The sequence below is a fragment of the Kineococcus lubricus genome (assembly GCF_050871965.1).
Taxonomy (GTDB): domain Bacteria; phylum Actinomycetota; class Actinomycetes; order Actinomycetales; family Kineococcaceae; genus Kineococcus.
Window position 1 is genome coordinate 1 of record NZ_JBJLSK010000003.1, and the last position, 229,613, is coordinate 229,613.

Consider the following 229,613-nt stretch of genomic DNA (forward strand, 5'->3'; position numbering starts at 1 on the left):
TGGGTTACTGGCGGTCTGGGGTTGATCGCTCGAGGCGGGTCGGGGGGCCGGGCGAGGCCGCGAGGGGGGTACCCGGCCGGGACCCGCCCTCGCGGGTGGTTCGCCTCAGGATCAGGCGGTGGTGGCCTCGCCCGTCAGGTTGCGGGTGAGGGCGGGGTCCACCGGGATGCCCGGGCCCATCGTCGTGGTGATCGTGGCCTTCTTCAGGTAGCGACCCTTGGAGGACGACGGCTTCAGGCGCAGCACCTCGTCGAGGGCGGCGGCGTAGTTCTCGACGAGCTGGGTGTCGTCGAAGGACGCCTTGCCGATGATGAAGTGCAGGTTGGCGTGCTTGTCGGTGCGGAACTCGATCTTCCCGCCCTTGATCTCCGACACGGCCTTGGCGACGTCCATGGTCACGGTGCCGGTCTTCGGGTTCGGCATCAGGCCGCGGGGGCCGAGCACCTTGCCCAGACGACCGACCTTGCCCATGAGGTCGGGCGTGGCGACGGCGGCGTCGAAGTCGAGGCGGCCCTTGGCCACCTCGTCGATGAGCTCGTCGCCACCGACGATGTCGGCGCCGGCGGCCTCGGCCTGCGCGGCGCGGTCACCGACGGCGAAGACCAGCACGCGGGCGGTCTTGCCGGTGCCGTGCGGCAGGTTGACGGTGCCGCGGACCATCTGGTCGGCCTTGCGGGGGTCGACGCCGAGGCGGAACGCGACCTCGACGGTCGCGTCGTACTTCACGGTCGACGTCTCGCGGGCCAGCTTGACGGCGTCCAGCGGGGCGTACAGCTCGTCGGAGTCGATCTTCTCGACGGCTGCGCGGTAGGCCTTGCTGCGCTTCACTTCAGCTCCTCAGGGTTGGAGTTCGTGGTCGGACGGGCCGCGCGGGCCCTGCCACTGGGTCGACCGGCCGAGCGGGTGCTCAGTCGGAGACGGTGATGCCCATGGAACGGGCGGTGCCGGCGATGATGCGGGCGGCCATGTCGACGTCCTTGGCGTTGAGGTCCTGGAGCTTCTGCTCCGCGATCTCGCGCACCTGGGCGCTGGTCAGGTTGGCGACCTTCTTCACGTGGGGCTCGCCGGAGCCCTTCTCCACGCCCGCGGCCTTCTTGATCAGCTCAGCGGCCGGCGGGGTCTTGGTGATGAAGGTGAAGGAGCGGTCCTCGTAGACCGTGATCTCGACCGGGATGACGTTGCCGCGCTGGGCCTCGGTCTGGGCGTTGTACGCCTTGCAGAACTCCATGATGTTCACGCCGTGCTGACCGAGCGCGGGGCCGATCGGCGGGGCGGGCGTCGCCTGGCCGGCCTTGATCTGGAGCTTGATGAGCCCGGCGACCTTCTTCTTGGGGGGCATGAGCGATCCCTTCCTCGGGTGCGTGAACGGCCCTTCGGTGCCCGCGGATCGGGCGACGAGTGGTTGGAGGCCGTCGTCCAGTCTACGGGGTGCTCGGAGCAGCGCCGACACGGACGGTGCCCGGGACGCGCCGAGCCCCCCGACCCATCACGGGTCGGGGGGCTCGGCGGGACGGCGTGGACCTCAGATCTTGGCGACCTGGTTGAAGTTCAGCTCGACCGGGGTCTCGCGACCGAAGATCGAGACCAGCACCGTGAGCTTCTGGCGGTCCGCGGAGATCTCCGAGATCGTCGCGGGGAGCGTCTCGAAGGGGCCCTCCATGACCGTGACCGACTCGCCGACCTCGAAGTCCACGACCCGCGCCGGGGCCGCGGTCGTGGTGCCGCCGCCGGCCGCGGCCTTCTCGCCGGCCTGCGGCTTGGGGGTCAGGGTCGGGGCCAGCATCGAGAAGATTTCGTCCTGCGACAGGGGCACGGGCTGGTGGGTGTTGCCCACGAAGCCGGTGACGCCCGGGGTGTGCCGGACGGCGCCCCACGACTCGTCGGTCAGCTCCATGCGGACGAGGACGTACCCGGGGATGCGGACGCGGCGGACGTTCTTGCGCTGACCGTTCTTGACCTCGACGACCTCCTCCATGGGCACCTCGACCTGGAAGATGTAGTCCTCCATGTTGAGGGAGGTCATGCGGGTCTCGAGGTTCGTCTTCACGCGGTTCTCGTACCCGGCGTAGGAGTGGATGACGAACCACTCACCGGGAGCGCGGCGCAGCTTCTTGCGGAACTCCTCGGCCTCGTCGAGGTCGCCCTCACCGGGGTCGAGCGCCTCGTCCGCGGCCGCGGAGGCACCGGCCTCGGGGACGTCGGCCGTGACGTCGTCGGCCCCGGCGTCGTCGGCCCCGGCGACCGGCAGGTCACCGGCCCCGTCGCTCTCGTCGCCCTCGAACCCGACCTCGGGGGCGTCCAGCGCCTCGCCGACGGGCACGTCGGCGGTGTCAGCAGCCTGCTCGTCGGCAGCCTCGGCGTCCGCCTCGACGTCGGCGCGGACGTCCTCGGCGTCGTAGGACTGGGTCGCGTCGAACTGCTCGTCCGACTTGTCGTCGTCCGAGGGACCCCACTGCTCCGACACGTGCTGACCTGCTTCCTTCGGGATACGGGACTCGCGCGCACCCGGCAGGTGCGCACCGACGCTCGTCAGGACCCGAACACCAGCAGGATGAGCTTGCCGATGCCGTAGTCCAGCAAGGAGACGAAGAGCATCATCACCACGACGAACACCAGGACCACGCCGGTGTAGCTGAGCAGGTCGCGGCGGCTCGGCCAGACGACCTTGCGCAGCTCCTCGACGACCTGGCGCAGGAACAGGAGCAGCCCCGTGCGCTTCTTGGCCTCGGCGGGCTCCGCCGTGGCCTTCGTCGTCTGGCTCACCTCGGGCTGCCCCGCTTCCGTGTGCTCGCCTTCTGCGGACGCGGCCGGGAGACCCGGCACGCGGTGGTGCTCGCAGGGCAGGAGGGACTCGAACCCACAACCGCCGGTTTTGGAGACCGGTGCGCTACCAATTGCGCCACTGCCCTTCGGCGGATCCGCGACGCCGGGACGCGCCTCACCACCGTTTTCACGCATGACGGTACGGGGACCGCCGCGACCACCATAGGTGACGCGGGGCCCGGGAGTCGAACCAGTCCACCGCAGGGGGTGGAAGGATGACCTTCGTGACCGCTCAGACGAGTCCCCCGCCCGCCGCCCGCCCCCGCGTCTCCGCCCGGGTCGCCGGGATCGCCGAGTCCGCGACGCTCGCGGTGGACGCCAAGGCCAAGGCCCTGAAGGCCGCGGGCCGGCCGGTCATCGGGTTCGGCGCGGGCGAGCCGGACTTCCCGACGCCGCAGGCCGTCGTCGACGCCGCCGTCGCCGCCTGCCAGGACCCCGCCAACCACCGGTACACCCCCGCCGGCGGGCTGCCCGCCCTCAAGGAGGCCATCGCGGCCAAGACGCTGCGCGACAGCGGGTACGAGGTCTCCCCCGGCCAGGTGCTGGTCACCAACGGCGGCAAGCAGGCCGTCTACGAGGCGTTCGCCGCGATCCTCGACCCGGGCGACGAGCTGCTGCTGCCGGCGCCGTTCTGGACCACCTACCCCGAGGCGGCCCGCCTCGCCGGCGGGGTGGCCGTGGAGGTGTTCGCCGGGCTGGAGCAGGGCTACAAGGTGACCGTCGAGCAGCTCGAGGCCGCCCGCACCCCGCGGACCAAGGCCCTGCTGTTCAACTCCCCCTCCAACCCCACCGGCGCCGTCTACTCCCCCGAGGAGGTCCGGGCCGTCGGGCGGTGGGCGCTGGAGCACGGGATCTGGGTCGTCACCGACGAGATCTACGAGCACCTCGTCTACGACGGCGTGCGCGCCGCCTCCATCGCCGTGGAGGTGCCCGAGCTCGCCGACACCACCATCGTCCTCAACGGGGTCGCCAAGACGTACGCGATGACCGGGTGGCGGGTCGGCTGGATGATCGCCCCGGCCGACGTGGTGAAGGGCGCGGCGAACCTGCAGTCGCACCTGACGTCCAACGTCGCGAACGTCTCCCAGCGCGCCGCGCTGCAGGCGCTGACCGGCGACCTCACGGCGGTGGCGGCGATGCGCGAGGCCTTCGACCGGCGCCGCCGCACGATGGTCTCGATGCTGGACGCGATCGAGGGCGTGTCGTGCCCGCTGCCGCAGGGCGCCTTCTACGCCTACCCCAGCGTCGAGGGGCTCGTCGGCCGGTCGCTGCGCGGGCGCCGGATCGACTCCTCGGCGACGCTGGCCGAGCTGATCCTCACCGAGGCCGAGGTCGCCGTGGTCCCGGGCGAGGCCTTCGGCCCCAGCGGTTTCCTGCGGCTGTCCTACGCCCTGGCCGACGACGACCTCGTCACGGGCGTCGAGCGCGTCCAGCGCCTGCTGGCCGAGGTGGAGTAGCGCGTACGCCGCGCGGTGGACCCCCGCACCGGGCGGGTGGTGGTGCCGGGGCGGGGCCGGGGGCCAGCAGGCTCGTCGGGTGCCCGCTCCCCCGCCCCGACGTGACCGCCGCGCGCCGCGGGGACGTCCGGGCCGGGCCACCGGGTCCGGCCAGGCGGCACCATGGGGGACGTGTCGACACCCCGCGAGCGCTGGTCGCCCGGTGCCGCCGCGCACACCCGCTCCTGGTGGGTGCGCAGCGTCCCCGGCTGGCACGCGGCCTTCGCCCTGTTCGTGGTCATCGCCGCGGCGCTGCTCCTGGTGTCCGAGTCGCCCGGGCGGGGGTGGGCGGCGCTCGCGCTGCTGGCGGTGACGACGGCCTACGCGGGGCTGGCCGTCCCGGCGGTGCCCGGCCGGGGCTGGCGCCCCCGGGCCTACCTCGCCGTGCTCGTGCCGGGGCTGACCCTCGCCCTCGTCGGCGAGCCGCGGCTGAACTTCCTGCTCTTCATCGCGTTCCCGCAGACGTGGGTGTTCACCCGCACCCGCCGGGAGGGGACGGCCTGGACGGTCGCCACCGCCGCGGCGGGGCTCGTCGGCATGGGCCTGGCCCACGGCGACGCGGCCCGGACGGCGGACGTGGCCGTCTCGATGCTCGTCTCGGTGGCCTTCACCTGCGCGCTCGGGTTCTGGATCTCCCAGGTCGTCGAGCAGAGCGAGGTGCGGGCCGAGCTCATCGGCGAGCTCGAGAGCACCCGCGCCGAACTGGCTGCGGCGCACCACGAGTCGGGGGTGGCGGCCGAGCGGGCGCGGTGGGCCGGCGACATCCACGACACCCTGGCGCAGGGGTTCACCGGCATCGTGCTGCTGGCGCAGTCGGCGGCGGCGTCGGCCACCGACGAGGCCACCCGGCGCCGGCTGGAGGTCATCGAGGAGGCCGCGCGCGCCGGGCTGGCCGAGGCGCGGACCCTGGTGGCGGCGATGAGCCCGGTGGGGCTGGAGGACGCGGGCACCCTGGGCGAGGCCCTGCACCGGCTGGCCGAGCGGGTCTCCCGGGAGAGCGGGGTGCAGGTGCAGGTGGTCCTGGCCGACCACGACCCGCTGGACCTGCCGAAGGCGCAGCAGGTGGTCCTCCTGCGGGCCGCGCAGGAGGCGCTGGGCAACGTCCGCAAGCACGCGGGGGCGCGCAGCGCGCAGGTCGTGCTGACCAGCGCCGACGGCCGCGCGACGCTCGAGGTCCGCGACGACGGGGTCGGCATCCGGGCCGCGGACGTGGAGGCGACGACGGGGTTCGGCCTGGCGGGGATGCGGCGACGGGTCGAGGAGGCCGGTGGGGTGTTCGAGGTGGTCGGGGAGCCCGGCAGCGGCACGCGGCTGCGCATCGCGGTCCCGGCCGCGGCCGGGGAGGCGTCGTGACGCGGGTGGTGGTGGTCGACGACCACCCGGTGGTGCGCGGGGGCATCGAGGCGCTGCTGGCCACGGCGGGCGACCTGGAGGTCGTGGGGTCGGCCGGGGACGGCCGGCAGGCGCTGGAGCTGGTCGCGCGGCTGCTCCCGGACGTCGTGCTGATGGACCTGCGGATGCCGGGGATGGACGGGGCGAGCGCCACCGAGCGGATCCGGCGGGAGCACCCGTCGGTGCACGTGCTGGTTTTGACGACGTACGAGACGGACGCCGACATCGTCCGCGCCGTGGAGGCCGGGGCGACGGGGTACCTGCTGAAGGACACGCCGCTGGCCCAGCTGGCGGACTCCGTCCGGGCGGCCGCGCGCGGGGAGACGGTGCTGGCTCCGCCGGTCGCGGCGCGCCTGATGGCCCGGTTGCGGGCACCGGCGCAGGAGTCGCTGACCCCCCGCGAGCTGGAGGTCCTGGCGGCGGTGTCGCGGGGCTCGACCAACGCGGAGATCGGCCGGGAGCTGTTCATCGGGGAGGCGACCGTCAAGACGCACCTGCTGCGCGCCTTCGCCAAGCTGGGGGTCGACGACCGGACGCACGCGGTGACGGTCGCGATCCGGCGCGGTCTGCTCCCCCCGCCGGTCTGAGCACTGCCTCCGACCGGGACGAGACGCGGACTCGGCGTGCTGGCAGACTCACGGAGCGTGACACGCGCGGTCGAGACCCTGCCGAAGGCCCACCTGCACCTGCACTTCACGGGCTCGATGCGGCCCAGCACGCTCCTCGACCTCGCCGACCGGCACGGCGTCCGGCTGCCGGCCACGCTGAGCTCCCAGGCGATGATCACGCTCTCGCCGGACGAGCGCGGCTGGTTCCGCTTCCAGCGCCTGTACGACGCGGCCCGGGCGTGCGTGCGCACGGCCGACGACATGCGCCGGATCGTCCTGGAAGCCGCGGCCGACGACGCGGCGGAGGGCTCGCGGTGGCTGGAGCTGCAGGTCGACCCCACCAGCTACGCCGTCCACGTCGGCGGCCTCACCCCCGCGCTGGAGATCGTCCTGGACGCCGCGCGGGAGGCCACCGCGCTGACCGGGACGTCCGTCGCGGTCGTCGTGGCCGCCAGCCGCGTCCGGCACCCGCTGGACGCGCGGACGCTGGCCCGGCTGGCCGCCCGGCACGCCGGGCAGGGGCCCGGCACGGTCGTCGGGTTCGGCCTGTCCAACGACGAGCGACGCGGGGACACGGCCGAGTTCGCGGGGGCCTTCGACATCGCCCGCGCCGCGGGGCTGGCGTGCGTCCCGCACTCGGGGGAACTGCTGGGACCCGCGCACGTCGAGACGACCCTGACGACGCTGCGGCCCGACCGCCTCGGCCACGGCGTGCGCAGCGGTGAGGACCCCGCGGTCCTGGACCGGGTCGTGCGGGCCGGGGTGGCCCTGGAGGTGTGCCCGACGAGCAACGTCTCCCTCGGGGTGTACCCCGATCTGCGGCGGGTCCCGTTGCGACAGCTGGTGTCCGCGGGTGCGACGGTGGCACTGGGGGCGGACGACCCGCTGCTGTTCGGGCCCCGCCTGGCGGCGCAGTACCGCAGTGCGCGCGAGGAGCACGGGTTCGACGACGCCGGGCTGGCCGGGCTGGCGAAGGCGTCGATCAGCGCCTCGCGGGCGCCGGCCGAGCTCAAGCGGCGGTGGTGCGCGGAGGTGGACGACTGGCTGGCCGGGACGGGTGACGACCTCGCGGACCGGGGGACGGGACACCTCGTCGTGTGATTGACTCAATGAGTTGATCCATTACCCTCACGGAGGTCGCCGTGCTCGGCCCGCTCGTCCCCGCCCTCCCGCTGACCGTCCTCCTGCTCGGCGGGCTCGTCGTGGGCTGCGTGCTCCTCATCCCGGCGCGCGGCCTGCGCCGGACGGCGGTGCGGTCGTGACCGAGCTGCGTGTCCTCGTCGACACGGCCTGCGCCGTCCCCGCCTACGAGCAGATCCGCGAGCAGGTCACCGTCCTGGTCACCACCGGCGCGCTGCGCGAGGGCGACCGCCTGCCCGCGGCCCGGGCCCTGGCCGCCGACCTCGGCCTGGCCGTCGGCACCGTCCAGCGCGCCTACCGCGAGCTCGAGCTCGCCGGCACCGTCACCTCGCGCCGGCGCACCGGGACCGTGGTGACGGCCGGGGTCACCGTCGAGGAGGACGTCCGGTGGGCGGCGGAGGGGTTCGTCGAACGGGCGCTGTCGTCCGGGCTCAGTCCCGACCAGGCCCTCGACGTCGTCCGCGCGGCGCTGGTCAGCGTGGGACGCAGCCGCACCTAGAGGGAGGCGCCGACCAGCACCGGCTCGTTGACCAGCCGCACGCCGAACCGCTGCTCCACGCCGTCGGCGACCGTGCGGGCCAGCGCCAGCAGGTCCCCGGCCGTCGCCGAGCCCCGGTTGGTCAGCGCCAGCGTGTGCTTCGTCGACAGCGTCGCCGGGCCGGGGGCGCCGTAGCCCTTGCCGAACCCGGCCCGGTCGATGAGCCAGGCGGCCGAGGTCTTCACCAGCCCCTCCCCCGCCGGGAAGCGGGGTGCGTCCGCGGGCAGCCGGTCGGCGTCGGCGACGGACAGGACCGGGTTGGTGAAGAACGAGCCCGCGCTCCAGGTGTCGTGGTCGCTGCGGTCGGCGGGGTCCCACACCATGCCCTTGCCGGCGCGCAGCTCCAGGACGGCCTCGCGCACCGCGCGGGCCGGGGCCACCTCCCCCACCTCCACGCCCAGGCGCCGGGCCAGCTCGGGGTAGCGCACCGGCGCGGGCCGCATCGGGAACTGGAACGTCACGTCCAGCACCACGTACCGGCTCTCGGCGTGCGGCCCGGCGAGGGCGACGCGCGACCGCTTCAGCAGCGACGTCCGGTACCCGAAGCCCAGCTCCGCCGCGGCGAACGTCCGCTGCCGCCGCTCCACGCGATCGAAGGTGCGGACGGTCTCGACGGTCTGCGCGACCTCCTGCCCGTAGGCGCCGACGTTCTGCACCGGCGTCGCGCCCACGCTGCCGGGGATCCCGGACAGCGCCTCGATCCCGCCCCAGCCGCGCTCGACGGCCGTCGCGACGAGGTCGTCGAAGCGGTGCCCGGCCGCGACGGTCACGATCCCGCCGCCGCAGGCGTCCTGGGAGGCGACGGAGAACCCCCGCGTCGCGACGTGCACGACGGTTCCGGGGAAGCCGTCGTCGGCGACGAGCAGGTTGGAGCCGCCGGCCACCAGGAGCAGGGGTTCGCCCGCGGCGTCGGCGGCGGCGACGGCCTCGACGAGCTCGGTCTCCGTGGTGACCTCGACGAGGTGCCGGGCGGGGCCGCCGACGTGCAGGGTGGTCAGGTCAGCCAGGGAGGTCACGAGGACAGCTTGCCGTCCGGCGACCGGTCCGCCGCACCGAGGGCCACCCCGTCGCGGTGCGGCGCCGCGGACCCGGCGACGACCAGGGACAGCGCGGCGAGGACCGCGGCCGCGGTCACCGCGTCGAGCACGCCCACGCGGTCGGCCAGGAAGCCCAGCAGCGGGGGCCCGGCGAGGAAGGCGGCGTAGCCGACGGAGGACACGACGCTGACGCGGACGGCGGCGTTGACCTCCTCGTCGGCGGCGGCCGTCATGCCCAGCGGGAAGCCGAGGGCGGCGCCCACCCCCCACAGCGCCGCCCCGACCACGGCCAGCGGGACGCCGGGGGCGTGCACGAAGAGCAGGATCCCGGCCACGGCCAGCCCGGCGCACAACCGCAGCGCGAGGACCCGCGGCACCCGGGCCAGGACGACGGGCCCCGCGAGGCGCCCCAGGGTCATGGCGGTGACGAAGACGGCGAACCCGGCGACCCCGACCTCGTGCGCGACGTCGTGGCCGTCGACGAGGCCCTCGGCCAGCCAGTCGTTCGCGGTGCCCTCCACGAACGCCATGCCCAGGACCATGACCCCGATGAGCAGGGTCCGGGGCTCGGCCCAGGCCCGCCGCAGGGAGATGCCCGCCGGGGCGTCCTCCTCGGGGGCGGCGTCGGGCAGGAAGGAGCGGACGAGCACCGCGGCGCCGCCGAGGGCGAGGACGGCGGTGGCGGTCAGCTGCACCCAGGTGGGCAGCCCGGCGCGCACGAGGAGGACGGCGAGCCCGGCCGCGACGACGGTGCCGAAGCTGTAGCCGGCGTGGAAGCGGGACATGATCGCCCGGTCGAGGCGGCGCTCGACGACGGTGCCCTCGACGTTCATCGCGACGTCCCAGCTGGCCGTGCCGGCCCCCTGCACGAACAGCCCGATCGCGGCCAGCGGCAGGCTGTGCAGCCCGTCGACGGCCAGCGCGGCCAGCGACATGCCGGCCGCGACGGCGCCGGCGCCGGCCAGCACGGTGCGGGCGCGGCCGATGCGCAGCACCACGGCCCCGGCCAGCGGCATCGCCAGGACCGAGCCGAGGGACAGCGCGAGCAGGAGCAGGCTGAGGCGGCCCGCGCTGAGGTCGAGGGTGTCGCGCACCGAGGGGATGCGCGAGGCCCAGGAGGCGAAGGCGAAGCCGTTGAGGGTGAAGGCGGCGTAGACGGCGGTCCTCGCGCGCGACGCCGCGGGCGAGGCCGCGGTCACGGGAGCTTGACGACCGCTCGCGCGCGGGTGAGGACCTTGGTGCCGCCGCTGGTGACGGTGAGGTCGACCTCGACGGTGCCGGCCGCGTCGTCGCGGGCGACGACGGTGCCGCCGACGTCGACGACGGCGTTCTCACCGGCGGGCACGACGACGGGGGCGGTGAACCTCGTGCCGTAGGACAGGACCCGGCTGGGGTCGCCCGCCCAGTCGGCGACGACGGTCCCGGCCAGCCCCATGGTCAGCATCCCGTGGGCGATGACGTCGGGCAGGCCGACCGAGCGCGCGGTGGCCTCGTCGAGGTGGATGGGGTTGCGGTCCCCCGAGGCCTCGGCGTAGGTGCGCAGGTCCTCGCGGGACAGCTCGTACCGGGCGGTGGGCAGCTCGGTGCCGACCTCGACGCTCACGCTTCCTCCGGGGCCCGCACGACGAGCATCGACGCGACGGTCGTCACGGGCGTGCCGTCGGTGAGGGCGAGTTCGGTGCGGGTGGTGACCATGGCGTTGCCGCGGACGACGCGGACGCGGTCGACGTGGACCTCGGCGGTCAGCTCGTCCCCGGCCACGATCGGGCGGTGGTGGGTGAACTGCTCCTCGCCGTGCACGACGCGGGTGAAGTCGATCCCGGCGGCGGGGTCGGAGACGAACTGCGCCTCCGCGGCCTGGGCGAGGGTCACGGCGAACGTGGGCGGGGCGACGACGTCGGCGTACCCGAGCTCGCGGGCCGCGGCGGTGTCGTGGTGGCTGGGGTGGGCCGCCCGCACGGCCCGGGCGAAGGCCCGGACCGCGTCGGCGGTCACCGTGGTCGTCCCGGCCGGGGGGTAGACGCGACCCGCGAAGGACTCGTCCACGTCGACGGTCGTCACAGCGGTGCGTCCTCCCTCGGAGCGACGGAGGGTCAGCGGGTCTCGCGGTGCGTGGTCTTCTTGCCGCAGCGGGGGCAGAACTTCGCCAGGTCGAGACGGTCGGGGTCGTTCCGACGGTTCTTCTTGGTGATGTAGTTCCGCTCCTTGCAGTCGGTGCAAGCCAGCGTGATCTTCGGGCGGACGTCGGTGCTCTTGGCCACGGCCGGTTGCCTCTTCCTCAGTGTCGTGAAACGCGGGCGGACGAGTGCGCCGCCGAACTGCCTTCCAGGGTACGCGACGAGCGCGCAACGCCCGAACGTGCGACGAGCGGCCACCCTGGGGGCGACCGCTCGGGGCTGTCGTGCGCTGTAGCGAGGGCCGGACTTGAACCGGCGACACAGCGATTATGAGCCGCTTGCTCTACCAACTGAGCTACCCCGCCGTGCGTCCGGCGGAGGCCGCCGGCTGCGAGCCCCGATCGAGGATTGAACTCGAGACCTCTTCCTTACCAAGGAAGTGCTCTACCACTGAGCTATCGGGGCGTTGCGTCGTGCACTGCCGCGTGCGCGGTCTGTGATGACCTTACACGCCGCGACCCGGTGCTCAGGACGAGCACCGGGTCGCGACTCGCGACGTGGCGGGTGATGGATTCGAACCAACGTAGGCTACGCCGGCGGATTTACAATCCGCTCCCTTTGGCCGCTCGGGCAACCCGCCAGTGCCACCAGCGAGCTGGCGACGGTGAGACGATAGCAAGCCCGGGGCCGTCTGCGAAAACCGACCCCGGCGCCCACCGGCCCAACCACCTCAGGAGGACCCCCACCGTGCCCAGCGACTCCTCGTTCGACGTCGTCAGCAAGGTCGACCGCCAGGAGGTCGACAACGCGCTCAACCAGGCCGCGAAGGAGATCGCCCAGCGCTACGACTTCAAGGGCGTCGGCGCCGACGTCAGGTGGAGCGGCGAGTCGATCGTCATGGTCGCCAACTCCGAGGACCGCGTGAACGCCGTCCTCGACGTGCTCCAGACCAAGCTGGTCAAGCGCGGCGTCTCGCTCAAGGTGCTCGACCTGTCCGAGCCGGTGCAGTCCGGCAAGGAGTACCGGCTCACCGCGACCCTCAAGGAGGGCCTGGCCCAGGACGTCGCGAAGAAGATCGGCAAGATCATCCGCGACGAGGGCCCCAAGGGCGTCAAGACGCAGATCACCGGGGACGAGATGCGCGTCACCTCCAAGAGCCGCGACGAGCTGCAGGAGGTCATCGCGCTGCTCAAGGGCGCCGACCTCGACGTCGCGCTCCAGTTCGTGAACTACCGCTGACGTGCCCGGCCTGGACCGCCGCGCGCTCCTGGGGCTGGCGCTGAGCGGCGGCGTCCTCGCCGGCTGCTCCGGCACCGACGACCCGGAGCCCGCCGCCACGACCGCGACGCCGACCCCGACCGCCACGTCGACGGCCACGGCGACGGCGACGGCCACGGGCGCGCCGGACGCCGAGACCGACCCGACCTTCGTGCCCACCGGCCTGAGCGCCGCGCAGCGGACCGTCTACCGCTACGGCGACCACTACCGGCAGGTCAGCGACCTGTGGCTGCCCACGGTCGGGCGGCGGGACGCGTTCGTCGTCGTCGTGCACGGGGGCGGCTGGGAACCGGGCTACGACCGCCGCGACATCAACGACCTCGTCGGCGACCTCGTCGCCCGCGGGTACCCGGTCCTGAACGTCGACTACCGCGGGTACGGCGACGGCGGGGGGTGGCCCACGACGTTCACCGACACCGCCACCGCGGTCGACCTCGCCGCCGACGCCGCGGCGCAGCACTCGCTGCCGCTGGACCGGGTCTGCATCGCGGGGCACTCCGCCGGCGGTCACCTGGCGATGTGGGCCGCCTCCCGGCGCACGCTGCCGGCCGGCGCGCCCGGGGCCGACCCGGAGGTCACCCCGGCGCTGGCGGCCTCGCTGTCGGGGGTGCTGCACCCCTCGGTCGCCTACGGCGAGGACGCCAACGTCGTGGGCCTGTTCGGCGGGTCCCCCGCCGAGGTGGACGACCGGTTCGCCCTGGGCGACCCCTCCCGCCGGGCGCCGTACGGCATCCCGCTGTGGGCCGGGGCGGGCACCGCCGACGAGGTGGTCCCCTACTCCCAGACCGAGTTCTTCGTCGACACCGTCACCGCGGCCGGCGACACCGTCGAGGAGCAGCTCGTCGACGGCGCGGACCACGTCGCGGGCAAGGAGCCCGACGGGCCGATCGTGCCGCTGTTCCGGGTCTGGCTGGAGGGCCGGCTGGCCTAGCGCCGGTACCCGGCGAGGGCCTCGAGGCGCGCGATGCGCTCGGCCATGGGCGGGTGGGTGGAGAACAGCTTCGCCACCCCCTGCCCGCGGAACGGGTTCGCGATCATCATGTGGCTGGAGTTCACCAGCTCGCGCTCGGGCGGCAGCGGCAGCTGGCGGGTGCCCAGCTCCAGCTTGCGCAGCGCCGAGGCCAGGGCGAGCGGGTCGCCCGTCAGCCTCGCGCCGTCCTCGTCGGCGTCGTACTCGCGGGTCCGGGAGATGGCGAGCTGGATGACCGTCGCCGCCAACGGCGCCATCAGCGACAGCAGCAGCACCGCCAGCGGGTTGGGCCGGTCCTCGTCGCGGCCGCCGCCGGCCATCGACCCGAAGAACAGCCCGAACTGGGCGACGGACGTGATGACGCCCGCGAGCGCGCCCGCGACCGAGCTGGTGAGGATGTCGCGGTTGTAGACGTGCATGAGCTCGTGGCCCAGGACCCCGCGCAGCTCGCGCTCGTCGAGCAGCTGCAGGATCCCCTCGGTGCAGCAGACGGCCGCGTTCTCGGGGTTGCGGCCGGTCGCGAAGGCGTTGGGCGCCATGGTGGGCGAGACGTACAGCTGCGGCATCGGCTGGCGGGCCGCGGTCGACAGGTCCCGGACGATGCGGTGCATCACGGGCTGCTCGGCTTCCGAGACCGGGCGCGCGCGCATGGCCCGCAGGGCGAGCGTCGCGGAGTTCCAGTACCCGTAGGCCGACGTGCCGATCCCGACGAGCACGAACACGAACAGGATCACGGGCGCGTTGAACGACGAGGCGAGCAGGCCGCCGATGAGCAGCAGCACCGCCCAGATCGCGCCGAACAGCACGGCCGTCTTCAAGCCGTTGTGGTGCCGGTGCATCCGGTCCCTCCCCCCGCGCCGACGTTCTCGCAGGCAGAACGCCGCAGCCGGCCCGCACGTTCCGGGGCCGCCACCCGGGAACGACAGTTGCGTGACGAGGCCGGACTGTGAGTGACTTCCCGCACGTCGGGTGTCCGGCGGACGAGACCTGACGGGAGTCCACGGTGAACACGGGCACCGCCGAGCGCCGGGCCGGGACCCTGCTCTCGCTGGCCACCGCGCTGGCCGCCACCGACAGCGTCGAGGACGTCGCGCTCGCCGTGCGGGACGTCCTGCGCAAGGACCTCGAGGCGTCCTTCACGTCGGTGTCGATGGTCGACGGGCCGTGGCTGACGACCCCCGCCCTCGGCCAGCTCGACGACCACACCGAGCAGCGCTGGCTGCGGCTGCCCCTCGACCTCGACACCCCCGTGCACCGCGTCGCCCGCTCCGGGCGGCCCCTGCGCTTCGCCTCCCCCGACGAGCTGGCCGCGGTCTTCCCCTCCACCGCGAAGACGTTGCGGCGCACGGGGTGGCGCTGCGGCCTGGTGCTGCCGCTGCTGATCTCCGGCGGGTTCCGCATCGGGGCGCTGACCATCGCGTGGGACGTCGAGCGCACCCTCGGCGAGGAGGAGGCGGTGCTGGCGACGGCGGTCGCCGACGCCACCGCGCAGGCCGCGCGCCGAGCCCAGCTGTACCGCGAGCGCCGCGACGTCGCGCACACGCTGCAGGCCGCGATGCTGCCCGAGCTGCCGGCGCTGCCCGGGCTGGAGATCGCCAGCCGCTACCTGCCGTGGTCGACGACGGACGAGCAGGTCGGCGGGGACTGGTACGACGCCATCTCGCTGCCCGACGACGGCGTCCTGCTGCTCATCGGTGACGTCGCCGGTCACGACACGGAGGCGGCGGCCCGGATGGGCCGGGTGCGCTCGATGTTCCGCGCCCTCGCCGTCGACCACCCCGAGGAGCACCCGGCGGCGCTGGTCAGCCGCCTCGACCACGTGCTGGACGTCCTGGGCGACCAGACCCTGGCCACCATGGCGGTCGTGCGGCTCGACGCCCCCGGCCCGGACCGGCGGGTGCGGTGGACCACGGCGGGCCACCCGCCGCCGGTGCTGGTGGACGCCCGCGGCCGCTCCACGGTGCTGCAGGAGGAGCCGGACCTGCCCCTGGGCGTCCTGCCGGACCGCCCCCGGCGCGACCACTGCCGTCCCTGGCCGGCCGGGGGCACGCTGGTGCTCTACACCGACGGCCTGGTGGAGCGGCGCGGCCGGGACGTGGGCGAGGGCATCCGCGTCCTGCGCGCGGGCCTGGAGCGGACCCACACCGAGCCGCTGGAGACGCTGCTGGGGGAACTGGTCACCGAGCACGTCGCCAACAGCGAGGACGACTGCGCGGTGCTCGCGGTGCGCGATGTGTCCTGACCGGCCTCCCCGCGACCTCCACCCACCTCCCCCGGACCTCCCCCGGGGCGCCGCCGATCGGCCACGCCCCGCCGGGAGCCACCCGCCGGTTCACCGTGAAGACCCTGGGAACCGCCTGCCCGCCGGGCGCGAGCGGGCAGGATCGCCCCGATCGAGGGGGGCGACGTGGGGTTGTCGAGTCCGGTCACCCAGTGGGTGGCCGCGGGGGTGGCGGTGGCGGCGCTGATCGCCGTCGTCGTGTTCTGGCGGGCGCTGGCCCGGCCCGGGGCGCTGGGGGTGCTGGCGCGCTCGGGCGCGCTGGTCGGGGTGAACGTGAGCGTCCTGCTGGCCGTCTTCACCGCGGTGAACAGCCGCTTCGGCCTGTTCACCGACTGGGCGGACCTGGTGGGGAGCACGGGGGCGGTGACGGTGACGACGACCTCGGCGACCGGCACGGGGGTGGACGCGGGGACGACACCGCCGCAGCCGGTCGAGGGCTACGGGGGCCGGGTCCTGCGGGCCCGGGTGAGCGGTTCGGGCGTCTCCGGCGACGTCCTGGTCGTCCTGCCCACCGGGTACGGGAGGACCCCGGCCCCCGCCGGCGGGTACCCGGTCCTGGAGGGGCTGCACGGCTGGCCCGGGACGCCGGGGCAGTGGCTGGACGCCATGGGCCTGCTGCCGACGCTCGACGCGGCGGTCGCGGCCGGGCACCTGGCGCCCTCGCTCGTCGTGCTGCCCGACCTGCAGCAGCCCGCCGGGCGCGACACCGAGTGCGTCGACGGGAGCGCGGGGCAGCCGCGGGTGGAGACGTGGCTGTCGCAGGACGTCCCGGCGTGGCTGCGCAGCCACTACCCGGTCGCGGCGGCGGCGAGCTCGTGGGCGACCGTCGGGCTGTCCATGGGCGGCTGGTGCGCCAACGCCCTCGCGATGCTGCACCCGGACCGGTTCGGCGCGGCGATCTCCTTCGGCGGGTACGCCCGCCTGGACCTCGGCGCCTGGAAGCCGTTCGCGCCGACGAGCCCGCAGGGCCGCCGCTACGACCTCGTGGCGCTGGCGCGGACCGCGCCGCCGGACGTGAAGCTGTGGGCCGTGTCGTCGCGGACCGACGAGCTGTCGTGGCCCACGACGTCGGCGCTGGCCGCTGCCGCCCACGGCCCGCTGTCGATGACCCTGCTGGCGCAGAGCAGCGGGGGGCACCGCACGAGCGTCTGGGCCGGGTTCCTGCCGCAGGCGCTGACGTGGCTGGGGACCGCCCGGCCCGGGTTCGCGCCCGCGCCGCGCTAGCCGCGGCGGGCGCGCAGCTGCGCGGTGAGCGCGGGCAGCACCTCGGTGAGGTCGCCGACGATCCCGTAGTCGGCGAACTCGAAGATCGGCGCGTCGGGGTCGTTGTTGATCGCGACGACGACCTCGGAGGCCGCCATCCCGCCCTTGTGGTGCACGGCGCCGGAGACGCCCGCGCCGACGTACAGCCGCGGGGAGATGGTCACGCCCGTCTGCCCGACCTGCGCCTCGTGCCCGATCCAGCCCTCGTCGGTCGCGACGCGGGTCGCGCCCACGGCCGCGCCGAGGACGTCGGCGAGCTCCTCGACGGCGGTGAAGTCGCCCTCGACGCCGCGGCCGCCGACGACGACGACCTCCGCCTCGGCCAGGGCCGGGCGGTCCGAGCGCGGGCGCGGGGCCCGGGAGACGACGGTGACCGCGCGGGCGGCGGCCGACGCCTCGACGGAGTGCTCCACGACGCGGGCCTCGGCGGCCACCGCGAGCGGGGCGGCCTGCACGGCGTGCGGGGCGAGGGCGACGACCGCCAGCGGGCCGGTCACGGCGCAGGCGGTGTCCCAGGACCCGGCCAGGACGGTCTTGCGGGCCGTCCACCGCCCGTCGGTCAGCTCCACGGCGCGGGCCCCGGTCACGACGCCGGCCCCGGTGCGCACCGCGAGCCGGGCCGCGACCTCCTTGCCCTCGAAGGTCGAGGCGACCAGCAGCAGCGACACGTCCCCGACCGCGGTCAGGACGGTCTGCACCCCGTCGACCACCGAGGTGGTGAGCTGCTCGTCGGCGCCCACCACGCTCACCCGGTGCAGGACGTCGGCGCCGTGCGCGGCGACGACCGCGGTCTGCGGGTCGTCGCCGATCCAGACGGCGTGCACCTCCTGCCCGAGCCCGCGGGCGGCGGTGAGCAGCTCCAGGGAGGTGCTGCGGACGGAGCCGTCGGTGTGGTCGACCAGGACTGCGATGGTCACGCGAAACCCTTCTGGGACAGGAAGTCCACCAGCGCCGGGACCGTCTCGGCGTCGCCCGTGACGAGCACCCGGCCGGTGCGCTCGGGGTGCTCGGCGGCCTCCACGACGCGCGTGGTGGACCCGTCCGGGCCCACCGCGGCGGGGTCGAGGCCGACGTCGGCCAGCGACCAGGTGGTCACGGGCTTCTTGCGGGCGGCCATGATCCCCTTGAAGTTCGGGAACCGGGCGCGGAACGCCTGGTCGGTCACCGACAGCACGGCCGGGGCGGGCGCGGTGAGCTCCTCGACGTGGGTGGAGGTCTCCCGGCGGACGCTCACCACGCCGTCGGCGACGGTGATGCGGTCGGCCAGGGTGAGCTGCGGCCAGCCCAGCACCTCGGCCAGCGCCGCCGGCACCAGGGACGTCAGGCCGTCCAGCCCGGCCATCCCCGCGACCACGAGGTCCACGGGCTGCTCGGCGTGCAGCTTCGCGACCGCCGCCGCCAGCACCCGGGCCGTGGCGATCGCGTCGGACCCGGCGACCTGCTCGTCGGTGACGTGCACGGCGGTCGAGGCGCCCATCGCCAGCCCGCGCCGCAGGGCCTCCACGGCGGGGGCCGGGCCCACGGTCAGGACGGTGACGTCGTGCCCCTCACCGGGGAACCCGGCGGCCTCGGCGGTGCGCAGGCCGGCCTCGAGGGCGTCCTCGTCGAGCTCGTTGAGCGTGTCGTCGTCCCCCCCGCGGACCAGCCGCCCGTCGTCGCCGAGGGACCGCGGGGACTGCAGGTCGGGGACGTGCTTGACGCAGACGACGACGCGCACGTCAGGCGATCCCGCGCGAGGCCTTGATCATGTCCTCGCGGGACACGACCTTGACGCGCTCGCGGCCGTGCGGCTCACCCAGCGCCCGCTCGAAGGCGTCCAGGCTCTCCCAGTCGGTCCAGGTCAGGACGTCGACACCCCGGCCGGTGAGGTGGTCCAGGACGGCCTGCGGGTCCGGCTCGGCGGCGCGGGGCAGTTGCGCGGCGTCGGCGACCAGGTGCCTGATCGTCTCGGAGGCGTCGGACTTGGTGTGCCCGATGAGCCCGACCGGGCCGCGCTTGATCCAGCCGGTGACGTAGACGCCCTCGACGATGTCGCCGCCGGGGGCCAGGACGCGGCCCTCGTGGTTGGAGACCACGCCCTTGAGCTCGTCGAAGGGCAGCCCCTCCAGCGGGGAGCCGAAGTAGCCCACCGCGCGGTAGACCGCCTGGACGTCCCAGTGGTGGACGTCGCCGGTGCCCTCGACCGTGCCGTCGCCCACGAGGCGGGTGCGCTCGGTCCGCAGGCCCGTGACGTGCCCGTCGGCGCCGACGACGATCTCGGCCGGGGCGTGCAGGAAGTGCAGGTGGATGCGGCGCGAGGCCGTCGACTCCCCCTCCTTCAGCGTCCAGTCCGTCAGCGTCTTGACGACCTGCTTGGTCTGGTTGGACTTCGCGATGGCCTGCTCGCTGCCCTCGTCGAACTCGAAGTCCTCCGGGTCGACGAGGACGTCGACGTCGCGGACGTGGCCGAGCTCGCGCAGCTCCAGCGGGGAGAACTTCGCCTGCGCCGGGCCGCGGCGGGCGAAGACGTGCACGTCGGTGACCTTGGAGGCCTTCAGGCCCTCGTAGACGTTGTCCGGGATCTCCGTGGGGAGCAGGTCGTCGGCGTGCTTGGCCAGGACCCGGGCCACGTCGAGGGCGACGTTGCCGGCGCCGAGGACGGCCACGCTGGCGGCGTCCAGCGGCCACTCGCGCGGGTAGTCGGGGTGCCCGTCGTACCAGGAGACGAAGTCGGCGGCGCCGAAGCTCTCGGGGGCGTCGACGCCCGGGATCGCCAGCGGGGCGTCGCGGATCGCGCCGGTGGAGAACACGACGGCGTCGTAGAAGCGCTGCAGGTCCTGCAGGCTCACGTCGGTGCCGAAGTCGACGTTCGTCAGCAGCCGGATGTCGCCGCGGCCCAGGACCTTCTGCAGGGCGACGATGATCTGCTTGATGCGGGGGTGGTCGGGCGCGACGCCGTACCGGACCAGGCCGAACGGCGCGGGCAGCCGCTCGACGAGGTCGATGCTCACCCCGTCGAAGCCGGACGCCGACAGGTCGGCCTTGGAGAGGATGTCCGAGGCGTAGATCCCGGCCGGTCCGGCTCCCACGACGGCGACGCGCAGCGGACGGTTCGAATCGGTCACAGCTCTCGGTGTCCCTATCGCTCGAGGAATCGTCTGGCGTTCGTAGGCAAGCCTAACGCCGCGCGGCGACACGGCCCGCGCGACGATGACCTGCGTGGACGAACGCCCCCCCGCCCCCGCACGGAACGTCCACACCCGCGGCGGGGTCGCCGCCGGGCTGGCCGCCTACGGCGTCTGGGGCGCCTTCCCCTTCTACTTCCACGCCCTGCGCTCGGCCGGGGCCGTGGAGCTGCTGGCCTGGCGGGTCGTGTGGTCCCTGGTCGTGTGCCTGCTGCTGGTCACCGGCCTGCGGCGCTGGGGGCGGGTCGCCGCCGTCCTGCGCTCCCCCGCCCAGCGGGGGCTGCTGGCGCTGGCCGCCGCCGCGGTCGCGGTGAACTGGGGCGTGTACGGGCTGGCCGTCGTCACCGGGCACGTCCTGGAGGCGGCGCTGGGGTACTTCGTGAACCCGCTGCTGACGGTGCTGCTGGGCGTGCTCGTGCTGCGGGAGCGGCTGCGGCCGGGTCAGTGGGTGGCGGTCGGCACCGGGCTGGCGGCCGTGGTCGTCATCACCGCCGACCTGGGGCGGCCGCCGTGGATGGCGCTGACGATCGCGGTGTCCTTCGCCGTCTACGGGCTGCTGAAGAACCGCCTCGGGCAGCGCGGCGGCGGCGTCGACCCGCTGACCGGCCTGACCGTGGAGACCCTGGTGCTCGCCGCGCCCGCCGGCGCGGCCCTGCTCGCCCTGGGCGGGTCGCTGACCTTCGCGAGCGAGGGCCCGCTGCACACCGCGCTGCTCGTGCTCGCCGGGCCGACGACGCTGGTGCCGCTGGTGCTGTTCGCCACGGCCGCGGCCCGGGTGCCGCTGAGCGTGATCGGGATGCTGCAGTACCTCACGCCCGTCCTGCAGTTCTGCGCCGCGCTCGCCCTCGGCGAGACGATGCCGGCCTCGCGCTGGATCGGGTTCGGGCTGGTGTGGCTGGCGCTGGCCGTCCTGACCGCCGACGCGCTGCACCGGCAGCGGCGTCCCCGTCCCTGGGAGCCGGCTGCCAGTCCCCCGTGAGACCACCCTGCGCCCTGTCGGGGCTGTGACCGGCTCAGCAGACTGCTGAGCGTGCTCCCCCCGCTCCTGGCCCGCCGCGCCCGCCGGGCCCGCACCCGCCGCCTCGGCGCCGCCGCCGTCACCGCCCTGGCCGTCGTGGGTCTCCTCTCGGCGCTGACCCCGCCGCTGCGCGAACGGTTCGGGCCGCTGCTGGAGGTCCTGCCGCTGGGGGTGCCGCTGCTGACGGGGACGGTGCTGGTGCCCGTCTCGGTCGCGCTGCTGCTGCTGGCCCGCGGGCTGCGGCACGGCCAGCGGCTCGCGTGGGCCGCGACGCTGGCCCTGCTGGGCACCTCGGCCGTGCTGCACCTGCTCAAGGGCATCGACGTCGAGGAGGCCGTCCTCGACGTCGTCCTGCTGGCGTGGCTGGCGCTCGCCGCCCGCGCGTTCCCGGTGCTGCCCGGCGCGGCCCGGGCCCGGCGGGCCGTGGCGGTGCTGGGCGTGGGCGCCGTCGTCACCGTCGCCGCCTGCGCCGCGCTCGTGGTGGCCGTCGGCGCCGAACGGCACCCCGGGGAGGCGACGGCCGTCGTCGTCGAACGCCTCGTCGGCGACGAGCGGCGGCCGCTGCCGGTCCTGCGCGGGGACGAGCACCACGTCGTGCTGCCGCTGCTGAGCCCGGCGCTGCTGGCCCTGGGCGTGACGCTGGTCGCCGTCCTGGGGTGGACGCTGTCCAGCCCGCACCGGCCGCGGACCCCGGACCCGCGGCAGCGGCTGGCCGGGCGCGAGCGCGCCCGCGCGGTCGTGGCCCGCTGGGGCGGGGACACCCTGGACCACTTCGCCCTGCGCGACGACAAGGACTTCTTCTTCGTGTCCTTCCCCGAGGGTGAGGGGGTCGTCGCGCACAGCGTCCGCAACGGCGTGTGCCTCGTCTCCCCCGACCCGATCGGGCCGCCGGGACGGCACGGGGCCCTGCTCACGGAGTTCCTCGACCACGTCGAGCGCAACGGCTGGTCGGTCGCCGTCGTGGGGGCGGCGGCGCCGTGGCTGCCGTCCTACGAGGCCGTCGGCCTGCGGCCGGTGTACCTGGGCGACGAGGCGGTCCTGGACTGCTCGACGTTCTCGCTGAAGGGCTCGTCGATGAAGAGCCTGCGCGGGTCGGTGAACCGGGTCGCCAAGGCCGGCGTCCACGTGGAGTTCCACGACGGCCCGGCCCTCGCCCCGGGCCTGCGCGAGGAGCTGCTCGCGCTGTCCGGGCAGTCCCGGCACGGGGAGGCCGAGCGGGGGTACTCCATGACGCTGTCGCGGTTGTTCGACCCGGCCGACACCGGCGTCCTGGTCAGCGTCGCCCGGTTCGCCGACGGGCGGGCCGCCGGGTTCGTCCAGTGGGTGCCCGCCCCGCAGGTGCAGGGGTACTCCCTGGACGTCGTGCGCCGCTCCACCGCGCCGGACGTGCCCAACGGCCTGACCGACGCGCTGATCGTCGCCACCGCCCAGCACTTGGCCGGGCGCGGGATGCGCGGGCTCGGGCTGAACTTCGCGGTGCTGCGCGAGGTCGTCGCCGGGGAACGGGAGGGGACGCTGGCCGACCTGGGGCGGCGCGCGCTGCACGCGCTGTCCCGCAGCGCCCAGATCGAGTCGCTGTGGCGGTTCAACGCGAAGTACGACCCGCAGTGGCGGCCGCGGTACGTCGTCCTGGACTCGGTGGAGTTCGCCGCCGCGCAGGGGCTGACGATCGCCGGCGCCGAGGGCGTCGCCGAGCTGCCCGTCGTCGGGCGGTTCCTGGGCCGGCACCGGTGAGCGGCCGGTGAGCGTGGCACTGGGTGCCGCCGTCCTGGCCGCCCTCGGCTACGCGGCCGGTTCGGTCCTGCAGGCCCTCGGGGTGCGCGGCGGGTCCGGCGCGGCGGCGCTGGCGCGCTCGCCCCGGTACCTGGCCGGGCTGGGCTGCGACGGGGCGGCGTGGCTGCTGTCCCTCGTGGCGCTGCGGCGGCTGCCGACGTTCGCGGTGCAGTCCCTGCTCGCCGGGTCGCTGGCCCTGACCGTCGTGCTGGCCCACCTCGTCCTGGGCGCGCGGGCGCGGCGGCGGGACACCGTCGCGGTGCTGCTGCTCGTGGCGGCGCTCGGGGTGGTCGGCGGCTCGGGCACCGAGCAGCCCGCGCCCGCGGTGCCCGGGGGCGTGGCGGCGGCGCTGTGCGTGGCCGCCGGGCTCGTGCTGGCCGCCGTGCTCGTCCCGCACCGCGGCCGGTCCACGACGTGCGCCGTCCTGGCCGGCCTGGGGTACTCGGTGGCGGCGCTGGCGGCGCGCGCGGTGACCGTGCCGGAGGCGTGGTGGCGGGTCGCGCTCGAACCCGTCGCGTGGGCCGTCGTCGCCGCCGGGGTCGCCGGGACCCTGGGCTACGCGGCGGCCCTGGCGCGGGGGCCGGTGGGCCCGGCCACGGCGCTGCTGTGGTCGGTGGAGGTCGTCGTCCCCGCCGTCGCCGGGGTCGCGCTGCTCGGCGACCACGTGCGGCCGGGCTGGGCCGGCGCCGCCGTCGCGGCGCTCGCCGTCGTGGTGGCCTGCTCGGCGGTGCTGGCGACCTCGCCGGCGCTGCCGGAGACCTGACCGCTCCGCGCGGCCGTCACCCCCGGGTCCGGACCCGCCGGGTCCACACCTCCAGGACGAGCCACCCCGACACGGCCAGCACCTGCCACCGCTGAGCCGCGCCCCCACCGCCGTTGCCGCCCGCGGCGAACGTGACGGTCTCGTACAGCCCGCACCCCAGGGCGGCCGCCGCCACGGCGACGGCGGGCAGCCGCAGCCACCGGCGCGCCCGGGCGGCCAGCTCGACGCTGCCCAGCACGGCCCCCGTCGTGGCCAGCACCGACACCCCGTCGTGCACGGACGCCGCCCCCGCCGCCGAGGCCGGGCACGGGCCCAGCGAGGGCGCGCAGGTCAGCGGCACGAGCGCCGAGACCAGGGTCGCGGCCCCGAACGCGGCCAGGCACACCGCGCGGAACCGGGCGCGCGGGGCCACCGCGCGCCAGGCCGGTACCGCGAGGACGACGCCCAGGACCCCGGCGGTCCCGTCGCCGAGCCGGAACCACACCGACCCCGGCTGCGAGGGCACCGACAGCTCGCTGATCACTCCGACGTCGAGGTCGACGTGCGACCCGACGAGCGGGACGAGCAGGAAGTTCGCGTTCGCGAGGGCCGCGACGACCGCCAGGGCCAGGGCGGTGCCCCAGCGCCTCACGGTTCCCCGGCCGCCGGGGCCGGCCCGAGCGCCGCGACCGCGTCGACGAGGGCCCCGGGGCCGCCGACGTTGCCGGGCACGACGACCTGCCGGACCGGGCGGCCGTCGTGCGCGGTCATCCGCCACACCGAGACCCCGGCCGCCACCTGCCCCTCCACGACGGCCTCGACCGCCCCGATCTCGGTGCGCGCCACCTCCGCGGCGGTGATGCCGCCCTTGCTGACCACGACGTCGACGTCGGGCAGCAGGTCCCGCACGGCCGTCGTGAGCGCCGTCATGACCTTCTCGCCGTGGGCGAGGGTGCCGTGGTCGGTGCTGCGGACGCGCTCGCTGGCCAGGGACAGCGGGCCGGTGCGGCGGGCGCGGGCGGCCAGGGCGTGCCCGGCCGCGACCGGGTCGGCGAGGGCGTCGGCGGTGGGCAGGACGTGCGGGTCGCCGTGGACCGCGGCCAGCTCGGCCAGCTGCGCCCGGGCGCCGTCGGTGTGCGAGCCGCAGACCACCAGGACCCGGGGCGCGGCGGGGGCGAGGGGCCGGGGCAGGTACCCGGTGCCGGCGACCCCGGCCAGCTCGGCGGCCAGCGGCGCCGCGCAGCGCACCACCACGCCCCGCCCGGTGGAGCGCACCGCGGCGGCCAGCGCGCGCACGTCGTCGTCGGTGACGGCGTCCGGCACGACGACGGCCCCGGCGGGGGCGTCGGCGAGCACCGCCGCGAGCCGGGCGGGGTCGCGCACGTCGGCCAGGGGGACGGCGACGGCGCGACGGCCGGACTTCTCCGCGACGTAGTCGGTCAGGGCCGAGCTGGTGAAGCCGAACACCGGGTCGGCGGCGTACTCCGTCTCCCCCGCCGGGACGTCGCCGTCGGCGGTCCGCACGAGGTGGACGCCGCCGACGGTGGTGCGGCCCCCCGCGGGGAACGCCGGGACGAACAGGACCACGTCGCCGGGGCCGGTGAACTGCTCCGTCTCGGCGAAGACGTGACCGCGCAGGGTGGAGTCCCCGCGCAGCACGAACCGCACCGTCGCCCCGAGCCGGCGGCCGGCCTCCAGGGCGTCCTCGCGCACCGCGCGCACCAGCGCGACGGCGGCGGCCTCGTCCAGGGCGCGGGAGTTCGTCTGGACGTACACGCTGTCCGCGGCGCGCAGCGCCCGTTCGAGCCGGCCGGCGTCGCACTCCAGCAGGACGCGCACGCCGGTCGCGGCCTGCGTCCCGGTGGGGTCGTCGTCCAGCACCACGGTCAGCGTCCTCACGGTTCCCTCCCTGCGGCGACGGTCCCGCGGGTCGGGCGACCCCGGCCGACGGCCCACCGCGCAGTACACCAGAGCCGCCCCGGCCCCGACCGGCGGGACGCGGGGGACGCGGGGGTCGCGGCGGGGGGTCGTCGCCGCGCCCGTCCTGCGGCAGAGTGGGGGCCGTGGACCTGCCGGTGAACCCGCCCGTGGAGCCGATGCTGGCCCGGGCCGTCGGGCAGGTCCCCCCGCAACCCGAGGGGAACCCCACCTGGCTGTACGAACCCAAGTGGGACGGGTTCCGCTGCGTCGTCCACCGCGACGGCGACGAGGTCGAGCTCGGCTCCCGGGGCACCAGGCCCCTCACCCGCTACTTCCCCGAGGTCGTCGAGGCCGTGCGCGCCGAACTGCCGCCGCGGTGCGTCGTCGACGGGGAGCTGTTCGTCCCCCGGCCCGGCGGCGGGCGGCTCTCCTGGGAACTGCTGTCCCAGCGCATCCACCCCGCCGCGAGCCGCGTCCGGAAGCTGGCGCAGGAGACCCCCGCGCAGTTCGTCGCGTTCGACCTGCTCGCCCTGGGCGAGGAGGACCTCACCGGCCGGACCACGGCGCAGCGCCGGGAACTGCTCGTGCGGGCGCTCGCGGGCTGCGGCCCGGTCACCCACGTCACGACCGCCACCCACGACGCGGACCTGGCCCGGCGGTGGTTCACCCGGTTCGAGGGCGCCGGCCTGGACGGGGTCGTCGCCAAACCCCTCGACGCGCCGTACCAGCAGGGCCAGCGGGTCATGACGAAGGTGAAGCACCGGCGCACCGCCGACTGCGTCGTCATCGGGTACCGGCTGCACAAGAGCTTCCCCGGGATCGGCTCGATGCTGCTGGGGTTGCGGACCGACTCCGGGACGGTGTCCGTGGGCGGCGCCGCCGCGTTCACGAAGGAGCGGCGGGTCGAACTGCTGGAACTGCTGGAACCGCTGCGGACGGGAGAGGACGCGGAGGGCGAGAAGAACCGGTGGAACGCCCGCGAGGACACCTCCTGGGTGCCGGTGCGGCAGGAACTCGTCTGCGAGGTCGAGTACGACCAGCTGGAGGGGTCGCGGTTCCGGCACAACCCGCGGTTCCTGCGCTGGCGGCCGGACCGGGAACCCGGGCAGTGCCGGCTGGACCAGCTGGAGACCCCCGCCGACTACGACCTCGCCGACGTCCTGTCCGGCGCCGCGCAGGGGGTTCACCGGTGAGCCCGAAACCCCCCGCCGAGGAGGTCGACGTCGACGGGATCCCCGTGAAGCTCACGAGCCCCGACAAGCCGTACTACCCCGCGCTCGGCGACGCGGGCCGGAAACGGGCCGTCGTGGAGCACTACCGGCTCGTCGCGCCCGCGCTGCTGGCCGCCGTGCGGGACCGGCCCACCCACCTGCAGCGGTTCCCCGACGGGATCGACGGGGAGGAGGTGTACCAGAAGCGCGTCCCGCGGTTCGCGCCCGAGCACGTCGGGACCGTGGACGTCACGTTCCCCTCCGGCCGGACGGCCACCGCGATCCGCCCCACCAACACCGCCACGCTCGTCTGGGCCGCCCAGCAGTCCACGATCACGTTCCACCCCTGGCCCTGCACCGCCCCCGACGTCGACCACCCCGACGAGCTGCGCGTCGACCTCGACCCGCAACCGGGCACCGGTTTCGCGCAGGCCCGCACCGTGGCCCGCGACGTCCTGAAACCCCTCCTGGACGAGCTCGGGCTGGTCGGGCACGTCAAGACCTCCGGCGGCCGCGGCGTCCACGTCTTCGTGACGATCGAACCCCGCTGGACGTTCACCGAGGTCCGCCGCGCCGGGATCGCGCTGGCCCGCGAGGTCGAGCGCCGCGCCGAGGGCCTGGTCACCACCGCGTGGTGGAAGGAGGAGCGCGGCGAGAGGATCTTCGTCGACTACAACCAGAACGCCCGCGACCGGACGATGGCCAGCGCCTACTCGCTGCGCCGCACCCCGCGCGCGACGGTGTCGACCCCGCTGCGCTGGGACGAGCTGGCCGACGACCTCGACCCCGACGACTTCACCCTCACGACCTTCCCGGCGCGGTTCGCCGCGGTGGGCGACCTGTGGGCCGGGCGCGGGGAACGGGCGTCGGCGCTGGAGCCGCTGCTGGCGCTGGCCGACCGGGACGCCGCCGACGGCCTGGGCGACCTGCCCTACCCGCCGAGCTACCCGAAGATGCCCGGCGAGCCGCCGCGCGTGCAGCCGTCCCGCGCGAAGGGCCGCTGACCGGCCGGGAGGCTCAAGTGGGGCGGCCGGGGTGACGACAGGAGAGGACGACCGGTGGACGACCGGTCCGGCCGTCCCGGAGGACACCCATGTCGAGCACCGCTGCCCGTTCCCCGCGAGTCCTCGCCGACCGCAGCGTCCGCACCAAGGTGCTGGGTGCGGTCGGTGCGCTGGGCGTGGTGACCGTCGCGGTGAGCACCGGGTCGCTGCTGGCCCTGCACCAGGGCGCCGAGCGCGCCGAGGAGATGTACCAGCAGGGCGTCGTGGGCATGGTGGCCCTCGGCCGCGTCCACCAGGAGGAGCTGAAGACGCGCATGCTGGTGGCCCAGCACGCCGCGACGCCCGACGCCGAGGGCAAGGCGGAGGTCGCGCAGAAGATCGTCGACAGCGACGCCGAGCTCGACGCGTGGGCCGCGAAGTACGAGGCCGCCCCGCTGGTCGACGCCGCGGGCTGGGAGGCGTTCACCGAGGCGTGGGCGCAGTGGCGCCAGGCCCGCGACACGCAGCTGCTGCCCCTGTCCGAGGCCGGGGACGCGGCCGGCTGGGCCGCGGCGAACGCCGACGTCGCCAAGCCGCTGGTGAGCGCCGCCGCCGATGCGCTCGACGCGGTCGAGGCGGCCGAGGACGCGCGGGCCAAGGCCACCGCGGACGCGACCGCGCACGCCGCCGTCGTCTCCCGCAACGCCGTCCTCGCCGCGCTGCTGCTGGGCCTGGCCGCCACCACGGCGCTCGCGCTGGCCGTCGCCCGCTCCATCGTCCGGCCGCTGCGGGCGGTGTCGGCGTCGCTGGACGCCGTGGCCGCCGGTGACCTGACCGTCGAGGCGCGGGTCGAGTCCGCCGACGAGCTGGGCCAGATGGCCGCCGCCCTCGAACGGGCCCGCGACAGCGTCCGCAGCACCGTCGCCGCCATCGGGACCTCCGCGGAGTCGCTGGTGCTGGCCGCCGACCAGCTGACCGCCGACAGCGAGCGCATCGGCGGCACCGCCGGGGAGACCGCCTCGGCCGCCGCGGCCGCGGCCGACACCTCGGCCTCGGTGTCCGCGAGCGTCCAGACGGTCGCGCTGGGCGCCACGGAGATGCAGGCCGCGATCCGCGACATCGCCAACGGGGCCTCGGAGGCCACCGCCGTCGCCGCCCGCGCCGACGAGCTGGCCGGGCGCGCCGGGGAGACCGTCGCGCGCCTGGGCGTCAGCTCCGCCCAGATCGGCGACGTCGTGAAGGCCATCACCGCGATCGCCGAGCAGACGAACCTGCTGGCCCTCAACGCGACCATCGAGGCCGCCCGCGCCGGGGAGGCCGGCAAGGGCTTCGCCGTCGTCGCCGGGGAGGTCAAGGAGCTGTCCGCGCAGACCGCGCGCGCCACCGAGGACATCGCCGCGCGCGTCGGTTCCATCCAGACCGACACCGCCGAGGCGGTGCGCGCGATCGAGAGCATCGCCGAGGTCATCGCCGAGATCGGCAACCACCAGACGACGATCGCCTCGGCGGTCGAGGAGCAGTCCGCGACGACGACGGAGATGAGCCGCAACGTCGGCGAGGCGGCCGCGGGTTCGGAGCGGATCGCCGACAGCATCCGCGGGATCACCGGGTCCGCCGCCACGACGGCCGAGGTGGTCGCGGGCTCGCGCACGGCGACCGACGACCTGCTGCGCCTGTCGGGCGAGCTCAGCTTCCTGGTGACCCGCTTCAAGGTCTGACCCGGGAGCGGGGCCTGGGCCCCGGCCCGGTCAGGCGACGCGGTCGGCGACGGTCGCCGCGTACGTCTCCAGCGCCTCGCGGGCCGGCGAGGCGGGCAGCTGCGCGAGGTGCGTGGCCGCCCGGTGGGCCCACTCGCGGGCCGTGGCCCGCGCGGCGTCGGTGACGGGGTGGGCGCGCAGGGCCGCGACGGCCCGGGCGAGCACGTCGTCGTCGCCGAGGGCCCCGGAGTCGAGCAGCTCGACGATCGCGCGCGCGTCCGCGTCGCCCTCGGCGGCGGCCCGGCGGGCCAGCAGCACCGGCAGGGTGGGCACCCCCTCGCGCAGGTCGGTGCCGGGGCGCTTGCCGGACTCGCCGGTCTCGCTGGTCAGGTCGAGCACGTCGTCGGCGAGCTGGAACGCGACGCCGACGTCCTCGCCGTAGCGCACCATGGCCTGCACGACGGCGTCGGACCCGCCCGCGAACGTGGCCCCGAACCGGCCGGCGGTCGCGATGAGCGAGGCCGTCTTGTCGGAGAGCACGTCGAGGTAGTGCGCCACGGCGTCCTCGCCCGGGCGCGGGCCGACGGTCTCGTGCAGCTGCCCCAGGCACAGCCGCTCGAACGTCGCCGCCTGCAGCCGCACCGCGGCGGGGCCGAGGTCGGCGACGACGTTGGAGGCGCGGGCGAACAGCAGGTCACCGGTGAGGATGGCGACGTTGTTGCCCCAGACGTGCTGCGCCGCAGGCGCTCCGCGCCGGGTGGGCGCGGAGTCCATGACGTCGTCGTGGTACAGCGAGGCCAGGTGCGTGAGCTCGCACACGACGGCCGCGGCGAGGACCTCGGCGGGCACCGGGGCGCCCGGGTTCGCCAGGTGCGCCCCGAGGAGGGTCAGCATGGGCCGCACCCGCTTCCCGCCGGCCTCCACGAGGTGCCGGGAGGTGGTGTCGGCGAGCGGGTCGGTGTTCGCGACGGCCGCGCGCAGCCGTTCCTCCACGACGTCGAGGCCGTCGCGCAGGGCGTCCTCGAGGGCGGGGTCGGTGGTCGGCAGGGAGCCCTGGGTCGTCCCGGGGGCGTTCACGGACGTGTTCACGAGGCAGGGGCCAATCGCTTCAGCGCCACGACCACGCGGTCCGTGGCGTCCTTCGACGTCGGGTCGGCCAGGTTGGCCAGCAGTTTCACGACGAGCTTCATCAGCCCCGGCCGCGGCAGGCCGAAGCGGGTCGCCACCCGCATGACCTCGGGGTGACCGATGAGGGAGACGAACACGCGCCCCAGGGTGTAGTACCCGCCCAGGTCCGCGCGAACCGCCGCGGGGTAGGACAGCAGCGCGCGCTCGCGGGCCCGCTCGTCACCGGCGCGCAGGGCGTCGTCGACGGCGTGCGCGGCGAGCCGCGCGGACTGCATGGCGTAGGCGATGCCCTCGCCGTTGAACGGGTTGACCATGCCGCCGGCGTCGCCGAGCAGGACGAGCCCGCGGGTGTAGTGCGGGGTGCGGTTGAAGGCCATCGGCAGCGCGGCCCCGCGGATCGGGCCGACCTGGTCCTCCTCGCGGAAGCGCCACTCCGGCGGCATGCCCGACAGCCAGCGGCGCAGCAGCTGCCGGTAGTCGAGGTCGCCGGACCCGGCGTCGGAGTCGAGGATCCCCAGCCCGACGTTGGAGGTGCCGTCGCCGACGCCGAAGACCCAGCCGTAGCCGGGCAGCAGCGGGCCGGTGGAGCTGTCGCCCTCGCGCAGCTCCAGCCAGCTCTCCAGCCAGTCGTCGTCGTGGCGGGGGCTGGTGAAGTAGGTGCGGACGGCGATCCCGAGGGGGCGGTCGTCGCGCTTGGCCAGGCCCATCGACAGGGCCAGCCGGCTGCCGACGCCGTCGGCGGCGACGACGACGGGGGCGCGGTAGGTGCGCTCGTCACCGGTCCTGCGGCCCTTGTCGTCGACGGGGCGGGCGGTGACGCCGACGACGTGGCCGGTGCGCTCGTCGAGGACCGGGCCGGTGACGCTGGTGCGTTCCTGGACGGTCGCGCCGCCGTCGCGGGCGTGCTCGGCGAGGGTCTGGTCGAACTTGCGGCGGGTCTGGACGAGGCCGTACCCGGGGTAGTCGGAGATCTCCGGCCACGGCACCTGGAGGCGGACGCCGCCGCCGAGCAGGCGCAGGCCGCGGTTGCGGCGCCAGCCGTCGCGCTCGGGGGTCTTGACGCCGAGCTGGTCGAGCTCGTGCACCGCGCGCGGGGTCAGGCCGTCGCCGCAGACCTTCTCGCGGGGGAAGGCGGACTTCTCCAGCACCAGGACGCGCCGGCCGGCGTCGGCGAGGTGCCGGGCCAGGGTCGTCCCGGCCGGGCCCGCCCCGACGACGAGGACGTCCGCGTCAGGCGTGTCCATCTGTCCCCCGCTCCTGGGTGCTGCTCGTGAAAACTTTCACGAAGTCTAGTCGCCGGCGCTCAGTGGTGCGCACGGACGGCCCGGTGCATCGCGACGACCCCGAAGGACAGGTCGCGCCACGCGACCCGCTCCCACCCGGCCGCGGCGATCCGCTCCGCCAGCCCCGCCTGGTCCGGCCAGGCGTCGATCGAGTCGACGAGGTAGTCGTACGCCTCGCCGTGCGAGCTGACGAGCTTGGCCACCCGCGGCAGCCCGTGGTGCAGGTACGCGGTGTACGCCTTGCGCAGCAACGGGTTCGGGATGGTCGAGAACTCGCAGACCACGAGCCGGCCCCCCGGGCGCACGACCCGGGCCATCTCCCGCAGCCCCAGGTCGGGGTCCACCACGTTGCGCAGGCCGAAGGAGATGGTGGCCGCGTCGAAGACGCCGTCGGCGAACGGCAGCCGCGTGGCGTCGCCCACCACGAAACCCAGGTCGGGACGGCGGCGCTTGCCCGCGCGGACCATCCCGGGGGAGAAGTCGCACGGGACGGTCAGGACCCCGCGGTCGGCGAAGGGCTCGCTGGAGCGCCCGGTCCCCGCGGCCAGGTCCAGGACCTTCTCCCCCGGCCGGGCGTCGACGGCCCGCAGCACCGCCCGCCGCCACAGCCGGTCCTGGCCGACGGACAGGATGTCGTTGGTGCGGTCGTACCTCTGCGCCACGTCGTCGAACATCCCGGCGACCTGCGCGGGGCGCTTGCTGAGGTCGGCCAGTTCGCGTCGGGCCTGGACGTCGGAGGTACCCACCCGTCCAGTCTCGCAGCCGCGCGCGAGCCGGACCGTCCGGGCGAGCGCCCCGGTGCGGTGATCCCCGCCACCCCGTCCCCTCCCCGCACCCCTCCTCCCCCGCTCCACCGGCGATCAAGGAGACCCGCGGGGCGATCAAGGACACGTGTGTCCTTGATCGCCGGTGGGAGCGGCGGGAGGGGAGCGGCGGGGTCAGGCGTCCAGGACGGCCGCGCGCACGGCGGCGGCGATGCGCTCCAGCCGCGGCCGGACCGCGGCCCGGTCGGTGACCAGCTCCACGACCCGCACCCCGCTCGGCGGTCCCGCGATCGCCGCGGCGGCCTGCGCGCGGGTCCCCGGCCGCACGTGCCGGACCCCGTAGGCCGCGCACAGCGCCGCCACGTCCACCCCGTGCGGGGTCGCCACGACCCGCTCGAACGTGGACCGCGGCACCGCGGCGGCGTGCTCGAGCGTCTCGAAGATCCCGCCGCCGTCGTCGTTGACCAACACGACCGTCAGGTCCGGGCGCGGCTCGCCGGGCACCGGCAGCAGCGCGTTGGCGTCGTGCAGGAAGGCCAGGTCGCCCACCAGCAGCCGCGTCGCGCCCAGGCCCAGCGCGACGCCCTCGGCGGTCGCGAGGGTCCCGTCGATCCCGGCGAGCCCGCGGTTGGAGACGGTCCGCACGCCCAGCGCGCGGGCGGCGAGGTCGACGTCGCGGACGGGGTTGCTGGCGGCCACGACGAGGGTGGAGCCGTCGGCGGCGCAGGCCTGCACGACCTCGCGGGCGGCCCACGGCCCGGACAGGTCGCCGGCCTCGTCGAGCACCGCGTCGACGGCCTCGACGGCGACCTTCGCGGCCCGGTCCCAGCGCCCGGCGAAGTCCTGCTCGGCGGCCCCGGCCGGGCCCTGCACGGTGACGGCGGGCACCACCCGGGCGGCGCGGAACCCCGCGTCCGGCCAGGTCCCGGCGGGGCTGACGACGACGAGCTCGACGTCGTCGCGGGCCAGCAGCCGGGTCACCGGCCGCGACAGCGTGGGGTGGCCGAACAGGACGACCCGTTCCACCGCGCCCAGCGGCCCGGCGGCGTCGAACGCGTCCAGCAGCAGCCGGTAGGGGCCGACGGCCCGCTCGCCGCCGCGGGCCCCGGAGCTGGGCTCGGCCAGCAGCGGCCACCCGGCGGACTCGGCCAGCTCGCGCGCGGCCCGCCCGGTCGCCGGGTCCGGCGCGTCACCGGCCAGGACGAGGGTGCGCGGCCCGCGCGGCAGGGAAACCGGCTGCGGCGCAGACGGTCCCACGACCTCGGTGAGCCCGGTCGTGGACTCGGGGAACACCCCGGGCGAGGGGGTCAGCGGGTCGGCGAACCCGACGTCGAGGTGCACCGGGCCTGGTCCGTCCCCGCGCAGGCCGCGGGCCGCCGCGACCGCCCGGGACACCACGGACCGCCACGCCGGGGCCTGCGCGAGGGCGTCGACGGGAGCGGGCAGGTCGGCGCTGTAGCGCACCGACGGCAGGAACATCCGGGCCTGCGCGTCGGCGGTCTGGCTGGCGCCGGACCCGCGCAGCTCGTGCGGGCGGTCGGCGGAGAGCACCACGAGCGGGACGCCGGCGTGGTGGGCCTCCAGGACGGCGGGGTGCAGGTTCGCGACGGCGGTGCCGCTGGTCGTCACGACGGCGACCAGTTCACCCGCCCGGGCCAGCCCGAGGGCCAGGAACCCGGCGCTGCGCTCGTCGACGCGCACGTGCAGCCGCAGGCGGCCCTCGTCCGCGGCGCGGGCGGCCGCGTAGGCCAGCGGCGCGCTGCGCGAGCCGGGGCTGAGCACGAGGTGTCGCAGGCCGAGCCGGACGAAGGCGTCGACGAGGACCGTCGCGAAGGCGGTCGAGGGGTTCACCCCTCCATGGTGCGCCCGCCCGGGTGTGGCAGCCTGCCCCGGGTGACGCAGCCGACGCCTCCGCTGGAGGAGATCCTCGCTTCCTTCACCCCCGGCACGCTCATCGACCGCATGGGCATCGAGTTCGTGGAGCTGAGCGCCCACCGCGCCGTGGCGACGATGCCGGTGGAGGGCAACACGCAGGTGGCGGGGTTCCTGCACGGCGGGGCGAGCTGCGTGCTGGCCGAGACGCTGGGGTCGGTCGCGGCGTACCTGCACGTGTGGCCGGGCGGGCTGGCGCTGGGGACGGACATCAACGCCACGCACCACCGGTCGGTGCGCTCGGGGCGGGTGACGGGGGTGGCGACGGCGATCTCGCTGGGGCGGACCCTGACGAGCCACGAGGTGGTGATCTCCGACGAGGAGGGCCGCCGCTTGTGCACGGCGCGGATCACCAACCACGTCCGCGCCGCGACCGCCTGACCCCTCCCCCACCCCTCCCCGCGATCAAGGACACCTGAGTCCTTGATCGCGGGAGGGGTGTCCTCGATCGACGGGGTCAGGGCAGGTGGGCGTGGGCGGCCGCGATCCGTTCCCGCCACCACTGCCGGCGCTCGGCGGGCGCGGCGAACCGGCGCAGCAGGTCGGGGTCGGCCGCGACGGGCCCGACCGGCAGGTGCCCGGCGACGGGCAGCAGCGGGTCGGTGACGACGTCGTGCTCCAGCAGCGCGGCCGTCCCCAGCCCGCAGGCGAACGGCAGGTCCGGCAGCGCGGCCGCGAGCGCCGTCCCGGCGGCGATGCCGACGCTGGTGTCCAGGGCCGAGGACACGACGACGGGCAGCCCGCAGCCCTGAGCGACCTCCAGGGCGCGGCGCACCCCGGCCAGCGGCGCGACCTTGAGGACGACGACGTCGGCGGCCTCCAGGCCCGCCACCCGCAGCGGGTCCTCGGCCTTGCGGACGCTCTCGTCGGCCGCGAGCGGCACGGGGGTGCCGGCGGCGTGCAGGCGGCGGCGCAGCTCGGCCATCTCCTCCAGCGTCGCGCAGGGCTGCTCGGCGTACTCCAGGCCGTGGGGGGCCAGCTCGGTCAGGGCGCGTTCGGCCTGCTCGACGCTCCAGCCGCCGTTGGCGTCCACGCGGACCGCGGCGCCCGGGCCGAGGGCGGCGCGGACGGCGGCGACGCGGGCGACGTCCTCGCGCAGCCGGACGGGGAAGTCCGCGCCCGCCTCGGCGACCTTGACCTTCGCGGTGCGGCAGCCGGGGAACCCCGCCAGGACGGCGGGGACGTCGTCGGCGGCCACGGCGGGGACGGTCGCGTTGACCTCGACCCGGTCGCGGAGCGGGACCGGGAACCCGTCCCAGGCGGCCTCGACGGCGGCGGCGAGCCAGCGGGAGGACTCGGCGGGGCCGTACTCCAGGAAGGGGGCGAACTCCCCCCAGCCGGCGGGGCCGCGCAGCAGGACGGCCTCGCGCTCGAGGATGCCGCGGAACCGGCGGCGCAGCGGGAGCCGGACGACGTGGGCGGCGTCGAGCAGGTCGGGCAGGTCGGGCAGGTCGGGGAGGGTGGGCGGGGCGGCGGGCGGCACCGGCCCAGCATGCCCGGACTACCCTGCCTGACGTGTCGGCCCTTCCCGGTGTGAGCGAGACCTTCGACCCCTCGGCGTGGGCGGAGGTGCCCGGTTTCGAGGACCTGCGGGACATCACCTACCACCGCAGCACGGTGGACGGCCCGGCCCGCGGGACGGTCCGGATCGCCTTCGACCGCCCCGAGGTCCGCAACGCGTTCCGCCCCGGCACGGTCGACGAGCTGGCCCGCGCCCTGGACCACGCCCGCCGCACCCCCGACGTCGGGTGCGTGCTGCTGACCGGCAACGGCCCGAGCCCGAAGGACGGCGGCTGGGCGTTCTGCTCCGGCGGGGACCAGCGCATCCGCGGCCGCTCGGGGTACCAGTACGCCGAGGGCGAGACCGCCGACACCGTCGACGAGCGCCGCACGAAGGCCGAGGGCGGGCGGTTGCACGTCCTGGAGGTGCAGCGGCTCATCCGGTTCATGCCGAAGGTCGTCATCGCGGTCGTCCCGGGGTGGGCCGCCGGGGGCGGGCACAGCCTGCACGTCGTGGCCGACCTGACCCTGGCCAGCGCCGAGCACGCCCGGTTCAAGCAGACCGACGCCGACGTCGGCTCGTTCGACGCCGGGTACGGGTCGGCGTACCTGGCGCGGCAGGTGGGCCAGAAGTTCGCCCGCGAGATCTTCTTCCTGGGCCGGCCCTACACGGCGCAGCAGGCGCACGCGATGGGCATGGTCAACGAGGTGGTCCCGCACGCCGAGCTGGAGACCGTCGCGCTGCAGTGGGCCGCGGAGATCAACGGCAAGTCCCCCACGGCGCAGCGGATGCTGAAGTTCGCGTTCAACGCCGTCGACGACGGCATGGTGGGGCAGCAGGTGTTCGCCGGGGAGGCGACGCGGCTGGCGTACATGACCGACGAGGCCGTCGAGGGGCGCGACGCGTTCCTGGGCAAGCGGGAACCGGACTGGTCGCCGTTCCCCTGGTACTTCTGACCGGTTCCCCGGGGCGGTCACCCGCCCCGGGGGAGGAGTCTCAGTCGACGGGGTGCTGCTCGGGGTACACGGCGTCGACCTCGATCTCCACGAGCCAGCCCGGCACCGGCAGCGTGCCGATCTCCAGGGCGGCGCGCGAGGGCACGGCGGCGTTCTCCCGCAACGGGGCGGCCGGTTCACCGGTGCCCATCGGGACCAGCACCGGTTCCCGGGCCTCCAGGTCGACGTTCGCGAAGTACTGCCGGTAGGCGCGGTTCCAGCCCGCGAAGTCGGCGACCTCGGCCCCGGCCTCGTTGTCCAGGAACACCCGCATGGTGATGACGTCGTCGAAGTCCAGGCCCACCGAGGCCAGGTTCTCCCCGATCGCCGCGAGCGCGTTGAGGCCCTGCGCCTCGGTGAGGGTGACCCCTCCGGGCAGTTCCCCGCCGAAGGACGCGTAGTCGACGTAGGACTCGGCCGAACCGGCGGGGGCGGCGGGGTTCACCAGCGTCGGGCCGGTGCCCGACGACTTGTAGATCGCGGTCCCGGCCCCGATCCCGACCCCGCGGGCGATGTTCGGGTTGGTGCTGCCGACGGGCAGGTTCACGGCGACGGTCCCGGGTTCGGGGGTGGTGAACCGTTCCGCGGCGACCCCGGCCCCGGCTCCGGCCCCCAGCAGCAGGGCGGCGCCGGCGGCGATCGCCAGGGGACGGCGGTGCTTCTTCACGACGGGCCTCCAGGAGTTCTTTCCGGTCGGGGACGGCGGGGTGGTCACGAGGTCATGACCCGTTCGTGCAGGGCGGTGACGGCGGCGCGGGCCGAGGTCATCGCGCCGTGCTGCCAGGCGATGGCGTGCGAGAGGTGGTCGCCGGCGAAGTAGACGTTGCCCTGGGGCGCCAGCAGCGTCCGGTAGTCCGGGCCCTCCTGGTCGGCCCAGCCGACCCAGCCGCCCTCGGAGAACCGCGTCGCGCTCCAGGACACCGAGAACGACGAGGTGATGTCGCGGCCGTAGACGTCGCCGTGGATCTGCGCGCCGTTGACGACGGCCCGGCTGCGGCGGGCCGAGTGCGGCAGGGCCGCGTAGTCCAGGGCGTCCTGGCCGTAGTTGTAGTAACCGACGACGACGCCGGAGGAACCGTGGAAACCGGACGACGGGTACCAGATGTGCGACAGGTCCAGGTCGGTGTTGGTGATGCCGCCGTAGATCCGCCGGTCCTCCTCCCACCAGCGGCGGGAGTACTCCAGGCCGATCTTGCCGGTGGGCGAGGGGCGGGGCGCCTGCAGCGCGGTCGTGACGGCGGGACCGAGGTTGTGCGGGATGCGCGCGGCCAGGTGCGGGGGGATCGTGTTGACGACGAATTCGGCGGTGGCGGTGTGCGGGACGCCGGCGGCGTCGGTGTAGTCGACGTCGGCGCCGGTGGGGGTGGTGCGGATCCCGGTGACCGTTGCGCCGTAACGGATCTTCGAGGGCCCGACGGCGCGTTCGAGGGCGTGGGCGATGCGGTCCATCCCGCCGACGGGCTGGAACATCATGACGGCCTGGTCCCAGCCGAACTCGAACGAGAACTCCCGGCCGATTCCGCTGGCGATGACGTCGCTCAGGCCGGGGGCGGGCGAGACGGTGCCGGACTGCAGGCCGGCGCCGGGGGCGACGTCGTAGCCGCGGCGGCCCGAACCCCCGAGGTAGAGGTTGGCCGCGGCGGGGTCGCCGGTGGAGTTCCCCAGGTCGCCGAAGTCGCGCAGGAACTCGATGAGCGCCTCGCGGTCGGTGCCGGACAGTTCCCCGTCGAGGGCGCCGGCGTCGGTGGCCTTGGCGAGGAGTTCGGAGACGTAGCCGTACACGTCGGCCTTGGCCGCGCGGTGGGTGACGGCCTGGTTCGAGACCGCGGTGTCGCCGGTGTAGTAGAGCAGCGCGTTGGCGTTCTGGTTGACGAACGGTTCCAGCGGGACGCCGAGTTCGCGGCAGTAGTCCATGGTGACGTGGTGCTGCGGGATGCGGCCCGGGCCGGCGTTCATGTACTGCCCCTCGGCGAACCGGACGCGCTGGGTCTCGCCGTTGAGGTCGGTCTCGGTGTCCCCGCCGCGGACGGTCCAGTTCCGGCCGCCGGGGCGGCCGCGGCCCTCCAGGAGGGTGACCCGGTACCCGGCCTTGCCGAGCTCGTACGCCGTCGTGAGCCCGGCGATGCCGGCGCCGAGGACGAGGACGGTGCGCGCCGAGCGGCCCGAGAGGGTGAAGTCGGAGGGTTTGGGCGGGGTGAAGGCGGTGGTGGGGGTGGCGACGGCGGCGGGCGCCAGGCCCAGCGCACCCATCGCCCCGAACATGGCTCCGGCTCCTCCGGTGGCACCCACGCCACGGAGGAAGTTCCTGCGGGAAACGCGCACGGTTCTCCTCGAGCTCCTCGGCCGGTCCGGGGGTGGACCGGTCGGGAACACCCTCGTGACCAGGTGTTTCGCAAGCGTTTCCTGTGTGTTGTCTTCGGATGAAGTGTGTACACCCACGGTGAACACCGGTGACTGCGGTCAGCGGTCGGCCGCGCCGCCCCGGGCCGCCGCCCCGAGCCGGTCCCGCAGGTCGGCCACGACCCGCGCGGCCTCACCCACCGGTGCCGGCCGGGCGTACCGGAAACCCTGGTGGGTCGGGGCGCCCATGCGCCGCAGCAGGTGGGCCTGCCCCGGCGTCTCCACGCCCTCGACGACCAGCCCCATCCCCATCGTCGCGGCGAGCAGCACCAGCCCCTCGACCAGGGCCCGGGTCCGGGGGTCGGTCTCGAGGTCCCGCACGTAGGAGCGGTCGACCTTGAACGCCGAGAACGGCCGCCGCCGCAGGTACGCCAGCGTCGCGCACCCCGTCCCGAAGTCGTCGACGGTCAGGTGCGCGCCGGCGGCCACGACGGCGTCGAGCGCGGCGGTGGTCGCCTCGTCCTCGGCGACCAGGACGCTCTCGGTCATCTCCAGGACGAGCCGGTCCTCCCCCAGGGCCCGCACGGCCCGTTCCACCGCCGGCAGGAACCGGGGGTCGTGCAGCTGGGACGCCGAGACGTTCACCGCGACGACGAGGGCGCGGCCGGCGGCCTCGTGCAGGACCGGCGCCTCGGCGACCGCCCGCTCGAGCACGACCAGGCCCAGGTCGGCGACCAGCCCGTGCTCCTCGGCCAGCGGGACGAACTCGTCGGGCGGGACGACGACCCCGTCGCGCACCCACCGGACGAGGCACTCGGTGCCGGTGACGACCGCCGCGTCCACGTCCACCGTCGGCTGGTGGTGCACCTCCAGGCGGTTGTCGCCGGTGGGGGCGTGCACGGCGGCCCGCAGGCGCTCGACGGTCCGCACCCGCCGGTCGTGCCGCCGGTCCGCGGCCTCGTCCCACACGCGCACGCACCCGCCGCCGGCCGCCTTGGCCGCGCCCACCGCCGCCTCCGCGGCCCGCAGCAGCCCCGCCCCGGCGACGCGGCTGTGGGCCACGCCCACGGCCACACCCACCCGCACCCGGGTCGCGCCGACCTCGTACGGCTCCGACAGCACCGCCAGCAGCCGGACGGCGACGTCGACGGCCGCGTCCGGGTCGGCCAGCAGGACCGCGAACTCGTCCCCGCCGAGCCGGGCCGGCTCGTCGGCCCCGCGCACCGCGGTCCGCAACCGGCGCGCCACCTCCACCAGCACGGCGTCGCCGGCGGCGCGCCCGTGCGCCCGGTTCAGCGCCCGGAACCCGTCGAGGTCCAGGTGCAGCACGGCCACCGGCGCCGCCGCCCGCTCCGGCCCCCGGCACGCGTCCTGCACGACGGCCGAGAACCCCGCCCCGCTGAGCAGGCCCGTCACCGGGTCGGTGCGCGGGGCCCGCGACTCCCGCTCGCGCCGCTGCGCGCGGGCGAGCTCGGCGCGGACCGCGCGCAGCGCCACCCGCTGCCGCAGCAGCGACCGGGTCAGCACGACGGCGACCAGGACGACGAGGACGACGAGGACGACGGCCACGGCCGGCCCGGACGACGGGGCGGGCACGCCGCTCACCCGCCGGCCCGCACGGTCAGGCGGACAGCTGCGGCAGGACGGCGGTGCCGAGGACGTCGGCGATCTCGTCCACCGGCACCGGCCGGCAGTACAGGTGCCCCTGGGCCAGCTGGCAGCCCATCGCGCGCAGGATCTCGGCCTGCTCGACGTGCTCGACGCCCTCGGCGACGATCGTCAGGCCCAGCGCCTGCCCCATCTTCACCATGCCCTCGACCAGGGCGCGGGCCGTGGGCTCGGTCGCGATGTCGCGGACGAAGCTCCGGTCGATCTTGAACGACGAGAACGGCCGGTGCCGCAGGTAGCCCAGGGAGGAGAACCCCGTCCCGAAGTCGTCGATCGTCAGCTGCGCCCCGGTCTCGGCGAGGTCCCGCAACCGGTCGACGACGTCGTCGTCGATCATGACCGACTCGGTCATCTCCAGGTGCAGGCGGCAGCCGCTGGCCCCGGTCTGGCGCACGGCCGCCGCGACGCGCTCGGTGAAGTCGGGGTGGCGCAGCTGCACGGGCGAGACGTTGACCATGAGGTCCAGCCGCCGGCCGGCGCTGCGCTGGATGTGCGGGGCGTCGCGCGCGACCTGCCGCAGCACCGAGTCGCCGATCCCCACGACCGTCCCGGACCGCTCGGCCAGGCCGATGAACTCCTCGGGCCCCACGAGCGGCTCGACGGTGCCGCCGCGGTCGCGGCGCCAGCGGACCAGCGCCTCCAGCCCGACGACCGGCGCCCCCACGGCGCCCGCTCCGGCGCCCTGCAGGTCCACGATCGGCTGGTAGTGCACGACGAACGCCTCCGCGGGCGCCTGCTGGAGGTCCTCGATCACCTGCAGCCGGGCGATCTCCTCCTCCAGCAGCTCGGGGCGGAACTCGACCCAGCGGTTCTTGCCGGTGACCTTCGCCCGGTACATCGCGGTGTCGGCGTTGCGCAGCAGGGTCCCCACGTCGTCGCCGGGGCGGGCCCGGGACAACCCGATGGAGCCCTGCACGCGCAGCACGTGCCCGCGCATGCGGACCTCCACGCGCAGCGCCACCAGGACCCGGCGGCACAGCCCCTCGACGTCGGGGCAGTCGGGCAGCAGCACCGCGAACTCGTCCCCGCCCAGGCGCGCGACGGTGCTGCCGCCGCGCAGGGTGTCGCGCAGCCGCGACCCGACCAGGCGCAGCAGCTCGTCGCCGGCGTCGTGCCCGAACCGGTCGTTGACGCCCTTGAACCCGTCGAGGTCCAGGTAGAGCACGACGAGCCGGTCGAGGCGGCCGCCGTCGCGGGCCCGGTCCAGCTCGGTCGCCAGCCGCTCGGAGAACTGCAGGCGGTTCGGCAGCCCGGTGACGACGTCGCGGCGGGCCAGCCCGTGCATCTCCTCGCTGGCGCTGACCCGGAAGAACGCGGCCTCCCCCACCGAGGCCAGCGCCTCCAGGGCCTTCTCGTCGGAGGCGCGCTGGTTGGGGTCCCGCCGCCGGGGGGCGGTGATGTAGAGCACGACCCCGTCCCCGGCCACCACGGGGACGCCGATCTCGTCCTCCGAGGGCCCCACGGAGCGGACCATCGCGGCGGGCGTGCCGGCGACCATCCGGGCGTGCTTCTGCAGGGCGCGGGCCAGGTCGGCGCGCCGGCCCTGGGTGTGCAGCGCGGTGGCGGCCTCGAACAGCGCTTCGCTGCGGCGGGCCACGTCGCGGGTCTGGCGCATCGCGCGGGTCGCGACCATCGTCACGACCATCGGGATGACCAGCAGCAGCGCCGCCCACGGCTCCAGGTGCTCGTAGACCAGCGCCCCGAGGTAGCCCAGCCCGCCGACGGCGACGCTGGTGCCCATCGCCAGCCCCGCCCCGGAGTGCAGCAGCTCGTCCTTAACCGAGGTGCGTTCCTGCACGGCCACCGAGACGGCCGAGACGCCCACGTCGACCACGAAGACCGCGACGACGGCCAGCGCGACGGCCAGCAGTTCACCGGGGTCCATCCGCACCGCGACGGCCCGCGCGCGCCCCTCGACCGTCCCGGAGGTGCCGAGGGCGTGCAGGACGGCCAGGGCCACCGGCATGAACAGGACGCCGATGCCGGCGTTGTAGACGCGGCTGACCCAGCTCTTGCGCTGCAGCAGGTTGGTGGGGACGACGCACAGGCACCAGGCGAGCGCGGCGGTGGCGGGCCGGGCGAAGCACAGCAGGAAGACGAGGACGCCGATGTCGAACTGGACCTCGATGCCCGCGTGCTTGGTGTTGATCGCGAACGGGAAGCGGGTCAGCAGCTGCATGAGCGGGAAGCCGACGACGAGGCACAGGGCCAGTTCGCCCCAGCGGCCGGGTGCGTCGGTGCCGAGGAAGGACCAGGCGGCGGCGGCGCAGGTGACGAGGGCGGCGAGGACGACCAGACCGTCGTAGACCACGCTCGCGAGCGGGCGGCGCTCGCGGACGGCTCCGCTCATCCGCCACCTCCTCGACGTCCACCGGATCGGGGCTCATCCTGACACTCCGACACCAAGTGGTCACGCTCCATCGAAGATCAGCGAACTGCTTCCCCCCGGATGGAGCAAGCCGAACGGTCCGCCACCGGGGATGACTCACCGTGCGTCCCGAGTGACAACGGTACGTGTTCGACGGGGGTGCAGCCCCCTGACCTACCCTGCGCCGGTGCGTCCCCTGCTGCCGCTGCCCGTCCCCACCGGGGACGCCGTCCTGTCCCTGCTGCCCACCCTGGCCCGGGCGCTGGCCGGCGACCTGCCGCACGCCCTGGCCCCGCACGCCGAGGGCACCGCCCCACCCGCGGCCCTGGCCCCCGGCACCGCGCTCACGCCCGCCGAGGACTCCCCCGACGACCCCACGGCCGTCGTCGTCGCCACCTCCGGCTCCACCGGCACCCCCAAGGGCGCGCTGCTGCCCGCCGGGGCGCTGCGGGCCTCCGCCGCCGCCACCGCCGCCCGCCTGGCCCCCGGGGCCGGGACCCAGCAGTGGGTCCTGGCCCTGCCCGCCCACCACGTCGCCGGGCTGCAGGTGCTGCTGCGCTCGGTGCGCGCCGGCACCGAACCCGTCGTCCTGCCTCCCGGCCCCTCCACCGCCGCCGCCTTCGTCGCCGCCACCGCCGCGGCCACCGGTCGGCACCTGCTCACCTCCCTCGTGCCCACCCAGCTCGTGCGGCTGCTCGACGCCGGCGGCGAGGCCGTCGCCGCCCTCACCCGCTACGCCGCCGTCCTCGTCGGGTCCGCCGCCACCCCCGCCCCGCTGCTGGCCCGCGCCCGCGCCGCCGGGATCGCCGTCGTGACCACCTACGGCTCCAGCGAGACGTGCGGCGGCTGCGTCTACGACGGCGTGCCCCTCGACGGCGTCCAGCCGTCCCTGGAGGACGGGCGGCTCGTCCTGGCCGGGCCCGTCGTGGCCCGCGGCTACCGCGGGCTGCCCGGCCACCCCGCCTTCCGCGACGGCCGGTTCCGCACCGACGACACCGCCGACCTGCGCGAGGGCCGCGTCCACGTCCTGGGCCGCGTCGACGACCTCATCACCACCGGCGGGCTGAAGGTCGCCCCCGCCGTCGTCGAGGACGCCCTCGCCGGGCTGCCCGGCGTCGGGGAGGTCGTCGTCGTCGGCGTCGAGGACCCCGAGTGGGGCCAGCGGGTCGTCGCCTGCGTCGTGCCCGAGCACCCCGGCGGCCCGGTCCCGACCCTGGAGGCCGTCCGCGAGCGGGTCGGCCGCGACGTCGCCCGCCACGCCGCGCCCCGGCAGCTGCTGGTGCTGCCCGCGCTGCCGCTGCGCGGGCCCGGCAAGCCCGACCGCGCCCGGCTGCGGGACCTGGCCGCCGGCCGGCCCCCGCTGGGGGAACCACCCCGTCGGTGACAGACTGGGGCATGAGCAAGATCCTGCCGACCCTGCTGGTCCTGGCCCTGACCGTGTGGTGCCTGGTCAGCATCGTGCAGGCCCCCGAGGGCACCGTGCGCAGCCTCCCGAAGTGGGCCTGGATCCTGCTCGTCCTCTTCTTCCCCCTCGCCGGGGGCCTGGCCTACGTCATCGCCGGGCGCCCCACCGGCCTGCCCCCGCGCTCGCGCGCCCCGCGGCAGGCCCCCCGCGGCCCCGACGACGACGAGGACTTCCTGCGCGGCCTGTGACGGCCCCCGCCGCGGCGGGACGACGGCGCGGGGGTGGGAGGATGGTGCCTCGTGTCGAACCCCGCTGAACCGCCCCTGCCCTCCACCCCGCCGGCCCACCGCCGCGCCAGCGTGCAGCAGTGGGTGTCGGCGGCGAGGCCCCGCACGCTGCCGGCGGCCATCACCCCGGTGCTGGTCGGGACGGGCGCGGCCGCCGCCGTCGACGGCGTCGCCTGGGTCCCGGCCGTCCTCGCGCTCGTGGTGTCCCTGGCCCTGCAGGTCGGCGTCAACTACGCCAACGACTACTCCGACGGCATCCGCGGCACCGACGACGACCGGGTCGGCCCGTTCCGCCTCGTCGGCTCCGGCGCCGCCGAACCCCGGCACGTGCGCGACGCCGCGTTCGCCTGCTTCGCCGTCGCCGCGCTCGCCGGGCTCGCCGTCGTCGCGCTCTCGCAGGCGTGGTGGCTGCTGCTGGTGGGCGCCGCCAGCGTCGCCGCCGCCTGGTACTACACCGGCGGCAAGCGGCCCTACGGGTACTCCGGGCTCGGCGAGGTCTTCGTCTTCGTGTTCTTCGGGCTGGTCGCGGTCACGGGCACCACCTACGTCCAGGCCGGCCGCATCGACGGCACCGCCGTCGCGGGCGCCTTCTGCGTCGGGTTCCTGGCCTGCGCGATCCTCGTCGCGAACAACCTGCGGGACGTGCCCACCGACGCGCAGGTCGGCAAGCGCACCCTGGCCGTCCGCCTCGGCGAGGCCCGGACCCGCGCGCTGTACGCCGCCCTCGTCGTCGGCGCCTTCGTCGCCGCGCTCGCCACGGCCCCCTGGCACCCGTTCGCGCTGCTCGTGCTCGCGGCCGCGGCGCTGGCCCAGCGGCCGCTGCGGACCGTGCTCGGCGGGGCGCGGGGCCGCGACCTGATCCCCGTCCTGAAGGACACCGGGCTGCTGGAACTGCTCACCGGGGCGCTGCTGGCCCTCGGGCTGGCGCTGTGAGCCGCGCCGCGGGACAGTGCGCCCATGGGTGAGACCGTTCCGGGCATCGACCTCGTCGCCGACGGCGAGCACCGCTACCTCGCGACGCTGCGGACCTCCGACGGCACCCGCACCGAGCACGTCGTGACCAGCGACGCCGACCTGCTCGAACGGGCCGAGGTCACCGCCGCCGAGGAGCCGTTCCTCGTGCGGCGCGTCGTGGAGGTGCTGCTGGAGACCGCCGAGACCTCCGGCGGCACCGTCCCGGCCGTCATCGACCTGCGCGAGCTGGACGCCGCGCGCCCGGAACTGCTGCGCAGCGTGCCGCTGCGCTGACCGCGCGGGTCAGCCCCTGCGGTCCTCGGCGTCGTTGTCCTCCTCGACGCCGCGGGAGAACCGCGACCTCTTCGCCGTGCCGGCCTGCCGGGCCTGCACGCGGCCGTCGATGCGCTGCTGCAGCGCCGCGGCCATCTGCTCGCGCTGGCGGCGCAGCAGGATCAGCGACAGCAGGACCGACACGACCGCCGCGATGAGCAGCGCGAGCCAGCCGACGGCGCCGGCCTCGCGGGCCACCACGAGGCACAGCACGAAGATCCCGAGCCGGAGCACGGTGTACCGGAGCGCGACACCCATCGTTCAGACCCCCGCGTAGGAGTGCAGGCCGGGGAAGAAGATGTTCACGACCAGGTAGTTGAACAGCATGCAGGCGAACCCGAGCACCGACAGCCACGCGGCGCGCCGGCCGTCCCACCCGCGGGTCGCGCGGGCGTGCAGGTAGGCGGCGTAGACGACCCAGATGACGAACGTCCACACCTCCTTGGAGTCCCAGTTCCAGTAGCGGTTCCAGGCCACCTGCGCCCACACCGCGCCGGCGATGAGGGTGAACGTCCACATGACGAACGCCACGGCGTTGAGCCGGAAGGCGGTGCGCTCCAGCTCCACCGAACCGGGCAGGGCGTCCATGAAGACCCCGCCGGGGCGGCCGCCGCCGGTCCGGACCCGGTCGCGCTTCTCCTGGACCAGCTGCAGCACCGTCGCGGAGAACCCCAGCGTCGACAGCGCGGTCGCCAGGATGGCGACGAACACGTGGATGATCAGCCAGTAGCTGTCCAGCGCCGGGACCAGCTGCGCGGCGTCGACGTAGAAGGAGCGCAGCGCGATCCCCAGGGTCGCCAGGACCGGGCCCGCGACGAACGTCCCCAGGTAGCGGGCGTCGCGCCCGCCGCCCAGGCCCGCGCGGTGGGCGCGGACCACGGCCACCAGGTACCCCACGGCCACGACGAGGGAGCCGGTGAGGGCGAACTCGAACATGTTGCCCCACGGCACCCGGTGCACCGAGACCCCGCGGGTCACCACCGAGCCCAGGTGCAGCAGCGCCGCGACGGCGAACAGGGACGTCCCGACCGCGGCCGCGCGGCGGCGGCGGGCGGTGACCGGCTTCTCCAGGGTGGCGGTGGCACCGCCCGCCGCGGCCCGTTCCCGCCGCGCCTCGCGGGCCTTGATCTCCTTGCCGCCCTCGGCGAGGTCGGCGGCGTAGGCGATGAAGGAGAACAGGTAGGCGCTCATGGAGCCGTAGAGCAGCACGTTGCTGATCTGGGCGATGTTCTCGTCGACGGTCACGACTTCTCCTCGGGAGCGTGCACTGGCTGCTCATGGTCCCCCACCGGGGGGTGCGCTGGCGATCCGCCGGGACCGCCGGGGTCGTCCCCGGGCTCGCCCAGCGCGGTGCGCAGCCGCGCCAGGACCCCCTCGACCTCCTCGGCCAGCCCCGCGTCGCTGCCGCGGGCCAGCCCGGCGACCTCGACCCGCGAGCCCGCACCGCCGGTGGCGGGCACGGCCTTCACCCACACCCGGCGGCGCGGCAGGAACAGGGACAGGACCAGGCCCAGCGTCGCGAGCAGCGCGAAGACGAGCGCGGCGGTCTGGCCGGGGGTGGAGCGGACGTCGAAGCTGGCGAACCGCTCGACGCCGGCGAACTCGACCGACCCCAGGCCGTCCGGCAGCTGCACCGTCTGGCCCGGGACCATCGTCAGGGCCAGGGCCTGCCCGTCGGCGTCCTGAACCTGCGTCATGCCCGTGGTGTCGAGCGTGTAGACGTTCTGGGCCACGCCCTCGTCCAGGCCCAGGTCGCCGGTCCACACGTTGGCCACCAGCAGCGGCTGGGCCATGTCCGGGAACGCCGAGACCGGCGCCCCGTCCGCGTTGGTGGAGGCCGTCGGCAGGAACACCCCGCGCAGGCCGATCTGGACGGGGTCGCCGTCCGCGTCGACGGCGTCGGGAACCTTCACCACGCCGGTCGAGTCGTAGTTCGACGTCTGCGGCAGGAACGGGGTCGCCCCGTCCTGCACGACGTTCCCCTGCCCGTCGCGGACCACCAGGACCGGGGCGTACCCGTTCCCCGACAGCGAGATCTGCGTGTGGCCGACCTTGGCCGGGTGGTTGACGCGGATCGTCTCGGCCCGCGGGTCGTCCCCGGGCTCGTCGGTGAGCGTCACGTCGGCCGAGAACCGGCGGGGCTCGCCGATCTGCGACGTCTGCTGCGCCTCGAACGCGACGTCCATCGAGTCCAGCGTCAGCGTGAACGGCGGGACGTCGTCGATGGTGGTCCAGGTGCCGCCGGAGAAGCTGTCCATCTGGGTGCCCGTCATGGTCCCGCCGGTCGTCACGAGCCGCTGCCCCGAGTAGGAGAACAGCGAGCTGGAGGCGATGGCGACGAGCAGCCCCACCAGCGACAGGTGGAACAGCAGGTTCCCCGTCTCCCGGTGGTGGCCCTTCTCCGCGGCGACCGAACCGTCGCGGCGCTCGACGCGGAACCGCCGCCGGGCCAGGACCGCGCGGGCGGTGTCCAGGACCTGCCCGGGACCGGCGGTGAGCGTCGCCGCCCGGTGCTCGGGCAGCCGCTCGAGCCGGGCCGGGGTGCGCGGCGGCTTCGCACGCAGCGCCCGCCAGTGCACCGCGACCCGCGGCGTCACGCACCCGATGAGGGAGATGAACAGCAGCAGGTAGATCGCCGAGAACCACACCGAGGAGTACACGTGGAACCCCTGGAGCCGGTCGACCCACGGGTAGGCGGTGGGGTGGTCCAGCCGCCACTGCGCGACCCCGGCGGGGTCGTTGTTCTCCTGCGGGAACGTCGAGCCGGGGACGGCGGCGACGGCCAGCAGCATGAGCAGGAACAGCGCCGTCCGCATGCTCGTCAGCTGCCGCCAGCAGTACCGCGCGAACTCCAGCGGCTTCATCTCCGAGGCGAGCTCGCGCCTGGGCCGCGGGGCCTTCCCGGAGTCCCGGTACTCGTCGCGCAGGTCGTCGAGGTGCGTCTCGTCAGTGCTCGCCATGCTCAGATCACCGCTCAGATCACCGTGGTGTAGTCGTTCACGAAGCTCGCCTGCAGCCAGATCACGAGCTGGTTGAACTGCCCGGTCAGCAGCAGCACCCCGATCACCACGAGCAGCGCGGCGCCGAACCGGTCGAGCGCGACGCGGTGCCGGCGCAGGACGCCCAGGACGCGCATCCCGCGGCCGTAGGCGAGGGCGACGAGGATGAACGGGACACCCAGCCCGAGGCTGTAGACGAACCCCAGGCCCGCCGCCCGCGACCCCCCGCCGGTGGTGAAGGCCATCGCCGAGATCGCCGTGAGGATCGGCCCCATGCACGGGGTCCAGCCGATCCCGAACAGCGCCCCCAGCAGGGGCGCGCCGACGAGACCGGCCCTGGGCCGCCAGCGGACCTTCAGCTCGCGCTGGGCCCACAGCGGGGAGAACAGCAGCAGCAGACCGCCCGCCACGATGACCGCGCCGAACACCCGCTGCAGCGGGCCGCGGTACTCCACCAGCAGGTCACCGGCCGACCCGGCCACGAAGCTGATGAGCAGGAACACGACCGAGAACCCGAGCACGAACAGCGACGCGCCGAGGAACATCCGCCCGCGCCGCCGCTGCTCCAGGTCCCCGCCCGACAGCCCCGTCACGTACGCGAGGAACCCCGGGACCAGGGGCAGGACGCACGGGGAGAGGAACGACACGATCCCGGCGAGCGCCGCCAGCGGCACCGCCAGCAGCAGCGGCCCGCTCTGGACGTACTCCGGCAGGGTCATGCGGGCGCGCTCGTCGGGGACGGCGCGGCGGCGGGCGCGGCCCCGGCGTCGTCCAGCATCCCGGACAGCGTGGAGCGCTCCACGATCCCGGACGCGCGGGCCGCGACCCGGCCCTCGGCGTCCAGCACCAGCGTCGTGGGGGTGGCCTGCGGGGAGTACGTGCGCAGCGCGAGCATCGCCGCCCCCGAGGAGGCGTCGAGGATCGAGGGGTACGTGATGCCCTGCGCCTGCTGGAACGCTTCGGCGACGGCCGCGGTGTCGTAGGTGTTGATGCCGAGGAAGCGGACGCCGCGGGTGGAGTACTCCTGCCAGACGGCCTCCAGGTCGGCGGCCTCCTTCCGGCACGGGGCGCACCCGGCGAACCAGGTGTTCAGCACGACGACCTGGCCGCGGTAGGAGGCCAGGTCCACGGTCGAGCCGTCGACGGTGGTCCCGCTCAGCTCGACCGGCTCGCGCCGCTCCCCCGGCTCCCACTGCACGACGGTGCCGTCGCCCTCGATGTAGTTCCGGTCGGTCTGGGCCTCGGGCAGCCCGTCGCCGCCGGAGCAGCCCGCGACGACGAGCGCCGACAGCGCGGCCACCCCGAACGCCCTGCGCGAGGCCGGCATCAGGCCCCCGGGACCGGGTCGGCGCCGACGAGCAGGTCGGCGGCGGGCTCGGTGTAGGCGACCGAGACCAGCGTGCGGCCGGAGAACTCCAGGGACGTCACCGACGCCAGCGCGCACTGCCGACGGCGCGGGTCGTGCACCAGCGGGCGCCCCTCGGCGCGCAGCCGCGTCACCCACACCGGCAGCTGGTGGCTGACGAGCACCGACTCCCGGCCCGGGAAGGCGTCCCGCGCGTCGCGGACCACCGAGGCCATGCGGGAGACCTGCTGCTCGTACGGCTCGCCCCAGCTGGGCTGGAACGGGTTCCACAGCCGCGGCCACACCCGCGGGTCGCGGATCGACCCGGCCCCCGCGGTGACCTTGCGGCCCTCGAAGCTGTTGCCGGCCTCGATGATCCGCGGCTCGGTGCCCAGCGGCAGGCCGTGGGAGCGGGCGATGGGCGTCGCGGTCTCCTGGGCGCGCTGCAGCGGTGAGGCGGTGACGGACGCGACGTCGTGGTCGGCGAAGAACTCGCCGAGCCGCTCGGCCATCGCCTGACCGCGCTCGGACAGCCGGAACCCCGGCAGCCGGCCGTACAGGACCCGCTCGGGGTTCCAGACCTCACCGTGCCGGACGAGGTGGACGGTCGTGCGGGTCACAGCCGACCAGCTCCTTCGGCGGCGGCGCGGGCCGCGGCGGGCAACGCGTCGAGGACCCGCCCGATCGCGGTCTCGTCGTGGCTGGCGGACAGGAACCACGCCTCGAACGCGCTCGGCGGCAGGTGGACCCCGGCGTCGAGCATCGAGTGGAAGAACGCCCGGAAGGCCCCGAGGTCCTGCTGCCGGGCCTGGTCGTAGTCCGTGACGGCGTCCAGCTCGGTGAAGAAGACGCTGAACATCGACCCGGCGGTGTTCACCAGGTGCGGCACCCCGGCCGCGCTGAGCGCGGCGCTCGCGGCGTCCCGGACGGTGGCCGCGTTCGCCTCGACCGCGGCGTACACCTCCGGGGTCGTCGCGCGCAGCGTCGCCAGCCCGGCGGCGGTCGCGATCGGGTTCCCCGACAGCGTGCCCGCCTGGTAGACGGGACCGGCCGGGGCCAGGTGCGCCATGACGTCGGCGCGACCGCCGAACGCGGCGGCCGGGAAGCCGCCGCCCATGACCTTGCCGAAGGTCAGCAGGTCCGGGGCGTGCTCCAGGCCCAGGCCCTCGAACCCGTACCAGCCGGCGGCGCTGACCCGGAAGCCCGTCATGACCTCGTCGGAGACCAGCAGGGCGCCGTGCTCGCGGGTGGTGCGGCGCAGCAGCTCGGTGAAGCCCGGCTGGGGGCGGACCACGCCCATGTTCCCGGCGGCGGCCTCGGTGATGACGCAGGCGATGCGGTCGCCGTGGGCGGCGAACACCCCGGCCAGCGCCTCGGGGTCGTTGTACGGCAGCACGATCGTGTCGGCCGCGGCGGTGCCGGTCACCCCGGGGGTGTCGGGCAGCGCGAACGTCGCCAGCCCCGAGCCGGCCGAGGCCAGCAGAGCGTCGACGTGCCCGTGGTAGTGACCGGCGAACTTCACCACGACCGGCCGGCCCGTGAAGCCGCGGGCCAGCCGGATGGCGCTCATGGTCGCCTCGGTGCCGGAGCTGACCAGCCGCACCTGCTCGACCGGCTCGACGCGCCCGACGATCTCCTCGGCCAGCTGCACCTCGCGCTCGGTGGGCGTCCCGAAGGAGAAGCCGTCGACCGCGGCGGCCTGCACGGCCGCCAGCACGTCGGGGTGCGCGTGCCCGAGGATCATCGGGCCCCAGGAGCACAGCAGGTCGACGTACTCGCGGCCGTCGACGTCGGTCAGGTACGGGCCGCGCGCCGAGGCGATGAACCGGGGGGTGCCCCCGACGGCCCGGAAGGCGCGGACGGGGGAGTTCACCCCGCCGGGGATCACCGCGCCCGCTCGCTCGAACAGCGCCGCGGAGGCGGCGGCTGCGGCGGTGGACGAGGTGGTCGTCGGGGTAGGCGTCGACGCGGTCACGAGCCCCAGTGTCGCAAGCTCCGCGGGGTGCCTCCTCCCCAGGGGCGTCTACGACGGCGTGTCGGAGGCCGGGCGTGACGGACTTCACGTCCGCGCGCCCAGCGCGCGCCGGCCCGGGTCAGTCCCACCACAGGTACCAGCCGGGCCGGCCGGTGCGCGGGCACGGCCGCGGCACCACGACGTCCGGCCCGCGCGCGGCGTCGTCGAGCCCGAAGGAGGCCTGCACGCTGGCCCAGAAGGCCGTGCACTCGCAGCCGCTCTCCTCGCACGGGTCCTCGGAGTCGACGATGCGGAACTCGTCCAGCTCCGGGTGGTCGTACACCACGAGCCCCTCGGCCGTGATCCGCTCGTCGCTGCGCGCGGGCGGCACGAGGTAGCCGTGCAGCTCGACCTCGCGGGGGTGGCCGACGGCCGCGACGAGCAGCGAGCCCAGCGACGGGGCGGCGTTCTGCTTGTCCGCCAGCTGCCCGGGCGTGAGCCGCTGCAGCAGCTGGGCCGCCGCCGTCCAGGGCAGGTCGCGGAAGCGGACGACGTCGCGGGCGTCGTGCAGCCGGCCCAGGACGTACGGCTCGACGACGTCGAGCAGGCCGAGCGTCCAGCCCGAGCCCTGGTCGGCGACCCGGCGCCAGGTCTGCTCGAGGGTCTCGCGGGCGGGTGCGGGGACGGGTGCGGGAGTCATGTCGCCCACCCTGCGCGGTGTCGGGCGGCCGCGGGGGCGTGACGGACGCGGGTGTGGACGACACGCCGCGGGCCGCCCCCTGGGGAGCCCGCGGCGCCGGCCCGGGTCGGATCAGCCCCGCGCGGAGGCCGTCAGCGGCTGGTTGAACCGGAGCTGGTTGCCGGAGGGGTCGCGCACGCCGAAGTCGCGCACGCCGTACTGCTGGTCCACCGGCTCGGAGGTGATCTCGGCGCCCCCGGCCGACAGCGCGTCGTGCAGGGCGTCGACGTCGTCGGTGGTGAAGACCAGCCGCGACATCAGCCCCTTGGCGAGCAGGTCGGCGGCGGCCTCCCGGTCGGCGGCCGAGGCGTCCGGCCACGACTGCGGCGTCTCCAGCACGATGTGGACGCCGGCGCCGGGCGGCGTCACCGTGACCCAGCGCATGCCCTCGTAGGACACGTCCTGGGTCACCGCGAAGCCCAGCAGGTCGCGGTAGAAGGCCAGGGCCTCGTCGTGGTCGTGGACGGTCAGCAGCACCTGCGAGACGGTCGTCATGGGGCCGACGGTAGGACCGCTCGGGCCCGGCCGGCTTCTCCGATCCTGACCGGTCGGGCCGCCCGCGCCAGCACGCAGCTGGGGATGCCCGCCGCGGCGGAGTGGTCCTGGGCCCGGTAGGCGCTGGGCGTCACGCCCACCAGCCGGGTGAAGCGGGCGCTGAACGACCCCAGCGACGAGCAGCCCACCGCGAAGCAGGCTTCGGTGACCGACACGTCCCCGCGGCGCAGCAGCGCCTTGGCCCGCTCGATCCGCCGGGTCATGAGGTAGTCGTACGGCGTCACGTCGAAGGCGGCCTTGAAGCTGCGGGAGAAGTGCCCGGGCGACATGAGGGCCTGCCGGGCCAGGACGGCGACGTCCAGCGGCTGGGCGTGGTCGCGGTCGATGCGGTCGCGCACCCGCCGCAGCCGCACGAGGTCCTCGCGTGACAGGGGCACCCCCCGAGTCTGGCCCCACCACCCCCGGCGCGGCCACCGTCCGTCACCTGATCGTCAGGCTCAGGTGACGCACAGGTCACCTGCGACGGCCAGGGTTCGCCGCATGACCACCTCGCGCCCCACCCGCCGCCACGTGCTCGGCGCCGGCGCCGCGGCCGCCGCCGTCGGCCTGGCCCCCGCCCCGAGCGCCACCGCCGCCCCCGACCACCACGACCGCCCCGGCCTGGCCTTCGCCGCCGACGGCACGTTCCGCGTCGTCCAGTTCAACGACACGCAGGACAACCACCGCACCGACGTCCGCACGATCGAGCTCATCGAGAAGGTCCTCGACACCGAGCACCCCGACTTCGTCGTGTTCAACGGCGACGTCGTCAACGGCGACATGACCACGGCCGATGAGGTCCGCACCGCGTACGACAACGTCGTCGGCCCGGTCGAGACCCGCGGCATCCCGTGGGCCATCACCTTCGGCAACCACGACGAGGACTCCGCGGCGGTGACCGGGATGACCGAACCCCGCATCCGCGAGTTCCTGCGCACCTACCCCCACCACGTCGGCTCCACCGCCGGCGGGGTCAGCGGCGACTCCAACCAGGTCCTGCCCGTGGCCTCCCGCGCCGGTGGCCGCCCGGCGTTCGCGCTGTGGCTGCTGGACTCCGGCCGCTACTCCCCCGAGACGATCGCCGGGCAGGCCGTCGAGGAGTACACCTACGAGACCATCCACGCCGACCAGGTCGCCTGGTACCGGCAGACCTCGCAGGAGCTCCAGGCCGGCGCGGCCGACCCCGTGCCCGGGCTGATGTTCTTCCACATCCCGCTGTGGGAGTTCCGGCACATGTGGTTCGGCTCCCCCACCGAGGCGACCGACGAGGCGCACGAGGCGGCCGTCGGCAAGCACGGCATCGTGGGTGAGCGCAACGAGCGCGAGTACACCGCGCAGTTCAACCCCGGCCTGTTCCACGCCGCCCTCGAACGCGGCGACGTCAAGGGCATGTTCTGCGGCCACGACCACGTCAACGACTACGTCGGGGACTACTTCGGGATCCGGCTCGGCTACGGCCCGGGGACGGGTTTCGGCACGTACGGCCTCGAGGGCGCCGACGTCCACCGCCTGCGCGGGGCCCGCGTGTTCGACCTCGACGAGAACCACCCGGGTGTCTTCAAGGACACCCGGGTGGTGCGCGCCGCCGACCTGGGGATCGACCTGTCCCCCGAACCCCGGCCGCTGGACGGCTGACCGGCGGCCGGGGAGGGGTTCAGCGCGACGTTCTCAGCGCGACAGCGCGAACACCGTCGTCGAGCGGTACTCCTCCCCCGGCCGCAGGACCGTGGAGGGGAAGTCGGGCTGGTTCGGGGAGTCCGGGAAGTGCTGGGTCTCCAGCGCCAGCCCGTCACCCTGCCGGTAGGTCCCGCCGCCGGTCCCCACCAGGGTCCCGTCGAGGAAGTTGCCCGAGTAGAACTGCAGACCCGGTTCGGTCGTGGAGATCCGCAGGGTCCGGCCGCTGCGCGGGTCGTGCAGGACGGCGGCCTCCTCCAGGTCGTCACCGCCGCGGTCCAGCACCCAGTTGTGGTCGTACCCCTTCGCGACCAGCAGCTGCTGGAACGGCTGCCGGATGCGGGCCGCGATCCGGGTGGGCTGGCGGAAGTCCAGCGGGGTCCCCGCGACCGGGGCCAGCTCGCCCGTCGGGATCAGGGTGTCGTCGACGGGGGTGTAGGCGTCGGCGCGGATCGTCAGCTCGTGGTCCAGGACGCTGCCGGACCCCTCACCGGCGAGGTTCCAGTACGTGTGGTTCGTGAGGTTCACGACGGTGGCCGCGTCCGTGGTGGCGCGGTAGTCCAGGGTCAGCTGCCCGAACCGGTCCAGGGTGTAGTCGACCTCGACGTGCAGGTTCCCCGGGAAACCCTGGTCGCCGTCGGGGCTGTCCAGGGCGAGCCGGACGCCGACCTTGCCGTCACCGGTCAGCGGGGTCGCCGCCCACAACCGCTTGTCGAACGAGTCGGTGCCGCCGTGCAGGGTGTTCGGCCCGTCGTTGAGCGGCAACTGGTGCTCCACCCCGTCCAGGGTGAACCTCCCCCCGCCGATGCGGTTGCCGTAGCGGCCGATGAGGGCGCCGAAGTAGGGGCCGGGGTTGTTGCCGTCGAGGTACCCGTCGAGGTCGGCGAAACCCAGGACCACGTTCTTCACCCGGCCCCGGTGGTCGGGGAACTCCAGGCTCTGCACGATCCCGCCGTACGTGATGACCCGCGCGGTGACCTCGCCGTTGGTCAGGGTCCAGCGCTCGACGGAGCGGCCGTCGGGCAGCCGCCCCCACGCCTCGGTGGACAGTCCGGGTTCGGCGGCGACCGCGGGGGCCGCGGTGGTGCCGATCAGCGCGGCGGCGCCGGTGGCGGCCAGGACGACGCTGCGGCGGGACGGGGTGAAGGCCATCGGTGTGCTCCTCCTCGAGCGGCGGGGTGTGACCCAGGCGTGACCTGTGTGACGGTTGGGACCGTAGGCCAGTGGTTGCCCTGCGTCAACGCCTCCCGGGGAGGCCAGGTGGTCCCGATCGCGGACCGCTCAGGCTTCGCGACGTGCGGGCACCGGGCGGTTCGGCGGGCTGGTCCGGGTGTCGAACGCCGTGCCGGCCAGCCGGCGCTCGGTGAGGTCGACGAGGTCCAGCACCTCGGTGGCCAGGTACCCCGTGGTCCCCCGCTCCAGCTGGCGCGAACCCAGGATCCCTGCCCCCTCGAGCTCCTGGACGGCCGTGTTCGCCGCGGGGTACGACACCCCCAGCACCCGCTCGACGGTGCGCGCCGTCACGACGGGTGCCTCCGGCAACAGGGCCAGGAGCCTGGCGGTGGCCGAACCCGCGCGCGGCACCTCCCGCACGCCCTGCTGCGTCCGGTACCGGGCCAGTCGTTCGTCCCACTCGCGTCGCAGGGCCCCGACCGCGGCGACGAGTTCCGCGGCCTGTCGCACGGCGGCCGCCGCCGCCTCGACGAAGGTCTCGATCCACCGCTGAGTACCCGTCACCGCGGCCTCGGCACCGGCAGGACCCTCGAACCGGAACCAGGTGAGCCCCTGGACGTACTCGTCGCGGAGGGTCGACAGGACGAGGCTGATGGGCAGCACGGCCTGACGGGTCAGGCCCCGACGGGCCAGCACGGTGTGGATGAGGGCGCGACCGACGCGACCGTTGCCGTCCGTGAACGGGTGGATGGTCTCGAACTGGGCGTGCACCAGAGCGGCCTGCACGAGGGGTGAGTGGTGGGACCCGTTGAGGTAGTCCACCAGGTCCGCCATGAGCCCGTCGACGTGGTCCGGTGACGGCGGCACGAACTGCGCGTCGAGGGGGTGCCGGTTGGAGCCGCCGATCCAGTTCTGGACGAGGCGGATCCCGTGGTGACGTTCCTCGGGGATCAGGCTGCTCTGCAACCGTACGACGTCGTCGACGCCGACCTCGTCGAGGGCGACCAGTTCCTCGGTGGCTCGACGGACGATGGTGATGTTCCGCGCGACCAGTCGAGCCTGCTCGCCGACCCGCTGGACGTGCTCGGTCTGCGCGAGTTCGGCGACCGCGACGTTCGCGCTGGACGGGGCGATGCCCTCGATGAACGAACTGGCGACGGCTTCGGACCGCAGGAGGAACCGGGACAGCCCTTCGAGGTCGGCACCCGTGGACCCTCCGGCCAGGTCCCGGACGGCCCGTTCCACCTGCGCGATCCGCCGGGACAGGCTCGGGTCGATGACCAGGGGGCGGTACCCCAGGGGGTCCGGGAGGTAGGTGCGGTACGGCCCGGACCGGCGGTCACGAGCGGGCAGACCAGTCTCACCACCGGCGGGCCACGACGCGTCCTCGGAGGTGGCCACCGGAGACGACCCTGCACAGCAGGTGCCTCCGTGCGAGGTTGACCCTTCATGCTTGCACAGGCGGTACGGGCGTTGAAGGTTGCGGCGTCAGCCCAGCCAGTCGCGCGCCGCCTCCAGCGCCCAGTAGCTCAGGACGATCGACGCCCCGCCGCGGCGCAGCGCGAGCAGCGACTCCAGCGCCACCCGCTCGCGGTCCACCGCCCCGGCCTGCGCGGCGAACTCGACCATCGCGTACTCCCCCGACACCTGGTAGCTCGCCACCGGCACGTCGGCGACGTCGGCGACGGCGCGCAGCACGTCCAGGTACGGCAGGCCGGGTTTCACCATGACCATGTCGGCGCCCTCGTCGAGGTCGAGCCGGACCTCGCGCAGCGCCTCGGAGACGTTCGCCGCCGGGTCCTGCTGGTAGGTGCGCCGGTCGCCCTTGAGCTGGGAGTTCACGGCCTCGCGGAACGGGCCGTAGAAACCGCTGGCGTACTTCACGGCGTACGCGAACAGCGCGACCTCGTCGAAGCCGTTGGTGTCCAGCGCCTCGCGCAGGACCCCGATCTGCCCGTCCATCATCCCGCTGGGCCCCAGGACGTGCGCCCCCGCGGTGCTCTGCGCCAGCGCCATCGAGGCGTACCGCTCCAGGGTGGCGTCGTTGTCGACGCGGCCGCGGGAGTCCAGCACCCCGCAGTGGCCGTGGTCGGTGAACTCGTCCAGGCACAGGTCGGCCATCACGACGAGGTCGTCGCCGACGGCCTCGCGCACGTCCGCGATCGCCACGTTGAGGATGCCGTCGGGGTCGTCGGCCCCCGAGCCGGTGGCGTCCAGCCGCTCGGGCACCCCGAACAGCATGATCCCGCCCAGGCCCGCCGCGACGGCGTCCTTCGCCGCGACCACCAGCGACTCGCGCGTGTGCTGCACGACCCCGGGCAGCGTGCGGATCGGCTGCGCCTGCGTGATGCCCTCCCGCACGAACACGGGCAGGACGAGGTCCCCCGGGCGCAGGTGCACGTCCGTCACCAGCCGGCGCATCGCCGCGGTGGAACGCAGACGACGCGGACGGATCGGCAGCTGCACCACGGGGGAACTCCTTCGATCGGGTTCAGCGCGCCCGGCGGCGCGCCGAGGACTTCTTCTGGCTGGGCCGCAGGACGGGCTCGCCCGCCTCGACGGCCGCGGCGCGCAGGCCCTGCCCGTACGAGGCCAGCGCCTCGACGAGGGAGGCCGCGCTCGGCTCGGCGGCGAGGACGTCGACGCGCAGGCCGTGCTCCTCGGCGGTCTTCGCCGTCGCCGGGCCGATGCAGGCCACGACGGTCGACGGGTGCGGCTTCCCGGCGATCCCGACGAGGTTGCGGACCGTCGAGCTCGACGTGAAGACCACCGCGTCGAACGCGCCGGTCTTGATGGCGTCGCGCACCGGCGCGGCCGGCGGCGCGGCGCGCACCGTCCGGTACGCGGTGACGTCGTCGACCTCCCAGCCGTTCTCGACCAGCCCGGCCACGAGGGTGTCGGTGGCGATGTCGGCGCGCGGCAGGAACACCCGGTTGATGGGGTCCAGCACGTCGTCGTACGGCGGCCACGCGTCGAGCAGACCGGCCGCGGACTGCTCCCCCGACGGCAGCAGGTCCGGTTCGATCCCCCACTCGCGCAGGGCGTCCGCCGTCACCCCGCCGACCGCGGCGACCTTCAGCCCGGAGAACGCGCGGGCGTCGAGGCCGTACTCGGTGAACTTCTCCCGCACCGCCTTCACGGCGTTGACGGAGGTGAACCCGATCCACTCGTAGCGGCCGGTCACCAGGCCCTTGACGGCCTTCTCCATCTGCTGCGGGGTCCGTGGCGGCTCCACGGAGATGGTCGGCACGACCTCCGCGGTGGCGCCGTGCTCGGACAGCCGCCCGGTGATGCCCCCGGCCTGCTCCTTGGTGCGCGGCACCAGGACCCGCCAGCCGAACAGCGGTTTCGTCTCGTACCAGGAGTTCTGCTCGCGCAGCGCGACGACGTCACCGATGACGGCCGTGGTCGGGGACCCGTCGAGCACCGCGGCGGCCGCCTCGAGAGTGCCCAGGGTCGCGGTGGTGGTGGTCTGGGTGGTCGTCGTGCCGTGCGAGGTCAGCGCGACGGGCGTCGCCGCGGACCGGCCGGCGGCCAGCAGCCCGCGGGCGGCCTCGGCGATGTCGTCGCCGGTGCCCAGGACGACGACCGTGGCGTCGGCGTCGGCGTGCCGGGACCAGTCCAGGGACCGGCCCGCGGGGTGGACGACGTTGAGGCTGGACGTGCCCGGCGTCGTCATCGGCACCCCGGCGTACGCGGGCACCGCGTTGACGGCTGAGACGCCCGGGACGACGTCGAAGGACACCCCCGCCCTGCGGCAGGCGGCGACCTCGTCGACCAGCCCGGTGAACGTGGACGGGTCGCCGTCCATGAGCCGCACGACCCGGCCACCGGCCTTGGCGGCCTTCACGACGAGCTTGGCGCGGTGCGCGCGGGTCAGCGGCTGACCGTCCCCGCCGAACCCGGCGTCGACGACCTCGACGCCGTCCCGGCCGAACCGCGCGACGAGGTCCTCCCGGCTGGCCTGGTCGAGCACGACGACGTCGGCCGCGGCGAGCAGGTCGACCGCGCGGACGGTCAGCAGGCCCGGGTCGCCCGGCCCCGCCCCGACGAACGAGACGTGCCCCAGCTCCCTGCCGGTGGTCTTCTCCGACCCCTTGTCGGTCCCCTTGGCGGCCTTCGCGCCGGCCCGGGTGGACGACTTCTTCGACCGGGACTGCGCGGGCACCTCGTCGCGAACCCTCTTCGCGTCGACCACCTCGGTCAGGACGCTCACCTCGGGAGCGCCCGCGGCGGCCTCGACCGGCGGGTGCACCGGCTCGGCGACCAGGGGGCTGTTCGTCATCGTGCTCACGAGCCACTCTCCGGATCGGGACGTGGACCGTCGTCACGACGGTCCTGGGGGTGGTTCTCCGCCGTGGCCGCGACGGGCCCCGGCGTGGTGTGCGGGGGGCGCAGTTCGCGCGCCAGGAGGTCGCGAGCAACGTCGGCGCCCAACCTACGCGCGGACGCCTCGTCGGGGACAGCCGTGAACGCGCGGGCGCGCCGCACCAGCGCCCCCGCGGGGTCCTGGACGGCCACGTGCAGCGTCCCCGCCGCGACGTGGGCGCCGACGGGGGCCGAGCACCCCGCCTCCAGCGAGGCCAGCACTTGGCGCTCGGCCGCGACGGCCCGCCGCACGGCGGGCGCGTCGAGGGCGGCCAGCGCGGTCAGGACGGCGTCGTCGTCGGCGCGGCACTCCACGGCCAGCGCCCCCTGCCCGGGGGCCGGGACGTACACGTCGGGGGCGAACAGCTCCGTGATGTCGCCGGCCCGGCCCAGCCGGGTGAGCCCGGCGGCGGCCAGGACCACGGCGTCGAGCTCCCCGGAGGTCACGAAGCCGACGCGGGTGTCGACGTTGCCGCGGATCGCGACGACCTCGACGTCGGGGCGCAGGGCCCGCAGCAGGGCCTGCCGGCGCGGTGAGCCCGTCCCGACGCGGGCACCGGCGGGCAGCTCGGCCAGCGTGCGGCCCCCGGCGGCGACCAGCGCGTCGCGCGGGTCCTCGCGCTCGGGGACGGCGGCCAGGGCGAGCCCGTCGGCGGCGGTCGTGGGCAGGTCCTTGAGGGAGTGCACGGCCAGGTCGACCTCGCCGGCCAGCAGTGCGTCGCGCAGCGCCGAGACGAAGACGCCGGTGCCGCCGATCTGCGCCAGCGGCGCGCGGTCCACGTCGCCGCGGGTCGTGACCTCCACGAGCTCGACGTCGAACCCGTTGGCGCGCAGCAGGTCGGCCACCCAGGAGCTCTGGGTGGTCGCCAGCGCGCTGCGCCGGGTGCCGAGCCGGAGGACCCGCGTCACGACACGCGTCCGACGGCGTCGGCGACGGTCCCCGACAGCGGGGCGTCCCCGGGCAGGCCGCCACCGCCACCGGCACCGACCTCGAGGTCGAACAGCGCCCGCAGCGCGGCGGCGTACCCGACGCCCCCGGGGGCCTCGGCCAGTTCCTTCACGCGCACCGTGGGGGTGTGCAGCAGCTTCTCCACGATGCGGTGCACCGTGCGGTCGACCTCGGCGCGGACGGTGTCGTCCAGGGCGACGCGGCTGCCCAGGCGGCGCATCTCGACGTCGACGACGTGCCGGGCCTGGGCCCGCAGCGCCACGACCGTGGGGGCGACGTCGGCGGCGCGCAGGGACGCGGCGTGCGCGGCGACCTCCTCGCGGACGATGGCGCGCACCGACCGCAGGTCGTCGGCGACGGCCGAGGCGGCCAGGTCCGCGCCCAGCCCCTCCAGGTCGACCAGGTGCACGCCCGGCAGCGTCGCGACCTCGGGGTCGACGTCGCGGGGCAGGGCGAGGTCGGCCACGAACAGCGGGCGCCCGGGCCGGTCCAGCAGCGCGGCGGCGACGATCGCGACGTCCAGGACGTGCCCGAGGGCCCCGGTGCAGCTGGTGACGACGTCGGCGGCGGCGACCTCGGCGCGCAGGTCCTCCAGCCCGACGGCGCGACCGCCGACGGCGGCGGCCAGGCGCTGGGCGCGCTCGGGGCTGCGGTTGGCGACGACGACGTCGAGGCCGGCGCGCGCGAAGGTCGTCGCGACGAGGGCGCTCATGGCCCCGGCGCCCACGACCAGGGCCCGGCGCCCGGCCAGCGGGCCGCCGACGACCCCGGCGGCGCGGGTGAGGGCGGCGTCGACGAGGGAGGCCCCGGCGGCGTCCAGCCCGGTCTCGGAGTGCGCGCGCTTGCCGACGCGCAGGGCGCTCTGCAGCAGCCGGTCCAGCGCGCCGCCGGCCAGGCCGCGCTCGTGCAGGTCCCGCAGCGCCAGCCGCAGCTGGCCGAGGATCTGGCTCTCGCCGACGGCCATGGAGTCCAGCCCGCACGCCACCCGGAACAGGTGCTCGACGCCGGCGTCCTCGTAGTGGACGTACAGCTGCTCGCCGAGCTGGTCGACCCCGAGGCCGATGCGGCGGCACAGCGCGTCACCGACGTCGGCGACCGCGCCGTGGAAGCGGGAGACGTCGCAGTACAGCTCGACGCGGTTGCACGTCGACAGCACGAAGACCTCGTCGACGTGCGGGGAGGCCGTCAGGGCGTCGACGACCTCGGCCGCGGCCGCGGCGTCGAAGCTGGCGCGCTCCAGGACGTCCAGCGAGGCCGTGCGGTGCGACAGGCCGACCACCATGAGCGCCACTCAGACCACCTCCCCGATCCGCTCGCTCACCGGTGCCCCGGCGGCGGCGGGGACGATCGCGGGGGTGTTCGTGCGCACCGCGCGGCGCTGGGCGTGGAAGGCGAGGATCTGGAGCTCCGAGGCGAGGTCGACCTTGCGCACGTCCACGTCGGCGGGGACGCGCAGCACGGTCGGGGCGAAGTTCAGGACGCTGGTGACACCGGCGCTGACGAGCCGGTCGCAGACGGCCTGGGCGTGCTCGGCCGGGACGGCGAGCACTCCGATGGTGGGCTCGCCGGGGCGCACGGCGAGGGGGAGGTCGGCGAGCGGGCGCACCCGCAGGCCGTTGACGACCTCGCCGACGACCCCGGCGCCGTCGTCGAACAGGCCGACGACCCGGAAGCCGCGGCTGGCGAAGCCGCCGTACCCGGCGAGGGCGTGGCCGAGGTTGCCGATGCCGATGATGACGACGTTCCACGGGGTGGTCTGGCCGAGGTGGTCGGCGATGCGCCGGTGCAGCTCGGTCACGTCGTAGCCGACGCCGCGGATGCCGTAGCTGCCGAGGTGGGACAGGTCCTTGCGGAGCTTGGCCGACCCGACGCCGACGGCTTCGGCGAGGGCGTCGGAGGACACCGTCCGCAGCCCGGCGTCGGCCAGGACGGACAGCGCGCGCAGGTACTGGGGCAGTCGCGCCACGGTCGCTTCGGGTACGTCGACCGTCCCCACGTCGTCCTCGTCCACAGCGGTCAGACCGGCATCCTCGTACGCGTCGTTCCAGGCTCCGGAGGGACCCGGGAGCCCTGGTCGTGCGCCAGCAGCCTAGGCTCTTGTGAACCCATGCACAAAGTCGTGGCGGGTGGGCGTGACGAGCGCCACGTGCCCCTGAGCTGCGGCTTCACAGGTAGGTGAGGCTCACCTGACTGACGGCGACGCCCGTCAGGACCGCCGGCGGCGCCACCAGCGGCGACCGGCCAGCGCCGCGCGCAGCCGCTCCGCGTCCAGCCGCCCGAAGTCGCGCTCGGCGCCGTCGACGAGCACCACCGGGACCTTGTCGGAGAACCGCCGCAGCAGGTCGGGGTCGGCGTCCACGTCGACCTCGGCCCATGCGACGCCCTCGGCCGCCGCGACCGCGCGCACGACCTCGCGACCGGCGTCGCACAGGTGGCAGCCCACCCGCGAGACCAGCACCACCCGCGCGTCGGCGCGCTCGCCCACCTCGGCCACGCGTCCCCCTCCCGCCGTCGTCGCGGCCTACGATGCCGCAGTGCCCCGCCGCAGCCCAGCACCGGTCGGCGCGGTGGGCCCACGGGTCGACGCGGCGTTCTTCGACCTCGACGGCACGGTGGTCCGCGGGGCCTCGCTGTTCCACCTCGCCCGCGGCCTGGCCGCGCGCGGCTTCTTCTCCCGCCGCGAGCTGCAGCGCTTCGCCCGCCGGGCGGCGCACTTCGCGCTGCGCGGCGAGCACCTCGGGCACCTGGGCGAGGTCCGCGAGCTGGCGCTGGCCTTCGTGGCCGGGCACACCACGGCCGAGATCCGGCGGATCGGCGAGGAGGTCTGGGACGAGCACCTCGAGGCCGACGTCAGCGCCGGCACCCGGGCCCTGACCCGGGAGCACCTGCGCGCGGGCACGCCCGTCTGGCTCGTCACGGCCGCCCCCGTCGAGCTGGCCGACGTCGTCGCCCGGCGCCTGGGCATGACCGGCGCCCTCGGCACGGTCGCCGAGTCGGTCGACGGCACCTACACCGGGCGGCTGCTCGGCGAGCCCCTGCACGGGCAGGCCAAGGCCGACGCCGTGCGCGCCCTGGCGCAGCGCCACGGCTTCGACCTGCGGCGCTGCGCCGCCTACTCCGACTCCGCCAACGACCTGCCGCTGCTCACGCTGGTCGGCTCGCCCGCGGCCGTGAACCCCGACCGCGCCCTGCGGCGGCACGCCGCCGCGCACGCCTGGCCCGTCCACGAGTTCCGCTCGTGGTGGCACCTGGCCCGCTGGACGGTCCCCGTCCGGGGCGTGGCCGCGGGCGCCGCCGTCGTCGTGGTCGTCGCCGGCCTGGCCCGCCGCCGGTGAGGAAGTGAGTGTGACGCACACCACACCCTGCAGCCCTCAAGGTGCCGGGCCCGGGGACCGAGACAGCGGGGTGCCCAGCGCCCGTGCCCTCGCCGCCACCGTCGGACCCCGGATCGGGGCGGTCGCGGCCGTCACCGCCCTCGTCGCGGGCGCCGCCACCACCGTCGCCGCCCTGGACACCCCGCCGGCGGCCGCCGCGACGGCGCTGTGCGACCAGTACGCCAAGGCGACCACCGCCGACGGCCGCTACCGCATCCAGAACAACCGGTGGGGCACCTCGGCCCAGCAGTGCATCGAGCCCACCGCCACCGGGTTCACGGTCACGCGGGCCGACGGCACCGCCCCCACGACCGGTGCGCCCAAGAGCTACCCGTCGATCTACTGGGGCTGCCACTACGCGGACTGCACGCCCGGGTTCTCCCCCGTGCCGGCCGCCGGCAGCACGTTCGGCTCGATCCGGACGAGCGTGGCCATGACCTACCCCGCGAGGGGCGAGTGGGACGCCGCGTACGACCTGTGGTTCGACCCGACACCGCGCACCGACGGCCAGAACACCGGCGCCGAGGTCATGGTGTGGCTCAACCACGCCGGCCGCCCGCAGCCGGTCGGCAGCAAGGTCGGCACCGTGACGCTGGCCGGCGCGACCTGGGACGTCTGGTTCGGCAACACCGGCTGGAACGTCGTCTCCTACGTCCGGCAGACGCCGACGGCGACGCTGGAGTTCGCGGTGAGCACCTTCTTCGACGACGCCCTCGCCCGCGGCTGGGTGGACCGCTCCTGGTACCTCACGAGCGTGCAGGCCGGGTTCGAGCCGTGGACCGGCGGGACGGGCCTGGCGGTGACGTCGTTCTCCGCCGGCACCGGTCCGGCGGCGCCCGCGCCGACGGCGACGACCACGCCCACCGCGCCCGCCACCGGGACGCCCACCGCCGCGCCCACCGCGACGGCCGTGCCGACCGTGACCCGCTCGACCCGCCCGACGTCGGGCCGCCCGGTCTGCTCGGCGGTGCCCCGCACCGAGGCGGCCTGGGACGGCGGCGCCGTGCAGACCGTCACCGTCACCAACGGCACCGACGCCCGCACGGGCTGGACGGCCGTCGCGACGCTGCCCGCGGGGCAGACGGTGACGAACCTGTGGAACGGCTCCTGGACGCAGTCGGGCCGGACCCTGACGGTGCGCAACCTGCCGTACAACGGGTCGCTGGCCGCCGGCGGCACGACGACGTTCGGCTACCAGCTCGCCGCGACCGGCAGCACCGCCGTCCCCGCCGTCACCTGCACCTGACCGGCCGGGGCGGTCGCCCCCCGGACGCACGAAGGGCGGGCCCCCGACCGGGGGCCCGCCCTTCAGCACATCACTTCTTGTTGCGGCGCTGGTGGCGCGTGCGGCGGAGCAGCTTGCGGTGCTTCTTCTTCGCCATGCGCTTGCGACGCTTCTTGATGACAGAGCCCAAGGGGTCCTCGCTCACTCGATACGGCTGGTTGCTTGCCCGTCGACCCGGCGGCCACCCGGACTGCGGGAGGACCACCGGCGGACGGACGTGCCGCCCGTGAGCGGCAGACCGTTCCCGAGTCTACCTGCCCGCGCGCGCCCGGAGTGTCGCGCGCCGACGTCCCCGCCCCTCAGGCCGTGTCGATGTAGGACTGGCGCAGGTACTCGTGGACGGCGTCCTCGGGCACGCGGAAGGAGCGGCCGACCCGCACGGCGGGCAGCTCCCCGTTGTGCACCAGGCGGTACACCGTCATCTTCGACACGCGCATCATCGACGCGACCTCGGCCACGGTCAGGAACCGGACCTCGGACAGCGGGCGATCCTCAGGCATCCCCACAGCACCCTTCAGTTCGCGCGCCGTTGCGCACCGTCCCCCGCGGACGGCCCGGTGGGGGCGCGTTCACAGTCCACTGTAGGGGCACGTGTGACGTGCGTGGAAGATCTCCGTGTCCGAAAAGTCACACAGAGTGATCTAAACAGGCCGTGACCAGCACTTACGCTCCGTAAATTCCCGGGCCGTTCAGTCGAAGTCCGGGTCCAGGCCGTGCAGCGGGAACGCCGCCCGCCGCGTCGCGAGGATCGCCCGGTCCACCGCGTCGTCCGGGTCGTAGCCCGACTCCCAGCCCGTGAACGTCCCGGGCTCACCGTCCGTCATCGTCGGCGGGGCCTCCCGGCCGAACGCCTCCCGCACGTGCGCGCGCCACGCCGCGGGCAGCGGCGTGCCCGGCGCCAGCGGCTGCCCCGACGCCTCCGCGACCAGGTGGGCCCACGTCCGCGGCACCACGTCGACGACCTCGTACCCCCCGCCGCCCAGCGCCAGCCAGCGGCCCCCGCTCGCCTCGTGGGCCAGCGCGTGCATCGACGCCGCCGCCACCCGCTGCGCGTCCACCGACACCTGCAGGTGCCCCAGCGGGTCCAGGGTGTGCGTGTCGCAGCCGTGCTGGGTCACCAGGACGTCCGGGGCGAACGCCCGCACCAGCGGAGGCACGACGGCGTGCACCGCGCGCAGCCAGCCCGCGTCGCCCGTCCGGGCCGGCAGGGCCAGGTTCACCGCGCCGCCCAGCGCGTCCGGCCCGCCCAGCTCGTCGGCGAACCCCGTCCCCGGGAACAGCGTGGTCCCGGACTCGTGGACGCTGACCGTCAGCACCCGCGGGTCGTCCCAGAACGCCGCCTCCGTGCCGTCGCCGTGGTGGCAGTCCAGGTCGACGTAGACGATCCGCTCGGCCCCCTCGCGCAGCATCGCCACGATGGCCGCCGCCGCGTCGTTGTAGACGCAGAAGCCGCTGGCGCAGCCCGGTTTCGCGTGGTGCATGCCACCGGTGAAGTTGACGCCGTGCCGCACCCGCCCGGCCACCAGCGCCCGGCCCAGGTCGACCGACCCGCCCACGATCCGGGCCGCCGCCTCGTGCATGCCCGGGAACGCGGGGTCGTCCTCGGTGCCCAGGCCGAAGACCTCCTGGGCCTGCCGCGGGTCCGCCGAGGCGGCCTTGACGGCCTCGACGTACGCGCGGTCGTGGACCGTCGTCAGGAGCTCGTCGTCGGCCGGCTCGGCGCCCACGACCCTCACCCCCGGCCGGTCGAACAGCCCCAGCTGCGCGCACAGCCGGGCCGTCAGCTCCAGCCGGATCGGCGCCATCGGGTGCCAGCGGCCGAAGTCGTAGCCGTTGAACACCGGGTCCCAGACGACCTGCACCTCGTCGCGCGACGGTTCGGACACGTCAGCTCCCCGACAGTTGCTTCGACCGGTCCGCGGCGGCCTCCACCGCGGAGATCAGGGCCGCCCGCACCCCGGAGTCGTCCAGCTGCCGCAACGCCGCCGCGGTCGTCCCGGCCGGTGAGGTGACCTGCTCGCGCAGCACCGTCGGGTGCTGCCCCGTCTCGCGCAGCATCGCCCCGGCCCCCACGACGGTCTGCACGACCAGCTCGGTCGCCGTCGCCCGCGGCAGCCCCAGCAGCACCCCCGCCTCGACCATGGCCTCCACCACGTAGAAGACGTACGCCGGGCCGGACCCGCTCAGCGCCGTCACCGCGTCCAGGTGCTTCTCGGCCAGCACGACCGTCCGCCCGCACGAGCGCAGCAGGTCCTCGGCCTCGGCCAGCTGGGAGTCCGCGCAGGCCGCGCCCGCCGCGAGCGCCGCCATGCCCTCGTCGACCAGGGAGGGGGTGTTCGGCATGACCCGCACGACCGCGGTGCCGGCGCGCAGCCGGGCCTCGATCGCGGCCGTCGTGACGCCGGCCGCGAGGGAGACCACGAGGGCGTCGTCGGACAGGTGCGGCGCGATCGAGTCCAGCAGGGCCGGCAGGTCCTGCGGCTTGACCGCCAGCAGCACCGTCCGGGCCCCGCGGACGGCGGCGACGTCGTCGACGACGCGCACCCCGAACCGCTCGTGCAGCTCCTGCCCGCGCCCGGCGCGGCGGTCCACGACCAGGACCTCGTCCGGGTCGCGACCGGCGCGCAGCAGCCCGCCCAGGAGCGTCTGCCCCATGACCCCCGCACCCACCAGAGCCAGCCTCACGCCTGCACCTTCCCGTCGGTCGTCTCGTCCGCCGTCCCCGTCCCGCTCACGCGGTGGCTCCCGGCGCCCGGGCCAGGTGCTCGCGGGCGAACTCCAGGGTGCGGGTCAGCGCGCTCTCGCGCGCCGCGCGGCCGCGGGCCCGGCGGGTGTTCACCTCGGCGACCACCGTGCCGCCGAAACCGCCGCGCGCCAGCGCGGCCAGCGCCGCCGCGACGGGCTGGGAGCCGTCGCCGGGCACCAGGTGCTCGTCCTTGACCGACCCGGTGCCGTCGCACAGGTGCACGTGCGCGAGCCGGTCGCCGAAGGCGCGGGTCAGCTCGGCGCAGTCCTGGCCGGCCGTCGCGGCGTGCGAGTAGTCGAGGGTGAGGTGCCGGTAGCCGACGCCGGTGGGGTCCCAGCCCGGCGCGTAGGCGACGAGCTCACGGCCCCGGGCGCGCCAGGGGAACATGTTCTCCACGGCCATGACCACGCCCGTGCGGTCCTCCAGCGCCGCGACGCCGTCGACGAACCCGGCGGCGTACTCGCGCTGCCAGCGGAACGGCGGGTGCACCACGACGGTACCGGCCCCCAGGGAGGCGGCGAGCTCGGCGGAACGCTCCAGCTTCCCCCACGGGTCCCGGCCCCAGGTGCCCTGCGTCAGCAGCAGCGTCGGGGCGTGCACCGACACGACGGGCACGCCGTAGTGCTCCACGAGGCGGTGCAGCGCGGCCGCGTCCTGGCTCACCGGGTCGGTCCAGACCAGGACCTCCACGCCGTCGTAGCCGAGCCGGGCGGCGATCTCGAACGCCGCCGTCGTCGACTCCGGGTAGGAGCAGGAGGTCGAGAGACCGACCGCGATCCGCCCCTGCGCGGGCGCGAGGTCCGTGCCCACCACGCTAGAGACCCGACCCCGCCGCGCTGTCGGCGGTGAAGGCGTCCAGGCGGCGCAGGATGATCCCCTCGCGCAGCGCCCAGGGGCACACGAGGGCCTCCTCGACGCCCAGCAGCTCGAACGCGGCCTCGGCCACCAGCGCCCCGGCCAGCAGCTGCGGGGCGCGCTCCTCGCTGACGCCGGGCAGCTCGGCGCGCTGCTTGAACGTCATCTCCGCCAGCCGCGGGACCCAGGGGGCCAGGTCGTCGCGCCGCAGCACCCGGCGCACCATCGGGCCCTCCTCGGCGGGGGCCGCGCCGGTCAGCCGGGCCAGGCTGCGGAACGTCTTCGACGTCACCACGACCCGGTCGGGGGTCCCGGCGCGGGTGACGTCGCGCACGCGGGAGGCGATCTGCTGCCGGACGTAGCGGCGCACGTCGCGCACGGCCTCGGCCGGCGGCGGGTCCCCCGCGAGCCGGTCGCGGGTCAGCCGGCCGGCCCCCAGCGGCAGCGAGAAGGAGACGTCGGGGGCCTCGTCGAGCCCGGCGGCGATCTCCAGGGAGCCGCCGCCGATGTCGAGGCCGAGCAGCCGGCCGGAGGACCAGCCGAACCAGCGGCGCACGGCCAGGAACGTCAGGTCGGCCTCGGCGGTGCCGGGCAGGACCTGCAGGCGGACCCCGGTCCGGGCCTCGACGTGGTCGAGCACCTGCTCGCCGTTGACGGCCTCGCGCACGGCGGAGGTCGCGAAGGCCAGCAGCTCCTCGACCCCGGCGTCCTCGGCGGCCGCGGTCGCGGCGGTGACGGCGCTGGTGAGGGCGGCGACCCCGGAGTCGTCGATCGCGCCGTCGGGGGTGAGGTGCTCGGCCAGCCGCAGCAGCCGGCGCAGCGAGTTCGCCGGCAGGGGGTGGGCCCCCGGGTGGGCATCGACGATCAGCAGGTGGACAGTGTTGCTGCCCACGTCCAGGACACCCAAGCGCACGCCGCGACCCTACTGGCCCCGGCGCGGTGCTCCGGACGGGCGCGAGGCGCACCGGCGGGCCGCGCGGCGTGCTTACCCTGCACCGGTGAGCGTCGAGACCCCGCTGGACACCGCCCGCCTGTGGCTGGAGTTCCCCGACCCGCAGGACGTCGCGGACGCCACGGACCCCGCCGACCCCGAGCAGCAGCCCGCGACCGTGTACCGCGTCGACCTGACGTGGCTCACGAGCGACTACACGTGCATCTTCGGCGCCGGCTGCCCCGGCATCTACGCCGACCGCCCCGACGTCGGCTGCTGCGCCCTCGGCGCGCACTTCACCGAGGACGCCGACGAGGAGCGCGTCGCGCGGGTCGTGGCCCGGCTGACCCCGGAGGTCTGGCAGTTCCACGACGAGGGGCGCGCGCACGGCTGGACCGAGGTGGAGGACGGGGCCCGCAAGACCCGCGTCCACGAGGGCGGCTGCGTCCTGGCCAACCGCCCCGGGTTCCCCGCCGGCGCGGGCTGCGCGCTGCACCTGCAGGCCCTGCGCGACGGCGTGGACCCGCTGGAGTACAAGCCCGACGTCTGCTGGCAGCTGCCGCTGAAGCGCTCCTACCGGACGGTGACCCGCGGCGACGGCACCGAGTACCTCGAGGTCAGCATCGCCGAGTACGACCGCCGCGGCTGGGGCGAGGGCGGGCACGACCTCGACTGGTACTGCACGGGCAACCCCGCCGCCCACGTCGGGCAGCGGCCGGTGTTCCGCAGCTGCGAGAACGAGCTGCGGGAGATGATCGGCGACGCCCCCTACGAGGAGCTGGCCCGGCACTGCGAGGCGCTGGTGGCCCGCACCCGCGCGGGGTCGGTGCACCGCCGGCTGCTGCCGCTGACCGTCCACCCCGCCGACCGGGCCCGCGCCGGTCTGCGCCCGCCGGGGTGAGGGGCGCCCGGTGAGCACCGTCATCCCCAGCCCCAACGTCTGGGGCTCCCCGGACGTGTACGAGCTCGAGAACCTCGCCGTCGACCGCGGTCAGCTGATCGAGGCCGCGATGCGCCGGGTCCACGACTGGGCCGGGCTCGACGTCCTCGACGTCGGCTGCGGGACGGGTTTCCACCTGCCCCGGTTCGCGGCCACCGCCCGGTCGGTCACGGGCGTCGAACCGCACCCGCCGCTGCTGCGCCGCGCGCTGCACCGCGTCCGCGGGCTGCCGGGGGTGCGGGTCCTGCACGGCGAGGCGGGTGCGCTGCCGCTGCCGGACGCGAGCGTCGACGTCGTGCACGCCCGCTGGGCCTACTTCTTCGGGCCCGGGTGCGAACCGGGGCTGGCCGAGCTGGACCGGGTCGTGCGGCGCGGCGGGACGGCGTTCGTCGTCGACAACGACGCCACCCGCTCGACGTTCGGGCGCTGGTTCTCCCGGTCGCTGCCGGGCTACGACGCGGTCGCCGTGGACCGGTTCTTCACCCGGCGCGGCTGGTCGACCGAACGGCTGGACGTGGCGTGGGAGTTCGACTCCCGCGCCGACCTGGAGGCCGTGGTGCGCATCGAGTTCACCCCGCGGCTGGCCGACGCGGTCCTCGCCGAGCACGCGGGCACCCGCGTCGACTACGCCGTGGTGCTGCGGCACCGCCCGTTCTGAACGCGACCGCCCGCGCCGCGGCGGTCCGGCGCTCCCCCGGGCCGCACCCACCGCGCGCGGTTCACGCCGCGACCCCCTGCCTCACGACGGTGTCCCGCCCGGCCGCCTTGGCCGCGTACAGGGCCTGGTCGGCGGTCCCCAGCGCGCTCTCCCACGGGCCGGTGGCGGCGCCGACGCTGACGGTGACGACGCGCCCGTCCCCGGCGGGCACCGCGAGGTCGCGCACGGCGGCGCGCAGCCGCTCCCCGGCGGCCAGGACCTCGTCGCCGTCACCGTCACGGTCACCGTCGGCGTCGAGGAGGACGACGAACTCCTCCCCGCCCAGCCGCGCCACGACGTCCCCGGGGCGCGCGTGGGCGGCCAGGGTCGCGGCCACCAGCGCCAGGCAGCGGTCGCCCTGCGGGTGCCCGAAGCGGTCGTTGTAGGCCTTGAAGTGGTCGACGTCGAGGACCAGGACGCCCACGGGCCGGTGCAGCGGGGCCCGCTCCAGCAGGCCGCGGCGGTTCAGCAGGCCGGTGAGCTCGTCGCGGACGGCGGCCTCGGCGAGCGCGGCGAGGAGGCGCTCGCGCTCGGCGGCCAGCTCCCGCTCGCGGCGGCGGGCCGTGAACCGGGCGCGGTCGCCGCGCTCGACGGTGGCGGCGGTGACGAGCCCGAAGGCGCCGCTGACCGCGACGGCGAGCAGCGCGGCGACCGCGGTCGCCCCCGCCTCGGCGCCGACGAGGTTCTGGCCCCAGGCGAAGGCCGCGAGCATCGTGACCAGGCAGGTCGCCGACCAGCGGACGTCGTTGCGCAGCATCGTGCCGAAGAAGACGACGACGACGAAGGACCCGGCGAAGTAGGCCCCGCCCAGGGCGCCGGGGGCGCTGTGCTGGACGAGGGCCAGGACGAGCACGACGAGCGCGGCGGCCGCGGTGACGAACGGCCCGTCGATCCCGGCGGCGGGACGCTCGCGCAGCCGGCGGGCGCGCCACCACAGCCCCAGCAGCACGACGGGGGTGACGACGGCCAGCCGCAGCGTCAGCGACAGCGCCAGGACCTGCGGGGCCAGGGCGAGGTCGACGAGGGCGTAGGCGTCGAAGCAGGCGAGCCCGAGCAGCGCGGTGGGCGTGAACCAGCGCGCGCGGGCGGCGTTGCGGACCGCCGCGTACTCCCGCTCCAGCCCGGCGTCGAAGGGGGCGGGCAGGAGCGGGGCGGCTCGTCGCGGTCGGCTCACCCCCGGGGTGTCGACGGGCCGGGGGCGCGACCGGAGGGGGCCTCACCCGGGCGGCGCACCGGCGGCGCGCCGCCCTGGGTCGCCGCGGCGGGCCCGGACCGTGGATGATGGGGGCATGAGCGCGCACGCCACCCCGCCGACCCGGCACGAGGAACAACGGGCCATCGCCCCGATCCGCTGGTCCAAGCCCAGCAGCGGCACCGTCGTCGCCCTGGGCATCTGGGTCGTCGGCGTCGTCGTGTCCGCGCTCGTGCCGCTGCTGCTGCTGGGGGCCGACCCCTACGAGTCGGCGCCGGGCTCGCGGATCGCGATCGGGCTGGCCTTCACGCTCGTCGGCTCGCTGATCATGGTCTTCTCCGCGTACCTGCTGTACCGCAAGACCGACAGCATCGGCGCCGCGATCCTCGCCTTCGTGCCGAGCTTCGTGCTGGCCGTCCTGGGCATCCTCATGACGACGATGAAGCTGCTGTACGCCTCCTGACCACCTCCCGGGCTCGCCCGGCGCTCCGACACGGCCCCTCCACCGGCACCGGTGGGGGGGCCGTGTCGTACCCGCCGCCTACGGTGCGCAGGTGCCTGCCAAGACCACCGCGAAGCCGCCCCGCCCCTCGTACAAGTGCGCCGAGTGCGGGTGGACGACGGCCAAGTGGGTCGGCCGCTGCGGGGAGTGCCAGGCGTGGGGGACGGTCGAGGAGGTCGCGGGGGCGGCCCGGGTCGTCGGGCTGCGCTCCTCGGCCACCGGCACGGCCCCGGTGCGCCCGGCCCGCCGGATCTCGGAGATCTCCCGCGCCGAGGTGCGCGAGCGGCTCAGCACGGGGCTGGCGGAGTTCGACCGCGTCCTGGGCGGGGGGCTGGTCCCGGGGCAGGTGCTGCTGCTGTCCGGGGAACCGGGGGCGGGCAAGAGCACGCTGCTGCTGACGACGGCGAACACGGTGGCCGCCTCCACCGGCCGGCCCGTGCTGTACGTGTCCGGGGAGGAGTCCGTCGAGCAGATCGCCACCCGCGCGCGGCGCGTCGGCGCCACGTCCGAGCACCTGTACCTCGCCGACACGAACGACCTGGCCGAGGCGATCGGGCACCTGGACGCCCTCGGCGACGACGTCGCGCTGGTCATCGTGGACTCGGTGCAGACGATGGCCTCCGGCGACGTCGAGGGCCGCGCCGGCGGGGTGACGCAGGTGATGGAGGTCGCCTCCACGCTGACCCGGCTGGCCAAGGCCCGCGGCATCGCGCACTGCCTCGTGGGTCAGGTCACCAAGGAGTCGACGGTCGCGGGGCCGCGCGCGCTGGAGCACGTGGTCGACACGACCCTGGCGCTGGAGGGCGACCGGCACACGACCCTGCGGCTGCTGCGGACGGTGAAGAACCGCTACGGGGCCGCCGACGAGATCGCCTGCTTCGAGCAGACCGACGCCGGGATGGTCGAGGTCCCCGACCCGAGCGCGCTGTTCCGCGCCTCCCGGGAGGCGCCCGTGCCCGGGACGTGCCTGACCGTCACCGTGGAGGGCCGGCGGCCCCTGATCACCGAGATGCAGGCCCTGGTCTCGCACACCAAGGCGCCCAACCCCCGCCGCGGGGTCAGCGGCCTGGACTCGGCCCGCGTCACGATGCTGGTCGCGGTCACCGACGGCAGCGCGGGGCTGCGGCTGTGGGAGCAGGACGTCTACACCGCGACCGTCGGCGGGCTGCGCTCGACCGATCCCGGCGGGGACCTGGCCGTGTGCCTGGCGATCGCCTCGGCCGCGGGCGGCTTCCCGGTGCCGCTGGACGTCGCGGCCGTCGGGGAGGTGTCGCTGTCCGGGGACATCCGGCGCGTCACGATGCTCGGGCAGCGCGTCGCCGAGGCCGCCCGCCTGGGGCAGCGGCGGATCCTGGCGCCGCCCGGGACGGCGGAGGCGGTGGCGCGGCTGAAGGTGAAGGCCGAGATCGTCGAGGTCCCGACCCTGCTGGACGCCGTCCGCACCGTCCGGCAGTGGTCCCCGCGCGAGGAGCGGGACCGCGGCTGAGCGTCGACCCACCCGTCACACGCGTACCCCGCTAGACTCCGCGCGAGAGTTCGTGACGAGTTGACGCCGCCCGGGCGCGGCGTGAGGTTCGGAGGTGGCCGGTGGTGGACCGCACCCCCGAGGAGGTCCTCCGGGCGACGCTGGCGGTCGTCGCGCCGGGCACGGAGCTGCGCGACGGCCTCGAGCGCATCCTGCGCGGCCGGACGGGCGCGCTCATCGTCCTGGGTTTCGACCGGCTCGTGGACTCCCTGTCGACCGGCGGTTTCGCCCTCGACGTCGAGTTCTCCGCGACGCGGCTGCGCGAGCTGGCGAAGATGGACGGCGCGATCGTGCTGGACCGGGACGCGTCCCGCATCGTCCGCGCCGCCGTCCAGCTCGTCCCGGACTCCTCGATCGAGACCAGCGAGTCCGGCACCCGGCACCGCACCGCCGAGCGCGTCGCCAAGCAGACCGGTTTCCCGGTGATCTCCGTGTCGCAGTCGATGCGGATCGTGGCGGTCTACACCGGCAACCGCCGGTACGTGCTGGAGGGGTCCGACGCGATCCTGGGCCGAGCGAACCAGGCCCTGCAGACGCTGGAGCGGTACCGCGCCCGCCTGGACGAGGTGACGGGCACCCTGTCGGCCCTCGAGATCGAGGACCTCGTGACCGTCCGCGACGTCTGCTCGGTCGTGCAGCGCATCGAGATGGTCTCCCGCATCGCCGACGAGATCTCCGGCTACGTGGTCGAGCTCGGCGTCGACGGCCGGTTGCTGTCCCTGCAGCTCGACGAGCTCGTCGGCGGCGTCGGCCCCGACCGCGAGCTCGTCGTGCGCGACTACCTGGAGGCCTCCCGCCACGAGGGGCCGCTGGAGGCGGTGCTGGAGGCGCTGGCCGGCCTGCAGTCCGCCGACCTGGTGGACCTGGCCTCGGTGGCGCGGGTCCTGGGTTTCTCCGTCGGCGGCGACTCGCTGGACTCGGCCGTGTCCCCGCGCGGTTTCCGGCTGCTGAACCGGGTCCCGCGCCTGCCCGGGGCGATCGTGGAACGGCTCGTCGACCAGTTCGGGGACCTGCAGAAGCTGCTCGCGGCGAGCATCGACGACCTGATGACCGTCGACGGCGTCGGGGAGCAGCGCGCCCGCGCTGTGCGCGAGGGGCTGTCGCGGCTGGCGGAGAGTTCGATCCTCGAACGCTACGTCTGATCCCGACGGGTCCAGCCGGTCTCAGTCGGTCAGGGCGAAGGTGACGGGCTCGGCCGTGACGCCGTCCCAGCTCGCGTTGACGGTGTAGTTGCCGGCGGGGACCGCGGTCTGACCGGTGGGGCACCCGGCCGCGGAGTGCTGGCGCGACCAGACGGTGGTCTTGGAGCGGGTGGCGCCGGGGGCGAGCTCGTCGGTGGCGGAGTCGCTCTTCGTCTGGCAGTCGGCGGTGGAGAAGACCTGCGCCCCACCGGCGTCGGTGATGGTGAACACGCGGACGGCGCTGCTGGTCTCCACGGTGCACGTCGTCTGCGAGGTGTTCTCGACCGTCAGCACGAGGCTGGGGGCCTTGCCGGGGCCGTAGGTGGTGGCACTGGTGCGCAGGGTCGCCTTGAGCGACTGGTCGGAGCAGGCGCCGCTGCTGGTGGCGGTGCTCGTCGCGGTCGCGGTGCCCGAGGCAGTGGGGGTCGTCGTGGGCGCGTCCGTGGGGTCGGTGGCGGGGTCGGTGGTGGTCGCCACGGTGCTGGGGTCGAGCTTCGCCGGTTGCTGAGCGGCGGCGTCGTCGGGGGTGGTCAGCGCGCGGACCCCCAGGGCCGCCAGCACGACGATCACTACGAGTGCAAGAATGACTACGAGGCGTCGTCGCCAGTACGTGCCCTTGTCCTCCGGTCCGACCGGGTGCAGGACGCTGCTCACCGGAGCGAAGGTAGGGGTCGGTCCCGGCCCGGCGGTGGAGGCGCGCCGTGCGACGATCGGCCCGATGACTGCCGCGACGACTGCCGCGACGACTGCCGTGACGACTGCCGCTGAGGGGCCCGCCGCGCGGGCGGCGCTGCACACCCGGGTGCTCGACTGGTACAGCGGGCACGCCCGCGTGCTGCCCTGGCGCGACCCGGCCTGCTCCCCCTGGGGGGTGCTGGTGAGCGAGGTCATGCTGCAGCAGACCCCCGTCGCGCGGGTCCTGCCGCAGTGGCGGGCGTGGCTGGAGCGCTGGCCCACCCCCGCCGACCTCGCCGCGGAACCCCCCGGGGAGGCGGTGCGGATGTGGGACCGGCTCGGCTACCCGCGGCGCGCGCTGCGGCTGCACGCCGCGGCCGTCGCGATCCGCGACGAGCACGGCGGGCAGGTGCCCGCCGACCACGCCGCACTGCTTGCGCTGCCGGGCGTGGGCGCGTACACCGCGGCCGCGGTGGCCTCCTTCGCCTTCGGCCGGCGGCACGCCGTCGTCGACACCAACGTCCGCCGGGTCCACGCCCGCGCCGTCACCGGCGACGCCGAGCCCGCCGCCTCGCTCACCGCGGCCGAGCACCGGCTGGCCGTGGACCTGCTGCCCGACGACGAGGCGACGGCCGCCCGCTGGGCGGTGGCCGTCATGGAGCTCGGGGCGCTCGTGTGCACCGCGCGCGCCCCCCGCTGCGACGAGTGCCCCCTGCTGGACCGGTGCGCGTGGGTGCTCGCCGGGCGCCCCCCGCACACCGGGCCCGCCCGCCGGGGGCAGAAGTGGGCCGGGACCGACCGGCAGGTGCGGGGCCGGCTGCTGGCGGTCCTGCGCGGCTCCCCCGACCCGGTCACCGCCGCGGACCTCGCCGCCTGCTGGGACGACGCCGCGCAGCGGGCCCGGTGCCTGGACGGACTGGTGGCCGACGGCCTCGTCGAGCCCCTCGACGACGGCCGCTTCCGCCTCCCCCACGCCTGACCCGCGGCGCGGGGGCGGGGATCAGTCGTCGTGACCGCGGCGCAGGCGCTTGGTCTCGCTGCGACGGCCCTTGGCCTCCAGCCGGCGGCGCTGGGACCCCTTCGTGGGCCGCGTCGCGCGCCGGGCCGGGGGGCCGGGCGCGAACGCCTCGGCGAGCAGCACCCGCAGCCGGTCCGCGGCGGTGGCGCGGTTGCGCAGCTGCGCCCGGTGCTCCGAGGCGACGACCGTGACGACCCCGTCCACGAGCCGCCCGCGCAGCCGTTCCAGCGCACGGGCCCGCAGGTCGTCGGGCACCGACGGCGAGCGCGCCAGGTCGAAGGACAGCTCGACCCGGGAGTCGGTGGTGTTGACGCCCTGCCCCCCGGGGCCGCCGGCGCGGGAGAACCGTTCGTGCAGCTCGGCGGCCGGGATCGTCACCCGGCGGTTCACGAGGAGGTCCACCACGCTCCCTGCCCGACTCCTGGACGACGACCGGACGACCGGACGAGGTCCGGCACCAGCCTCCACGGAACCACACCCCGGCCCACCGCCTCCGCCGGGGGCGACCCGGCCGCCGGGCTCAGAGGTGGCGCAGCACCTCGTCGAGCACGTCAGCCGGTCCACCGTGCACCCGGACCCGGAACCCCCGCTCGTCGGGGGCGAGGTCCTCGAGGGTGTCGAGCTGGCTGCGCAGCAGCGAGGCGGGCATGTAGTGCCCCTCGCGGTGGGCCATGCGGTCGGCGAGCACCTCGTCGGGGACCTGCAGCTCGCAGAAGACCACCGACGGGTCGGCGCCGGCCAGCAGGTCGCGGTAGACGCGCTTGAGCGCCGAGCAGGTCACGACGACGGACTCCCCCGCGGCGGCACGCTCGCCGATCCAGTCCGCGATGGACCGCAGCCAGGGCCAGCGGTCCTCGTCGGTGAGGGGGTGCCCCGAGCGCATCTTCTCGACGTTGGCCGCGGAGTGGAACTCGTCGCCCTCGGCGAACGTCCAGCCCCTGGCCCGTGCGAGGTCGGTGGCGAGCGTGGTCTTCCCGCTGCCCGAGACCCCCATGACGATGACCGACGTGGTCACGACGCACCTCCTGCGATCCTGAGCATCCGGCTGTTGCCCAACGTGTTCGGTTTGACGCGGGCCAGGTCGAGGAACTCGGCGACGCCCTCGTCGTGGCTGCGGAGCATCTCGGCGTAGACGTCGGGCTCGACGGGCGTGCCCTCGATCTCGGTGAACCCGTGGCGCTCGAAGAACGCCTTCTCGAACGTCAGGCAGAACAGGCGGGTCACGCCGAGGTCGTCGGCCTTGCGCAGCAGGGCCGACAGGATGAGGTGACCGGCCCCGGTGCCGCGCACGACGGGGTCCACGGCGAGGGTGCGGACCTCGGCGAGGTCCTCCCACAGGACGTGCAGGGCGCCGCACCCGACGACCCGGCCGTCGGCCTCGGCGACGACGAACTCCTGGACGGCCTCGTAGAGGGTGATGAGCTCCTTGCCCAGCAGGATCCGCTGCCGCGCGTACTCCTCGACGAGGCGCCGGACGGCGCGGACGTCCCCCGTGCGGGCGGGTCGGACCACGACGTCCGGGCGGGCGGCGGCGCTGGGCATCCCCCGATCCTTCCAGACGACCCCGCCGGGCACGCACGACGGCCCGGCACCCCTCGCGGGGGTACCGGGCCGTCGTGGGTGGTGCGGGATCAGTCCTCGGCGGTCTTGGTGAACGAGACCGGCTCGGGCACGTCCTCCTTCGAGGTGCCCTCGAAGGTGAACTTCGCCTCCTTGCCCTCGCCCTCGACGTCGACCGAGACGATCTGGCCGGCGCGCAGGTCGCCGAACAGGATCTTCTCGGACAGGACGTCCTCGATGTCGCGCTGGATGGTGCGGCGCAGCGGGCGGGCGCCCAGGACCGGGTCGTACCCCTTGGTCGCGAGGAGGACCTTCGCGGGCGGGGTGAGCTCGATGCCCATGTCCTTGTCCTTGAGGCGGTCGTCGACCCGCTTGATGAACAGGTCGACGATCTGGACGATCTCCTCCTGCGTCAACTGCGGGAACACGACGATGTCGTCGACGCGGTTGAGGAACTCGGGCCGGAAGTGCTGCTTGAGCTCCTCGTTGACCTTCGACTTCATCCGCTCGTAGTTCGTCAGCTGGCTCTGCGAGCCGGCCGCGAACCCGGTGCCGACGCCCTTGGAGATGTCCCGGGTGCCGAGGTTCGTGGTCATGATGATCACGGTGTTCTTGAAGTCGACCATGCGGCCCTGGGAGTCGGTCAGGCGACCGTCCTCCAGGATCTGCAGGAGCGAGTTGAAGATGTCCGGGTGGGCCTTCTCGACCTCGTCGAACAGGACGACCGAGAACGGCTTGCGGCGCACCTTCTCCGTCAGCTGGCCGCCCTCCTCGTACCCGACGTAGCCGGGGGGCGAGCCGAACAGCCGCGAGACGGTGTGCTTCTCGGAGAACTCGCTCATGTCGAGCTGGATGAGCGCGTCCTCCTCACCGAAGAGGAACTCCGCGAGCGCCTTGGCGAGCTCGGTCTTCCCGACGCCGGTGGGGCCGGCGAAGATGAACGACCCGCCGGGGCGCTTGGGGTCCTTCAGACCCGCACGGGTGCGCCGGATGGCCTGCGACAGCGCCTTGATGGCGTCGTTCTGTCCGATGACGCGCTTGTGCAGCTCGCCTTCCATGTTGAGCAGCCGCGAGGACTCCTCCTCGGTCAGCCGGACGACGGGGATGCCCGTGGCGGTCGCGAGGACCTCCGCGATCAGTTCCTCGTCGACCTCGGCGACGACGTCCATGTCACCGGACTTCCACTGCTTCTCGCGCTCGCCCTTCTGCGCGAGGAGCTTCTTCTCCTTGTCGCGCAGGGAGGCCGCCTTCTCGAAGTCCTGCGCGTCGATCGCGCTCTCCTTCTCGCGGCGGACGTCGGCGATGCGCTCGTCGAACTCGCGCAGGTCCGGCGGTGCGGTCATGCGGCGGATGCGCAGTCGCGCGCCCGCCTCGTCGATGAGGTCGATCGCCTTGTCCGGCAGGTACCGGTCGTTGACGTAGCGGTCGGCCAGCGTCGCGGCGGCCACCAGCGCGGCGTCGGTGATGGAGACGCGGTGGTGCGCCTCGTACCGGTCGCGCAGGCCCTTGAGGATCTCGATGGCGTGCGCGAGCGTGGGCTCGGGGACCTGGATCGGCTGGAAGCGCCGCTCGAGGGCGGGGTCCTTCTCGATGTGCTTGCGGTACTCGTCCAGCGTCGTCGCGCCGATGGTCTGCAGCTCACCGCGGGCCAGCATCGGCTTGAGGATGCTGGCGGCGTCGATGGCGCCCTCGGCGGCACCGGCCCCGACGAGGGTGTGGATCTCGTCGATGAACAGGATGATGTCGCCGCGGGTGCGGATCTCCTTGAGGACCTTGCGCAGCCGCTCCTCGAAGTCACCGCGGTAGCGGGACCCGGCGACGAGGGCGCCGAGGTCGAGGGTGTAGATCTGCTTGTCCTTCAGCGTCTCCGGCACCTCGCCGCGCACGACGGCCTGGGCCAGGCCCTCGACGACGGCGGTCTTGCCGACGCCCGGCTCCCCGATGAGGATCGGGTTGTTCTTGGTGCGGCGCGACAGGACCTGCATGACGCGCTCGATCTGCGGGTCGCGGCCGATGACCGGGTCGAGCTTGCCCTCGCGGGCGGCCTGGGTGAGGTTGCGGCCGAACTGGTCCAGGACCAGCGAGCCGGACGGGGTGCCCTCCTGGGGGCCGCCGGCCGTGGCGGGCTCCTTGCCCTGGTAGCCGGACAGCAGCTGGATGACCTGCTGACGCACCCGGTTGAGGTCGGCGCCGAGCTTGACGAGCACCTGGGCGGCGACGCCCTCGCCCTCGCGGATGAGGCCGAGCAGGATGTGCTCGGTCCCGATGTAGTTGTGTCCGAGCTGGAGCGCCTCGCGCAGCGACAGCTCGAGGACCTTCTTCGCGCGGGGGGTGAAGGGGATGTGCCCGGACGGGGCCTGCTGGCCCTGACCGATGATCTCCTGGACCTGCTCGCGGACCGCGTCCAAGGAGATGCCCAGCGACTCGAGGGCCTTGGCCGCGACGCCCTCGCCCTCGTGGATCAGGCCGAGCAGGATGTGCTCGGTCCCGATGTAGTTGTGGTTGAGCATCCGGGCCTCTTCTTGGGCCAGGACGACGACCCGTCGGGCGCGGTCGGTGAACCTCTCGAACATGCGGCGCTCCTCGCGGGTGGTCGGGTCCGGACTGCTCGGGGGGTGTTCCCCCGACCGGACCATTCCGATGCTAGTCCCGAGCTCTGACACTCTCACTCCCATCGGCGTCGCCGCCGTGGCCGTGAGCCCGTCGTGGCCCGGTTGTCCTGACCAACCTGCGCCTCCGGCGTGCTGTTCCGCCACTTCGTTCGCCGTCGGCGCAACGACGCGCACCGCCTCCGGCCGCCGCGCGGCGGCTGGGCCGCCGGTCACGGGCCCCGCCTGGGCGTGAGGGGCCTTCACGGAGCGTGATGTATCTAGAACTTCCGGCGTAGCATCGCCGGATGGCCCCCGCGAGCATCAAGGAGGTCGCGGCCCGGGCCGGCGTCTCCATCGGGACGGTCAGCAACGTCCTCAACCGGCCCGAGACCGTCTCGGCCGCCAACCGCGTCAAGGTCCGGCAGGCCATCGACGACCTGCGCTACGTGCGCAACGAGTCGGCCCGGCAGCTGCGGGTCGGGCGCAGCCGGTTCCTCGCCCTCGTCGTCCTCGACATCGCCAACCCCTTCTTCACCGAGCTGGCCCGCGGCGCCGAGGAGACCGCCGAGGCCGGCGGCCACACGCTCCTGCTGTGCAGCAGCGCCGAGGACCTCGCCCGCGAGCGCCGCCACCTGCAGACCCTGCGCCAGCAACGGGTCGCCGGGATCGTCCTGTCCCCCGTCGACACCTCCGACGAGCGCCTCGCCGAGCTGCGCACCCTCGACGTCCCGCTCGTCCTGCTCGACCGCCCCGTCCCCGACGGCACCACCGCGTCGGTCTCCGTCGACGACGTCGCCGGTGGCCACCTCGCCACCGCCCACCTCCTCGCGGCCGGTCACCGGCGCATCGCCGTGGTCGGCGGGCCGCGGGGCTCGCTGCCGGTCGACCAGCGGCTCGCCGGCGCCCGCCGCGCCGTCGCCGACGCCGGGCTGCCCGCCGGCACCCTGGCCGAGGTCGACGTCCCGGCCATGCACCTCGACGACGGCCGCGCCGTCGGCGCCGCCCTGGCCTCCTGGGCCGGGCCCGACCGCCCGACGGCGGTGTTCTGCCTCAACGACCTGCTGGCCCTCGGCGTCCTGCACGAGGTCGTCCACCGGGGCCTGGCCGTCCCCGGGGACCTCGCGATCGTCGGCTACGACGACATCGACTTCGCCTCGGCCGCGACCGTCCCGCTCACCTCGGTCCGCCAGCCGACGCACCGGCTGGGCCGCTCGGCGGTCCAGCTGCTGCTGGACGCCGAACGCCCCGGGAACGGCGAGGACCTGCCGGTCGTCCAGCACGACCGGCAGGTCCTCTACCTGCCCGAGCTCGTCGTCCGCGCCTCCGGCTGAGCCCTCAGACGTCGCGGCGGCGCAGCGCCAGGACGGCCAGCCCCCCGAGGACCACGACCCACCCGGCGAAGGCCGCGAGGCCCGGACCGTTGTCCAGGTACGCCGGGGACGCGGTGACGCTGCTGAGGTTGCTGACGGTGTTCGTCAGGAAGAACTTGTTGATCTCCTCCCCGCCCCAGGAGTCGGGGACCAGGCCGAGCAGGTTGGGCACCACGAACAGGGCCGCGACGACGGTGACGATCGCACCCGCCGAGTTGCGCAGCAGCGCACCGACCGCGAGACCGATCAGCGAGACCCCCACGAGCGTGACGACGGTGCCGACGAGGGCGCGCAGCACGTGGTCGTCGCCCAGGGACACCCCCAGGTCCCGGGTGTCCAGGACGGCCTGCCCGAGCAGGAACGCCGCGAAGACCGCCAGGCCCTGCAGCACCAGGACGTTCACCGCCAGCACGGCGGCCTTGGCGAGGAGGACCCCGACGCGGCCGGGGGCCGCCGCGAACGACGTGCGGATCATGCCGGTGGAGAACTCCCCGGCGATGATGATGACGCCGAGCGAGGCCACGACGAGCGAGGCGAACTGCGCCCCCATCGTGCTGAACGTGAAGGGGTCCACGGCGGCCTCGGCCGGCGCGCCGCCGGAGCTGAGCGCCGAGCGGGCCGCGAGGGAGAACAGGACACCGAGGCCGACGGTGGCGACGACCGACGCCACCATCGTGACGACGACGGAGCGGACGCTCCAGAACTTGACCCACTCCGAGCGCAGGAGCCCGGCGGGGGTCACCCGGCGCTCGACGGGACGGTACTGCTGGACTCCGACGGTCGCGGCGCTCATCGCGCGACCTCCTCTCGCACACGGGTTTCGGGGACGGTGGGGGCGGGTTCGCCGCCGGTGGTGCGGGCCTGGTACTCGACGGCGCTCGCGGTGAGCTCCATGAAGGCCTCCTCCAGGGACGCCTTGACGGTGGTGAGCTCGTGCAGCGCCACCCCGCGACGGGCCGCGGCGTCGCCGATGCGCTCGGCGGACAGGCCGCGGACGTCGAAGGCACCGTCGGCCGTGGGCGCGAGCGACCCGCCCTCGACGGCCACCAGCTCGCGCAGCTCCTCGACCTGCGGGGACCGGACGGTCACCCCGCGCGGCTGCACGCGGTCGACGAACGCCGCGACGCTCTCGTCGGCGATGAGCCGGCCCTTGCCGATGACCACGAGGTGCTCGGCGGTCAGCGCCATCTCGCTCATGAGGTGCGAGGAGACGAACACCGCGCGGCCCTGCCGGGCCAGCTCCTTCATGAGGTTGCGGATCCACAGGATCCCGTCGGGGTCCAGGCCGTTGACGGGTTCGTCGAACATCACCGTGGAGGGGTCGCCGAGCAGCGCCGAGGCGATCCCCAGCCGCTGCCCCATGCCCAGGGAGAACCCGCCGGCCCGCTTGCGGGCGACCTCGCGCAGCCCCACCAGGTCGATGACCTCGTCGACCCGGGAGTTCGGCACGCCCGCCGTGGCGGCCAGGGCCTGCAGGTGCTTGTGGGCCGACCGCCCCGTGTGGACGGCCTTGGCGTCCAGCAGCGCCCCCACCGCGGACAGCGGCGCGCGGTGCGCGGAGAACGGCTCGCCGTCCACCAGCACCCGGCCGGCCGTCGGCCGGTCCAGCCCGACGATCATCCGCATGGTCGTCGACTTGCCGGACCCGTTGGGCCCGAGGAACCCGGTGACGATCCCCGGGCGAACGGTGAAGCTGAGGTCGTGCACGGCCACCTTCTTGCCGTAGACCTTGCGCAGGCCGACCGCCTCGATCATGGGGGGTGCCCTTCTGGAGTGGTGGGAGCGCTGGGACGGACGTCCAGCGGAACGACCCCGATCCTCACGCACCGTGACCGGCGGCCACATCACCCTTTGGGCGCACGCCCCGTCCGGCGCAGGGATGGTCCCCCCGGGCCGCACCCCACCGCCGGACCGACCCCGCACGACGACGAAGGCCCCGACCCCCGGTGGCGGTCGGGCCCTTCGTCGTGCTGCGCCGGGCGGGCGGTCAGTGCGCCGCGTCGTACGCCTGGAGGATCTCGGCGGAGATCCGGCCGCGGTCGGAGACCGTGTAGCCGTTCTCGCGGGCCCAGGTGCGGACCTCACCGGTGTCGCGCTCGGGGGCGTCCGACGCGCTCTTGGCGGCCGGCCGGCCCGCGGCGGCGGAGGTGCGGCGGTTCGCGCCGGAGCGGCCCCCGACCTTGCGGGCGTGCCCGACCCAGGGGGCGAAGGCGTCGCGCAGCGCGGCGGCGTGCTCGTCGGACAGGTCGATCTCGTAGTTGACCCCGTCGAGGGAGAAGGTCACCGTCTCGGAGGCCTCACTGGCGTCGATGTCGTCGACGAGCAGGACCTGGACCTTCTGCGCCATGGCGGGCACCCTTTCCGAACAATGTGGACGGCCGACCGCGAAGTGCGTCGGCACGTTCACTCTGGCGCATTGACGCAGGAAAGGTCAAATCATCACCGGAAAGGAATTCCGCGTGTCGCGATCAGGGAGCCGGGTCGCCCGGAGCCCTTTCGGCGCCCGGCCCGCCCGAGCCCGCGCGTTCAGCGCGGGCGCGCTTGGCCGCAGCCCGTTCCCGGCGGTCGGCGTGCAGGATCGAACGCATCAACAACACGAAGAGGACGGCCAGGCCCGCGGAGGGCAGCAGCGCGGCGAGGTATTCCACCCGTCCAGGGTACGTCGCCGGCCGCTGCCGCCCGGGCGCGCCGTCAGCGGGGCTTGACCAGCGGGAACGTGATGGTCTCGCGGATCCCGAGGCCGGTCAGGGCCATCAGGAGGCGGTCGATGCCCATCCCCATGCCACCCGTGGGGGGCATTCCGTGCTCCTGGGCCCGCAGGAAGTCCTCGTCGATCCGCATGGCCTCGTCGTCACCGAGCGCGGCCAGCTTCGCCTGTTCCACGAAACGCTGGCGCTGGATCACCGGGTCCACCAGTTCGGAGTACCCGGTGGCGAGCTCGAATCCGTGGACGTACAGGTCCCACTTCTCCACGACCCCGGGGATCGAACGGTGACCGCGCACCAGCGGGGACGTCTCCACCGGGAAGTCGCGCACGAACGTCGGCGATTCCAGGGAATCACCGAGCCGGTGCTCCCAGAGTTCTTCGACGAGTTTCCCGGCCGTCCAGCGCGCTTCGTCGACGCCGATCCCGAGCTTCTTCGCCGTTTCGAGCAGGTGCTCGCGCGGGGTCTGGGGGGTGATCTCCTCCCCGAGGGACTCCGACAGCGACGGGTACATGGAGATGGACCGCCACTGCCCGCCGAGGTCGTACTCGGTCCCGTCGGCCCAGGTGACGACGTGCGACCCGTAGGCGGCCATCGCCGCCTCCTGCACGATCGTCCGCGTCAGGTCGGCGATCGTGTCGTAGTCGCCCCAGGCCTCGTACGCCTCGAGCATCGCGAACTCGGGCGAGTGGGTGGAGTCCGCGCCCTCGTTCCGGAAGTTGCGGTTGATCTCGAAGACGCGCTCGATCCCGCCCACGACGAGCCGCTTGAGGAAGAGCTCGGGGGCGATGCGCAGGTACAGGTCGGTGTCGAACGCGTTCGAACGGGTGACGAACGGGCGCGCGCTGGCCCCGCCGTGCAGGGTCTGCAGCATCGGGGTCTCGACCTCGAGGAACCCGCGGTCCTCCAGGGTGCGGCGGACCGAGCGCACGACGTGCGAGCGCGCCCGCACGTTCTCGCGGGCCGCCTCGCGCACGATGAGGTCGACGTAGCGCTGCCGGACGCGGGTCTCCTCGGACAGTTCCTTGTGCAGGACCGGCAAGGGGCGCAACGCCTTCGACGCCATCCGCCAGCCGTCGGCGAGCACCGACAGTTCCCCGCGCCGGGAGGAGACCACCGTGCCGTGGACGAACACGACGTCGCCGAGGTCGACGTCGGCCTTCCAGGCGGCCAGGGCCTCCTCGCCCACGCCGTCGCGCGAGACCATCGCCTGCAGCCGGGTGCCGTCACCCTCCTGCAGCGTGGCGAACACCAGTTTCCCGGTACCGCGCAGGAACACGACGCGGCCGGTGACGCCGACCTCGTCGGTCGTCTCCTCCCCCGCCTGCAGGTGCGCGTGCTTCGCCCGCAGGTCCGCGAGCGAGGTCGTGCGCGGGACCGAGACCGGGTAGGCCTCCCCCCCGGCGGCGAGGATGCGGTCGCGCTTCTCCCGGCGGACCCGCACCTGCTCGGGCAGGTCCTCGAACTCGTCCTCGGGCTGGTCGGGCGTCTGTTCACTCACCCGGTCAAGGTTAGTGGCGCTCAGTCGGCCGGTCGCCCGACGACCAGCGGGAGGTTGTCGATCAGGCGGGTGGAACCGACCTTCGCGGCGACCGCGAGCAGCGCCTCCCCGCGGTAGTGCTCGCGCACGTCGGCGAGGTCGTGCGGGTCGACGAGCGCCAGGTAGTCCACCCGGGCGGCGGGTTCGGCGACCAGGACGTCGCGGGCGGCGCGGCGCACCGCGGACGGTCCCTCGGCCGAGGCGGCCTCCCCCGCGCGCAGCGCGCGCTGCAGGACGAGCGCGACCTCCCGGTCGAACGGCGTCAGGTACCGGTTGCGGCTGGACATCGCCAGCCCGTCGCCCTCGCGCACCGTCGGGACCGCGACGACCTCCACCCCCAGGTCGAGGTCGCGGACCATCCGGCGCACCAGCAGCAGCTGCTGGGCGTCCTTCTGGCCGAAGAACGCCAGGTCCGCGCGCGTGAGGTGCAGCATCTTCGCGACGACCGTCAGCACGCCGTCGAAGTGCCCGGGGCGGCTGGCCCCCTCCAGGACCTCCCCGAGCGGGCCCGCGGCGACGCGCACGCCCGGGTCGCCGTCGGGGTAGACGACGTCGGGGCCGGGGGCGAACACGACGTCCGTGCCGCTGCCGGCGGCCAGCACCAGGTCCTCGTCGAGGGTCCGCGGGTACCGGGCGAGGTCCTCGCCCGGGCCGAACTGCAACGGGTTGAGGAAGATCGTGACGAGCACGGACCCGGCGCGGCGGCGGGCCTCGCGGATGAGCTCGGCGTGCCCGGCGTGCAGCGCCCCCATCGTCATGACGACGGCGACCGGCCCCTCCAGCTGCGCGCGGGCGGCGGCCAGCTCGGCGCGGGTGCGGGTGAGGACGGGGGGCGGGGCGGTGTTCACGGTTCTCCCGGGGTCAGGGCGGCGCGGACGGCGTCCGCGGCGGTGTCGGTCAGGCGGCCCGCGGCCTGCGCGCGGTCGGCGGCGACCGCGGCGAGCCGGGCGTAGGTGCGGGCGGTCGGCGGGTCCAGGACCCGCAGGTGGGTGGCGACCGTCCCCGCGTCCCCCCGGGCGACGGGCCCGGTCAGCGCCGCGTCGCCGGAGCGCAGCGCGTTGTCCAGCGCGGCCTGCAGCAGCGGGCGCAGCACGCGCTCGGCGTCCTCCCCCACGGCGGCGCGCGCCGCGTCGAGGGCCTGGGCCACCAGCGTCACGAGGTGGTTGGAGCCGTGGGCGAGGGCCGCGTGGTACAGCGGGCGGTCGGCGTCGGCGACGGGGACGGGCGTGGCGCCCCACTCGCGCACCAGCGCGTCGGCGACCGGGGCCAGGACGGCGGGGGCGGTGACGGCCACCGCCGCGCCCAGCAGCCGCTGCAGGTCCAGCGAGGTGCCGGTGAAGGTCATCGCCGGGTGCAGGGCCAGCGGCAGCGCGCCGCGACCGGCCGCGGGCCCCAGGACGCCCAGGCCGTGCAGGCCGCAGGTGTGCACGACGAGCTGACCGGCCCGCACGTGCGGGGCGAGGTCGGTGACCAGCGGCCCGAGGACGTCGTCGGGGACGGCCAGGAGCACGAGGTCGGCCGCGAACGCGTCGGCCGGTTCGATCCACGGGACGTCCGGCAGGACCGCCTCGACCCGTTCGGCGGACCGCCGGGAGCGGGCGGCGACGCCGGTGATCCGGTGCCCGGCGGCGCGCAGCGCGGCCCCGAGGACGGGGCCGACGCGACCGGCTCCGACGACCGCGACGTCGAGCCTGCCCGCTGCGTTCACGGGCCGAACCCTAACCCGGGACGCACGACGGCCCCGGGTCGGGGACCCGGGGCCGTCGGCGCGCGAGGTGGGTCAGCGCGCCAGGAGCGCGGCCTGCTCGGCGCGCAGGGCGTCGATGAGGCGCCCCTGGGGCAGGACCACGTCGTCGTAGGTGAGGACCTGGTCCTTGGCGACGTCGCGCTTGAGGACGCAGCCCTCGGCGACGCCCATGGGCAGCAGGTTCTGCGCCTTCGTGGTCGCGTAGGTCTCGGCCACGCCGTAGGAGTCGTAGCCGCCGAGGCGGTCGATCTCCTTGCCGGCCTTGAGGTCGGTCTTGGCGGTGGTGACGACCTCGACCTTCACCTCGTCGCCGGGCACGATCGCGGCGTCGGCGAACAGCACCGCGCGGGCCACCGTCAGCGGCACCTCGAAGTGGCACAGGTGGTACGGCGTGTAGAACGAGTACAGCGGCCCGGTGCCGAGCTTGTACAGGTTCAGGTAGTGCTGCTGCTTGGGGTCGTCGTGCGTGCCGAGGACGTAGACGCCCGGGCCCGGCTTGGACCCCACGACGTAGTCCACGACGCCGCCGAGCTCCTTGAGCTGGTCCACGTCGTAGTGCGTGGTCAGCTCGTCGACGTGCCCGCGGTGGTCGGCGCCGCGCATGCCGCGCTTCTCGACCGAGAACCCCGCCGCGTTGGCGACGAGGGCCTGCTCGAACGACACCTTCGTGCCGTCGGCGAAGCTCGTCACCATGTAGGGGTCCTGCCCCCACTGCTTGGCGAAACCCTCCTGGGTGGTGGGGTTACGGTACTCGTCCTGCAGGCCTTTGATGTTCCCCGAGACCAGCGGGGTGACCCCGATGGACTTCACGAAGCGGATGAGGTTCATCTGCACGCCGGGCTGGTCGCCGTCGCAGCCGGTGTAGACCACACCGGCCTTCTCGGCGCGGGTGCGCAGCGCGAGGCCGGCGGTCCCGTCGACCTCGGCGTTGAGCAGGACGATGTGCTTGCCCTGCTCGATGGCCCGGACGACGACGTGCGCGCCGTACTCGGTGTTGCCGGTCGCCTCGACGACGGCCTCGACCTGGCCCGCGTCGACGACGGCCTCGTAGGAGCCCGACACGACGGGCCGGCCCTGCGCGATGGCCCTGTCGACCGCGGCGGCGTCGTCGGCCTCGACCACGCCGGTGACCCCGGCCTGCTCGTAGGCGTCCCGCGCCTTGGAGACGGTGCGGTTGGCGATGGCGACCAGTTCCATGCCCGGGACGGAGTTCACGACCTGGTTGACGAAGCCCCGGCCCATGAAACCCGCGCCGACGAGGGCGACCCGGATGGGGCGGCCCTCGGCCTGGCGCTGCTGGAGCGCCTTGTCGACGATGATCAACTGAGGTCAGCCCCGTCCGCCAGCAGCGTCCAGCTCGCGTCCTTCTCGCTGATGACGGCCACGTCGCGGGCCCACGGCAGGGCCAGCTCGGGGTCGTCCCAGCGCAGACCCCGCTCGGTGCCCGGGGTGTAGCTCTGGGACACCTGGTAGACGACCTCGGCGCCGTCGGTCAGCGTGAGGTAGCCGTGCGCGAAGTACTCCGGCACGTACAGCGCCTTGCGGTTGCTCGCGGTGAGCTCCACGGCGACGTGCTGGAACCGCGTCGGGGAGTCCGGGCGCAGGTCGACGATGATGTCCTGGATGGCGCCGGCGGTGCAGCGGACCAGCTTCGCCTCGGGCGCGGGGTCGATCTGCGTGTGCATGCCGCGCAGCGTCCCGGCCTTGTGGTTGTAGGACAGGTTGCACTGCTCGACGGCCGGGTTCAGGCCGGCCTCGAGGAATTCCTCGCGGCAGAACGAGCGGGCGAAGAACCCGCGGTCGTCGGCGCGCTCCTCGAGCTCGACGATCGCGACGCCCTCGATGTGGGTGGTCTGGATCTTCACTTGGCGATCCCCGAGGTCGGCTGGACCTTCCAGAACAGCTCCTTGTCGAGCTGCTCGGTGCGGATGAGGTGCTCGAGCTGCTTGAGCCGGGTGTGCCCCCGGCCCTTGAACGTGGCCTCGTCCAGGTCGATCGCCTTGAAGACGTCCACGAGCTGCCGGGCGCCCTTGTCGGCGTTCCAGTCGCAGCGGAAACCCTCGAGGGTCGAGTGGATCTTGTCGAAGTTCACCTTGTACGAGCGGTTGTCGCCGTTGCTCTCGCCGAAGGTGATCTCGGCCTCGGGCAGCGCGCGGCCGACGGCCTCGGCGATCTCGCGGACGCGGTAGACCTGCTCGGAGTCACCCACGTTGAAGATCTGGTTGTGGATGGCCTCGCGCGGGGCGTCGAGGACGGCGCGGATCGACTTGGCGATGTCGAGGCCGTGGACCAGCGGGCGCCAGGGCGACCCGTCGGAGGTCATGGCGATCTTGCCGGTCGTGTAGGCCAGGCCCGCGAGGTTGTTCAGGACGATGTCGAAGCGCTGGCGCGGCGAGGCGCCGTAGGCGGTCGCGTTGCGCATGAACACCGGCGAGAAGTCGTCGTCGGCGAGCGGGGCGACGTCGCGCTCGACGAGCGCCTTGCACTCGGCGTAGGCGGTCTGCGGGTTCACCGGCGACGTCTCGTCGACGGTGTCCTCGGCCACTCCGTAGACGGAGCAGCTCGACATGTAGACGAAGCGGGAGACACCCGCGGCCTTGGCGGTCTCGGCGAGGCGGACCGACCCCTTGTGGTTCACGACGTAGGTGACGTCGGGGATGAGCTCGCCGAGCGGGTCGTTGGACAGCTCGGCCATGTGCACGACGGCGTCGGCCCCGGCGAGGTCCTCGACGGTGACGTGGCGGATGTCCTTGGCCAGCGTCTCGACCGAGGCCGTGACGCCGTTGTAGAGCCAGCCCTGCTTGTAGTAGCCGGTGTCGATGCCGAGCACCGAGTGGCCGGACTCCAGCAGGGTGGGCGCGAGCAGGGCGCCGAGGTAGCCCTCGGTGCCGGTGACGACGATCTTCATGGTGTTCCGGTCCCCCAGCCTCAGTCTTCCCAGGTCTTCCACGGAGCCTTGCCGGCGTCCCAGAGCTTGTTGAACTCGGTCCACTCCCGGAAGGTGTCCATCCCCAGCCAGTAGCCCTCGTGCTGGGAGACCGTCAGCTGGCCGTCGCGGGCCACGGTCTGCAGCGGCTTCTGCTCGAGCATCATGTCGGGGTCGTCCTCGAGGTACTTGTCCGCGAACTCGCGGTCGAAGACGAAGAACCCGCCGTTGACCCAGCCGTCGGCCAGGGTCGGCTTCTCGTTGAACTCGGTGACGGTGTCGCCGGTGACGTGCATCTCGCCGTAGCGCGAGCTCGGGTGCACCGCGGTCACGGTGGCCATGCGGCCGCCGGCGGCGTGGTCGCGCAGCGACTTGGCGATGTCGACGTCGCCGAGCCCGTCGCCGTAGGTGAGCATGAACTTGTCGGCGGTCAGGTGCTGCGCGACGCGCTTGATGCGGGCCGCGGTCGCCGTGGTCAGGCCGGTCTCGACGAACGTGATGTCCCAGTCCTCCTGCACACCGTTGGTGTGGTAGGTCGGGGCGTCCTGCGAGGACAGGTTCAGCGTGAAGTCGCCGGCGTTGATCCGGTAGTCGAGGAAGTAGCGCTTGATCAGGTCGCTCTTGTAGCCCAGGCACAGGACGAACTTGCGGAAGCCGTAGGAGCTGTACAGCTTCATGATGTGCCACAGGATCGGGCGGCCCCCGATGTCGACCAGCGGCTTCGGCAGCTTCTCGCTGGCCTCCCGCAGCCGGGTGCCCATGCCACCGCAGAGGATGACGACGGGGATCTCGGAGACGGGCGTCCCGTCGGGAGCAACGGACTCGGTCATGTCTTCCCTCACTCGAACCTGGATCGGTCGGATCTCGTCGGCCCGGACGGCGCAGCGGCCGGGTCCACACGTGGGGGAACGCAGCACCCGTCGATGAACGGGCGAGATCTCCGGTGGCGGTTCGAACCCCCCACGAATCCGAGCCACCGGTTTCCCCGTCGAGGTGCTGCCGCGAGGCTACTACAGCGGCACGAACACGGAGCGTGAGATTGAGCAGAGCGGGTGAAAACGAACCCGCTCTGCGTCAATCAACTACGTACAGAAGACAGCAGGTCACGCAACGGAGTCATCGCGGATTCCCACGAGAACGACCGGGCGACGTCGGCGGCCGCGGCACCGAGTTTCGCGGCCTGCTCGGGGTCCTCGAACAGGTCGGCCAGCGCGGTCGCGAACCGCTCGGCGCCGTCGGCCACGCGCAGCACCGCGCGGTGCTCCTCCAGACCCTCCAGGCCGAGGGTCGTGGTGACGACGGCCCGTCCGCGCGAGAGGGCCTCGACGAGCTTGATCTTCGTGCCCCCGCCGGACAGCAGCGGCACGACGCACACGTCGGCCTGCTCGTAGAACGGGTCCACCGACGCGACGTCGGAGTGGAACTCGACCCCGCCGGGTTCCCCCGTCGCGCGCGGGTGCACGCTCGACAGCCCCCGCCCCACGGCCAGGAAACGTGCCGAGGGGACCCGCTCGAGCACCCGCGGCCACACGTCGTCGAGGAACCAGCGCAGCGCGGCCTTGTTGGGGCCGTAGTCGGCGGCCCCGACGAACAGGGCCGTGCGCGTCGCCGGCGGGACGGTCGGGTCGTGCTCCACGCTCGTCACCCCGTTGGGGACGAAGGTGCTCGCGATGCCGCGCGCCGCCAGGACCTCCTGGTCGCGCCGGCTGCACGCCGTCACGTGCCCGGCACGGGCGGCGACGGCGAACTCGAACCGGCGGAACCGCGCGACCTCGGGCGCCAGCAGCCGGGCCGCCAGCGGCTTCTCGTTCCGCAGCCGCCGGGCCACCAGGTCGGACTCGACGTTGTGCAGGTCGAGCACGTCGATGCGCACGTCGGCCGGGACGTTGACCGCCATCTGCGGGAAGTCGACGTGGACGACGTCGCGCCCGCGGACGCCGGCGGCCAGCAGGTCGTGGATCTGCCGGGAGTACCACTTGCCGGCGAACAGCGACCCCTTCGCGACGGCGGCGGCCGTCGGCCTCGGGGCGGGGACCTCGTGCACGGTCACGTGCGGCGGCAGGACCTCGCGCCACCCGGGCCAGACGTCGAAACCGACGACGTGCACCTGCTCGAAGGACTGGGCGTACACGTCGATGACGGCCCGGACCCGTTGCCGCCCACCGGAGTCGGTGCTCGCGGGCAGCTGCTTGGCGACGACCCAGGCCGTGCGGGGGGAACTCACCTGATGCGCTTCTTCCAGGCTCCCGAGCGCGAGCGGCCCAGCGCCCGCGGGATCGACAGGGCGAAGATGACCGGCGGCATGCCGACGGCCTGCCCCAGGACGCGCAGCGGGGCCGCCGCCTTGCCCTGGAGCTTGTCGCCCTTGAGGTAGGCGGCCACCGAGACGGCCTCGCCGAGCAGGAACAGCTGGCTGAAGCGGCTCTTGGGCCGGGCCAGGCACGCCGCGGTCAGCGTGAGCTGGGCGGCCGGCCCGAGCGTCGAGCGCCAGCCCTTGTGCATGGCGAAGTGCACGAACTTGTCGTCGCCGGACAGGAACGAGCGGCGGAAACCCCAGAACAGGCGCAGCTGACCGCTCATGATGCGGACCCGCCGCTCGAGCTGGTCGTTGCGGGGCGCGGAGTCCTCGACCGCGACGCACTCGGGCACGACGCCCACGTTCAGGCCGCGGCGGGCGAAGTCGAAGGCGAGGAACAGGTCGTCGTTGAGGACCGAGCCGGGGATGGGCCGGAAGGACTCCCGGCGCAGGGCGACGGCCTCGCCGACGAGGGCGAGCGAGCCCCCGCGGCCGGCCTCGGTCTGCTTGATCCAGTTCTCGTAGCGCCAGTACAGGCCCTCGTCGGCGGCGCCGGACTCCTTGCGCACGCCGGAGGCCAGGTGCAGGTCGGTGGCGACGCGGTCGATGAGCGCGCGCAGGCCCTCGCCCGGCACGAACGCGTTGGCGTCCAGCAGCACGACGATGTCGGCCTTGGAGTTCTGCACACCGCGGTTGACGGCGGCGGCCTTGCCGGCGCGCGTGGGCGACCAGTCGACGCGGCAGCCGAGCTCCTCGGCCGCGGCGCGCGTCTTCTCGTCCTCGTCCACGACGATCGTGATGCGGTCCAGCGGAACGCCTTCGCCCAGCAGCTGCGGCACGGTCTCGGCGAGGATGCTCGCCTCGCCGAAGGCCGGGATGAGGACGTCGACGTCGTCCCACGTCCAGCCGGCCTCGCCGGGCCGGGGCCGGGACGGGCTGCGCGGTGCGAGGCGTTCGCTGGCGAGCAGGTAGAGCGGGTACATGACGTGACCCGCGAAGGACATGACGGTGAGCGCGCTCACCGTCGGACTCGGACGACGCAGTTTCACGTGATGAACCCCCCAGACGACCGTGGGTAACGGTGAAACCCGTCGGCCTGCCGGCCGCCGGACCCCCCTCACCGCCCCCGTGACCCCCCGCGCTGATCGCGGGGTGATCTCGGCATTCTTGCAAGGGCGGCAGGGGGCAGGCAACAAACCCTTTGCGTGTTCAAATGATCACACAGAGTAGTTTCTCGGTCCGATCCCGTTGCGGCCAGGTGATTGTCACGCATAGTGATCACGCAGAAGCATTAAGTAGTAACCCGAACGCCACACCGGTGCACCTCCCCCGCAACCACCCGTTCGCCGGGCGTCACCACCCCCGCGAGCGGCCCCGGGGGGCCACACTGGACCCGGCGTGGCCCGTCGGCCACGATCGAGCCGGCCACCCGGACCCGCCACCGCGCGCAGGTCCCGGTGAGCCGTCGGGGGAACGCTGGAAGGGGACGGGACGGTCGTGAGCGTGGACGTGACGAACACCGCGGACGGGGCACCGGCGGACAGGACGCCGGCGGACGGGACCTCCGGCGCCGCCGACCCCCGGGGAGCGCTGGCGCACGACGTCGAGCTGGTCCTGGTCAGCTACCGCAGCGCCCACCAGATCCGCGCCCTGCTCGCCGGGCTGCCCGCGGAGCTGCCCGTCGTCCTGGTCGACAACGCCTCCGACGTCGACGGCCTCTCGGCCCTGGCCCGCGAACGGCCCCGCACCCGCTACGTCGACTCCGGCGGCGGCAAGGGTTTCGCCAAGGCCGCCAACATGGGGGCCCGGACCTCCACCCACGAGTTCGTCGTCTTCGGCAACCCCGACTCCCGGCCGACGGTCGAGCACCTCAACGCCCTGGTCTCCGACGTGGCCCGGGACGCGGGCCTGGCCGCCTCGGCCGCCACGATGGCCGGCGTCGACGGCCGCGTCGAGCTCGGCGTCGGCGGCTGGGAACCCACCGCGGTCCGCGCCCTCGTGCACTCCGCCGGGCTGCACAAGGTCTTCCCGCGCGCCGGGCTGTACGCCAGGCCCGCGCCCGGCGAGGCGCTGGAGGTCGACTGGACGACCGGCGCCTGCATGGCCGTCCGGCGCAGCACGTTCCTCGAGCTCGGCTGCTTCGACGAGGACTTCTACGTCTACAACGAGGACATGATGTTCGGCCGGACCGCCCGCGCGGCCGGGCTGCGCGAACGGCTGCGCACCGACGTCGTCGTCCCGCACGCCGCGGGCGGCTCGGGCGCCCCGAACCTGGAGATGCTGCGGCTGCGCGGCGCCGCGATGCGCCGCTACCTGGCCCGGCACCACTCCGGGGCCACCGTCAGCGGCATCAGCTCCGTCCTGGCCCTCGGGTACGCCGTGCGGACGGTGCAGTGCAGGCTGCTGCGCCGGCAGGACCGGGCGGACCAGCACTGGGCGTACGTCAAGGGCATCACCACCGGGCGCGCGTCGGTCGCCGGGCGCGTCGTCATGGAACGCATCAAGTAGGCGCCCCCGCGAACGACGAGACCCTCCCCCGGCCGGGCGCGCAGCCCGGTCGGGGGAGGGTCTCGTCGTTCGGTCAGCTCACCTCAGCGGCGGCAGGGGCTCAGAAGAGCTCCTTGTACTTCGCCGCCGTGGCCGTCAGGCGCACGCCCGAGCCGTAGATCAGCCAGCGCTTGCCGTCGATGTCGCAGTTGAACTGGATGTCGTACAGGACCTGGCCCGGGCCGGTCCCGGCGTTCTCCTTGAAGAACGCGTGCATGCCCTCGATGTAGCCGACGCCGTCACCGTTGTCCGCGTTGCCGGACCACTCCGAGACGCCGAACGGGATGCCCTGGCTCTTGGCGAAGGCGGCGTGCGCCCGGATGCCCTTGGGGGCGCCGTACCCGTCCTTGTCCCAGCTGGCCGCGTCGAACTGCGCCTTGGTCGCGGCGTACGGGTACTGGTTGTAGTAGTCGACCGTCAGGACGTCGACGTACTGCTTGCCGGGGAAGAACTTCGTCCAGTCCATGCCCGTGCCGTTGCTGTCGCGGTTGACGCTGAAGACGAGCTTGGCCTCGGGGAAGACCTGCTGCTGCAGCGCGCGGTAGCGCTTCCAGGAGGTCACGAAGTCCTGGTAGTTGTTCTTGTTGACCGACCAGGGGAACCAGTAGCCGTTCATCTCGTGGGCGAGACGGATGTACATGGTGCCCTTGCGGTCGCCCCACTGCGACTTCAGCTTCTGCAGCGAGCTGCGCCAGCGCGCGTCGAACTGGCCGGAAGCGCCCTGGGCCCAGGTCTCACCGCGGTCGATGCCGCCGACGGCCATGTCCATGGAGGCGTTCCAGCTGCCGTACTCGGCACCCTTGTCCAGCTGCCAGAAGTGCTGGTTGTTGGTGTTGTCGTTGGCCCAGCTCGCGGCGATCGCGACCGGGGTGCCGCGCCACGCGCCGAACTGCCCGTTGCCGACCCCGACGCCCGAGGAACCGGACAGCCAGGTGCCGGGGCTCTGCGCGGGCGGCGCGGAGGTGGTGGGGGCCGGAGCGGGGGCGGACGTGGTCGGCGCGGGCGCCGGCGTCGTCACGGTGGGGGTCGGCTGGGTGGGACGCGGCGAGGGGGTCACCGTGCCACCGCTGGAGGACCCGACGGACTGGACCAGGATCGCGTCGACCTTGGCGTTGTTGCGGGTGGCGGAGAAACCGAGGTCGATCGACCCGTCGGTCACCTTGACCGTGAACTTCCGGTCCACGGCGGCGTTCTTGCCACCGACGGCGAACAGGTCGAGGTTGTCGACGACCTTCTGGCCCTCGGCGGTCACCGAGAACACGCGGGTGTTGCGGCTCGAGAAGTAGGTCTCGGCGAACTTCAGCGTGACGTCGTAGGTGCCGGCGGGAACCGCGGCGCTCCACTTCGACATGCCCCAGTGCTCGTTCTGGTACAGGGGGGAGGAGTTGGTGCCGGCGATGGCCGAGGAGGTGACGTTCGACACCTGGTAGCCGCCGACGAAGCCGCTGTCCTTCTTCCAGACGTTGCCCGCGGGGTCGGTCCAGTCGGACTTGCCGGTCCCCTGGCGGATCGTCACGCCGGTGTCGGCGGCCGAAGCGGTGGAGACGGCCGCGGTGGTGAGACCGGTGGCGACGGTGGCGACGGCGACGGTGGAGAAGAGGAACTTGGAAAGCTTGCTCATGGGGGTGGATCAACCTCGCTGTGCTCAGGGTGCCGTCCGCTGGAGGGGGGCGGAGGAACCGAGGGGGCCCGTTCGGGGTGACACCAGTTCCTTCGGCAGGCGGCGCTGGATCCTTGAGGCGATTTTTCGGCGAAGCTGTAACGCGGCGCCGACCTGCGGCGATAGGAGTGCCCGTCCGTGATCGCGGCCCCCGGCCGGCCGGCCCCGCGCGGCTACGATCGGGGGGTGAGACTTCACGTCGTCTACCGCTCGCACGGCGGGGAGAACGCCAAGGGCCGCCCGGACTGGTACGACAAGCGGGTGGGGCTGGAGTCCTTCTGCCGGGCCGTCGAGCACGTCCGCACCCAGCGCCCGGACACCGACCCGGAGGTGCTCTTCCTCAACGACGGGCCCATCCCGGCCGACCGGCTGGAGCTGATGCGCGCCTGGGGCGACCCGGTGACCATCGACGGCGGGTCCAACCGGCGCAGCTACCTGACGGCGCTGGGACTGCCCCGGCGGCGGGGCTGGGCGGCCGACGACGTGCTGCTGCTGGCCGAGGACGACTACCTGTGGCGCCCCGAGGCGCTGACCGCCCTCGTGGACGCCGCCCGGGACCCGCGGCACGCCCGGGCCGACTACTTCGCCCCCTACGGCGACGAGGTCCCCGACACGGGGCTACCGGTGCGCTGGGCGCGGGTGGAGAGCACCACGAGCACCTTCGCGGGCCGGGTCGGGGCGCTGCGGGAGGACGAGCGGCTGCTGTGGCTGTGCGCCCTGTCGGGCGGCAACTTCGACTACGCCAGCTGCCTGACCCTGCAGGGCCGGCGCCGCTTCACCCTGCGTGAGATCGTCGAGCACCACGACCCGGCCGCCGGGACGCCGGCGTGGAAGTCGGCGCTGCGCCGCGGGTACCTCACCGGGATGCGCGTCGCCGTCGACGTGCGCTCCCTGCGGCGCCCTTCGCGACGCCGGGTGCTGCTGGGCGCCGAACCGGCCCTGGCGACCCACATGGAGACCGGCTGGATCGTCCCGGGGCCGTGGGAGCGGATCGCGTCCGAACTGTCCTGAGGACGACGTCGCGCCCCCCTCGAACGGTCGAGGAGGGCGCGACGGAGTGCTCGTGCGCGGGGCCGGTCAGCCGCGGCGGACCCCCGTGATCTCCTCGGCCGCCGGGCTGCTGACGGGGCGCGGGCGCTGCTCGAGCCGCCCCGAGTCGCCGCCGTGCGTGGTGACGTCACCGACGACGACCTGGGCGAGCACCGCCGGCGCGGCGATCGAGAGCTGGTTCACCGTCTTGCTGACGACCTCCGCACGGGGGTCGGCCTCGACCTGGACCAGGACGGCGTCCACCTCACCGGCGACGGCGAAGGCGACGGGGCTGGAGACCACCGAGCCACCCACGAAGATCACCAGGTAGCCCGCCTCGACGAGGTGGCGGACACCGGTGCCGACCGCGTGCGGCTGCAGCGACCGGGCGTTCAGCGGGAGGACCCCGACGACGGCACCGCCACCGATGACCCAGGGGGAGATCTCCTCGCTCCAGCGGTGCTCCGGGAGGATCCGGTCGTGGCTCGGCCCCACCGGGGCGCCCATCCGGCCCAGCCGGCTGCCGTCCTCGTCGGCGTCCACGAGGACCACGCGCCGCCCGGCGCGGGCGGCGGACGCGGCCAGCCCGGCGGCCACCGCACCGGCGTTGCCCGAGGCGGCCGTCACCAGGACGCTGCTGACCTCCAACCGCGGGGTGCGCAGGTGACCGAGGTGCTGGAGACCGACCAGGACGACCCCCGCGCTGCGGCTGGGCTCGCTCTGCGGGTCGGCCAGCGCGCGGTGCGAGGGCAGGGACTGCCACCGCGCGAGCTCGGCCACGCCCACCAGCGGCGGTGCCGTGACGCGCTGCTTGAGGTGCGCCGCCCACGCGACCGCACCCGCCGAGGCCAGGAGGCCGACGATGCCCGCGACCAGGGCGATCTGCCACGGGTACGGGGGCGAGGACAGGGTGGGCACCGTGGCGTCGTCGATCGACGCCACGCCGGAGCCGTAGACGGTCGCGGCGATGTTGATCTGCTGGATCTGGTCGGTGTCGGCCGCGGCGACGTTGGCGCGCGCGGCGTCGCGGGCGCTCTCCACCTGGGCGAGGGACTGGGCCTGGTAGGCGTAGGCGACCGCGTCGGCGATGTCCGCGGCGGCCTGCGCGGAGTCGGCGGTGGCCGACACGACGATCTGGTTGGTGTCGGTCTGCGCGGTGATCTCCAGCCCCTGCCGGAACGTCTCCGCCTCGTCGGCCGGCACCTGCACGGTCGTGCCGTCGTTCGTCACGACCGGCTGGAGCGCCGCGTCGAGGACCGCGCTGGAGTTCACGACAGCGGCCTGCAGGGCGGCCCACCGGGTCGGGTCACCCAGCTGCGCGGCGCCGTTGCCGGTGGCCGTCGGGTCGAACGGGCGGTCCTTGCTCAACGTGATCGTGGCGGTCGTCGTGTAGCTGGGCGGGATGAACGAGTTCGCCCCCGCGAACCCGGCCACCGCCATCAGCACCGCGACCACCAGCACCTTCCACCGGTGGCGGAAGACTGCCGCCCAGGTTCCCGAGCCGTTCCGCTCGTGACCCCCCCCTGCCGTTGCCGCCACGCTTCCTCCTGGTCCCCACTGGGCAGTCACGCCCCCCGGCAGCCGCGAGCAGCGGCCGTCGGCGGTCAGTGTTGCACTCGATCACCGGTGTGCGCTGTCGGTCACCCGGGTCCTCCCCGGGCTTCGACCCACTCGGAGCAACCGGTCGTCACTCCCTCTGGGTGAGCCCGTCACGCTGAGCACTCGTTCGGGCTCAGTCCCGGACGAACCCGGTCTCGTCACCGACAACGGGACCTACCATGACACGGTCGCGGTGCGTCGAAGGCGCCCGCTCAGCAGCGTTCACACTTCCCACTTCTCGGATCCGGGGGGACCCGCGTGGCTCTGACGTACTCGTCCGCAGGATCAGGACCGGACCCGTCGCCCGGCAGGACCCCCGACGGGCCGCGGTCCCCGCGGACGGTCGCCGACCGCCGCGTGCTGACCGTCATCACCGCGCTCCTGGTGTCGATCACCGCCCTGCAGAGGTTCGGCCTCCCGGTCGGCGGTACCCAGTTGTCCCTCAGCGTCCTGGTCGCCCTCGGGGGGCTGGGTTACCTGCTCTACCACGGTGACGTCGTCGAGAACCGCGGCGCGACGCGCATCTTCGTGCTCGCGATGGCCGCGTGCTTCCTGTGCGCCGGGATCGTCCTCTTCCAGACCGGGTACGGGGGCATCACCTCGCTGGTGTACCTGCCCGTCATCTGGGTCGCCTTCGCCTTCCGCCTGCACGCATCGCGCCAGCACCTCTACGAACGGGTGCTCCGGCGCTACGAGGCCATCATGCTCGTCCTCGCGGGGATCGGTGTGGCGCAGACGGTCTCGCAGGCCCTGGGCCTGTGGACGTACGTCGACGTGGTGCTGCAGAACGTCCCGGAGACGTTCCTGTTCACGGGGTACAACACGAGCTACCCGATCGAGTACGGCTCGCCGATCATCAAGGCGAACGGCTTCGTCTTCCTGGAACCGTCGATCTACGCGCAGTTCCTGGCGATGGCGCTGCTGTCGGTCCTGGTGCGCCGCGCGAGCTGGTGGCGGGTCCTGCTCCTCGGCGTGGCCCTCGTCTGCACCATCTCCGGGACGGGGTTGCTGTTCGCGGCCTTCGGGGTGCTGCTGCTGGCCCTGCGCCGCGGTGGGCGCTGGACGGCCCGCATCGTGGTCGCCGTCGTCGTCGCCGTCCCCGTCGCGCTGGCGACGCCGTTCGGCTCGATCATCGCCGAACGCGCGGACGAGACCTCGAACACCAATTCCAGCGGCAGCCTGCGCTTCGTGCAGCCCTACCAGCGGATCCTCGAGACGTGGGGGGAGGACCCGTTGTCGGTCCTCACCGGCGACGGCGCCGGCCGCGCCGACGCGCTGGCCGACCAGATCTTCCGGGCGACCGGGTTGCCCATCAACTTCTCGGGCCTGGCCAAGGTCGTCCTCGAGTACGGGGTTCCGGCCTCCGTCCTCTTCTGCGTCTTCGTCGGCCTCGCCCTGGTGCGACGGGCTCCGGCCCCGACGCTGGCGTGGGCCGGGGTGTTCGCCAACGCGTTCCTCACCGGGTCGCTCCTGCAGCCGCAGGTGCTGTACCTGATGCTCCCGCTGGTCTCGCTGTTCATCGGGTACCCCTACGAGAAGGCGCTGGGGTCACGGCGCTCCGAACCCGCCGCGGAGGTGGTGGACGCGGGCGTCAGCCCGTCGGCGGCACCGGCCTCCGTCACGATTCGCCCGGCCTCCCCGAACGGGTTGCTGGGCTGACCGCCCGCGGGGTGCACGACGAACGCCGGCCGTCCTCGGGGACGGCCGGCGTTCGTCGTGTCCAGGGGGCGCTCTGCCGGGGACGTTCCCGCCCGGGCGGACGGTTCTCCCGCGCGGGATCGAAGCGGGGTCGTGGGACCCCCGTCCCGGGGTGGGGGACGCCCCGCGCAGGGAGCACCCCGCGCACGGAGAGCGCCCCGCGGACCGGGGGTTCGAAGCCCGGCGCGCGGGGCGACGACGCCTGCGGGGACCGCGGCGCCTCAGCCGATGGGGGTGGGTTCGACGCTCGTGGGCGGCGGGGCCACCGGGCGGCGCAGGTGCCGGACCATCGAGACGTACCACCACGGCGCCGTCAGCCAGAAGGCGCCGGCCATGCCCCAGGCGGTGCCGACGGCACCCCAGCCGACCGCCCCCGCCGTCGACAGCCCGATGAGCAGGACCGCGTAGACGGTGTGCAGCCGGATGGTGACCTTCGCGCCCTCGTTGGCGTACAGGACGGCGGCCGGGCCGACGGACAGGGCCGAGCCCGCCTGCCCCACGATGATCGGGATCAGGACGTCCTTCGTCCCGGCCCACGAGTCGCCGAGCAGGGCCTGGCCCACGCCGTCGGGCAGCAGCAGGAAGAGGGAACCCCACACGACGCCGGTCACGACGATGAGCCCGGAGATGCCGGAGGCCGCGAGCTTCCACGACCGCGGGGACATCCGGTCCCGGCGGCGGGTGAGCTCGGGGATCGCGAACGTCATGAGACCGGTCGACAGGATCGTCGCCGGGACGGTCAGCATGTTCGCTCCCCGCAGGGCGCCGGCGGCGACCGTGCCGGCGACGCCGGCGACGACGAAGACCGCGAGCTGGGCGCCGGACTGCAGCAGCACGTACTCGGGCACGAGGTACCGGGTGAGCGAGAACTGCTCGCGGACCCAGCGGACGGCGCCGCGCGGGCTCGGCAGCGTGCGCATGGCGCCCAGGCCCACGAACGACGCGGCCAGCGCCGTGGCCCCCCAGGCAACCACGTACGCCGGCACGGAGGTGACGCCGCCGGTGAACAGGATCAGGACGGCCACGAACTGCAGGACGCACCAGGCGCCGTCGAGCACGCAGGCCGCGGCGGGCCGCAGGCGCGCGAAGAGGAGCTGGCGCCACGCGTCCTGCATGAGCAGGCCGGGGACGATGAGCCCCAGGGCGACGAGGGAGTGCGACAGGACCGTGGAGAACGGTGCGAGGAGCCCCAGCAGGACCAGCGCCAGCCCCAGCAGCAGGCTGCCGACGAGGGTCGCCCCGGCCGCCCCGGCGGTGACCCGGGCGAACTCGCGGTCGTCGGCCCCGGCGTACCGCATCCCGACCGGCGAGGTCGACAGCGCGCGGAAGAAACCGGTCGCCACGGAGAAGATCGAGAAGACGATGGCGAAGGTGCCGAAGTCGTCCTCGCTGACCGACCGGGCGATGACGATCTGGATGAGGAAGTTGCTGCCGCTGGAGATCAGCTGGTCGCCGACGTTCCACACGCCCCGGCTCACGCCCGCGCTGCGCACCCTGGCGAGCAGACCCACCCGTGTTCCCCCCTCGATCCGCCGACCCGGCCCGGCGCCCACCCGACGTTACCGCGCCTCACGACGAGGACGGGACCACGTCACCCGAAGCGCCGAAGCGCCGGACGAAGGCCGCCGACCCCTCGGGGGCGTCGGCCAGGGTCATCCCGACGCCGCCGCCGGCGGTGTTGAAGTAGGCCTGGTAGCGGACGTTGGCGGAGGCCATGACGTCGGCCATCTGGTCGATGAACTCGGGGCTGTCACCACCGCCCTGCGTGTCGCCCTCGGCGACCATCGCCCACTCCGGGAAGCTGACCGGCTTGTCGCGCGCGTTAGCGAAGTCGACGACGGCCGAGATGCTGTTGACCTTCTCGTCCTTGGCCTGCCAGCGGGCGGTGGGGTCGATGGGCGAGATGTAGGAGTCGTAGACGTCGATGCCGATGATGTCGACGTAGTCGTCACCGGGGTACATCTCGTCGATGGACACCGAGTTCTGGGGACCCTCGGCGATGTTGAAGTCGATCTCGAAGCTCGACCCGGGGACCTCGACGGCCTTCACGATGCGGCGGAAGTACTCCTTCCACTGCTCGCGCTGCTCCTCGTCCTCGCCGATGTAGTGGGTCTCGTACCACTTGCCGTTGAGCTCCCAGCCGATCCGGAGGATGGAGGAGCCCAGACCGACGTCGACGAGGTTCCGGCCGAACTTCTCCCAGTGCGCGTCGTACTCGCCGGCGGCCCCGCGCTCGCGCCAGTCCGACGGCGGGTCCTTGGGCACCATGGCGGTGGACACCACCAGGGTGCGGTTGTCCGGGTCGTCGCGCACCCACTGCGACCAGTCCTGGCCCTCGGGGGCGTCGATCGCGAACCACGGCCCCTCGATGGCCGCCCAGTCCGCCTCGGACCCGAAGACGACGACGCAGTCCAGCGGCCGCCCGAGGTACTCCTCGAACGCGTCCGCCACCGAGACGGTGTGCGTCTGGACGCCGACCCACTTGGTGTCGAGGTCGGCGGCGGGGACGTGCGTCCTGGGCGTCCACTCCTGGGCCGGGGCCTGCACGGCGGGGTCGTCGTCGTCCCGGGTGGCCCACCAGACACCACCGCCCGCGGCGGCGACGGCCAGGACGCCGATCCCGGCTCCGATGACCTTGCGCCGTCCGTGCGTGCGGGGGCCCTGCGGGCCACCGGTCGCGGGGCTCTCCCGGTGTGTCGTGTCCACCACTTCGCGACTCCGCCTTCCCCCTCGGACAGGGGTCGTCGGCGCAGCCGGACCCCCGTCACCGTCGACCGCACCGCCCCCCGGCCATGCGAGCACCCACTGGTCGGTGCTGCTGAGACTGTAGGTGAGACCGCGACACTTTGACGCGACGTGAGAGTGGCCCTTCACCGAATCTTCGACCAGGTGGCGGACGGCTGTCACGGTCAGCTCCAGAGCCGGTACCGGTGGTGACGAAGAGGGGTGCGGATCCCGTTCCGGGACGCGGACGCGGCCCGTGATCGTAGGCTTCCGGCGTGGGCCGATTCGAGAACGTCGCCGAGCTCGCCGCGATCGCCCCGGAGTCGGTCGCCCTCGACCTCGCCTGCGGGCAGGGCCGCACCACCCGCGCCCTGCTGGCCGCCGGCCCGCGCCTGGTCCACGCCGTCGACGTCGGCTCCACCCTCGACGACGACCTGCTGCTCGACCCGCGGGTGCGCGCCCACATCGCCGAGCTCGACCACCTGCCCCTGGACGACGGCAGCGTCGACGCCGCCGTCACCCTCAACGCCGTCGAGCACCTCGCCGACGTCGGCGCCCACCTGCACGAGGTCCACCGGGTCCTGCGCCCCGGCGGGACGGCCGTCCTGGCCCACTCCGACTGGGACACCGCGCTGTTCACCAGCGACGACGACGACCTGACCCGCGAGCTGCTGGACCGCTTCGTCGCCCACGTGCCCGCCCGCGGCGCCCGCACCGACGGCTTCGCGGGCCGCAAGCTGCTGCGGCACGCCGCCGCCAGCCCCTTCACCGTCGAGTCCGTGCACTCCTGGGCCGACCCCCACCGCCGGTTCGACGAGGGGTCGGTGGCCTGGAAGGTCGCCACCGGCATCCTCGCCGCCGCCGGCGACGACCCCGACCTCGCCGGCCGCGCCGCGGGCTGGGTGGAGGGGCTGCGCCGCGCGGCGCGCGCCGGGACGTTCCTGTTCGCGGTCACCGACGTCGCCGTCGTCCTGCGCAAGTAGCGAAACCCGCCCGGGGGCTGCACCGTTGGACTCCACGACGGACAGGGACGACCCGAGGAGGAGCACGTGGCAGGACTGGTGGGCAAGGTGGGCGCTTTCCTGAAGTCGCCGCAGGGACGACAGCTGAGCCAGCAGGTGCAGCGGGCCGCGAAGGACCCCGCCACCCGCAAGAAGCTCACCGACGCGGTGGCCCGGTTCCGCGGCGGGGGGCGGGCGCGCTGATCGGGTGACGCCCCGCGTCCGCGCGGGCGGGCGGTGGCACGGCAGACCCTGACGCAGGGTTAGAGTTCCGCCGTGCCCTCCGCCCTCCCCGTGACGCGTGCTGCCCTGCGCCCGCCGGAGTGGCTGCGCTCGATCCGCACGCTGCGCACCGAGGTCCTCGCCGGCCTCGTCGTCGCGCTCGCCCTCGTCCCCGAGGCCATCTCCTTCTCGATCGTCGCCGGCGTCGACCCGCGCGTCGGGCTCATCTCCTCGTTCGTCATGGCCGTCACGACGGCGTTCGTCGGGGGCCGGCCCGCCATGATCTCCGCCGCCACCGGGGCCGTCGCGCTCGTCGTCGCCCCGCTGTCGCACAGCCACGGCGTCGGGTACCTCATCGCGGCGATCCTGCTCGCGGGCGTGCTGCAGATCGCGCTCGGGCTCCTCGGCGTGGCCCGGCTCATGCGCTTCGTCCCGCGCAGCGTCACCACCGGCTTCGTCAACGCGCTCGCCATCTCGATCTTCCTGGCCCAGCTGCCGAACCTGCGCGGCGCCGGCCCGGCCGGGTACGCCGTCCTCGTCGCCGGCCTGGCGCTGCTCGTCGTGGTGCCGCGCTTCGTGAAGTCCGTCCCGGCCCCCCTGATCACCGTCGCGCTGCTGACGGTCCTCACCGTCGTCCTGCACGTCGACGTCCACACCGTCGGCGACGACGGGGCGCTGCCCCGGACGCTGCCGGTGCTCGGGCTGCCCGACGTCCCCCTGACCCTGGACACGCTGCGGACCATCGCGCCGTTCTCCGTCGGCGTCGCGCTCGTCGGGCTCATGGAGTCCCTCATGACCGCCCAGCTCATCGACGAGCTCACCGACACCGGCTCGAACAAGACCCGCGAGTGCGTCGGCCAGGGCACCGCGCAGATCGTCACCGGCCTGTTCGGCGGGATGGGCGGCTGCGCCGTCATCGGCCAGACCATGATCAACGTGAAGGTCTCCGGGGCCCGCACCCGGCTGTCGACGTTCCTGGCCGGGACCTTCCTGCTGGTGCTGGTCGTGGTGTTCGGCGACGTCGTCGCGCAGATCCCGATGGCCGCGCTCGTCGCGGTGATGTTCCTCGTCTGCTACGGCGCCTTCGACTGGCACAGCGTCCGCCCGTCGACGCTGAAGGCCATGCCGCGCAGCGAGACCAGCGTCATGCTCGTCACCGTCGTCATCGTGCTGCTGACCCACAACCTGGCCTACGGCGTGCTCGGCGGGACCCTGCTGGCGTGCGTGCTGTTCGCCCGCCGCGTCGCGCACCTCGTGGAGGTCCGCGGCGAGGACGGCTCCTACACGGTGCACGGCCAGGTGTTCTTCGCCTCCTCCGGGGACCTCGTCACGCAGTTCGACTACGCCGGGGACCCCACCCGCGTGACGATCGACTTCAGCGACGCGCACGTGTGGGACGCCAGTTCCATCGCCGCCCTCGACGCGGTGAGCCGCAAGTACGCCGAGCACGGCAAGGAAGCCGTCATCACCGGCATGAACCCCGCCACCGCCGCGCTGCACGGCCGCCTCGCCGGCCGGGTCAGCGCCGACTGACCCTCAGCGCGTCATCCACCGCTCGGGGCCGGACCCGGCGCGCGCGGTGCGGGCCCGGCCGGTCTGCTCCCGCAGCAGCCGCGCCGCGACGGCCTCGGCGAGGTGGTCCACGCGGGGGGTGACCTTGCCGGGGGTGGAGTGCAGCCGCACGGACGCCAGGCCCAGCCGGCGCTGCAGCGGTCCCTGCGTCAGCCCCAGGCTCTGCGTGCGCGCGTGCGGGACGACGTCCAGCCCCCGCACGACGCGCCCGTTGCGGGACAGGAACGCGTGCTCGGTGACGAGGTACCCGCGGCGCCGCCAGCTGATCCAGTCCAGCCAGCGGGCCTGCCGCGGGACCGGGGTGAAGCCGCCGTCGGTGCCCGAGCCGGTGAGCCCGGCGCGCACGACGTCCAGCGGGGACTCCTGCGCCGTCCCCAGCTGCGGCAGCACGATCCCCAGCACGTGGCCGAGCTCGTCGAGCGTCCCGACCGGCAGCAGCGTCGTGCTCTGCTCCGAGGCGTTCCCGCTGTCGGAGGAGTACCCGGCGACGTTGACCTCGACCCGCCACCACCCGGACCGCCGCCACAGCAGCGGCTGGGTGATCCGCAGCGCCTGCACGCGGCCGGGCGGGACGGTCTGGGACCGCTGCTCCAGCAGCCCGTGCGTCATCCGCAGCCCGTCCGGGGAGTCGGCCACCGTGAAGTTGAACCCCGTGTTGAACCGCGACCACACCGCCGAGACCAGACCGAGGATCCCCGCCCCGGAGGCGAACAGCGGCGTGAAGCTCTTGGCGAACCAGCAGCCGACGCCGACGCCGATCAGCCCCACGACCATCCAGATCGTCAGCCCGGACTTCAGCGTCGAGGCGATCAGTCGGGTCGCCGGGACCTCCACGACCTCGCGCTGCGGGGCCTCGGGGGCCTCCTCGCCCTCGGCGACCGCCACCCCGGCCGCCGCCGCCAGCAGCGCGTTCCGCACGCGCTGGGCCTCCTCCTCCTTCAGGTACGCCAGCGACACCTTGCTGCCGGACCCGCCGGCGACCTCCAGCCGCAGCTCGGCGAGGCCGAACAACCGGCCCAGCAGCGGCCGGACGACGTCGACGGCCTGCAGCCGGTCCAGCTGCGCGCGGCGCTGCTGGCGCCAGACGATCCCGTGCTCGACGTGCACCGCCTCGGCGTCGATGCGGTAGCGGGTCCGCCGCCACGCCAGCGCGGAGTAGACGGCGCCGACCACGGCCAGCCCCAGCAGGCCGCCCAGGATCGACAGGGTCAGGACCCAGCCGGGCAGGTCCAGGCGCAGGACGTCGTCGACGTTCTGCCCCACCACGACCGCCAGGACCGCGGCCACGACCTTCCACGCCCGCAGCACCGGCGTGGCCGGGTGCAGCTTCCGCCAGCCCGGGTCGGCCAGGACCGCGCGGGTGGGGGCGTCGAGCCGGACGGCGACCTCGTCGGGGACGACCTCGACGGCCGGCTCGTCCGCGGGCCCGCTCACAGCCCCGCCAGCCGGGCCTGGCCGCGCGCGGCGAGCCGGTCGCGCAGCCGGGCGGCCTCCTCCGGCGGCAGGCCGGGGATCGCCGCGTCGGAGTCCGACGACGCCGTGTGCAGCTGCACCTTCGCCAGCCCGAACTTCCGGTCCACCGGCCCGGCCTCGACGTCGACGTACTGCAGCCGGCCGTACGGCACGACGACCAGCGAGCGGAACACGATGCCTTTGACGACCAGCAGGTCGTCGTCGCGCTCGGCGTACCCCCACGCCCGCAGCCGCCGCGGGGCCCACAGGAAGTCCCACAGCCACAGCGGGACCACCAGCGCGAACCCCAGCCAGATCCACGGCGTCAGCAGGACCGCCGGCACGGCCAGCACGAGGGCGACCACGCCGAAGACGATCCCGCCCACGAGCCGCTGCGCCGTCGCCCACTTCGGGTCGATGCGCTGCCAGACGACGTCGCCGGGCGCGAACGGCTCGTCGACGATCGCCTGCGGGAGGGGGTTCACCTCGGCCATGGCCCCACCCTCCCAGAAGGGTGCCCGGGGCACCGTCCCCCGAACGTCTCACGTTGCCGACCCCCGGGACCGTCGGGGAGGCTGATGCGGTGATCACCGACAGTGAGGAGCTGGACACCGGCGTCGACGACGTCATCCGGTTCGAGAACGTCGTCAAGCGCTACGGCCGCCACCACTCCCCCGCCGTCACCGACCTCACGTTCTCGGTGCGCCGCGGCGAGCTCGTCGCCCTCGTCGGCCCCTCCGGCTGCGGCAAGTCCACGATCCTGCGCATGGTCAACCGGCTCGTCGAACCCTCCGGGGGCCGCATCGTCGTCGACGGCCGCGACACCACCCACGTCGACGCCGTCACCCTGCGCCGCGGCATCGGGTACGTCATCCAGGCCGGCGGGCTGCTGCCGCACCGCACGATCCGCCGCAACGTCGCCACCGTCCCCCGCCTGCTGGGCTGGGACCCCGCCGCGCAGGCCCGCCGCGTCGACACCCTCCTCGACCTCGTCGGCCTCGACCCCGCCACCTACGGCGACCGGTACCCCGCCCAGCTGTCCGGCGGCCAGCAGCAGCGCGTCGGCGTCGCCCGCGCCCTGGCCGCCGACCCGCCCGTCCTGCTCATGGACGAACCCTTCGGCGCCGTCGACCCCGTCGTCCGCGACCGCCTCCAGAACGAGTTCCGCCGCATCCAGACCGACCTGCGCAAGACCGTCCTGTTCGTCACCCACGACCTCGACGAGGCCGTGCGCATCGCCGACCGCATCGCGGTGTTCTCCGGCGGCGGCGTCCTGGAGCAGCTCGCCGACCCGCAGACCCTGCTGTCCGCGCCCGCCTCGGAGTTCGTCGTCGAGTTCGTCGGCTCCGACCGGGGGCTGCGCCGCCTCGCCGTCACCCCCGTCCGCGCCGAGGACCTCGCCAAACCCCTCGTCCTGGCCCCCGAGGACGGCGCCGCGTACGCCGCCACCGCCCTCGACGTCGACCGCGGGGACGTGGCCGTCGTCCTCGACCGCGGGCAGGTCGCCGGCTGGGTGCCGCGCGGCCGGCTGCGCGAGGCCGCCCGCTCCCGCGACGGGCGCGTGCGCGACGTCGTCCGCCCCTTCACCGCCACCGTGCCCGACCGCGCCGACCTGCGCACCGCGTTCTCCGCGCTGCTGGCCCAGGACGCCCCGCTGCTGCCCGTCCTCGACGAGCGCGGCGGGTACGTCGGGGCGCTCACCGCCGACGTCGTGCACACCGCTCTTCGCCGGGGCGTCGGCAACACGTAACGTCCGCGACGCCCCGCGGCGCAGGACCGTTCGGGAGGGTGGGAGGACGACCCCTACCCCGGAGGTACGACGCGTGACCCCGACGTCCCGTCCCGAACGGTCCCCCGGTCCGATGCCCCCGAACCCCTCCCGGCGGTTCGATCTCCCCATGCGAATCCTCATCGGAGCCGACACCTACGCCCCCGACGTCAACGGGGCCTCCACCTTCGCCCAGCGGCTCGCCGCCGGGCTCAGCGCGCGCCACGAGGTCCACGTCGTCGCCCCCGCCCGCGGGCTGCGCGCCACCACCGAGCGCGTCCGGACCGGCGTCACCGAGCACCGCCTGCCCGCCGTCCCCGTCGGCGTCGGCGGGACCGGGCTGCGGTTCTGCCCGCCCGTCGGGCTCGTCCGCGCCGCCACCCGCGTCCTGCGCGCCGTGCGCCCCGACGTCGTGCACGTCCAGAGCCACTTCCTCGTCGGCCGCGCCCTCGTCACCGCCGCCAACCGGCTCGGCGTCCCCGTCGTCGCCACCAACCACTTCATGCCCGAGAACCTCACCCACCACGTCCCGCTGGGGAAGGCCGTGCAGCGCAGGCTGCACGAGTGGGCCTGGGCCGACGCCGCGTCGGTGTTCACCCGCGCCGACGTCGTCACCGCCCCCACCCCGTACGCGGCGGCGCTCGCCGAACGCGCCGGGATCCCCGGCCCCGTGCTGCCGATCTCCTGCGGCATGGACCTGCGGCGGTTCGCCCCCGACCCCACCGGCGAGCTCCGGCGGGGTTTCCGGCAGCGCTACGGCGTCCCCGACCGCCCCACCGTCGGGTACGTCGGCCGGCTGGCGCCGGAGAAGAACGTCGGCGAGCTCGTCGAGGCCCTCGCGCTGGTCCGCACCGTCCGCCCCGACCTCGACGCGCAGCTGCTGCTCGTCGGCGACGGCGCCCTGCGGCCGAAGCTGCTGGAACGGGCCGCCGAGCTCGGCGTCGCCGACCGCGTCGTCTCGACCGGTTTCGTCCCCGAGGAGGACCTGCCCGCCGCGTACCTGGCCTGCGACGTGTTCGCCAACGCCGGGACGGCCGAGCTGCAGTCGCTCGTCGTGCTGGAGGCCATGGCCTCGGGGCTGCCGGTGCTCGGCGTCGACGCCTGCGCGCTGCCGCACCTGGTGCGCGACGGCGACAACGGTTTCCTCTTCCCGCACGCCCAGCCGGGGGTGCTCGCCGCCCGGCTCGCCCTCGTCCTGGGCGACCGGGCCGACGGCGGCGGGCTGCACGCCCGGATGGCCGCGCGCAGCGTCGAGATCGCCTCCGAGCACGACGAGCGCGGGACGCTGGCCCGGTTCGAGGAGCTCTACGCGCTGCGCTCGGTCCCGCGGGCCGTGCCCACCCCCGCCCTCACCTCCGCGGCGGTGTAGCAAGATGACCGCGTGCCACCGACGCCTGAACGGCGCCCGACGTGGCGCCGCACCCTCCGCGCCCTCGCCGTCTCGTACGGGGTCTGCGCGACCCTCGCCCTCGCCGTCGTCCTGGTGTTCTCCGACGGGAACGTCGTCAGCTACGTCCTGGGGTTGTTCGCCGCGTGGTGGCTGGCCCCGGCCCTCCTGCTCGTGCCGCTCGCCGCGGCGGCCGGTTCCCGGCGCACCCTGGCCGCCGTGACCGCACCCGCCGTCGCCGCCGGGGCGATGGCCGGCCCGTACGTCGTGAACCGGTTCTCGCCCGTCGAGGCGGCACCGGACCTGCGGGTCGCCACGTTCAACACCTCCGCCTGGCAGGGCGTCGACGGGCTGGCCGCGCTGGTCCGCGACCGGGAACCCGACGTGCTGGCACTGCAGGAGATCGCGAAGTCGTCCCGCGCCGCGTACGACGAGCGGTTCGGCGGCCTCTACCCGTACCGCAGCTACACCCCGGCCAGCACCCAGGGCGACGGCGACGCCGTCTGGTCCAAGCACCCGATCGTGTCCGTCGACACCGTGACCGGCCTGCCCGAGGGGGCCCGGCCCGCGGAGGTCGTGACCCTCGACGTCGACGGCCGCCGCCTCGCGGTCGTCTCGGTGCACCTGGCCTCGCCGTGCCTGTTCTGCTCCCCGTCGGCGGCGAGGCACAGCCCCGCGGGCGACACCGCGAACGCCGCCCGCGTCCGCGTCGAGGAGGCCCGGCGGTTCGCCGACCTCGCCTCCGAGCGCCGCGCGGCCGGGGAGGCGGTCGTCGTGGCCGGGGACCTGAACTCCGCCGAGCTCAACGAGCCCCTGCGGGAACTGCGCTCGCACGGGCTCGTCGACGTGCACCGCGCCGTGGGCACCCGCCCCGGCCTGACCCGCGGGCGGTCACCGGGTTTCGCCCGCGTCGACGTGGTGCTGGTCGCCGGGCTCGAACCCGTCGCGACCCGCGAGGGCGCCCCGGGGGGCAGCACCCACTCCCCCGTGATCGCCGACCTCGCGTGGCCGTCCTGAGCCGGCGCGCGGGGTTCAGCCGCGCAGGACGCCCCGCAGGCCGCCGCCGACGAGGGTGACCACGTCGACCATCGCGTTCGGCAGGTCCGGCCCGCCGGGCGCGGCGACGTAGCAGGTCCGCCACTGCGGCAGGAAACCCTGCTTGAACTCCCGCAGGCCCTTGAAGTTGTAGAACTGCTCGCCGTGGGTCCACAGCAGGTGCCCGATGCGGTCCCACATCGACGCCGACTCGTCGGTGCGCAGCCCCGCCAGCGGCGCCATGCCCAGGCTGAACGCCGTGAAGCCGTTCTCCTGGGCCCACGCGATGCACTCGACGAACAGGTACGTCATGACGGTGCGCGGACCGTCGGGCAGCCGGCGCATCAGGTCGACCTGCACCTCGCCGTCGTCGGCGCCGATCCACAGCGTCGCGAACGCGATGACCCGCCCCTCCTGGCGCACCACGACCAGCGGGAACCGCGCGACGTACTCCTCGTCGAAGGCGCCGAGGGAGAACCGCTTCTCCTTGCCGTTGCGGTGCCCCAGCCACGCCTCGGAGACCACCCGCAGCTCGGGCAGCAGCGGTTCGACGTCCTGCGGGGCGACGAACTCGACGGACATCCCCAGCTTCTGCGACTTGTTGCGGCAGTTGCGCAGGTTCGTCTTGGCCTTGCCCGCGAAGGAGAAGTCCGCCAGCGGCAGCACGGCCTCCTCACCCAGCTTGGCCAGGCTGAGCCCGGACTCGCGGTACAGGTCGGCGTGGTCGGCGCGCACGTTGTAGAACACCGGCCGGCCGTCGTGCCGGTCGACCTCGGCGAGGAAGTCGGCGACGAGGTCGCGGAAGTCGGCGGGGTTCCCGACCGGGTCGCCCATGACGATCCAGCTGCGCCCGGAGACCTGGTACATGAGGAACGCCTCGCCGCCGGGGCTGAACCAGAACCGCTTGTCCCCCGTGAACGCCAGCTGCGACAGGCAGCGCCCGTTGCGGGCGACGATGTCGCCGGCGCGGTCCAGCTCCTCGGGGTCCGCGACGCCGTGGCGCACCGTCGTCGCCCGCGAGATCCAGCGGACGCCGAGGAACACGCCGAGGATCCCGGCGGCCATCGCGACCCGGTCGGCCGCCGAGGCGCCACCGGCGAACGGCGCCGTCAGCAGGGGCGCGTCGACCGGCGTGAACCGGCTCGACTCCTGCCACCACACCGCACCGGCGACGAGGACGACCGCCACGACCGGCACCAGGAGGGTCTGGCGGCGGCAGAGGAACGCCCCGCGGTAGAACACCGAGCGGGTCGCGACCAGCAGCCCGGCCAGGCAGGCCGTCACCACCGGCAGCGCGACGTCGCCGTGCCCGGCGGAGACCACCGTGACCCCGGTCAGCAGCGCGAGCGTCGCCGCCCACGCCCCCTTCAGGCGGCGGCGCAGACCGCGGGCGGCGAGCAGCGCGGCCAGCCCGGCGAGGCTGGTGGTGACGCCGGACAGGTCCAGCTCGGCGGGGCAGGGCAGGTCGCCGACGACGAGCATGAACACGCCGGCGGCGGCGACGACGAGGGCCAGGCCGAACGGGGCGTCCAGGGTGGGCCGGCGCAGGGCGGGCCGGCGCAGCGGGGGCAGCGGCAGCTGCCGCACCTCGTGGACGGCCAGGAGCACCGCGGCCAGCAGCAGGGGGACGACGTAGTAGACGAGCCGGTACGCGACGAGGGCGACGGCCAGGTCCGCGGGCGAGGTCGTCGCCCCCAGCAGCACGACCAGGGTCGACTCGAAGACGCCGAGGCCGCCGGGCACGTTGCTGACCAGACCGGCGATCGTCGCCACCGCGAAGGCGACGGCGAAGGCCAGGAACCCTGGGCGGGCGTCGGCGGGCAGCAGGACGAACAGGACCGCGGCCATCGTCAGCCACTCCACGGTGGACAGCACGACCTGCGCCACCGCCAGGCGCGGTGCGGGCGGGACGAGCCGCCGCTGCCGCCAGCCGATCGGCCGCCGGGTCACGACGGCCCAGCCGAGGTAGGCGACGACGGCGGCCAGCAGCGCGGCGCCGAGGGCGAGGGTCACCGGCGGGGGCAGGCGCAGGGCCCGGCCGACCCCGGCCGGGTCGTGCAGCATCCCGCCGCCGGCCAGGACCGCGGCGCCGAGGGCCAGGGTGAGGAGGTTGAAGCCGATGATGCGCGCGATGGTGGCGCCGGGGACCTTCCAGGTGGCGTACGCGCGGGCCCGCAGCGCGGCCCCCACCACGGCCGAGGCGCCCAGGTTGTTGCCGAACGCGGTCGCGACGAACGAGGCGAACCCGTACCGCCGGTACGGCAGCCGGTGCCCGACGTGCCGCAGCGCCATCGCGTCGTAGCCGGTCATCGCCAGGTACGAGCAGGCGGTCGCGGCGACGGCGGCGGCCACGGTCACCGGGCCCAGGGCGAGCAGGTCGTCGCCCAGCTGGTGCCACGGGTGGTGGCGGAACGTCCGGTGCAGCAGGGCGGCGGCCGCGACGAGCAGCCCCACCCCCAGCACGAGCGTGAGGACGCGGCGCACGGACGGGGCCGGGGTCGGGAGGCTCACGCTCCATGCCTCGGCACGACGGGGGGTCTCCTTGACGGGCGCCGGGACGGCGTGGCACGCACCGGGCGCACTCCAACGGGTCGACGTGGGCGGGCAGCGGCGGGGCGGGCCCCGCCGCAGGACACCCTAGGGGCGACCGGCGGCCACCTCGGCCAGCAGCGCGCCGATGCGGCGCAGCCCCTCGGTCAGCTCCGCCGGGGACGCCGCGTACGACAGCCGGACGTGGGTCGCGGCGGTGGCGTCGGAGAAGTCGCGGCCGGGGGTGAGGGCGACGTGGTGACCGGCGAGGGCGCGGGCGCAGAACTCCCACGCGTCCAGGCCCGTCCCGCTGACGTCGACGTACACGTAGAACGCGCCGTCGGGCTCGACGGGCACGGGCAGGCCGAGGCCGGCCAGGCCGTCCAGGACCAGCCGGCGGCGGCGGGTGAACTCGACGCGGCGCTCCTCGCACAGCGCCAGCGACGCCGGGGTGAAGCAGGCCAGCGCGGCGTGCTGGACGGGGGTGGAGGCGGCGATGAAGTAGTTCTGCGCCAGCCGTTCCACCGGCGCGACGAGCTCGTGCGGCAGGACCGCCCAGCCCAGCCGCCAGCCCGTCATCCCGAAGAACTTCGAGAAGCTGCCCACGACGACGGCGTCCGGGTCGGCGGTCAGCACCGTCCGGGCCGCGGTCCCGTCGGGGGCCGGGTCGGCCAGGTCGAGGTAGATCTCGTCGACGATGCGCCAGGCGTCGCGGCGGGCCGCCTCCGCGCAGATCGCGGCGAGCTCGGCGGCGGGCACGGACGTGCCGGTGGGGTTGGACGGCGACGCGACCATGACGGCGCTCGTGCGGTCGGTCCAGGCGTCCCGCAGGGCACCGACGCTCAGCTGGTACCGCTGGTCCGGGCCGGTGGGCAGGGTGAGGGCGCGGCCGCCGAAGGTCGAGACCAGCTGCCGGTTGCACGGGTAGGACGGGTCGGCGAGCAGGACGTCGTCGCCGGGGTCGACGGTCGCGGCCAGCACCAGCAGCAGCGCCGCGGACGCCCCGGACGTGATCGCGATGCGGGCCGGGTCGACGTCGACGCCGTGCCGGGCGCGGTAGTCGGCGGCGATCGCGGCGCGCAGCTGCGGCAGCCCCAGCGCCGGGGTGTACGGCAGCGGGCGGCCGTCCATGACGGCGCGCATGGCCTCCAGGACGTCCGGCGGGGCACCGACGTCGGGTTCGCCGATGCTCAGCCGCACGACGTGGTGCCCCTGCGCCTCCAGCGCCGCGGCCTGCTGGCCGAACGCGAGGGCGTGGAACGGTTCCGTCGTCGCGGCGCGGGTGGACAGCTTCACGCGCGCGCTCCCCGGTCGTCGTCGTCGGCGGGCACGCGGCACCACCGCTCCACGAGCAGGCCGGCGACGAGCAGCAGCACCGAGACGAGCACGTCGGCGGCGGCCACGTACAGCTCGCCGCGGCGGGCCGCGATGTCCAGCGTCGGCAGGTAGTGCACGCCCCAGCCCAGGAACACCCCGACGAGCAGGGCCCCGGCCACCGACGCGGCCTTGGCCAGCGCCGCGGTGCGGGCCGCGCGCAGGGCGTCGATGCGGCGGGCCTTGTCCCCGTCCACCCACTGCTTGACGGGCCAGCCGACGCCGAACACGGCGACCGCGAGCAGGCCGATCGTCAGGGTCGTGCGCCACATCAGGTCCGGTTCGCCGCGGCCGGAGGACACCCACACCTGCAACCCCGACCAGGCCAGCACCGCGGCCAGGAACCCCAGCCCGACGAGCAGACCGGGGCGGGACGGCCTCACCGGTCCAGCCCCGCGAGCAGGTCGGCGACGCGGCCGGCGGGCAGCTCGGCGTCGGGGTCCAGCTCCAGCCACGGGCCGAGGACGAAGGCGCGCTCGTGGGCGCGCGGGTGCGGCAGGACGAGCCCGTCCTCGTCCAGCTCGGCGTCGCCGTGGGTGATGACGTCGACGTCGACGGGGCGCGGGCCGTCGGGGACCTTCGTGGAGCGGTCCAGGCCGAGGGCGGTCTCCACGGCGTGCGCGGCGGCGAGCAGCTCGTGCGGGCCGAGGGTGGTCCTCACGAGGACGACGGCGTTGAGGAAGTCGGGCTGGTCGGGCACGGCGCCGACGGGGGCGGACTCCACGAACGTCGAGACCGCCTCGACGGTGACGCCGTCGGTCGCGGCGAGGGCGTCGACGGCGGCGCGCAGCGTGGCGGCGCGGTGGCCGAGGTTGGCGCCGAGGGCGAGGACGGCTCGGGTCACGGTCGGGTCCTCCGGATCGCCAGCTCCACGTCGTCGAACGGCACCGGGACCGGGGCCTGCGGCTTGTGCACGACCACGTCGACGGCCCGCACGCGCGGCGACGCGGCCAGGGCCACGTCGGCGAGGCGCTGCGCGAGCGTCTCCAGCAGGGCGACGGGATCGCCGGCGAGGACGGCGACGAGGTCCTGGGCGAGCAGGCCGTAGTGGACGGTCGCGTCCAGGTCGTCGCCCGCGGCGGCCTCGCGGGTGTCCAGGTGCAGGGCGACGTCGAGGGTGAAGACCTGCCCCAGCTCGCGCTCGGCGTCCAGGACGCCGTGCCGCCCGCGGCCGGACAGCCCGCGCAGGACGATGCGGTCCAGGACCCGGCCGTGGCCGTCCAGGACGGGACCGGCGGCGTCGAGGGAGCTCACGAGGCCTCCGACTCCATGCCCAGGGACGTGACGGGGGTCCGTCCGCCGCGCCACGCGTCGACCACCCGGACGGCGGTCACGGAGGACGCGACGTCGTGGACGCGCACCCCCCACGCGCCGCGCTCGGCGGCCAGCGCCGTGACCACCGCGGTCGCGGTGTCGCGGGCCTCCGGCGGCGGGACGACCCCGTCGGGCCCGGCGAGCAGCGCGCCCAGGAACCGCTTGCGGGAGGCCCCGATCAGCAGCGGCAGGCCGAACCGGTCGAGGAGGTCGAGGTCCCCCAGCAGCTTCCAGTCGTGCTCGGCGGCCTTGGCGAACCCCAGCCCCGGGTCCAGGACGACCCGGTCGCGCGCGACCCCGGCCGACGTCACCGCGTCCAGCCGGGCGGACAGCTCCGCCCGCACCTCGCTCACGACGTGCCCGTAGGTGGCGAGGGAGTTCATGACGTCGGAGAACCCCCGCCAGTGGCTGAGGACGTACACGCAGTCGAGCCCGGCGACGGTGGCCGCCATGTCCTCGTCGGCCAGCCCGCCGGAGACGTCGTTCACGACGACCGCGCCGGCGGCGACGGCCGCGCGGGCCGTCGCGGCGCGCATGGTGTCGACGCTCACCGGGACCCCCGCCGCGACCAGGCCCTCCACGACGGGCAGCACCCGGCGCAGCTCCTCGGCCGCGTCCACCCGGGCCGCGCCGGGGCGGGTGGACTCCCCGCCGACGTCGACGAGGGCGGCGCCCGCCGCGTGCAGCGCCACCCCGCGGGCCACCGGGTCGCCGGTGTGCCGGCCGCCGTCGGAGAAGGAGTCCGGGGTGACGTTCAGGACGCCCACGACCCGGGTCGGGCCGGGCGTCAGGAGGTCGTTCACCGGTGCCCCGCGACGATCAGGCTCATCGCCTCGGCGCGGGTGGCGGCGTTGCGCAGCGCCCCCCGCACGGCCGAGGTCACGGTCTTCGCGCCGGGTTTGCGGACCCCGCGGTACGTCATGCAGGAGTGCTCGGCCTCCACGACGACGATGACGCCGCGCGGGTGCAGGTGCTCGACGAGGGCGTCGGCGACCTGCGTCGTCAGCCGTTCCTGCAGCTGCGGGCGGCGCGCGTACACGTCGACCAGGCGGGCCAGCTTCGACAGGCCCGTGACGCGACCGTGCTCGCCGGGGATGTACCCGACGTGCGCGACGCCGTGGAACGGCAGCAGGTGGTGCTCGCAGGTGGACTGGACCTCGATGTCCTTCACCAGCACCAGCTCGTCGTGCTCCAGCCCGAAGTCGGTGACCAGGACGTCGGCCGGTTCCAGCCACAGGCCGGAGAACAGCTCGGTGGCCGCCTTCGCGACCCGGGCCGGGGTGTCCCGCAGGCCCTCGCGGTCCGGGTCCTCACCGATGGCGAGGAGGAACTCCCGGACCGCGTTCTCGGCCCGCACCCGGTCGAACGCCCGACCGTCCGCGGCGGGCGTCCCCGTCGTGCTCACGGCTGCTCGTTCGTCCCGTCCTCGAAGCTCACCGGGGACTGGAAACCCCCGGCGTGGCCGTTGAGCGAACCCTCGCCCGGGCCCTTCACCGGCGGGATGTCCGAGACGTGCCGGCGCTCGGAGGACAACCACACCGGGCGCTGCGGGCGCTTCACGACGGGCGCGAAGATCTCGGCCAGCTCGGCCTGGTTCAGGGTCTCCTTGTCCAGCAGCGCGACGACGAGCGCGTCCAGGACGGGGCGGTGCTCGACGAGGATCTCCCACGCCTCGTCGTGCGCGGCCTCGATGAGCCGGCGCACCTCCTCGTCGACGATCCCGGCGACGCCCTCGGAGTAGTCGCGCTCGTGGCCCATGTCGCGGCCGAGGAAGACCTCGCCCTGCCCCTGGCCCAGCTTGATCGCGCCGATCCGCTCGCTCATGCCGTACTGGGTGACCATCTTGCGGGCCATCCCGGTGGCCTTCTCGATGTCGTTGCTCGCCCCGGTCGTCGGGTCGTGGAACACGAGCTCCTCCGCGACGCGGCCGCCGAGGGCGTACGCGAGCTGGTCGAGGATCTCGTTGCGCGACGTCGAGTACTTGTCCTCGGTCGGCAGGACCATCGTGTAACCCAGCGCGCGACCGCGCGGCAGGATCGTCACCTTCGTCACCGGGTCGGTGTTCGGCAGCGCCGCGGCCACCAGCGCGTGACCGCCCTCGTGGTACGCGGTGACCTTCAGCTCCTGCTCGCTCATGCGGCGGGTGCGCTTCTGCGGGCCGGCCATCACGCGGTCGATGGCCTCGTCCACGGCGGCGTCGTCGATGACCTTGGCGTTCGCGCGGGCCGTCAGCAGCGCGGCCTCGTTCAGGACGTTCGCCAGGTCGGCGCCGGAGAACCCGGGGGTGCGGCGCGCGACGGACAGCAGGTCGGTGCCCGGCGCCATCGGCTTGCCCTTGGCGTGGACCTGGAGGATCTTGTGCCGGCCCTCCATGTCGGGGGCCTCGACGGCGATCTGCCGGTCGAACCGGCCCGGGCGCAGCAGCGCCGGGTCGAGGATGTCGGGGCGGTTCGTCGCCGCGATCATGATGACGTTCGTCTTGACGTCGAAACCGTCCATCTCGACGAGGAGCTGGTTCAGCGTCTGCTCGCGCTCGTCGTGCCCGCCGCCGAGCCCGGCGCCGCGGTGGCGGCCGACGGCGTCGATCTCGTCGACGAAGATGATCGCGGGCGAGTTCGCCTTGGCCTGCTCGAACAGGTCGCGGACGCGGGAGGCGCCGACACCGACGAACATCTCGACGAAGTCGGACCCGGAGATCGAGTAGAACGGGACCCCGGCCTCACCGGCGACGGCGCGGGCCAGCAGCGTCTTGCCGGTCCCGGGCGGGCCGTACAGCAGGACGCCCTTGGGGATCTTGGCGCCGACGGCCTGGAACTTCTCGCGGTCCTCGAGGAACTCCTTGATCTCGTAGAGCTCCTCGACGGCCTCGTCGGCCCCGGCGACGTCCGCGAACGTCGTCTTCGGGGTGTCCTTGGTCATCATCTTGGCCTTGGACTTGCCGAACTGCATGACCCGGCTGCCGCCGCCCTGCATCTGGGAGATCAGGAACCAGAACAGGACCAGCATCAGGAGGATCGGGCCGACCGTGAACAGCAGCGACTGCAGCACGCTGGTGCTGGGGACCTCGTCGGTCACCCCGTCCGGCGGCGGGGTGTCGTTCAGGGCCGTCACGACCGCCGCGCCGCGCTGGGCGATGTAGTACGAGCGGACCGTCGTCGCGCCCTCGACCGTCTCCCCGGGCTTCAGCTCCAGGTCGATGCGCTGGTTGCCGTCGGTCAGGGTCGCGCTCTGGACCTTGCCGTCCTCGATCAGCTTCAGCGCGCGGGTCGTGGAGACCTCCGCGGTGCCGCTGGACGCGAAGAAGGAGGCACCGATCGCGACGGCCGCGATGGCCACGACGATCCACAGCCACGGACCACGGACGATGCGCTTGAGAGTGTTGGGCATCAGATGGAGGGGTCGCCCCCTGTCCCTCCTGCTCGAACCAGCCTGACGTTCGACGGTACACCGCGGCCCTGACAGGCCGCCCACGGTCTCGTCGCCGCAGGTCCTACGCCGTTCGAACGGGTGGGGGCGGGGTGCTGTTCCGGGGCGGCGCCGCGAGTTCGCTGTGGGCGTAGGCCCGCCGGCGACGAGCGGGCGTCAGTCGAGCCCGAGGCGGGCGTAGGCGCCGAGCACCGTGCGCTCGGACTCCGTCAGGTAGGTCTCCAGCTCGGCCGCCGCCGCGGCGCCGCCACCGGTGAGGAAGGTGTCGAGCACCGCGCGGTTGCGGGCCACGAACCGGCCGTGCAGGGCCTGCGGATCGCCGATCACCAGGAAGGCCAGCCGCAGCTCGGCCGCCAGCTGCCGGTGGGTGCGCAGCAGGCGCGGGCTGTCCGACAGCGAGACCAGCGCCTCGTGGAAGGCCATGTTCGCCGTCCCGACGCCCGCCCAGTCCCCGGCCGCGACGGCGGCGTCCGCGGCCTCGACCGCCGCCCGCATCCGGTCGGTCGCCGGGTGCTGGGCGTCGGCCCGGGCCAGCACCCCGGCCTCGACGTGGCGCCGGACGCGGTAGATGTCGAGCACGTCGGCCACCCGGGGCGCGGTCACCGAGACCCCGCGGTGCGGCACGTGCTCGAGCAGGCCCTGCTCGGCCAGCACCCGGAAGGCCTCGCGCAGGGTGTTGCGCGACACGGAGAAGCGCTGCGCCAGGGCGGACTCGGACAGGCGCAGGCCGGGGCGGAACTCCCCCGCGGCGATCCGGGCGCTGAGCAGCCGGGCCAGCGTGCCCCCGCCCGCCCCCTCGCCCCCAGCGGTCTCCGGGGACGGCGCGGCGGTGTGGGTCACCCCGCCATCGTAGGGGGCGAGCCGCCTCGAACTCCCGGGTCGCTGGGCGACGAGTTCACACGAACGCAACACTGCGCAACACGTTGTTCAACAACTGGAGCCATTGTGTTCTTCAACCAGCGGTGCCACAGTGCTGCTCCAGGCACTCTCGTCCGGCAGCAGCGTCGCCACGTCCCCGGGAGCAGGCATGTCCGACCCCCACTCCGTGCAGGAGAGCAGCACCCCCGCCCTGACGACGAGCCGGCGGTCCCGCCGCGGCCCGGTCATCGGCGCGATCTTCCTGATGGCCACCTCCGCCATCGGACCGGGCTTCATCACCCAGACCGCGACGTTCACCGCCACGCTCGGGGCGGCCTTCGCCTTCGCGATCCTGATCTCGATCCTCATCGACTTCGCCGTCCAGATGAACGTCTGGCGGCTCATCACCGTGACCGGCAAGCGCGCGGGCGACCTCGCCAACAGCGCCGTGCCCTACAGCGGGCACGTCCTGACCGTCCTCATCGTGATCGGCGGGCTCGCGTTCAACATCGGCAACATCGCCGGCGGCGGGCTGGGCCTGAACGCCCTGCTCGGTCTGGACCCCAAGGTCGGCGGCCTGGTCACCGGGGCGCTGGCGATCGCGATCTTCCTGTTCAAGCGCGCCGGGACGGTCGTGGACCGGGTCGTGCTGGTGCTGGGCGTCGGCATGATCGTCATGACCGTGGTCGTCGCGGTCGTCTCCGGCCCACCCGTCGGCGACGCCTTCCGGCAGACCTTCGTGCCCGACACGATCAACTTCGCGACCATCACGACGATCGTCGGCGGCACCGTCGGCGGCTACATCACCTACGCCGGCGCCCACCGCTACCTGGACTCCGGGCAGACCGGCGTCGAGCACGTCCGCGACGTCCACCGGGCCTCGGTCACCGGGATCCTCGTCACCGGCGTCATGCGGTACGTGCTGTTCCTGGCGATCCTGGGCGTCGTCGCCTCCGGTGTCGCGCTCGACCTGTCCGGTCAGGCGGCCAACCCCGCCGGGCAGGCCTTCGGCGCCGCCCTGGGCGACGCCGGCATCCGGATCTTCGGGGCGATCTTCTGGGCCGCCGCCATCACCTCGGTCATCGGCGCCGCGTACACGTCCTCGACGTTCCTGTCGACCTTCTCCCGCCGGCTGTCCGGCGGGTGGCCGCTGCAGCTGACCACCGTCGGCTTCATCGTCGTCTCGCTCGCCGTGTACCTGGCCATCGGCACCGCCCCGGCCGCCCTGCTGGTGTTCGTCGGCGGGTTCAACGGGCTGATCCTGCCCATCGGGATGACGGTGTTCCTCTACATCGGCTGGTTCCGGCAGCGCGACGTGCTGGGCGGTTACCGCTACCCGGTGTGGTTGCTGGTCGTCGGCACGATCGCGCTGGCGATCAGCTTCTGGATGGCCTCGCAGTCCGTCGGACCCGTCTTCGACTTCCTCACCGCCTGACCGCCTGACCGCTGGGAGGACCCCCGTGACGACCATCGACCTGAACTCCGACCTCGGGGAGAACACCCCCGACCGCCCGGTCTCCGACGACGCGGCGATGCTGCGGATCGTCAGCAGCGCCAACGTCTCCTGCGGCTTCCACGCGGGCAGCCCCGAGGGCATCCGCGAGACGGTGCTGGCCGCGTCGCGGGCGGGCGTCGCGATCGGCGCCCACCCCGGCTACCGCGACTACGAGAACTTCGGCCGCGAGCGCCTGGACCTGCCGGCCGCGACGCTGCAGGCCCACGTCGAGTACCAGCTCGGGGCGGTGTGGGCGCTGGCCCGGTCCGCCGGGGACGCCGTGGTCTACGTGAAGCCGCACGGCGCGCTGTACAACACGATGGCCGTCGACGAGGCGACGGCCTCGGTGGTCGTGGCGGCGGTCAAGGCCGTCGACCCGTCGCTCGTGGTGCTGGGCCTGGCCGGCGGGGTCGCCCTCGACGTCGCCGACCGGGCCGGGCTGCCCACGGCGGCCGAGGCGTTCGCCGACCGCGCCTACACCCCGGCCGGGCAGCTGGTCTCCCGCAAGGAACCCGGCGCCGTGCTGCACGACGCCGACCTCGTGGCCCGGCGCATGGTGCGGCTCGTGCAGGACGGGGTGGTGGAGGCGATCGACGGCACGGACGTCGCGGTCCGCGCGGATTCGCTGTGCGTGCACGGCGACTCCCCCGGAGCGGTCGAGATGGCCGCGGCGACGCGGGCCGCGCTGGCCGGTGCCGGGGTCGGCATCGCCCCGTTCGTCGCGGCGGCGCGCTGATGGTGCGCCTGGCCCCCGAGGAACTGCGCGGCGAGGCCCGGGCGGCGCGCGCGGCGTACCGGGCCGGGCGCCGCGGACCCACCAGCGGGGTCGCGCCCGGGATGACGCAGGCCAACCTGGTGGCCGTCCCCGCGGACTGGGCGTTCGAGGTGCTGCTGTACGCCCAGCGCAACCCGCGGTCCTGCCCCGTGCTGGACGTCCTGGAGGCCGGGCAGGTCGAGTCGGCCCTGGCCCCGGGGTCGGACGTGCGCACCGACCTGCCCGCCTACCGGGTGTTCCGCGACGGGCGGGTGGCCGAGGAGGTCACCGACGCGACGGCGTACTGGGACGGGCTGGTCACGCTGCTCATCGGGTGCAGCTTCACCTTCGAGACCCCGCTGCTGGCGGCCGGGATCCCGGTGCGGCACCAGGAACTGGGCCGCAACGTCCCGATGTACCGCACGGACCGGCCGTGCGCGCCGGCCGGCCGGCTGCGCGGGGACCTCGTCGTCTCGATGCGCCCGGTCCCGGCCGACCGGGTCGCCGACGCCGTGGCGATCACCGGCCGGTTCCCGGCGGTGCACGGCGCCCCCGTGCACGTCGGGGACCCCTCCGCGCTGGGGATCGCCTCGCTGGACTCCCCCGACTTCGGCGACCCGCCCGTCGTCCACGAGGGCGAGGTCCCGGTGTTCTGGGCGTGCGGGGTGACCCCGCAGGTCGCGCTGCTCGCGTCCCGCCCGCCGTTCGCGGTGACGCACGCGCCGGGGCACATGTTCGTCACGGACGTGCTGGACTCCGAGTACGACGTCACGAGGGCCTCGTGAGGTTCCTGCCCGTCAGCGACACCGCCGTCATGGTCGAGGCCGCCGACCTGGACGAGAGCACCCGGCTGTTCACGGCGCTGGTCGCCGCCGACCTGCCCGGCGTCCGCGAGGTCGTGCCGGCCGCCCGCACGATCCTGGTGGTCCTCGACCCGCGGGTGACCTCCCCCGCCGAGCTCGTGGCGGGGTTGCGGACGGTCGAGCCGTCGTCCGAGGTCGCCTCCGGTGGGCGGTCGGTGACCGTCGAGGTCCGCTACGACGGGCAGGACCTGGCCGAGGTCGCGGAGCTGCTCGGCTGCTCCCCCGAGGAGCTCGTGCGCCGGCACCAGGCCGCGACGTGGACGGTCGCCTTCACCGGGTACGCCCCCGGTTTCGGGTACCTCGTCGCCGACGACGCGCTGTTCGACGTCCCGCGCCGGCCGTCGCCGCGCACCCGGATCCCGGCCGGGTCGGTCGGGCTGGCGGGGAAGTTCTCCGGCGTCTACCCGCGCGAGAGCCCCGGCGGCTGGCAGCTGATCGGCCGCACGGACGCGGTGATGTGGGACATCGACCGGGACCCGCCGGCGCTGTTCGCCCCGGGGACCACGGTGCGGTTCCAGCGGGTCGACCGCGACCTCGTGGATCTGCGGGAGCCGCGGTCCGCACCGGTCGCCTCGGAGTTCTCGGTCGAGGTCGTCTCCCCCGGGGTCCAGCTGCTGCTGCAGGACCCCGGACGCCCCGGGCACCTCGCCGAAGGGGTCGCCCCCTCGGGGGCGGCCGACCGCGGCGCGCTGCGTCTGGCGAACCGCGCCGTCGGGAACGCCCCGGGCACGGCCGTCCTCGAACTCGCCGGTGGCGGGGCCGCGCTGCGGTTCACCGGAGCCGGCGTGCTCGCCCTGGCCGGAGCCGGGATCGACGCGTCGCTGCGGGCGGCCGACGGCACCCGCGTCCCCGTCCCGGCGGTGCGCCCGGTGGCGGTGGAGGACGGCGACGAGCTGCGGCTGGGCACCCAGCACGACGGGCTGCGCACGGTCGTGGCGGTCCGCGGGGGTTTCGACGTCCCGGCCGCGCTCGGGTCGCTGGCCACGGACACGCTGTCCGGGATGGGTCCGCAGCCGCTGCGCGCCGGGGACCGGCTGGCGCTGCACGGCCCCTCGGCCGCACCGCACGCCGTCGACCCCGGACCGCACGCCCCGCCCGCGCTGCCCGCCCGCGGCGAGGTCGTCGAGCTGGACGTCGTCCTGGGGCCCCGCACCGACTGGTTCACCCCGGCGGCCCTGGAGACGCTGACCGCGCAGGCGTGGGAGGTCACGGCCCGCTCGGACCGGGTCGGTCTGCGCCTGGCCGGCGCGGTCCCGCTGGAACGGGCCCGGGACGGTGAACTGCCCAGCGAGGGCGCGGTGACCGGGGCGATCCAGGTCCCGCCGGACGGTCAGCCCGTCCTGTTCGGCCCGGACCACCCGCTGACCGGCGGCTACCCCGTCATCGGGGCCGTCGTCGACGCCCACCTCGACCTCGTCGGCCAGCTGCCCCCCGGCGTCCGCGTCCGCTTCCGCCCGCGCGCCCCCTTCACCGAACTGTGAGGAGCACCATGGAGACCGTCCTGATCGCCAACCGCGGCGAGATCGCCGTGCGGGTGGTCCGCGCGGCGGCCGAGGCGGGGCTGCGCTCGGTCGCCGTCTACGCCGACCAGGACGCCGACGCCCTGCACGTCCGGCTCGCCGACGCGGCCGTGGCGCTGCCCGGCGACACGGCGGCGCGGACGTACCTCAACGTCGAGGCGCTGCTGGCCGCGGCGCGGACCTCGGGCGCCGACGCGGTGCACCCCGGGTACGGGTTCCTGTCCGAGAACGCCGAGTTCGCCCGGGCCGTGGAAGCCGCCGGACTGGTCTGGATCGGCCCGACCCCGGAGACCATCGAGGCCCTCGGCGACAAGGTGACCGCACGCGCCATCGCCCGCGACGCCGGTGCCCCGCTGGCCCCGGGGACGACCTCCCCGCTGGCCGACGCCGCGCAGGCCGAGGCGTTCGCCGACGAGTTCGGCCTGCCGATCATGATCAAGGCCGCGCACGGCGGCGGCGGCCGCGGGATGCGGGTGGCCCGCACCCGCGAGGAGGTCGCCGACGCCTTCGAGTCCGCGACCCGGGAGGCCGTCGCCGCGTTCGGGCGCGGTGAGTGCTTCGTCGAGAAGTTCCTCGAACGGCCCCGGCACCTGGAGGTGCAGGTCCTCGGCGACGGGTCGGGTGCGGTCACCGTCGTGGGCGACCGCGACTGCTCGCTGCAGCGCCGGAACCAAAAGCTCGTCGAGGAGGCCCCGGCGCCCGGGCTGAGCCCCGACCAGCGCGAGACGCTCCACCGGGCGGCGCGGGACATCTGCGCCGCGGTGCGGTACCGCGGCGCGGGGACCGTGGAGTTCCTGCTGGGCGCCGACGGGACCCTGTCGTTCTGCGAGGTGAACACCCGGCTGCAGGTGGAGCACCCCGTCACCGAGCTCGTGACCGGCGTCGACCTGGTGCGCGAGCAGTTCCGCATCGCCGCCGGCCGGGGGCCGTCGTTCACCACGACCCCCGAGGTCCGCGGTCACGCGTTCGAGTTCCGGATCAACGCCGAGGACCCGGGCCGGGGGTTCCTGCCCAGCCCGGGACGGGTCACGGCGCTGCGCGTCCCCTCGGGCCCGGGGGTCCGGTGGGACGGCGGGGTGGAGGCCGGCGACACCGTCGCCGCCGCGTTCGACTCCCTCGCGGGCAAGCTCCTCGTCCACGCCGGTGACCGCGACGCCGCACTGGCCCGCGCCCGCCGCGCGCTGGCCGAGTTCGAGGTCACCGGCATCGCCACCGTGCTGCCGTTCGCGCGCGCGGTCGTCGACGAACCCGACTTCTCGACGGAGGGTTTCGCCGTCGGCACGCAGTGGATCGAGACGGAGCTGATGCCGCGGCTGGAACCGCAGCTGCGCCCCGCCCCCGCCGACGGGCCGGCGTTGCAGCGGTTCGGCGTCGAGATCGACGGGCGGATGACCACGATCGGGCTGCCCGCCGCCTTCCTCGCCGCGCTGGGGCCGGTCGGCACCGTCGCCGCCGAGGCCGAGGACGGCCCGGACGAGGACGCCCTGACCGCCGCCACCCCGGGCACCCTGACCGCCTGGCTCGTCGAGGACGGCGCGCAGGTGACCGAGGGGCAGGACGTGGCCGTCGTGGAGGCCATGAAGATGGAGTCGCGGGTGCCGGCGCACCGGGCGGGGACCGTGCAGCGGGTCGCGCAGGAAGGGGCGCCGATCGGCGCGGGTGAGGTGCTGGCGCGGATCGGGTGAGGGTAGGCAGGCCCTCGTAGGCCCGGCCACCCTGGCCCCGTCCTGCAACGGACGCGGGTTTCGCGGCGCGAAGCGATCGACGTCACCCCACCGGTGGACGACCAACCGCTCGGCAGACCGGCCCGGAAGGTGCGGCTGCGCTGAACCGCGTCACCACTGCCCCGGCCGTGCCGCTGCCTGTTCGGGCAGCCCGTCGGGACAGCGTGGACCCCGTTGAGCCTCAACATGCGGCGCGGCGCGCTCCGTCACACGTCGTCAGCGTCGTCCTCGGAAGCCAACCCGAAGAACCTGGAGAAGAACGTGCCCAGCTTCTGCAGGACGCGCTGTTTCTTCTCGCCGTGACCACCTGCCTTGTTGAAGCGGGGCATCGGTGGCAGGACCGCGGTGATCGCGGTGCCGGAGGTTCGCAGCGCGCCTTCGCGGAAGGATGCGGCGACGAACGCCCGCGCGTTGTCGGCGCGGAGGTTTTCCTCCTCGATGATTGCCGAGAGCTCCTTCTCCCGTGCCTGCGCAATGAAGGCCTGCCACTGCTCGTCCACCGGGTCGACGCCGGAGACGGAGTCGACGAACGCCTCGATGAGGTCCTTCTTGTTGCGCAGCGTCGGGCTGGCGTCGACGGCACGGGAGATTTCGGCGCGGATCTCCTTGTCCTGCCCGTCGCCGTGCTGCTCGCGGTACTTGGCGACGAGCATGAGGATGTAGTCGACGTTGATCTCGACCTGTTTGATCAGCTCGATCTCGAAGACGACGTCGTCGTTGATGAGTTCCTTGTCCGCGTCACCGACCTTGCGGAAGTCGGCGTACAGGTCGAGGTAAACGCTGCGGTAGTTCTGCCCTTGCCGGTCGGTGAGCTTCTCGTGGCCAGCGAAGTCGTCAAAGGACGTGAGGATGTTCTCCAGGCGCAGGATCGTCCCGAACAACGCAATGAAGTCCTTCTGCGCCCCTTCCCCCACGACGGGCTGCCCCAGCGGGAACGACGACAGCAGCTCATCGACCTTCTTCTCGTACTCGTCGTAGTACTCCGAGTACGGTTTCAGGACGACGACGCCGCGGGCGTCCTTGTTGCCGAACAGCTCCAACGCGGCGTTGGTCTCGTCCTCCAGGTTCCGGAAGGCGACGATGTTGCCGTACGTCTTGACGGAGTTGAGGATCCGGTTGGTGCGGGAGAACGCTTGGATGAGCCCGTGGGCGCGCAGGTTCTTGTCGACGAACAGGGTGTTGAGGGTTGTCGCGTCGAAGCCGGTAAGGAACATGTTGACGACGATGACCAGGTCGAGCTCGCGGTTCTTCAACCGCTGCGACAGGTCCTTGTAGTAGTTCTGGAACTTGTCGGCGCTGGTGTCGTAGCTGGTGCCGAAGAGGTCGTTGTAGTCCTGGATGGCTTCTTCGAGGAAGTTGCGGGCGTCACCGGTGAGGGAGTCGGTGTCGAAGGCCTCGTCGTCGAGGGTTCCGTCGTCGGCCTCATTGGCACCGTAGGAGTAGATGAGGCCGATCTTCAGCCGGCGGTCCGGCGGCAGGTCCTCCATCTGCCGCTGGAAGTGGTTGTAGTACCGGCGCGCGGCGTCGATGGAAGCGGTGGCGAACAGCGCATTGAATCCCTTGATCCGCTTGCGGGCGCGCAGGGCCTCGGTCTGCTTGCGCGTGCGGGTGGCCGCGGCGACGTTGGTGACGACGGAGTGCTCGTAGCTCGCGGTGCCGGTGCGCTTCGTCTTCTGGTCGAAGTGCGCGAGCGTGTAGTCCACGATCCCGGTGAGACGCCTCTTGTCGAGCATCGCCTTCTCGGTGTCGATCCCCGACACCTGCTTGTCAAGGACGACATCGGACTGGATGGTGCTGATGTAGTCGATGCGGAACGGCAGGACGTTCTTGTCGGTGATGGCGTCGACGATGGTGTACGTGTGCAGCTTCTCCCCGAACGCCTGCTCGGTGGTCTTGAGCTGTGGGTTGCCGCCGGAGGCGGCGTTGGCGGAGAAGATGGGCGTCCCGGTGAACCCGAACAGGTTGTACCGCTTGAACGCCTTGGTGATCTCCTTGTGCATGTCGCCGAACTGGGAGCGGTGGCACTCGTCGAAGATGATGACGACGTGGTCGCCGGTGACGGCGTGCCCCTTGTTGCCCTTGATGAACGTCGACAGCTTCTGGATGGTCGTGATGATGATCCGCTTGGTGGGGTCACCGAGCTGCTTCGTCAGGACGGCCGTCGACGTGTTGGAGTTCGCGGCACCCTTCTCGAAACGGTCGTACTCCCGCATGGTCTGGTAGTCGAGGTCCTTGCGGTCGACGACGAAGAGCACCTTGTCGACGCTGGGCATCTTGGAGGCGAGCTGAGCCGTCTTGAACGACGTCAGCGTCTTGCCCGACCCCGTGGTGTGCCACACGTACCCGCCGGCCTCGACGGTGCCGAGGGTCTTGGCGTTCGTGGCGACGTCGATGCGCCGCAGGATCCGCTCGGTCGCGACGATCTGGTAGGGCCGCATCACCAGCAGCAGCCCGTCGGCGGTGAGGACGCAGTAGCGGGTGAGGACGTTCAGCAGAGCGTGCTTGGCGAAGAACGTCTTCGCGAACGCCGTCAACTCCTGGATGGGCCGGTTGGCGGCGTCGGCCCACCACGACGTGAACTCGTAGCTGTTCGACGTCTTCTTCCCCGCGGCCTGGAACGACGCGGACCTCCCGGCTTCGCTGATGTGCTGGGTGCGGGTCGTGTTCGAGTAGTACTTGGTGAGGGTGCCGTTGCTGATGACGAACAGCTGCACGTACTGGAACAGGCCCGAGTCGGCCCAGAAGCTGTCCCGCTGGTAGCGGTCGATCTGGTTGAACGCCTCCCGGATGTCGACGCCGCGGCGCTTCAGCTCGACGTGCACCATGGGCAGGCCGTTGACCAGGACGGTGACGTCGTACCGGTTGGCGTGCTTGCCGCCCCCGCCGCCCGGTGCCGCCGGGTCGGCCTTGGCGACCTCGTACTGGTTGATGACCTGCAACCGGTTGTTGTGGATGTTCGTCTTGTCGAGCAGCGTGATGTTCTTCGTGGACCCGTCCTCGCGCTTGAGGACCTGGACGTGGTCCTCCTGCACCCGCAGGGTCTTCTCGGCGATGCCGTCGTTCGCCCCGGCGATCCTGGTGCTGAAGAAGTCCGCCCACTCCCCGTCGGTGAACGTGACGTGGTTCAGCGCCTCCAGCTGGGTGCGCAGGTTCGCGACGAGCTCGTCGTTCGACGTGATCGGCAGGTACTCGTACGCCTGCGACTGCAGCTGCGCGATGAACGCCTTCTCGAGGGCGGCCTCCGACTGGTAGGCCGACGCCTCCTGCGTGTCGGGGACGTGCTCGGCGACGACGGTGCTCTCCGCCGAGACCGCGATGGGGTCGTAGACGCGCGCGGGTGCCTCGGTCACGCGGGAGCCTCCTCGAAGGTCAGCAGCTTGTCGCGGTAGTACTCGTACTGCTTGCGGCGGGCAGCGAGCTCGGCTGGGAGGCCGATGCTGAGGTCGTTGACGAGGGCGCTAAGGCGATCCAACACCTCCACGATTCGATCCTGCACCTCCCTTGGTGGGACAGGAATCGTCACCTCGGCCAGGTCTTTCTGACCAATCTTCCAAACTCCAGACGTCAATTTCGCAACTCGCTCCACTTGGCGCCTGGAGGCCCGGCATTCCCACACATAGAAAAGAAATTCCTGAGAAATCTTGGACAGATCCGGACGAATTCGGATCATAGTATCCGGGAATGCAATCTCTGGCGACGATTTAACCATTGAAGCCCGCGCTAAGAGCTGCTTGTTTCCATTGCCGCGAGCAGCTAATAGATCTCCTGATGCAACGCGAAAGCGACCACCTTCCTCATCGCTCCACGAACCGCGCTTACATTGCGAGAAGTCAACCATTGGACCACGCAGAGCACCCAAGCGCAAAACTGGGTAGCCCTCGCCGTCGGGCACTGATCGACCATTCGACAGCGGAGCACTCAGTACATCTCCAAGGCGGGCCCAGTGGCTGCCAGAGATTCCACTCATAAGATCTTCGCGATAAAAGGAGTACTGCACTCGCCGCGCTTCCAGCTCCGCTTCCAGCTCCGCTTCCAGCTGACTAAACTGGTCCAATACTCTCACGATTTCTTGCTGCACCTCAAGCGGTGGCACTGGAATACGAAGAGAATTAAGGACCGCCTGCGTCTGGCTCGGCACACCGCCAGCTTGATTCATCTCCCCCAGCCTCATGGTGAGCAGCACATAGTAGAGGAACTTAGGGAAGACGATTGTTTCGTCGATCTCGGTTCGAAAGATGGTGTCTACCACCCAAAATGGGCCCTCCACATAGAAAATGTTTCCCAAAGACCCCTTTCGTGGGATCAGTACGGACGGCCCCGTTGCCGCCGCACGATCGACGTGTCGCATGATTCCGCCACTGCCGTAGACAGGGACGTCGCCGTCCCCGAGCAACTTGTGATCACTCCCATTTTTGATGCGCAGAACTTCGCCGATCATCCTCCAGGGGACCCGCTTCGTTGCAGGTGTGCCGTGCGGGTTGCCGACGCCGGTCACATTTCCCCCAAGCTCTCGATGATCTCGTCGATCGACGTCCGCAGCTCCGCCTGCCGCGCGACGATCCGTGCGATCTCCGCGTTCAGTTCGGTGATGTCGACGATCTCGCGAACGTCTTTCACCTCGACGTACGACGACACCGCGATGTTGTACGCGTTCGTGCCGATGTCCTCGTTGGCCACCAGCTTCGCCACGTGGTCGACGTCGACCCGCGCGTTGAGGGTGTCGATGATGTGCTGCTGGTGCTCGGCCGTCAGCTTGTTCTTGTTCCCTACCCGCTCGAACTCGGCGGACGCATCGACGAACAGGACGGCGTTGTCCTTCTTCGACTTCTTCAGCACGATGATGCACGTCGCGATGGTCGTTCCGAAGAACAGGTCCGGCGGGAGCTGGATCACGGCGTCGACGTAGTTGTTGTCGATGAGGTACTTGCGGATCTTCGCCTCCGCTCCCCCGCGGTACAGCACGCCGGGGAACTCGACGATCGCAGCGGTGCCGTTGACGGCGAGCCAGCTGAGGATGTGCATCGTGAAGGCGAGGTCGGCCTTCGACTTGGGCGCCAGGACTCCGGCGGGGGCGAAGCGTTCGTCGTTGATGAGCAGCGGGTTCGCGTCGCCCTCCCACTTGATGGAGTAGGGCGGGTTGGAGACGATCGCCTCGAACGGTTCGTCGTCCCAGTGCTGCGGGTCGATGAGGGTGTCGCCGTGGGCCATGCTGAACTTCTCGAAGTTCACGTCGTGCAGGTGCATGTTGATGCGCGCCAGGTTGTACGTCGTCAGGTTGATCTCCTGGCCGTAGAACCCGCCGACGTTCTCCGGCCCCAGGACCTTCGCGAACTTCAGCAACAGCGAGCCCGACCCGGCAGCCGGGTCGTAGACCTTGTTGACCTTCTTCCTGCCCTGGACGGTGATCTTGGCGAGGACCTCGGACACCTCCTGCGGGGTGTAGTACTCGCCCCCGGACTTCCCGGCCTGGGACGCGTACATCTGCATGAGGTACTCGTAGGCGTCGCCGAAGAGGTCGATCGAGTTGTCCTCGAAGTTGCCCAGCGGCAGGTCGCCGATCGCGTTGAGGAGCTTCACCAGCTTCTCGTTGCGCTTGGCGACGGTGTTCCCCAGCTTCGAGCTGTTGACGTCGAGGTCGTCGAACAGGCCCTTCACGGCCTCTTCGCTGTCGGTGCCGATCGCCGACCCCTCGATGTTCTTGAAGACCTGCTCCAGCGTCTCGTTGAGGTTCTCGTCCTTCGCGGCCTGCCGACGGACGTTGCGGAACAGCTGCGAGGGCAGGATGTAGAAGCCCTTCTCCTCGACGGTGTCCGCGCGGCCGAACTCGGCCTCGGCGTCGGGGAACGTCGCGTAGTCGAAGTCCGGCTCACCGGCGGCGCGCTGGGCGGCGTTGAGGAAGGTCTCGAGGTTCTCGGAGATGAACCGGTAGAAGAGGATCCCCAGCACGTAGGTCTTGAAGTCCCAGCCGTCGACGCTGCCCCGCAGGTCGTTCGCGATGCGCCAGATCGTCTTGTGCAGCTCGGCGCGCTGAGCGGCGCTGGTGGTCGGTGCCATGTGCTTCGTCTCCTGCTGGTCGGCCGCTGTGCCGCGGTACCGCTCACCGTATCGGCGGGGTCCGACGCACGTCGGTGGCTGCTCGTCTTCGGTGCTCAGGTCAGCGGACGCGCTGCCCAGCCGCCTCGACCAGAGTCGTCGCCCGACGCAGCGCAGCGGTGCAGTTGCTCGCCGACACGTTGCTGAGCCCGTAGTGGCCTGCGTCTTTGAGGTCCAGCACCTCGCGCAGGGCCTTGGCCAACGTCGCGTCCCCCGTGACCTCCTGCAGCAAGCCGATGGCCTGCCGGTGGTCCTGGCCGCGCGAGCGGGTACCCGCCGCGTGGCAGCAGATCGCGTCGGCGGCGGCGATGGCGGCGAGGACCCCGTTGCCGGTGGCGACGGTCGCGGCCTCGGCCAAGTCCTCGGCCTGCACGAGCTCGGCCGCCTCCAGGTACAGCCGGGCCTGCCGGAGGCGGGTCCGCGCGTCCGCCGGGGTGCAGGGCGCCGTCCGCGAAGTGCGCCCGCTCACGAGGCCGTTCCCAGCAGCTCGCGCAGGTCCGGTCCGACCAGCACCCTGCCGTCGAGCCGCAGGCTGCTGATGAGCGGTTGTTCCTCGCGGACCGCTGTCGCCAGGTCGGTTGCGCTGACGTGCACGAACTGCACGGCGTTCCCGGTCCGCGCCTCGAGCTCGTTCCCGGTGGCGTGCACCTGCTCCGCCCAGGGACCGTCGGGGTCGACGTGGTCCTCGCGCACCACCAGCAGGTCCAGGTCGCTGTCCGGGCCCGCCTCCCGGCGGGCCCAGGACCCGAAGAGCACCACGGCCCGCGCCGACGGCGACCAGCGGCGCACCTGCTCGACCAGCCACTCCTCGACGGCCAGGTCGGCGTCGACCACCGCCAGCACGGGGGCGGCGAGGACGTGGGCGCGGTTCAGCCGGTACTGGACCGCCGGTCCGACGTCCTCTTCTCCCACGAGCCCGTGGTCCACGAGCCGGTGCAGGCAAGCCCTGGTGCGGGCGTAGGAGCGGCCGGTGAGGCGGGCGACCGCCGCGCCGCTGAGGGGACGGTGGGTCCTGGCCAGGACCTTGAGGACGTCTGCGTCCACGGTGGGCGCGATCGTGCGCAGGGGATTGGCGGCATCCACGAACGCAAACCTATCGTTATCGCGATACCTGTATCACGATAACGATAGGCCGGACGGCTCAGCTGTAGACGTGCGGCGCCAGCGTCGCCACGCAGTCCAGGTTCCGGTACTTGTCGGCGAAGTCCAGCCCGTACCCGACGACGAACTCGTTGGGGATGTCGTGGCCGACGTAGGCGACGTCGACCTCCACCTTGGCGGCGTCGGGCTTGCGCAGCAGCGCGCACACCTTCACCGACGCCGGCCCGCGCGAGGACAGGTTCGCCAGCAGCCACGACAGGGTCAGGCCGGAGTCGATGATGTCCTCGACGACCAGCACGTGGCGGCCGGAGATGTCGGTGTCGAGGTCCTTGAGGATCCGTACGACGCCGGAGCTCTTGGTGCCCGAGCCGTAGGAGCTGACGGCCATGAAGTCCATCGACAGCGGGATCTGCATGGCGCGGGACAGGTCGGCCATGACCATCGCGGCGCCCTTGAGGACGCCGACGAGCAGCACGTCCTTGTCGGCGTAGTCGCGGTCCAGCTCGGCGGCGAGCTCGGCGACCCGGGTCGCCACCTGCTCCTTCGTCAGCAGCACGTGCTCGAGGTCGGTACCGGCGGTCGCGGCGTCCACGCAGTTCTCCCGTGGTGGTCATCGGTGGGGGGTGAGCACGAGCCTGCCACACGCGCGGACCGCCCTCGCACCACCCGGCAGGTGCACCGGGCCCTGCCCGTGCCAGTCGAGCAGCAACGCCTCCAGGGCGTCGACGTGCCCGGCGCTCAGCGCGCCCGCCGGGCAGCCCAGGGCGAGCGCCGCCGACCGCAGCCAGCGGCGGCGCAGGGCGGGGCGCGCGGCGAGCAGGTCGTCCACCGGGGCCGAGCCGTCGCGGAAGGGCGTGCTGGCGGCGGCGAGCTCGTCGAGGGCGTCGGCGTCGTCGCGGGCGGCGCGGGCGGTGCGGGCCAGGGCGGAGGCGATCCCCGGTCCCAGCGCGGACTCCAGGAACGGCAGCACGTCGTGCCGCACGCGGGAGCGGGTGAGGGCCGGGTCGGCGTTGGCGGGGTCCTCCCACGGTTCCAGCCCGTCGAGGGCGGCGCGGACGACGGCGCGCGGGACGCCCAGCAGCGGCCGGTGGAAGATCCCCCGGACGGCGGGCATCCCGGCGAGGGACCGGGTGCCCGAACCGCGGGCCAGGCCGAGCAGCACGGTCTCGGCCTGGTCGTCGAGGGTGTGGGCGAGCAGCACGGCGACCGCGCCCTCCTGCTGCGCGACGGCGGTCAGGGCCTCGTAGCGGGCGGTGCGGGCGGCCGCCTCGGGACCACCCGTCCGGCCCACCGCGACCCGCACGCTGCGCACCAGGTCCAGGCCCAGGTCGCGGCCCTGCCGCACGACGCGCGCGGCGACGTCGGCCGAGGCCGGGTGCAGGCCGTGGTCCACCGTGACGAGGCCGGCGGTGACGAGCCCGGCGGTACGGGACTCGAAGGCGGTCGCGGCGGCCAGGGCCAGGGAGTCCGCTCCCCCGGAGCAGGCCACGAGGACGGGCCCGTCGAGGTCGCGCAGGGCGCGGCGGACGGCGACGCGCACCGCCGCGACCGCCGGGGGCGGCCCGCCCACGTCAGCGGTGGACGCGGGCGACCCAGGCGTCCGGGTCGGCGATCTCGGCGGGCAGCGGCAGGTGCTCGGGGGCGGTCCAGACGACGTTCAGGCCGTCCCAGCCGACCGCGGCGACGACGGCGCGCACGAACTTCGCGCCGTCGGCGTACTGCCGGGTCTTGGCGTCCAGGCCCAGCAGCCGGCGCAGCACCTGGTCCAGGGAGGACCGGCCGCGGCCGCGGCGCTGGGTGAAGCGGGCGCGGATGGTCTTCACCGACGGAACGACCTTCGGGCCGACGTCGTCCATGACGACGTCGGCGTGCCCCTCCAGCAGCGACATGACGGCGACGAGGCGGGCGACGCGCTCGCGCTGGCCGGGGGTCTGCAGCAGGTCGGCCAGGCCGACGCCGCTGCCCTCGGCGGTGCCGCGCAGCACGTCGGGCAGGGACCGCAGGGCGCCGGAGAGGCGTTCGGACAGGTCGCGGGGCTGGCCGAGCAGCTCGGTGGACAGGCCCCGGGCCTCGTCGGTGACCCAGCGGCGCAGCCACGGGTTCGCGCCGAACTGCAGGCGGTGGGCCTCCTCGTGCAGGCACACCCAGCGGCGGAAGTCGTGGGGGTCGACGCCGAGGTCGCGCTCGACCTGGACGACGTTGGGGGCGACGAGCAGCAACCGGCCTGGGGTGCCGTCGTCGACGCCGGCGAAGACGTCGAACTGCCCCAGGACGCGGCTGGACAGGAACGACAGCAGGCTGCCGAGCTCGGCGCCGGTGGTGCGGCGGCCGACGGCGGTGGTGGCGCGGTCGACGGCCAGCCCGGCGCGGCCCGGGGCGCCGGCCCCGGGGCGGGCCGGGACGACGACGGGCCCGAGCAGGGTCCGGAAGGCGTCGACGTTGGCCTGGGCCCAGGACGCGCGGTCGACGACGAGGGCCGGGGGCATCGGGACCGGTGAGCTCAGGTGCGCGGTCGCCGCGACGGGCCCGGCGGCCTCGGCGGCGGCCAGGCGCAGCTCGGCGACGACGTCGTCGATCTCGTCGCGGCCCAGCTTCGGGCCGGCCTTGACCAGCTTCGCGGCCACGGAGGCGGCGAGGTCGAAGTCGACGAGCTCGCCGACGGCGCGCCCCACCCCCTGCCCGGTCCCCTCGGCGGGCAGGTCGCCCGGGCCCCCGCCGGCGACACCCCCCGCGACCGCCTCGGTCTCGTCCCCCGGTGCACGCATGCCCGCACGGTACGCGGACCGGCACCCGGCGTGGTCACCGGTGAGGTCACCGGCAGCCGCAGGCCGCCAGCGCGGTCGCGAACCGGTCCTGGGCGCGGCGGGCCGAGGCCGACCCGCCGGGGGCCACGGCGTCCGACACGACGGCGAAGGCGAGCAGCCGCCCGTCGGCGTCGCGCAGGAACCCGGCGAGGCTGCTGACGCCGGTCAGGGTGCCCGTCTTGGCGCGGACGACACCGGCCGCGGCCAGGGAGTCGGGCTCGTCGTAGCGGTCGTGCAGGGTGCCGTTGACCCCGGCGACGGGCAGGCCCGCGGCGACGGCCCCGAGCTCGGGGTGGTCCCCGGAGGCGACCAGGGCCAGGACGGCGGTGAGGGCGCGGGCGGGGATCCGGGTGTCGCGGCCCAGGCCGCTGCCGCCCTGCAGGCTCACGCCGGCGACGTCGACGCCGAGGGCCGCGACCTGGTCGACGACGGCGCGGGAGGCGTCGTCGAAGGTGCCGGGGCGGTCGGTGGCGAGCGCCACGCGCCGGGCGAGCACCTCGGCCAGGGTGTTGTCGCTGGTGGTGAGCATGAGCTCGACCTGCTCGGCCGTGGTGGCGGACTCGACGGCGGCGAGCTCGCGGGCGCCGGCCTGGGCGGGGGTGCGCACGACGGGCCCGCCGCCGGGGTCCAGGACGGTGATGCCGGCGTCGGTGAGGTGCTGGACGAACACGAGGGCGGCGCCGAGGGCGGGGTCGGCGGCGCGGGGGGCGGTCTCCCCCTCGGCGAGGCGGCCCTCGTCGACGGCCAGCGGCGCGACGGGCATGACGAACCCGGAGCCGACGTCGCCGGCGCCCCAGCCCGGTGAGGTGGCCGGGCCGGTGAAGGAGGCGTCGTCGAGGCGGACGGCGACGGTGGTGCGGCCGGCGGCGCGCAGGGCGTCGGCGGTGCGGGCCGCGAGGTCGCCGAGCCCGGCGTGGCCGTCGACGGCGTCGGGGTCCCCGGCACCGGCGGCGAGCAGCACGTCGCCGCCGGCGACGAGGACGACCTCGTCGGGGGTGGCGCCGTCGACGACGCGGGTGGTGGCGCGGGTGGTCTCGCCCAGGGCCCGGAGCGCGGCGACGGCGGTGAGGACCTTCGTCGTGGAGGCGGGGGTGCGGGGCACGTCGGCGGCCGAGGAGAGCAGGACGTCCCCGCTGAGGGCGTCGACGACCTGGGCCGACACGGACGCGCCGAGCGCGGGGTCGGCCAGCAGCGGGCCGACAGTGCGGCCGAGGACGGCGGGGTCGGGCGCGGGGGCGGCGGCGTCGAGGGCGGGCAGGACGGGGGCGGCGGTGCCGGCGGCGGCGGCGCCGGGGGCCGTCGGCAGCGGGGTCGCGGTCGGCGCGGGGGTGGTGGTGAGGGGCCCGGGGACGGCGTCGACGGCGTCGAGCCCGGCGTACCCGCCGGCGAGGACGAGGGCGGTGGCGGCGGTGGCGATCACGGTCGCGGCCCTGCGCACGCTGGTGCTCCCCCGTCCCTGCGGCTACGCCCTGTCACGGGCGGGTGCAGCCCGGTTCGTTCGGCGGGCCTCGTCTGCGCGACACTAGCGCGGTCCGTCGGCCGGGAGCCTCCGGCCGGCCTTCCGACAGCGCGGTTCCGACGGCGCCGAGATGAGGAGTCCCGTGAGCACCCCAGTCGAGTTCGACGCGACCATCGAGATCCCCAAGGGTCAGCGGAACAAGTACGAGGTGGACCACGAGTCCGGGCGGATCCGCCTGGACCGCATGCTGTTCACCTCCACCCGGTACCCGCACGACTACGGGTTCATCGAGGGCACGCTGGGCGAGGACGGGGACCCGCTGGACGTCCTCGTGATCCTGGAGGAGCCGACGTTCCCCGGGTGCCTCATCACGTGCCGCGCCATCGGGCTGTTCCACATGCGCGACGAGGCCGGCGGCGACGACAAGATCCTCGCCGTCCCCGCGGGCGACCCGCGCTGGGACAAGATCCAGGACCTGGCCGACATCAGCGACTTCGACCGCCTGGAGATCCAGCACTTCTTCGAGACGTACAAGGACCTGGAGCCCGGCAAGAGCGTCGAGGGCGCGAACTGGGCCGGTCGCGAGGAGGCGGAGAAGGAGATCCACGCGAGCTTCGAGCGCGCCAAGGGCACCTCGTACGAGCTGGGCGCGTCCGGCCACTGAGGCGCGGGTCCGGATCGTTGGCCCCTCGCTCCCGATGATCGGCAGCGAAGGGCCAACGATCCGAACCTGACCCCGCCGCTCCGCAGCGCCGCGGGGCTCAGGCGGGCCGGGTCCCGAACGGCAGGAGCCCGGAGCGGTAGATCGAGCTGGTCCGCACGGTCGCGCCGGTGTGCGGGGCCTCGACCATCGTGCCCGCCGAGACGACCATCCCGACGTGGTGGATCGTCGAGGGGTTCGAGGGGTCGGTGGCGTAGAACACCAGGTCCCCCGCGGCGAGGTCGGCCAGCGCGACCTTGGCCTGGCCGGAGTACTGCAGGCGCGAGGAGTGCGGCAGCGCGACGCCGGCCGCCTCCCAGGCGCGCATCGTCAGGCCCGAGCAGTCGAAGCGGTCGGGGCCGTCGCCGGCCCACAGGTACGGCTTGCCGCGCTGGGCGAGGGCGAAGTCGACGGCGGTGTCGGCGCCCGCGGTGGGGCCGGCGGCCCGGCGCACGGACGACCCGGCCGGGGACGGTCCGGCCGGCGTGGACGCGCGCTGCGCGGCGGCGCGGGCGGCCGCGGCGGCGGCGGCCTCGCGCTCGGCCGCGAGCCCGGCCTGCCGCTGCTGCTCGAGCGCGACGGACGTCCGCTGCAGCTGCGCGAGCTGCGCGACGAGGTCGTCGCTCTGCCGCTGGGTGCGGGTGACCACGGCGTCGGCGTCGTCTGCGGCGCGCTGGGCGGCGGCGCGGGCGGTCTCGGCGGCGGTGGTGGCGTCCTGCTGGGCCTGCGCGGCGGCGGCGGAGCGGGCGGCGGTGTCCGCGGCGCGCGCCTTCGCGGCGGCGGCCTCGCGCTGGACGTCGGCGCGGCCGGCGGTGAGGTGGTCGAGGGTGGCGCGGCCGTCGACGTAGTCCTGGACGGAGCCGGAGGCCAGGACGGTCGCCAGCGGTGCGTAGTCGCCGGAGGTGCCGCGGTACTGCTCGGCGGCGAGGCGGCCGAGGGCGACGCGGGCCCGTTCGTGGGCGGCGGCGGCCTCCTCGGCGGCGGTGGCGGCGGCGGTGGACTCGGCGGCGCGCCGCGCCAGCAGGGCGCGGGCCTCGTCGTAGTCCTCGGCGGCGACGGACAGCGCGGTGCGGGCGGCCTCGAGGCGGGTCTGCTCGGCGTTCAGCTGCGCCTGGAGCGCGTCGACCCGGGCGGCGGTGGCGTCGGCGGCGCGCCGGGCGGCGTCGACCTCGTCCTGGCTGGGGGTGGGGTCGGCGGCGGCGGTGCCGGCCAGGGCGCCGGCGAGGGCGGTCAGCGGGACGGACGCCGCGAGCGCCAGCAGCAGCGTGCGGCGGGTGGTGCGCTCACGCACGGCCATCACCCGGAGTAACCAGTCGCGTCACAGCGTGCAGACTAGCCATCCGTCACCCCGCCCCGGAACCACCCTCCCCGGCCCGGCGCGCCGGGGCGAACGGGCGAACACCTCCCGCGGGGTGCCGTCGCCGCGCGCCCCGGCCGTTACGATCGACCGTCGTCGCGACGACGACCGCCCCTCGCACGAGGGTCACGAGCAGGGGAGATCGATGTCCGGACTCATGCAGATCGGCGAGGTCGTCGAGCGGGTCGGGTACAGCTTCCGCACCATCCGCTACTACGACGAGATGGGTCTGGTCTCCCCGACCCAGCGGACCCCCGGCGGCTTCCGCCTCTACACCGAGATGGACGTCTACCGCCTCCTCGTCCTGAAGCGGATGAAGCCGCTGGACTTCTCCCTGGACGAGATGCGCGAGCTGCTGTCCGTCCTGGACGCCCTCGACGGCCGCGTCGCCTCCGACACCCCGCGCGAGGAGCTGTTCGCCAAGCTCGACGAGTTCCGGCAGGCCGCCGAGGCCCGCGTCGAGAAGCTGCGCGACCGGCTGATGATGGCCGAGGAGTTCGCGCAGCGGCTGCGCGACGAGGCCGAGGGCCGCACCGACGGCGGCTCGCCCGCCCCCGAACCGCCCGTCCGCGACACCGTCTGACCCCGGCCGGGACCGGCGGGCCGAGGTCCCCCGCGCTCAAGGCGGGACGCCGACCGGCCGACGGGACCACGTGCCCACCCGCGCGCTGCCCGCCGTCGTCGCGGCGGTCCTGCTCGTCCTCGCGGGGGCCGTCCTGCTGCACCAGCCGACGTCGACCACCGCCGCCGGGCGCGTCACCCGCGCCGGGGCGCAGGAGGTCTGCCTGCGCACCGCCGGCCACGACGTCTGCCTCGACCGCGGGCACGTCGACCACCTGCGGCTGGCCGGGGTGCGCGCCGGGGAGTGCGCCGACGTCACCTGGAGCGGCGACCTCGTCGTCGCCGCGTCCCTGCGCTCGGTCGTCCCGGTGAGCTGCCCCGTCGAGCCGCCCGGCCTCAGCCCGCGAACGGCAGCGCCGGCAGGCCCCTGACCCCCGGCACGTACCGGAAGACGCTCCCCGCGGCCGGGTCGTCGTCGTCCGCGAGCCCCTCGCGCGAGGTCGTGATGAACAGCTCCGAGCAGTCCTCGCCGCCGAAGGTGCACGCCGTGACCTGCCGGGCGCCGACCTCCACCACCGCGTCGAGCGTGCCGTCCGGGGCGTAGCGGCGGACCGCCGAGCCGCCGAACAGGGCCGTCCACACGCCGCCCTCGGCGTCGACGGTCAGCCCGTCGGGCCGGTTGCGGCCCGACTCGTCGTTCACCTGCGCGAACGTGCGCCGGTTCGTCAGGCCGCCCTCGCGGGAGTAGTCGAAGACGTCGGTCTTCCCCGTCGGGGTGTCGTTGTAGTACGCCAGCGTCCCGTCCGGGCTCCAGCCCAGGCCGTTGGAGATCGTCACGCCCTCCACCACCGGCGTCGTCGTGCCGTCGGGGTCGAGGCGGAAGACCGTGGCCCGGCCCGTGCCCTTGCCGTCGGCCTGGTCGTAGGCCATGTTCCCGGCGTAGAAGCGGCCGTCGGGGTCGCACCCGCCCTCGTTCATGCGCAGGCCGGCCTCGGGCCCCCACAGCTCCGGCAGCGGCACCAGCTCCCCCGAGGCGTCCTCCAGGACGATCCCGCGCTCGACGGCCACCACGGCGCCCCCGCCCACCCGCGGGCGGGTGATCGCGACGACCTCGCCGTAGTGCCGGCGGCTGGTCGACCCGTCCGGGGCCAGCGTCACGACGTCACCCTCGTAGAGGTCGACGAACCGCAGCCCTCCCCAGGTCGGGGACCAGCAGGGCCCCTCGCCGTGTCCCACGATCCGGTCGGTGATGCGCTCCGCTGCTGCCACGCCCCGCACCCTAGTGGGCGCTCCCGCGGCGGGCGCGGGCGAACGGGCGACACCCCCTCGAGCGGAGGGCCCGACGCGCCGAGAAGGACGGAGTGCCCCCCGCGCCGCCCGCCGTCACCGCCTCGCGGTCCACCGCTGCCGCGATGGGGGTCTTCCTGGTGGCCGGCGGGCTGACCTCGCCGGCCGTCGTCCTCGGGACCGACGTCGTCCTCGACGCCCGGGGGCTGGGCCTGCTCGGGATCGGGGCGGCGGCCGCCGCGACCGGGGCGGCCATGCTGGCGTTCGGGCACCGGGTGCGCCCCGCCGGGTACCACGCCGTCGTGGGCCTGGGCACGGCCCTGATCACCGCCGCGGTGCTGCTGACGCCCTCGGCGACCACCGCCCTGACCGTCGGCGCCCTCTACGCCTTCATCGTCGTCGACGTCGTCTACTTCTTCGGCCGCCGCCAGGCCGCCGCGCACCTGGCGAGCGTCGCCGCCGCCGCGGGCACCGCCCTGACCGTGCGGGACGTCCCCGCCGGCGCCCTGGTCACCCTCGCCCTCGTCGGCGCGGCCCTGACCTACGTCGTCGGCGCCCTCGTGCAGCGCGCCTCCACCGCCAGCCGCGACAGCCTCACCGGGCTGTGCAACCGCCGCGGCTTCGACGACGCCGTCGAGGCCGCCGTCGTCACCGCCGAACGGGCCGGCACCCTGCTGTCGGCCGCGCTCCTGGACGTCGACCACTTCAAGACCGTCAACGACCGCGGCGGGCACGCCGCGGGCGACCAGCTGCTGCGGGCCATCGCCGACCAGGCCGCCCCGGCGCTGCCCGCCGGCGCCGTCCTGGCCCGCTTCGGCGGCGACGAGTTCGCCGTCCTGCTGCCCGGCCGCACCGGGACGCAGGCGCAGGCCGTCGTCGAGCGCCTGCGCGAGGCCGTGACCGCCGCCGCGCTGTCGGCCGGGGTCGCCGAGCTGCGCCCCGGGCACGCCGCCGCCGACCTGCTGCGGCACGCCGACACCGCCCTGTACGCCGCCAAGGCCGCCGGCCGCGGCCGGTCCCGCCTGCACGACGACACCTCCGCCGACACCATCCGCGACCTCGCCGACGCCCTGGGCCGCGGGCACGTGCGGGCCTGGTTCCAGCCCCTGGTGTCCCTGGCCGGCGGCCCCGGCGGGCCGGGCGGTGAGGTCGTCGGCTTCGAGGCCCTGGCCCGCTGGGTGCGCCCCGACGGGCACGTCGTGCCCCCCGTCGAGTTCATCCCCGCCGCCGAGACCAGCGGGCTCATCGCCGAGCTGGGCCTGGCGGTCCTGGCCGACGCCTGCCGCGGTGCCCGCGAGGTCCGCGACGCGTGGGGGCGCGACCTGCTGCTGACCGTGAACGTCTCCGGCCGCGAGCTGACGTCCGGGGACTACCCCGACCGCGTGCAGGAGATCCTGCGCGCCACCGGCTGGCCCACCGACCTGCTCGTCGTGGAGGTCACCGAGAGCCTCGTCGACGGCTCCTCCGCGCAGGCGCTCGCGGCGCTGGAGGAGCTCCGCGCGCGCGGCGTCGCGGTCGCCATCGACGACTTCGGGACGGGGTACTCCGCGTTCAGCCGCCTCGACACGCTGCCGGCGGACTACCTCAAGCTCGACAACGTCTTCGTGGCCGACATCACCACGTCACCGCGCCGGGCGGGGATGCTGCAGGCGCTGCTGTCGCTGGCCCGCGCGCTGGGGTTGCAGGTCGTCGCCGAGGGGGTCGAGACGCAGGAGCAGGCCGACCTGCTGACCGGGATGGGCTGCACGCTGGCGCAGGGCTGGTTGTTCGGCCGTCCCGTCCCGCCCGCCCGGCTCGCCGCGACGCCGCCGGTCCCGGTGGACCGCGCCGCGCAGTGGCTGGCCGGGGCCCGCGACCGGAGCTGAGGCGGTCGGTACGATCGCGGTCGGTCCCCCGGACGCCGCGGCGGTGCCCGATCGCCGAGATCGACCGGAGGGGAGTCGATCTCGGCGGGCCGCCGGCCTCACAACGCGGCGGTCGGGTGGTACGCCAGTTCCGGGCGGCCCGAGCCCCCGTAGCGGGGTTCGCGCCGGGCGCGGCCCGCGGTGGTGAGGTGCTCGAGGTAGCGGCGGGCCGAGACCCTCGACAACCCCGTCGCGGCCGCCGCCTCCGCCGCTGAGAGCCCCTGCCCCGCAGGCGCTTCGCGCAGGGCGACGACGACGGCGTGCAGCGTGGGGGCCGCCACTCCGCGCGCCGGCCCGCTCGCGGTCCGCAACTGCGAGAGCGCCTCGTCGATGGCCTGCTGGTCGATCCCGAACTCCCCCGACGCCGCCGCGACGTCCGCCCGGAACCGGGCGTAGGCGCGCAGCCGCTCCTCCAGCGCCGCCGCCGTGAAGGGTTTCAGCAGGTACTGCACGACCCCCATCGACAGCGACTGCCGCACCACGGCCGGGTCGCGCGCCGCCGTCACCGCGATGACGTCGGCGGGCACGGCCGCGGCCCGCAGCGCCCGCAGCACCTGCAGGCCGTCGACGTCGGGCAGCGTCATGTCGAGCAGCACGAGGTCGACGGGGGTGTCCGCGCCGGCGGCCCCGACCGCGGCCAGCGCCTCGCGCCCGGAGTTCACGACGGCCGCGACCGCGAAACCCGGGACCCGGGCGACCTGCTCGGCGTGCCCGGCCGCCAGCAGCGGGTCGTCCTCGACGACCAGGACGCGGATCACGGCCGCACCGGCAGGTCGACCACGATCGTGCCGCCGCCGTCGTCGAGCGTCACGGGTTCCTCCACGCGCACCGTCCCACCGTGCCGCCGGACGACCTGCCCCACCAGCGCGAGCCCGAGCCCGTGCGCGCCCCCGGGGGACAGCCGGTGCTCCTTGCGCGACCAGCCGCGCTCCATCGCCCGGTCCAGCCAGCCCGCGGGCAGCCCCTCGCCGGAGTCGGTGACGCGCACCTCGACGCGGCCGGCCGGCGCGGTGATGCGCACCCGGACCCAGCGCGGGCCGGGGGCGTCGAGCGCCGCCTCGACCGCGTTGTCGACGAGGTTGCCGACGACGGTCACGAGGTCGCGGGCCGGCAGCAGGCCCTCGGCCAGGGCGGTGTCGGGTTCGACCTCCAGCTCGACGCCCCGCTCGGCGGCCTGGGCGGACTTGCCGATCAGCAGCGCCGCCACGGCCGGGTCCGCCACGTCGGCCACGACGAGGTCGGTGAGCTGCTGCGCCGCGACCAGTTCCGCGGTGGCGAACTCCACCGCCCGGTCCGGCTGCCCCTGCTCGACGAGCGTCACGACGACGTGCAGCCGGTTGGCCGACTCGTGGGCCTGCGAGCGCAGCGCCTCGGCCAGCGCGCGGACGGCGTCCAGGTCGCGCGTGAGGGCTTGCAGCTCCGTGTGGTCGCGCAGGGTGACGACCGTCCCGACGCGGCGGCCCTCCCAGTGCGCGTCGAGCCGGCTGACGACCAGGACCCGGTCGTCGGTGACCTGCACGTCGTCGACGACGTCCTCCCCCGCCTCCAGGAGCCGGCGCAGCGCCGGGCCGAGGTCGAGCTGGCCGTCGCCGTCCGTGGGCAGCAGGCGCCGCGCCTCGTCGTTGGCGACCTGCACCCGCCCGGCCGGGTCGAGCACGACGAGGCCCTCGCGCAGCGAGTGCAGGACGGCGTCGTTGACCTCCCACAGCCGCGTCAGGTCGGCCGGCTCGAGGCCGTGGGTGCGGCGGCGGACCCACCGCGACAGCGCCCAGCTGCCGAGGAGGGACAGCGCGAACGCGAGCGTGAGGGCCAGGGCGAGGACGGGCAGCCGGGCCAGCAGGTCCTGGGTGACCGACCGCGTCGCGACCCCCGCCGCGACCGCGCCGACGACCGCGCCGTCGGGTCCGCGCACCGGCAGCACGGCCCGCACCGACGGGCCGAGGGTGCCGGTGTACGTCTCGACGACCTCGCCCCCGGCCAGCGCGGCGTCGGCGTTGCCGACGAACGTCTGCCCGACGCGGCGGGGGTCGGGGTGCGTCCAGCGGACCTTGTCGCGGTCCATGACGGTGATGAAGTACACGCCGGTCGCCCGGCGGACGCCCTCCACGTGCTCCTGGATGCCGGCCCGGTCCGCGCTCGCGGGGTCGGCGAGGCCGTCGCGGACGTCGGGGGCCTGCGCGACGGCGGCGGCGACGTCGGTGACCTCCGTCGCGGCGTCGCGGCGGGTGTCGACCCGCACCTGCCAGGCGAGCGCGGCCGTCGCGCCCACCAGCACGACGCCGACGACGAGCAGCTGGAGCACCAGGACGCGGGAGGCCAGCGTCCAGTGCCGGCGACGGCGCCCGGTCCCCCCGCCGGACGCGGGGACGTGAACGAAACGACCGGAAGCACGACCGGCCCGCGGTCGTGTGAGCACCATCACCCCAGTCCTCCAGCCAGCAGTCCCCGGACGTCACCGAGAGGGTCCCATGAGCACAGGCGCTCAGAACTCCGCTTCCCCCGCCCCGCAGGTCGGCAAGAAGCGCGACCGCACCCACTTCCTGTACATCGCCGTCATCGTCGCGGTGGCCGCCGGCATCGCCGTCGGCCTGCTCGCCCCGGACCTGGGCAAGGAGCTCAAACCGCTGGGGACGGGTTTCGTGGCCCTGGTGAAGATGATGATCGCGCCGGTCATCTTCTGCACCATCGTCCTGGGCATCGGGTCGGTGCGGCAGGCCGCGCAGGTCGGCCGGGTCGGCGGGACGGCGCTGCTGTACTTCCTCGTGATGAGCGGGTTCGCGCTCGTCATCGGCCTCGTCGTGGGCAACCTGCTGCCCAGGACGAACCTGCAGCTGACCGACGACCTGCGCGGTCAGGGCGCCGAGCTCGCCGAGAAGGCGCACGAGAGCGGCGGCACCGTCGACTTCCTGCTCGGCATCATCCCGAACTCCCTCTTCTCCTCCCTCACCGACGGGTCGGTGCTCGAGGCCCTGTTCGTCGCGCTCCTCGTCGGGTTCGCGATCCAGGGTCTCGGGGAGACCGGGCAGGCCGCCCTGCGGGCGATCGAGGGCCTCAAGAAGATCGTCTTCAAGGTCCTGGCGATGGTCATGTGGGCCGCGCCGATCGGCGCCTTCGGCGCCATCGCCGCCGTGGTCGGGGAGACCGGCGCGGACGCGCTGAAGGCGCTCGCGATCGTCATGATCGGGTTCTACGTGACCTGCGCGCTGTTCATCTTCGTCGTCCTGGGCCTGCTGCTGCGGTTCGTCGCGAGGATCTCGCTGTTCAAGGTCCTGAAGTACGTGGCCCGCGAGATCCTGCTGATCGTCTCGACCTCGAGCTCGGAGACCGCGCTGCCCCGCCTCATCGCCAAGATGGAGCACGCCGGCGTCTCGAAGTCCACGGTCGGCATCACCGTCCCGACGGGGTACTCCTTCAACCTCGACGGCACCGCGATCTACCTGACGATGGCGTCGCTGTTCATCGCCAACTCCCTGGGCGACCCGCTGTCGGTCGGTGAGCAGGTCTCGCTGCTGGTGTTCATGGTCATCGCCTCCAAGGGCGCCGCCGGGGTCTCCGGCGCCGGGCTGGCGACGCTGGCCGGCGGGCTGGCCTCGCACAAACCCGCCCTGCTGGACGGGGTGGGCCTCATCGTCGGCATCGACCGGTTCATGTCCGAGGCGCGCGCGGTGACGAACTTCATCGGCAACACGGTCGGCACCCTCGTCATCGCGACGTGGAGCCGGACGCTGGACCGCGAGCAGCTCACCGCGGTCCTCGCCGGGAACCGCCCGTTCGACGAGACGTCGATGGACTCGGCGAAGACCGCCGACGTGCGGGAGACCGACCGCGTCCCCGCCTGACCCCTCACCGCCCACGGCGACCGGGGACAGCCGCACCGGCTGTCCCCGGTCGCCGTCGCGGTTCCCCCGGGCGGCGGGTCAGCGGCGGCCCAGGGCCAGCGTCTCCCGGACCAGGGGGGCGATCTGGTCGACCTCCAGGAGGAACCCGTCGTGACCGGAGGTGGAGGTCACCACGCGCACCCCGCCGACGACGGCGGGCGCGGCGTCGGCGATGCGCTGGGAGTCGGCCACCGGGTACAGCCGGTCGGAGTCGACGGCCACGACGACCAGCGGCGTCGTGATCGCCGCGAGCGCGGCCTCGGTGCCGCCGCGCCCGAGGCCGACGTCCCAGGTGTTCATGGCGTCGGTCAGGGCGACGTAGGAGCCGGCGTCGAAGCGGCGGACGAGCTTGTCGGCGTGGTGGTCGAGGTAGCTCTGCACGGCGTACCGGCCCGGTGCGGTGGGGGCCAGCGGGTCCTCGCCGAACTGCGGGGCGCGGCCGAAGCGGGCGTCGAGCTCGGCCGCCGTCCGGTACGACAGGTGGGCCAGGCGGCGGGCCAGGCCCAGGCCGGTGTGCGGGCCCTGGCCGTCGGGGGCGGAGTGGTAGTCGCCGCCGCGCCAGCCGGGGTCGGACACGACGGCGGTGATCTGGGCGCTCTGGCCGCCGATCTGGTCGGCGCTGGCCGCGGCCGCGGAGGCCAGCACGAGCGAGGCGCCCACGCGGTCGGGGTGCGCCGCGGCCCACTCCAGCGACCGCATCCCGCCCATGGACCCGCCCAGGACGGCCGCGAAGCGCCGGATGCCGAGGGCGTCGGCCAGGCGCGCCTCGGCGGCGACCTGGTCGGCGACGGTGAGGCGGGGGAAGGCCGAGCCCCAGGGCCGGCCGGTGCCGGGGCGGGTCGAGGAGGGGCCGGTGGACCCCTGGCAGCCGCCGAGGACGTTCGCGGCGACGACGAACCACTCGTCGGTGTCCAGGGCGCGGCCGGGGCCGACGAGCTCGGACCACCACCCGGGCGTGGGGTGCCCGGGCCCGGCGTCGCCGGTGACGTGGGTGTCGCCGGTCAGGGCGTGCTCGACGAGGACGGCGTTGGAGCCGTCCGCGGCGAGGGTGCCCCACGTCTCGTAGGCGAGCCGGACCTGCGGCAGGACCCCGCCGAGCTGCAGCGGCAGGTCCCCGACGTCGGCGAAGCGCCGGCGCCCGACCGGGTCGCCCTCGCGCCAGCCGCCGGAGGCCGGCGGGGCCGACGGCGCGAAGGCGCGCGCGACCTGCCCGGGAACCCCCTCGGTGAGTCCCACCACGTCGACGACCACCACTCCCGCTCGACCCCCTGCTCGACGACCCAGTGTCCCTGACGCGCGCGGCTCAGCGGGCCGCGGCCGCCGCGGCGAACCCGACGCGCAGGTCGGCCAGGACGTCGTCGAGGTGCTCGATCCCGACGGCGAGGCGGACCAGGCCGGGGGTGACGCCGGAGGCGAGCTGCTCGGCCGGGGTGAGCTGGCTGTGGGTGGTGGAGGCCGGGTGCACGACGAGGGAGCGCACGTCCCCGATGTTCGCGACGTGGCTGTGCAGGGTGAGGGCGTCGACGAACGCCTTGCCGGCGGCGAGGCCGCCGGCGATCTCGAAGGCCAGGACGGCGCCGGACCCCTTGGGCGCGTACTTGCGCGCCTGGGCGTGCCAGGGCGAGCCGGGCAGCGAGGCCCAGTTGACGCTCAGGACGTCGTCGCGCCCGGCGAGGAAGCGGGCGACCTCGCCGGCGTTCTGGACGTGCCGCTCCATGCGCAGCGACAGCGTCTCCAGGCCCTGGGCGATGAGGAAGGCGTTGAAGGGGGCGACGGCGGGGCCGAGGTCGCGCAGCAGCTGCACGCGCAGCTTGATGAGGTAGGCGAGCGGCCCGACGGCCTCGGTGAACACGACGCCGTGGTAGCTGGGGTCGGGCGCGGTCAGGCCGGGGAAGCGGCCCGAGGCGGCCCAGTCGAACCGGCCGGAGTCGACGACGACGCCGGCGACGGACGTGCCGTGCCCGCCGAGGTACTTCGTCGCGGAGTGCACGACGACGTCGGCGCCGTGCTCGAAGGGGCGGACCAGGTAGGGCGTGGCGATGGTGTTGTCGACGACCAGCGGGACGCCGTGCTCGTGGGCCACGCCCGCGACGGTCTCGATGTCGAGGACGTCACCGGCGGGGTTGGAGATGGTCTCGCCGTAGAAGAGCTTCGTCTCGGGGCGCACGGCCGCGGCCCAGGAGGCGGCGTCGTCGGGGTCGTCGACGAAGGACACGGTGATGCCCATCTTGGGCAGGGTGTGGTGGAACAGGTTGTACGTGCCGCCGTAGAGCCGGGGGCTGGACACGACGTGGTCGCCGGCGGAGGCGATGTTGAGGATCGCGAGGGTCTCGGCGGCCTGGCCGGAGGCGACGAGCAGGGCCCCGACGCCGCCCTCGAGGGCGGCGATGCGCTGCTCGACGGTGTCCTGCGTCGGGTTCATGATCCGCGTGTAGATGTTGCCGAGCTCGGTGAGGCCGAAGAGGGCCGCGGCGTGGTCGGTGTCGCGGAAGGCGTAGCTGGTGGTCTGGTAGATGGGCAGCGCCCGCGCGCCCGTGGTCGGGTCGGGGGTCTGGCCGGCGTGGACCTGGAGGGTCTCGAAGCTCCAGGTGGCCGGGTCGACGGCGGGGGCAGCGTTGTTCTCGGTGCTCTCGGTGCTCACGGTGCGTCCTCGGGTGGTGTCGTCGGGTGGGTGCGGGCGGCGTCAGGGGCGCCGGCACAGCCCGTCGAAGAGGTACGCGCGCCGGCTCGGCCAGAACGGGTCGAGCACGACCAGCGGTGGGAGCACGCTCCGATGGTGCCGCCGGGGTGAACCCCGGGGCAACCTCGTGCGGTGCGGACCACTCCCGGGCGACGACTCGCCCACCACATGATCGACTGAGGGTGTTCTTCCGAACACCCAGCGAGATCGGACGAGGTCTGGCAGGCTGACCCCGCAACTCTGTGCAGTCAAACACTCACTTTCAGCAGCACCCGGTGAACACCTACTAGTCAGTTGTGGAGCGTCGATGGACGAGCAGCACACCCCCGCGGCCACCCCCGCGCAGGTGGCCGACGACTCGGTCCAGGTCATCCGCTGGGACGCCCCCCGCTGGGCGTCGCGCGGCCTGGAGGTCGAAGGCGGCTGGCTGCACAGCTACGAGGCCCGCGTCGTCCCCCTCGAGGGCGACGAGGGGGCCGAACGCCCCTGCCCCGTGCGGCTGGAGTCGACCGACCTCGCCTACGCCGAGGCCGGTCAGACCGTGCTGCGCCGCTTCGGCCCGCGCGTGTTCATCGGCGACATCGCCCAGCTGTCCCTGCCCGAGGCCCACCGCCTCGTCGCCGCCCTGCGCGAGGTCATCGAGCGGGCCGAGGCTCCCGCCGACTGAGCCCGGTGCGGTCGCTGATCCAGCGCGTCACGGGCACCTCCACCCAGCGGTTCACCAGGTGCGCGAACCCCAGGCACGCCGCCAGGGTGAGCAGGACGAACAGCACGCGCGCCGGCACGGCGTCGGGCAGCCCGAACCTCGCCACCACGACGGCCGCCGCGCCCAGCAGCGGGACGTGCACCAGGTACAGGGAGTACGACGACGTCGCCACCGACGTCAGGAACCGCGGGCTGCGCCACCCCCGCCGCTGCTCCAGCACCACCAGCCCGTAGAGGAACACGCAGGCCGCGAGCGTCGTGCCGAAGAACCGGTAGTCCTGCCCGGTCACCCAGTCCGCTCCCCGCAGGCCCGGCACGAGCCGCAGCCCGGTCAGGACCACCAGCGCCAGCGACCCCACCACCAGGGCCGCGGCGCCGCCGGCGCGGGCGCCCGACAGCAGCAGCTGAGCCAGCACCGCGCCCAGCAGCGGCGCGAGGTTGAACAGGCTGCCGAGCGTGCCCAGCGCGGGGCCGCCGGTGCCCTCCGGGGACACCCTCAGCACCACGTCGACCGCGGCGACGACCACCGCCCAGACCGTCAGGACGGTCCACAGCCCGCGCGTGCTGCGCGTCAGCAACCCCAGGTGGAACACCAGGGCGAACGCCACGATGTGGGTCAGCGTCCAGCCCACGAGCAGCAGCGGCAGCCCCGGCTGGGGCAGCAGGAGGAAGGAGGCCAGGACGTCGGGCGCGTGCTCCTGGCTCCCGTTGACCTCCCCCGGCAGCACCACGGTGATGGCCAGGACGCCCAGCGTCGCCAGCCAGTACAGCGGCAGGATGCGGACGAGGCGGCGCCCCAGCGACCGGCCGACGCCGCGCTCCCCCCGCCGCAACCCGGCCGTGGTCAGGACGAGGAAGAACCCGCTGAGGACGAGGAAGACGTCGACCCCCACGCCGACGGTCGCCTCGCGCAGCCAGCCGAAGGCGCCCGGCCCGCCGCCGAACACCTTGCCCTCGAACCCCACCGGCCCGGTGAGGTGGGCGACGACGACGAGCACGGCGGCCAGTGCCCGCACGGCGTGCACCGAGTGCGTGGAGACCCGTCGCGGCCGGGAGCCCGACACCGCCGGCGCGGTCTCGTCCTGCACCAGCGACGTCGGTGGGTTCAGGGGGCTGGACATGGTGCCGGATCCTGTCACAGGACGGTCACAGTCAGGAGCGATTCGCCCGATCGGCCCAACCGTCCCCCGGACGGCCCCACCGCGCTCGCCCCGGGCGCCCGGTACCTTGCGCCCATGACCCAGCGCACCGGCCGCGCCGTCCGGATCACCGAACCCGGCACCCTCGAGCTCACCGACACCGTCGTCGCCGACCCCGGACCCGGTGAGGCGCTCGTCCAGGTCGCCTACTGCGGCATCTGCGGCTCCGACCGGGAGGTCTTCGCCGGCACCCGGCCCGCCGAGTTCGTCAGCTACCCCCTCGTCCCCGGCCACGAGTGGTCCGGCACCGTCGCCGCCGTCGGGCCCGGCGTCCCCGACGGGATCGTCGGCCGCAAGGTCGTCGGGCAGGGCATCCGCACCGCCGAGGGCACCCCCGCCTCCGTCGAGGGCGACACCGACGGCTGGCCGCAGGAGTACGCCGAGACCGGCTTCACCCTCCCCGGCGGCTGGTCGACGTGGCTGACCCTGCCGGCCCGCTACCTGCACCTGCTGCGCGACGACGCCGACCTGCGCGCCGCCGCCGGCATCGAGCCCGCCGCCTGCGTCGCCGAGGCCGTCCTGCTCGCCGACGTCGCGCCCGGCGCGAAGGTCGCCGTCGTCGGCGCCGGCACCCTGGGCCTGCTCGCCGTGCAGCTGCTGGCCGGGCTGGGCGCCGAGGTGACCGTCGTGCACCACAACGACGAGCGCCGCGAGCTCGCCGCGACCTGCGGCGCCGCCCACTACACCGGCGACGCGAGCACCCTGGACGCCACCTTCGACGCGGTGATCGAGGCCGCGGGCGTGCCCGGCATCGCCCGGACCTCGGTGCGGCTGGCCCGCCGCGGCGGCCGCGTCGTCCTGACCGGCATCCCCGGCACCGACGCCGACGACCTGTCCGCCCTGGAACTGGTCTCGCGCAACGTCCACGTCCTGACGGTCTTCGGGGCCCCCACCCGCGCCTGGGCGTACGCCGTCCGCGCGTTCTCGGCCGGCATCCTCGACCCCACCCCGCTCATCACCCACGAGTTCGACCTGGCCGACGCCCAGGGCGCCCTCGACGAGCTCGCCGCCCGCCGCGGAGCCCTCAAGGTCCTGCTCAAGCCCTGAGGTTCTAGAAGAGGGAACCCGTTCGCCGCAACGGTTCTCGCGCGGACGGGTGGTCCGGGCCGATCCGGCTCAGGTCCTCCGCGGGCGGTGACGAGACGCCCTCGTGACCGCCGCGCGCACCGACGCCCCCCGCCCACCGCGCCGCAGCCGCCCCCTGCAGAACACCCTGCTGGCGCTGGTGCTGGTGCCCGTCGCCGGACTGGCCTGCGTGGCGGGCGTCGGCGTCGACGAACGGCTCGGTCGCGCCCGCGACGCCACCACGGCGCTCGCGCAGGTCCGCGCCGCCGTCGCCCTCGACGACGTCCGCAGCGCCGTCGCCCAGGAGGTCGTCCCGGCCCTGGACGCGGCGGCGCGCGCCGAGCGGGCCCGGCGCACCGGGGCCACCGACCGGGCCCTGGCCGCCGCCGGGCGCGACGGCGTGCCGGCCGGCCTCCCCGCCCGGGTCGCCCGGGCCCGCGCCCTGTCCGGGACCGACCTCGACGCCGGCCTGGGGGTGTACGGCGGGCTGCTGTCCGACCTGTCCGACGCGGTCGACGGGCACCTGCGGACCGCGCGGTCCCTGGGGCTGGACGGCGACCTCGCCGCGGCCCTGTCCGACCTCCAGCGCGTCTCGACCGCCGGGATCACCTCCAGCCGGGAGACCACCCTGTACCTGGCCCTCGCCGCGGGGCTGCCGTCGGTGCGGCGCGACGACTTCGTCAGCGCCTGGGGCGCCTCCCGGCAGGCCTCGGCCGACGTGGTGGCCCTCACCGACCCCGGTCTGGCCGCGGCCTGGACCCGGGCCACGGGCTCGGCCACCGCCCAGCGGGTCGGGGACGCCCTCGCCCGCGCGGCGCTGACGCCGGCGACGCCCGCACCGGGCGACCTGACGACGGTGGGCCTGGGCGCGGCCGAGCGCGACGCCGAGCTGCGCGCGGTGCTGGACCGGGCCGCGGACACCGTCGTCGCCCGGGCCCGGGAGCGCTCGGAGGCCGCCCGCGCCGAGCTGCGGCGGCTCCTGGCGCTGTGCGGGCTGGTGGTGGCGGCCACCCTCACCGGCACGCTCGTCGTGCGGCGCACCATCGCCCGGCCGCTGAGCCGCCTGGCCGCGCAGTCGCGGGCCGTCGCGGCCGGCGAGCTCTTCGACGTCGACGAGCAGGGCCCCACCGAGGTGCGGGTCGTCGCGCAGGGCCTGTCGGCCGCCGTCGGCACGCTGCGCCGCGTGCAGGCCCAGGCCGACGCGATCGCCGCCGGCGACCTGGACTGCGAGGTGGTCCGCACGGCCGTGCCCGGCCCGCTGGGGGCGGTCGTGCACGCCTCGGTCACGCAGGTCCTGACCGCCTTCGACGAGCGGGAGCGGCTGCGCGCCGACCTGGCCCACCAGGCCGCGCACGACGCCCTGACGGAACTGCCCAACCGCGCCCAGACCCTCGTCCTCACCGGCCGCGCCCTGCACCGCGCGGCCCGGCAGGCCCACCGGGTGGGGCTGCTGTTCGTCGACCTCGACCACTTCAAGGCCGTCAACGACAGCTTCGGCCACGCCGCCGGGGACGAGCTGCTGCGCACCGTCGCGGCCCGCATGCACGACACCGTCCGCGGGGGCGACGTCGTGTGCCGCCTCGGCGGGGACGAGTTCGTGGTGCTCGTCGAGGGCGTGGAGGACGAGAAGGGGCTCGTCGACCTCGGGCAGCGGCTCATCGCGGCCATCAGCGCGCCGGTGGCCCTGGCGGGGTCGTCGCAGGCCCAGCACGTGCGCGTCGGCGCCAGCGTCGGGGTGGCCGTCAGCACCCCCGGCGCCCTGGACGCCGAACGGCTCGTGCGCGACGCCGACGCGGCCGCCTACCGCGCCAAGGACGCCGGCCGGGGGGTGGTGGAGGTCTTCGACGACGAGCTGCGCGCCGAGCTGGCGGCCCGCACCGAGCTGGAGACCGCGCTGCGCCACGGCCTGGCCACCGGCGAGCTGGTGCTGCACTACCAGCCCGTGCTGGACCTGGGGACCGGCCGGACCCGCAGCGTCGAGGCCCTGGTGCGCTGGCAGCGGCCCGGGCACGGCCTGGTCCCGCCGGACGCGTTCATCCCGGTCGCCGAGGCGTCCTCGCTGGTCTGCGACCTGGGCCGGTGGGCGCTGGCCGAGGCGACCGCGCAGCTGGTGCGGTGGGACGCCGAGGGCGGGCACCGCGCCGGGCTCGCGGTGGCCGTGAACATCTCCGGCCGCCACCTGGCGCAGGCGCACCTGCTCGACGACGTGACCGACGCCCTCACCGCCAGCGGGGTGGACCCCGCGCGGCTGACGATCGAGATCACCGAGACCGTCCTGGTCGACGAGCCGCTGGCCCTGGAGCACCTGCGCTCGCTGCGCGAGATCGGCGTCCGCGTCGCCATCGACGACTTCGGGACGGGCTACACCTCGATCGGGCAGCTGTCCCGGCTGCCCGTGGACGTGCTGAAGATCGACCGCAGCTTCGTCTCCTCCCCCGAGGCCGGTCACGCCGACCTCGTCCGGCTGCTCATCAGCGCGGCGCACAGCTTCCACCTCGGGGTGGTCGCCGAGGGGGTGGAGGAGGACGGTCAGCTGTCGGCGCTGCTGGCCGCGTCCTGCGACGCGGCCCAGGGGTACCTGTTCGCCCGTCCCGTCCCCGCCGACGACCTGCCCGCCACCGAACTGCCGGTGCCGTCATCGTCGGTGACCGCCTCGTGACACCCTGAAGTCGAGCGTCCACCGTCGAGGGGACCGACCCCGGAGGTGACCCGCATGCCGACCGCCCGTGCCCGACGCCCGGGAACGCTGCGGCGCAGCCTGTTCGCCCTCGTCCTGGTCCCCGTCGCGGGTCTGGTCGGCTTCATGGGCCACGCCGTCGACCAGCAGGCCGCCCGGGCCCGCGCGACGGCCACCGCCGCGCAGGACGTGCGCAGCGCGGTCGCCCTGGACGCCGTGCGCGCCGCCGTCGCCCGCGAGGTCGTGCCCGTGCTGGGGCGGGCCGTCCTGCAGGACCCGCAGGCCGCGTCGTCGGTGGGCGTGGACCCGGGCGCGCTCACCCCGCTGTCGGCGACCGCCGCCCCCGCGCTCGCCGCGCAGCGCCACGCGGTCCAGCTCGGCACCGACGCGGCCGTCGCCGCCGCCGCCGGGACCGGCGCCCAGGACCGGGCCCGGGCCGCCCAGCGCACGGTCCGGCAGCTGCGGGCCTCCACCGCCGACGGCGACCTCCTGGCCGTCTTCGCCGGCTACCGGGAGCTGGCCGCCGACCTGGCCACCGAGGTCGACGACCTGCTGCGCTCGGCCCGGACGGCCGGGCTCGACGGGGCCGGGACCGGCGCCCTCACCGACCTGCAGCTGGTCTCCCGCGCCTCCGCCCTCGCCAGCGCCGAGGTCCCGCTGTTCTTCGCCGCCGCCCGCGGGCAGGCCGGGCCCGCCGACCGCGAGGCCTTCCTCACCGCCTGGGGCGGGTACCGCGGCGCCGCGGCCGAGGTCGAGGCGCAGGGGTCGCCGCACCTGGTGCGGGCCTGGCGGGCCGCGACCTCCAGCCCCGGCGCCGTCGCCGTGGACGGGCCCCTGCGGGCCGCCGCGCTCGGCGGGCCGACCCCCTCGCTGCCCGGGTTCGTCGGGCTCGCCGCCGCCAACGGCACCCGCGACGCGGCCCTGCGCGAGGTCGTGGAGACCACCGGGACGCGGGCCACCGACACCGCGCGCGCCCCCGTCGTGCACGCCGAGCGGACCCTGCGGCTCCTCGTCGCGCTGTGCGCCCTCATCGTCGTGGGCAGCCTGGTCGCCGCGCTGCTGCTGCGGCGCTGGATCGCCGCGCCGCTGAGCCGGCTGGCCGCGCAGGCCCGGGCCGTCAGCGACGGCGTCCTCGTCGACGTCGACGAGGGCGGGCCGCTGGAGGTGCGGACGGTCGCGCGGGGGCTCGCCGCCACCGTCGACACCCTGCGCCGGGTGCGCGACCAGGCGCAGGCCGTCGCCGACGGCACCCTGGACGCCGAGGTCGTCCACCGGCCCGTGCGCGGGGCCCTCGGGGAGGTCGTGCACGCCTCGGTGCAGCAGATGGTCGGCGCCCTGCACGAGCGCGAGCGGCTGCGGGCGGTCCTGGCCCACCAGGCCACCCACGACGCGCTGACCGGGCTGCCGAACCGGGCCCGGGCGGGCGAGCTGATCAGCGCCGCGCTGGACCGGGCCGCCCGGCACCCCGACGACCCCTCGGCCCGGGTGGGGCTGCTGTTCGTCGACCTCGACCACTTCAAGGCCGTCAACGACACCCACGGCCACACCGCCGGGGACCAGCTGCTGCGCGTCGTCGGCGCCCGGATGTCCGCCTGCCTGGTCGACGGCCCGGGCGTCGGCGCGGGTTTCGAGGGGGCCCTGGCCCGCCTGGGCGGCGACGAGTTCGTGGTCGTCGTGGAACGGGCCGGCGACCAGGGCCGGCTCGTGGACCTCGCCACCCGCCTCCTGGACGCGGTCTGCGCGCCCGTGGAGCTGTCGGGCCGGCACGCCGGGGCCCGGGTCCGGGTCGGCGCCAGCATCGGCGTCGCGACCAGCCCGCCGGGGGGCTGCTCGGCCGAGCGCCTGCTCGTGGAGGCCGACGCCGCCGCCTACCGGGCCAAGTCCGCCGGGCGCGGGACGGTGGAGGTCTTCGACGACGCGCTGCGGCGCGACATCGCCCACCGCACCGCCCTGGAGGAGGCGCTGCGCACCGGGCTGGACGCCGGTGAGCTCGTCCTGCACTACCAGCCGGTCGTGGACCTGACGTCCTCGGCGGTCACCGGCGTCGAGGCCCTGGTGCGCTGGGACCGGCCCGGGCACGGCCTGGTCGGGCCGGACCACTTCGTCGCCGTCGCCGAGGACTCCGACCTGGTGTGCGACCTGGGCCGGTGGGCGCTGCTGACGGCCACGGCGCAGCTCGCGGCGTGGGACGCCGAGGGCGGCGCGCTGGCCGGGATCGGCGCGGCCGTCAACGTCTCGGGCCGGCACCTGGCCCAGCCGCGGCTGCTCGGCGACGTCGCCGTCGCGTGCGCGGGTGCGGGCCTGGCCCCCGAGCGGCTCACCCTGGAGATCACCGAGACCGTCCTGGTGGACGAGCCCACGGCCCGCGAGCACCTGCGCGCGCTGCGGGCCCTGGGCGTCAAGGTCGCCCTCGACGACTTCGGGACGGGCTACACCTCCATCGGGCAGCTGTCCCGGCTGCCGGTGGACGTGCTGAAGATCGACCGCAGCTTCATCGCCTCCGGCGACCGCGCGCACGCCGACCTGGTGCAGCTGGTCGTCGGTGCGGCCCACAGCTTCTTGCTCGGCGTCGTCGCCGAGGGCGTCGAGCAGGACGACCAGCTCCAGGCGCTGCGGGCGCTCGGCTGCGACGCCGCGCAGGGGTTCCTGCTGGGCCGCCCGCGCCCGGCCCCGGCGCTGGGCGCCGAGCTCAGCGCGCTCGCAGCCGCCGCACCAGACCGGTGAGCCCGGAGGCGGCCAGCCCGAACGCGACGGCCACCGCGACGCTTACCCACGGGCGGTCGCCGACCGCCCGCCCGGCCAGGCCCAGCGCGGCGTAGGCCACGGCCCAGCACACCGCGGGCACCGCGTTCGCGACGGCGAACCGGACGGCGGGGTACCCCGTGGTCGCGGCCGCCGCCAGCACCGGGATCCGCGCCCCCGGCAGCAGCCGCGACGTCACCAGCGTGGTGACGTCGTGCCGGGACAGCCGCGCGCCGAGCTCGTCGAGGCGCCCGTGCTCCTCGGCCCGCCGCCGCAGCCGCCGCCCGGGCCCGGTGTGCGCGCCGCGCAGCAGCAGCGCGTACAGCACCACGTCGGCCGCGTACGCCGCGGCCGCGCCCACCACGACGACCTCCCCCAGCGACAGCCACGACCGGTGGTGGCCCAGGGCGGCCATCGCCGAGACGGCCGCACCGGTGGGCAGCACCGGCAGCAGGGCACCCACGACGACGGCGGCCAGCAGCAGGACCAGCGCCCACGGCCAGTGGTCGGCGTGGGCGGCCGGGTCCAGCAGGTCGGTCAGCACGGCGGCCCGGGCTCAGGCGCCCGGCGCCGCGGCGTCCGCGAGGAACTGCCGCACCAGCCGGGTGACCTCGTCGGGGCGTTCCACCACCAGCAGGTGCGTCGTCCCGGCGACGATCTCCTCGCGCGCCCCCGCGATGCCGGCCGCGATGGAGCGGGTGTGCTCGCGGTCCACGACGTCGTGCTCGCCCGCCACGACGAGCGCCGGGACCCCGATGCGGGCCAGGTCGGCGACGGGAATCTGCGGCTGGTGCGCCCACAGCTCCGTCAGCTTCGCCAGCACGACCTCGGTGTGCTCCGGGCCGTCCGGCGACAGGGCCTCGTGCTCGGCGCGCATCCGGGCCATCGCCTCGGTGTTCTGCGGCACCTCGTGCCCGCCGATCCCCTCCGGGGACAGGTTCGCGCTGATCGCCACGACCGACCGGACCCGCTCGGGGTGCCGGATCGCCAGCAGCAGCGCGATGACCCCGCCGTCGCTGAACCCGACGAGGTGGGCGCGGCCGATCCCCTGCGCGTCGAGGAGCGCGAGGGTGTCGAGCACGCCGTCGTCGTAGGAGAACGGCCCCTGGCGGTCCGGGGTGCGGCCGTGGCCGGGACGTTCGGCGGCGTGCACCGCGAAGGTGTCCGTGAGGGCCTCGCCGATGGGCCGCATCGTCTCCAGCGAGCAGAACCCGCCGTGCAGCAGCACCAGCGGCTCGCCCGCTCCGGCGGTCTCGACGTGGGTGGGGGTTCCGCGCAGGTCCAGGGAGGGCACGGGGCCAGGGTAGGACGGCGGTTCGCCTTGCGGGGCAACGACGGAGGGCCCGTCCGTGTGGACGGGCCCTCCGGGTGGAGCCGCCTCGGGGAATCGAACCCCGGACCTACGCATTACGAGTGCGTCGCTCTGGCCGACTGAGCTAAGGCGGCACTGCTGGTGGTGCTGCGCCCTCGCGGGCACGGACACCGAGCGTACAGGACACCGGGCCGTGCCTTCACCACGGGTGCGCGGCCACCAGGGCGCGGGCGTCCTCGGCGATCAGGTCGCCGTGGATGGCGGCCCCGGCCAGCACCCCGGCCCCGGCCGAACCGGCGACCATCGCGCTCAGGTCGGCGACGTTGCCCGCGGCCCACACCCCGGGGACGTCGGTGGCGCCGCCGGGCCCGGTGGGCACGAACTCGCCCCGCTCGTTGGTGGCGAGCTGCCCGCCGAGCTGGCGGAACAGGTCCGCGCGGGCCCGGTAGTACGGGGTCACGACGAGCGCCTGCACGCCGACGTCCTCGCCGTCGAGGTCCACGACGAGGTCGCCGGGGGTCCCGCCGACGCGGCGGACGGTGCCCTCGCGGACGGTGACGCCGAGGGCGCGGAACTGCCGGGCGGTCTCGTCGGGCACGTCGAGGTCCTGCACGAACAGGGTCACGTCGGGTGAGAGCCGGCGGAACATCAGCGCCTGGTGCAGCGCGGTGGGCCGGGAGCCGAGGACCCCGATCCGCTGCCCGCGCACCTCGTAGCCGTGGCAGAAGGGGCAGTGCAGGACGCTGCCGCCCCAGAACTGCCGCAGGCCGGGGACGTCGGGCAGCTCGTCGACGAGCCCGGTGGCCAGCAGGACCCGCCGGGCCCGCACGACCCGGCCGGACAGCAGCTCCAGGACGAACCCGGAGCCGTCGCGGCGGGCGGTGACGGCCCGGTCGGCGAGGATCCGGGCGCCGTACCCGCGGGCCTCCTCGCGGCCGGCGGCGAGCAGGTCCAGCGGGTCGATCCCCTCGCGGCCCAGGACGTTGTGGGCGTGCCCGGCGGGGGCGTTGCGGGGTTCCCCGGCGTCGACGACGACCACGTCCCGCAGCGAGCGGGCCAGCGCGACCGCGCCCGCGAGCCCGGCGGCGCCGCCGCCGAGGACCACCACGTCGGCGTTCACGTCGGCGTTCACCTCGGCGTTCACCTCGGCGTTCACCTCGGCGTCCACGTCGGCGTTCACGTCGCCGTTCACCGGGCGATCCACAGCGCGCGGGTGGCCTGCGGTTCCAGGGTGAGCGGGCCGTCGAGCAGCGCGGTCAGCGCGTCGGCGGCCGCCGGGTCCAGGCCCTCGACGTGCAGGTAGCGGGGCAGCCACAGCCGGGCGTACTCCCGCGCGGCGTCGTCGTCGGCGGCGCCGGTGGTGACGTCGCGGCGGGTGACGGTGAAGCCCGCGGCCTCCAGGGCGGGTGTCCAGTCGGGGTGGTGGTTCCAGCCGGCGGCGAGCGCCGCGGCGCGCCCGGCGGTCTCGGCGGGGTGGGTGGTGAACCGGGGCAGGCCCTCGACCTCGACGACGGCGAGGGCGCCGCCGGGGGCGAGCGCGGCGCGGGCCCCGGTGAGCAGGGCGGCGGGGTCGGCGACGTGGTGCAGGGACGAGGAGGCCCACACCAGGTCGGCGGGGCCGACGGCGGGGAAACCGTGGTCGAGGTCGGCGTCGAGGGTGGTGAACCCCTGCGCGCGCAGCGCGTGGAGCATCGCCGGGTCGTGGTCGACGGCGGTGACGGTGGCGGTGGGGAACCGGTCGCGCAGCAGCCGGGCGCCGGTGCCGGTGCCGGCGCCGAGGTCGACGACGCGGCGGGGCGCGGCCTGGCCCAGGGCGTCGGTGAGGGCGTCGAGGACGGCGGTGAGCTGGTCGCCGAAGACGTGCGCGTCGAGGTCGAGCGCGCGGTGGTGCCCGTGCCGGTGCTCCCGCTGGTGGTGGTGGCTCATGCGTCCACGGTACGCATGTCGTGCGCCAGACGCTTATCCTCTTGCGCATGGAGCAAGACGTGGACAGCCTCATCCGCCGCCGCCTGCGCGGCCTGCGCCTGGCCCGCGGCTGGTCGCTCGACAACCTCGCCGCCCGCTGCTTCCTCAGCCCCTCCACGCTCAGCCGCCTGGAGACCGGGAACCGGCGCATCGCCCTCGACCAGCTCATCCCCATCGCCCGCGCCCTGGACACCACCCTCGACGACCTCGTCGCCACCGAGGACGACGACGACGTGCTCATCCGCCCCGAACCCGAGCACCGGCCCGGCGTCACGACGTGGCTGCTGTCGCGCGACCGCGCCGTCGCGGGGGTGACCGTCGCCAAGATGCGCTTCAGCGGGGCCCCGCCGGGACCGGACCCGTCGGACGAACCCCGCGTCCACCCCGGCCGGGAGTGGTTCACCGTCCTGTCCGGGCGGGCTCGCCTCGAGCTCGGCGGCCGCGTCGTCGACGTGGCCCCCGGTCAGGCCGCCGACTTCTCCACGATGGTCCCGCACCGCATCAGCGCCGTGCCCGGAACCGGGGAGCTGGAGATCCTGTCCATCTTCGACCGCGACGGCGAACGCGCCCACCTGCACGAGTAGCGGGCGGTCAGGCCCGGCGCGGCCAGGGCAGGCGCGCCACCAGCGCGAAACCCTCCCCCTCCCGGTGCGCCCGCACGGTCCCGCCGACGAGCTCGACCCGCTCGCGCAGGCCCACCAGCCCGAAACCCGACGACGGCGCCCCCACCTCCACGGCGGAGCCGCCGCCGGGCCGGTCCTGCACGACGACGTGCAGCGCCCGGCCGCGCCGCCCGCTCACGCGCACCCGCGCCCGGTGCCCCGGCGCGTGCTTGCGCACGTTCGTCAGGCCCTCCTGCACGACCCGGAACGCCGTGCGCCCCAGCGCCTCCGGGACGTCCGAGACGTCCGCGACCGAGACGTCGAGGTCCACCGGCAGGCCCAGAGCGCGCACCTCCTCGACCAGCGCGGGCAGGTCGCCCAGCGTCGGCTGCGGTGTCGCCGCCTCCTGCGACGACTCCTCCCGCAGCACCCCGAGGATGTCGCGCAGGTCCTGCAGCGCCGCGTGCGCGCTGCGCCGGATCGTGCCCGCCGACGCCACGACCTCGGGGTCGGCCGAACCCTCCAGCCGCAGTTCCAGCGCCCCGGCGTGCATGCTGACCAGGGAGATCCGGTGGGCCAGCACGTCGTGCATCTCCCGCGCGATGCGCGCCCGCTCCACCGACCGGGCCCGGTCGGCGCGCAGCTCCTGCTCGGCGCGGGACCGTTCGGCCTGCTCCCGCCACGACGCCGCGAGCTGCCGCCGCGCCCGCACGTACGTCCCCCAGGCCAGCGTCCCCACGACGACCGCGACGAAGACGGGCACGACCGCCCACCACGGGATGTCCGGTTCGGGCCACACCACGCCCTGCACCACGGCGGACACGACGACCGCCCCGGCCACCCACGCCGCGACCGCCAGCCGGCGCCGCACCGCCACCCCGAACAACGTCACCAGCGAGACCAGGCCCAGCGTCCACGACAGCGTCGAGGCCACCGTCACCACCACCGCGACGGCCACCGGCCACCGCCGCCGCGCGAACAGCAGCGGCGTCAGCACCAGCCCCAGCAGGACGTCCAGCACGACGACGGCGTCCGACCGCTGCTCCGGGGTGTCCTCCAGGCCGAAACCCACCAGGACCAGGCCCACCACCCAGCACCCCAGCACCGCGAGGACGTCGCCGGTGATCCGCAGCGCCCGGTGCCCCCGGTCCCACCACGGCCCCGCCGGGGACGGCTCCCGCGGCGTCGCGGGCTCGCGGACGGTCGTGGCACCACTCACGGGGCCACCGTAGGGCGGCCGCACCCCGCCCGGACGCACCCGCTCACGAACAGGTGGTGCCCTCCTGCGGCGCGGTCCCGGCGATCAGGTACTCGTCGACGGCGGAATCCACGCACCGCGACCCCCTCGCGTACGCCGTGTGCCCGTCCCCGTCGTACGTCAGCAGCCGGCCCGACGACAGCTGCGCGGCCAGGCCCTGCGCCCACGCGTACGGCGTCGCGGGGTCGCGGACCGTCCCCACCACCACGATCGGGCCGGACCCCTCGGCGTGCACCGGCCGCACCTCCCCCACCGGGGCGACGGGCCAGTTCGTGCAGGCCAGCCCGCCCCAGGCCAGGAACGGGCCGAACGTGGGCGACCGCGCCGAGAACTCCTCCACGGTCCGCGCCACCTCCGGCGCCGACTCGGCGTCGTCGCGGTCCAGGCAGTTCACGGCGTGGATGACGGTGCTGGAGTTGTCCACGTACCGGCCGTCGGCGCCGCGGTGCGCGTACGCGTCGGCCAGGGCCAGCATCGCCGACCCGTCGCCCGCCAACGCCCGCGTCAGCGCGTCCGACAGCTGCGGCCACGCCGACGGCGCGTACAGCGGGTACGCCACCGCGAAGTACCCCAGCCCCTGCACCAGCGGGCGGTCGGTGCCGGTCGGCAGCGGGCCGGAGTCCAGGGAGTCCAGCAGGGCGCGCACCTGCGCGACGCCGTCGTCGACGCTCCCGCTCAGCGGGCAGTCGTCCCCGTCGAGGCAGTCGGCGACGTAGGACCGCAGCGCCACCTCGAAGCCCGCGGCCTGCCCGGCGTTGACCTCCTGGCTCGTCAGGGCCGGGTCGATGGCCCCGTCCAGGACCACCCGGCCCACGCGCTGCGGGAACAGCTCGGCGTACCAGGCGCCGAGGTAGGTGCCGTAGCTCTTGCCGAGGTAGCTGAGCTTGTCGTCGCCCAGGGCGGCGCGCAGCACGTCGAGGTCCCGCGCCACCGACCGGGTGTCGACGTGCGCGGCCAGCGGCCCCGACGCGGCGCACCCCACCCCCAGCTCGGTGGTCGCCTCCGTGAGGGCCTGCACCTCGGCGGGGTCGTCGGGCGTCGGGTCCGTCGCCAGGAACGCGTCGGTGCGCGCGTCGGACAGGCACTCCAGCGGTGCGGACGACCCCACGCCGCGCGGGTCGAACCCCACCACGTCGTAGTGCTCGCGCACGTCCGCGGACACGACGCTCTCCGCGGCCCGCGCGTACTCGACCCCGGAGGCGCCCGGGCCGCCGGGGTTCAGGACGAGCGACCCCAGCCGGTCCTCCCCCTCCGCGCCGGTGGGCAGCCGCACCACCGCCAGCGTCGTCGTGCCCGCGGCGGGGGCGGCGTAGTCCACCGGCACCGTCAGCCGCGTGCACTGGAAACCGCCCGAGCAGTCGGCCCACTGCAGGTCCTGGGCGTAGAACGCCGACAGCGCCGGGTCGGTGGCGTTCTCGCTCCCGACCGCCGACGCGGTCCCCACCGGGCTGGGGTCCGGGCTGGACCCGCCCAGCGCCGAGCACCCCGGCAGCGCCAGCGCCACGACGGCGAGGGAGCAGACGACTCGTCGGGCAGCGCGCATGGTGAGGGCCACGGTACGTGACGTCACTCGTCCCGGCCGGGGGGCCGCAGGCTCAGGGCCAGCGCCTCGATGGCCAGCAGCGGCGCGACGTTCTGGGCGAGGCGCTCGCGGGCCAGCTGCACCGCGTCGGCGCGGCGCAGGGTGTCCTCCGCGGTGCTCGCGGCGGCCATCGCCCGCACGTCGGTCGTCATGTCCCCGTTGACCAGCTCCACCGGCGCCCCCAGCTGCAGGACGAGGACGTCGCGCAGCAGCCCGAGCAGGTCCACCAGCGCCCGGTCCAGGACGTCGGTCTGGTGCCGGCGGGCGCGGCGCTTCTGGTCCTCCTCCAGCTGCCGCACCTGGGCGCGCACGGCCGGCGGGACGGTCGCCGACCCGTCGGCGCCCAGCGCGCGCAGCAGCTCGGCCCGCTCCCGGGCGTCGCGCTCGGTGGTCGAGGCGCCGGCCTCCTCGGCGGCGACCTCGACGAGCTCCCCGGCGGCCACGACGGCGTCGCCGACGCCGCGCACCCGCTGCGGCAGCCGCAGCACCTCGCGGCGGCGGATGCGGGCACCCTCGTCGCGGGCCAGCCGCCGCGCCAGGCCGACGTGGGACTGCGCGGCGCGCGCGGCGAACGCGGCCATCACCGGGTCGATCCCGTCGCGGCGCACCAGCAGCTCGGCGACGGCGTCGGCGGGCGGGACGCGCAGCGGGACGTGCCGCGCGCGGGAGCGGATCGTCGGCAGGACGTCGTCGACGGCGGGCGCGCACAGCAGCCAGACCGTCTGCGCGGGCGGTTCCTCGATGGTCTTCAGCAGCACGTTGCCCGAGGTCTGGTTCAGCCGGTCGGCGTCCTCGACGACGATCACCCGCCAGCGCGCCACCGAGGGGCGGCGCTGGGCGGTGGCGATGAGCGGCTCGACGTCCTCGCGGCGGATCTGCATGTGCTCGGTGGAGAAGACCGTGACGTCGGCGTGCGACCCGGCGACGGCGGTCCGGCAGCCGGGGCAGCGGCCGCAGCCGACCTCGGCGGGGTCCTCGCACGCCAGCGCGGCCGCGAAGGCGCGGGCCGCGGTGGACCGCCCGGAGCCGGGTGGGCCGGTGAGCAGCCACGCGTGGGTCATGCCGGTGGTGCCGCGGCGGGCGGCGAGCGCGGCACGGGTCAGGACCCGGACGGCCGGGCCCTGGCCGACGACCTCGTCCCAGACGCTCACCGCGCACCCGCCCGCGAGCGCACCGGGGCGGGCAGCAGCCCGGTGAGGTGGGCGCGCAGCTTCTCCTGGACCGCCTCGGGCGTGGTCGTCGCGTCCAGCACCAGGTAGCGCGCCGGGTCGCGCCGGGCCAGCAGCAGGAACTGCTCGCGCACCCGGGCGTGGAAGGCCCGCGACTCCGCCTCGAGGCGGTCGTCGGCCGCGCGGCCGGAGCGGCGCCGCGCGGCGGTGGCGGGGTCGACGTCGAGGACGACGGTCAGGTCGGGCAGCAGGTCCTCGGTCGCCCACCGCGACAGCCCCTCGACGTCGGCGGCGGGCAGGTCGCGCCCGGCCCCCTGGTAGGCCAGGGAGGAGTCGACGTAGCGGTCGGTGACGACGACGGCGCCGCGGCCCAGGGCGGGGCGGACCACCTCGGCGACGTGCTGGGCGCGGTCGGCGGCGAACAGCAGCGCCTCGGCGCGCGGGCTCAGCGGGGCGCCGTCGCCGCGGTGGCTGAGCAGGACCTCGCGCAGGTCGCGGCCGGTGGCGGTGCCGCCGGGTTCGCGGGTCACGACGGCCTCGTGGCCCCGCTCCCCCAGCCAGGCCACCAGCAGCGTGGCCTGGGTGGTCTTGCCCGACCCGTCGCCGCCCTCGAGGGCGAGGAAGAACCCGCCCGGGGCGCGGGCGGGACGACCGGTCGCGGGGGTGTCGGGGACCACGGGACCAGCCTGCCCGCGACGGCGCCAGGCCGCGACCAGGTCGGCGCGCAGGCTGGTCCCGCGGCGGTCGTCCACCTGCCGGAACACCACCAGGCCCGTGACGCCGGTGACGACCCCGGCCAGCGCCATGGCCAGCGCCGACCCGGCGTACGTCACCGACCAGTGGTCGCTGGGGGCGAGGGTCAGCTCCCCGAGGGCGTTCGCGACCCACGGGGCCACGAGCATCACGGCGATGATGACGACGCGGGTGCTGGAGCCGACGAAGGCGAAGGTGCGGCCGCGGACGTCGTCGTCGACCTCCAGGCCGAGCAGCGTGTACGCCGAGACGTAGGCGAGCCCGGTGAACAGCCCGAGGGCCACGACGCACAGGGACGCCACGACGATGTCGTGCACGACCGCGACGAGCACGAGGGAGACCCCGGCGGCGGACAGCGCCAGCCCGAAGGTGCGGCGCCGGCTGAACCCGGCCAGCCAGCGCGGCCCCTGCCACACCCCGAGGGCGACGCCGGCGAAGACGGCCATCACGACGACGCCGTACCCGGGGTCCCCCGCGCCCAGGCTGGTGACGAAGGCGCGCCCGAGGCCGAGCACGACCCCGCCGGCGCCGAACGCGACGAGCATCCCGAGGACGAGCCCGCGCAGCAGCGCCGAGCGCCCCACGAACCGCCAGCCCTCGACGATGTCGCGCCCCAGCGTGGGCGCGAGCCCACCCTCGCGGGGCGCGCCCTCGCGCGGCGGGATGTCCAGGCGCCAGATGACGGCGGCTGCGACGAGGAACGTGAGCGCGTTGACGTACATCGCCAGGTCGGACTGCCCGCCGGCGAGGAAGGGCAGGACGCCGTCGAGGACCCCGGTGAGCAGGGTCAGCAGGATGAAGGCGAGCCCGGCGACGGGGGCCGAGCCGTAGGTGGCGACGAGGCTGACCTGGTTGGCCGCCTCCAGCCGGTTGCGGGGCACCAGGTTGGGGACGGTGGCGTCCTTGGCCGGGCCCCAGAACAAGGTGACCAGCTCGATGAGCAGGGTGGCGACGAACAGCCAGGTGAGGTTCCCGGCGAGCGGGATGGAGGCGAACAGCGCGAACCGCAGGACGTCGCCGACGACCATCGTCGTCCGCCGGTCGAGGCGGTCGGCGAGCGCCCCCGCCAGCGGCCCGAGCAGGGCCGCGGGCGCCAGCTGCAGCACGAAGACGGTGGAGACGGCGACGCTGGTCTGGGTGGCGTCGCCGACGGTCAGGCCCGCGGCGGTGCCCAGCTTGGCGAGCATCCCGAGCCAGTCCCCGAAGCTGGAGAGCATGAGCGAGAGCCACATGCGGCGGAAGTCGGGGTGGTCGCGCAGCAGGGCCCGCACGTCGTGGTCGGGTGCGCTCGCCGCGCGCTCCGCGGGGTGGTCGGGAGCGGTCGCGGCTGGGGTCACGTCGTCAGGGTAGAGGCCGCGGCGGACACCTCCCCGCGCTCGGGGCGGGCCTGCGCGGGCCGCGCGGCGGCGCCGCGGGGGGACGCGACCCGGCGTTCGAGGCGCCGGGTGAGAGTCAGCAGCGGGCGCTCCAGGAGGGCGTGGGCGAGCAGCCCGGCGACCTGGCAGCCGACGAAGGCGACGACCACGACGACGGCCTGCAGGGCGAGGCCGGCGGGCCCGCGCAGGTCGGGCAGGACGCGGGCGAGCACGATCGCGGCGAGGGTGATGACGGGCACGTGCACGAGGTACAGGGAGTAGGAGGCGTCCCCGAGGCGGCCCAGCAGCGCCGGGACCCGCAGCCGGCCCTCGCGCTCGAGGGTCGCCAGGCCGGTGACGGTCAGGGCGGAGCCGCCGCCCAGGGCCAGGGCCATCGCGAGCCCGGTGCCGGTCAGCGGGCCCCGCAGCGACAGGTCGACCCAGGTGGCGAGCAGGACGGTGAGCCCGGCGCCCAGCAGCAGCGGCCCGCGGCCGGCGGCGCGGCCGCTGACGACGAGCCAGCCGGCGAGGACGCCCATCCCGAACTCCAGGTTCAGCGGGTTGGTCGCGACCTGCAGCCACGGCGAGGCGCCCTGCGGCACGAACGGGCCGGCGACGAGGACGGCCGCGGCCCAGGCGACCAGGACGGCGCGGGCGGCGCCGCGGCCCCGGCGGCCGGCCAGCAGCGACAGGGTGAAGACGAGGTAGAAGCCCATCTCGTAGACGAGGGTCCAGCCCACCAGCAGCAGCGGCTCGCCGCGCTGGGGCAGCAGCGCGAACGTGGCGAGCAGGTCGGTCTCCTCGCCGTTGCCGTGGACGAGGCCGGGGGCGGCGAGCACGACGGCCAGCAGGACGAGGGAGACGGCCCAGTACAGCGGGTAGACGCGGCTGGCGCGGCGCCAGGCGAACCGGCCCACGGAGGGCCGGGGGGCGCCGGCGAACAGGGCGCCGCCGGCGGTGACGGCCATGACGAAGCCGCTGACGACGAAGAAGAGGTCGACGCCGGACTGCGCGGGCCACCACACCGGCTGCAGCAGCGAGCTGCCGAAGACCTTGTGCTCGAAGGCGGTGGGGCCGCCGAGGTGGACCAGGACGACGAGCGAGGCGGCGACGGCGCGCACGGCCTGCAGGCTCAGCAGCCGGCCGACGGGCGGCGGGGTGGTGGTGTGCACGAGGAGCGACCCTGTCCCACTCCGGGCACCTCCCCGGCGCCTTCGCGGCAGCTTCACCCGGGCGCTGAGCGAGGATCGACGTTCGGTGCGTCGATCCTCACTCAGCGTTCGTGGTGAGGGGTCCGTGGTGCGGGGTCCGTCAGGATTCCGCGGCTGCGGCGGCCTTCTTCGCCGGGGCCCGCTTCGCGGCCGTCTTCTTCGCGGCCGTCTTCTTCACCGCCGCCTTCTTGGCGGTCTTCTTCACCGGCCCCTTGGCCCGCTTCTCGGCCAGCAGCTCCGCGGCCCGCTCCAGCGTCACCGTCTCGGGGTCGTCGTCCTTGCGCAGGGTCGCGTTGGTCGTGCCGTCCGTCGCGTACGGCCCGAACCGGCCGTCCTTGATCACGATGGGCTGGCCGGACTCGGGGTCGGGGCCGAGCTCCTTGAGCGGCGGCTTGGCGACCGCACCGCGCCGCGTCTTGGGCTGGGCGTAGATCGCCAGCACCTCCGGCAGCGTGATGGAGAAGATCTGGTCCTCGGTCTCCAGGGAGCGCGAGTCCGTGCCCTTCTTCAGGTACGGGCCGTAGCGGCCGTTCTGCGCGGTGATCTCCTCACCGGTCTGCGGGTCGGTCCCCACCACGCGCGGCAGCGACAGCAGCTGCAGCGCCTGCTCCAGGGTGACGGTCTCGACCGACATGTCCTTGAACAGCGACCCCGTGCGCGGCTTGGCCTTGGCCGCCTTCTTCGCGGCGCGCTTCTTCGGCGCCCCCTCGGCCGGCGGCTCCGGCGCGGGCTCGTCCTCGATCAGCTCGGTGACGTACGGGCCGTAGCGGCCCACCCGCGCCACGATCGTGCGGCCGGTCGCCGGGTCCTGCCCCAGCACGTTGTCGCCCTCGGACTGCGTCGTCAGCAGCTCGTACGCCCGCTCGACGGTCATCTCGTCGGGGGCGACGTCCTCGGGCACCGACGCCTTGAGCAGCTCTCCGGTCTCGCGGTCCGGCCCCTCCAGGTAGGGCCCGTACCGGCCCACCCGCAGGACGACGCCGTCCCCGATCGGGATCGTGGAGATCTCCCGGGCGTCGATCGCGCCGAGGTCGTCGGCCAGGCCCTTGATGCCGTCCAGCTCCAGGTCGGCGGCGTGACCGGGGCCCGAGCCCGGGCCGGCGCCCGCGGGCGCGGCGGCACCGTTGGCCGGGCCGTCGGCGCCGAAGTAGAACTTCGTCAGCCAGTCGACGCGCTCGGCCTCCCCGCGCGAGATCGCGTCGAGGTCGTTCTCCATCTCGGCCGTGAAGTCGTAGTCGACGAGCTTGGGGAAGTGCTCCTCCAGCAGCCGCGTCACCGCGAACGCCAGCCAGCTCGGCACCAGGGCCGAACCCTTGTACCAGACGTACCCGCGGTCGACGATGGTCGAGATGATCGACTGGAACGTCGAGGGACGCCCGATCCCCTTCTCCTCCAGCGTCTTGATGAGGCTGGCCTCGGTGTACCGGGCCGGCGGGGTCGTCTCGTGGCCGTCGGCGGTCAGGTCCCGCGCGGTCAGCGGGTCGCCGGCGGCGACCTGCGGCAGGCGGCGGTCGTCGTCGCCGGTGCTCTCCTCGTCGCGGGTGGCGTCCCGGCCCTCCTCGTAGGCGGCCAGGAACCCGCGGAACGTGATGATCGTGCCGGAGGCGGAGAACTCGACGTCGCGGCCGTCGGCCGTGGTCGCCCCCAGCCGGACCGTCGCGGTCGTCCCCCGCGCGTCGTGCATCTGGGAGGCGACGGTCCGCTTCCAGATGAGGTCGTACAGGCGGAACTCGTCGCCGCGCAGCTCACCGGAGACCTGCGCCGGGGTGCGGAAGTTCTCCCCCGCCGGGCGGATCGCCTCGTGGCCCTCCTGCGCGTTCTTCGCCTTCGACGTGTAGTTGCGCGGGGAGTCCGGCACGTACTCGGGGCCGTACAGCTCCCGGGCCTGCGCCCGGGCCGCCGCCAGCGCCTGCGCCGACAGCTGGATCGAGTCGGTGCGCATGTAGGTGATGTAGCCGCGCTCGTACAGGCCCTGCGCGGTGCGCATCGTCTGCCGGGCGTTCAGCCGCAGCTTGCGCGAGGCCTCCTGCTGCAGCGTGGAGGTGATGAACGGCGCCGCCGGGCGGCGCGTGTACGGCTTCTCCTCCACCCCGCGGACGGCGAACCGGGCGTCCCGCAGGCCCGCGACGAGGGCCTGCGCGGCGGCCACGTCGAGGTGGGCGACGTTCTGCGTCTTCAGCGTGCCGTCGTCGGCGAAGTCGCGGCCGGAGGCGACCCGCTTGCCCTCGACCTGCGACAGCTTGGCCTGGAAGGCCGAGTCCCCCTCGGGGGCGAAGGTGCCGGTGACGTCGGCGTACCCGGCGGCGACGAACGCCATCCGCTCGCGCTCGCGCTCCACGCACAGCCGCGTCGCCACCGACTGCACGCGCCCGGCCGACAGCCCCGCGCGCACCTTGCGCCACAGCACCGGGGACAGCTCGTAGCCGTAGAGGCGGTCCAGGATGCGGCGGGTCTCCTGCGCGTCGACGAGCCGGTCGTCGATGTCGCGCAGCTCCTGCACCGCCTGCTGGATGGCCTCCCGGGTGATCTCCCCGAACACCATGCGCCGGTAGGGGATGCGCGGTTCGAGCGCCTGCACGAGGTGCCAGGCGATGGCCTCGCCCTCGCGGTCGCGGTCGGTGGCGAGGATGAGCTCGTCGGCGTCCTTGAGGGCGCGCTTGAGCTCGGAGACCTTCTTCTTCTTGTCGGTGTCGACGACGTAGTAGGGCTCGAAGCCGTGGTCGACGTCGACCGCGAACTTGCCGAAGGGGCCCTTCTTCATCTCGTCGGGCAGCTGCGAGGGCTGCGGCAGGTCGCGGATGTGGCCGACCGACGCCTCCACGACGTACCCCGGGCCGAGGTAGTTGGAGATGTTCTTGACCTTGTTCGGCGACTCGACGATCACCAGTCGGCGCAGTCCGTCACCGGACGCCGTCGTTCCCTGGGACTTGCCCGCCACTGGTCCTGCCTCTCACCTTCGGATCGTTGCCCCGGGCGCCGGTTCCCACCCCTGGGCCGGCACGCCCTGCCGAGCACTCTCGCACGCCGCGTCGGCACCGTGTGCACCCACGCTGCGCCGGTCCGTGCTCCGGGCGTGCCCCGCCAATGTGCCACGGCACCGCCCGCGGGACGCAACCCGCGGTCGTCGGGGCCTCCCGGAGCCGCGGGGGGTTCGGCCCGTGGACGCGGTCAGGGCAGGCGCAGGAACCCGTCCGCCACCAGCGACCGCACCCGCGGGTACAGCCGCTGCCGCACCTCGCCCACGGCCTCCTCCCCCAGCACCGCGAGCCCGGCGGTGATCTGCCCGACGGTCAGCTCCCCGTCGCAGGCCCCCACGAGCCCGGCGAGGTCGCCGTCGACCTGCGCGACGCGGCGCAGGCCGCCGCCCTGGCGCAGCAGCACGATCCGCGGGTCCGGGTCGCCGGGGGTGTGGAAGCGCTCGTCGGTGACGTCGGGCGCGACCGTCAGCCGCAGGTCCCCGAGGTCCTCCACCAGCGCCAGCCGGTCGTGGGCGGCCAGCCCGGCCGCGAACACCTCCCCCAGCGGGTCCGACAGGGCCGCGAGGTTCTCCTCGAACCGGCGCAGCGGGGCGCCGTCGCGGGCCGGTCGGCGCAGCGTGACGACGCCGAAGCCGACGCCGTCCACGCCCCGCGCGGCGAAGTCGTCGAGCCAGGCGGCGTACAGCTCGTCGAAGCGCGGGCCCGGCTTCTGCCCGCCGTCGCGGATCCACGTCTCGGCGTACAGGGCCGGGTCGGCGACCTCGCGCTGGACGACCCACGCGTCCAGCCCGGTGCCCTCCAGCCAGCCCTCCACCCGCTGCGACCAGGTCTGCCCCTCGTGCAGCTCCCAGTTCGCCAGCAGCTGCGCCACGCCGCCCGGTTCCAGCACCGACGGCAGCGACCCGATGAGCTGCGCCACCAGCGAGTCGCCGGCCATCCCGCCGTCGCGGTACTCGTAGGTGGGGACCGCGCCGGTGCGGGGGGTGATGACGAACGGCGGGTTCGACACGACCAGGCCGAACCGCTCCCCCGGCTCCACGGGCTCCAGCAGCGACCCGTGGCGCAGGTCCAGCGCCACCTCGTTGAGGGCGGCGTTGACGGCCGCGAGGTCCAGCGCCCGCTCGGAGGTGTCCGTGGCCGTGACCCGCCGCGCGTGCCGCGCGGCGTGCAGGGCCTGGACGCCGCAGCCGGTCCCGACGTCCAGGACCCGGTCGACGGGGGTGCGGACCGTCGCCGAGGCCAGCGTCAGCGAGGCGCCCCCGACGCCGAGGACGTGGTCGGGGCGCAGGACGTCCCCGGTCGCGACCTCCCCGAGGTCGCTGACCAGCCACCACTGCACCGGCTCACCGGCGTCGTCGGCGGCGTAGGGCCGCAGGTCCACCAGGGGCCGCACCTCGTCCTGCGGCGCCGCCCCCGCCGCCGCGACCAGGCCGAGCGCGGCGGCCCCCGCCGTCCCGGTGCGGGGCAGCGCGGCGTCCAGCTCACCGCGGGTCACGGTGCGTCCCAGGGTGCCCAGCCGCAGCAGGACGGCACCCGGCTCGCGGGAACCGGCCGTCGCCCGCAGCGCCGGCAGCGGCTGCTCGCGGTCCAGCGCGGCCGAGGCGACGTCCCCGACGAGCCGGGCGACCCCGTCGACGGTGTAGTCCGCGGCGCGCAGGTCCGCGCGCAGCCCGGCCAGGAGTTCTCGGGGGTCGCTCACGCGGCCCGAGTCTGCCAGCTCAGCGCAGCCGGTCCGCGCCCTCCTCGGCCGTCAGGTCCAGCGCCGCGGCCCCCGTCGGCGCCGACATGTCCACCCGCCGCACCTTGCTGACGACGACCGCGCCGACGATGATCGCCGTCGCGACCACCGCGATGCCGTACCGGGCCACCGGGTTCGCGTCGGCCCCGATGGACAGCGTCACCACCGCGGGCGCCACGAGCAGCGCCACCAGGTTCATGACCTTGATGAGCGGGTTGATCGCCGGGCCGGCGGTGTCCTTGAACGGGTCGCCGATCGTGTCGCCGATGACCGTGGCCTCGTGCGCCGCCGACCCCTTCCCGCCGTGCAGGCCGTCCTCGACGAGCTTCTTCGCGTTGTCCCACGACCCGCCGGAGTTCGCCAGGAACACCGCCATGAGGACCCCCGCGGCGATCGCGCCGCCGAGGAAGCCCGCCAGCGGGGCGACCCCCAGGCCGAACCCGACGGCGATCGGCGCGAACGCCGCCAGCAGCCCCGGGGTGGCCAGTTCGCGCAGCGCGTCGCGGGTGCACAGGTCCACGACCCGGCCGTGGTCCGGCTCCTCGGTGCCGTCCATGATCCCGGGGTGGTCGGCGAACTGCCGCCGCACCTCCAGCACGACGGCCCCCGCCGAGCGGCCCACCGCGTTGATCGCGAGCCCGGCGAACAGGAACACCACCGCGGCCCCCAGCAGCACCCCCACCAGCGTCGTCGGCGTCGAGACGCTGAAGTCGCCGATGGTGCGCTGCAGGTACTGCGAGGGGGCCTCGATGCCGACGGCCGCCTCGTTGATGCGCTGCACCACCGCACCCTGGTACGACCCGAACAGCGCCGTCGCCGCCAGCACGGCCGTCGCGATCGCGATGCCCTTGGTGACGGCCTTCGTGGTGTTCCCGACCGCGTCCAGCTCGGTGAGGACCGCGGCGCCCTCGCCGTCGACGTCGCCGCTCATCTCGGCGATCCCCTGCGCGTTGTCGCTGACCGGGCCGAACGTGTCCATCGCGACGATGACGCCGACCGTGGTGAGCAGCCCGCACCCGGCGAGCGCCACCAGGAACATCGCCAGCGCCAGGACGCCCCCGGCGAGCAGGAACGCCAGGAACACCGCGCCGCCGATGACGAGCGTCGTGTAGACGGCCGACTCCAGGCCCAGGCCGATCCCGGACAGCACGACGGTCGCGGCACCGGTCACCGAGGACCCGGCGACGTCGCGGGTGGGCCCGGACTCGGTCCCGGTGTAGTGGCCGGTGAGGAACAGGATGAGGACGGCGAGCAGGATCCCGAGGAACACGGCCGCGAACGCGATGAGCCGCGGGTCGCCGTTGAGGGTGGCGACGGTCGCGTCGGCACCGGCGAAACCCGCGAACGTCGAGGGCAGGAACGCGTAGCACGCGATCCCGGTGCCGACGAGGGCGACGACCGCGGACAGGTAGAACCCGTTCTGGATGGACGTCAGGCCGCTCACGCCGGGCCGGGCGCGGACCAGCACGACGCCGAGGGCGGCGGTGATCGCGCCGATCGCGGGGATCAGCAGCGGCAGGACCAGGCCGTCCTCGCCGATGGCGGCGCTGCCGAGGATGACGGCCGCGACGATGGTCACCGCGTAGGACTCGAACAGGTCCGCGGCCATCCCGGCGCAGTCGCCGACGTTGTCGCCGACGTTGTCGGCGATGGTGGCGGGGTTGCGGGGGTCGTCCTCGGGGATGCCCTGCTCGATCTTGCCGACGAGGTCGGCCCCGACGTCGGCGGCCTTGGTGAAGATGCCGCCGCCGACGCGCATGAACATCGCCAGCAGCGCGGCGCCGAACCCGAAGCCCTCCAGGACGGTGGGGGCGTCGTCGCCGTAGGCCAGGACGGCGATCGCCGCGCCCAGCAGCCCCAGGCCCACGGTGGTCATGCCGACGACCCCGCCGGTGCGGAACGCGATCCGCATGCCGTCCTCGCGCCCGCCGTCGGGCCGCCGGGCGGCGGCCGCCACGCGCACGTTCGCGCGGACGGCCAGCGACATCCCGAGGTAGCCGATGGCGGCGGAGAACGCGGCGCCGACGAGGAACGCGACGCTGCGGGCGGCCCGCAGGTCCCAGCCGTCGGCGGGCAGGGCCAGCAGCAGGAGCAGGACGGCGACGGCGAACCAGACCAGGGTGCGGAACTGCCGGCGCAGGTAGGCGGCCGCGCCGCGCTGGACGGAACCGGCGATGGCCTGCATGCGCTCGGTGCCCTCACCGGCGGCCAGCACCTGTCGCCGGAAGACGAACGCGGCGGCGAGCGCGAGGACGGCGACGACCGCGACGGCGATCGTGATGCCCTGGGCGGAACTGGAGAGACTCTCGGGTACGGGCACGCGTCCTCCTCGACGAGTGATGACCTCGTTCCGCAGCGTAGGACAGCACCCCCGGGAGTGCCACGCGTCGCGATCACTCCCCCGCCGGCCGGCGGCGGAGGATCAGAAGGCGCGCGCCTGCGCCGCCTCGGCCTGGAGCCGCCACGAGAGCGTGACCCCGCCGGACTGGCTGGACGGAGCGCTGGAGTCGGCCATCCCGGCCATGAGGGCCAGGGACAGCGGGTCGGCCGTGACCAGCGGGCCGGGGCCGTCCGGCAGCGGTTCGCCGTCGGCCGAGCACTGCACGACGGTCACGTCGAGACGTTCCTCGTCGTCGCACAACTTCATGTCGACCAGGCCCACGGCCGGGCCGGTTGGGGTCCGCAGCGCCCCGCCGGCGACGGCGCGCGCGCACGCCTCACCGATGGCGATGCGGATCTCGTCGAGCTGGTCCTCCCCGAACCCGGCCCGGCGCGCCACCGAGACGGCCACGAGACGCGCGGTGCGCACGTGCTCGGCCAGCGGTGAGAACCGCAGGGTGACGGTGGGCACGGGTGTGGGTCCTGACTCTGGGGAGCGGGCGGGTCAGGAGGAGGCGTTCGCCTCGTCGGCCGACGCGGACGCCGCGATGGCGTCGGCGACGGTGTCGTGGATCGGGAACACCTTGGTGAGGCCGGTGATGCGGAAGACCTTGAGGATCTTCTCCCGCTGGCACACCAGGTGCAGGGAACCGTCGTGGGAGCGGACGCGCTTGAGACCGCCCACCAGCACACCGAGCCCGGTGGAGTCGAGGAACTCGACGCCCTCCATGTCCACGACGAGGTGGTGGTGGCCGGCGCCCACGAGTTCGTTGAGCCGCTCACGCAGGGTGGGTGCGGTGTACACGTCGATCTCGCCGGACACCTCGACGACGGTCCGGCCGCTCTCCTCGCGGCTGGTCACCGACAGGTCCACTAGGACCCCTCCTCGCTGCTGGTCGGCTGCGCGCTGTCGCGTGCAGGTGCGTGCAGAGTCTGCTTGCGAGGACGCTGCCGCGCCCTCCCTGGCATCTAACCATCGCGCTGCGTGATCGGCTTGTCCAACCCCGGCGATCCGCCCCCGGGCGGTGGTGGCGCGACGGGCGGCAGCGGGACGGGGGGAGACTGTGCGGCGTGAGCTCGGACAGGCCCGGCCCCCCCGGCCCGCCCCGGTGGCAGCGGCTGCTGGACGCCGGCCGCCGCGGCGACCGCGTCCGGCACGTCGAGCAGCTGCCCGCGCGGCCGGGGGCGCGCGAACCGTGGCCCGCGTGGGCCGACCCCGCCGTCGTCGCCGCCCTCGAGCGCGGCACCGGCGGCCTGCCGTGGCGGCACCAGGTGCTGGCCGCCGAGGCCGTCCACGCGGGGCGCTCCACGGTCCTGTCCGCCGGGACGGCCTCGGGCAAGTCGCTGGCCTACCAGCTGCCGGTGCTGACGGAGCTGCGCGCGAGCGCGCTCGCCAGCCCCAACGGCAAGGGCGCCACGGCGCTGTACCTGTCCCCCACCAAGGCGCTGGCCGCCGACCAGGACTCCCGGCTGCGCGCCCTGGGGCTGGACGCCCCGGTCACCAGCACGTACGACGGCGACACCCCGCCGGAGGTGCGGCGCTGGATCCGCGAGCACGCGGCGCTGGTGCTGACGAACGTGGACATGCTGCACCGGTCGGTGCTGCCCGGGCACGAGCACTGGGCCAGCTTCCTGCGCCGCCTGCGCTTCGTCGTGGTCGACGAGCTGCACACGTACCGGGGGGTGTTCGGCTCGCACGCCGCGGCGGTGCTGCGCCGGTTGCGCCGGCTGGCCGCCCGCTACGGCGCCGACCCCGTCGTCGTGCTGGCCTCGGCGACGGTGGCCGACCCGGCCACCACGGCCCGCCGGCTGACGGGCCTGGACGTCCACGCCGTCACCGACGACTCCTCGGCGCGCCCGGCGGTCTCGGTGGCGCTGTGGGAGCCGCCCACCCGCCCCGCGACCGGCGCGGGCGGGCCGGCGGCGAGGACCGAGCGCCGGACCGCGACGGCCGAGGCGGCGGACCTGCTGGGCGACCTGGTGCTGGAGGGGGTGCGGACGCTGGCGTTCGTCCGCAGCCGCACGGGGGCCGAGTCCGTGGCCGCGGGGGCGCGGCGGCGGCTGTCCGACGTCGACCCCGACCTCGCCGGCCGGGTGCTGGCCTACCGCGGCGGGTACCTGCCCGAGGACCGGCGGGCCCTGGAGGAGGGGCTGCGGTCGGGGCGCGTGGTGGGCATGGCGACGACGAACGCCCTGGAGCTGGGCGTCGACGTCGCCGGGCTGGACGCCGTGCTCGTCGCGGGCTGGCCCGGGACCCGCGCCTCGTTCTGGCAGCAGATCGGCCGCGCCGGCCGGCGCGGGGCCCCGGCGCTGGGGGTGTTCGTGGCGCGCGACGACCCGCTGGACACCTACCTCGTGCACCACCCCGAGGCGTTGTTCGGCGCCGGGGTGGAGGCCACCGTCCTGGACCCCGACAACGTCTACGTCCTGGCCCCGCACCTGGCCGCCGCTGCTCAGGAACTGCCGCTCACCGAGGCGGACCTGGAACTGTTCGGGCCCGTCGCGGCCGACGTCGTGGAACTCCTCGTGCAGCGGAAGATGCTGCGCCGCAGGCCGAACGGCTGGTACTGGACGCGCCGGGACCGCGCGGTCGACCTCACCGACCTGCGCGGCGCCGGTGGCAGCGTCCGGGTCGTGGAGGACGTCACCGGACGCATCCTGGGGACCGTCCAGGCCGGGTCGGCCGACGCGTCGGTGCACGAGGGCGCGGTGCACGTCCACCAGGGCCGCACCTACCTGGTCGACCGGCTGGACCTGGAGGAGTCCGTGGCCGTCGTGCACCGCGAACCGGACCCGGGGTACACGACGCACGCCCGCTCGGCATCCGACGTGCGGGTCCTGGCCGTCGACCGGACCCGCACCACCGGGCCGGTCGCGGTGGGCTCGGGCGTCGTGGAGGTGACGAGCCGCGTCACGGGTTTCCTGCGGCGCACCGTCGGCACCGGGACGGTCCTGGGCGAGCAGCCCCTGGACCTGCCCGAGCGCCGGCTGCGGACCCGCGCGGTGTGGTGGACCGTCGACCCGGGCGTCGCCGAGGCCGTCCTGGGCGACGCGACCCGGCTGCCCGGGGCGCTGCACGCCGCCGAGCACGCCTCGATCGGGATGCTGCCGCTGCTGGCGACGTGCGACCGCTGGGACCTCGGCGGCCTGTCCACGGCCCTGCACCCCGACACGGGGCTGCCCACGGTGTTCGTCCACGACGCCGTGCCCGGCGGGGCCGGGTTCGCCGACCGCGCCCACGAGCGGTTCGCGGACTGGGTCGGCGCGACGCGGGACGCCGTGCGGGCCTGCGCCTGCGAGGACGGCTGCCCGGCGTGCGTGCAGTCGCCCAAGTGCGGCAACGGGAACGAGCCCCTGGACAAGGCCGGGGCGCTGGCGCTGCTCGACGTGCTCGTCGCGGCGGTGCGCGCTCACCCCGGGCCCTCCCGGGCCCCTGCGCCCCCGGCGCCCCCCGCGTCCCCGGTCGTGGCCTGACCGGCGCGCGCCGAGGCCCGGGCGCGGCCCAGGGCACCGGCGAGCCCGGCGGGCCGGACCGCGGCCGTGACGGTGACCGACCCGTCGGCACCGACCGCGCACGCCACGACCGCGGCCCCGTGCGCGGCGACGACACCGCCCGCCCGCCCGCACGCGTCGCCGGCGGCGCGCCCGGCGACGACGTCGGCGCCCGCGAGCGCGGCGAGGTCGGCGGCAGCCTCGGCGCGGTGGCGGGCGACGACGGCGGACGCGACGGCGAGGACGAGGAGCAGGGCCGTCAGGACGGCGGCGCACACCCCGACGGCCAGGACGGTGCCGCTGCCCCCGTCGCCGCCCCCGTCGTCGCCCCCGTCGCCGCCGGCGTCCCGGGCGGTCACGCCCCCTCCACGGCGGCCGTCGCGGTGCCGCGGGCGAGGACGGCGCCGCCGAGGGGCCCGGCGAGCCGCTGCGGGGAGCTCACGACGACCCGCACGGTGGCGCCGGTGGTCTCGACCCGGACGTCCGCCCCGGTGGGGGCCGCGGCGAGCGCGGTGCCCCGGACCACGTCCGCCGGTTCCCCGCGCGCGGCGGCGCGGGCCGCGGCGCGGGCCGCGTCGACGCACTGCACCTGCGTCACCACGACCCGGACCGCGCCGAGCGCGAGGGCGAGCAGGACCAGGACGGCGGGCAGCAGGACGGCGAACTCGGACGTCACCGAACCCCGGTCGCCCGGTCCGCGGCGGCTCACCCGAGGGTGAGGGCCTGGCGGACGACGCCGAGCAGCATCCCCCGCACCTCGTCGCTGCGCAGGACGGCGATGAGCAGCGCCGCGAAACCGCAGGCGGCCAGCGTCGCCATGGCGTACTCGGCGGTGGCCATCCCGGCGTCCGGTCCCGGTCCCTCCTGGGGTTCCCGGTCGCCCCGGGGGTCCTGGTCCTCGTCGGCGAACTGCTCGTGCACGGTTCCTCCTCGCGGTGGTGGTACCGGGAACGCCCGGTGCGCAACCACTCTCGGCCGCGGGCGGGTTTCCCGGGGGGCTCACCGGCGGCGGTGTGGACAACCCCGGGACCGGGAGCCGGTGTGGGGACCGCGGCGTCACGACAGGACCTCCCGGGCCAGGCCGAGGACGACGGGGACGACCCCGAGGAGGAGGAACGCGGGCAGCGTGCACAACCCCAGGGGCAGGACGAGGGTGGCCGACAGGCGGGCCGCGGCGGCCTCGGCCTCCCACCGGCGCCGGGCGCGACGCGCACCGGCCGCCGAGCTCAGCAGGGACGCGGCCGGGGCCCCGGTGCGCGCCGACAGCAGCAGGGGCTCGGCGAGGTCGTCCCACGGGCCCGTCCCGAGCGCGTCCGCGAACTCCTGCGGGTCCTGCCCCCAGGACAGCCGCACCGCGGCCCGGTCCAGCTCCGGGACGCGCGCGTACCCCTCCCGCGCCAGCGCCTCCAGCGCGGCGGTCAGGGCGCGCCCCGGCGGCAGCCCGGCGCCGACGGCGGCCGCCACGAGGTCGCAGAGCAGGGCGGCGTCGGCCTGCGGCGGGGGCGGTCCGCTGCGCCGGGGACGCCGGACCCACGGGGGCAGCCGCGGCGGGCCACCGTCCCCGCCGCCGTCACCGCGGACGAGGACGGCGGCGGCCAGCAGCACCGCCACGCACGGCGCGGCGGCCGTCACCGCACGGCCCGGCCGGCGGCGGTGACCAGCCGGCTGCTCCACCGGTGCCCGGCCACGAGGAGCACGACGCCCACCGCGGCGCAGACCCGGCCCGCCGTCGACCCGGTCAGGGTCTGCCACGGCGGGGCGCCCAGGGCCGCGCCGAGGACGAGGCCGAGCAGGGGCAGGGCCGAGACGGTGCGGGCGCTGACGCGCGCCCCCGCCAGCGCGGTGCGCAGGGCGGCGCGGGCGGCGGCGTCGGCCCGCAGCCCGGCCGCGCAGGCCTCCAGGGCCTCGGCGGCGGGAGCGCCGGTGTCGGCGACGAGCCGCCGCACGGCCCGCACGGCAGGAGGAACCCCGTCCCCCGCGTGGTCCCCCGCGTGGTCCCCCGCGTGCTCCCAGGCGGTCGCCGGGGGCACCCCGGCACGCAGCAGCGCCGCGGCGCGCTCGGCGACGCGCGCCCCCACCAGGTCGTCGGGGCCGGCCGGGGCGGGCCGCCGCCGCGCGGGCCGCGCCGACGGCCAGGACCTCGACCTCGACGTCGCGGCCCACGGCCGGTGCGGCGTCCCGCGCACGGGGGCGGTGCCGGTCAGCCCCGCCGCCAGGAGCAGACCGGCGACCAGCAGCGGGGCGTTCACGGGGCGTCCGGCGCGTCCACCGGCACGCCCAGGCGCACCTGGAGCCGGTCGCGGCCGGGGCCGGCCCGCAGGCGGCCGTCCGGGTCCACCAGCAGCGCCGGCAGCACCACGGCCCGTCCGCGCTCCCCGGCGACGACCCCCACCTCGGCGACCTCCCGCCCGCGCCCGCGACGGCGGACGTGGACGACGACGTCGACCCCGGCGAGCAGCTGCGCGTCCACGACGGCCGCCTCGACGCCGGCGGTCGCGGCGAGCGCGTGCAGCCGCACGGGCACGTCGGCGGCCGCGTTCGCGTGCACGGTCCCGGCGCCCCCGGCGTGACCGGTGTTCAGCGCGGCCAACAGGTCCCGGACCTCCGCGCCGCGGCACTCGCCCACGACGAGCCGGTCGGGACGCATGCGCAGCGCCTGCCGGACGAGGTCGTCGAGGCCGACGGCCCCGCGGCCCTCGACGTTGCCGTGCCGGGCCTCGAGCCGGACGACGTGCGGGTGGTCGGGCCGCAGCTCCCCGGAGTCCTCCACGACCACGACGCGCTCGGTGCCGGGGACCAGCCCGAGCATCGCCTGCAGCAGCGTCGTCTTGCCGCTGCCGGTCCCGCCGCTGACCAGGAACGACAGCCGCCGCGCGACGACGGCGCGCAGCACCGCCCCCACCGCGGCGGGGACGGCCCCGGACCGCTCCAGCTCCTCGAGGCCGAAGCGGCGCACGGCCGGCACCCGCAGGCTCAGGTGGGTGCCGTCGGGGGCCAGCGGCGGCAGCACGGCGTGCAACCGGGTCCCGTCGCCCAGTCGGGCGTCGACGAACGGGCTGGCCTCGTCCAGGCGGCGGCCGGCGGTGGCGGCCAGCCGGACCGCGAGGGCGCGGACCTCCTCCTCCCCGGCCAGGGCGAGGTCGGCCCGCCGCAGCCCGCGACCGTCGTCGACCCAGACCTCCCCGCCGCCGTTGACCAGCACGTCGGTCGTCCCGGGCGCGCGCAGCAGCGGCTGCAGGCGGCCCGCGCCGGCCACGGCGGCCCCGACGGCGTCCAGCAGCCGCAGCAGGTCCGCGGCCCCCAGCACGACGCCCTCGGCCCGCGCGGCGGCGGCGACCGCACCGGGCCCGGGGTCGGCGCCGTCGCGGGCGAGGCGGTCCCGGACCCGTTCGACGTCGCGGGCGAAGTCGCGGGCGGAGTTTCGCGCGGAGTCGTCGTCGGCCGTCCTCACGCGCCGGCCGCCCAGTCGCGGGCGCAGGCCATCGCGAACGCCCGCAGACCGCTGCGCCGGCCCCCGGGGACGCCCTCGCCGAGCTCGAGCGCCGCGTCGAGGTCCCGGTCGGGCCGCACGACCCCGGCCAGCGCCGCCCCGGCCGCGTCGGCGACGTCGTCCGGGTCGGCCCCGGCGCCGACGTCGCGCACGACGAGGCGCACCTCGCCCACCCCCGCCGCCCGCAGCTCGTCGAGGACCACGCAGGCGGCCGCGGCCCCGCGGGTGGTGCCCGGGGTCACCACGAGCAGCTCGGCGCAGGCGCCGAGCACCGGGGCGAAGCCGTCCAGGCCGCCGCGGGGCAGGTCCACCACCGTCGCCGGGAACGCGCGCCGCGCGGCGTCCACGACGGTCCACACCTGCGCCGGGTCCGGGCCGCCGCCGCCGTCGCGGTCGCAGGGCAGGACGTGCAGCCCGCCGCCGACGTCCACGGCCGAGCGCAGCACCTGGGGCGCCAGCCGGCCCTGCACGCCCGCCAGGTCGGCCCAGCGCAGGCCCGGCAGGGCGTCGCCGCCGACGAGCAGGTCCAGCCCGCCCGAGCGCGGGTCGCCGTCGACGAGCAGGCACCCGCCGACGGTGTCGGCCAGCGCCCGGGCCAGGGCCGCGGCCAGGACGCTGGCCCCCGCGCCCCCCGTCCCGCCCACGACGCCGAGCACGGGGCCGCGCCCGCCGACGCCGTCGGCCACGTCGGACAGGCGCTCCAGCAGCCAGTCCTGGGCCTCGGGCAGGACGACGGCGTGGTCGGGGTCGAGGGCGGCGGCCTCCTGCCACCAGCCGCCGGGCAGCGGGGCGTGGCCCACGACGACGGCCGGGGTCCCGCCGGCGCGGGCGCGGGACAGGGCGGCGGGGTCGGCGTCGACCCCCGCGACGACCAGGGCGACGGCCGGGGCCCCCTCGTCGGGGTCGTCGTCGGCGGGGTCCACAGCGGGGTCCACAGCGGGGTCACCGTCGCGTCGCAGCGGGCACCCGGCCGCGGCCGCCAGCCTGCTGACCGCGGCGGTGAGCTCGGGGTCGTCGGTGAGCAGCCGCACGGTCCCGGGGCGGCTGAGGGGGGTGGTCGCCGGGCGTCGGCGGGAGGTGCGGAGCGGGGGGCGGACGGGCACGGTGGCCTCCTCGGCGGTGGTCGGGGGGACCACCGTGCGGGAGGCGGTGCGACCGCCGGCGCCGCCGGTCGCGTCCTGTGGACGGCGAGAACGGGGAGGGGGCCTGTGGGGACCGCGGCGTCGCGCGGTCCGGCCCGCGCGGATCCGCGGGAGAAAGGAGACGGCCCCCGCTGGGGGGGAGCGGGGGCCGTCGACGGTCCGGCTCGGGGGGGATGAGCCGGGCCCGCGTGTAGCCCACAGGGCGTACTGCAGCATCCTCACCCCTCGTGGGGGCGGTTGGCAATTCCTTCGCCGCATGTGGCGGAGATTTCGTGCCGAAGCCGGCCCGTTCCTCGAAGGACGCTCACCGGACCCGCACAGGAACCGGCTCAGGAATCCCCGGTGTACCCCCCGGCCGCGGCCAGGCGGACCAGGAAGTCCCGCGCCAGCGGCGCCGCGACCGACCCGCCGCTGACCCCCTCGGTGACGAACACCGAGAACGCCAGCCCGCCCTGGTAGCCGATCGTCCACGCGTGCGTGGCCGGCGGCACGGCGGTGCCGTGCTCGGCCGTGCCCGTCTTGGCGTGCACCGGTGCCCCCGGCACGTCCGCCAGGACGGTGGCCGTCCCGGCGGTGACGACGTCGCGCATGAGCCCGCCGACGACCCCCAGCAGCGCCGGGTCCGCCGCCGACGCCGGCGCGGAGGGTTCGGCGACGGCGGGGTCGGTGACGACCGTGGGCCGCCGCAGCTCCCCCGCCGCGACCGAGGCCGCGGCGACCGCCATCGCCAGCGGCGAGGTGAGCGTGCGGCCCTGCCCGAAGCTGGCGGCCGCCAGGTCGACGGCCGACGTGGCGCTGGGCACCGTCCCGGGGAAGGCGTCCGCCCCGGCCGCCCACTCCGCGCCCACACCCAGCTCGGCCGCGGCGCGGGGCAGGTCGTCGTCGCCCAGCCGCACGCTGAGCCCGGCGAAGGCCGTGTTGCAGGAGCGGGCGAAGTCCGTGCGGAACGGCACCTCACCGAAGGCCTCGTCCTCGAAGTTCGAGAACGAGCGCCCCTCGACGGTGTACGTCGGCGGGCAGGGCACCGTCTCCCCCACGTCCAGGCCGTTCGCCAGCAGCGCCAGCGTCGTGACGACCTTGAACGTCGACCCCGGCGGGAAACGCCCGGTGAGCGCGCGGTCCCCGCCGTCGACGGGGTGGTTGGCGACCGCCACGACGGCGCCGGTGGCGACGTCGACCGCGACGAGCGCGGCGTCGGCGGGGCTGGCCGCCAGGGCGTCGTCGGCGGCGCGCTGCACGGCCGCGTCGAGGGTCGTCGCCACGGTCTGGCCGGGCACGGCCGCCACCCGGAACAGTTCCACCGAGGTGGCGTCGCTGCCGCCCTGCGCCTGGACGGCGATCCCGACCCGGCCCGCGAGCCGTTCGTCGTAGGTCCGCTGCAACCCCGACAACCCCGCGACGTCCCCGGCCACGTAGCGGCCGGCGGAACCCTCGACGATCTCGGCCGTGACCTGGCCGACGCCGCCGAGCAGGGAGCGGGCGAAACCCCGGGTCGGTGCCAGCGGCAGCGTGGACTCCGCGAAGACCGCCCCGGGGATCGGCTGCAGGACGGCCCGCTGGGCGTCGTAGTCGCTGCGCCGCAAGGTGATGACGTCGACGAACGCGTCCGGGGACGCCTGCTGCACGCGGGTCGCCAGCGCGGCGGCGTCGACCCCCAGGGCCGCGCCCAGGGCGTTCGCCGTCGCCACCGGGTCGCCGGTGCGCGAGGGCTGGACCCCCACCCGCACGACGTCGGTGGCGGTGACGACGGGGGAACCGTCGCGGCCCAGGACGTCGGCGCGCGCCGGGACCGTGCGGTCCACGACGAAGGTGGCCCCGGAGGCCAGCGCCGGGTGGACGAGGGCGGGTTCCCACACCGGGCGCCAGGAACCGTCGTCCTGCCGCGTGAACCGGGCGGTGGTGCGGTAGCGGAGGACCGCCCCGGGCGGGGCGCCGTGCGCGGCGGCGAGGTCGAACAGGACGTCGAGGGCGGCCCGCGCCGTGCCCTCCCCCGCGTCGTCGGCGTCGACGGAGGCGACCGTGACGGCGGGCGCGGGGGAGGCCAGCGACCCGGTCAGGCGCGCGTACTCCGCCTCGACGTCCGCGGGGGCGGAGACCAGGCCCGCGGAGGCCAGCCCGGGGCCCGACCAGGCGTCGGCCAGCTCCTGCGCCGCGGCGCGCACGTCCTGCGCGGGGTCGTCGCGGCCGGTCGCCAGCCACCAGGCGCCGGCCCCGGCGCCGGCCACGACGACGGCCCCGCCACCGGCCAGGAGGGCGCGCCGCGCGAGGTGGCCGCCGCGGGCGGCGGGGACGCCGGCGGCACCGCCGGACGACGAGGACTCGGGCTCGGGCACGTTGTCGGTCATCGTCGGTGATGCTCGCACGTCACGGGCTGCTAGCCTTCATGACGTTGGAGGCGTCGCATAGTGGCCTAGTGCGCCCGCCTGCTAAGCGGGTTGGGGGCTAACACCCCCTCGCGGGTTCAAATCCCGCCGCCTCCGCCAGGGTCGAGGGCTCCGGTCGCACACCGCGACCGGGGCCCTCGCCGCTTCCCGGGGACCCCCCAGCGCCCCCCGCAGCCCCGATCAGCAGCCCTGGAAGCGTTGCGCCGCAGTCGATTGGTGACGCGGGCCGAAGCCCGCTACAGTAGGTCCAGTCAGCGCGTCACGGCGCGCCGGACGCGCCCGTAGCTCAACGGATAGAGCATCTGACTACGGATCAGAAGGTTAGGGGTTCGAATCCCTTCGGGCGCACACCTGCACGACGAGAAGGCCCCCGGCACCGCCGGGGGCCTTCTCGCGTTCCCGCCCCGTCCCGGCTCTCCACGCCGACCCGGGCCGGTCGCCGCCCGGCCCGGTACCGCGCGGCGGCCGGCCGGGCGGGTCGGCGCTCCCCCGGAGCCGCTCCCCGGTCCACCTCGACGCCCTCACCGACCCCCGGCCCCGGCCCCGGCCCCGGCCCCGGCCCGCGGAGGTCACGACCCCGCCCGGTCCGGTCCCGGGCCACCGGGCCGCGCGGACCGGTGGCCGTGCGACTCCCCACCCGCCGGTCCCCACCCGCCGGTCCCCGCCGCCGGCCCGTGCGCCGGCCCCGTCCGCCGATCTCGGCGACAACCCCGGGACGGCCCCGGGCACACCCCGGGAACAACCCCGGGACAACACCCCGGACAACCCGCCGAGAACTCCCCCGCACAACCCGGGGCGACGCCCGGACAACGCCCGGACAACGCCGGGACAACGCCGGCACAACCCTCCGCCAGGACCACCGCGACGCGGCCGCGACGTCCCGACAACTCCGGCGCACCCCGGTCACCCCGCCCCGTTCGGGGGCGAACCCCCCGCGGGAACACCGCCATAACCCGCCGGGGAACGGGTTCCCGGCGCCGTGAACCGTTCACGTTCGAAGGCCGGGACAACTCCCCGGCCCCATACCGCAAGAAGGGTGGAACTCACCGGAGAATCCACGCTCCGGTGCGCGAACTCCGAGGGAACTGTGGTTTCATTGACTCAGTATTATCCAGCCCACTTCCCCCGGGAGCCCAGCATGGCAAGTCACGACGTCGCACTGAAGGTGGCCACCGAACTGCCCGTCGGTGCCGTCGACCTCGAGATCCCCGTCAAGCGGAACGGTCGCAAGATCGGCACCTTCACGGTGAACGCGAACGGTGTCTCGTGGAACCCGGCGACCGCCAAGGCCGCCACCAACGTGACGTGGGAGGACCTCCCCGCCGCGCTGGCCGGTACCGCTGCCGCTGCTCCGGCGGCCGCCCCGGCGAAGAAGGCCGCCCCGGCCAAGAACGCCGCCCCCGCCAAGAGCGCCGCCCCGGCGAAGAAGGCCGCCCCGGCCAAGAACGCCGCTCCCGCCAAGAGCGCCGCCCCGGCGAAGAAGGCCACCGCCAAGAAGTCCACCCCGGCCCCGGCTCCCGCCCCGGTCGAGGAAACCGCCGCCGAGGCGCCGGCCCCGGCTCCCGCGCCGGCCGCCAAGAAGACCAGCGCCAAGAAGACCACCGCCAAGAAGTCCGCCCCGGCCTCCAGCGCCGCCGTGGACGCCCGCGCCGTGCGCGAGTGGGCCGCCGCCAACGGGATCGCCGTCGCCCCGCGCGGCCCGATCTCCTCGACGATCATCGACCAGTTCAAGGCCGCTCAGTGAGCTGAGTCCACCCTGGACGTGCGACAGGGGGCGCGGTCTTCACGACCGCGCCCCCTGTCGCACGTCCGGGACGGTTCGGCCTCGCCGGCCGGCCGTCAGCGCGAGCGCCGCGGCACCACCCTGCGGGCCAGCCGCCGCACCCGTGAACCCTGCCGGGGCGGCGTGTCAGCGGCCCCGACCTCCCCGAACAACTGCTCGCAGATGCGCACGTACACCTGGTCCGGCATCGGCAGCCGGTCGACGTCGCTGAGGGCCTGGTTCTGCCCGGCCGATTCCATCACCAGCTCGCCGTAGCCCAGGAACCGGCCGAGCAGCGAACGGTGGTAACTCATGTCGGTGACCTTCGTCAGCGGCATCATGGCGACCTGGCGCTTCACGACGCCGTAGGTCAGCAGCAACCGCTTGTCGGTCGCGACGAACCAGTCACCGCGCCACTGCAACCACTTCCAGACCGCCCGCGCCAGCAGGCAGAGCCAGCCGGCGAACAGGACGTTCGGCAGGTGCGGGACGTCGTCGATGCGCACGACCAGCCACAGCCACAGGACGAGCCCGGCGACGCAGCTGAAGACCGGTTCGGCCAGCACCACGAGGTGCCGGCGCAGGCACACCAGCCTCTTCTCGGTGTCCAGCACGTAGCGGCGCACCCGCGCCGGGGGGCGTTCCCACAGGGGGTCGTGCGCCGTCCCGGCCACCCGGCCCGGGGTCCCCGCCCCGTCCTCGTCGTCGTCCTCGTCCGCCCCGCCGGGCAGGGGGTCGTCCTCGAGGCCGGGCAGGTGGTGCTCGTCGTCGGCGGGCCGCACGACGCGCCAGGTGCCGTCCCGCGCCGACTTCCGCAGCCGGGTGCCGGAGAACATCACGAGCTCGCGGCCCTGGTCGTCGGGGTCCTCGGGCTGCCCGTCGTGACGCGGGTCGCGCTTCAGCTCAGCAACCCGTCGAAGAAGTCCGCGATGCTCCTGACCGCCGTCCCCAGCCCTTCACCGACGCTGCGGACGAAACCGGCCGCCTGGTCGGGGGACCGGTAGACCGCGTAGACGGCGAAGACCACCAGCACCCACCACAGAACTCGGCGCCACTTCACGGGCCGGCTCCTTCCCGCGTTCCACCGAACGCTCGTCGTACCTCACGGAGTGCGGACAAAGCTGAGCTGATCGGGGGACATCCTGCCGGAAACGCCGCTCAGCACGAAGCCCCGCGCCGCGATCTGCTCGGCACGGGGCTCCGGGGTGCGGGGGAAGGGTCACACGACGCCGTACAGGCGGTCCCCCGCGTCCCCCAGGCCCGGCACGATGTACCCGTTCTCGTCGAGGCGCTCGTCGACCGCGGCGGTGACGACCGTGACCTGCGCGTGGTCGTCGAAGGCCGAGCGCACGACCTCGATGCCCTCGGGGGCGGCCAGCAGGCACAACGCCGTGACCTCCTGCGCGCCGCGTTCGAGCAGGTACGTGATGGACGCCACGAGGGTTCCCCCGGTGGCCAGCATCGGGTCGAGCACGAAGCAGTGCCGGCCCGTGAGGTCGTCGGGCAGCCGGTTCGCGTAGGTCGTGGCCTGGAGGGTCTGCTCGTCGCGGATCATCCCGAGGAACCCGACCTCGGCGGTGGGCAGCAGCCGCACCATGCCGTCGAGCATCCCGAGCCCGGCCCGCAGGATCGGCACGACGATCGGTTTGGGCGACCGGATCCGCACGCCGGTGGTCGGCCCGACGGGGGTGGTGATGGGGTGCGGCTCGACCGCGACGTCGCGGGTGGCCTCGTAGGCCAGCAGGGTGACGAGCTCGTCGGCGAGGCGCCGGAACGTCGGGGAATCGGTGCCACGGTCCCGCAACGCGGTCAGTTTGTGGGCGACGAGGGGGTGGTCGATGACGGACAGGCGCATGGAGCACCAAAATACGCCGCTCCGGGCCCCCGGCGAACTGCGGTGGTGGCCCCGGCCGGTCGGCTCCTGCCACGATGGGCCCGTGGCGTACTTCACCGCAGTGCTCTCCCCCCACGGTTCCGGCGACGGCTCCGGCGACGGTCCCGGCCTCGACTGGCGTCCGGTGGACGTCGACCTCGAGGCCGGTTCCCCCGACGAGCTCGGCGACGTCCTGCGCGGGGCCGTCGACGGCTCCGGCTCCCCCGACGCCCCCGTCCTGGCCGTCCTTGAACGCGAGGACGAGTGGTTCGCGGTCGTGCGGACCGACGGCCCCATCGACGTGAGGGTGTTCGTCTCCGACGCGGTCGCGGCGGCCGAGAGCGCCTACGCGCCGCTGTTCGCCGAACTGCCCACGGCCGGCGACCGGGCCGGGGCCACCGGCCAGGACGACGAGGACGGCGCCGGGGACGACGACGAGGGCGGGACCGGCGCGCAGGAGCCGCGGCCCGAACCGGCCGTCGCCGAGGACGTGTGGGCCGGCGACCCCGAACTGCTCGCCGACCTCGGGTGCCCCGCGGACGTCCTGCTGCGGTTGTCCGGTTCCGGCGTCGACCCCGCCGAGGCCACGGTCGAGATCGGGGAACTGCTCGGGTTCGCCGACGTCCTGGAGTCGCTGCGCTGAGCGGGCTGGCCGTCCCGGCCCGGTGGTCGGACTGGATGGGGACGGCCCTGGAGCAGGCCCGCGGCTGCCTGCCCACCGGTGACGTCCCCGTGGGGGCGCTCGTCGTCGACGCCGGCGGCGAGGTCCTGGGGGTGGGCCGCAACGAGCGGGAGGCCGCGAACGACCCCACCGCGCACGCCGAGGTGCTCGCGCTGCGGGCCGCGGCCGCGCGGCACGGGCAGTGGCGGCTCAGCGGGTGCACGCTCGTCGTGACGCTCGAACCGTGCGTCATGTGCGCGGGGGCGACGGTGCTGTCCCGGGTGGACCGGCTGGTGTTCGGGGCCTGGGACGAGCGGTTCGGCGCGGCCGGTTCCCTGCGCGACGTCGTGCGCGACCCCCGGCTGAACCACGTCGCCGAGGTCGCCGGCGGTGTCCGCGCGGACGAGTGCCGGGCCCTGCTGGACGCCTTCTTCGCCGAGCGCAGGGGCTGACCGGAGGCACCGCCCGCCGGCGTGTACCCTGGTCGGGCACCAAGGTGATGTGTCCGAGCGGCCTAAGGAGCACGCCTCGAAAGCGTGTGAGGGGGCAACTCCTCCGTGGGTTCAAATCCCACCGTCACCGCAGTGAGGGCGAAGGGCCCCGGGGGTTCCCCCGGGGCCCTTCGTCGTGCGGGGCGTCAGCAGGTCGGCTGGGCGTTCGCGGGCACCGGGGGGACGAGGGCGTCCTCGGCGAGCAGCGCCTGGTACCCGTCGCCCAGGCTCACCGTGACGACCGTCGCGGCCGGGTCCTCGACGAGCTGGACCTCCGGAAGCCGGGCCGCCACCGTGACGGCCTGCTGCACCGCGGCGGCCGGGTACGTCACCAGGGCCGTCCCCGGCCCCGTCGGCGTCGGCGCGTTGCCCACGGTGCCCACCACGAAGCCGCGGGTGCGCAGCTCGCCGGCGACCGCGGCCGCCAGGCCCCGGCGGTCGGTCCCGTTGAGGACGTCGAGCGTCACCTCCCCCGGGGTCAGCAGCGCCGGGGGCGCCGCGGGCGCGCAGCTGGGCGTCGCGGCCGCCGACGGGGTCGCCGTCCCCCCGGGCTGCCAGCGGTCGCTCCACACCAGGTAGGCGCCGCCGCCGACGGCGAGCACCAGCGCCACCACGACGGCGAAGACGACGCGCTGGCGCACCAGCCGGGTGCGCCGCCGCTGGGCCAGCCGCCGGTACGACTCCTCGTCGAGGTCGTCCTCGACGTCGGGCAGCACCCGCTCGTCGACGTGGTCGTCGGCGTCCACCCCGTCCGCCTCGTGCTCCTCGCGCCCGTCGTGCTCGCGTGCCACCGTTCCCCCTCGGTCCCCGTGCTCGATCGTCAGTCCGGCAGCGTGAGCACCCGCGCGTGCAGGACCTGGCGCTGGTGCAGCGCGGCCCGCACCGCGCGGTGCAGCCCGTCCTCCAGGTACAGCCGCCCGCGCCAGGACACCACGTGCGCGAACAGGTCGCCGAAGAACGTGGAGTCCTCCGCGAGGAGCGCGTCGAGGTCCAGGGTCCGCTTGGTGGTCGTCAGCTCCTCCAGCCGGACCTGCCGGGGCGGGACCTTCGACCACTGGCTCGTCGTCTCGTACCCGTGGTCGGGGTAGGGACGTCCTTCGCCGACGGCCTGGAAGATCACAGCGCGAGAGTCTAGGCGTGAGCGCAGCTCACGGGCGGTCACCGCGCCGGGTGTCCCCGGCCCCGTCGCGGGGCGGGACGACGAAGGCCCGCCCCGGAACGTGTCCGGGACGGGCCTCGCGCGGCGGAGGATAGGGGATTTGAACCCCTGAGGGCGTTAACCCAACACGCTTTCCAAGCGTGCGCCATAGGCCACTAGGCGAATCCTCCAGTGCCACCAGCGTAGCGCGCCGTGACGAGTGCTCTCGACCACCCCGTGTCCTCCCCCGTCCGGGCGGGGGCGGTTGGACCCCGGGACGGGCCGTGTCGTACGGTGGTCCCAGACCCCTCGTGCGGCGTCACCCCGTCAAACCCCCCCAGGGCCGGAAGGCAGCAAGGGTAGATGGGCTCTGGCGGGTGTGCGGGGGGTCCCTTCGTCCCGCAGCCCGTTCCCGCGACCCGCCGGTCGTGTCGCCGGACGGCGTTAGCCTCGACCCCGTGACGACCGCGCTGTACCGCCGCTACCGGCCCGAGGCCTTCGCCGAGGTCATCGGCCAGGAACACGTCACCACCCCGCTGATGCAGGCCCTCGCCAAGGGCCGGGTCACCCACGCCTACCTGTTCTCCGGGCCGCGCGGCTGCGGCAAGACGACCAGCGCCCGCATCCTGGCGCGCTGCCTGAACTGCGCCCAGGGCCCCACGCCCACGCCCTGCGGGGTCTGCGACTCGTGCACCGACCTGGCCAACGGCGGCCCCGGCAGCATCGACGTCGTCGAGATCGACGCGGCCAGCCACAACGGCGTCGACGACGCCCGCGACCTGCGCGAGCGGGTCTCCTTCGCCCCCGCGCGCGACCGCTTCAAGGTCTACATCCTCGACGAGGCCCACATGGTCACGGCCGCGGGCTTCAACGCGCTGCTCAAGACGGTCGAGGAGCCGCCGCCGCACGTGAAGTTCGTCTTCGCCACCACCGAGCCGGACAAGGTCCTGACGACCATCCGCTCGCGCACCCACCACTACCCGTTCCGGCTGGTGCCGCCCGCGCAGCTCACGGCGTACCTGGCCGAGCTGGCCGAGAAGGAGGGCGTCCGGATCGGCAAGGGCGTCCTGCCGCTCGTCGTGCGCGCGGGGGGCGGGTCGGTCCGCGACACCCTGTCGGTCCTGGACCAGCTCATCGCCGGGGCCGGCGACGAGGGCGTCACGTACGACATCGCGGTCGCGCTGCTGGGGTACACGCACGCCTCGCTGCTCGACGACGTGGTGGAGGCTGTCGCGGCCGGGGACGCGGCCACGGTCTTCCGCGCGGTCGAGCGGGTCGTCGACACCGGCCAGGAGCCGCGCCGCTTCGCCGACGACCTCCTCCAGCGGCTGCGCGACCTCGTCATCGTCGCCGCGGTCGGGGACTCGGCCGGGGACGCGCTCGCCGTCCCCGAGGACGCCCTGGAGCGCCTCCAGGCGCAGGCCGCGCACCTCGGCCGCGCCGAGCTGTCCCGCGCGGCCGACGTCGTGGCCGCGGGGCTGGAGCAGATGACGGGGGCGACCTCCCCGCGGTTGCAGCTGGAGCTGCTGTGCGCGCGGCTGCTGCTGCCGGGCGCGGACGCCGACGGCGGCCTCGGCACCCGGCTGGACCGGCTGGAGCGGCGGATCGGCGCCGGCGGCGGCCTCCCCCTCGCGGCGCCGGCCCCCGTCGCCGCCCCGGTCCCGCCGGCCGCACCCCCCGCCCGGGAGGCCACCCCGGCCCCCACCCCCGCTCCCACCCCCGCTCCCACCCCGACGCCGACCGACCCGACCCCCGCCCCCGCCCCCGCCCCCGCCCGTGAGCCGGTCGCGGGCGACTGGCCGTCCGCGCGCACCCCCGGTGGCTCGCCGCCGGCCGCGCGGCCCGCGGCCCCGGACGCACCGCCGGTGCACGTGCAGGCCCCGGCCCCGTCCGCCCCGGCGGCCGGGGGCGACGCCGAGACGGTCCGCCGCCTGTGGACCGACGTGCTGGGCAAGCTGTTCAGCCTCAAGCGGCTCACGTGGTCGCTGGTCGCCGAGAACGCGACCGTCGCGGACTTCCGCGGGGGCGTGCTGACCCTGCAGTTCCGCTCCCCCCAGCTCGCGGCCCGGTTCACCCGCGGCAACGACGCGGGGTACGTCGCCGAGGCGCTGTTCCAGGTGACCGGCATCGAGGCGAAGGTGCAGGCCGCCGGGGGCGGTGACGCCGGCGCCGGGCGGGCCGCCCCGCAGCGCCCCTCGCGCGGCGGGTGGGGCCCGGCGGCCCCCGAGCAGCAGGCGCCGCGGCAGCAGGCCCCCGCCGCGCCGCCGCAGCAGGCCGCCCCGCAGCCCGTGGCGGCGCCCCCGCGCGCTGCCGCGCCGCGCACCCCGGCACCGGCCGCACCCGCCCCGGCGCAGAACGACTACTACGCCGACGTCCCGCCGCCGACCGAACCCGTCGAGGACCCGGGCGAGGAGCAGCTGTCCCGGCCGCGGCGCTCCGAGCCGCCCGCCGCCCCCGCTCCCACCCCGGCGCCGGTCGCGGTGGAGGACGACACCCCCAGCCGGGACGACGCCGACGCCGAGGAGTCCACGCTGACGGGCATCGCGGTCGTGGAGCAGATCCTCGGCGGCAAGGTCCTGTCGACCGACGACTGAGCGGCGGCGACCGGGCGGGCGACCGCGCGGGTGGCCGGCGGGTGGCCGTCCGTGTCCGAGCGGGCACGTAGTCTCGTGGCGTGTACGAAGGAGTCGTCCAGGACCTGATCGACGAGCTCGGTCGGCTCCCCGGCGTGGGGCCCAAGAGCGCTCAGCGCATCGCGTTCCACCTGCTGGCCGCGGACGCGGCCGACGTGCGGCGGCTCGCGCAGGTCCTCACCGAGGTCAAGAGCCGCGTCCGGTTCTGCGCGGTCTGCGGCAACGTGGCCCAGGAGGAGCTGTGCCGGGTGTGCCGCGACCCGCGCCGGGACCCGAGCGTCATCTGCGTCGTGGAGGAGTCCAAGGACGTCGTCGCGATCGAGAAGACGCGCGAGTTCCGCGGCCGCTACCACGTGCTGGGCGGTGCGATCAGCCCCATGGAGGGCGTCGGTCCGGACGACCTGCGGATGCGCGAGCTGCTGTCCCGCTTGTCCGACGGGCAGGTGACCGAGACGATCATCGCGACGGACCCGAACCTCGAGGGCGAGGCGACCGCCACGTACCTGGCGCGGCTGCTCAAGCCCATGGGGCTGAAGGTGACCCGTCTGGCCTCCGGCCTGCCGGTCGGCGGCGACCTGGAGTACGCCGACGAAGTGACGCTCGGCCGGGCGTTCGCTGGACGGAGGTCCCTCGATGGGTGAGAGCAACCGCACCGAAGCGGTCGGCGAGGACCTCGCGCGGCTCGCCGACACCACCGCCGCCGAGGTGCGCGCGTACCTGACGACCGTCACCGAGGTCGCGACGGGCCGGCTGGACTCCAGCTCGCTGTCGGTGCTGCTGCTCGCCGTCAGCCAGACGCTGGTCACCGGGGCCCGGCTCGGGGCCGTCGACGACGTCGTCCCCGCCCGCCGCTTCGAACCGGACGCCGGCCCCGACCCCGACGTCGACCCGGTGCGCGCGAGCCTGGCGAACGTCCTGGAGGGCCTGGACGACTACGCCGACGTCGTGGACCCCCTGACCAACGCCGCCCTCGTGCGGGGGGCGCTGTCGGACGACCTGACGTCGGTGGCGGCCGACCTCGAGCACGGCCTGCGCCACCACGAGCGCGGGGACCTCACCGAGGCCCTGTGGTGGTGGCAGTTCTCGTACCTGTCCTCGTGGGGCCCGCGGGCCACGGCGGCGCTGCGCGTCCTGCAGTCGCTGCTGTCCCACCTGCGGCTGGACGTGGACGCCGACACCGCCTCGGACGCGGAGTTCGACGCGCTCCACCCCTGATCGCGCCCCTGATCCGCTCCGATCGCACCGGGCGCTGAGCACACTGCCCAGCCCGTCGGCGTGCGGTTGAGCACGGCCCGGAGCACGCCGGCGGTGTCCGTAGAATCGCTCGTCGTGGCTCTCGTGGTGCAGAAGTTCGGCGGTTCCTCGGTCGCTGATGCCGACGGCATCAAGCGCGTGGCGAAACGCATCGCCGCGACCAAACGCGCCGGCCACGAGGTCGTCGTGGTGGTCTCGGCGATGGGCGACACCACCGACGAGCTCATCGACCTCGCCGAGCAGGTCAGCCCCATGCCGCCCGCGCGCGAGCTGGACATGCTGCTGACCTCCGGGGAGCGGATCTCGATGGCGGTCCTCGCCATGGCGATCTCGAACCTGGGCCTGGAGGCGCGGTCCTTCACCGGTTCGCAGGCCGGGGTCATCACCGACTCCTCGCACGGGCGGGCCCGCATCATCGACGTCACCCCGGGGCGCATCCGCTCGGCGCTGGACGAGGGCGCGATCGCGATCGTCGCCGGTTTCCAGGGCGTCAGCCAGGACACGAAGGACATCACCACCCTCGGCCGCGGCGGGTCGGACACGACGGCCGTGGCGCTGGCCGCGGCGCTGAAGGCCGACGTCTGCGAGATCTACACCGACGTCGACGGGGTGTTCACGGCCGACCCGCGCATCGTGCCGACCGCGCGGAAGATCAACCGCATCTCCAGCGAGGAGATGCTGGAGATGGCGGCCAACGGCGCCAAGATCCTCATGCTCCGCTGCGTCGAGTACGCCCGGAACTACGACCTGCCGATCCACGTGCGCAGCTCCTTCAGCCCGCACGAGGGGACCTGGGTGACCGACTCCCCGATCCCCGCCGCCTTCGCCACCCACCAGACCGGGGAGGAACCCGTGGAACAGCCGATCATCTCCGGGGTCGCGCACGACCGCAGCGAGGCCAAGATCACCGTCGTCGGGGTCCCGGACAACCCGGGCACCGCCGCGGCGATCTTCAAGGCCGTCGCCGAGGCCGAGATCAACATCGACATGATCGTGCAGAACGTCTCGGTGGGGGCCTCGGGCCGCACCGACGTCTCGTTCACGCTGCCCAAGGCGGAGGGCGCGACGGCGATCGGCGCACTGGAGAAGGTGAAGCCGGCGATCGGTTTCGAGCGCACCGAGTACGACGACCAGATCGGCAAGGTGTCGCTCATCGGCGTCGGGATGCGCTCGCACCCGGGCGTCTCGGCGACGTTCTTCGACGCGCTGGCGAAGAAGGAGATCAACCTGGAGATGATCTCCACCTCGGAGATCCGCATCTCCGTCGTGACGCGCGCGGACCAGCTCGACGACGCGGTCCGCGCCGTGCACACCGCCTTCGGCCTGGACGCCGAAGCTGAAGCCGTGGTCTACGGAGGTACCGGACGATGAGCACCCGCAAGCCCACCCTCGCGGTCGTCGGCGCCACCGGCGCCGTCGGCACCGTCATGCTCGGCATCCTCTCCGAGCGCCCGGACGTGTGGGGCGAGATCCGTCTCGTCGCCTCCGCCCGCTCGGCCGGCAAGGTGCTGCAGGTCCGCGGCGAGGACGTCGTCGTGCGGGAGCTGACGCCGGAGGTCTTCGACGGCGTCGACGTCGCGATGTTCGACGTCCCCGACGAGGTGTCCGCGGTGTGGGCGCCCATCGCCGCCGAGCGCGGCGCCGTGGCCGTCGACAACTCCGGCGCCTTCCGGATGGACGACGAGGTCCCCCTCGTCGTCCCCGAGGTCAACGGCGCGGCCGCGCGCAACCGCCCCAAGGGCATCATCGCGAACCCGAACTGCACGACGCTGACGATGATGGACGCCCTCGGCGCGCTGCACGAGCAGTGGCAGCTCACCGAGCTCGTCGTCGCCAGCTACCAGGCGGCCTCGGGCGCCGGCCAGCCCGGCGTGGACCGGCTGTACGACGAGATCGAGGTCGTCGCGGGGCAGCGCACGCTGGGTTCGCGGGCCGGCGACACCGCGGAGGTCATCTCCGAGAAGCTCGGTGACGACTCCCCGTTCCAGACCCACCTCGCCCTCAACGTGATCCCCGTCGCGGGCTCGCTGAAGGACGACGGCTGGACCAGCGAGGAGCTGAAGGTCCGCAACGAGTCCCGCAAGATCCTCGGCATCCCGGACCTGAAGGTCTCCGCGACCTGCGTGCGGGTGCCGGTCCAGACCACCCACTCCCTCGCGGTGCACGCGACGTTCGCGCGGCCGATCACCGTGGCCGAGGCGACCGCCGCGCTGGAGGCCGCCCCGAGCGTGGAGGTGCGCGACGACCTCGCCAACGGCGTGTTCCCGACCCCAGCGGGCACCGTCGGCGGGGACCCGACCGTGGTGGGCCGCATCCGGCAGGCGCTGGACTTCCCGAACACGCTCGACCTGTTCGTCTGCGGCGACAACCTCCGCAAGGGGGCGGCGCTGAACACCGCGCAGATCGCCGAACTCATCGCGGCCGAGCTCACCGCCTGACGCCCGCACGACCCGGAGGCCCCGTCCACGCGGACGGGGCCTCCGTCGTCCCCTCACCGGTCGCGCAGCCCCAGGGACCGGTTGTGCTCCCGGCACCGGGAGTACCCGGTGGCGGCGGACACGGCGAACGCCGCGATCCAGATCGGCACCGTCACCACCAGGGAGAGACCGAACGTGATCGCGGCGAGGAACGCGGCGATCGGCGCGCACACCACCTGCGCGACGACGAGCGTCACCCCGAGCCCGACCTGACCGGCGTAGCAGTTCCCCGCCCCGAGCCACAGGAACGAGAACAGCACGGCCAGGCCCGGCGTCTTGGCCGGGACGGGCACGACCGGCCGCACCTGCTGGTGCGGCGGCCGGTACGGCGGCACGGGGGCCGGCGCGGGGCGCCACTCCCGGCGCTCGCGCTCGGGGTCCCGGTCCTGCCAGGCCCCGGTGTCGTCCGGCCTCGGTCGGTACTCGCCCACGCCGCCCCCTCGTCCGTGCTCCGGCCGCCCATCCTGGCACCGCGAGCCCCCCGGGTGTGCGCGCGCCGGTGATCCAGCAGACTCGGACCGTGGCCGATCGCGACGCGCGCCTGCGTCTCCCCGTCGGGCGCCCGGTGTCACCGCTGGCCGCCATCGCGCTGCGGCTGAGCCTGGCGCTGGGCCTGGTGCTGCTGTCCTGGGGCGTGGTGTTCCTCGAGCGCGGCGGGTACCGCGACGGGGTGGACGGGTCGCTGTCGGCGCTGGACGCCCTGTACTACACGACGGTCACGCTCTCGACGACCGGTTACGGCGACATCGTCCCGGTCACCGACAGCGCGCGCCTCGTCAACGCCCTGTTCGTCACGCCGGTGCGGATCCTGTTCGTCGTCATCCTCGTCGGCACCACCATCCAGGCGCTCACCGAGCGCTCCCGCAAGGAGATCCGCCTCGCGCGGTGGAGGGCCCGCATGCGCGACCACGTCCTGGTCCTGGGGTACGGCACGAAGGGCCGCAACGCGATCCGCGAACTGCGGCAGAAGGGGACCCCGGCCGACCGGGTCCTCGTGGTGGACCGCAACCCCGGGGCGACCGCCGACGCCTCCCGCGACGGCTACCTGTGCGTGACCGGTGACGTCACCCGCTCGGAGACGTTCGTGACGGCGCTGGCCGACCGGGCCCGCACGGTCGTGGTCGCCGTCGACCGGGACGACACGGCCATCCTGGCGACCCTGGCGCTGCGCCGGCTGAACCCGCGGGCCACCGTCGTCGCCACGGCCCGCGAGGTCGAGCACGCCGACCTGCTGCGGCAGTCGGGGGCGGACTCGATCGTGGTGACGTCCGAGACGTCGGGGCGGCTGCTGGGGCTGGCGGCGGGCAGTCCCGCCTCCGTGGAGGTCGTCGAGGACCTCGTCTCGTTCGGCAGCGGCCTGGACCTGACCGAGCGGCCGGTCCAGGCCGGGGAGGTGGGCCGGGCCCCGGGGGAGCTGGGGTTCCCGGTGCTCGCGGTGGTGCGCGAGGGGCGGACCCTGCTGTTCCACGAGGTCGCGGCGCTGCAGCACGGTGACGTGCTGCTGCACGTCACCGGCCGCCGCTGACCCTCAGGCGGTGGTGGTGCCCCGGGCCCGCCCGACGGCCCGCATGAGGTGGTACAGGCCGATCGCGGCGACCGTCCCGAGCGCGATGCCCTCGAACGTCAGCCCGGACGACGTGGTGAGGGTGTAGTTCGCGATCCCGACGATGAGCGCGACGGCGGCGGTCGTGAGGTTCACCGGGTCGGCGAAGTCGACCTTGTTCTGCACCCAGATGCGGGCGCCGAGGACGCCGATCATCCCGTACAGCAGGGTCGCCGCCCCGCCGAGGACGCCGGCGGGGATGGAGCCGACGAGGGCGCCGAACTTCGGGGAGAACGACAGGACGAGGGCGGCCGCGGCGGCGACCCAGTAGGCCGCGGTGGAGTACACCTTCGTGGCGGCCATGACGCCGATGTTCTCGGCGTACGTGGTGGTCCCCGACCCGCCGCCGAGCCCGGCGAGGGTGGTGGCGAGGCCGTCGGCGACCAGGGCGCGGCCGGCGAGGGGGTCCATGTCCCTGCCCGTCATCGCGGCCACCGACTTCACGTGCCCGACGTTCTCGGCGACGAGGACGAACACGACGGGCAGGAACAGGGCGAGGTCGGAGACCTCGACGTGCGGGGCGGTGAACGTGGGCAGCCCCACCCAGGAGGCGCTCTCGACGGCGTCGAAGGACACCAGCCCGCGCAGCGCGGCGACGACGTAGCCGACGACGACGCCGACGAGGATCGCGAGCCGGCCCAGCAGCCCGCGGAACAGGACGCTGGTCAGCGCGATGGCCAGCAGCGTGGTGACGGCGGTGACGGGGTCGGCGCGGAACCCGGAGTCCTCGGTCGTCCCCCACGCCGCGGGGGCCAGGTTGAGGCCGATGAGGGCCACGACGGTGCCGGTGACGACGGGCGGCATGACGACGTCGATCCACCGGGACCCGGCGAGGTGCACGACGACGCCGACGACGGCGAGCAGCACCCCGGTGACGAGGATGCCGCCGGTGGCCGAGCCGGCGGAGCTGGCGAGGATGGGCGCGATGAACGCGAACGACGACCCGAGGTAGCTGGGCAGCCGGTTCCGGGTGATCAGCAGGAACAAGGCCGTGCCGATCGCGGAGAAGAACAGGGTCGTCGCGACCGGGAACCCCGTCAGGGCCGGGACGAGGACGGTGGAGCCGAACATCGCGACGACGTGCTGCAGGCCGATCCCGACGGTCCGGCCCCACGTGAGGCGTTCGTCGGGGGCGACGACCTCGCCCGGCGAGACCGCCCGTCCGTCACCGTGCAGCCGCCAACCCGTACCCGCCACGCGCGTCACCCTCCCTGGGAGCGGCCCGGCGAGCGCCGGACCGTCGGAGAGGGTAACCGCAGTAGGGTCGCCGGATGGTTCTGGCGCACGGCCGTTCGTGGGTCGCGGCGGCCGTGGTGCTGGCCGCGACGGTGGGGCAGTTGCTGGTGGCGACGTTCGCGAGCGACCTGCCGCAGTTCGAGGGCAAGGCGTTCGGGGCGCGGCTGGTGTTCTACCCGCTGCTGATGCTGTTCGTGCCGGCCGTGTGGTTCGCGGTGCACCGCCGGTCCCGGCCCGCCCCGTGGGGCGGGTTCACGCTGGTGATGCTGCCGTTCGGAGTCGACGTCTCGGGGAACACGCTGGACCTGTACGACACGGTCGTGTGGTGGGACGACCTGCTGCACTTCCTGAACTGGTGCCTGCTGACGCTGGGCCTGGGGCTGGTGCTGCGGGTCGCCGACGTGCGGCCGCGGTGGGCGGGGGCGGTCGCGACGGTCGGGGGCGGTGCGCTGCTGGCGCTGCTGTGGGAGCTCGGGGAGTGGTGGACGTTCATCCGGCACGGCACGGAACTGGGCACCGCGTACGAGGACACGCTGGGGGACATGACGCTGGGCACCACCGGTTCGGCGGTGGCGCTGGCCGGGCTGGTGCTGCGGCGGCGGGTCAGTCGCCGGAGTTCTTCCGGAACTCGTCCCTGAGCTTGCGCGGGTCGGCGTCGCGCAGGGCCGAACCGGACCCCTTGAGGCGGCGGTAGGCGAGGAAGGCGACGACGGCCAGCACGAGGACGATCAGCAGGTACTTCACCCCCCGACCGTACGCGCCCGGGGCGGGTCAGTGCAGGAGGGTGGTCCAGTTCGCGGGGACCCGGCCGCGGGGGCCGGGGGCGGGCTGGTCCTCGGGGTGGTTCAGCGGCGGGGCGAGGTCGGGTCCGCCGGCGTACGTCTGGTCGGTCGCGAAGTCGTAGAACCACTCCTCGCCGGGTTCGTAGCTGCGCACGACGCCGTGCCCGGAGGCGGCGACGTGGGCGCGGGCGTGCTGGGCGGGCGAGGAGTCGCAGCAGCCGACGTGGCCGCAGGCCGCGCAGCGGCGCAGGTGGAACCACCAGCCCTGCGGCTGGGCCGTCTCGCAGTCGGCGCAGCCGGGGCCGCTGGGGGCGGCGGTGGGGTCGATCTGGTCGGTCACGGGGTCTCCTCCGGGGGGTCGACGGGCAGCCAGACGCGGAACACGGTGTTCCCGGGGACGCTCTCGACGTCGATGCGGCCGTGGTGGCGGTGCACCACGACGCGCCAGGCGATGTCGAGGCCGAGCCCGGTGCCCTCCCCGACGTCCTTGGTGGTGACGAAGGGCTCGAAGACCCGGGGCAGGACGTCGGGGTCGATGCCGGGGCCGTCGTCGGCGATCTCGACGCAGACGCCGTCGCGGTCGGGGTGGACGGTGACGGTGACGAGCCCGCCGCCGGGTCCGAGGGCGTCGAGGGCGTTGTCGAGCAGGTTCGTCCAGACCTGGGTGAGTTCGCCGGTGTGCCCCAGGACCTGCGGGACGTCCTCGTAGCGGGTGCTGACGCGGGAGTTCCCGACGGCGCGGCCGGCCCCGGCGCCGAGCATGGAGATCGCGGCGTCGAGGAGCTCGCGCACGTCGACCCAGCGCTGCGGGGCGCGGTCGAGCTGGGCGTAGTTCCCCGCCGAGGCCAGCAGGGCGCTGATCCGCGCGGAGGCGGTGGCGGCCTCGGCGACCAGGGAGCGGACGGCGACGGTGCGGGCGAACCAGGCCGCGGTGCCGGGGTCGGCGGGCAGGTCGGCGGCGGCGAAGCCGTGCTCGACGAGGACGGGGGCGAGGTCGTCGGGGTCGGGGGCGCCGAGCTCGTCGAGGGCGTCGACGAGCGCGTCCTCGGCGTCGTTGCGGCGCAGCGGGTCCGTCGGGACGGGCGCGGCGCCGTGGTCGGGGACGACCGGCAGCTGCGGCAGCAGCCCGCGCACGGAGCCCTCCAGGGCGCGCAGCTCGTCCTGGAGCTGGGCGAGGGTGCGGGCCATCGCGGCGGCCGGGTTGCCGAGCTCGTGGGTGAGCCCGGCGGTGAGGGACCCGAGGGCGAGCAGCCGTTCGCGGGCGCTGGTGAGCTGCTGCTTCTCGGTCAGCCCGATGCGCAGGCCCTCCAGCAGGTGCACCGCCATCGGGAACCACTCGCGCACGACCTGGCCGAACGTCGCGGCGGGCAGCACGAAGAACGTGGAGGGTTCCAGCACCCGCAGCGAGGAGGTGTACCCGGCGGGTGCGGCGTCCCCGAGGTAGGCCTCCCAGGCCCCGGCGTAGACGCCGCGCTGGCGGGTGCGGCCGATCTCGAGGTCCTCCCCGGCGCCGTGGTGGTGCAGGCCGACGTGGCCGTCGAGCAGGACGTGGAAGCAGGTGGCGGGCTCGCCCTCCCGGTACAGCCAGCCGGGTTCGGCGGTCACGACGTCCCCGGCGCCGGCGAGCCGGTCCAGCTGCGCGTCGGACAGGTCGGCGAACAGGAACAGGGTGCGCAGCTCGTCGCGGGTCGCGGTACGCGTCGCCGGGGGGTTCGCCGGGGGGTTCACTGCTGCGCCAGGTAGCGGTGCACGAGCATGACGGCCATCGCGCCCTCGCCGACGGCGGAGGCGACGCGCTTGACGGACTCGGCGCGGGCGTCGCCGGCGACGAAGACGCCGGGCATGGACGTCTCGAGGTGGTAGGGGTCGCGCGCGGGCCGCCACCGGGCGGGGCGCTCGCCGTCGACGACGAGGTCGGGCCCGGCCAGGACGAACCCGTGCTCGTCGCGGGCGACGGCGCCGTCGAGCCAGGCGGTGCGGGGAGCGGCGCCGATGAACACGAAGACGTGGTGCGCGGGCACCTCGGTCTCCTCACCGGTGTCCTTCTGGCGCAACGTGATCCGTTCGAGGCGGTCGGTCCCGGCGGCGGCGGCGACCTCGGTGCCGGTGCGGACGTGGACGTTCGGCAGGGCCGCGATCTGCTCGATGAGGTACGCCGACATCGACGTCTCCAGGGAGGTGCCGCGCACGAGCATCGTGACGCTGCGGGCCGAGCGGGCGAGGTTCACGGCGGACTGCCCGGCGGAGTTCGCGGCGCCGACGACGTACACGTCCTCGTCGGCGCAGGCGGACACCTCGCTGAGGGCGGCGCCGTAGTAGACGCCGCGGCCGGTGAACTCGGCCAGGCCGGGGCCCTCCAGCGTCCGGTAGGAGACGCCGGTGGCGAGCAGGACGGTGTGGGCGGCGATGCTGGTGCCGTCGGCGAACCGGACGACGCGGGAACCGCCGACCGCTTCCAGGCCGGTGACGGTGCGGGCGGTGAGGGTCTCGGCGCCGAACTTCGCGACCTGGCGGCGGGCGCGGTCGGCCAGCTGCGCCCCGGAGAGCCCGTCGGGGAACCCGAGGTAGTTCTCGATGCGCGAGCTCTGCCCGGCCTGCCCGCCGGTGGCGTGCTGCTCGACGAGGACGGTCCGCAGCCCCTCGGAGGCGCCGTAGACGGCGGCCCCGAGCCCGGCGGGCCCGCCGCCGACGATGGCGAGGTCGTAGAACTCGCGCTGGGGGCGGGTGGTGAGCCCGACGTGGTCGGCGAGGGTCGTGTCGTCGGGGTCGACGAGGACCTCCGGGCAGGCCCCGTCGACGGGGGCCAGCACGACGGGCAGCTGCGAGGCGCCGGCGGCGCTGAGCAGCCGGTCGGCCTCGGGCTGGCCGGCGAGCAGCCAGCGGTAGGGGACCTCGTTGCGGGCGAGGAAGTCGCGGACGGCGAAGGAGCGCGCCGACCAGCGGTCGCCGATGACGACGACCTCGTCGGGCGGGCGGACGGGTTCGGCGCGCCAGCGTTCGAGCAGCCCGTCGAGGACGGGGTAGAGCTTCTCCTCCGGCGGGTTCCACGGCTTGAGCAGGTAGTGGTCGAGGTCGACGTCGTTGATGGCGCGGATGGCGGCGGAGGTGTCGGCGTAGGCCGTCAGCAGGACGCGGCGCGCGGAGGGGAACAGGTCCACGGCCGCTTCGAGCAGTTCGACGCCGTCCATCTGCGGCATCCGGTAGTCGGCGAGGACGGCGGCGACGGCGGCACCGCGGAGCTTGACCTCGCGCAGCGCGCCGAGCGCGTCGGGGCCGGACTCGGCCCGCACGACGCGGTACTCCCCGCCGTAGCGGCGGCGCAGGTCGCGGGCGACGGCGCGGGAGACGGCGGGATCGTCGTCCACGGTCAGCAGGACCGGTCGCTGTTCCTCGCTCACCTCGGGTGCCACCACGGCCCGGACGTTAGGCGTTCCCCGACGCCGGGGCCAGACCCTGCCGGGGTCAGGTTCGGGCGGGGTCAGGTTCGGGCGGGGTGGCGCCGGGCGGTGCGCCAGGCGGTGACGGCGGCGACGGTGACGAGGACCGCCCAGGCCGGGACGGTGGCCCGCCACGCGCCCGGCGCCACGGTGAGCAGCACCAGGAGCACCTGCGCCGCGATGAACCCCACGGCGGGGGCGGTGCGGCCCAGGGAGGCGTGGCCGAGGCCGGGCCACAGGACGGACAGCGCGGCGGCCGCGGCGGGGCCGCGGTGGCGCTCCAGGCCCGCCCGCGCGGCTCCGGCGGTGCGGTGCCGTGCGGCTCCGGTGCTGCGGTCGTCGGTCTGGTCCCACTCCACGACGGTCATCGCGCAGCCCCCCGGCTCTGTGTCACGTCTGGTCGGCGCGCCCCCCGCGCCGTGGGCAGTCTGCCGCGCGGTGGGGGTCCGGTGCGCGTTTTACCGCCATCCCGAGCGTTTCCTGACCGCTCGCGGTCACGACCCTACGCACCGTCACGGGTTGGGGGGTCCGCCGCCCGGAAACCCTGCCGGTAGGCGGCCGGGCCCACCCCGCGCCGCGCCGTGAACTGCCGCCGCAGGGCGTCCGCCGTCCCCATCCCGCACCGGCGCGCCACGACCTCGACGGTCAGGTCGGTGCGCTCGAGCAGTTCCTCGGCCCGGCGCAGCCGCTCCTCCACCAGCCAGCGGTGCGGGGTGGTGCCCGTCGCCGCCCGGAACCGGCGGGCGAAGGTGCGCGGGGACAGCAGCGCCCCCCGGGCCAGCTCCTCCACGGTCAGGTCCTGCGCCAGGTCGCGGCGCATCCGCTCCAGCACGCCGGCCACCGCGTCGGACGGCTCCGCCGGGACCGCGTGGTCGACGAACTGCGCCTGCCCGCCGGGCCGGTGCGCGGCCGTCACCATCCGGCGGGCCAGCGCGTTCGCGACCGCGGCCCCCCGGTCCCGGCGCACGACGTGCAGGCACGCGTCGATCCCGGCCGCGGCGCCCGCGCTCGTCACGAACGGGCCGTCCTCGGCGTACAGGACGTCGTGCTGCACCAGCACCCGGGGGAAGCGGCGCGCGAAGCGGTCCGCGAACTGCCAGTGCGTCGCCGCGCGGCGCCCGTCCAGCAGACCCGCCGCCGCCGGGGCGAACGCACCCGAGCAGATCGTCAGGACGTCCGCGCCGCGCTCGACGGCCCGCCGCAGCGCCGGCGCGACCCCCCGCGGCAGCGGGTCGTCCAGCGCGGGCCACCCCGGGACGACGACGAGGTCGGCCCGCTCGAGCGCGTCCAGGCCGTGCGGGACGTGCACCGCGAAACCCGACGTCGTCGCCACCGGGCCCCGGCGGGGGCCGCACAGCAGGAACTCCGTCGCGGCGAACCCGTCGTCGGTGCGGTCCAGGCCGAACACCTGGGTGGCGACGCCGAGCTCGAACGTCGCGACGCACGAGCCGGTCAGGGCGGCGACGACACGGGCGGGACGCACCCCGACAGTATGGCAGGAACGTCCGGTCCCCCGACAGTCCTGCCACTGGTCCGCACGACCCCGCCGCCCGACGCTGGACCCGTGCTGACGATCCCCTCGATCCCCTCGGACTCCTCGGTCCTCGTGCCCGCCCCCACCACCGGCCCCCAGCGCTGGGCCGGGGCCCCCTGCGCCGCCCTCGACCACGACGGGTCGCTCGTCCTGGCCCACCGCGAACGGGCCGGCACCGACGCCCTCGTGCTGTCCCGCTCCGACGACGGCGGCGCCACCGTCCGCGAGGTCGCCCGCTTCGGGCCCGACGTCGCCGGGGCAGCCATGCTCGAACGCCCCGCCCTCGTCCGCGTCGAGGACGGCTGGCGGCTGCTCGTCGGGTTCGCCACCCCCGGCGGGCCGCACTGGTGGATCGGGGCCCTGCACGCCCCGACCCTGGAGGGGCTGCCCCGCGCCGCCGTCGAACCCGTCGTCCCCGGCGACCGGTCCACCGCCGCCAAGGACCCCGTCGTCCGGCGCGGCGCCGACGGGACGTGGCGGATGTGGGTGTGTCTGCACGACCTGTCCGAACCCGGCCAGGAGGACCGCATGTCGAGCGCGCTGTGCACCAGCCCCGACGGCCTCACCTGGTCCGCCCCGCGCACCGTCCTCGCTCCCCGCCCCGGCGCGTGGGACGCCCGCGGCGCCCGCGTCACCGCCGTCGTCGACGTCGGTGGGCGCGAGCTCCTCGCCTACGACGGGCGGGCGAGCGCGGCGGAGAACTGGTTCGAGCGCACCGGCTGGGCGCACGGCGACGGCCGCCGCGTCCCCGACGCCCCCGTCACCGACGTCCGCTACCTCGACGTCCTCGACCTGCCCGACGGGCGGCGGCGCCTGTTCTTCGAGGCCCGCACCCCCACCGGCGACCACGAGCTGCGCACCGCGCTCGTGCCCGGCCTCAGTCCAGCGTGAAGCGCGTGCAGTGCGTCAGGTACGGGACGCGGACCGGTTCCCCCGCGGCGAACCGGCCGTCCAGCAGGCGCCCCACCTCGGCGAGCAGTCCGGCCCGCTCGTCCTCGGGCAGCACGATCACGTAGCTGCGGGAGGCGACCAGGTCGAGGATCCCCGCGCGGTCGGTCACGTGCTCGAACCGCGTCGTGAACGTCTCCCCCGCCCCGAACGGCGGCCCGACGGTCGCGGCGCTCGCGCGCATCTCGTGCTCCTCGCCGCGCTGCGCGAGCGCCCACACCTGCGCGACCCACGGCACGGACTCGTCCCGCACGTTCCACACCAGGCCCAGCGTCCCGCCCGGGCGCAGCACCCGCGCGACCTCCGGCACGGCCCGCACCGGGTCCACCCAGTGCCACGCCTGCGCGACGACGACCGCGTCGACCGAGCCGTCCGGCAGCCCGGTCGCCTCCGCGGTCCCCTCGTGCGCCTCGACGTCCAGCCGCGCCGTGAGCTCGGCGAGCATCCGGGTCGAGGGCTCGACGGCCACGACCTCGTGGCCCCGGCGGACGAGAGCCTCGGTGAACTTCCCCGTCCCGGCGCCGAGGTCGAGGACGCGGCGGGCACCGGCGACGAGGAAGTCGACGGCGTCGTCGGGGTAACCCGGACGGGCGCGGGCGTAGGCACCGGCGGCTGCGCCGAAGGAGCGAGCGTGGTCGGGTCCGGTCACCGGCACATCCTCGCGCGGCGCACCATCGCAGGATGCGTGGACCCCGGCACCAGTGGAGGGCCTGGGCCGTCCTCACCGTCGTCGGGACGGTCCTGACCGCCCTCCTGACCGCCGCGGTCATGGCTCCGACGGTCCGCACCGCCGTGGTGCTGGGCAGCCGGGGCGTCATCACCACCGCCGAGGTCGTCGACTACCGGGAGGCGCTGCGCAGCCGCGACGACCGGTGGACGCTGCGGTTCACCACCGTCTCCGGCCGGACGGTGCAGGTCAGCACCCGGGCCACGTGGACGGGCGCGCCGTTGCGGGTGGGGTCGCGCGTCACGGTCCGGTACGACCCGCGCCGGCCGTCGCGCGTCTGGTCCACGGGGGAGTCCACCGACCTGTCCTGGTGGGCGGTCGTCTTCGGCTGGGTCGTCGGGCTGGTGTCGCTGGGTTTCGCCGTGCTCGGCCTGTTCTTGAAGCCCTGGCAGCCGCCGTCCCCGCCGGCGGCGGCACCCGCGGCGGTCCCCGCGCGGCCGGTGCCGCCGCGGGTGGCCCGCCGGCGCCGCGAGGCCGCCCGCCGGGAGAGGATGAGGCGGTGAGCGCCACCCTCGTCGCCAAGGACCTCAGCGCCGCCCACGGCACCCGCGCGCTGTTCTCCGGTCTGGACCTCGTCGTCGCCCCCGGGGACGTCGTCGGCCTCGTCGGCGCGAACGGCGCCGGCAAGTCCACCCTGCTGAAGCTGCTGGCCGGCCTGGACCGCCCCGAGACGGGATCGGTGGCGCTGTCCCCGCCGACGGCGACCGTGGGCTACCTGCCGCAGGAACCGGACCGGCGCCCGGGTGAGACGGTCGGGCAGTTCCTCGGCCGGCGCACCGGCGTCACCGCCGCGCAGGACGAGATGGACTCCGCCGCAACGGCTCTGGCGGAGGGGGCCGCCGGGGCCGACGACCGCTACGCCACCGCCCTGGACCGCTGGCTGGCCCTGGGCGGCGCCGACCTCGACGAGCGCCGCGACGAGGCGCTGGCCGACCTCGGGTTCAGCGCCTCCCCCGACGCGCTCATGACGTCGCTGTCCGGCGGGCAGGCCGCGCGCGCCGGGCTCGCCGCGCTGCTGCTGTCGCGCTACGACGTGTTCCTGCTCGACGAGCCCACCAACGACCTCGACCTCGACGGCCTGGCCCGCCTGGAGCGGTTCGTCACCGGGCTGCGCTCCCCCGCCGTGGTCGTCAGCCACGACCGGGAGTTCCTGGCCCGCACCGTCGACCGGGTCGTCGAGCTCGACCTGGCCCAGCAGCTCGTCCGCGTCGTCGGCGGCGGCTACGACGCGTTCCTCGCCGAGCGGGAGGTCCAGCGCCGGCACGCCCGGGAGGCCTACGAGGAGTTCGCCGACACGAAGGCCGGGCTGGAGGCCCGGGCCCGGATGCAGCGCGGCTGGATGGCCCAGGGCGTCCGCAACGCCGTCCGCAAGGGCGACCCGGACAAGAACATCCGCGCCAAGATGCGCGAGGGCAGCGAGAAGCAGGCCGCCAAGGCCCGGCAGACCGACCGGATGATCGAGCGGCTGGAGGTCGTGGAGGAACCCCGCAAGGAGTGGAAGCTGCAGATGACGATCGCGGCCGCCCCGCGGTCGGGGTCGGTCGTGGCGACGCTGCGCGAGGCCGTCGTCCGGCGCGGGTCGTTCACCCTGGGGCCGGTGACGCTGTCGGTCGACGCGGGCGACCGGGTGGCCGTGACGGGCCCCAACGGCGCGGGGAAGTCGACGCTGCTGAACCTGCTGCTCGGCCGGGTCGAACCCGACACCGGGACCGCCGCGACGGGTTCGGGGGTGCAGGTCGGCGAGATCGACCAGGCCCGCGGCGCGTTCCTGGACGAGCGCACCCTGGCCCGCGCCTTCGGCGACGAGGTCCCCGAGCAGCCCGACGCGGAGGTCCGCACGCTGCTGGCGAAGTTCGGCCTCGGCGCGCACCACGTCGGCCGGACCGCGGCGAGCCTGTCGCCGGGCGAGCGCACCCGCGCCGCCCTGGCGCTGCTGCAGGCCCGCGGGGTGAACCTGCTGGTGCTGGACGAACCCACCAACCACCTCGACCTGCCCGCGATCGAGCAGCTGGAGGAGGCGCTGGCGAGCTACACCGGGACCCTGCTGCTGGTCAGCCACGACCGGCGGCTGCTGGAGGCCGTGGAGGTGACCCGGCGCCTCGTGGTGGAGGACGGGAACGTCCGGGAACTGTGAGGGTTCACCCCAGGGCGGACCCGGTGAAGTCGCGGCAGAACACCACGACGCGGGGCGCGCCGCGCGGGCCGGGCACCGTCCCGTCCGCGTCGAGCACCCCGCGCTCCAGGACCTCCCCGGTGCGGGGGTCGACGACGCGGTAGGGGTCCGGGACGCCGTCGCGGACGGTGATCCGCAGGTCGCCGCCGTCGTGGCAGTAGGCCAGGAAGAACACGCCCGGGACGAGGAGGTTGCGCGGGTTCACGGTGTGCGACCAGTCCGGCCGCGCCCCCGTGAACGGCAGCCCGTGCAGCACGCGGTTCAGCACCCCGGGGTAGGCCGACCCCTCGAACGCCAGCGCCTCGCGCCAGCCCGCCCCGGGGGCGGAGAACAGCGGCGACTGGCCGGCCTCGCCGGGGTGCAGCTGCCACTGCCACAGGCTGCCCGCGCCGTAGACGACCCCCATCGTCGCTCCCGCGCAGAGGTTGCTCCACGCCTCGTGCCCCTGCCACCACCCGGCGGCGAAACCCGTCCGCGCGGTGTTCTCGTAGGTCGGTTCGCCGTTGGCGACGGCCCTGGGCGGCAGGTTGCGGGCCATGTCGGCGACGCGCTCGGGGACGTGGTCGCCCTGGTGACCGGTCTGGCACCACTGGAAGTCGAGCCAGTCGGCGTCCTGGTGGGAGTCGGCCGTGGTGTGCGGGCGGTAGTGGATCCCCGTGGGGTGGGCGTAGGCGTCCCAGGCGTGGACCTCGCGGCCCCCGGCGGCGACCTGCGGTTCGTCGCCCGTGCCGTCGGCCCCGACGAGCCAGACCGACGGCCCCGCGCCGTACCGGGCCACCAGGTAGCGGCAGTAGCGGGCGTACTGCGCCGGCGGCACCACGGTGCCGGCGACGTCGAGGCCCTTCCAGCCGAACCCCTGGAACACCGGCTGGAACACCGGGACGATCCCGTGGCGGCGCAGCACCTCCACCAGCGCGTCGAGGTGCTGGAAGTAGCCGGGCCGCAAGCGGTTCAGCGTCCCGTCGGGCAGGTCGTCGAACGCGACGGCGAACCCCCCGTCGGCTCCGCGGTCCTCGGGCCCGACGGCACGCATGTCCGGCTGCACGCTCATGAGCAGGACGGCGTTGAACCCCTTGGCGGCGCGGTCGGCGGCGTAGACCTCGGCCTGCTCGACCGTCGCCCGCCACGGCAGCGCCCACGCGGTGTCCCCCACGAGGAACGCGGGGGTGCCGTCGGCGTGCACCAGGTGCCGGCCCTCGTCGGACAGCCGCCAGAACCCGTGCTGCTCGAACACCCCGTCCCCGGCGCCCGCGGGGACCTCGAGGGTCCCGGTGCCGGTCAGCCCCGGGTCGTCGACGGAGGCCGACGCCGTCCAGGCCCACGTCCCGGCCAGCCCGGCCGCGCAGAACCGGGCGCGCCAGGTGCTCCCGCCGTCCCAGAACGCGGGCCGGCGCACGACCCGCCCGGAGGTGTGCGTGAAGACCACCTCGACGTCGACGCCGGGGTAGGGGTCGGCGTGCGGGGCGGTGGCGGTCAGGGCGACCTCGACGGAGGACCACGGTGTGCTCACGGGCGCAGTCTGGCAGCGGGTCCCCCGTCCCGCCGGGCTGAGGTGTTCGTGAGGGGTTCGCGCCACGCCCGGGACGGGTTGCCCGGCAAGCATTTCGGGGCAGCGCGCCGAACAGGGGGAACAGAGCGCCGGACGGCGGCGATGATCGAGGTGTCGACGGGCCGCCGCGCCCTGCTCGACGCACCCCGCACCCCGCGTCCCGGAGGAAGACCGCCCGTGCCCCTCGCCATCCTGGCCCTGGCCATCGGTGCCTTCGGCATCGGCACCACCGAGTTCGTGGCCATGGGCCTGCTGCCGCAGATGGCCGCCACGTTCGACGTGTCGATCGCCTCCGCCGGCTGGCTCATCTCCGCGTACGCCCTCGGCGTCGTCGTCGGCGCCCCGACCCTGACGGCGCTGACCCACGCGTGGCCGCGCAAGAAGGTCCTCACCGGCCTCATGGCGCTGTTCGTCCTCGGGCACGCCGCGACCGCCCTGGCCCCGGGCTTCGAGGCCCTCGTCGGCGCCCGCTTCCTCTCGGGCCTGGGGCACGGGGCGTTCTTCGGCGCCTCGGCCGTGGTGGCCCGCAAGATCGCCCCGCCCGGCAAGCAGGGTCAGGCCCTCGCGCTCGTCTTCACCGGCCTGACCGTCGCGAACGTCGTCGGCGTGCCGGCCGGCACGTACGTCGGGCAGCAGCTCGGCTGGCGCCTCACGTTCGCCCTCGTCGGCCTCATCGGCCTGGTGACGATCGCCGCGATCCTCGCGATCGTGCCCGAGGTGGAGACCCGCACCGGCTCGCTGCGCTCGGAGTTCGCCGCGTTCCGCCGCCACCAGGTGTGGTGGACGCTGCTGATCACCACGGTCGGCTTCGCGAGCATGTTCACGGTGCTCAGCTACGTGGCCCCGCTGCTCACCGACGTCGCCGGGTTCTCCGAGGGCTCGGTCAGCTGGGTGCTGGTGCTGTTCGGCCTCGGCGCGACGCTGGGCAACCTCGTCGGCGGCCGGCTGGCCGACTGGCGCCCCTACCGGACGCTGGCGGCCGGGTTCGTCGGGCAGGTGGTCGTCTTCGGCCTGCTGTTCCTGTTCGCGGGGAACCGGGTGGCCGCCGCCGCGGGGGTGTTCCTGTTCGCGTTCGTCGGGTTCGTGATGTCCGCCCCGATCCAGACCCGCGGCATCCTGGCCGCCGGGGGCGGGGCGTCGATGGCCTCGGCCGCGATGCAGGCCGCGTTCAACATCGGCAACGCGATGGGCGCCTTCCTGGGCGGCCTCGCCATCGACGCCGGGTACGGGTACGCCTCGCCCGCGCTGGTCGCCCTCGTCCTGGCCCTGCTGGGCCTGCTGATCCTCGTCGAGGCCACCCGCGTCGACAAGAACGGCCGCGCCCCCATCGACCCGGCCGTCGCCGCCGTCCCGCCGCAGCGCCGGCGCCGGGTGCGTGACACCGTCGGCGGGTGACGATCTCGATCCACCCGCGTCCGCTCGGCGACCCCGACCTGTCCGGCCTCATCGCGGCGGCGGTCGCCGAGCTGAACGTGCGCTACCGCCTCCCCGGTGAGCCGTGCACCGACTACCCGCTGTCCCCGGCCGCCGTCTGCCTCGTCGCGCACGTCGACGCCGAGCCGGCGGGCTGCATCGCCCGCGTCGACGTCGACGAGGCGGGGTGGGAGGCGACGGTGGAGATGAAGCGCGTCTTCGTCCACGAGCGCTTCCGGGGCCGCGGTGTCGCCCGCGCCCTCATGGCCCGGTTCGAGAGCGACGCCCGCGCGGCCGGTGCCCGGCGGGTCCGGCTGGAGACCGGGACGAAGCAGCCGGAGGCGATGGCGCTGTACGAGGCGCTGGGGTACGAGCGGGTCGCGCCGTTCGGGGAGTGGGCCGACAGCCCGTTGACCGTCTGCTACGCCAAGTCGCTCGGCTGACCGCGCGGGGTTCGGATCGTTGGCCCCTCGCTCCCGGTGATCGGGGGCGAGGGGCCAACGATCCGAACCCCTCCCCCGCGGTGCGTGATCATCGCGGTTTGGGGCACGAGGAACAACAGAGTTCGGAGCGCCGAACTCTCGTGCATGATGTCCCCATGACGACGGACGCCCGCACCGCCGCGCCCACCCGCCCCGAGCGCGGGCTGTTCCGCCTGCTCGGTCCCGCGTTCGTGGCGGCCATCGCCTACGTCGACCCCGGCAACGTCGCCGCGAACCTCACCGCCGGCGCCGGGTACGGGTACCTGCTGCTGTGGGTGCTCGTCGTCGCCAACGCGATGGCCGTCCTCGTGCAGTACCTGTCGGCCAAGCTCGCCGTCGTCACCGGCCGCACCCTGCCCGAGCTGCTGCGGGACCGGCTGGGCCGCCGGGCGCGGCTGGCGTACTGGGCGCAGGCCGAGCTCGTCGCCGTCGCGACCGACCTGGCCGAGGTCATCGGCGGCGCCGTCGCGCTGCACCTGCTGTTCGGGACGCCCCTGCTGGTGGGCGGGATCATCACCGGCGCGGTCTCGCTGGGGCTGCTGGCCCTGCACAACCGCAACGGCGTCCGCCGGTTCGAGGCCGTCGTCGTCGGGTTCCTGCTGATCATCGTCGTCGGGTTCGTGACCGGGGTCGTGGTCGCACCCCCCGACCCCGCCGAGGCCGCCGCCGGTCTGGTCCCCCGCTTCGAGGGGGCCGAGACGGTGCTGCTCGCCGCGAGCATGCTCGGCGCGACCGTCATGCCGCACGCCGTGTACCTGCACTCCGCGGTCGCCCGCGACCACCACGGCACCGTCGAACCCGCGCGGCGCCGCCGGGTGCTCGGCGCGACGCGCGTCGACGTCGTCGCGGCGCTGATCGTCGCGGGCCTGGTGAACATCTCGATGCTGCTGCTGGCCGCCTCGGCCCTGCGCGGCGTCCCCGGCACCGACACCCTCGAAGGGGCCCACGCCGCCGTCGCCACCCACCTCGGCGCCGGGGTCGCCCTCATCTTCGCGATCGGCCTGCTCGCCTCCGGGCTGGCCTCGACGTCGGTGGGCGCCTACGCCGGGGCCGTCATCATGCAGGGCCTGCTGCGCGTCGACGTGCCGCTGCTGGTGCGCCGCGCGGTGACGCTGGTCCCGGCCCTGGTGTGCCTCGGGATCGGCGTGGACCCCACGCGGGCCCTCGTGGTGTCGCAGGTGGTGCTGAGCTTCGGGATCCCCTTCGCGCTGATCCCGCTGGTCGCGCTCACGAGTTCGAAGGACCTCATGGGCGAGCACGTGAACCGGCCCGGGACCCGCGTGTTCGCCACTGTCGCCGTCGGGCTCGTCGTGGCGCTGAACCTCGCCCTGCTCTACCTGACGTTCTCCGGCTGAGCCGGCCGCTGGGCGAGCGGGCGTCGGCGCAGGGCCGCGTCAAGGATCGGCGGCGTCCGGTACTGCATGTCCAGCAGGCCGACGTCGGTGCCCGGCGGGACGATCGCGTCGATCCGGTCGAGCACCTCGTCGTCGAGCGCGACCTCGGCCCCGGCGAGCAGGTCCTCGAGCTGCTCCAGCGTGCGCGGGCCGAGGATCGCCGAGGTGACGCCCGGGTGCGCCAGGACGAACGCCAGCGCCAGGTGGGTCAGCTTCACCCCGACCTCGTCGGCCAGGGTGACGAGCTCCTCCACGACGTCGAGCCGGCGCTCGTCGGAGAAGTACCGGAACCTGTTGGCGCGCGGCGTGTCCGCCTGCTGCCCCTTGCGGTAGCGGCCGGTGAGCATCCCGCCCGACAGCGGCGAGTAGACGAGCGTGCCCATGCCGTACCGCTGCGCGACGGGCAGCACCTCGTTCTCGATGCCGCGGTTCAGGATCGAGTAGGTCGGCTGCTCGGTGCGGAAGCGTTCCAGCCCCCGCCGTTGCGACACCCACTGCGCCTCGACGATCTCGGACACGGGGAAGCTCGAGGTCCCGATCGCGCGGACCTTGCCCGCGCGCACCAGGTCGGTCAGCGCCGACAGCGTCTCCTCCACGTCGGTGTCCGGGTCGGGGCGGTGGACCTGGTAGAGGTCGATGTGGTCGGTGTCGAGCCGGCGCAGCGAGTCCTCCACGGCGCGGGTGATCCAGCGCCGCGAGTTCCCCCGCGCGTTCGGGTCCTCCCCCATGGGCAGGTGGAACTTGGTGGCCAGCACGACGTCGTCGCGGCGGCCCTTGAGCGCCTTGCCGACGATCTCCTCGGACTCGCCGCGGGAGTAGGCGTCGGCCGTGTCCAGGAAGTTGATCCCGGCGTCGAGGGCTCGGTGGACGATCGCGATCGAGGCCTCGTGGTCGGGGTTGCCGACGGCGCCGAACATCATCGCGCCGAGCGCGTAGGGACTGACCTGGATGCCGGTGCGGCCGAGCGGGCGGTGCTGCATGGCTCCTCCGTGGGAAGATGAAGCGGAACGTTCGTCCGGAACTGTACGGAACAGTGTTCCGGTTACGCAAGGGGAGGAGACCCGTGGAACGCAAGGTGCGCGCCGACGCGCAACGCAACCTCGACGCCCTGCTCGTCGCGGCGCGCGACGTCTTCGCGGCCGTCGGCGTCGACGCCCCCGTGCGCGAGATCGCCGCGAAGGCCGGCGTGGGCGTGGGGACGGTCTACCGGCACTTCCCGCAGCGCTCGGACCTGGTGACCGCCGTCTTCCGGCACGAGGTCGACGCCTGCGCCGAACAGGCTCCCCTGCTCGCGGCCGAGCACCCGCCCTCCGAGGCGCTGCGGCGGTGGCTGCTGCGCTTCACCGGCTTCGTCGCCGCCAAGCGCGGCCTCGCCGCGGCCCTGCACTCCGGCGACCCGGCCTTCGAACCGCTGCCCGCGTACTTCTCCGGCCGGTTCGAACCGGCGCTGGGATCCCTGCTCGACGCGGCGGTGCAGGCGGGCGAGATCACCGCCCGCCTCACCCCCGCGGAACTGCTCACGACGCTGTCGCGGTTGTCGACGCCGGACCCGGAGTTCACCGAGCGGACGATCGACCTGCTGCTGGACGGGATGCGCTACCGCCCCGGGGCCTGACCGCCGGCCGGACCCCGCAAGTCAGTGCTCGCCCGGCAGGGACAGGAGCCCGGACCGGCCGACCCAGCCCCGCACCGTCGGGGTGAGCAGCAACGCGGCGACCGCGACGTTCAGGCCCGCGGCGGCGAGCGCGGCGAACGCGGGACCGGCCAGCAGCACCGAGACCACCCCGGACCCGGCGCCCAGGACCGACAGACCCAGCAGGGCGGCCCAGGCCCCCCAGCTGCTGCGTCGGACGCGCGCGAGGAGCCAGACGTGGAGGGCCAGCCACACCAGCGCGCCGAACCCCCGGCCGGGGACGGCCACCAGGAGGAGTTCGCAGGCCAGCACGGCCAACAGCCGGTGGGCCACCGGGTGGGTGCGCCACCACGTCGTGTTCACGCGGCTCACCCTACGGGCAGGTGCCGCCGCACGAAGTCCAGCTCCACCCGCATCTGCCGGACCCGCTCGTCGTCCAGCAGCGACCCGTGCCCGGCGTCGTACCGGTACACCTCGTGGGTGGCGCCGCGCGCGGCGAGGCGGTCGAGGTAGTTGTCGATCTGCCGGATCGGGCAGCGCGGGTCGTTGCGCCCGGCCAGCACCAGGACCGGCGCGGTCACGGCGTCGACGTACGTGATCGGGGAGGAGTCGGCGTACTTGTCCGGGACCTGCTCCGGCGACCCGCCGAACAGGGACCGGTCGAACGCCTTCAGCCCCTCCATCTCGTCCTCGTACGCCGCGACGTAGTCGGCGACCGGGACCCCGGCGAGCCCGACCGCCCACCGCTGCGGCTGCGTGCCCAGCCCCAGCAGCGTGAGGTACCCGCCCCACGACGCCCCCGCCAGGACCAGCCGCGCGGGATCGGCCACGCCCGAGGCCACCAGGTGGTCGGCGACGGCCGCGACGTCCTCCAGCTCGACGTGCCCGACGCGCGCCTCCAGCGCGTCCCGCCACGCCGACCCGTACCCGGTGGACCCGCGGTAGTTCACCTGCACCACGGCGAAACCCTCGTCGACCCACGCCGCGCAGTACGGCCGGAACGCGTCGGTGTCGTGCGCGGTCGGGCCGCCGTGGACCTCCACGACCGTCGGCAGCGGGCCGGTCGAACCCGCCGGGGTGCGCAGCAGCGCGTGGACCCGGCCCCCCGGCCCCTCGGCCCACACGTCGCGGACCTCGACCGACGGCGGCGCGGGCCGCCCCGGCGCGCGCAGCAGGACCGTCCCGTCCAGCGTCCGCACCGTCGAGGGCTGCGCCGAGGACGACCACGTCATCCACACGTCCCCGTCGGGGCGGGCCGTGGCGCCCGAGACGGTCCCCGTGGACGGCCCGACCCGCTGCACCGCACCGGTCCCCAGGTCCACCCGGTACGCCAGGGTCCGGGCCTCGTGGTCGAGCAGCACGATCAGGCCCGTCGCGTCGCGGGTCCACTCCCCGCCGGCGACCTCACCGGGGGCGTCGAGGACGATCTGCACCTCGCGGCCGGTCAGCAGGTCCAGGACCAGGAGCTCGGCCCGCCCGGACCGCTCGTGCTCCACGAGCAGCCGGGCGTCGCCGCGCACGGGGGAGAAACCCAGCGGGGAGACACCCTTGCCGGGCCCGTCGGACAGTTCGGCGACGGTCGAGCCGTCGGCCAGGGACAGGACCCGCAGGTCGGGGTGGCGGGAGTCGCCGTGCTCGGAGTGCGCGATCGCGACCCACTGCTCGTCGGGGGACAGGTCCCCCACCCAGGCGTCCTCGCGGTGCTCGTACAGCCGCCGGGTGCCCTGCGCGGACACGACGTCGACCCGGGTGCCGTACCCGTCGTCCTGCGACCCCACGACGACGACGCCGCTGCGGCCCAGGCACAACCCCGCCGGGTAGGCGGCCGGCAGGCCCAGCGGGTCCTCGACGCCGACGCCGGGGGCCGAGCCGAACGGCTGCCGCCGCCACACGCCGAACTCGTCGCCGGCGGTGTCGTCGAACCACCACGCGAACTCCCCGGCGGGGTCGATCGTGGCGCCCGAGGTCCCCTCGGGGCGGTCGGTCAGCCGGTGCAGCTCCCCCGACGCCGCGTCGAAGGAGTGCACCTCGAGCACCCCGGCGACGGTGGCGTCGACCACGCACCGCGCCGGGGCGTCCTCGGCCCACTCCGGCAGCCCGACGCGACCGGCGCGGAACCGCTCCTCCCAGGTGGGGACCTCAGGTTCAGTCACCGGCCGATCGTGCCACGCGGGTCAGGCCGCGGCGGTTCGGGGGAACAGCCGGCGCAGCACGTCGGCCATCGTCACGACCCCCTCGACGCGCGTCCCGTCGGTCACGACGGCGAGGTGGTTGCTCGTCTCGCGCATCCGCTTCAGCGCCGCGTGGACGGTGGTCCCCGCCTCCAGCTCGAACACGTCGCGGACGAACGGCGCCAGCGGCGCACCGGACGGCTCGGTGAGGGTGTCGCGCACGTGGACGACGCCGGTGATCGCCTGCGGGGTCCCGACGAGGATCCGCAGGTGCCCCGTGCGCCGGGTCAGTTCCCGCACCTCGTCCACCGTCGCGTCGGCCGCCACGCACGCCGGGACGGCCCCCGGGCGCAGCAGGTCGCGCACGGTCAGCCGTTCCAGGTCCAGCGCCCCGGACAGCTGCGCCGAGAACCTCGCGTCGAGCGCCCCGACGTTCGTGGAGTGCTCCAGCAGGTGCCGCAGCGTCTCCGGGGTGTGCGCGGTGGCCCGCTCGTCCACGGGTTCGACGCCGGACTTGCGGACCAGGACGTTGGCCGCCTCGTTGAGCAGCTTCAGGACCGGGCGGAACACCCACATGAAGGCGCGCATCGGGACCGCGAGCAGCAGCGCCGACCGCTCGGGGTGCGCGATGGCCCAGGACTTCGGGGCCATCTCCCCCACCACGAGGTGGACGAACGTCACCACGAACAGCGCGAGGACGAAACCGAGGACGTCGGCCGCGACCACGGGGACCCCGAGGGCCTCGAGGGCCGGGGTGATCCAGTGGTGGACGGCGGGTTTGCTGATGGCCCCCAGCAGCAGGACGCAGGCGGTGATGCCCAGCTGGGAACCGGCCAGCAGCACGGTCAGCTCGTGCGAGCTCTTCAGGGCGGCCCGCCCGGAGGCGGTCCCGGCGGCCTCCTCCAGCCGGTGCCGCTTGGCGCCCAGGAGGGCGAACTCGACGGCGACGAAGAACGCGCTCGCGGCGACGATCAGCACGGTCACCGGGACGACGACGAGCCAGTTGTCAGTCACCGGCCACGACCTCCTCGGACAGTTCCAGCCGCACCCGGGCGGGCACGTGCCGCTCGACGGTCAGGACGCGGACGGACAGCGTGCGGGGTTCGGCCCCGGGTTCACCGGGGTCGGCGGGCAGGTCGAGGACGAGTTCGGCGCCCTCCTGCGGCAACCCGCCGTGGGTGGCCATGACCAGCCCGGCGATCGTCTCGTAGTCGCCGCGCGGCAGGTCCACCCCCAGGGAGCGCTCGACCTCGTCGACGTGCACCTCACCGGACATCTCCCAGACGCCGTCGCCCTCCACGGGCACGTACCCCGCGGGGTCGTCCTCGTCGTGCTCGTCGGTGATCTCACCGACGAGTTCCTCGGCGAGGTCCTCGACGGTGACGACGCCGGCGAAACCGCCGTACTCGTCGACGACGCAGGCGAGCTGGTTCTTCGTCTCGCCCAGCTGGCGCAGCACGTCCGGCAGCGTCGTGAACGTCGAGACGACCAGCGGCGGCCGCATGACGCGGGTGACGTGGGCGCTGTCGGGTTCGGTCGTCGTGAGCAGGTCGGCCAGGTGCACGACCCCGAGGACGTCGTCGGTCCCGGTGGCCAGCACCGGGTAGCGGGAGTGGCCCACGGCCATCAGCGCGCGCACCAGCCCGAGGTCGTCGCTCTCGCCGATCGTGTCGACCCGCGAGCGCGGGATCATCGCGTGCTCGACGTCGCGCTGCGGGAAGTCGAGCATCCGGTCGAGCAGGACCGCCAGTTCCGGCGGCAGGTCGCCGCTCTCGCGGGACTCCTCGACGATCGCCTCGAGGTCCTTGGCCGTCGCGGCGTGCTCGACGTCGTGGACCGGCTCGATCCTCAGCGCCCGCAGCAGGGCGTTGGAGGAGGCGTCGAAGAACGCGATGAGCACCCCGAAGACGCGCAGGTAGACCAGCGTGGAGCGGCTCAGCCGCACGGCCAGCGGTTCGGGCTTCGCGATCGCCAGGTTCTTCGGGTACAGCTCGCCGAACAGCATCTGCACGAACGTCGAGAAGACGATGGCGATGACACCGCCGATCCCGACGCTGACCGCGGTCGGGACGCCGACCCCGCCCAGCAGCGCCCCGAGGGACTCCCCGATGAGGGGTTCGGCCACGTACCCGACGAGCAGGCCCGTGACGGTGATGCCCAGCTGGGCACCGGAGAGCATGAACGAGGTGCGGCGGGTGACGCGCAGGGCCCGGTCCGCACCGGGGTCCCCGGCGTCCGCGCGGGCCCCCAGGGCCGAGCGGTCCACCGACATGTAGGCGAACTCCTGGGCCACGAAGTACCCCGTGGCCACGGTGATGACGAACACCACCAGCACGCCGAGGAGGAGGGCGAGCACCTCCGTCACGCGACCACCTCACCGTGGTCGGGCGCCGGGGTGCTCGCGCAGGTACTTGAAGGGTCGTCGTGATCGTCGTCGCGCATCGGCGGCGGCGGTCCTCTCCTGGTTCCGGGGACGGTACGCGGTGGTCAACGAACCGTGCCACGCCCCAGTTCCCCCGGCAGCCCGAAGCGGGTCGTGACCCGCCGCGCGAACGCGACGTGGTCCGGCGGCCCGGACACCCCGAACCCCGCCGCCGCGACCAGCCCGTCGTCCAGCTCGAGCACCTCGGCCGAGCGCAACGGCCACCGCTCGTGCTCGTTGGCGATCCACCAGGTGCGGCCCAGGTGCTCCACGTGCAGCCCGAACCGCGACGTGAGGAAGACCCCGAGGTCGTCGACGGCCGGCGCGCCCTCGCGGACGGCGACCCGGCTGCGCACCCCCGCACGGGTCCGGCACGTCCACAGCAGCTCCCGCGCCCCGTCCCGCACGCGCACCGCGTGGCGCATCGTCGACCAGCGGTACGGCAGGCCGAACGTCAGCCGCGCGCCGAGGACGACGGCGAGCCGGCTCGCGTCCAGGCTCGCGAACACCACCCCCCGGCGGCCCTCGTCGTCGACGGAGTAGAACCGCACGTTCGTCTCCAGGAACGTCCCCGCGTACGGCACGCTCCCCCGCCGCCCCGGCCCGGCCCCGCGCAGGGTGAAGGGGATGAGGCCCACGTAGGTGGCGCCGTCCAGGACGTCGGGGCGGACCCCCGGCGGCATGAGCGGCGCGACCCGGCCCGGGTCCACGGCCCAGTGCAGGAACGCGAGGTCGTCCCAGTGCTGGTGCATCATCACCGGCCCCGTCAGGGCCACGGCCTCGGGCGAGGGCAGGCGGTCGACCACCCCGACAGCGTGCCGGAGGGGCGCCGGTCCGGCGACCCGTTCGGCACCACCCCCGCCGCTGGCCTACAGTGTGCCCACCATCCAGAGCGGCCGAGAGACCTGGCTCGTCGACGCCGCAGCAACCGCCTCCTCGTGAGGTGTGGTGCTCACGCCGGGACCGATGGAGGAGATCGCGTGACGACCGCACCCACCGCCACCGCGTCCACGTCCGCCCCCGGCGGCACGCGCGTCGACGCCGCCGGCGTGCGGCTGCGCGGCGTGAGCCGGTCCTTCGGCGGGCACCGCGTCCTCGCGCCGCTCGACCTCGACCTGGAGGCCGGCAGCACCGTGGCGCTCGTCGGCGCCTCCGGCTGCGGGAAGTCGACGCTGCTGCGGCTCGTCGCCGGCCTGGACACCCCCTCCACCGGCACCGTCGAGGTCGCCGGGCAGCCCGTCCGCGGCGTCCACCCCCGCACCGCCGTCGTGTTCCAGGAACCGCGCCTGCTGCCGTGGCGCGACCTCGCCGGGAACGTCGCCTTCGGCCTGCCCCGCGGCACCGACCGCGCCCGGGGCCGCGCGGAGGTGCTGCGCTGGCTGGAGGTCGTCGGCCTGGAGGGGTTCGCCGGGCACCGGCCCCGGCGGGTCTCCGGCGGCATGGCCCA

Annotated in this window: 214 protein-coding genes, 9 tRNA genes, 1 other RNA gene, 1 pseudogene and 1 riboswitch (1 of these 226 running past the window's edge); of the genes and pseudogenes, 78 read left to right on the plus strand and 147 right to left on the minus strand. The window is 74.8% G+C overall.

What is annotated here, in order from left to right; all coding sequences use genetic code 11:
- Window positions 1-111: 111 nt before the first annotated feature.
- The 5 genes from rplA to ACRYRX_RS02665 all read right to left on the minus strand — a co-directional run bounded on the left by rplA (window position 112) and on the right by ACRYRX_RS02665 (window position 2,909).
- Window positions 112-828, minus strand: coding sequence for a 50S ribosomal protein L1 (gene rplA, locus ACRYRX_RS02645; protein ID WP_432510256.1), 717 nt, complete (start codon window positions 826-828; stop codon window positions 112-114).
- 79 nt (window positions 829-907) lie between these two features.
- Window positions 908-1,339: a 50S ribosomal protein L11 gene (gene rplK, locus ACRYRX_RS02650; protein ID WP_432510257.1), complete on the minus strand. Its 432-nt coding sequence runs from the start codon at window positions 1,337-1,339 to the stop codon at window positions 908-910.
- A 183-nt stretch (window positions 1,340-1,522) separates the two neighbouring features.
- A complete protein-coding gene (nusG, locus tag ACRYRX_RS02655; RefSeq protein ID WP_432510258.1) occupies window positions 1,523-2,464 on the minus strand; it encodes a transcription termination/antitermination protein NusG in 942 nt (313 codons plus the stop codon).
- A gap of 65 nt (window positions 2,465-2,529) precedes the next feature.
- Window positions 2,530-2,763 carry a preprotein translocase subunit SecE gene (gene secE, locus ACRYRX_RS02660; protein ID WP_432510259.1) on the minus strand — a complete coding sequence of 78 codons (234 nt, stop codon included), beginning with the start codon at window positions 2,761-2,763 and terminating at the stop codon, window positions 2,530-2,532.
- 73 nt (window positions 2,764-2,836) lie between these two features.
- Window positions 2,837-2,909 (minus strand) — tRNA-Trp (locus ACRYRX_RS02665).
- Window positions 2,910-3,038: 129 nt separating this feature from the next.
- Between ACRYRX_RS02665 and ACRYRX_RS02670 the strand changes: the two genes are divergently transcribed.
- From ACRYRX_RS02670 to ACRYRX_RS02690, 5 genes are all read left to right on the plus strand, one after another.
- Entirely contained in the window at window positions 3,039-4,280 is a 1,242-nt protein-coding gene (locus tag ACRYRX_RS02670; protein WP_432510260.1) for a pyridoxal phosphate-dependent aminotransferase, read from the plus strand.
- A gap of 171 nt (window positions 4,281-4,451) precedes the next feature.
- On the plus strand, window positions 4,452-5,672 hold the full coding sequence (locus tag ACRYRX_RS02675) for a sensor histidine kinase (protein ID WP_432510261.1): 1,221 nt from the start codon (window positions 4,452-4,454) through the stop codon (window positions 5,670-5,672).
- Complete coding sequence (locus ACRYRX_RS02680) at window positions 5,669-6,298, plus strand: response regulator (protein WP_432510262.1); 630 nt, start codon at window positions 5,669-5,671, stop codon at window positions 6,296-6,298. Before ACRYRX_RS02675 ends, ACRYRX_RS02680 begins: the two co-directional genes overlap by 4 nt.
- Before the next feature lie 57 nt (window positions 6,299-6,355).
- Window positions 6,356-7,420, plus strand: coding sequence for an adenosine deaminase (locus ACRYRX_RS02685; protein ID WP_432510263.1), 1,065 nt, complete (start codon window positions 6,356-6,358; stop codon window positions 7,418-7,420).
- Window positions 7,421-7,577: 157 nt separating this feature from the next.
- Window positions 7,578-7,958: a GntR family transcriptional regulator gene (locus tag ACRYRX_RS02690; protein ID WP_432510264.1), complete on the plus strand. Its 381-nt coding sequence runs from the start codon at window positions 7,578-7,580 to the stop codon at window positions 7,956-7,958.
- On the opposite strand, the gene ACRYRX_RS02695 is transcribed toward ACRYRX_RS02690, so the two are convergent.
- From ACRYRX_RS02695 to ACRYRX_RS02730, 8 genes are all read right to left on the minus strand, one after another.
- Complete coding sequence (locus tag ACRYRX_RS02695) at window positions 7,955-9,013, minus strand: UDP-N-acetylmuramate dehydrogenase (protein ID WP_432510265.1); 1,059 nt, start codon at window positions 9,011-9,013, stop codon at window positions 7,955-7,957. The genes ACRYRX_RS02690 and ACRYRX_RS02695 overlap by 4 nt on opposite strands.
- A complete protein-coding gene (locus tag ACRYRX_RS02700; RefSeq protein ID WP_432510266.1) occupies window positions 9,010-10,233 on the minus strand; it encodes an MFS transporter in 1,224 nt (407 codons plus the stop codon). The genes ACRYRX_RS02695 and ACRYRX_RS02700 overlap by 4 nt, the downstream gene beginning before the upstream one ends.
- The gene (locus ACRYRX_RS02705; protein WP_432510267.1) at window positions 10,230-10,637 is read right to left on the minus strand and encodes a MaoC/PaaZ C-terminal domain-containing protein; all 408 of its coding nucleotides are present in this window, start codon (window positions 10,635-10,637) and stop codon (window positions 10,230-10,232) included. Before ACRYRX_RS02705 ends, ACRYRX_RS02700 begins: the two co-directional genes overlap by 4 nt.
- Window positions 10,634-11,095 (minus strand): FAS1-like dehydratase domain-containing protein, encoded by a 462-nt coding sequence (locus tag ACRYRX_RS02710; protein WP_432510268.1) that lies wholly within the window; start codon window positions 11,093-11,095, stop codon window positions 10,634-10,636. The genes ACRYRX_RS02705 and ACRYRX_RS02710 overlap by 4 nt, the downstream gene beginning before the upstream one ends.
- Window positions 11,096-11,127: 32 nt before the next feature.
- A complete protein-coding gene (gene rpmG, locus ACRYRX_RS02715; protein ID WP_432510269.1) occupies window positions 11,128-11,295 on the minus strand; it encodes a 50S ribosomal protein L33 in 168 nt (55 codons plus the stop codon).
- Between the two features lie 148 nt (window positions 11,296-11,443).
- A tRNA-Met gene (locus ACRYRX_RS02720) sits at window positions 11,444-11,516 on the minus strand.
- Window positions 11,517-11,544: 28 nt separating this feature from the next.
- Window positions 11,545-11,616: transfer RNA gene (locus tag ACRYRX_RS02725), tRNA-Thr, on the minus strand.
- A 93-nt stretch (window positions 11,617-11,709) separates the two neighbouring features.
- A tRNA-Tyr gene (locus ACRYRX_RS02730) sits at window positions 11,710-11,791 on the minus strand.
- Window positions 11,792-11,898: 107 nt separating this feature from the next.
- Between ACRYRX_RS02730 and ACRYRX_RS02735 the strand changes: the two genes are divergently transcribed.
- Both ACRYRX_RS02735 and ACRYRX_RS02740 read left to right on the plus strand, forming a co-directional pair.
- Entirely contained in the window at window positions 11,899-12,390 is a 492-nt protein-coding gene (locus ACRYRX_RS02735) for a YajQ family cyclic di-GMP-binding protein (protein ID WP_432510270.1), read from the plus strand.
- A gap of 1 nt (window position 12,391) precedes the next feature.
- Complete coding sequence (locus ACRYRX_RS02740) at window positions 12,392-13,360, plus strand: alpha/beta hydrolase family protein (RefSeq protein WP_432510271.1); 969 nt, start codon at window positions 12,392-12,394, stop codon at window positions 13,358-13,360.
- Here ACRYRX_RS02740 and htpX read toward each other — a convergent pair.
- Entirely contained in the window at window positions 13,357-14,238 is an 882-nt protein-coding gene (gene htpX / locus ACRYRX_RS02745; RefSeq protein ID WP_432510272.1) for a zinc metalloprotease HtpX, read from the minus strand. The two genes, ACRYRX_RS02740 and htpX, sit on opposite strands and share 4 nt — an antisense overlap.
- Before the next feature lie 164 nt (window positions 14,239-14,402).
- Between htpX and ACRYRX_RS02750 the strand changes: the two genes are divergently transcribed.
- Window positions 14,403-15,641 carry a PP2C family protein-serine/threonine phosphatase gene (locus ACRYRX_RS02750; protein ID WP_432510273.1) on the plus strand — a complete coding sequence of 413 codons (1,239 nt, stop codon included), beginning with the start codon at window positions 14,403-14,405 and terminating at the stop codon, window positions 15,639-15,641.
- A gap of 165 nt (window positions 15,642-15,806) precedes the next feature.
- On the plus strand, window positions 15,807-16,904 hold the full coding sequence (locus ACRYRX_RS02755) for an alpha/beta hydrolase (RefSeq protein ID WP_432510274.1): 1,098 nt from the start codon (window positions 15,807-15,809) through the stop codon (window positions 16,902-16,904).
- Here ACRYRX_RS02755 and ACRYRX_RS02760 read toward each other — a convergent pair.
- Genes ACRYRX_RS02760 through ACRYRX_RS02770 form a run of 3 tightly spaced genes read right to left on the minus strand, consistent with a single transcriptional unit; the run spans window position 16,901 to window position 20,047 of the window.
- A complete protein-coding gene (locus tag ACRYRX_RS02760; RefSeq protein WP_432510275.1) occupies window positions 16,901-17,860 on the minus strand; it encodes an electron transfer flavoprotein subunit alpha/FixB family protein in 960 nt (319 codons plus the stop codon). The two genes, ACRYRX_RS02755 and ACRYRX_RS02760, sit on opposite strands and share 4 nt — an antisense overlap.
- Window positions 17,857-18,660 (minus strand): electron transfer flavoprotein subunit beta/FixA family protein, encoded by an 804-nt coding sequence (locus tag ACRYRX_RS02765; protein ID WP_432510276.1) that lies wholly within the window; start codon window positions 18,658-18,660, stop codon window positions 17,857-17,859. The genes ACRYRX_RS02760 and ACRYRX_RS02765 overlap by 4 nt, the downstream gene beginning before the upstream one ends.
- 1 nt (window position 18,661) lies before the next feature.
- On the minus strand, window positions 18,662-20,047 hold the full coding sequence (locus ACRYRX_RS02770; RefSeq protein WP_432510277.1) for an FAD-dependent oxidoreductase: 1,386 nt from the start codon (window positions 20,045-20,047) through the stop codon (window positions 18,662-18,664).
- An 85-nt stretch (window positions 20,048-20,132) separates the two neighbouring features.
- Here ACRYRX_RS02770 and rarD point away from each other — a divergent pair, with 85 nt between their 5' ends.
- The 3 genes from rarD to ACRYRX_RS02785 are packed head-to-tail and all read left to right on the plus strand — an operon-like array spanning window position 20,133 to window position 23,661.
- Window positions 20,133-21,086, plus strand: coding sequence for an EamA family transporter RarD (gene rarD / locus ACRYRX_RS02775; protein ID WP_432510278.1), 954 nt, complete (start codon window positions 20,133-20,135; stop codon window positions 21,084-21,086).
- 51 nt (window positions 21,087-21,137) lie between these two features.
- Window positions 21,138-22,859, plus strand: a complete 1,722-nt coding sequence (locus ACRYRX_RS02780) for a bifunctional lysylphosphatidylglycerol flippase/synthetase MprF (protein ID WP_432510279.1) — start codon at window positions 21,138-21,140, stop codon at window positions 22,857-22,859.
- Between the two features lie 7 nt (window positions 22,860-22,866).
- Window positions 22,867-23,661, plus strand: coding sequence for a hypothetical protein (locus tag ACRYRX_RS02785; RefSeq protein WP_432510280.1), 795 nt, complete (start codon window positions 22,867-22,869; stop codon window positions 23,659-23,661).
- Window positions 23,662-23,677: 16 nt separating this feature from the next.
- Here ACRYRX_RS02785 and ACRYRX_RS02790 read toward each other — a convergent pair whose 3' ends face one another.
- Both ACRYRX_RS02790 and ACRYRX_RS02795 read right to left on the minus strand, forming a co-directional pair.
- Window positions 23,678-24,292, minus strand: coding sequence for a DUF998 domain-containing protein (locus tag ACRYRX_RS02790; protein ID WP_432510281.1), 615 nt, complete (start codon window positions 24,290-24,292; stop codon window positions 23,678-23,680).
- A complete protein-coding gene (locus ACRYRX_RS02795) occupies window positions 24,289-25,539 on the minus strand; it encodes a four-carbon acid sugar kinase family protein (protein ID WP_432510282.1) in 1,251 nt (416 codons plus the stop codon). The genes ACRYRX_RS02790 and ACRYRX_RS02795 overlap by 4 nt, the downstream gene beginning before the upstream one ends.
- Before the next feature lie 164 nt (window positions 25,540-25,703).
- Here ACRYRX_RS02795 and ACRYRX_RS02800 point away from each other — a divergent pair, with 164 nt between their 5' ends.
- The 3 genes from ACRYRX_RS02800 to ACRYRX_RS02810 all read left to right on the plus strand — a co-directional run bounded on the left by ACRYRX_RS02800 (window position 25,704) and on the right by ACRYRX_RS02810 (window position 29,472).
- Window positions 25,704-26,753: an ATP-dependent DNA ligase gene (locus ACRYRX_RS02800; protein ID WP_432510283.1), complete on the plus strand. Its 1,050-nt coding sequence runs from the start codon at window positions 25,704-25,706 to the stop codon at window positions 26,751-26,753.
- Window positions 26,750-27,775, plus strand: coding sequence for a DNA polymerase domain-containing protein (locus ACRYRX_RS02805; RefSeq protein ID WP_432510284.1), 1,026 nt, complete (start codon window positions 26,750-26,752; stop codon window positions 27,773-27,775). The genes ACRYRX_RS02800 and ACRYRX_RS02805 overlap by 4 nt, the downstream gene beginning before the upstream one ends.
- An 89-nt stretch (window positions 27,776-27,864) precedes the next feature.
- Entirely contained in the window at window positions 27,865-29,472 is a 1,608-nt protein-coding gene (locus ACRYRX_RS02810) for a methyl-accepting chemotaxis protein (RefSeq protein ID WP_432510285.1), read from the plus strand.
- A gap of 30 nt (window positions 29,473-29,502) precedes the next feature.
- Here the strand turns inward: ACRYRX_RS02810 and ACRYRX_RS02815 are convergent, their stop codons facing one another.
- From ACRYRX_RS02815 to menD, 4 genes are all read right to left on the minus strand, one after another.
- The gene (locus tag ACRYRX_RS02815) at window positions 29,503-30,540 is read right to left on the minus strand and encodes a polyprenyl synthetase family protein (protein WP_432510286.1); all 1,038 of its coding nucleotides are present in this window, start codon (window positions 30,538-30,540) and stop codon (window positions 29,503-29,505) included.
- Window positions 30,537-31,823 carry a geranylgeranyl reductase family protein gene (locus tag ACRYRX_RS02820; RefSeq protein WP_432510287.1) on the minus strand — a complete coding sequence of 429 codons (1,287 nt, stop codon included), beginning with the start codon at window positions 31,821-31,823 and terminating at the stop codon, window positions 30,537-30,539. Before ACRYRX_RS02820 ends, ACRYRX_RS02815 begins: the two co-directional genes overlap by 4 nt.
- 59 nt (window positions 31,824-31,882) lie before the next feature.
- A complete protein-coding gene (locus tag ACRYRX_RS02825; RefSeq protein WP_432510288.1) occupies window positions 31,883-32,608 on the minus strand; it encodes a demethylmenaquinone methyltransferase in 726 nt (241 codons plus the stop codon).
- A gap of 192 nt (window positions 32,609-32,800) precedes the next feature.
- Window positions 32,801-34,477, minus strand: a complete 1,677-nt coding sequence (gene menD, locus ACRYRX_RS02830; RefSeq protein WP_432510289.1) for a 2-succinyl-5-enolpyruvyl-6-hydroxy-3-cyclohexene-1-carboxylic-acid synthase — start codon at window positions 34,475-34,477, stop codon at window positions 32,801-32,803.
- 33 nt (window positions 34,478-34,510) lie between these two features.
- Here menD and ACRYRX_RS02835 point away from each other — a divergent pair, with 33 nt between their 5' ends.
- Complete coding sequence (locus tag ACRYRX_RS02835; RefSeq protein WP_432510468.1) at window positions 34,511-34,939, plus strand: hotdog fold thioesterase; 429 nt, start codon at window positions 34,511-34,513, stop codon at window positions 34,937-34,939.
- Window positions 34,940-35,015: 76 nt separating this feature from the next.
- On the opposite strand, the gene ACRYRX_RS02840 is transcribed toward ACRYRX_RS02835, so the two are convergent.
- Window positions 35,016-36,041: an o-succinylbenzoate synthase gene (locus ACRYRX_RS02840; protein ID WP_432510290.1), complete on the minus strand. Its 1,026-nt coding sequence runs from the start codon at window positions 36,039-36,041 to the stop codon at window positions 35,016-35,018.
- A gap of 32 nt (window positions 36,042-36,073) precedes the next feature.
- On the opposite strand from ACRYRX_RS02840, the gene ACRYRX_RS02845 reads away from it, so the two are divergent.
- Complete coding sequence (locus tag ACRYRX_RS02845) at window positions 36,074-37,015, plus strand: 1,4-dihydroxy-2-naphthoyl-CoA synthase (protein WP_432510291.1); 942 nt, start codon at window positions 36,074-36,076, stop codon at window positions 37,013-37,015.
- A 40-nt stretch (window positions 37,016-37,055) separates the two neighbouring features.
- Here the strand turns inward: ACRYRX_RS02845 and ACRYRX_RS02850 are convergent, their stop codons facing one another.
- The 4 genes from ACRYRX_RS02850 to ACRYRX_RS02865 form a co-directional block, all read right to left on the minus strand.
- Complete coding sequence (locus ACRYRX_RS02850) at window positions 37,056-37,721, minus strand: Rid family hydrolase (protein ID WP_432510292.1); 666 nt, start codon at window positions 37,719-37,721, stop codon at window positions 37,056-37,058.
- A 44-nt stretch (window positions 37,722-37,765) separates the two neighbouring features.
- Window positions 37,766-39,316 carry a flavin monoamine oxidase family protein gene (locus ACRYRX_RS02855; RefSeq protein WP_432510293.1) on the minus strand — a complete coding sequence of 517 codons (1,551 nt, stop codon included), beginning with the start codon at window positions 39,314-39,316 and terminating at the stop codon, window positions 37,766-37,768.
- 198 nt (window positions 39,317-39,514) lie between these two features.
- Window positions 39,515-40,990 (minus strand): putative bifunctional diguanylate cyclase/phosphodiesterase, encoded by a 1,476-nt coding sequence (locus tag ACRYRX_RS02860; protein ID WP_432510294.1) that lies wholly within the window; start codon window positions 40,988-40,990, stop codon window positions 39,515-39,517.
- Window positions 40,991-41,015: 25 nt separating this feature from the next.
- Window positions 41,016-43,412 carry a putative bifunctional diguanylate cyclase/phosphodiesterase gene (locus tag ACRYRX_RS02865; RefSeq protein WP_432510295.1) on the minus strand — a complete coding sequence of 799 codons (2,397 nt, stop codon included), beginning with the start codon at window positions 43,410-43,412 and terminating at the stop codon, window positions 41,016-41,018.
- Window positions 43,413-43,617: 205 nt separating this feature from the next.
- Between ACRYRX_RS02865 and menE the strand changes: the two genes are divergently transcribed.
- The 4 genes from menE to ACRYRX_RS02885 are packed head-to-tail and all read left to right on the plus strand — an operon-like array spanning window position 43,618 to window position 46,370.
- Complete coding sequence (gene menE, locus ACRYRX_RS02870; RefSeq protein ID WP_432510296.1) at window positions 43,618-44,814, plus strand: o-succinylbenzoate--CoA ligase; 1,197 nt, start codon at window positions 43,618-43,620, stop codon at window positions 44,812-44,814.
- A gap of 11 nt (window positions 44,815-44,825) precedes the next feature.
- Window positions 44,826-45,083, plus strand: coding sequence for a PLD nuclease N-terminal domain-containing protein (locus ACRYRX_RS02875; RefSeq protein ID WP_432510297.1), 258 nt, complete (start codon window positions 44,826-44,828; stop codon window positions 45,081-45,083).
- 51 nt (window positions 45,084-45,134) lie between these two features.
- The gene (locus ACRYRX_RS02880) at window positions 45,135-46,055 is read left to right on the plus strand and encodes a 1,4-dihydroxy-2-naphthoate polyprenyltransferase (RefSeq protein ID WP_432510298.1); all 921 of its coding nucleotides are present in this window, start codon (window positions 45,135-45,137) and stop codon (window positions 46,053-46,055) included.
- A gap of 24 nt (window positions 46,056-46,079) precedes the next feature.
- Window positions 46,080-46,370: a hypothetical protein gene (locus tag ACRYRX_RS02885; RefSeq protein WP_432510299.1), complete on the plus strand. Its 291-nt coding sequence runs from the start codon at window positions 46,080-46,082 to the stop codon at window positions 46,368-46,370.
- 9 nt (window positions 46,371-46,379) lie between these two features.
- Here the strand turns inward: ACRYRX_RS02885 and ACRYRX_RS02890 are convergent, their stop codons facing one another.
- The 10 genes from ACRYRX_RS02890 to ACRYRX_RS02935 all read right to left on the minus strand — a co-directional run bounded on the left by ACRYRX_RS02890 (window position 46,380) and on the right by ACRYRX_RS02935 (window position 54,372).
- The gene (locus tag ACRYRX_RS02890; protein ID WP_432510300.1) at window positions 46,380-46,667 is read right to left on the minus strand and encodes a DUF4229 domain-containing protein; all 288 of its coding nucleotides are present in this window, start codon (window positions 46,665-46,667) and stop codon (window positions 46,380-46,382) included.
- Window positions 46,668-46,670: 3 nt separating this feature from the next.
- Window positions 46,671-47,654, minus strand: coding sequence for a c-type cytochrome biogenesis protein CcsB (ccsB, locus tag ACRYRX_RS02895; protein WP_432510302.1), 984 nt, complete (start codon window positions 47,652-47,654; stop codon window positions 46,671-46,673).
- Complete coding sequence (gene resB / locus ACRYRX_RS02900) at window positions 47,651-49,369, minus strand: cytochrome c biogenesis protein ResB (protein ID WP_432510303.1); 1,719 nt, start codon at window positions 49,367-49,369, stop codon at window positions 47,651-47,653. The genes ccsB and resB overlap by 4 nt, the downstream gene beginning before the upstream one ends.
- A gap of 14 nt (window positions 49,370-49,383) precedes the next feature.
- Window positions 49,384-50,127 carry a cytochrome c biogenesis CcdA family protein gene (locus tag ACRYRX_RS02905; protein WP_432510304.1) on the minus strand — a complete coding sequence of 248 codons (744 nt, stop codon included), beginning with the start codon at window positions 50,125-50,127 and terminating at the stop codon, window positions 49,384-49,386.
- The gene (locus ACRYRX_RS02910; RefSeq protein WP_432510305.1) at window positions 50,124-50,735 is read right to left on the minus strand and encodes a TlpA family protein disulfide reductase; all 612 of its coding nucleotides are present in this window, start codon (window positions 50,733-50,735) and stop codon (window positions 50,124-50,126) included. The genes ACRYRX_RS02905 and ACRYRX_RS02910 overlap by 4 nt, the downstream gene beginning before the upstream one ends.
- Window positions 50,735-51,373 (minus strand): histidine phosphatase family protein, encoded by a 639-nt coding sequence (locus tag ACRYRX_RS02915; RefSeq protein WP_432510306.1) that lies wholly within the window; start codon window positions 51,371-51,373, stop codon window positions 50,735-50,737. Before ACRYRX_RS02915 ends, ACRYRX_RS02910 begins: the two co-directional genes overlap by 1 nt.
- Complete coding sequence (hemL, locus tag ACRYRX_RS02920) at window positions 51,370-52,728, minus strand: glutamate-1-semialdehyde 2,1-aminomutase (RefSeq protein WP_432510307.1); 1,359 nt, start codon at window positions 52,726-52,728, stop codon at window positions 51,370-51,372. Before hemL ends, ACRYRX_RS02915 begins: the two co-directional genes overlap by 4 nt.
- Before the next feature lie 118 nt (window positions 52,729-52,846).
- A complete protein-coding gene (locus ACRYRX_RS02925; protein ID WP_432510308.1) occupies window positions 52,847-53,407 on the minus strand; it encodes a hypothetical protein in 561 nt (186 codons plus the stop codon).
- A gap of 111 nt (window positions 53,408-53,518) precedes the next feature.
- Window positions 53,519-53,941, minus strand: a complete 423-nt coding sequence (locus tag ACRYRX_RS02930) for a VOC family protein (protein ID WP_432510309.1) — start codon at window positions 53,939-53,941, stop codon at window positions 53,519-53,521.
- Complete coding sequence (locus tag ACRYRX_RS02935; RefSeq protein ID WP_432510469.1) at window positions 53,938-54,372, minus strand: helix-turn-helix transcriptional regulator; 435 nt, start codon at window positions 54,370-54,372, stop codon at window positions 53,938-53,940. Before ACRYRX_RS02935 ends, ACRYRX_RS02930 begins: the two co-directional genes overlap by 4 nt.
- A gap of 109 nt (window positions 54,373-54,481) precedes the next feature.
- Between ACRYRX_RS02935 and ACRYRX_RS02940 the strand changes: the two genes are divergently transcribed.
- Entirely contained in the window at window positions 54,482-55,615 is a 1,134-nt protein-coding gene (locus ACRYRX_RS02940; protein WP_432510310.1) for a metallophosphoesterase family protein, read from the plus strand.
- A 33-nt stretch (window positions 55,616-55,648) separates the two neighbouring features.
- Here the strand turns inward: ACRYRX_RS02940 and ACRYRX_RS02945 are convergent, their stop codons facing one another.
- The 8 genes from ACRYRX_RS02945 to ACRYRX_RS02980 all read right to left on the minus strand — a co-directional run bounded on the left by ACRYRX_RS02945 (window position 55,649) and on the right by ACRYRX_RS02980 (window position 64,551).
- Window positions 55,649-56,806, minus strand: a complete 1,158-nt coding sequence (locus tag ACRYRX_RS02945) for an aldose epimerase family protein (RefSeq protein ID WP_432510311.1) — start codon at window positions 56,804-56,806, stop codon at window positions 55,649-55,651.
- 129 nt (window positions 56,807-56,935) lie between these two features.
- Window positions 56,936-58,228 (minus strand): Fic family protein, encoded by a 1,293-nt coding sequence (locus ACRYRX_RS02950; protein WP_432510312.1) that lies wholly within the window; start codon window positions 58,226-58,228, stop codon window positions 56,936-56,938.
- 87 nt (window positions 58,229-58,315) lie between these two features.
- Window positions 58,316-59,296, minus strand: a complete 981-nt coding sequence (hemB, locus tag ACRYRX_RS02955) for a porphobilinogen synthase (RefSeq protein ID WP_432510313.1) — start codon at window positions 59,294-59,296, stop codon at window positions 58,316-58,318.
- Window positions 59,297-59,318: 22 nt separating this feature from the next.
- Entirely contained in the window at window positions 59,319-61,112 is a 1,794-nt protein-coding gene (locus ACRYRX_RS02960) for a bifunctional uroporphyrinogen-III C-methyltransferase/uroporphyrinogen-III synthase (protein ID WP_432510470.1), read from the minus strand.
- Window positions 61,113-61,117: 5 nt separating this feature from the next.
- Window positions 61,118-62,104, minus strand: a complete 987-nt coding sequence (hemC, locus tag ACRYRX_RS02965) for a hydroxymethylbilane synthase (RefSeq protein ID WP_432510314.1) — start codon at window positions 62,102-62,104, stop codon at window positions 61,118-61,120.
- On the minus strand, window positions 62,101-63,426 hold the full coding sequence (locus tag ACRYRX_RS02970; protein WP_432510471.1) for a glutamyl-tRNA reductase: 1,326 nt from the start codon (window positions 63,424-63,426) through the stop codon (window positions 62,101-62,103). Before ACRYRX_RS02970 ends, hemC begins: the two co-directional genes overlap by 4 nt.
- Before the next feature lie 9 nt (window positions 63,427-63,435).
- Entirely contained in the window at window positions 63,436-64,155 is a 720-nt protein-coding gene (locus tag ACRYRX_RS02975) for a redox-sensing transcriptional repressor Rex (protein ID WP_432510315.1), read from the minus strand.
- A 195-nt stretch (window positions 64,156-64,350) separates the two neighbouring features.
- Window positions 64,351-64,551, minus strand: coding sequence for a glutaredoxin family protein (locus ACRYRX_RS02980; protein ID WP_432510316.1), 201 nt, complete (start codon window positions 64,549-64,551; stop codon window positions 64,351-64,353).
- Between ACRYRX_RS02980 and ACRYRX_RS02985 the strand changes: the two genes are divergently transcribed.
- Window positions 64,463-65,479 (plus strand): HAD family hydrolase, encoded by a 1,017-nt coding sequence (locus ACRYRX_RS02985; protein WP_432510317.1) that lies wholly within the window; start codon window positions 64,463-64,465, stop codon window positions 65,477-65,479. The genes ACRYRX_RS02980 and ACRYRX_RS02985 overlap by 89 nt on opposite strands.
- Window positions 65,480-65,549: 70 nt before the next feature.
- Window positions 65,550-66,764: a GH12 family glycosyl hydrolase domain-containing protein gene (locus tag ACRYRX_RS02990; RefSeq protein ID WP_432510318.1), complete on the plus strand. Its 1,215-nt coding sequence runs from the start codon at window positions 65,550-65,552 to the stop codon at window positions 66,762-66,764.
- A gap of 70 nt (window positions 66,765-66,834) precedes the next feature.
- On the opposite strand, the gene ACRYRX_RS02995 is transcribed toward ACRYRX_RS02990, so the two are convergent.
- The 6 genes from ACRYRX_RS02995 to ACRYRX_RS03020 form a co-directional block, all read right to left on the minus strand.
- Window positions 66,835-66,933 (minus strand): 30S ribosomal protein bS22, encoded by a 99-nt coding sequence (locus tag ACRYRX_RS02995; protein ID WP_012085056.1) that lies wholly within the window; start codon window positions 66,931-66,933, stop codon window positions 66,835-66,837.
- 169 nt (window positions 66,934-67,102) lie between these two features.
- Window positions 67,103-67,303 carry a helix-turn-helix domain-containing protein gene (locus ACRYRX_RS03000; protein WP_179750884.1) on the minus strand — a complete coding sequence of 67 codons (201 nt, stop codon included), beginning with the start codon at window positions 67,301-67,303 and terminating at the stop codon, window positions 67,103-67,105.
- Window positions 67,304-67,492: 189 nt separating this feature from the next.
- Window positions 67,493-68,689 carry an acetoin utilization protein AcuC gene (locus ACRYRX_RS03005; RefSeq protein ID WP_432510319.1) on the minus strand — a complete coding sequence of 399 codons (1,197 nt, stop codon included), beginning with the start codon at window positions 68,687-68,689 and terminating at the stop codon, window positions 67,493-67,495.
- A gap of 1 nt (window position 68,690) precedes the next feature.
- On the minus strand, window positions 68,691-69,488 hold the full coding sequence (proC, locus tag ACRYRX_RS03010; protein WP_432510320.1) for a pyrroline-5-carboxylate reductase: 798 nt from the start codon (window positions 69,486-69,488) through the stop codon (window positions 68,691-68,693).
- Between the two features lie 46 nt (window positions 69,489-69,534).
- Window positions 69,535-70,362, minus strand: coding sequence for a sugar phosphate isomerase/epimerase family protein (locus tag ACRYRX_RS03015; protein WP_432510321.1), 828 nt, complete (start codon window positions 70,360-70,362; stop codon window positions 69,535-69,537).
- A gap of 1 nt (window position 70,363) precedes the next feature.
- Entirely contained in the window at window positions 70,364-71,317 is a 954-nt protein-coding gene (locus ACRYRX_RS03020; RefSeq protein ID WP_432510322.1) for a Ppx/GppA family phosphatase, read from the minus strand.
- A gap of 85 nt (window positions 71,318-71,402) precedes the next feature.
- Here ACRYRX_RS03020 and ACRYRX_RS03025 point away from each other — a divergent pair, with 85 nt between their 5' ends.
- Window positions 71,403-72,236, plus strand: a complete 834-nt coding sequence (locus tag ACRYRX_RS03025; RefSeq protein WP_432510323.1) for a hypothetical protein — start codon at window positions 71,403-71,405, stop codon at window positions 72,234-72,236.
- A 10-nt stretch (window positions 72,237-72,246) separates the two neighbouring features.
- Window positions 72,247-72,933 (plus strand): class I SAM-dependent methyltransferase, encoded by a 687-nt coding sequence (locus ACRYRX_RS03030; protein WP_432510324.1) that lies wholly within the window; start codon window positions 72,247-72,249, stop codon window positions 72,931-72,933.
- Between the two features lie 61 nt (window positions 72,934-72,994).
- On the opposite strand, the gene ACRYRX_RS03035 is transcribed toward ACRYRX_RS03030, so the two are convergent.
- Window positions 72,995-74,146 (minus strand): GGDEF domain-containing protein, encoded by a 1,152-nt coding sequence (locus ACRYRX_RS03035; protein ID WP_432510325.1) that lies wholly within the window; start codon window positions 74,144-74,146, stop codon window positions 72,995-72,997.
- Window positions 74,147-74,261: 115 nt separating this feature from the next.
- Between ACRYRX_RS03035 and ACRYRX_RS03040 the strand changes: the two genes are divergently transcribed.
- The 3 genes from ACRYRX_RS03040 to disA all read left to right on the plus strand — a co-directional run bounded on the left by ACRYRX_RS03040 (window position 74,262) and on the right by disA (window position 77,333).
- Entirely contained in the window at window positions 74,262-74,627 is a 366-nt protein-coding gene (locus ACRYRX_RS03040; protein WP_432510326.1) for a hypothetical protein, read from the plus strand.
- A 91-nt stretch (window positions 74,628-74,718) separates the two neighbouring features.
- A complete protein-coding gene (gene radA / locus ACRYRX_RS03045; protein ID WP_432510327.1) occupies window positions 74,719-76,152 on the plus strand; it encodes a DNA repair protein RadA in 1,434 nt (477 codons plus the stop codon).
- A gap of 101 nt (window positions 76,153-76,253) precedes the next feature.
- Complete coding sequence (gene disA / locus ACRYRX_RS03050; protein WP_432510328.1) at window positions 76,254-77,333, plus strand: DNA integrity scanning diadenylate cyclase DisA; 1,080 nt, start codon at window positions 76,254-76,256, stop codon at window positions 77,331-77,333.
- A gap of 21 nt (window positions 77,334-77,354) precedes the next feature.
- On the opposite strand, the gene ACRYRX_RS03055 is transcribed toward disA, so the two are convergent.
- On the minus strand, window positions 77,355-78,026 hold the full coding sequence (locus ACRYRX_RS03055) for a hypothetical protein (protein WP_432510329.1): 672 nt from the start codon (window positions 78,024-78,026) through the stop codon (window positions 77,355-77,357).
- Between the two features lie 64 nt (window positions 78,027-78,090).
- Here ACRYRX_RS03055 and ACRYRX_RS03060 point away from each other — a divergent pair, with 64 nt between their 5' ends.
- Window positions 78,091-79,026, plus strand: a complete 936-nt coding sequence (locus ACRYRX_RS03060; RefSeq protein ID WP_432510330.1) for an HhH-GPD family protein — start codon at window positions 78,091-78,093, stop codon at window positions 79,024-79,026.
- Between the two features lie 21 nt (window positions 79,027-79,047).
- Here ACRYRX_RS03060 and arfB read toward each other — a convergent pair whose 3' ends face one another.
- From arfB to ACRYRX_RS03080, 4 genes are all read right to left on the minus strand, one after another.
- Complete coding sequence (arfB, locus tag ACRYRX_RS03065) at window positions 79,048-79,467, minus strand: alternative ribosome rescue aminoacyl-tRNA hydrolase ArfB (RefSeq protein WP_432510331.1); 420 nt, start codon at window positions 79,465-79,467, stop codon at window positions 79,048-79,050.
- 118 nt (window positions 79,468-79,585) lie between these two features.
- Complete coding sequence (locus tag ACRYRX_RS03070; protein WP_432510472.1) at window positions 79,586-80,059, minus strand: gluconokinase; 474 nt, start codon at window positions 80,057-80,059, stop codon at window positions 79,586-79,588.
- 17 nt (window positions 80,060-80,076) lie between these two features.
- The gene (locus tag ACRYRX_RS03075; protein WP_432510332.1) at window positions 80,077-80,607 is read right to left on the minus strand and encodes an amino-acid N-acetyltransferase; all 531 of its coding nucleotides are present in this window, start codon (window positions 80,605-80,607) and stop codon (window positions 80,077-80,079) included.
- Between the two features lie 89 nt (window positions 80,608-80,696).
- Window positions 80,697-83,198, minus strand: a complete 2,502-nt coding sequence (locus ACRYRX_RS03080) for an ATP-dependent Clp protease ATP-binding subunit (protein WP_432510333.1) — start codon at window positions 83,196-83,198, stop codon at window positions 80,697-80,699.
- A 323-nt stretch (window positions 83,199-83,521) separates the two neighbouring features.
- Here ACRYRX_RS03080 and ACRYRX_RS03085 point away from each other — a divergent pair, with 323 nt between their 5' ends.
- Window positions 83,522-84,547, plus strand: coding sequence for a LacI family DNA-binding transcriptional regulator (locus ACRYRX_RS03085; RefSeq protein ID WP_432510334.1), 1,026 nt, complete (start codon window positions 83,522-83,524; stop codon window positions 84,545-84,547).
- A gap of 4 nt (window positions 84,548-84,551) precedes the next feature.
- Here the strand turns inward: ACRYRX_RS03085 and ACRYRX_RS03090 are convergent, their stop codons facing one another.
- The 13 genes from ACRYRX_RS03090 to ACRYRX_RS03150 all read right to left on the minus strand — a co-directional run bounded on the left by ACRYRX_RS03090 (window position 84,552) and on the right by ACRYRX_RS03150 (window position 96,822).
- Window positions 84,552-85,379 (minus strand): ABC-2 transporter permease, encoded by an 828-nt coding sequence (locus ACRYRX_RS03090; protein WP_432510335.1) that lies wholly within the window; start codon window positions 85,377-85,379, stop codon window positions 84,552-84,554.
- Window positions 85,376-86,341, minus strand: a complete 966-nt coding sequence (locus ACRYRX_RS03095; protein ID WP_432510336.1) for an ATP-binding cassette domain-containing protein — start codon at window positions 86,339-86,341, stop codon at window positions 85,376-85,378. Before ACRYRX_RS03095 ends, ACRYRX_RS03090 begins: the two co-directional genes overlap by 4 nt.
- A 232-nt stretch (window positions 86,342-86,573) precedes the next feature.
- Window positions 86,574-86,933 carry a histone-like nucleoid-structuring protein Lsr2 gene (locus ACRYRX_RS03100; protein WP_432510337.1) on the minus strand — a complete coding sequence of 120 codons (360 nt, stop codon included), beginning with the start codon at window positions 86,931-86,933 and terminating at the stop codon, window positions 86,574-86,576.
- Window positions 86,934-87,054: 121 nt separating this feature from the next.
- The gene (locus ACRYRX_RS03105; RefSeq protein ID WP_432510338.1) at window positions 87,055-87,234 is read right to left on the minus strand and encodes a hypothetical protein; all 180 of its coding nucleotides are present in this window, start codon (window positions 87,232-87,234) and stop codon (window positions 87,055-87,057) included.
- 43 nt (window positions 87,235-87,277) lie between these two features.
- Window positions 87,278-88,792, minus strand: coding sequence for a lysine--tRNA ligase (gene lysS / locus ACRYRX_RS03110; protein WP_432510339.1), 1,515 nt, complete (start codon window positions 88,790-88,792; stop codon window positions 87,278-87,280).
- Between the two features lie 20 nt (window positions 88,793-88,812).
- Window positions 88,813-89,679 (minus strand): pantoate--beta-alanine ligase, encoded by an 867-nt coding sequence (gene panC / locus ACRYRX_RS03115; RefSeq protein ID WP_432510340.1) that lies wholly within the window; start codon window positions 89,677-89,679, stop codon window positions 88,813-88,815.
- On the minus strand, window positions 89,676-90,539 hold the full coding sequence (locus tag ACRYRX_RS03120; protein ID WP_432510341.1) for a Rossmann-like and DUF2520 domain-containing protein: 864 nt from the start codon (window positions 90,537-90,539) through the stop codon (window positions 89,676-89,678). The genes panC and ACRYRX_RS03120 overlap by 4 nt, the downstream gene beginning before the upstream one ends.
- 72 nt (window positions 90,540-90,611) lie before the next feature.
- On the minus strand, window positions 90,612-91,901 hold the full coding sequence (locus ACRYRX_RS03125) for an NAD(P)H-dependent oxidoreductase (RefSeq protein ID WP_432510342.1): 1,290 nt from the start codon (window positions 91,899-91,901) through the stop codon (window positions 90,612-90,614).
- Window positions 91,898-92,443 (minus strand): dTDP-4-dehydrorhamnose 3,5-epimerase, encoded by a 546-nt coding sequence (rfbC, locus tag ACRYRX_RS03130; RefSeq protein WP_432510343.1) that lies wholly within the window; start codon window positions 92,441-92,443, stop codon window positions 91,898-91,900. Before rfbC ends, ACRYRX_RS03125 begins: the two co-directional genes overlap by 4 nt.
- Window positions 92,440-93,486 carry an NAD-dependent epimerase/dehydratase family protein gene (locus ACRYRX_RS03135; protein ID WP_432510344.1) on the minus strand — a complete coding sequence of 349 codons (1,047 nt, stop codon included), beginning with the start codon at window positions 93,484-93,486 and terminating at the stop codon, window positions 92,440-92,442. Before ACRYRX_RS03135 ends, rfbC begins: the two co-directional genes overlap by 4 nt.
- A gap of 20 nt (window positions 93,487-93,506) precedes the next feature.
- Entirely contained in the window at window positions 93,507-94,334 is an 828-nt protein-coding gene (locus ACRYRX_RS03140; protein WP_432510345.1) for a glucose-1-phosphate cytidylyltransferase, read from the minus strand.
- A 248-nt stretch (window positions 94,335-94,582) separates the two neighbouring features.
- Window positions 94,583-95,728 (minus strand): glycosyltransferase, encoded by a 1,146-nt coding sequence (locus tag ACRYRX_RS03145; RefSeq protein WP_432510346.1) that lies wholly within the window; start codon window positions 95,726-95,728, stop codon window positions 94,583-94,585.
- Complete coding sequence (locus tag ACRYRX_RS03150; RefSeq protein WP_432510348.1) at window positions 95,725-96,822, minus strand: glycosyltransferase; 1,098 nt, start codon at window positions 96,820-96,822, stop codon at window positions 95,725-95,727. The genes ACRYRX_RS03145 and ACRYRX_RS03150 overlap by 4 nt, the downstream gene beginning before the upstream one ends.
- Window positions 96,823-97,297: 475 nt before the next feature.
- Here ACRYRX_RS03150 and ACRYRX_RS03155 point away from each other — a divergent pair, with 475 nt between their 5' ends.
- Window positions 97,298-98,308, plus strand: a complete 1,011-nt coding sequence (locus ACRYRX_RS03155; protein WP_432510349.1) for a glycosyltransferase family 2 protein — start codon at window positions 97,298-97,300, stop codon at window positions 98,306-98,308.
- A gap of 100 nt (window positions 98,309-98,408) precedes the next feature.
- On the opposite strand, the gene ACRYRX_RS03160 is transcribed toward ACRYRX_RS03155, so the two are convergent.
- Entirely contained in the window at window positions 98,409-99,968 is a 1,560-nt protein-coding gene (locus ACRYRX_RS03160; protein ID WP_432510350.1) for a malectin domain-containing carbohydrate-binding protein, read from the minus strand.
- Window positions 99,969-100,193: 225 nt separating this feature from the next.
- Here ACRYRX_RS03160 and ACRYRX_RS03165 point away from each other — a divergent pair, with 225 nt between their 5' ends.
- Window positions 100,194-101,018 carry a hypothetical protein gene (locus ACRYRX_RS03165; protein ID WP_432510351.1) on the plus strand — a complete coding sequence of 275 codons (825 nt, stop codon included), beginning with the start codon at window positions 100,194-100,196 and terminating at the stop codon, window positions 101,016-101,018.
- 66 nt (window positions 101,019-101,084) lie between these two features.
- On the opposite strand, the gene ACRYRX_RS03170 is transcribed toward ACRYRX_RS03165, so the two are convergent.
- Window positions 101,085-102,491 carry a GumC domain-containing protein gene (locus ACRYRX_RS03170; RefSeq protein ID WP_432510352.1) on the minus strand — a complete coding sequence of 469 codons (1,407 nt, stop codon included), beginning with the start codon at window positions 102,489-102,491 and terminating at the stop codon, window positions 101,085-101,087.
- Window positions 102,492-102,992: 501 nt separating this feature from the next.
- On the opposite strand from ACRYRX_RS03170, the gene ACRYRX_RS03175 reads away from it, so the two are divergent.
- The gene (locus ACRYRX_RS03175) at window positions 102,993-104,294 is read left to right on the plus strand and encodes a hypothetical protein (protein WP_432510353.1); all 1,302 of its coding nucleotides are present in this window, start codon (window positions 102,993-102,995) and stop codon (window positions 104,292-104,294) included.
- Window positions 104,295-104,554: 260 nt separating this feature from the next.
- Here ACRYRX_RS03175 and ACRYRX_RS03180 read toward each other — a convergent pair whose 3' ends face one another.
- Both ACRYRX_RS03180 and ACRYRX_RS03185 read right to left on the minus strand, forming a co-directional pair.
- Window positions 104,555-105,811 (minus strand): MATE family efflux transporter, encoded by a 1,257-nt coding sequence (locus ACRYRX_RS03180; RefSeq protein WP_432510354.1) that lies wholly within the window; start codon window positions 105,809-105,811, stop codon window positions 104,555-104,557.
- A 91-nt stretch (window positions 105,812-105,902) separates the two neighbouring features.
- Window positions 105,903-107,042, minus strand: a complete 1,140-nt coding sequence (locus ACRYRX_RS03185) for a glycosyl hydrolase (protein ID WP_432510355.1) — start codon at window positions 107,040-107,042, stop codon at window positions 105,903-105,905.
- Between the two features lie 290 nt (window positions 107,043-107,332).
- Here ACRYRX_RS03185 and ACRYRX_RS03190 point away from each other — a divergent pair, with 290 nt between their 5' ends.
- From ACRYRX_RS03190 to ACRYRX_RS03200, 3 genes are all read left to right on the plus strand, one after another.
- Window positions 107,333-108,040, plus strand: coding sequence for a methyltransferase domain-containing protein (locus tag ACRYRX_RS03190; protein ID WP_432510356.1), 708 nt, complete (start codon window positions 107,333-107,335; stop codon window positions 108,038-108,040).
- A 66-nt stretch (window positions 108,041-108,106) separates the two neighbouring features.
- Window positions 108,107-108,262, plus strand: coding sequence for a hypothetical protein (locus ACRYRX_RS03195; RefSeq protein WP_432510357.1), 156 nt, complete (start codon window positions 108,107-108,109; stop codon window positions 108,260-108,262).
- 72 nt (window positions 108,263-108,334) lie between these two features.
- On the plus strand, window positions 108,335-109,813 hold the full coding sequence (locus ACRYRX_RS03200; protein WP_432510358.1) for a SulP family inorganic anion transporter: 1,479 nt from the start codon (window positions 108,335-108,337) through the stop codon (window positions 109,811-109,813).
- Window positions 109,814-109,816: 3 nt separating this feature from the next.
- On the opposite strand, the gene ACRYRX_RS03205 is transcribed toward ACRYRX_RS03200, so the two are convergent.
- Together ACRYRX_RS03205 and ACRYRX_RS03210 are read right to left on the minus strand one after the other, a co-directional pair.
- The gene (locus ACRYRX_RS03205) at window positions 109,817-111,286 is read right to left on the minus strand and encodes a PH domain-containing protein (RefSeq protein WP_432510359.1); all 1,470 of its coding nucleotides are present in this window, start codon (window positions 111,284-111,286) and stop codon (window positions 109,817-109,819) included.
- Window positions 111,283-111,798: a PH domain-containing protein gene (locus tag ACRYRX_RS03210; protein ID WP_432510360.1), complete on the minus strand. Its 516-nt coding sequence runs from the start codon at window positions 111,796-111,798 to the stop codon at window positions 111,283-111,285. Before ACRYRX_RS03210 ends, ACRYRX_RS03205 begins: the two co-directional genes overlap by 4 nt.
- An 89-nt stretch (window positions 111,799-111,887) precedes the next feature.
- On the opposite strand from ACRYRX_RS03210, the gene ACRYRX_RS03215 reads away from it, so the two are divergent.
- From ACRYRX_RS03215 to ACRYRX_RS03225, 3 genes are all read left to right on the plus strand, one after another.
- A complete protein-coding gene (locus ACRYRX_RS03215; RefSeq protein ID WP_432510361.1) occupies window positions 111,888-113,054 on the plus strand; it encodes an ABC transporter ATP-binding protein in 1,167 nt (388 codons plus the stop codon).
- 148 nt (window positions 113,055-113,202) lie between these two features.
- Window positions 113,203-114,441, plus strand: coding sequence for a glycosyltransferase (locus tag ACRYRX_RS03220; protein WP_432510363.1), 1,239 nt, complete (start codon window positions 113,203-113,205; stop codon window positions 114,439-114,441).
- A 12-nt stretch (window positions 114,442-114,453) separates the two neighbouring features.
- Window positions 114,454-115,476: an endonuclease/exonuclease/phosphatase family protein gene (locus tag ACRYRX_RS03225; RefSeq protein ID WP_432510364.1), complete on the plus strand. Its 1,023-nt coding sequence runs from the start codon at window positions 114,454-114,456 to the stop codon at window positions 115,474-115,476.
- Between the two features lie 15 nt (window positions 115,477-115,491).
- Here the strand turns inward: ACRYRX_RS03225 and mprF are convergent, their stop codons facing one another.
- From mprF to ACRYRX_RS03270, 9 genes and pseudogenes are all read right to left on the minus strand, one after another.
- A complete protein-coding gene (gene mprF / locus ACRYRX_RS03230) occupies window positions 115,492-118,005 on the minus strand; it encodes a bifunctional lysylphosphatidylglycerol flippase/synthetase MprF (protein WP_432510365.1) in 2,514 nt (837 codons plus the stop codon).
- 126 nt (window positions 118,006-118,131) lie between these two features.
- A complete protein-coding gene (locus ACRYRX_RS03235) occupies window positions 118,132-119,319 on the minus strand; it encodes an aminotransferase class I/II-fold pyridoxal phosphate-dependent enzyme (protein WP_432510366.1) in 1,188 nt (395 codons plus the stop codon).
- Window positions 119,316-119,807, minus strand: a pseudogene (locus ACRYRX_RS03240) (DUF3180 domain-containing protein); the annotation flags it as partial. The gene ACRYRX_RS03235 and the pseudogene ACRYRX_RS03240, both read right to left, overlap by 4 nt.
- Window positions 119,777-120,241, minus strand: a complete 465-nt coding sequence (folK, locus tag ACRYRX_RS03245) for a 2-amino-4-hydroxy-6-hydroxymethyldihydropteridine diphosphokinase (RefSeq protein WP_432510367.1) — start codon at window positions 120,239-120,241, stop codon at window positions 119,777-119,779. The gene folK and the pseudogene ACRYRX_RS03240, both read right to left, overlap by 31 nt.
- The gene (folB, locus tag ACRYRX_RS03250) at window positions 120,238-120,651 is read right to left on the minus strand and encodes a dihydroneopterin aldolase (protein ID WP_432510368.1); all 414 of its coding nucleotides are present in this window, start codon (window positions 120,649-120,651) and stop codon (window positions 120,238-120,240) included. Before folB ends, folK begins: the two co-directional genes overlap by 4 nt.
- Window positions 120,648-121,514 carry a dihydropteroate synthase gene (folP, locus tag ACRYRX_RS03255; protein ID WP_432510369.1) on the minus strand — a complete coding sequence of 289 codons (867 nt, stop codon included), beginning with the start codon at window positions 121,512-121,514 and terminating at the stop codon, window positions 120,648-120,650. The genes folB and folP overlap by 4 nt, the downstream gene beginning before the upstream one ends.
- A complete protein-coding gene (gene folE / locus ACRYRX_RS03260; protein ID WP_432510370.1) occupies window positions 121,511-122,116 on the minus strand; it encodes a GTP cyclohydrolase I FolE in 606 nt (201 codons plus the stop codon). The genes folP and folE overlap by 4 nt, the downstream gene beginning before the upstream one ends.
- Window positions 122,113-124,098 carry an ATP-dependent zinc metalloprotease FtsH gene (gene ftsH, locus ACRYRX_RS03265; protein WP_432510371.1) on the minus strand — a complete coding sequence of 662 codons (1,986 nt, stop codon included), beginning with the start codon at window positions 124,096-124,098 and terminating at the stop codon, window positions 122,113-122,115. The genes folE and ftsH overlap by 4 nt, the downstream gene beginning before the upstream one ends.
- A 195-nt stretch (window positions 124,099-124,293) precedes the next feature.
- Complete coding sequence (locus ACRYRX_RS03270) at window positions 124,294-124,977, minus strand: GntR family transcriptional regulator (protein ID WP_432510372.1); 684 nt, start codon at window positions 124,975-124,977, stop codon at window positions 124,294-124,296.
- A gap of 187 nt (window positions 124,978-125,164) precedes the next feature.
- On the opposite strand from ACRYRX_RS03270, the gene ACRYRX_RS03275 reads away from it, so the two are divergent.
- Genes ACRYRX_RS03275 through ACRYRX_RS03295 form a run of 5 tightly spaced genes read left to right on the plus strand, consistent with a single transcriptional unit; the run spans window position 125,165 to window position 131,312 of the window.
- Window positions 125,165-126,430, plus strand: a complete 1,266-nt coding sequence (locus ACRYRX_RS03275; protein WP_432510373.1) for an NRAMP family divalent metal transporter — start codon at window positions 125,165-125,167, stop codon at window positions 126,428-126,430.
- Between the two features lie 25 nt (window positions 126,431-126,455).
- Window positions 126,456-127,226, plus strand: a complete 771-nt coding sequence (locus ACRYRX_RS03280) for a LamB/YcsF family protein (protein WP_432510374.1) — start codon at window positions 126,456-126,458, stop codon at window positions 127,224-127,226.
- Window positions 127,226-128,029, plus strand: a complete 804-nt coding sequence (locus ACRYRX_RS03285; protein WP_432510375.1) for a putative hydro-lyase — start codon at window positions 127,226-127,228, stop codon at window positions 128,027-128,029. The genes ACRYRX_RS03280 and ACRYRX_RS03285 overlap by 1 nt, the downstream gene beginning before the upstream one ends.
- Window positions 128,026-129,588, plus strand: a complete 1,563-nt coding sequence (locus ACRYRX_RS03290) for a 5-oxoprolinase subunit B/C family protein (RefSeq protein ID WP_432510376.1) — start codon at window positions 128,026-128,028, stop codon at window positions 129,586-129,588. The genes ACRYRX_RS03285 and ACRYRX_RS03290 overlap by 4 nt, the downstream gene beginning before the upstream one ends.
- An 8-nt stretch (window positions 129,589-129,596) precedes the next feature.
- Window positions 129,597-131,312, plus strand: a complete 1,716-nt coding sequence (locus ACRYRX_RS03295; protein WP_432510377.1) for an acetyl/propionyl/methylcrotonyl-CoA carboxylase subunit alpha — start codon at window positions 129,597-129,599, stop codon at window positions 131,310-131,312.
- A 245-nt stretch (window positions 131,313-131,557) separates the two neighbouring features.
- On the opposite strand, the gene ACRYRX_RS03300 is transcribed toward ACRYRX_RS03295, so the two are convergent.
- The 9 genes from ACRYRX_RS03300 to dacB form a co-directional block, all read right to left on the minus strand.
- Window positions 131,558-134,701 (minus strand): type I restriction endonuclease subunit R, encoded by a 3,144-nt coding sequence (locus tag ACRYRX_RS03300; protein WP_432510378.1) that lies wholly within the window; start codon window positions 134,699-134,701, stop codon window positions 131,558-131,560.
- On the minus strand, window positions 134,698-135,846 hold the full coding sequence (locus ACRYRX_RS03305) for a restriction endonuclease subunit S (protein ID WP_432510379.1): 1,149 nt from the start codon (window positions 135,844-135,846) through the stop codon (window positions 134,698-134,700). Before ACRYRX_RS03305 ends, ACRYRX_RS03300 begins: the two co-directional genes overlap by 4 nt.
- Window positions 135,843-137,405, minus strand: a complete 1,563-nt coding sequence (locus ACRYRX_RS03310; RefSeq protein ID WP_432510380.1) for a type I restriction-modification system subunit M — start codon at window positions 137,403-137,405, stop codon at window positions 135,843-135,845. Before ACRYRX_RS03310 ends, ACRYRX_RS03305 begins: the two co-directional genes overlap by 4 nt.
- A 100-nt stretch (window positions 137,406-137,505) precedes the next feature.
- Complete coding sequence (locus ACRYRX_RS03315) at window positions 137,506-137,913, minus strand: hypothetical protein (RefSeq protein ID WP_432510381.1); 408 nt, start codon at window positions 137,911-137,913, stop codon at window positions 137,506-137,508.
- Entirely contained in the window at window positions 137,910-138,488 is a 579-nt protein-coding gene (locus ACRYRX_RS03320) for a nucleotidyltransferase domain-containing protein (protein WP_432510382.1), read from the minus strand. Before ACRYRX_RS03320 ends, ACRYRX_RS03315 begins: the two co-directional genes overlap by 4 nt.
- Window positions 138,489-138,585: 97 nt before the next feature.
- Window positions 138,586-139,137: a hypoxanthine phosphoribosyltransferase gene (gene hpt, locus ACRYRX_RS03325; protein WP_432510384.1), complete on the minus strand. Its 552-nt coding sequence runs from the start codon at window positions 139,135-139,137 to the stop codon at window positions 138,586-138,588.
- 18 nt (window positions 139,138-139,155) lie between these two features.
- Window positions 139,156-140,085, minus strand: coding sequence for a tRNA lysidine(34) synthetase TilS (tilS, locus tag ACRYRX_RS03330; protein ID WP_432510385.1), 930 nt, complete (start codon window positions 140,083-140,085; stop codon window positions 139,156-139,158).
- Between the two features lie 31 nt (window positions 140,086-140,116).
- Window positions 140,117-141,310 carry a zinc-dependent metalloprotease gene (locus tag ACRYRX_RS03335; protein WP_432510386.1) on the minus strand — a complete coding sequence of 398 codons (1,194 nt, stop codon included), beginning with the start codon at window positions 141,308-141,310 and terminating at the stop codon, window positions 140,117-140,119.
- A gap of 46 nt (window positions 141,311-141,356) precedes the next feature.
- Window positions 141,357-142,787 carry a D-alanyl-D-alanine carboxypeptidase/D-alanyl-D-alanine endopeptidase gene (gene dacB / locus ACRYRX_RS03340; protein ID WP_432510387.1) on the minus strand — a complete coding sequence of 477 codons (1,431 nt, stop codon included), beginning with the start codon at window positions 142,785-142,787 and terminating at the stop codon, window positions 141,357-141,359.
- 151 nt (window positions 142,788-142,938) lie between these two features.
- Here dacB and ACRYRX_RS03345 point away from each other — a divergent pair, with 151 nt between their 5' ends.
- The gene (locus ACRYRX_RS03345; RefSeq protein WP_432510388.1) at window positions 142,939-143,472 is read left to right on the plus strand and encodes an inorganic diphosphatase; all 534 of its coding nucleotides are present in this window, start codon (window positions 142,939-142,941) and stop codon (window positions 143,470-143,472) included.
- A gap of 97 nt (window positions 143,473-143,569) precedes the next feature.
- Here ACRYRX_RS03345 and ACRYRX_RS03350 read toward each other — a convergent pair whose 3' ends face one another.
- A complete protein-coding gene (locus ACRYRX_RS03350; RefSeq protein WP_432510389.1) occupies window positions 143,570-144,799 on the minus strand; it encodes a C40 family peptidase in 1,230 nt (409 codons plus the stop codon).
- A gap of 211 nt (window positions 144,800-145,010) precedes the next feature.
- Between ACRYRX_RS03350 and ACRYRX_RS03355 the strand changes: the two genes are divergently transcribed.
- Both ACRYRX_RS03355 and ACRYRX_RS03360 read left to right on the plus strand, forming a co-directional pair.
- On the plus strand, window positions 145,011-145,448 hold the full coding sequence (locus ACRYRX_RS03355; protein WP_432510390.1) for a MerR family transcriptional regulator: 438 nt from the start codon (window positions 145,011-145,013) through the stop codon (window positions 145,446-145,448).
- A 70-nt stretch (window positions 145,449-145,518) separates the two neighbouring features.
- On the plus strand, window positions 145,519-145,857 hold the full coding sequence (locus ACRYRX_RS03360; protein WP_432510391.1) for a hypothetical protein: 339 nt from the start codon (window positions 145,519-145,521) through the stop codon (window positions 145,855-145,857).
- On the opposite strand, the gene ACRYRX_RS03365 is transcribed toward ACRYRX_RS03360, so the two are convergent.
- A complete protein-coding gene (locus ACRYRX_RS03365) occupies window positions 145,823-146,695 on the minus strand; it encodes an SMP-30/gluconolactonase/LRE family protein (RefSeq protein ID WP_432510392.1) in 873 nt (290 codons plus the stop codon). The genes ACRYRX_RS03360 and ACRYRX_RS03365 overlap by 35 nt on opposite strands.
- A gap of 92 nt (window positions 146,696-146,787) precedes the next feature.
- Between ACRYRX_RS03365 and ACRYRX_RS03370 the strand changes: the two genes are divergently transcribed.
- A complete protein-coding gene (locus ACRYRX_RS03370) occupies window positions 146,788-148,578 on the plus strand; it encodes a putative bifunctional diguanylate cyclase/phosphodiesterase (protein WP_432510393.1) in 1,791 nt (596 codons plus the stop codon).
- 98 nt (window positions 148,579-148,676) lie between these two features.
- Here ACRYRX_RS03370 and ACRYRX_RS03375 read toward each other — a convergent pair whose 3' ends face one another.
- Complete coding sequence (locus ACRYRX_RS03375; RefSeq protein ID WP_432510394.1) at window positions 148,677-149,375, minus strand: response regulator; 699 nt, start codon at window positions 149,373-149,375, stop codon at window positions 148,677-148,679.
- The gene (locus ACRYRX_RS03380) at window positions 149,372-150,919 is read right to left on the minus strand and encodes a sensor histidine kinase (protein WP_432510395.1); all 1,548 of its coding nucleotides are present in this window, start codon (window positions 150,917-150,919) and stop codon (window positions 149,372-149,374) included. Before ACRYRX_RS03380 ends, ACRYRX_RS03375 begins: the two co-directional genes overlap by 4 nt.
- Before the next feature lie 166 nt (window positions 150,920-151,085).
- Here ACRYRX_RS03380 and ACRYRX_RS03385 point away from each other — a divergent pair, with 166 nt between their 5' ends.
- On the plus strand, window positions 151,086-152,456 hold the full coding sequence (locus ACRYRX_RS03385) for a cation:dicarboxylate symporter family transporter (protein ID WP_432510396.1): 1,371 nt from the start codon (window positions 151,086-151,088) through the stop codon (window positions 152,454-152,456).
- A gap of 78 nt (window positions 152,457-152,534) precedes the next feature.
- On the opposite strand, the gene metX is transcribed toward ACRYRX_RS03385, so the two are convergent.
- Window positions 152,535-153,731 carry a homoserine O-acetyltransferase MetX gene (gene metX / locus ACRYRX_RS03390; RefSeq protein ID WP_432510473.1) on the minus strand — a complete coding sequence of 399 codons (1,197 nt, stop codon included), beginning with the start codon at window positions 153,729-153,731 and terminating at the stop codon, window positions 152,535-152,537.
- A 67-nt stretch (window positions 153,732-153,798) separates the two neighbouring features.
- Window positions 153,799-155,136 (minus strand): bifunctional o-acetylhomoserine/o-acetylserine sulfhydrylase, encoded by a 1,338-nt coding sequence (locus ACRYRX_RS03395; RefSeq protein ID WP_432510397.1) that lies wholly within the window; start codon window positions 155,134-155,136, stop codon window positions 153,799-153,801.
- A 346-nt stretch (window positions 155,137-155,482) separates the two neighbouring features.
- Between ACRYRX_RS03395 and ACRYRX_RS03400 the strand changes: the two genes are divergently transcribed.
- Window positions 155,483-155,842 carry a hypothetical protein gene (locus ACRYRX_RS03400; RefSeq protein ID WP_432510398.1) on the plus strand — a complete coding sequence of 120 codons (360 nt, stop codon included), beginning with the start codon at window positions 155,483-155,485 and terminating at the stop codon, window positions 155,840-155,842.
- Here the strand turns inward: ACRYRX_RS03400 and ACRYRX_RS03405 are convergent.
- Entirely contained in the window at window positions 155,811-157,001 is a 1,191-nt protein-coding gene (locus ACRYRX_RS03405) for an acyltransferase family protein (RefSeq protein WP_432510399.1), read from the minus strand. The genes ACRYRX_RS03400 and ACRYRX_RS03405 overlap by 32 nt on opposite strands.
- A gap of 114 nt (window positions 157,002-157,115) precedes the next feature.
- Here ACRYRX_RS03405 and ACRYRX_RS03410 point away from each other — a divergent pair, with 114 nt between their 5' ends.
- The 3 genes from ACRYRX_RS03410 to ACRYRX_RS03420 all read left to right on the plus strand — a co-directional run bounded on the left by ACRYRX_RS03410 (window position 157,116) and on the right by ACRYRX_RS03420 (window position 163,545).
- The gene (locus ACRYRX_RS03410) at window positions 157,116-158,126 is read left to right on the plus strand and encodes a zinc-dependent alcohol dehydrogenase (RefSeq protein WP_432510400.1); all 1,011 of its coding nucleotides are present in this window, start codon (window positions 157,116-157,118) and stop codon (window positions 158,124-158,126) included.
- Between the two features lie 103 nt (window positions 158,127-158,229).
- On the plus strand, window positions 158,230-160,803 hold the full coding sequence (locus ACRYRX_RS03415) for a putative bifunctional diguanylate cyclase/phosphodiesterase (RefSeq protein WP_432510401.1): 2,574 nt from the start codon (window positions 158,230-158,232) through the stop codon (window positions 160,801-160,803).
- A gap of 54 nt (window positions 160,804-160,857) precedes the next feature.
- Window positions 160,858-163,545: an EAL domain-containing protein gene (locus ACRYRX_RS03420; protein WP_432510402.1), complete on the plus strand. Its 2,688-nt coding sequence runs from the start codon at window positions 160,858-160,860 to the stop codon at window positions 163,543-163,545.
- Here the strand turns inward: ACRYRX_RS03420 and ACRYRX_RS03425 are convergent.
- The 5 genes from ACRYRX_RS03425 to ACRYRX_RS03445 all read right to left on the minus strand — a co-directional run bounded on the left by ACRYRX_RS03425 (window position 163,511) and on the right by ACRYRX_RS03445 (window position 166,801).
- A complete protein-coding gene (locus ACRYRX_RS03425; RefSeq protein ID WP_432510403.1) occupies window positions 163,511-164,107 on the minus strand; it encodes a DedA family protein in 597 nt (198 codons plus the stop codon). The two genes, ACRYRX_RS03420 and ACRYRX_RS03425, sit on opposite strands and share 35 nt — an antisense overlap.
- A gap of 12 nt (window positions 164,108-164,119) precedes the next feature.
- Window positions 164,120-164,857, minus strand: a complete 738-nt coding sequence (locus tag ACRYRX_RS03430; RefSeq protein WP_432510404.1) for an alpha/beta fold hydrolase — start codon at window positions 164,855-164,857, stop codon at window positions 164,120-164,122.
- A gap of 75 nt (window positions 164,858-164,932) precedes the next feature.
- Window positions 164,933-165,009, minus strand: a tRNA-Thr gene (locus ACRYRX_RS03435).
- A 65-nt stretch (window positions 165,010-165,074) separates the two neighbouring features.
- Window positions 165,075-166,007, minus strand: a complete 933-nt coding sequence (locus ACRYRX_RS03440; RefSeq protein WP_432510474.1) for an NAD(P)/FAD-dependent oxidoreductase — start codon at window positions 166,005-166,007, stop codon at window positions 165,075-165,077.
- 56 nt (window positions 166,008-166,063) lie between these two features.
- Entirely contained in the window at window positions 166,064-166,801 is a 738-nt protein-coding gene (locus ACRYRX_RS03445; RefSeq protein WP_432510405.1) for a class I SAM-dependent methyltransferase, read from the minus strand.
- Window positions 166,802-166,848: 47 nt separating this feature from the next.
- Here ACRYRX_RS03445 and ACRYRX_RS03450 point away from each other — a divergent pair, with 47 nt between their 5' ends.
- Entirely contained in the window at window positions 166,849-167,424 is a 576-nt protein-coding gene (locus ACRYRX_RS03450; RefSeq protein ID WP_432510406.1) for a helix-turn-helix domain-containing protein, read from the plus strand.
- Between the two features lie 7 nt (window positions 167,425-167,431).
- On the opposite strand, the gene ACRYRX_RS03455 is transcribed toward ACRYRX_RS03450, so the two are convergent.
- The 10 genes from ACRYRX_RS03455 to ACRYRX_RS03500 form a co-directional block, all read right to left on the minus strand.
- Window positions 167,432-168,661, minus strand: a complete 1,230-nt coding sequence (locus ACRYRX_RS03455) for a sensor histidine kinase (protein ID WP_432510407.1) — start codon at window positions 168,659-168,661, stop codon at window positions 167,432-167,434.
- 43 nt (window positions 168,662-168,704) lie between these two features.
- Complete coding sequence (locus ACRYRX_RS03460) at window positions 168,705-170,243, minus strand: alpha/beta hydrolase (RefSeq protein WP_432510408.1); 1,539 nt, start codon at window positions 170,241-170,243, stop codon at window positions 168,705-168,707.
- A 23-nt stretch (window positions 170,244-170,266) separates the two neighbouring features.
- On the minus strand, window positions 170,267-171,433 hold the full coding sequence (locus ACRYRX_RS03465) for a DNA polymerase III subunit delta' (RefSeq protein WP_432510409.1): 1,167 nt from the start codon (window positions 171,431-171,433) through the stop codon (window positions 170,267-170,269).
- Window positions 171,430-173,541, minus strand: coding sequence for a dTMP kinase (gene tmk, locus ACRYRX_RS03470; RefSeq protein WP_432510410.1), 2,112 nt, complete (start codon window positions 173,539-173,541; stop codon window positions 171,430-171,432). The genes ACRYRX_RS03465 and tmk overlap by 4 nt, the downstream gene beginning before the upstream one ends.
- Window positions 173,538-174,731: an acyltransferase family protein gene (locus ACRYRX_RS03475; RefSeq protein WP_432510411.1), complete on the minus strand. Its 1,194-nt coding sequence runs from the start codon at window positions 174,729-174,731 to the stop codon at window positions 173,538-173,540. The genes tmk and ACRYRX_RS03475 overlap by 4 nt, the downstream gene beginning before the upstream one ends.
- A 139-nt stretch (window positions 174,732-174,870) precedes the next feature.
- A complete protein-coding gene (gene topA / locus ACRYRX_RS03480; RefSeq protein WP_432510412.1) occupies window positions 174,871-177,654 on the minus strand; it encodes a type I DNA topoisomerase in 2,784 nt (927 codons plus the stop codon).
- Window positions 177,655-177,938: 284 nt separating this feature from the next.
- Window positions 177,939-179,447 (minus strand): DUF7059 domain-containing protein, encoded by a 1,509-nt coding sequence (locus tag ACRYRX_RS03485; RefSeq protein WP_432510413.1) that lies wholly within the window; start codon window positions 179,445-179,447, stop codon window positions 177,939-177,941.
- A gap of 19 nt (window positions 179,448-179,466) precedes the next feature.
- A complete protein-coding gene (locus ACRYRX_RS03490; protein WP_432510414.1) occupies window positions 179,467-181,806 on the minus strand; it encodes a sodium-translocating pyrophosphatase in 2,340 nt (779 codons plus the stop codon).
- Between the two features lie 102 nt (window positions 181,807-181,908).
- Window positions 181,909-182,337 (minus strand): ATP-binding protein, encoded by a 429-nt coding sequence (locus ACRYRX_RS03495; protein ID WP_432510415.1) that lies wholly within the window; start codon window positions 182,335-182,337, stop codon window positions 181,909-181,911.
- A gap of 33 nt (window positions 182,338-182,370) precedes the next feature.
- On the minus strand, window positions 182,371-182,739 hold the full coding sequence (locus tag ACRYRX_RS03500) for an STAS domain-containing protein (RefSeq protein WP_432510416.1): 369 nt from the start codon (window positions 182,737-182,739) through the stop codon (window positions 182,371-182,373).
- Between the two features lie 197 nt (window positions 182,740-182,936).
- Here ACRYRX_RS03500 and ACRYRX_RS03505 point away from each other — a divergent pair, with 197 nt between their 5' ends.
- Window positions 182,937-185,339: a DEAD/DEAH box helicase gene (locus tag ACRYRX_RS03505; protein WP_432510417.1), complete on the plus strand. Its 2,403-nt coding sequence runs from the start codon at window positions 182,937-182,939 to the stop codon at window positions 185,337-185,339.
- On the opposite strand, the gene ACRYRX_RS03510 is transcribed toward ACRYRX_RS03505, so the two are convergent.
- From ACRYRX_RS03510 to ACRYRX_RS03545, 8 genes are all read right to left on the minus strand, one after another.
- On the minus strand, window positions 185,276-185,716 hold the full coding sequence (locus tag ACRYRX_RS03510) for an Rv3654c family TadE-like protein (RefSeq protein WP_432510418.1): 441 nt from the start codon (window positions 185,714-185,716) through the stop codon (window positions 185,276-185,278). The genes ACRYRX_RS03505 and ACRYRX_RS03510 overlap by 64 nt on opposite strands.
- Window positions 185,713-186,033 carry a TadE family type IV pilus minor pilin gene (locus ACRYRX_RS03515; protein WP_432510419.1) on the minus strand — a complete coding sequence of 107 codons (321 nt, stop codon included), beginning with the start codon at window positions 186,031-186,033 and terminating at the stop codon, window positions 185,713-185,715. Before ACRYRX_RS03515 ends, ACRYRX_RS03510 begins: the two co-directional genes overlap by 4 nt.
- Before the next feature lie 29 nt (window positions 186,034-186,062).
- Window positions 186,063-186,278 carry a DUF4244 domain-containing protein gene (locus tag ACRYRX_RS03520; RefSeq protein WP_432510420.1) on the minus strand — a complete coding sequence of 72 codons (216 nt, stop codon included), beginning with the start codon at window positions 186,276-186,278 and terminating at the stop codon, window positions 186,063-186,065.
- Window positions 186,279-186,413: 135 nt separating this feature from the next.
- Window positions 186,414-186,989 (minus strand): type II secretion system F family protein, encoded by a 576-nt coding sequence (locus tag ACRYRX_RS03525; RefSeq protein WP_432510421.1) that lies wholly within the window; start codon window positions 186,987-186,989, stop codon window positions 186,414-186,416.
- Window positions 186,986-187,606: a hypothetical protein gene (locus tag ACRYRX_RS03530; protein WP_432510422.1), complete on the minus strand. Its 621-nt coding sequence runs from the start codon at window positions 187,604-187,606 to the stop codon at window positions 186,986-186,988. The genes ACRYRX_RS03525 and ACRYRX_RS03530 overlap by 4 nt, the downstream gene beginning before the upstream one ends.
- Window positions 187,603-188,808 (minus strand): TadA family conjugal transfer-associated ATPase, encoded by a 1,206-nt coding sequence (locus ACRYRX_RS03535; protein WP_432510423.1) that lies wholly within the window; start codon window positions 188,806-188,808, stop codon window positions 187,603-187,605. The genes ACRYRX_RS03530 and ACRYRX_RS03535 overlap by 4 nt, the downstream gene beginning before the upstream one ends.
- Complete coding sequence (ssd, locus tag ACRYRX_RS03540; RefSeq protein WP_432510424.1) at window positions 188,805-189,950, minus strand: septum site-determining protein Ssd; 1,146 nt, start codon at window positions 189,948-189,950, stop codon at window positions 188,805-188,807. Before ssd ends, ACRYRX_RS03535 begins: the two co-directional genes overlap by 4 nt.
- Window positions 189,951-190,318: 368 nt before the next feature.
- Window positions 190,319-192,334, minus strand: coding sequence for a penicillin-binding transpeptidase domain-containing protein (locus ACRYRX_RS03545; protein WP_432510425.1), 2,016 nt, complete (start codon window positions 192,332-192,334; stop codon window positions 190,319-190,321).
- Between the two features lie 46 nt (window positions 192,335-192,380).
- Here ACRYRX_RS03545 and ACRYRX_RS03550 point away from each other — a divergent pair.
- The 3 genes from ACRYRX_RS03550 to ACRYRX_RS03560 all read left to right on the plus strand — a co-directional run bounded on the left by ACRYRX_RS03550 (window position 192,381) and on the right by ACRYRX_RS03560 (window position 194,117).
- Window positions 192,381-192,472: transfer RNA gene (locus ACRYRX_RS03550), tRNA-Ser, on the plus strand.
- A gap of 176 nt (window positions 192,473-192,648) precedes the next feature.
- Window positions 192,649-192,721 (plus strand) — tRNA-Arg (locus ACRYRX_RS03555).
- A 790-nt stretch (window positions 192,722-193,511) separates the two neighbouring features.
- A complete protein-coding gene (locus tag ACRYRX_RS03560) occupies window positions 193,512-194,117 on the plus strand; it encodes an Lsr2 family DNA-binding protein (RefSeq protein ID WP_432510426.1) in 606 nt (201 codons plus the stop codon).
- Between the two features lie 95 nt (window positions 194,118-194,212).
- On the opposite strand, the gene ACRYRX_RS03565 is transcribed toward ACRYRX_RS03560, so the two are convergent.
- From ACRYRX_RS03565 to upp, 3 genes are all read right to left on the minus strand, one after another.
- Entirely contained in the window at window positions 194,213-194,971 is a 759-nt protein-coding gene (locus ACRYRX_RS03565; RefSeq protein WP_432510427.1) for a PH domain-containing protein, read from the minus strand.
- Between the two features lie 62 nt (window positions 194,972-195,033).
- Complete coding sequence (locus ACRYRX_RS03570) at window positions 195,034-195,195, minus strand: hypothetical protein (protein ID WP_432510428.1); 162 nt, start codon at window positions 195,193-195,195, stop codon at window positions 195,034-195,036.
- 159 nt (window positions 195,196-195,354) lie between these two features.
- On the minus strand, window positions 195,355-195,990 hold the full coding sequence (gene upp / locus ACRYRX_RS03575; RefSeq protein ID WP_432510429.1) for a uracil phosphoribosyltransferase: 636 nt from the start codon (window positions 195,988-195,990) through the stop codon (window positions 195,355-195,357).
- Window positions 195,991-196,072: 82 nt separating this feature from the next.
- On the opposite strand from upp, the gene ACRYRX_RS03580 reads away from it, so the two are divergent.
- The 3 genes from ACRYRX_RS03580 to ACRYRX_RS03590 all read left to right on the plus strand — a co-directional run bounded on the left by ACRYRX_RS03580 (window position 196,073) and on the right by ACRYRX_RS03590 (window position 197,251).
- Window positions 196,073-196,651 (plus strand): tRNA adenosine deaminase-associated protein, encoded by a 579-nt coding sequence (locus ACRYRX_RS03580; protein ID WP_432510431.1) that lies wholly within the window; start codon window positions 196,073-196,075, stop codon window positions 196,649-196,651.
- 35 nt (window positions 196,652-196,686) lie between these two features.
- Complete coding sequence (gene tadA, locus ACRYRX_RS03585) at window positions 196,687-197,121, plus strand: tRNA adenosine(34) deaminase TadA (RefSeq protein WP_432510432.1); 435 nt, start codon at window positions 196,687-196,689, stop codon at window positions 197,119-197,121.
- 43 nt (window positions 197,122-197,164) lie between these two features.
- Window positions 197,165-197,251, plus strand: a tRNA-Ser gene (locus ACRYRX_RS03590).
- A gap of 55 nt (window positions 197,252-197,306) precedes the next feature.
- Here the strand turns inward: ACRYRX_RS03590 and ACRYRX_RS03595 are convergent.
- The 3 genes from ACRYRX_RS03595 to ACRYRX_RS03605 all read right to left on the minus strand — a co-directional run bounded on the left by ACRYRX_RS03595 (window position 197,307) and on the right by ACRYRX_RS03605 (window position 198,489).
- Complete coding sequence (locus ACRYRX_RS03595; RefSeq protein ID WP_432510433.1) at window positions 197,307-197,951, minus strand: LytR C-terminal domain-containing protein; 645 nt, start codon at window positions 197,949-197,951, stop codon at window positions 197,307-197,309.
- Window positions 197,952-197,980: 29 nt separating this feature from the next.
- The gene (locus tag ACRYRX_RS03600; RefSeq protein WP_432510434.1) at window positions 197,981-198,280 is read right to left on the minus strand and encodes a type II toxin-antitoxin system VapB family antitoxin; all 300 of its coding nucleotides are present in this window, start codon (window positions 198,278-198,280) and stop codon (window positions 197,981-197,983) included.
- Between the two features lie 124 nt (window positions 198,281-198,404).
- Window positions 198,405-198,489: transfer RNA gene (locus tag ACRYRX_RS03605), tRNA-Ser, on the minus strand.
- A gap of 109 nt (window positions 198,490-198,598) precedes the next feature.
- Between ACRYRX_RS03605 and ffs the strand changes: the two genes are divergently transcribed.
- The 6 genes from ffs (at window position 198,599) to ACRYRX_RS03635 (ending at window position 204,623) form a co-directional block, all read left to right on the plus strand.
- Window positions 198,599-198,695, plus strand: an RNA gene (gene ffs, locus ACRYRX_RS03610) — signal recognition particle sRNA small type.
- Window positions 198,696-198,756: 61 nt separating this feature from the next.
- Window positions 198,757-200,892, plus strand: a complete 2,136-nt coding sequence (locus tag ACRYRX_RS03615) for a DNA polymerase III subunit gamma and tau (protein ID WP_432510435.1) — start codon at window positions 198,757-198,759, stop codon at window positions 200,890-200,892.
- 80 nt (window positions 200,893-200,972) lie between these two features.
- Window positions 200,973-201,572, plus strand: coding sequence for a recombination mediator RecR (gene recR, locus ACRYRX_RS03620; RefSeq protein ID WP_432510436.1), 600 nt, complete (start codon window positions 200,973-200,975; stop codon window positions 201,570-201,572).
- Window positions 201,565-202,146, plus strand: coding sequence for a DUF5063 domain-containing protein (locus ACRYRX_RS03625; RefSeq protein WP_432510437.1), 582 nt, complete (start codon window positions 201,565-201,567; stop codon window positions 202,144-202,146). Before recR ends, ACRYRX_RS03625 begins: the two co-directional genes overlap by 8 nt.
- A 114-nt stretch (window positions 202,147-202,260) precedes the next feature.
- Window positions 202,261-203,556: an aspartate kinase gene (locus ACRYRX_RS03630; RefSeq protein ID WP_432510438.1), complete on the plus strand. Its 1,296-nt coding sequence runs from the start codon at window positions 202,261-202,263 to the stop codon at window positions 203,554-203,556.
- On the plus strand, window positions 203,553-204,623 hold the full coding sequence (locus ACRYRX_RS03635; RefSeq protein ID WP_432510439.1) for an aspartate-semialdehyde dehydrogenase: 1,071 nt from the start codon (window positions 203,553-203,555) through the stop codon (window positions 204,621-204,623). The genes ACRYRX_RS03630 and ACRYRX_RS03635 overlap by 4 nt, the downstream gene beginning before the upstream one ends.
- Window positions 204,624-204,676: 53 nt before the next feature.
- Here ACRYRX_RS03635 and ACRYRX_RS03640 read toward each other — a convergent pair whose 3' ends face one another.
- Entirely contained in the window at window positions 204,677-205,093 is a 417-nt protein-coding gene (locus ACRYRX_RS03640; protein ID WP_432510440.1) for a hypothetical protein, read from the minus strand.
- Between the two features lie 89 nt (window positions 205,094-205,182).
- On the opposite strand from ACRYRX_RS03640, the gene ACRYRX_RS03645 reads away from it, so the two are divergent.
- The gene (locus ACRYRX_RS03645; protein WP_432510441.1) at window positions 205,183-206,187 is read left to right on the plus strand and encodes a potassium channel family protein; all 1,005 of its coding nucleotides are present in this window, start codon (window positions 205,183-205,185) and stop codon (window positions 206,185-206,187) included.
- A 3-nt stretch (window positions 206,188-206,190) separates the two neighbouring features.
- Here ACRYRX_RS03645 and ACRYRX_RS03650 read toward each other — a convergent pair whose 3' ends face one another.
- A complete protein-coding gene (locus ACRYRX_RS03650; RefSeq protein WP_432510442.1) occupies window positions 206,191-207,462 on the minus strand; it encodes a uracil-xanthine permease family protein in 1,272 nt (423 codons plus the stop codon).
- 74 nt (window positions 207,463-207,536) lie between these two features.
- Between ACRYRX_RS03650 and ACRYRX_RS03655 the strand changes: the two genes are divergently transcribed.
- Entirely contained in the window at window positions 207,537-208,139 is a 603-nt protein-coding gene (locus tag ACRYRX_RS03655) for a hypothetical protein (RefSeq protein WP_432510443.1), read from the plus strand.
- Here ACRYRX_RS03655 and ACRYRX_RS03660 read toward each other — a convergent pair.
- From ACRYRX_RS03660 to ACRYRX_RS03685, 6 genes are all read right to left on the minus strand, one after another.
- On the minus strand, window positions 208,105-208,245 hold the full coding sequence (locus tag ACRYRX_RS03660) for a hypothetical protein (RefSeq protein WP_432510444.1): 141 nt from the start codon (window positions 208,243-208,245) through the stop codon (window positions 208,105-208,107). The two genes, ACRYRX_RS03655 and ACRYRX_RS03660, sit on opposite strands and share 35 nt — an antisense overlap.
- A 27-nt stretch (window positions 208,246-208,272) precedes the next feature.
- Entirely contained in the window at window positions 208,273-208,623 is a 351-nt protein-coding gene (locus ACRYRX_RS03665; protein ID WP_432510445.1) for a UBP-type zinc finger domain-containing protein, read from the minus strand.
- Window positions 208,620-210,011 carry a sensor histidine kinase gene (locus ACRYRX_RS03670; protein ID WP_432510446.1) on the minus strand — a complete coding sequence of 464 codons (1,392 nt, stop codon included), beginning with the start codon at window positions 210,009-210,011 and terminating at the stop codon, window positions 208,620-208,622. Before ACRYRX_RS03670 ends, ACRYRX_RS03665 begins: the two co-directional genes overlap by 4 nt.
- Window positions 210,008-211,696, minus strand: a complete 1,689-nt coding sequence (locus tag ACRYRX_RS03675; RefSeq protein ID WP_432510447.1) for an NAD(P)/FAD-dependent oxidoreductase — start codon at window positions 211,694-211,696, stop codon at window positions 210,008-210,010. The genes ACRYRX_RS03670 and ACRYRX_RS03675 overlap by 4 nt, the downstream gene beginning before the upstream one ends.
- Window positions 211,697-211,761: 65 nt before the next feature.
- Window positions 211,762-212,088: a hypothetical protein gene (locus ACRYRX_RS03680; RefSeq protein WP_432510448.1), complete on the minus strand. Its 327-nt coding sequence runs from the start codon at window positions 212,086-212,088 to the stop codon at window positions 211,762-211,764.
- Between the two features lie 134 nt (window positions 212,089-212,222).
- The gene (locus ACRYRX_RS03685; RefSeq protein WP_432510449.1) at window positions 212,223-213,203 is read right to left on the minus strand and encodes a helix-turn-helix domain-containing protein; all 981 of its coding nucleotides are present in this window, start codon (window positions 213,201-213,203) and stop codon (window positions 212,223-212,225) included.
- Window positions 213,204-213,284: 81 nt separating this feature from the next.
- Here ACRYRX_RS03685 and ACRYRX_RS03690 point away from each other — a divergent pair, with 81 nt between their 5' ends.
- A complete protein-coding gene (locus ACRYRX_RS03690) occupies window positions 213,285-214,145 on the plus strand; it encodes a hypothetical protein (RefSeq protein ID WP_432510450.1) in 861 nt (286 codons plus the stop codon).
- Here ACRYRX_RS03690 and ACRYRX_RS03695 read toward each other — a convergent pair.
- Complete coding sequence (locus ACRYRX_RS03695; RefSeq protein ID WP_432510451.1) at window positions 214,132-214,851, minus strand: class I SAM-dependent methyltransferase; 720 nt, start codon at window positions 214,849-214,851, stop codon at window positions 214,132-214,134. The genes ACRYRX_RS03690 and ACRYRX_RS03695 overlap by 14 nt on opposite strands.
- Before the next feature lie 32 nt (window positions 214,852-214,883).
- Here ACRYRX_RS03695 and ACRYRX_RS03700 point away from each other — a divergent pair, with 32 nt between their 5' ends.
- Both ACRYRX_RS03700 and ACRYRX_RS03705 read left to right on the plus strand, forming a co-directional pair.
- Window positions 214,884-215,432, plus strand: coding sequence for a DUF3592 domain-containing protein (locus tag ACRYRX_RS03700; RefSeq protein WP_432510452.1), 549 nt, complete (start codon window positions 214,884-214,886; stop codon window positions 215,430-215,432).
- Window positions 215,429-217,063 carry an ABC-F family ATP-binding cassette domain-containing protein gene (locus tag ACRYRX_RS03705; protein ID WP_432510453.1) on the plus strand — a complete coding sequence of 545 codons (1,635 nt, stop codon included), beginning with the start codon at window positions 215,429-215,431 and terminating at the stop codon, window positions 217,061-217,063. The genes ACRYRX_RS03700 and ACRYRX_RS03705 overlap by 4 nt, the downstream gene beginning before the upstream one ends.
- A 4-nt stretch (window positions 217,064-217,067) precedes the next feature.
- Here ACRYRX_RS03705 and ACRYRX_RS03710 read toward each other — a convergent pair whose 3' ends face one another.
- The gene (locus ACRYRX_RS03710) at window positions 217,068-218,612 is read right to left on the minus strand and encodes an apiosidase-like domain-containing protein (RefSeq protein ID WP_432510454.1); all 1,545 of its coding nucleotides are present in this window, start codon (window positions 218,610-218,612) and stop codon (window positions 217,068-217,070) included.
- Between the two features lie 216 nt (window positions 218,613-218,828).
- Between ACRYRX_RS03710 and ACRYRX_RS03715 the strand changes: the two genes are divergently transcribed.
- The 3 genes from ACRYRX_RS03715 (at window position 218,829) to ACRYRX_RS03725 (ending at window position 221,901) form a co-directional block, all read left to right on the plus strand.
- Complete coding sequence (locus tag ACRYRX_RS03715; protein WP_432510455.1) at window positions 218,829-220,046, plus strand: MFS transporter; 1,218 nt, start codon at window positions 218,829-218,831, stop codon at window positions 220,044-220,046.
- Entirely contained in the window at window positions 220,043-220,507 is a 465-nt protein-coding gene (locus ACRYRX_RS03720; protein WP_432510456.1) for a GNAT family N-acetyltransferase, read from the plus strand. The genes ACRYRX_RS03715 and ACRYRX_RS03720 overlap by 4 nt, the downstream gene beginning before the upstream one ends.
- A 155-nt stretch (window positions 220,508-220,662) precedes the next feature.
- Window positions 220,663-221,901, plus strand: coding sequence for an Nramp family divalent metal transporter (locus tag ACRYRX_RS03725; protein WP_432510457.1), 1,239 nt, complete (start codon window positions 220,663-220,665; stop codon window positions 221,899-221,901).
- On the opposite strand, the gene ACRYRX_RS03730 is transcribed toward ACRYRX_RS03725, so the two are convergent.
- On the minus strand, window positions 221,880-222,920 hold the full coding sequence (locus ACRYRX_RS03730; protein WP_432510458.1) for an aldo/keto reductase: 1,041 nt from the start codon (window positions 222,918-222,920) through the stop codon (window positions 221,880-221,882). The two genes, ACRYRX_RS03725 and ACRYRX_RS03730, sit on opposite strands and share 22 nt — an antisense overlap.
- Window positions 222,921-223,003: 83 nt before the next feature.
- Here ACRYRX_RS03730 and ACRYRX_RS03735 point away from each other — a divergent pair, with 83 nt between their 5' ends.
- Window positions 223,004-223,555: a TetR/AcrR family transcriptional regulator gene (locus ACRYRX_RS03735; protein ID WP_432510459.1), complete on the plus strand. Its 552-nt coding sequence runs from the start codon at window positions 223,004-223,006 to the stop codon at window positions 223,553-223,555.
- A gap of 21 nt (window positions 223,556-223,576) precedes the next feature.
- Here ACRYRX_RS03735 and ACRYRX_RS03740 read toward each other — a convergent pair whose 3' ends face one another.
- The 5 genes from ACRYRX_RS03740 to ACRYRX_RS03760 all read right to left on the minus strand — a co-directional run bounded on the left by ACRYRX_RS03740 (window position 223,577) and on the right by ACRYRX_RS03760 (window position 228,972).
- Complete coding sequence (locus ACRYRX_RS03740; protein WP_432510460.1) at window positions 223,577-223,936, minus strand: hypothetical protein; 360 nt, start codon at window positions 223,934-223,936, stop codon at window positions 223,577-223,579.
- A 5-nt stretch (window positions 223,937-223,941) separates the two neighbouring features.
- The gene (locus ACRYRX_RS03745; RefSeq protein ID WP_432510461.1) at window positions 223,942-225,726 is read right to left on the minus strand and encodes a prolyl oligopeptidase family serine peptidase; all 1,785 of its coding nucleotides are present in this window, start codon (window positions 225,724-225,726) and stop codon (window positions 223,942-223,944) included.
- Window positions 225,727-225,747: 21 nt separating this feature from the next.
- On the minus strand, window positions 225,748-226,758 hold the full coding sequence (locus ACRYRX_RS03750; protein WP_432510462.1) for a hemolysin family protein: 1,011 nt from the start codon (window positions 226,756-226,758) through the stop codon (window positions 225,748-225,750).
- Window positions 226,751-228,109: a hemolysin family protein gene (locus ACRYRX_RS03755; protein WP_432510463.1), complete on the minus strand. Its 1,359-nt coding sequence runs from the start codon at window positions 228,107-228,109 to the stop codon at window positions 226,751-226,753. The genes ACRYRX_RS03750 and ACRYRX_RS03755 overlap by 8 nt, the downstream gene beginning before the upstream one ends.
- Window positions 228,110-228,231: 122 nt before the next feature.
- Entirely contained in the window at window positions 228,232-228,972 is a 741-nt protein-coding gene (locus ACRYRX_RS03760; RefSeq protein WP_432510464.1) for a YqjF family protein, read from the minus strand.
- Window positions 228,973-229,046: 74 nt separating this feature from the next.
- A riboswitch (SAM riboswitch) is annotated at window positions 229,047-229,139 on the plus strand.
- Between the two features lie 76 nt (window positions 229,140-229,215).
- Here ACRYRX_RS03760 and ACRYRX_RS03765 point away from each other — a divergent pair.
- Window positions 229,216-229,613 carry the 5' portion of an ABC transporter ATP-binding protein gene (locus ACRYRX_RS03765; protein WP_432510475.1) on the plus strand. The gene runs 355 nt beyond the window's last position, so the window shows 398 of its 753 coding nt (coding positions 1-398); its start codon is at window positions 229,216-229,218; its stop codon lies beyond the right edge, outside the window.

Coding starts and splice junctions, on each gene's coding strand:
- rplK (WP_432510257.1), bottom strand. CDS start 1,339: ATGCCCCCCAAGAAGAAGGTCGCCGGGCTCATCAAGCTCCAGATCAAG.
- ACRYRX_RS02670 (WP_432510260.1), top strand. CDS start 3,039: ATGACCTTCGTGACCGCTCAGACGAGTCCCCCGCCCGCCGCCCGCCCC.
- htpX (WP_432510272.1), bottom strand. CDS start 14,238: ATGCACCGGCACCACAACGGCTTGAAGACGGCCGTGCTGTTCGGCGCG.
- rarD (WP_432510278.1), top strand. CDS start 20,133: ATGACCTGCGTGGACGAACGCCCCCCCGCCCCCGCACGGAACGTCCAC.
- ACRYRX_RS02810 (WP_432510285.1), top strand. CDS start 27,865: ATGTCGAGCACCGCTGCCCGTTCCCCGCGAGTCCTCGCCGACCGCAGC.
- ACRYRX_RS02820 (WP_432510287.1), bottom strand. CDS start 31,823: ATGGACACGCCTGACGCGGACGTCCTCGTCGTCGGGGCGGGCCCGGCC.
- ACRYRX_RS02855 (WP_432510293.1), bottom strand. CDS start 39,316: ATGTTCGGGGCGATGGGTGCGCTGGGCCTGGCGCCCGCCGCCGTCGCC.
- ACRYRX_RS02865 (WP_432510295.1), bottom strand. CDS start 43,412: ATGAGCGGAGCCGTCCGCGAGCGCCGCCCGCTCGCGAGCGTGGTCTAC.
- ACRYRX_RS02875 (WP_432510297.1), top strand. CDS start 44,826: ATGAGCAAGATCCTGCCGACCCTGCTGGTCCTGGCCCTGACCGTGTGG.
- ACRYRX_RS02885 (WP_432510299.1), top strand. CDS start 46,080: ATGGGTGAGACCGTTCCGGGCATCGACCTCGTCGCCGACGGCGAGCAC.
- ACRYRX_RS02890 (WP_432510300.1), bottom strand. CDS start 46,667: ATGGGTGTCGCGCTCCGGTACACCGTGCTCCGGCTCGGGATCTTCGTG.
- resB (WP_432510303.1), bottom strand. CDS start 49,369: ATGGCGAGCACTGACGAGACGCACCTCGACGACCTGCGCGACGAGTAC.
- ACRYRX_RS02905 (WP_432510304.1), bottom strand. CDS start 50,127: ATGACCCTGCCGGAGTACGTCCAGAGCGGGCCGCTGCTGCTGGCGGTG.
- ACRYRX_RS02910 (WP_432510305.1), bottom strand. CDS start 50,735: ATGCCGGCCTCGCGCAGGGCGTTCGGGGTGGCCGCGCTGTCGGCGCTC.
- ACRYRX_RS02925 (WP_432510308.1), bottom strand. CDS start 53,407: ATGACTCCCGCACCCGTCCCCGCACCCGCCCGCGAGACCCTCGAGCAG.
- ACRYRX_RS02930 (WP_432510309.1), bottom strand. CDS start 53,941: ATGACGACCGTCTCGCAGGTGCTGCTGACCGTCCACGACCACGACGAG.
- ACRYRX_RS02940 (WP_432510310.1), top strand. CDS start 54,482: ATGACCACCTCGCGCCCCACCCGCCGCCACGTGCTCGGCGCCGGCGCC.
- ACRYRX_RS02945 (WP_432510311.1), bottom strand. CDS start 56,806: ATGGCCTTCACCCCGTCCCGCCGCAGCGTCGTCCTGGCCGCCACCGGC.
- ACRYRX_RS02960 (WP_432510470.1), bottom strand. CDS start 61,112: ATGACGAACAGCCCCCTGGTCGCCGAGCCGGTGCACCCGCCGGTCGAG.
- ACRYRX_RS02970 (WP_432510471.1), bottom strand. CDS start 63,426: ATGGTGGTCGGCCTGTCGCACCGCACGGCCTCGCTGGACGTCCTGGAG.
- ACRYRX_RS03000 (WP_179750884.1), bottom strand. CDS start 67,303: ATGCCTGAGGATCGCCCGCTGTCCGAGGTCCGGTTCCTGACCGTGGCC.
- ACRYRX_RS03040 (WP_432510326.1), top strand. CDS start 74,262: ATGAGCGCGCACGCCACCCCGCCGACCCGGCACGAGGAACAACGGGCC.
- ACRYRX_RS03060 (WP_432510330.1), top strand. CDS start 78,091: ATGACTGCCGCGACGACTGCCGCGACGACTGCCGTGACGACTGCCGCT.
- ACRYRX_RS03070 (WP_432510472.1), bottom strand. CDS start 80,059: ATGGGGGTCTCGGGCAGCGGGAAGACCACGCTCGCCACCGACCTCGCA.
- ACRYRX_RS03075 (WP_432510332.1), bottom strand. CDS start 80,607: ATGCCCAGCGCCGCCGCCCGCCCGGACGTCGTGGTCCGACCCGCCCGC.
- ACRYRX_RS03080 (WP_432510333.1), bottom strand. CDS start 83,198: ATGTTCGAGAGGTTCACCGACCGCGCCCGACGGGTCGTCGTCCTGGCC.
- ACRYRX_RS03085 (WP_432510334.1), top strand. CDS start 83,522: ATGGCCCCCGCGAGCATCAAGGAGGTCGCGGCCCGGGCCGGCGTCTCC.
- ACRYRX_RS03090 (WP_432510335.1), bottom strand. CDS start 85,379: ATGAGCGCCGCGACCGTCGGAGTCCAGCAGTACCGTCCCGTCGAGCGC.
- ACRYRX_RS03095 (WP_432510336.1), bottom strand. CDS start 86,341: ATGATCGAGGCGGTCGGCCTGCGCAAGGTCTACGGCAAGAAGGTGGCC.
- ACRYRX_RS03100 (WP_432510337.1), bottom strand. CDS start 86,933: ATGGCGCAGAAGGTCCAGGTCCTGCTCGTCGACGACATCGACGCCAGT.
- ACRYRX_RS03135 (WP_432510344.1), bottom strand. CDS start 93,486: ATGAAGATCGTCGTCACCGGCACCGAGGGCTACCTCGGCGCCCTGCTC.
- ACRYRX_RS03140 (WP_432510345.1), bottom strand. CDS start 94,334: ATGACCGAGTCCGTTGCTCCCGACGGGACGCCCGTCTCCGAGATCCCC.
- ACRYRX_RS03160 (WP_432510350.1), bottom strand. CDS start 99,968: ATGAGCAAGCTTTCCAAGTTCCTCTTCTCCACCGTCGCCGTCGCCACC.
- ACRYRX_RS03210 (WP_432510360.1), bottom strand. CDS start 111,798: ATGGCCGAGGTGAACCCCCTCCCGCAGGCGATCGTCGACGAGCCGTTC.
- ACRYRX_RS03220 (WP_432510363.1), top strand. CDS start 113,203: ATGCGAATCCTCATCGGAGCCGACACCTACGCCCCCGACGTCAACGGG.
- ftsH (WP_432510371.1), bottom strand. CDS start 124,098: ATGCCCAACACTCTCAAGCGCATCGTCCGTGGTCCGTGGCTGTGGATC.
- ACRYRX_RS03275 (WP_432510373.1), top strand. CDS start 125,165: ATGTCCGACCCCCACTCCGTGCAGGAGAGCAGCACCCCCGCCCTGACG.
- ACRYRX_RS03285 (WP_432510375.1), top strand. CDS start 127,226: ATGGTGCGCCTGGCCCCCGAGGAACTGCGCGGCGAGGCCCGGGCGGCG.
- ACRYRX_RS03295 (WP_432510377.1), top strand. CDS start 129,597: ATGGAGACCGTCCTGATCGCCAACCGCGGCGAGATCGCCGTGCGGGTG.
- ACRYRX_RS03310 (WP_432510380.1), bottom strand. CDS start 137,405: ATGGCACCGACCACCAGCGCCGCTCAGCGCGCCGAGCTGCACAAGACG.
- ACRYRX_RS03335 (WP_432510386.1), bottom strand. CDS start 141,310: ATGCGTGCACCGGGGGACGAGACCGAGGCGGTCGCGGGGGGTGTCGCC.
- ACRYRX_RS03345 (WP_432510388.1), top strand. CDS start 142,939: ATGAGGAGTCCCGTGAGCACCCCAGTCGAGTTCGACGCGACCATCGAG.
- ACRYRX_RS03355 (WP_432510390.1), top strand. CDS start 145,011: ATGTCCGGACTCATGCAGATCGGCGAGGTCGTCGAGCGGGTCGGGTAC.
- ACRYRX_RS03385 (WP_432510396.1), top strand. CDS start 151,086: ATGAGCACAGGCGCTCAGAACTCCGCTTCCCCCGCCCCGCAGGTCGGC.
- ACRYRX_RS03400 (WP_432510398.1), top strand. CDS start 155,483: ATGGACGAGCAGCACACCCCCGCGGCCACCCCCGCGCAGGTGGCCGAC.
- ACRYRX_RS03405 (WP_432510399.1), bottom strand. CDS start 157,001: ATGTCCAGCCCCCTGAACCCACCGACGTCGCTGGTGCAGGACGAGACC.
- ACRYRX_RS03410 (WP_432510400.1), top strand. CDS start 157,116: ATGACCCAGCGCACCGGCCGCGCCGTCCGGATCACCGAACCCGGCACC.
- ACRYRX_RS03420 (WP_432510402.1), top strand. CDS start 160,858: ATGCCGACCGCCCGTGCCCGACGCCCGGGAACGCTGCGGCGCAGCCTG.
- ACRYRX_RS03445 (WP_432510405.1), bottom strand. CDS start 166,801: ATGAGCCACCACCACCAGCGGGAGCACCGGCACGGGCACCACCGCGCG.
- ACRYRX_RS03450 (WP_432510406.1), top strand. CDS start 166,849: ATGGAGCAAGACGTGGACAGCCTCATCCGCCGCCGCCTGCGCGGCCTG.
- ACRYRX_RS03460 (WP_432510408.1), bottom strand. CDS start 170,243: ATGCGCGCTGCCCGACGAGTCGTCTGCTCCCTCGCCGTCGTGGCGCTG.
- ACRYRX_RS03545 (WP_432510425.1), bottom strand. CDS start 192,334: ATGACCGACAACGTGCCCGAGCCCGAGTCCTCGTCGTCCGGCGGTGCC.
- ACRYRX_RS03560 (WP_432510426.1), top strand. CDS start 193,512: ATGGCAAGTCACGACGTCGCACTGAAGGTGGCCACCGAACTGCCCGTC.
- ACRYRX_RS03565 (WP_432510427.1), bottom strand. CDS start 194,971: ATGTTCTCCGGCACCCGGCTGCGGAAGTCGGCGCGGGACGGCACCTGG.
- upp (WP_432510429.1), bottom strand. CDS start 195,990: ATGCGCCTGTCCGTCATCGACCACCCCCTCGTCGCCCACAAACTGACC.
- tadA (WP_432510432.1), top strand. CDS start 196,687: ATGGGGACGGCCCTGGAGCAGGCCCGCGGCTGCCTGCCCACCGGTGAC.
- ACRYRX_RS03625 (WP_432510437.1), top strand. CDS start 201,565: ATGGGTGAGAGCAACCGCACCGAAGCGGTCGGCGAGGACCTCGCGCGG.
- ACRYRX_RS03635 (WP_432510439.1), top strand. CDS start 203,553: ATGAGCACCCGCAAGCCCACCCTCGCGGTCGTCGGCGCCACCGGCGCC.
- ACRYRX_RS03655 (WP_432510443.1), top strand. CDS start 207,537: ATGGTTCTGGCGCACGGCCGTTCGTGGGTCGCGGCGGCCGTGGTGCTG.
- ACRYRX_RS03680 (WP_432510448.1), bottom strand. CDS start 212,088: ATGACCGTCGTGGAGTGGGACCAGACCGACGACCGCAGCACCGGAGCC.
- ACRYRX_RS03700 (WP_432510452.1), top strand. CDS start 214,884: ATGCGTGGACCCCGGCACCAGTGGAGGGCCTGGGCCGTCCTCACCGTC.
- ACRYRX_RS03725 (WP_432510457.1), top strand. CDS start 220,663: ATGACGACGGACGCCCGCACCGCCGCGCCCACCCGCCCCGAGCGCGGG.
- ACRYRX_RS03730 (WP_432510458.1), bottom strand. CDS start 222,920: ATGCAGCACCGCCCGCTCGGCCGCACCGGCATCCAGGTCAGTCCCTAC.